A 217,295-nucleotide genomic window follows, 5' to 3' on the forward strand; every position below is an offset into this window, starting at 1 on the left:
CGTGGCCAACCCGGCCATCGAAACCCCTGAGGCGGTTGCCGACACCTTGCGCAAGGCGTTGCAGTTCGTAGATGCCGACAAGCTTTATCCCTGCACCAATTGCGGCATGGCCCCGCTACCGCGTGGCGTGGCGCGGGGCAAGCTGCACGCGCTGAGCGCCGGGGCGCGGATCGTTCGCGAAGAACTGTCGTAGCACGATTGCGCTGGGGCGGCGACCTTGTAGGCACCAGCGCGATGCCGAGTCACTCATCGGCTTGATCGCGTCGAACAAGTCGTCATGGCCACCGGTTCAAGGCAACTGCTCTTGCAGCGCTTTCAGGTAATCCCCGAAGCCCTGAGGCGCGCGGCAATCAGCTCGGCTGCTGGTGGCCACGCTATGTGCGCCGCTCCAGATGATCTGTGCACCGCTGGCCTCGAGGGCCAGTACCAGTTGTACGTCTTCGTGCGCGGGCAGCGGCTCGAAGCCGCCGACCCGCGCATAGGCCTTGGCGCACACGCCAAGGTTGGCGCCGTGAATATGCCGATGGCCGTCCTGGGACTGGTAGCGGCTGCGGTACAACTGACGCAACGCGGCGTTCTGCCAGGGCTGCCAGCGGTCGATGTGCACCGTGCCGCAGACCGCATCGGCGTGCCATTGCAGTTGCGACACCAACCAGTGCGCCGGTACGCGGCTGTCAGCGTCGGTGAAGGCCAGCCAGTGGGCGCCACGCTCGATCATCCAGGCCGCGCCGGCGCGCCGGGCAATCCCGACATTGCCGGCCTCCAGTGCCAAGGTCTGCACCCCATGGCGGCGGGCGATGCGCGCGCTGGCGTCGGAGCAGCGATCAAGCACCACCAGCACCTCGACCACCAAGCCTGCGGCCTCGGCCCGCGCCGCCGCGACCCTGACCGCCGTCAGACAGCGTCCGAGACGGCGAGCTTCGTTGTGTGCGGGGATGATCACGGCAATCATGGGCACGTCTCGTCCAGGTCGACGACACTGGGTTGGCAGGACCAGTACTCCAGCAGGAAGTCCGCTTCCTCGTGACGCAGTAGCGGATAAAGCGGCAGGTGCCTGGCCAGCAGGGCATGCACCTCACGGCCATCCTGCGGACAGCCAGCGATGGGATGCCGCCAGTGGCAGGCGAGCAGGCCACCGTCGTAGCTCAGGCTGGCGACGGCCTGCTCGATCACCTGCCGCCAGTCGGTGGGGTCGAGGTAGTAGCCGATCTCGCTAAGCACGATCAGGTCGAACTGTCCGCCTGGCCAGTCACCGGGCAGGTGCCCTTGTTCGACGCGGGTGTGCGCTACCCCTGCTAGGCGCTGGCGCGCCAGGGCCACGGCGGTGGGGTCGATGTCCTGGCACAGCAGCTCGGCACTGCGCTCGGCCAACAGCACGCTCAGCTCGCCGTTGGCGCAGGCCGGCTCGAATACGCGGGCATAGCCTTGGCGAGGCAGGCTGGCCACGGCCAGCTCGCGTTTTCGTCGTTCGTACCAACGGGTACGAAATGCCCATGGGTCATCGTTGCCTGCGTACAACGCGGCGAAGTACTGTGCGTCCAGGCTCATGCAGCCCCCCGTGAAACAAAGATCAATTCGAATGGCTGCAACAGGCAGGTTTGCAGGTGTTCGGGCAGCACCGGCGGGCGCTCGCCGTCGGCTTGCAACTGGCTGGCATGCGCGGCCAGGGCCTGGCGCTTGCGGGCCAGGCGCAGATCATCGAGTTGCACGCGCTGCGCCTGCGGCCAGGGCAGGCGCGGATCGTCCGGGGAGGCCCAATGCCAAGCCCATACCGGCACTTCGACCAACTGCGCGCGGCGCGCCTGGGCCACCCGCGCGCACGCGCGGCCCGCCGCTTCGTGATCGCAGTGCCCGTCGCCGCGCCAGGTGGTCAGCAACAGGTCGTCGGGCTGGAGCACCTGTTCCAGGTGGGTGACCAGAAACGCTTCATCGTGCGCCAGGGCGCCGTCTTTGAGGTTCAGGCGTCGCCAGTCCAGACGGTTGAGGTCCAGGCCCAGCAGTTGCAGGGCATGACGGCTTTCCAGTGGGCGCTGGTGACGCAAGCGGCGTTCGGTCCATTGTGCAGAACCTGGGTGGCTGCCTTCGCCATTGGTGGCCGAAATCAACAACAGGTCCTGTTCTCGGCCGTGAAAACCTGCCAGTAGTCCACCGGCCATGAGGATTTCGTCGTCCGGGTGCGGTGCCAACAGCACCAGGCGCCGTCCGGGCGGGCACAGCTGCTCGGGTGACAGCCAGGTGGCGCGGGCCAGCTGGGCGGATTGTTGCCACGCGCTCCAGGGCGTGCCCGGCGCTGCCTGAATCAGGTTCTGGCTCATAATTGCCATGCTCCCTCCGGCATGCCGGTCAGTTGTTGGCCTAATTCGGCCAGGTCGCGCTCGGCGTGGCTTTGGCGCAGGTACACCGGCAGGTCCGCACTGAGCCTGGCGAAGCGGGCGCTGCGGCAAAAGGGCGTGGCGCCGAGCGCATGCCCGACATGCTGGATGACCTGTTCGACGGCGTGCTCGACCTGGGCGCGGGTGCGTCTTACCTGGAGGCTGGCATCCGCGCACGGGTGTTTGTCGATCCACGCCGCGCAGTCGCGAAGGGCGGCGCGGGCCCCGTGCAGGGCGCTATCGACCGCGCCCAGGTGCGCGTCGGCGTGTGGGTCGGGTCGGGGCTTGTGGCAGTGTTCGCGTAGGTAGTGCGCCAAGCCGGTGGCCGCGCCATACCAGCAGGCAGCGATTCCGGCACCGCCCTGCCAGAAGCCAGGGCGTGACAGGTACTGGCCCGGTGCGCCGATGGCCAGTCCAGGCGAGTTGTCGAACGCGATGCTGACACTGGCGGTCGCGGCCATGCCAACGGCCTGCCAGTGCCCAGCCTCGATATGCTGGCTGGGGTGGCCCAGTTCGATGGCGACCAACTGCGCCTGCTCGCCTTCCCAGGCGGTCAGCAGTGCCCGGTCGATCTGCAGTGCACCTGAGCACCAGGCCTTGCGGCCTTGCAGACGCACGCGTTGACCGTCTCGCTCGACGATGCAGGTTCGCGCATCCGGTGGTTCTGCGGCCCACACGCCCCAGATGCTCTCGCCGTCAGGCGCGCTGGCGGCGCATTCGGCGAGGATCGCCAGAGCGTCGGTATGGCCTTCGTAGAGCTTGGCCAGACCCAGGTCGCAAGCGGCGACCTGGGCCAGGGCCCGCCAGCGTTCCAGGGTATGTCCCTGGCCTGGCAACGGAAGTCGGTCAAGCTGCTCGTCGCGTAGCGCTCGCAGCAGGTGCGCCAGCGAGGGGTCGAGGCCCGAGGCCAGCGGGCGCGCGGCGAAGCGGCGCAGTTGGGCATCGAATGCGTTCAGGTTGAAGTGCTGAGCTTGGCTCACGGGTGAATGCCTCCTCGACTGCCGGCTCCCAGATACCGCGTTTCCACACGATTACAGCGGCGGCGTGGGAATGGCCCTCTGGAAAGTGGACTGCGCATTTCGCGTACACCCGCAGGTTCCAGGGTGGCCGTGAAGGCGCGCTTTGGCGGGTACTCCTTCAGTGGCTGTGCCATGGCGGGCTCCAAAACAGTTCGCAGGTCTTTGGGTTGGGAGGCTACGTGTGGGGGCGGAGTTCCAAAAAAGTGCCGGTGTACGCGTTGAAGAAACTCTGAATCATTTCTCCAAGAGGACGGTCGACCGAGTGAAGCCAATAGATGGAGAACCGCCATGTCCACCCCTTCACGGCCAAAGCCGCAGGTTGAAATCGACGATACTGAAGACCGCATGGGCAGCGTGCACGAGCTGGACTTCAGCGAGCGTCGCGACGAACGCACGGGCCGCATCGGTGACGAGCCTCCGGCGCCTGAGATTGATCAGCACTATCGGTCGCCACAGGTCGCTGAAAACGGCATGACCGGTGATGAGGCACTGGGCGATAGCCCGCATGAAGACAACGTCACCCTCGACGACCTGAGCCCCGAAACGTTGTTCGACGAAACCGGTGCGCGAGACCCGGATGAACCTGGCACGGCGGATGGCCCGGCGGACCAAGCCCTGCGCGAGGTGCAAGCCCACGAGATCGGTGGCGGTATTGGCCTGGACGAGGCCGAGCTGGCGCGCGCCGCGCCACTGGATGGAGAGCCATGGACCGACGAAGTCGTGCCCGATGACCAGGGGAGGGCGCCTTGATGAGCGCGCAACGCTGTTCCTGTAATGCGTGTACCTGTAGCGTGGACGCCAATGCCGCGCTCCAGGACGGCAAGGCGTATTGCTGCGAGGCCTGTGCAAACGGCCATAGCAGCGGGGAACCGTGCCGCATGGCCGACTGCACGTGTAGCGAGCGGGGTCAGCCAAAGCCGAGTAGTGCCGACAGTGCCCTGGATGAAACCGGTCCTATGGGTGATCCGGTTTCGCCCTAGGCAGCCTGTTCGATCAGCGCTTGTCCAAGGCCGGATCGGCCTGTTGGCGCAAGGCCTTGGCGCGCTGCTCGAGGATCAGGTAGGTCACCACCGCCACCAACAGCGGCACCAAGTAGTACAAGGTTCGATAGCCCAGCAGGGCAGCGACCAGCGTCCCCTGGCCCAGTTGGCCTTGTAGAAGCGCGAGGAACACGGCCTCCAGCACGCCGAGCCCTGCTGGGATATGCGCGACCACGCCCGCCACGCAGCTGATCAGCAGCACCCCCAACACCGAGGGGTAGAACAGCTCGGACGGCAGCAGCAGGTGGATCAGCGCAGCCATCAATGCCCAGTTACTGGCACCCAGGGCTACCTGGCACAACGCCAGGCGCAGGCTAGGCAATGTGATCTCATGCCCGCGCAGCACCCAGGTACGTCGCGTGCAGAAGGCGCATGCCAGCACGTAAGCCACGCCGAGCGCCACCATCAGCACGCCTATCAGGCGCAGACCGCCGGCACCGACGGCCCAGCTTGCCGGGAGTTTAACCAGGCCAAGGGCGAACACCGTGCCGGCCAGTAGCAGGTAGCCCATCCAGTTGGTCAACAGACCCAAGGTCAGGATGCGCGTGATGGTCGCCGTCTCCAGGCCCAGCCGGCTGTACAAGCGGTAGCGCAAGGCAACGCCACCCACCCAGGTGGTGAAGTTGAGGTTGAAGGCATAGCACACGAACGCCACCGGCAACACTTGCCGGGCCGGTAGGCGGTGGCCGGTATAGGCGCGAGCGAGCAGGTCGTAGCTGGCAAATACCAGATAGCTGCAGGCCGCCAGCAGCAAGCCCAGCGCCAAGGTGCCAGGCCGATAGGCCAGCAGCGACTGGCGCACCTCGTTCCAATCCAAGTTGCGCGCCAGGGTGAACAGCAGTACCGGGATCAACACCAGAAACAGCAGCGTCAGCACGCGCTTGCCCCAGGTTTGCCAGCGTGGCGTTGCCATCACGTTTCACCCCCCTGGTAGTCGGCCGGCGCCAGGCTGCCGGCTTGCAGCGATTGCAGGCGTTGCCGGTGGGCCGGAAACCAGCCGGCGATTCTCGGGAAATAGCGGGTAATATGAAAGCCCAGGAAAATTAGCGGCGCGCGCCACCAGTAGCCGCGCACCATGCGTTCGAGTGTCACCGCCGTGCAGTGGTCCCGGGAAAGTTCGCTCAAATGTTGGTAAAGGCCTTGGTTGAAGGCGCGGTCACGGATTAACAGGTTGGCTTCGAGGTTGAGCGACAGGCTCAGCGGGTCGAGGTTGCTGGACCCCACGGTCGACCAGTCCTCGTCCACCAGCGCCACTTTGCCGTGCAGCGGGCGCTGGCGGTATTCGAGAATCTGCACGCCGTCGCGTAACAGGTAGTTGTAGAGCAGGCGCGACAACGTACGAACCCAACGCATATCAGGTTGCCCCTGAAGGATCAGCGTCACCTCCACGCCCCGGCGCGCAGCGTTACGCAGCTCGCGCAACAGGCGGTAACCAGGGAAGAAGTAGGCGTTGGCCACCACGATACGTTGTGTAGCCTGGCGAAATGCCTCCAGGTAGCTGCGCTCGATATCGTTGCGATGCTGCTGGTTGTCGCGCTCAACAAGCATGGCGCTGGCGGTGCCATGCGGCGCATGCCGGGGTTTGACCCGGCTACCATCTTCCAGGACCGCTGCGAGCATCCGGCAGGAGGCGCTGTGCACTTGCGCGACCACAGGGCCGGTGACTTCCACGGCGTAGTCCTGCTTGGCTTGCGCGCCGAAGTCCCCCAGGTGATCGGCGCTGTAGTTGATGCCGCCGATGAACGCACGCTGTCCATCGATTACCAGGATCTTGCGGTGCAGGCGGCGAAACAGATTGGTGCGCATGCCGATCATGCGCGGTTGAGGATCGAACGCATGGATGTGCACCCCGGCTTCGGTCATCGACGCAATGAATTCTTCGGGTAAATCCGCGGTGCCGTAGCCATCGAATGCCACTTCGACCCGCACGCCGCGCCGGGCCGCGTCGATCAGCGCCTGGCGCAGCGGCTGGCCGACCTTGTCGTCATAGATGATGAAAGTTTCCAGGAGGATTTCCTCGCGGGCCTGGGCCATGGCCTCGAATGCACGGGGATAGTACTGCTCGCCATTGATCAGCAGTTCGATGTGGTTGCCGTTGCACCAAGGCTGCTTCATAAGGTCACCTGCGCTACCAGTGGGGCATGGTCGGAAAGGTGTGACCACGGAAACCTGGACAGCACCCGCGCCTGGCAGGCGTGGGCATTGCGCAGGTAGATACGGTCCAGGCGCAGCAGCGGCAGACGCGCGGGGAAGCTACGCGCCGGCGTGCCGAATGCTTCGACCAGATGACCCGACAACTGCGCATCGGCCTTCAGGCGCCAGTCGTTGAAGTCGCCAGCGACGATCACCGGTTCGTGCGCCGGCAGGCTATCGAGCAACCCCAGTAGCAGGTCGATCTGACGTTGCCGATGGCCCTCGCGCAGGCCCAGGTGCACGCAGATCGTGTGCACCTGGGCGTGGCCGGGCACTTCGAGCCGGCAGTGCAGCAGCCCGCGCGCCTCGTTGCCGTGAATCGAGACATCCAGGTTGTTGTGGTCACGGATGGGGAACTTGGACAGCAGGGCATTACCATGGTCGCCATCGGGGTAAACCGCGTTGCGTCCATAGGCGAACTGCGGCCACATGCTGTCGGCGAGAAATTCATATTGGGGCGCCTGTGGCCACGCCGGATGGCGCTGCGCATGTTGTTGATGGCTGCCGTGCACCTCTTGCAGAAACACCAGGTCAGCACCGGTGGCCCGCACCGCCTCGCGCAGTTCGGGCAGGATGAAGCGACGGTTGAGCGCCGTGAATCCCTTGTGCACGTTGAGCGTCAGCACGGTCATGCGTTGCACGGTGGCCGTATCGTCGCTCCGGCGGTGCAGGGCGGATATAGGCGTGTTCATGGCCGCTCCCTGGGTGTGGAAGCGGGCTCGGTCGGCAGCGCTTTGACCGATAGGATCAACTCCTTGGGCGTCGTGTCATGCCATTGCGCATAACGCCCACTGCAAACACCAATACGGATTTCGTTCACCAGGGCCCCCATGCGCTCGTTCGATTATCAGTAGCGACCTGTGGCGCAGGCCAAGGGTTCAGCATCAGCGACGAGTTGCACAGCACGCTTGCTCTAGATATATGTTTATACGTATATTCGATTTTCCATATATATTGGTGTCTTCATGTTTTCTCCGCCTGAGGTGTTCAAGAGTCTGTCTGACGAGACCCGTGCGCGTGTCACCCTGCTGGTCGCGAGCCTCGGAGAGCTGTGCGTCTGCGAGCTGACGTGCGCCTTGAACGAAAGCCAACCGAAGATCAGCCGTCACCTCGCGCAGCTGCGCAGCCAAGGGCTGCTGCTGGATCGTCGCCAAGGGCAGTGGGTGTATTACCGGTTGAATCCGCAGTTACCCGCTTGGGTGCATGACCTGCTGCAGGTGACCTTGCAGGCCAACGCGTCGTGGTTGGCAGACAATACCCGGCGGCTCAAAGCCATGGATGGACGTCCCGTGCGTGATTCGGTCTGCTGCTGATCCTTTTTACGAGAGTGCTCGATGCTGGTCGCGATAGCTGTCTTTGTGTTTACCCTCACGTTGGTTATCTGGCAGCCCAGGGGGCTTGGGGTCGGCTGGAGTGCCTCGCTCGGCGCCATCATCGCCCTGGCGGTGGGCGCCGTTTCGCTACAGGACATCCCCACGGTCTGGGCCATCATCTGGAATGCCACCGCCACGTTCATCGCCGTCATCATCATTAGCCTGCTGCTGGACGAAGCCGGTTTCTTCGAATGGGCGGCGTTGCACGTCGCGCGTTGGGCCAACGGCAGTGGCGAGCGCCTGTTCGCCTTTTGCATACTGCTTGGCGCGGCGGTATCGGCGTTGTTTGCCAATGATGGTGCGGCGTTGATTCTCACGCCTATCGTCATCTCGGTATTGCTAGCACTGCGCTTCTCGCCCGCCGCGACCCTGGCGTTTGTCATGGCTGCGGGCTTCATCGCCGATACCGCGAGCCTGCCGCTGGTGGTCTCCAACTTGGTGAACATCGTCTCGGCTGACTATTTCAAACTGGGCTTTGCCGAGTATGCCTCGGTGATGCTGCCCGTGAACCTGGCCAGTGTGGCCGCGACCTTGCTGGTGCTGTGGCTGTTTTTCCGGCGTGATATCCCACGCCACTATGCGCTCGCTGCGCTGAAGGCGCCGCGCGAGGCGATCCGTGACCATGCCACGTTCAATGTCGGCAGGTGGGTGTTGGTGGTGTTGCTGATCGGCCTGTTTGCGCTTGAGCCACTGGGTATCCCGATCAGTGCGGTCGCCGCAGTCTGCGCGGCGCTGCTCTTTACCGTCGCCGCGCGCGGCCAGCGCATCGCGACGTGTCGTGTGCTGCGCGAAGCACCTTGGCAGGTGGTGATCTTTTCGCTTGGCATGTACCTGGTGGTGTATGGACTGAAGAACGCCGGCCTGACCGACCTGCTTACCCAACTGCTCGACCGGATCGCTCAACAGGGGCTATGGAGCGCCGCCTTGGGAACCGGAGTGATCGCTGCACTGTTGTCCTCGGTCATGAACAACATGCCCAGCGTGTTGGTCGGCGCGTTGTCGATCCAAGCCAGCGAGGCACAGGGCCTGGTACGTGAGGCGATGATCTATGCCAACGTCATCGGTTGCGACCTCGGCCCGAAGATCACTCCGATTGGCAGCCTCGCCACGCTGCTGTGGCTACACGTTTTGGCACGTAAAGGTATTCGTATCACCTGGGGTTACTACTTCAAGGTTGGGATCATGCTGACCTTGCCTGTCTTGCTGATCACCCTGTCGGCCCTGGCCTTGCGCCTGAGCCTCTGATTTACGCCACCTCGCGAAGGAGTCGACGATGCGAGTCCTGTTCATGTGTACGGCCAACAGCTGCCGCAGCATCCTCTCGGAGGCCATGTTCAATCACCTGGCGCCGGACGGTTTTACCGCTGTCAGTTCTGGCAGTTTTCCCAAGGGCCAAGTGTTGCCGCGTAGTCTGACCACGTTGCAGCAGGCGGGTATCTCGACGCATGGACTGTGTAGCAAGGGCAATGAAGTGTTCGAGCGGTGCCCTCCTGACATCGTCATTACCGTTTGCGATAAGGCCGCCGGTGAGGCTTGCCCGGTGTATTTCGGGCCTGCTTTGAAGGCGCATTGGGGGTTGGCAGATCCGTCCGATGTAGTGGGGGACGATGCTTCGGTCGATGCGGCGTTCCGAGCCACCCTGGCGCTTATCGCCTCTCGTTGCCAGGCGTTCTTTGCGCTGCCGTTCGATACCCTCGAGCGTGCGCAGCTCCAGCAGGAACTGGACCGCATCGGCACCTGTTGAATGGGCCGCCTCAAGGCATATTTTTTACGCGGGGCTGGTGCTCACCAGTCAATCGGTGTGCCGTCCCACGCCCAGAATGTACCGCTGTGCGCGGGACCGTGATGGCTGACGAGGGTCAGCAAGCGGCTGGCAGCATCGGCGGGCGTGAGCAACTTGCCCGGCGCGACATTCGCCTGGAAGGGCCGCGAAAGCCGGGTATCGGTCGTGCCTGGATGCAGCAGCAGCAGGGTTGAAGCGGGATTCAGGCGCTTGAACTCGATGCTCGCGGTGCGTATCAGTTGGTTGAGTGCCGCCTTGCTGGCCCGGTAGCTGTACCAGCCTCCCAGATGGTTGTCGCTGATCGACCCGACGCGGGCCGACAACGCGGCGAAGGTCATTGGATGGCGACGCAACAGCGGCAATAGATGCTTGAGCAGCAGGATTGGGGCGAAGCAGTTGCTGGTGAAACTGCCAAGCAAGCTCGCCATGTCTAGTTGGCTCAGCGCTTTTTCGGCGCGTGCCGGGGCCTCGTGCAGCACGCCGAGTGTACACAGGACCAGGTTCAACTGATCGCAGTGGGCGCCGAGCTGGGTGGCGAGTGCTTGTAATTGCGACTCGTCACGAGCGTCGCAGTCCAGGCACATCACGCGTTGCGGGTGATCGGCGGACAGGGCTTGCAACTCGGCGCTGCGCATCGCCTGGCGCGACACCGCGAACACGCGTGCGACGTCGTCACGTGCCAGTAACTGTGCGCACAAGGCCAGGCCAATGCCTTGGCTAGCCCCGCAGACCAGTACGTTCGCGGGTGTTTGCAGGTTGTGGATCAGGCGCATTGGAAAGGACCTTGGCTAGACCGTGATATTGCACCGCGAATGCGGCGTCCTGTGCCGGCTGGGGCTCATAGCAGAAGATAGTCGCTGTACTGGCGCAAGCCATCATGCGGGCCTTCGATCAAATGCACGTAGCGACCGTTGACCGAGTCCACCGGCAAGCAGTCGTCGACATCCAGCACCGCATCGGTATGCGGTTTGCTCCAGTTCGCCTGCAACTGCCGTCTACCACGTTGCTTGGCCTCGGCCTTGTTTGTGGCCACCACCAGCAGGTAGCGGTGAGCTTCACCGAACACGTTGGCTTCGTAGCCCCCGAGGTTGATGAAGAACAGGCGTGGGTCGTCCGGGCCGGGCGCCGCATCGGCGAATTCGACACGGTAGCGGTCAATGCCGGCGACCTCCATCCAGGCGTCGACGTGCAGTCCCTGCTGGCTCCCAAACCATCCCTTGCGCAGTTGTGGGTACGCGTGCTGGAGAGAGTCCGCCTGTGCGAACAGTACATCGTGGACCTCGATGCTGGCCCGCGGATGGCGGCCACCGAGCAGGACTATGTACAGCATGAGCCATTCCTTTTGGTGCTGTTGATGCTCGCTGGGCTGCCGGATCCTTTGGTTGGAGGGCAGCTGTAGCGCATTAAATTCTATGCAACCCAGTACAATACTTATACAAGATGCTATGGTTGTACAGCATTGAGGGGTAGAGGTGCTTATGAAATTGCCAGTGGTACAACGGCTGGGTGATGGTGAGCTAATCCGTTCGGGTGAGTGTTTCTGCACGGTGCAACTGTGGGCACTGGGCCCTGTTCACGACTGGAATCGGCCGTTTGCCCTTGAGCTGCTCTATCACCGGTCGATGTCCAAGGGCGCTTTGGTCCAGGAGATTTTCGAGCAGATGTGCCGGGTCAGCGCCAGCAGCCTGACGCCGCCGCAATGCGCGGTCTGGCCCAACATAATCGATGAGGCCTTCGTGGAGGTGCGCCCGGGCATGCGCATCACAGGCGTGTTTTTGCCAGGGCAGGGTTGTAGCGTTTACGTCGACGGCAAGCTCAGCCGTGAAATCACCGACCCGCTGTTCGCCCGGACGTTCTTCAGTATCTGGCTCGCCCCATGTGCCAGGGATACACAACTGCGTCAGCGCTTGCTCGGGCTGGCGGGCAACGACCGAGGAGCCTGAAAACATGTACAGAGCGATGTTGTTGGTTTCATGCCTGTTGCTGGGCAGTTGCGGCAACGTCAGTGTCGAGCGCTACGCACAAGAGCGACCGGTGTTCGACCTGGCGGCATTCTTTTCCCGACCGGTGCAGGCCTGGGGAATGTTCCAGAAGCGTTCCGGTGAAGTGGTCAAGCGCTTTCACGTGCGCATCGACAGCCGTCGTGACGGTGAGCGTTTGATTCTCGACGAGCACTTTCTCTACAGCGATGGCACTCGCCAGCAACGTACCTGGACACTGGTGCCGGACGGAACTGGCCGCTGGCGAGGCACTGCCGGTGATGTGATCGGTGAGGCGCGCGGCGAGGTGGCGGGTAACGCGCTGCGCTGGCGTTACCAGCTCGACCTGCCAGTCGATGGGCGGCATTGGACGGTGGACCTCGACGACTGGATGTACCTGATGGACGAAGACACCCTGATCAACCGCTCAAGTATGACCAAGTTGGGGGTGGAGATCGGCCAGATAACCCTGTTCTTCCGCAGACTGCCAGAGGGCACGCCATGAACTTGAATGCACTGACCCAGATGGTTTCGACCGGCGAGGCAAAGGAGTTGGAACTGTTGTCGCTGGAGGGTGGTTTCTATGTCCTGCGAGCATTGACCGACGCAGGCCCCCTGACACTCAGCGATGCCCAAGGGCAAGCGCTGCGGATACGTTCGACGACTGAGCTGCGACAACTGTTGGCCGACCTGCCAGCAGTGCCCTGCACGCTTGTTCAGCAGGTGGTGCACGATGAAATGTGTGGGCAACGCGACGGCCCCATTGCGCCGTTACGGGTTCCGGTAACCCTGGCCAGCCAGTGGTAGGTCGCGATGCGTCTGGGACTGGTATTGGGTGACCAGCTGTCGTTCGACCTTGCAAGCCTGGCAGCACTCGATCCGGCGCGCGATGCGCTGCTGATGGCTGAAGTGCAGGAGGAGGCCAGCTATGTGCCGCATCATCCGCTGAAGATCGTATTGATCTTCAGCGCCATGCGGCATTTCGCCCAGCAACTGCGTGAGCGCGGGTGGCAGGTGCATTATGTGGAACTCGATGCGCGCGCTAACAGCGCCAGCCTGGTCGGCGAGTTACGCCGTTGGCAACATGCCTTGGGCGCCACCGATATCCACGTAACCGAGTGCGGTGAGTGGCGTCTTGAGCAGGCCCTGCGCGAGGCCCAATTACCCCTGGTATGGCACCGCGACACGCGTTTTCTGTGCTCGCGCGAAGCGTTCGCGCGTTGGGCCGAGGGGCGCAAGCAACTACGCATGGAGCACTTCTACCGAGGCATGCGCAAGCGCACCGGCTTGCTGATGGAGCCCGACGGGACTCCAGCCGGTGGCGCGTGGAACTTCGACGGCGACAACCGCAAGGCATTGCCAAAGCAGATGCGTGGCCCGTTCCCTGCGCATTTTGAGCCGGACGAGATCACCCGCGCGGTGATCGCGCTGGTGCGTCAGCGCTTTAGCGATCATTACGGGGCCGTCGATGGCTTCGACTACCCCGTGACAGCTGCCGAGGCGCAGCAGCTGTGGCAACACTTTCTGGATTTCGGCCTGGCGGCTTTCGGTGATTATCAGGACGCGATGGCGGAGGGCGAGCCCTACCTGTTCCACGCTCGGATCAGCGCGGCGCTGAATATTGGCCTGTTGGATGTGCGGCGCCTGTGTGATGACGTTGATAACGCCTGGCGTGAGGGGCGGGTGCCGCTCAATGCCGCCGAGGGCTTCATTCGACAATTGATCGGCTGGCGCGAATATGTGCGTGGCATCTATTGGCTGCGCATGCCGGATTATGCCGGTCTCAATTACCTGGGCAACCAGCGCAGGTTGCCTGAATTCTACTGGACTGGGCAGACCCGCATGCGCTGCATGGCGCAAGCGATCGGACAGACCCTGCAGTTGGGCTACGCACACCATATCCAGCGGTTGATGGTCACGGGCAACTTCGCCTTGCTGGCCGGTATCGTGCCTCGAGAGATTTGCCAATGGTACTTGGCGGTGTACATGGACGCTTTCGACTGGGTCGAGCTGCCTAACACGCTTGGCATGGTGATGCATGCCGACGGCGGCTACCTGGGGTCCAAACCCTACTGCGCCAGTGGTCGTTACATCCAGCGCATGTCCGATCACTGCAAGGCGTGCAGTTATCGGGTTGACCGCGTGGTCGAGGAGGATGCCTGCCCCTTCAACGCCTTGTACTGGCACTTCCTTATCCGCCATCGCCGCTTGCTGTCGGCTAACCCGCGTCTGGCGCTTGTCTATCGAAGCCTCGAGAGTATGGCGGTCGGCCGCCGTGATGCGGTTTGGCAGCGTGGTGAGGCCTTGCTGGCGCAACTCGATGCTGGGCAGGCGCTATGAAAAAATGCTTTTTGCCAAGCAAGTTGTGCGTGGTGTGTGGCCGGCCATTCAACTGGCGCAAGCGCTGGGAGCGCTGTTGGGAGCAGGTACGTTACTGCTCCGAGCGATGCCGCCGGTCAGCGCCACGCCGCCAGGCGCAAGAGCAATGGCAGGGCAAGTGCCCAGAGCGGCATGAGCAGCAGGCCGGTACCAAGCGCACCTAACGGCAACCCCACCTCTGCCAGCCGCGCACCGCCCAGATAAGCCAGTGGGCCGCCTAGCGCGCCGAGCAATGCAGCGAGCCGCCAGTCCTTGGCGACCCATGCCAGGCTGTGGCGCATGCCGCTTGCCAGCACTGCCCATAGCAACGCGAGCCACAGGGGCAGGGGGCGTACGTCGAACTCGAACACCCCCAGCACGCCCAGCGCGCTATCGAGCGCGCATCCGGCAAGGGTCACGCGCAATAACGCCTTGGCTTCGGCCAGGCTGTTCGCGCACAGGCTCAAGTGGATCAGCACGCCTGCAATCACCAGCAGCAATAACCAGGGCCGCTCGCTACCCAGCACGCAGATCCACCAGCCGGCTTGTAGCCAGATGGCGTTGGCAATCAGCCAAGGCCTTGACATCAGGCGCTGCCAGGCAAGGGCTCACGCCGCGCCAGCGGCGCTGCCAGCAGTAAGTGTGCGACGCCGATGGTGCGCTCTTCGAAGCCCGCTTGGCAGTAGCACAGGTAGAACTCCCACAGGCGCTGGAACAGGTCGTCGTAGCCCAGTTCCGTCAGTGCTGTGCGTGCCTGCCGCAAGTTGTCGCGCCAATGGCGCAGGGTGAGGGCGTAGTCCAGGCCAAAATCTTCCATGTGCACAAGGTTCAGTGGCGTGTGTCGGCTGGCAGTGTCGAGCAAGACGCTCACCGATGGCAGTGCGCCGCCGGGGAAAATGTAGCGTTGGATGAAGTCGACCGAGCGCCGCGCCTGTTCATAGCGCTGGTCGCGGATGGTGATCGCCTGCAACAGCATCAGGCCTTCCGGTTTGAGCAGCGAGGCGCACTGGCGGAAATACACGGGCAGGTAACGATGGCCGACCGCCTCAATCATCTCGATCGACACCAGTTTGTCGAACTGCCCTTCAAGGTCGCGATAGTCCTCGCGAAGCACGTTGATGCGCTGTTCCAGGCCCAGGGCCTGGACGCGCTTGCGTGTATGGCTGTACTGCGCCTCCGAGAGCGTCGTGGTCGTGACCTTGCAGCCGTAGTGGGTGGCGGCATGGATGGCCAGACTACCCCAGCCGCTGCCGATTTCCAGCAGGTGATCCTCTGAGCGCAGTTCGAGCTTCTGGCAGATGCGCTCGAGCTTGTTCAACTGGGCCTGTTCCAGTGTCTGTCCAGGGTGCTCGAACTGGGCGGCCGAGTACATCATGGTGGGGTCGAGCAACCGCTCGAACAAGTCGTTGCCCAGGTCGTAGTGGGCCAGTATGTTGCGCCGCGCACCGCGCTTGTCGTTGCGGTTGAGCCGATGCAGCAGGCGTAGGGCAGGGCGGCCGAGGCGGGCCAGGCCGCCTTCGAGCGCATCGAGTACCTCGAGGTTGGCAACGAACACCCGAGTCACCAGCGCAAGGTCAGGGCTGCGCCAATAGCCGTGTATGTACGCTTCACCCGCACCGATCGAGCCGTTGCCGGCGATCAGGCTCCAGGTGGCTTCATCGAGAACCTCCACCTCAGCCTGCAACGGGCTTTGGACATCGCCGAAACTCCATTGCTGCCCGTGGCAGAGCAGGCGCAGGTGACCGTGACGCAGCTTGCCCAACTGGGCGAGCACGGCGCTTCGTGCCAACCCGCCGAGCAGGGGCGCAAGGCCTGCGAACTTGCTAACGCTCAGGGTAGGATTCGACATCATCAGGGTCCTCGCAAGGTTGGCCGAGCGCCAGGGAGCCCTGGCTGGCAGTATGGTCATGCACGGGCGTGCGTTTGAGTAACAGGCGTAGCGCTTGCCAGTAAATGGCTGAGACAGTCCGTAGACTCATCCACGGGAAGGTCATGACATAACGCCGCAGCGCGGCGCTATCCAAGGGTTGGCGGCGCAAGGCGAGGTCGGCCTCGAATACCTTGCGTCCGTGCTGCCAGTTCTGCAGGTGGATGCGCACATGCTCGGTGTCCAGGGAAAAACGCAGGTGGTAGTCCATTTCCAGCGGCATGAACGGTGACACGTGAAAGGCCTTGGCGACCGTGAACAGCCTGTCAGGTGCATCGTCCACCGGCAGGACATAGTGAAAGCGCTCACGCCAGGGGGTGTTGCGCACCTCCATCAGGACCGCCGCCAGGCGCCCGTCGCGCTCATGGCAGAAGTAGAAGCTCACCGGGTTGAACGAGAGTCCCCAGCAACGCAGTTGCGTGAGAAGGCGTACCGGCCCGTCAGGCACGTGCCCGGTGGCTTGCCCGACCAGCGTGCGCGCGGCCTCGGCCAGTGACGCGCCATGGCCTGTGTGTGCTGGAAGGTAGTCGCGCTCACGCCAGCACAGCGGCCCCAGGCGCCAGCGCCCGAGCCAGCGTGACAGCCGCATGAACCCGGCTTGTTCGTCCAGATCCAGGTAGAACATACCGATCCGATAGCGAAACGCATGGGGTCGCGGTGTCAGCCGACGGTGGCTGATCCATCCCAGGCAGAGGCTGGAGTTCACAGTTGTTCTCCGAAATACGCAGCCACCTTCAATGCACTGACCACCCCATCCTCATGAAAACCGTTGCCCCAGTAGGCACCACAGAAGTAACTGTGGTGCTGGCCTTGTAGGTGGGCCTGGCAGGCCTGTGCGGCGGTCGCTGCAAGGCTGTACTGCGGATGGGCGTACTGAAAGCGCGCAATGACCTGCATGGGGTCTATCAGCGCGGTTTGGTTGAGGCTCACGCAGAACGTCGCCGGTGCGTCGATGCCTTGCAGGATATTCATGTTGTAGGTCAGTGCGGCGGGCGCCTGCTCCGGGCCGCCCAGGCGGTAGTTCCAGCTGGCCCAGGCGCTTTTGCGACGAGGCAGCAGCCGGGTATCGGTGTGCAGCACCACATCGTTGTCGGCGTAGCCGATGGCGCCGAGGACCGCTCGCTCCTGCTGCGTCGGGGCTTCCAGTAATGCCAGTGCCTGGTCGCTGTGGCAGGCGAACACCACGTTGTCGAAGCGTTCGGTGCCGGCTGCGCTCGCGAGGGTCACGCCACCTTCGTCGCGGCTGACGCGGTAGACCTTGCAGTTCAAGCGGATACGCTCGGCGAACGGTTGGCACAAGGGCGCTACATAGCTGCGCGAACCGCCTTCGATGACGCGCCACTGAGGGCGCTGATTGACCGATAGCAAGCCATGGTTGCGGCAGAAACGCACGAAGAATGCGAGGGGGAATTGCAGCATGTCTGCCCGGGACATCGACCAGATCGCCGAGCCCATGGGCACAATGTAGTGGTCGATGAACCGTTGCCCGTAACGCTGGTGCTGCAGATAAGCGCCCAGGGTCGTGCTGGCGTCGATACGTTGGTGGTCCAGGTCGGCCAGTGCCTGACGGTTGAAACGCAGGATGTCTCGGAGCATCCCCCAGAAACCCGGTGACACCAAGTTGCGACGCTGGGCGAACAGGGTGTTCAGGTCATGGCCGTTGTATTCCAGTCCGGTGATCGGATCATGCACCGAAAAGCTCATTTCAGTGGGCTGCGAGGCGACACCGAGCGTATCGAGCAAGCGGATGAAATTCGGGTAGGTCCAGTCGTTAAAAACGATGAAGCCGGTGTCGATGGCATAGTGCTTGCCTTTCCAGTCCACATCGAGGGTGTGCGTGTGGCCCCCGACCCACTGCTCGGCTTCGAAGACTGTCACTTCATGTTTGCGTGACAGCAGGTGGGCGCAGGTCAATCCCGCGATGCCACTGCCGATTATTGCTATACGCATGGATCATCATTCCTGTTCATGACGGGCGAGGCGTTGGCCCAGTGCCAGACGCCAGCGCGCCGGCAGTGCACCAAGCAGGCGCAGTACCCAGGTGAAAAGACCTGGGAAGTTGATTTCCAGCGGACGCCGGGGCAAGCGCTTGGCGATATGTCGGGCGGCACGCTGCGCGGTCCACAACTGGGGCATGGGAAAGTCGTTGCGACGCGTCAGCGGGGTGTCGACGAAGCCTGGGCTGACCAGGGTGGTCGCGATGCCTTCATGCGCGAGGTCGATTCGCTGTGACTCGATCAGATAGCGCACTGCGGCCTTGGAGGCTCCATAGGCGCCGGCGCGGGGTAGCGCCAGCCAGGTCACCGAGCTGCCCATCACCACCAGATGAGGGCGTTGGCCGGCGCGCAGCAGGGGCAGCGCCGCCGCCAGGCAGTAGCTCAGGCCCAGCAGGTTGGTGCGCATCACGCGCTCCACCAGCGTCGGGTCGAAATGCCCGGGCTCCAGGTACTCACAGGTGCCGGCGTTGAGAATGGCCATATCCAAGCCACCCCAGGCCTGCTCGATCTGGGCGGTGATCGCCGCGACCTGCTTGGGATCGTCAAGGTCGCCTAGCGCCAGCAGCGCTTGCCCTGGAAAGCGCTCGGCCAGCGGTGCGAGGCGATCAGCGTGGCGACCGCCCAAGGCCACGTTATGGCCTTGCTCCAAGAGCAGTTGTGCGAGTGCGGCACCGATCCCGCTACTGGCGCCGGTCAACCAACAGCGGCTCATGCCAGCCTGCCTTTGAGCCAGCCGATAGCCCGACCCATGATGGGGATGTGCTCGTAAAGCAGGGCTCCGGCGTCGAAATAGTCCTGATGAAAATGTACGCGCTCGCGCCAATGCAAGACGCTGCACCCTTGCACGGCGATCGGCTGACCGCGCGCCAGGCGTGGATGACGAAACTGCAACGTCCAGCGCAGGTAACCTTGCCCAGGACGCACCTCGTCGGCACTGGAGAACTCGTAGCGAATGTCTTGGGCGTTGGCGTACAACTGCTTGAAATAGGCGCTGAGCGCTGGCAACCCCTGGATGCGATGCAGCGGGTCGCGAAAGGTCACATCTTCGCTATACAGATGCTCCAGCACGCCGAGATTGGCGGCATCCAGGCGGGCGAAGCGTTCGGCGAATTCCTGTAGATAGGCTGACATGCTGGACTCCCGCCAATCCTGTACAAAAGTGATGTGTTGTACAGGTATAGCTGAAGCCCACGAAATAATCTATACAGAAATAATTTCTTGTATAGGTATTAGCGGGTCTCGGCCTCAGCTAGGCGCAGGCGCAGTTGGGCCACTTCAGCCTCCAGCTCGCGGACCCGCTGCTCGGCGCACACCTGCGCCGTGACGTCGCGCTGGATACCGATGTAGTAGGTTAGCTGGTCTGCTTCATTGCGCACGGGCGTGATGGACAGCTCGTTCCAGAACAGGCTTCCGTCCTTGCGGTAGTTACGCAGCACCTGTCGGCAGGGGCTGCCTGCGCGGATCGCCTCGCGGATGGTTTGAAGGGCCTCTTGGTCATGATGCTCGCCTTGAAGGAAGCGGCAGTCTTGATAGAGGATGTCGTCGGCGTAGTAACCGGTCAGGCGTTCGAAGGCGGGATTCACGTAAATCAGGATGCTGTCCTTGCCTTCCTGCTCGGCGACGACGATGCCATCGTTCGAGTGCTCGACCATCAGTTGCAGGAGTTTCGCGTTGATCATGGGCCCACCTTCAGGCGTTTCGTATGCGTGATGCGCAGTTTAGCGTCTGCCTGGAAGGCATCGGCATCGTTTGCTGCATGATGACCCAAGCAGGCTCGCCGCAGAAGCCGGATATGGGTTTAGAATGTCTGACCTCCTGGATACCCGCTTGCGATGACTGACGCTCCTCAACCCGATCTGCTCCCCATGCGCGATGTGGTCAACCTGACCGGCATCAACCCGGTGACCTTGCGTGCCTGGGAGCGCCGCCATGGATTGATCCACCCCCAGCGCACCGAGGGCGGCCATCGGCTGTACACGGCGCAGGATGTCCAGCGTATTAACGACATCCTGCACTGGACTGGCAAGGGTGTGCCTATCAGTAAAGTCGGCGACCGGCTGGCAGGCCAGCCCGATGTATCTGTCCAGCCGTCTTCTGCCTTCGATGAGTGGCGCAGCGCCCTGGCGAGCGCCGCCAAGGCTTTCGATGCACAGGCCCTGGAGGCGGTGCATGGCCAGTTGTTCACCCTCCTGCCCAAGCGCACCGTGCTACGTGATGTACTGTTACCGGTGTGGCATGACCTGGCCACAGGGGCTGCGCCGGGCCAGCGCAGTCAATGGTCGTTTCTCGATACGTTCTTGCGGGCCCGCTTGCTGATGCGTTTGCAGATGAACCAGGTGCATTCGCCGCGGGTCCTGCTGGCCGGCGCCCAGGGGCGCGCCGAATTTCCGCTACTGTGTACCGGTCTGCTACTCAGTGGCGAGCAGCAACGTATCGATGTTCTTGGCTGCGATCAGCCGTTGGAAGAGCTGCCTTTACTGTGTGCCGCGATTGAGCCTGCGGCGTTGGTGATACGTGTGCAGGCACCGGTGAGTGTGGCGTTGACCAAGTGCCTGCGTTCACTGCAGATGGAAATCGCCTGTCCGCTTGCAGTGATTGGCCACGGGCTGGGCGACTCGCACGTGGCCTTCGAAGGCATCCCGCTGCACCTGCTGGACGAGGACAGTGCTAATGTTGCACGCCTGCTCAGCGCGTTGCTCAGTGGCACGTTGGACCTTTGATCGCTAGCACTCACCATGCCCGCGCGTCTCAACTCGGCGCCTGGGGCGGCGGCGCTGAGGCATGTAGCGCAAACTGTCGGATGCGGTTTGTCACCAGCCCCGCCAAGGCGTCGGGACGGAACTTGGCAAGGAACTCGTCGGCGCCGACCTTTTTTACCATGGCTTCGTTGAAAGCGCCGGACAAGGACGTGTGCAGCGCAATATGCAGGCTGGACATGCGTGGGTTGGCGCGGACCTCGGACGTCAGCGTGTAACCGTCCATTTCCGGCATTTCGATATCTGAAATCATCATCAACAGCTCATGGGTTGGCTGCTTGCCGTCTGCCAGCATCGTTTCCAGCAACGACAGGGCTTGGCTGCCGTCGTTACAGGCCAGCACTTGAACACCGACGGCTTGCAGACAGCGACTGACCTGCCGGCGAGCGACCGAAGAATCATCCACGATCAGCACCTTGAAATGGCTGGCCTGTTGGCAGATATCCGCATCGAGGGTGCCTTCGCTGAGTTGCTCGCAGACCGGAGACACCTCGTTGAGGACCTTTTCCACGTCGATGATCTCAACCAACTCGCCGTCCACGTGCGTGACCGCAGTCAGATAATGGTGGCGTCCGCTGCCCCGAGGTGGAGGGTGAATCCCCTCCCAGTTCAGGTTGACGATGTGCTCGACGTCGCTGACCAGGAAACCCTGGGTGCGACCGTTATACTCGGTGATGATCACAAAGGCCGTTTCACGATCATGCAGCCCTGGCAGTCCGGTGGCTTGAGCGAGGTCAAGGATCGAGACCGACCTGCCTCGGACGTTGGCCACGCCGCAGACCACCGGATGGGCGCCTGGGAGGCGCGACAAGGGCGGGCACTTTAGAATTTCGCGCACCTTGAACACGTTGATGCCATAGCGTTGCTTGTCGTCGAAGCGAAACAGCAACAATTCCAGGCGATTCTTGCCAGCCAGCTGCGTGCGGCTGTCGACGGTTTCCAATAGACCAGCCATTTTTCACCTCGTTGCTCGAACTGAGCGCCTGTTCAGCCATTGAATCGGGTGACTAAGGCATTGAGTGCATGGGCCGTGTTCTCGAGATCTGCGCCTAAATCGCAAGAGTTTTCAGCGATGTCGGCGTTCTGCTCCGAGACGTGCGCGATGCTGGTGATCTGCCGAGAAATTTCCTCCGCGACGTGCGCCTGCTCTTCGGAGGCCGTGGCCATTTGCTGGCTCATTTCGTGGATACGGCCGACGGCGGTATTGATGCCATCCAACGCTTGTTGCGTGCTGATTACCTGAGCCACGCCGCTGACCGCTTCGCCGCTGCCCTGGCGTGCCACCGCCACTGCTTGGTTGGCCACCTCTTGCAGGGTCTGGATGATGCGCTGGATGGTTTGGGTAGACTCCTGGGTTTTGGAGGCCAAGGCGCGCACTTCGTCCGCCACTACCGCGAAACCTCTGCCTTGTTCACCCGCTCGTGCCGCCTCAATCGCCGCGTTGAGCGCGAGCAAGTTGGTCTGTTCGGCAATCGAGCGGATCATGTTCGCCGCTTGCTGTATGGTTTGCGTTTCGTTGGCCAGCCCTTCGACCGAATGGCTCACTGCCTCGACCGTTTCGGCGAGCTTCTCGATCACGTGGCGGGTCTTCTGCGCTTCCTGCGAGCCGGTCTGAGTCAGCAGGTTCACTTCATCGGCCGCCTTGGCGGTGTGATTGATGTGCACTGCCACCTCGGCAATCGAGGTCGCCATCTGGTTCATCGCGGTGGCCGCCATGTCGGCTTCGTCGCGTTGTTTGGTCAGGGCTTGCTCCGACTGACGCGAAAGTGACTGGCTCTGTGTGGCGAGGGCTGCGGTTTGGTTGGCGAAATCGCCCAGGCGACTCAGGGCGGTGCGAATCTTGGCCTGCTCGCTGATCAGGATCATTTGCAGTTGCCCAGCCATGCCGCGCTCGTCGGTATAAGTGCGGGCGATCAACTCACTGTCGAAACTGCCAGCCGAGACGCTGCGGATCGTGTTCAGGGTCTTGCGCACCAACACTTCGGCCAGTCCTTGCAGCGCGAACATCCCCACGGCAGCCGTGAGGGCGCCTGGTAGCGTACCGGCCCATTCGAAGACCCCGGCAGCTGGTAGCTGCGACCAAGGTCGGAGGCAGGACCATGCGCACCCAGAACCCCAGGCGCTCGCGCAACGGTTGGCTCTGCTTGTTGTCCTTGAGTCGGGCATATAACTGGACAGCACGCTGGACCTGATCTCGATCTGGCTTGACCCGCACCGACTCATAGCCGGTCAGGACCCCCTGAGAGAAGATGGGTGTGACATAGGCGTTGACCCAGTAGTGGTCGCCATTGCAGCAGCGATTCTTCACCACCCCCATCCAGCTCTTGCCTTCCTTGAGGTAGGACCACATGTGGGCAAATACCGCGCTGGGCATATCGGGATGACGCACGATGTTGTGCGGGCTGCCGAGCAACTGTTCGCGGCTGTAGCCGCTTACCGCCACGAACTCGTCGTTGCAGTAGGTGAGTTTGCCGTGCAAGTCAGTGGCGGAGATCAGGCGCTGGCCTGCCGAAAATTCGAGTTCTTTTTGAGTGACCGGAAGATTAGTTCGCATGCTGCAAACCTCTGTGAACGCTGTAGGCAATTGTTCTTTAATGGCTGTCCATTAGCTCAATCGCGCGTCCTGCTGTCTTTGCGAGGCCGTTCGGGGGGCTGGTCTGGGCGAGGGCACCTGTATGCAGGTCAGTGATGATCTGCAGACTAATTGGTGGCTTTTTGATGTCAATCGAGCTGGCAGCAAAATCTTGTTACATGTGCGTTTTCCGCTTGAAGTCTTGACCTGGGTCAGTGTTTAGCCGGCTAAGGGCTGGTAGAGGAGAGTCATTTTCACTTGCGACTTGGACGCTGCTGATAGGCCGTTGGTTTTGCAGTTAATTGCTATTTGCCCCCCTTGCGCGTCATCCAAACGGTTATTTGGCAACGGCAGATATTTTTCTAGACTGAAGCGACGAAGGGAGTTCGTATTCCGGGGCGGTGAGCTATACAAGCAATAGTGGCTTTGTGCTGCTATTGGTTCCGTCCTCGGGCATGCACGGAGGCGAAATGGGCAAAGCGGTGAGTCGAATCCTGTTGCGGCAGTGGATGTGGCGGGCGTTCATGCGCAGCGCGCTGATTCCTCTGATCTTGGTCGAGAGCGTATTGGTCGGCTGCTACCTGCTGAGCAATCAGGCGATCCGCGACGCGCAATTGGGTTACCTGGATCGCAGTGCTATCGACAGCCTTGCCGCTAGCGCAGAGCAGAATGCGCTGATCATTCAGAACCAGCTCGACCACATTGGCGATACCGCGAGCCTGCTGGCGCGGTTGACCGAACGGGCCTTGCAGGGGCCAGCCCAGGGGGCCGTGGAAAACCTCTCGGTATCGGCCCAAGGTGCCAGGTTCAGCGCGCAGGACCGGGGCGGTTCAGCCTCTTTTTACTCTGCCGCGACGCCGCTGGATCGTCAGGACCTGGACAAGGTCAACCGGCTCGCTACGCTCGATCCGCTGTTCATGGAAATTAAGAACCATGACCCTATCATCGCCAGCCTGTATTTCAACAGTTGGGACAGCTATAACCGCATCTACCCCTGGTTCCGCACTGATGAGCAGTACCCGCCGGACATGCGCATCCCGGAATTCAACTTCTACTACCTGGCGGATGCGGCGCATAACCCGGAACGCCGCACACGCTGGACCGACGTCTACCTGGATCCGGCAGGGCATGGGTGGATGATGTCGGCGGTGGCCCCGGTGTATACCGGGGACTTTCTCGAAGGCGTCGTCGGTATCGATGTCACCATCGGCGCAGTATTGCCACAGCTTGAAAAATTGAAAGTCCCTTGGGATGGATACCTGCTGCTTGTCGGGCGCGACGGGACGATCATGGCCATGCCGGAAAAAGCCGAGCACGATTTCGATTTGCAGGAACTGGTCCAAGTCCCTAGCCAGAACAAAATCAGCAGTGAGCGCTTCAAACCGCAGAACTTCAACCTGGGGGCGCGCGACGACACACGTCAGTTGGCTGATCAGTTGAACACGTCCGGCTCGGGCAATACGCAACTGGCCCTGAAGGGGCGTGATCACCTGATTGCCTGGAGTGCTATTGGCAGCACGGGGTGGCACCTGCTGGCGGTGGTCGACAAGGAAATGGTCATGAGCGCGACCAATACCTTGGCGGAGCACTACCGCGACATTGGCTATCTCATGATCGCCGGCCTGGTGGTTTTCTACCTGGGCTATTTCAGCGTGCTCTGGAGTCGTTCGCGCAAGCTCAGTGAGCGGCTGCGCAAGACCATCGCCGATATCAGCGGCATGCTCAATGAGATCGGTCGTGGCCATTGGCAGCCACAGCGCGCTGAGTCGCAGATTCAGGAACTGGACGAAATGGCTGGCGACGTATTGACCATGGGGGCGCAACTGGCGACCAGCGATCTGCATCGGCGCATGGCGCAGCGCCGGTTGATGCAGATCATGGACTACCCTACCTCGGGTATGTGGGAGTATCACCCGGATGATGATTGCCTGAGCCTGCACGGCGGCTTGTGCGAACGCTTGGGTTGGCCGGGTCAGCAGATTACCCGGGAAGCCTTTCTGGAAAGGCTTGACGAGCCGAGCGCCCAGCAATTCCAGAAGGTGCTCGACAGCCTACGCTCAGGCAGTATCCAGCGTATCGAGTTGGAACTGAGGATGTACCAAGCTGATGGCCATGCCCTGTGGGTACTGTGCCAAGGTCGTATGCTGGATGTCTCGGTCGAAACCACCCGGGCTGCACTGGGCACGCTTGTAGACATCGACATGCTCAAGCTGGCCGAGGCGGACCTCAAGGCGCGAACCCATCAGGCGCAGGCCGCGAACCAGGCCAAATCACGTTTCATTTCCAGTATCAGCCATGAATTACGCACCCCACTCAACGCCATCCATGGTTTTGGGCAGCTCCTGCATATGCAGGTGCAGGATGCGGTGGCCAAGGATCAGGTCGAGGAGATTCTGGCTGCGAGTAGCCACCTGACCAATCTGGTGGATGACCTGCTCGACTGGTCCAGCCTGCAAGCAGAAACCCAGAACCTCAGCCTTGTACCGGTTCAGGTCGCCAGCGTGCTGGAGGAGTGTTCGGAGATGATGGCCGCTCAGGCCCAGGCCGCCGGACTGAAACTGCACCTTTGCCCAGTGCCGCCGCAATGGTGGGTGCGCTCGGAGCCCAGGCGTTTGCGGCAGGTCATGCTGAACCTGCTGTCCAACGCCATCAAGTACAACAGACCCGAAGGCAAGTTGCTGGTCGGCGCCGAAGCGCTGCCGGGGGTCGTGCGGCTGTATGTCGAAGATGGGGGCATGGGCATCGAGCCTCAATTGCAAGCGGAGCTGTTCGAGCCCTTCCAGCGCCTGGGCAAGGAAAACACATCGATTCAGGGCACCGGTATTGGCCTGGCTCTGTGCCGCGAATTGGCTGGCCTGATGGGCGGGTCGATGGGGTTGCGCAGCGTACCCGCAGAGGGCAGCCGCTTCTGGATCGAATTGCTCGATGCTGCGCAGTGGGAGAGCCCCGAGGACGCAATCGATCCAAACGTATTCTACGCCGGTGCGGATGCCGACATCGTCACGCAAGTGCCCATGCTACTGGCCCCGCAGGTTCATTTCGAGCACGGCACGTTGCAGGCGTGCCTGGCCCGCGCCCGCGAGTATGGCGCGCCGCAGGTGCTGCTGCTTGATTGTGACGAGGATGAGCCACAGCGCTTGAGCCTGCTGGGGCGGATCCGCCGTACCGCCGGGGCAGAGCTGATGTCACTGATTCTGATTGGCAGTGAGCCGCGCAAACTGGCGTCGCTGGGGATCGAATTCCAGGGCGTGCTCGCCAAGCCTGTGAGCCGTGAAGAACTTGCCCAATTGCTCAGCGCGTTATTGGAACAGGAGCCGACGAATGTTCACTGATATCCCAGATGATGTACGCATTGTCGTGATCGATGACGTCGCTGCGAACGTACGCTTGCTCAGTTCGAGCCTGAAAGCCTTCGGACTTTCCGATGTGGTGTGTTTTTCAGACTCCGCAGAAGGCTTGCAGTGGCTGACCGAAAAGCCTTGGGATTTGCTGCTGCTGGACTTGGACATGCCAGAGCCCAATGGCTTTCAGATACTCGAACAGCTCAGTGGACGCGACCGGTCGCGCCAGCCGGTGATCATTCTCACCGCGTTGACCGACGCGGCCAGCCGACGTCGCGGGCTGGAACTGGGGGCCAACGACTACCTGCCCAAGCCGCTCGATCTGCCGGAACTGGTGCTCAGGGTGCGCAACTGCCTGCGCTTGGCGCAGGCGACGCGTCGCCTGCAGCAGACCAACCTGGACCTTGAGTTGCAGGTGCTGCAACGCACCGTGCAGTTGCAGGAAAGCTACCGTGCGGCGATTCGTGCCTTGGGCAGAGCTGCTAGCTATCGGGATAACGAGACCGGTGAGCACATTCAGCGCATCGGCGACGCCTCGGCGTTGATCGCGCGGGCGATGGGGCAGCCGGCGGCCTGGTGCGAGCGTTTGAGAATGGCCGCGCCGATGCATGACCTGGGCAAGATCGGGATTGCCGACCACATCCTGCTCAAGGAGGGGGTCCTTACCGCGCAAGAGCGCCAGGTGATCATGGGCCATCCCGAAATCGGTTACAGCATCCTGCACGATGGCGCGATGGATGAGTTGACCGAAATGGCGGCGCAAATCGCCTACTGCCATCACGAAAAATGGGATGGCACGGGCTACCCGCGTGGGCTGTCTGGCGAGCAAATCCCTCTTGAAGCCCGCATCGTGGCGCTTTGCGATGTGTATGACGCTCTGCGCATGCCACGCCCCTACAAGCCCAGTTGGAGCGCGCAGCGCGCCCAAGCCTTTATCCTGGAGCAGGCAGGGCAACATTTTGACCCGCAGCTGGTCCAGGTCATCCAGGACTGCTTCGAGCAAATCGAGCAATATTTCGAACAACCCCAGAAGGCGCATGGCCTGCCCACTGACCAGCAAGCGCCGCATCCGCAAGGGCAGAGCCGCATCGCCGGGGCCTGACAGCCCCGCACAGGCGTGCAGCGTCGAACGTGACACCTGTACGCCTAAAGTCGAAAGCGCCACTTCAGATTCTATTCAGATTCGGCCTCGATAATTTCCCCGTCGAACCCAATTGGGGGGAGTTTCATGACCGAGTCTCAATGGAGCAGCCTGCTCCCGCTGCCGATCGGTAGCCATGCCGACCACCGCGCGCAGCTTTCGCTTCATCTGGCGGGGCAGACTTCACGCGCAGATCTGGAGCACTTCATCCACACCTGCTTCGCCACCGTGCACCAAGCGGATGTGCAGCACTATCTACCCGAACTGCTGGCCCTGCATGACAGCCACGGTCGGCTGATCGCCGCCGCTGGGATGCGGCCAGCCAACCAAGGCCCGTTGTTTCTCGAACGCTACCTTGACGCACCCTTGGAAACCGCTGTCGCGCAAATTGCCGGCGCCCCGCTGGAGCGCGCATGCCTGGTCGAGGTGGGCAACCTGGCGTCGCTCAGTGCCGGCAGTGCTCGGATCATGATCATCGCGGTGACCTGGCTGCTGGCCACTCGCGGCTTCGAGTGGGTGGCCTTCACTGGCGCTGCGACATTGATCAACAGCTTCCAACGGCTGGGGTTGACGCCCACGGTGTTGGCCGTGGCAGATCCACGACGTTTGCAAGGGCAGGTAGATGAGTGGGGGACTTACTACGAGCAACGCCCCCAAGTATTCGCCGGAAACATCGGCTATGGCTTCGCCGCCCTTGCTCGGTCCGGCGTGTTTCAACGCCTGGGTTTACCTGTGCTGGTCGAGGAGGCTGGTCATGCGGCATGAATTGGAACGTTTTCGGGAACTGCTCATGCACTACGCTGCCGACCATGCGGGGGCCGTGGCGGTGAAAGGGCAGACGCACAGCTACACCTATCGGCAGCTACTCGGTGAGGTGGGGCTGCGCGCCCAGCTGCTGAGTCGGCAGCCGGCGGGTGCCTTGGTCCTGGCGCTGGACAATGGCCCTGACGTGTTGTTCTGGGACCTGGCTGCGTTGTTCGCCGAGCGCGCGTGCGTGATCGTGCCGTCATTTTTCAGTGCTGCGCAGTTCGAGCACTGCCTTGCACAAAGCGGCGCATCGACCGTGCTGTGTGCGGCGCAATGGACGTCGCAGCTGGTTACCCAAGGGTTTGTTCAGCAAGGTGAGTTCTGGTTGCGCAAGGGCGCGACTGGCGCTCGATTGCCCGAGGGCACAGCCAAGATCACCTACACCTCGGGCAGTACCGCGAGCCCTAAAGGTGTCTGCCTCAGTGCTGAGGCGATGCTGCGGGTCGCCCGTGAGTTGGAGGCCGCCAGCCGGCCGACCGAACCCCAGCAGTACCTGGCGGTGCTGCCGTTGGGCGTGCTGCTGGAGAATCTGGGGGTGTACGCTGCACTCATGGCTGGGGCCTGCGTGCAGCTTTACCCGCAACAGCAATTGGGCATGAACGGCGCAAGCCAGGTGGACTTCAAGCGGCTGCTGGGTGCGATCGCCCTGAGCGGTGCGCAGAGCCTGATCCTGGTGCCGCAACTGCTGATGGGACTGGTCATCGCCATCGAGCGCGGACTGATGCGCGTAGGCCCCTTGCGTTTCGTGGCGGTGGGCGGTGCGCGGGTATCGCCAAGCCTGCTGGCGCGGGCTGCTGCGGTGGGTTTACCGGTGTTCGAGGGCTACGGCCTATCCGAATGCGCCTCCGTGGTAGCGCTGAACCGTCCCGGTGCCGTGCGCCCTGGTAGTGTCGGCAAGCCTTTGCCGCATGTACAAGTGCGCATCGCCGAGGATGGCGAGGTGCTGGTGGCGGGCTCGACACTGCTTGGATACCTGGAAGACGCCCCGGTGACCCAGTCCTGGTGGGCAACGGGCGATCTCGGCCATCTGGACGAGGAGGGCTATCTGTATCTCGATGGGCGCAAGAAGCACCAGTTCATCACCAGCTTCGGGCGCAACGTCAACCCGGAGTGGGTCGAGGCCGAACTCACCCAGCGCGGCGTCATCGCCCAGGCCTTCGTACATGGCGAAGCCATGCCGCACAACCTGGCACTGCTCTGGCCGCTGGACCCCAGCGTCAGCGACGAGGCGATCGAGCAGGCCGTGCAGCAGTGCAACGCACAACTGCCCGATTACGCCCAGGTACACACCTGGCGGCGTTTGCCAGCGCCGCTAAATGCGCTTGACGACACCCTGACTGCCAACGGCCGCCCGCGACGCGAGGCGATCTTGCAGCGCTACCACTCCTTGTTATCCGACATCTCGTTGTGAGGTTTACCATGTCCTTTTTTGACACGCTGCAAACCCAGACCCTCCAAGAGCGGCAGGCCTTGTTCGGCGTGCCGGTGATCCGTGAAGCCCTGGCTGGCCAGGTCAGCCTGGACAGCTATGTCGCCTTCCTGACCCAGGCCTACTACCACGTGCGCCATACCGTGCCGCTGATGATGGCGTGTGGCGCGCGCTTGCCGTCGCGGCTGGAGTGGCTGCGCGGCGCGGTGTGCGAATACATCGAGGAGGAATACGGCCACGAGCAGTGGATCCTCAACGACATCAGGGCCTGTGGCGGCGATTGGGAGGCGGTACGTGATGGTCGCCCGTCGATGTCGATCGAGCTGATGGTGTCCTACCTCTACGATTTGATCGCCCGTGGTAACCCGGTTGGGCTGTTCGGCATGGTCAACGTACTCGAAGGCACCAGCATTGCCCTGGCCACCCAGGCCGCGGGCACCCTCCAGAGCACGCTGGGCCTGCCTGCACAGGCGTTCAGTTACCTCACTTCGCATGGTGCACTCGATCAGGACCATATGGTGACCTACAAGCAACTGATGGACCGTCTCGACGAGACCGAGGATCAACAGGCGGTCATCCATGCCGCGAAGGTGGTCTATCGCTTGTACACCGACATGTTCCAGGGTTTGCCACGTGCCGGACAGCGAGAGGTGCGTCATGCGCTTGCCTGAATCGGTGGTAGTCCTCACCGGCGCCAGCGGGGGCATCGGCCTTGAGTTGGCCGAGCAGCTCTGCGCTGCCGGCGCCCAGGTACTGGCGGTGAGTCGGCGCGTGGGCGAGCTGGGCAGCCTGATCAAGCGCTACCCGGATCGGCTGCGTTGGCAAGAGGCCGACCTGCGCAGCCAGGAGGGACGCGATCTAGTTGTCGGTCGGGCCCGCGAGATGGGCAATGTCAACGTACTGATCAACGCCGCTGGGGTGAATCGCTTTGCCTTGCTCGATCAATTGGACGAGCACGCGCTCGACGAGCTGCTCGACATCAACCTCAAGGCTCCACTGCAATTGACACGCGCCTGCCTGCCATTGCTGCGCGCCCAACCCAAGGCCCTGGTGGTCAATGTCGGGTCCACCTATGGCTCGATCGGCTATCCGGGCTACGCCACCTATTGTGCGAGCAAGTTCGCCCTGCGCGGGTTTTCCGAAGCGCTGCGACGCGAGCTGGCCGACACCTCGGTCAATGTCTTGTATGCCGCCCCTCGGGCGACCCGCACGGGCATGAACAGCAGTGCTGCGACGGCACTCAATCAAGCCTTGAAAGTGGGTATGGACGACCCGGCAGATGTCGCCCGTGCGGTACTTGAGGCGGTGCAGTCCGAGCGCAGCGAGCTGTACCTCGGGTGGCCAGAGAAACTCTTCGTGCGCATCAATGGGATGTTACCCAGCGTGGTCGATCGCGCGCTGCGCAAGCAACTGCCTGTCATTCGTCGTTACATCGGTAGCCACCCCAAGGAGTCGATCAAATGAAGCGTCTGCTCATCTCCAGCCTGCTGGCATTCGCCCCGTTGAGCTGGGCGCTGGACCCGGCAGGTACACAGCAGTTGACCGACCTGCAGCAGCGCTGGGCGCACATCCAGTACCAGTTGCCCAAGGAAAAACGCGCCGACGCCTTCGAGCAGTTGGCCGGTGATGCCACTGCATTCGTTCATCGCAACCCCGGTGCTGCCGAACCGTTGATTTGGGAAGGTATCATCAACAGCAGTTGGGCCGGAGCCATCGGCGGCATCGGCGCCTTGGGCAAAGTCAAGGCGGCCAAAGCCAGTCTGGAGCAGGCTATCGAACTGGACCCCAACGCCCTGCAAGGCTCGGCCTACACCAGCCTGGGCACCCTCTACGACCAGGTGCCTGGCTGGCCGATCGGCTTCGGCGACAGCGACAAAGCTGATGCCTTGCTACGTAAAGCCTTGCAGATCAACCCCAATGGTATCGACAGCAATTACTTCTGGGCGGATCATCTGTACCGCCAGAAGCGTTACCCTGAGGCGACGGTTGCCTTGCAAAAAGCCTTGCAGGCAGCGCCCCGTCCGGGGCGCGAGCTGGCGGACCAGGGACGGCGCAGCGATATCGATGCGTTACTCAAGGCGATCAAGGACAAACAGGACTGAATATGCGGCTACTGCTGGTTGAGGATGACCTTGCGCTGGGTGAAGGGATCTGCGATGGCTTGCGTCAGCAAGGCTATACCCTCGACTGGTTACGCGACGGCGTCAGTGGTTTGCATGCCCTGCAGCATGAAACCTTCGATCTTGTGATTCTCGACCTGGGGCTACCACGCCTGGATGGCATCGAACTGCTCCGGCGCGTACGCGCCGGCGGCGATACGCTGCCGGTGCTGATCCTCACCGCGCGGGATGCGCTGGAAGATCGCATCACCGGCCTGGATGCCGGTGCTGACGATTACCTGGTCAAACCCTTCGATCTCAACGAACTCAAGGCGCGCTTGCGTGCACTGTTGAGGCGCAGCGCAGGGCGCGCCAAGGTGTTGATCGAACATGCCGGGGTCAGCCTCGATCCCGCTACCCAGCAGGTGCGCTACCAGGGGGTAGAGGTCGTATTGACCCCGAAAGAGTACGTGCTGCTGCACGAATTGCTGGCGCAACCTGGCAAGGTGTTCACCCGTGAGCGGCTGACCCAGCTGCTGTATGGCTGGGACGAAGAACCCGAGAGCAATACGCTTGAAGTGAACATCTATCACCTGCGCAAGAAGCTGTTCAATGGCCTGATTCGCACGGTACGCGGCATTGGTTACCTAGTCGAGGCCAAAGCATGAGTTCGCTGCGCCAACGCACACTCTGGCGAGTGATGTTGTTATTGTTGCTCGGCACCGGCCTGCTGGCGCTCTACAACTACCACGACAGCCGCCGCGAAATTAACGAGGTGTATGACGCGCACCTGGCGCAGAATGCCCGCCTGCTGCAGGGGGTGATGAGCATGCCGGTGCAGGAAGGCTCGCGTCAGGCCCTGTACCAGGCCTTCAACGAGGCGCTTGGCAAGGCCGGCCGGCATCAGGTCGGGCATCCCTACGAAAGCAAGCTGGCCTTTCAGGTCTGGCAGGACGGCGTGGGGCGCCTGGTTCATACACCCAGCGCGCCGACCCTCGACCCGCCCCCCACGTCTCCAGGTTTCTACGACTTCATCAGCGACAACGAGCAATGGCGTGGTTTCGTCTTGCCGGTGCCAGAAAAACATTGGGTCATCTGGGTGGGCGAGCGTGACGATGTGCGCTACGACCTGATCGACCGCATCGTTCGGCATACCCTGTTGCCGTTCCTGCTCGGCAGCTTGGCCTTGGCGCTGCTGGTCTGGGCGGCAATTGGCTGGGGGCTGCGGCCGCTTCAGAACATGGCCACGGTCATCCGCAAGCGTCACGCCGATTCACTTGAACCGCTGCAGTTGGTGCCACTGCCCTCGGAACTCGAACCGATGCAGGCTGCGATCAATCGCTTGCTGGCACAGATCGAGGACCTGCTGCGGCGTGAACATCGCTTCATCGCCGATGCCGCGCACGAAATGCGCACGCCGTTGGCGGTGCTGCGCCTGCATGCGCAAAACGCACTGGAGGCCAGCAACGATGCGGAGCGCCATAAAGCGCTGGGCTTCCTCATGGGCGGGGTCGACCGACTCACTCGGGTGGTCAACCAACTGCTGACCCTGGCGCGGGTCGAGCCTAAATTGGGCCAGCGTGCCAGTGCTCCGGTGGATCTCGCCGAATTGGTCACTGACACCTTGGCCGACCTGACACCCTGGATCCTGGACCGAGGCCTGGAGCCGTCGCTGGATATTGGCCAAGGCGAGCATCACCTGGACATCGACGCCGGTGCCTTGGGCATCGCGTTGCAGAATCTGGTGTCCAATGCGGTAGAGCACTCGCCGCCAGGGGGCCGCATAACCGTTTCGTTGCGGCGCTTGGCGGATCACGTCGAACTGGTCGTCGAAGATGAGGGGCCGGGTATCGATGAAGCGAGCCTGTCACGCGTGTTCGAACGCTTCTACAGCCGTAACAGCCCGAACGGGGCAGGTCTTGGGCTGTCCATCGTCGCCACCATCGTCGACCGGCTGGGCGGGCAGGTGCGCCTGGACAACCGAGCCAGCGGCGGCTTAGCCGCCACGCTGTTGTTCCCCGTGGCGTGATGCCGCCTTTGAGTGGCCGCGCCTTCACGCGGATCACTTCAGACTTCCTTAAGCTTGAACAGGCAACTTGGCGCTGTCCGGTTGCCAAGCAGGGCGTTCGCATCGCGCCAGGGGCAACGGACATACCCTTTATCGTTCGAGGTCATGGATATGAAGCGCGATTCAACGCTTGACCGCTATGGTCGGCTATCGATCATCATGCACTGGAGCATGGTCATCCTGTTCATTGGTATTTATGCGTGCATCGAATTGCGCGGGGCGTTGCCCAGGGGACATGCGCTGAAGAGCCCGTTGCTGGGCTTTCATGCGCTGTTGGGTATCGCCGTGTTCGTACTGGTTTGGGTGCGCCTGATTGGCCGGCTCAGCCCGCGTCCGCCTATTCTCCCCGCGCCGCCCACCTGGCAAACTGCGTTGGCCAGTGTTACCCACCTGGCCTTGTATGGGCTGATGATCGTGACGCCGCTGTTGGCCTGGCTGATGTTGGGCGCGGCAGGTAAGCCATTGCCGTACTGGGAGATCGTGGTGCCTTCGCCGCTGCCTGTCGATCCTGCGTTGGCCCGCACGCTCAAGGACTGGCATGAGTTGCTTGGCAATGCCGGCTACGCACTGATCGGCCTGCATGCGTGTGCAGGACTGGCCCATCACTACCTGCTCAAGGACAACACCCTCAAACGCATGCTGCCGGGGCGATAAGCCGCGAGCCTAAGGCTGATACCCCCCCACCCAGGCGACGTGTGTGCCGCTAGCAAGGCACAGCGAACGTCCAGGGAATTTACTCAGCGTCTGGAAATCTCACCTAAGCGAGCGGCACGCTTGTTGTGGTTTCTGCCGTCCCTACGCTGAACAAAAACAAAAGGGGGTTTGCATGAGTTGTCTGATTTGTGCCGGACAGGCCGAGTCTATCGATTGCGCCAGTGGATGGGAGGCGCGCTGCTGTGCGCAGTGTGGATCGTATCGCATGTCTCAGGCGCTCATTCTGATGATGATGGAGCAGGGGCAGATCTTCGATACCCCACGAATGCGCGCATGGCTGGCGTCCCGACGCGATCAAGGCGCGGTGCCGAGCATCGAGCGCAGTCACGCGATCTTGATGCGTTGAGCCGACGGCCTGCGGCCCAGCGCTAGCCTGAGCGGCAGGCCATGCTGCGCGATGCGGCCACCGCGCCAGCACAGGGCTGGCGTGCGTCGACGTTGGCATTTCATCAATGCCGCTTTGCCCAGTCGTGTAACCAAGACCTCAGGAACTCAGCGAAGCCATCTGCGGCAGGTGACAAGTGACGAGCGGTTGAGTGGTAGAGGCAGACTGAACGCAGCGTCTCGGGCTCTTGTACGCGGTGCATTTGCAGGCCGAACTGTTCGGCGAGGCACCTGATGTAGGCTGGCGCCAGAGTAGCCGCCAACCCGTGTGCGGACAGGCCCAGGGCTGTGGTGATGTTGTCGACGATTTCCACTGGCGTGACCCGTTCATCCTCCGGGGCGCTGGCGTGCATGGGAATCACGCTACGTTCGTGGTCGCGGCCTGCTGCAACGAGGTGGGCATCATGCAGGTCGCGCCAGGTGATGCGCGTGCGCGAGGACAGTGGATGGTCGGGGCAGCACCATAAGACCCAGCGGCTTTCGAACATGGTCTGGCGAGCTACGTCATTGCCGATAGGGCGATCAGGTCCAAGGGCCAGATCGACATCACCTGTGGCCACTGCGTCCACCAGCATCTCCACTGGAAGATCTCGAATGCGAATGACCACCTTCGGGTGCAGTCGCTGATAGTCCCTGATCGCTTCGGGCAACGCGCGACAGGCGAGTACCAGCGGTGCTCCAATTCGCACCACGCCGGCGGCGCGATTGCGCACATCTGCCGCCGCGCTCTCGCAAGCCCGTGCGTGACGCATCGTCGATTGTACGGACGCCAGAAAGTCACGGCCGGCTGCCGATAAGTTGACTTTGCGGGTCGACCGGTCAAACACCCTGAAACCCAGCACCTTTTCCAGCTCGGCTACAAGCTGACTGATGGCCTGCGGCGTCATACCCAGCCGTTCGGCGGCACCGGCGAAACTACGCAATTCAGCCACGCAGACGAACGTTTCGAGCTGACGCAAGGTGAACCTGAGGAGCGCCATAATTAACAACCATTAATTGATAAAGGTGCGAATTTCTTTGCTTTTTGTTGATAAGTCAATCCCGCAAAATGCCCACATCACAATGACAACAGGCCTTCTAAGGCTGGGGAGATTTTGCAGTGCTCGACCAAGCAACCTGCCAAGCGTTGGCTGTCGAACTGGAACAGGCGCAGACGTCACGCCAGCAACTTCGACAACTGACCCTGCGTTTTCCTGACCTGACCATCCATGATAGTTATGCCATTCAGCGAGCGTGGATCGCGCTGCAATTGGCGGGCGGACGAAAAGTCATCGGTCACAAGATCGGCTTGACGTCCCGCGCCATGCAAATCGCGTCGCAGATCAGCGAACCGGATTACGGAACGTTGCTCGACAGCATGCTGCTGGCCGATGGTTCTGAGGTGCAAGCCTCCAGGTTCATCGTTCCACGCCTTGAGGTGGAGCTGGCGTTCATCCTTGCGCGCCCCCTGCGTGGACCGGATGTGAGCCTGTTCGACGTGCTCAACGCCACGGATTACGTGGTGCCAGCGCTGGAATTGATCGATGCACGTATCGAGCAGTTCGACCGGGATACCAAGGTCCCGCGTCAAGTCCGCGACACCATCGCCGATAACGCCGCCAACGCGGGCATCATTCTGGGCGGACGTCCCATGCGCGCCGACCAAGTGGATTGGCGCTGGGCCGGTGCCTTGCTGTTCAAGAATGGCGTTATCGAGGAATCGGGCCTGGGGGCCGCTGTGCTCAATCATCCGGGCAACGGTGTGGCGTGGTTGGCCAACCGCTTCGCCCTGCATGGCGAAGGGCTGGACGCTGGCCAGATCATCCTGGGTGGTTCGTTCACCCGGCCAGTGGCGTGCGCCGCAGGTGATACCTTCCATGCCGATTACGGCCCCCTGGGCTCGATCTCGCTGAGGTTCGTATGAGTGCCACTTGCTTTCGCCAGGCGCTGGCCGAGGGGCGCACGCATATCGGTTTGTGGCTCGGACTTGGCGACCCGTACACCGCAGAAGTGTGTGCCAGTGCCGGGTACGACTGGCTGTTGATCGACGCTGAGCATGGTCCAAATGATTTGCGCTCGATTCTCGCGATCCTGCAAAGCGTCGCTGCCTACCCGGGCCATCCTGTGGTCAGGCTCCCGCATGGCGAGACTGCACTGATCAAGCAAGTTCTGGAAACCGGCGCCTTGTCGCTGATGGTGCCCATGGTCGACAGCGCCGATCAGGCACGCGCGTTGGTCAGCGCCATGCGCTACCCCCCGCAGGGGATTCGCGGCGTTGGCTGTGGTTTGGCGCGCTCTTCACGGTGGGGCGCAGACGCAGGTTATCTGGCCGAATCCAACCAGCGGGTTTGCTTGTTGGCGCAGGTCGAGACGCTCGAGGGGCTTGCCAACCTGGCGCAGATTGCCGCGGTCGATGGCGTCGATGGGGTGTTCTTCGGACCGGCTGATCTGAGCGCCTCGATGGGGCTAATCGGCCAGCCGGGGCACCCGCAGGTGGTGGCGGCAATCGAACAGGCCATCGATACCGTCGTCCACGCCGGCAAAGCGGCAGGTGTGCTCAGTACCGACCCCGTACTCGCCATGCGTTATCGAGATCGAGGTGCGCAGTTCGTCGCCGTAGGGGTCGATGCCACGTTGCTGGCACAGTCCACGCGCACGCTGCTGAGTACGTTCCGGGGAGCCTCGTCGCGGCCGGAACCGGCGTCTGGCCGATCAGGCTACTGAGCGCGCCCGCGCTGGAAACTTTATCAACGACAACAAGGAACAACCCATGCCCACTGCCCTTATTGACGTGGCCGGCGTGCAGGTGTCGCCAGACCATTACATCGATGGTCGGCGAATTGCCTCTGCATCTACATTCGAACTGTTCAGCCCGATCGATCAACGTGTCCTGGGTCACATTGCCGAAGGCGAAGCTGAGCATGTCGAGGCTGCCATCGTGGCTGCCGAGCGTGCGTTCGTATCGTGGAGCGCCTTGAGCGCAGCGCAACGCCGGGTGTATCTGGAGCGTTTTGCCGAAGAGATCGGCAAGCGTGCCGAGGCGTTCTGCCTGCTGGAAAGCACGGATGCGGGGGTATTGCTCTCGCGCATGCGCCACGGTGTTATCAACCGAGCCAAGCTCAATATCAGTTGGTTTGCCGAGCATGCGCTGACCCTCCAGGACCGCAGCCTGGAGACGGAACAGGCAAGTCACCGTATCCGGCATGATCCTGCTGGTGTCGCAGTGATCATCACACCTTGGAATTCGCCGTTGATGTTGGCCACCTGGAAGCTGGGCCCGGCACTTGCCGCCGGCAACACCTGCATCGTCAAGCCGCCAGAGTGGGCACCGTTGACCAGTTCGCTGCTGGCCGACGCCGCCGACGCTGCAGGCCTGCCGCCAGGCGTGCTGAACATTGTGCAGGGGGCCGGCGCTACGACGGGGGCGCGTCTGGTCAGTGATCCTCGCATTGCACGTATCTCCTTCACCGGCAGTGTGCCGACCGCCAAGGTCATCGCAGCGGCGGCGGCGGCCAATCTGGTGCCATGCAGCTTGGAGCTGGGCGGGAAAAGCCCGTTCATCGTTCTGGAAGATGCCGATCTGGACAATGCCGCCGCCACCGCCGCGCTGATGTACCGAAATGCCGGCCAGGTTTGCCTGGCGGGTACGCGTTTGTTGGTTCATGAGCGGGTCGTGGATGATTTTGTCGCGACCATGCGCGGCTATGTCGAAAAGTTGGTGATCGGTGATCCGCGCGATGCCTCGACGGAAGTGGGACCTGTCATACACCCACGCCAGGTCGAACGCATCCAAGGGTTCATCGAGCGCGCCGTGGCCGCAGGTGCGAAAGTCGTGTGGGGTGGGGGCAAGCATCCGCATGGCGCCCAATACCTGCAGCCGACATTGCTCACGGATGTTCAGCAGTCAGATGAGATCGTACAGAACGAGGTGTTCGGGCCGGTGCTCACGTTGCAGACCTTCAGCAGTGATGAGCAAGCCATCGCGATGGCGAACGGCACGGACTTCGGCTTGGGAGGCGTGTGCTACGGCGAGACGGCCCATGCGAGCGCAGTGGCCGAGCAGGTGCGCACCGGTTTTATCTGGGTGAACAGCTTCGGAATCCGCGACCTGGCGGCGCCATTTGGCGGTATCAAACGCAGCGGCATTGGGCGCGAGGGCGGGGACTGGAGTTTCGAGTTCTTCTGCGACATTAAAGACGTGGTGGTTCCGAACAAACCGTTCCGTGCCAGTTTCAGTCAACGATAACAAGGAAAACACAACATGGGACAGATCGTCGGCGCGGCCATCGTGTCGCACCACCCAGGACTGATGCAGTGTGAGGAGTTTCGCCGGGCCATGGGCGCTGGGCAGGACTCGGATCTGATTGCCGGGTTCGCGCGCGTGCGCGAGAAGATCCTGGCGGCTCAGCCGGATGTCGTAGTGATCTTCGATAGCCATTGGTTTACCACCGGTTATCACCTGGTCGATGCCAGCGCTCAGTACCAGGGGCGTTATACCTCCGATGAGATGCCGTGGTATCTGCATGGGGTTCCCTATGCCTACCGTGGGCATCCTGCACTGGCCCAAGCCATAGAGCGCGTATCGCGTGAGCAGGGGGGGTACAACCGAGCGATCGCCCATCCTGATCTTGAACGCCAGTATGCGACCATCAACGTCATCAAACTGGCGGGATTGGAAACGCTGGATATCCCGGTGGTCACGGTCAGTTCCTGCCAGAACTGCGAGTGGCCCCAGTTCCTGCAATCAGGTGAGGCCATAGGGGAGGCGATTCGCCGCAGTGACCTGCGTGTGGTGCTGTTGGCCTCTGGTGCGCTGAGCCATAAATTCAACGGCATCGACTGGAAGCCCAACAACCCTCGCATTTTCCACGAAAGCAATGTGTCCTCGAAGGCTGCTGTAGAGAGTGACAAGGGCGCTATCGCGTTGATGGCCGAGGGGCGTCATGCGCAGATTCTGGCACGCTGGGATGAAGATTATCGACGCCAGCCCTGGGAGGCGTTCGGTGCGCATTACCTGCAAATGATCGGTGCACTTGGCGGTGCCAGTTGCCTGGCCAAGGGCGAGGCCTTGTCAGCCTACGAGAACGCGCGTGGCACCGGCAATATCCACGTCTGGTTCGACCTCTGACGTACGTTCAGTCACAACCACAATAACAATATGAGGCACCCTATGAGTGGTAATGCCATTACCGGCGCTATTGCGCCGGCCGCGTTAGACGCCGAAGACGCGACTTACGCTCAGGTCACGCGGCGTTTGATTCCTTTTCTTTGCCTGTGCCTGATCATCGCTTTCCTTGATCGGATCAATGTCAGTTTCGCCAAGTTGCAGATGATGGATGACCTGCACTTCAGTGAGGCGGTGTACGGTCTAGGGGCAGGTGTGTTCTTCCTGGCCTACTTCGTTTTCGAACTGCCAAGCAATTTGATCATGCACCGTGTCGGCGCGCGCCGATGGATCGCGCGGATCATGATCACCTGGGCCGTGCTCACTGGCGCCATGGCATTTGTGAATGACGAAACCACGTTCTACATCGTGCGTTTCTTGCTCGGCGCCGCCGAAGCCGGGTTCTTCCCTGGCATCGTGCTTTATCTGACTTACTGGTACCCGGTAAACCGTCGTAGTCGCATCATGGCCTTGTTCATGTCGGCGATTCCGATTGCCGGCCTGCTCGGTGGGTTGTTCTCGGGTTGGATCATGGACTCATTGGACGGCAGCCACGGCATGGCAGGCTGGCAGTGGCTGTTCGTGGTCGAGTCAATTCCATCGCTGGCAGTGGGGGTCGCGGTGTTGTTCTACCTCGATGACGGTATCGGCAAGGCACGCTGGTTGAGCGACGACCAGAAAGCGCTGTTGCAGGCACGTATCGATGGCGAGAGCCAGGCAAAAGCCCCGATGTCACTGGGCGCTGTGCTCAGCCATCCGCTGATCTGGATGTTCGCGCTGGTGCATTTTGGTAGCTCCATGGGGCAGTACGGATTCGGCTTCTGGTTGCCATCGATCATCAAGGCAACCGGCGTCCAGAGCACGACCCACATCAGTCTGTTGTCGGCCATTCCCTATGCGTTCGGTGTGGTGGCGATGATCCTGGTTGGCCGTCATTCCGACCAAACCGGGGAGCGTCGCTGGCATTACTGCGGCGCAGCCACCCTCGGTGCGCTGGGACTGGCGCTGGCGGTGCTGTTCCAGCACAACACCGTCGCCGCCATGTTCGCCCTGACCCTGGCCAGCATGGGCCTGCAAAGTATGGCGCCGATCTTCTGGTCGATGCCAACCGGCATGCTCGGCGGCGTCGCCGCAGCGGCAGGGATCGCGCTGATCAACTCGATTGGCAACCTGGCCGGTTTCTTCAGCCCCTATCTGGTCGGTTGGGTCAAGACCAACACCGGCACCACCGCCAGTGCGATGTTCATCATCGCAGGCTTTGTACTGATGGCAGGTCTGCTGGTGGTTACGTTCGTGCGCGCGCGCAAGCATTGATCATCTCAAGAGGTTTTACTCATGGATTTCGAATTTCCGATTCAGGCGTTGCCTGAAGTCATGCGCGGCCCACGCCTGGAGCGTCGCCGGGTGCTGCTGGGCGGGTCCGCCTGTTGGGGAACGTTGATCGAAGAGGGGAGCGATGCCGGGCAACTGCGCCTGGATGACGGGCGGGTGATTGCTGCCGAAGGCCAGGCGTACCTGCCGCCTGTGCAGCCTGGCAAGATCATCGCAGTGCATATCAGTTATAGCTCTCGTAGCGTCGAGACGCGCAACAAGGCCCGGCCTACCGAGACGCCCACGTATTTCGTCAAGCCGACGACGTCGCTCAATGGGCATAACGGGCAGATCCACAAGCCTGTCGACTGCCAGTACCTCAACTATGAAGGCGAGTATGCGGTGGTCATTGGGCGTACCTGCCGCAACGTCACACCGGACGAAGCCTGGGGATACATCGAGGGTTTCTGCGCGGCCCTGGACATGGGGCTGCAAGATTTCCGTGACACCGATCAGGGCAGTATGCTGAGGGTCAAGGGCGCCGACACGCTATTGCCGATCGGCCCCGGCATCGTACGTGGGGTGAACCTGTTCGAGCAGACCCTGCGCACCTATGTCAACGGACAGGTCGTCCAGCAAGCGCATATCGGTGATGAAACCATCTGGGGGCCACACTACGTCATTGCCGACCTGGCGCGACACATCACGCTGGAGGCGGGTGACGTGATCCTCATGGGCACCCCATGCCATTCGCGCAGCATCGATGCCGGCGCTGTAGTGGAGTGCGAGGTCACCGGCATTGGCCGTATCCGGGGGCATGTGGTCGCTATCGATGCGCCACGTGCCTCGGCGCTGGGGGTAGGTCATCAACCTACCGATAGCCCGGAGGTACGCCGCGTCGCACTGGGCTTCGATGAGCGGGTCCCGGCGATGCTCAAGGAAAACCTGTCACGCGCCCGCGGGCAAGGCTGACCGTAGCAAGCCAGCATTGCCGCCTGATGGGTCGGCAATGCTGCGCACTTTCTCTTGTCGCGTTCTCGGAGTAACCCCTACCGATGTATTGCAATTTCATCAATGGTGAATGGTTGGCAGGGCTTGACGCCTCGACCAACATCAACCCGTCCGACACCCGGGATGTCATCGGCCACTATGCACGCGCCAGTCAAAGCCAGGCGCGCATGGCGTTTGCGGCCGCCAGCCACGCGCTACCTATCTGGAGCGGTCGCGGGCCTCAGCAGCGCAGCGACGCGTTGGACGTGATTGGCAGCGAAATACTGGCCCGTTTGGATGAACTGGCTGATCTGCTCGCCCGTGAAGAGGGCAAGGCGTTGGCAGATGCACGCGGCGAAGTGCTGCGAGCCGGCCAGATTTTCAAGTTTTTTGCAGGCGAATGCCTGCGTCAGCCGGGTGAAGTGATGGCCTCCACCCGTCCCGGCATGACAGTGGAAGTCACCCGTGAGCCGATTGGGGTGGTTAGCGTGATCACCCCCTGGAATTTCCCACTGGCCATTCCGGCTTGGAAAATTGCGCCAGCGTTGGCGTATGGCAACACCGTGGTATTCAAACCCGCCGAGTTGGTGACCGGTTGTGCGTGGGCGTTGGCCGAGATCATTGCGCGTGCCGGGTTGCCCAATGGGGCGTTCAACCTCGTGATGGGAAGCAGTCGTGAAATCGGCAGTGTCTTGCTCGAAGATCCGAGGCTTTCTGCTATCACCTTCACAGGCTCGGAAGGTACTGGGCGCAAGGTTGCGCAGGCCGCGGTTGGACGATCGGGCGGCATGGCGCGTTTTCAGCTTGAAATGGGTGGCAAGAATCCACTGGTGGTATTGGACGACGCGGATCTGGATGTCGCCGTGGCTTGTGCATTGGATGGCGCCTACCACGCTACCGGGCAGCGGTGCACTGCCTCGTCTCGGCTCATTGTCACCGATAACATGCACGATCGTTTCGTTGCCGCCATGCTGGACAGGTTGCCCGAGCTGAAAGTGGGCGACGCACGCAGCCCAGGTACCCGCATCGGTCCGGTGGTCGATGCTGAGCAGTTGGCCCAGGACGTGGCGTATATCCATCAAGGCATCGCCGAGGGTGCGCAGCTGGTTTACGGAGGCCAAGCGATGCCGGAAGTGGAGGGCAGGCCGGGCCATTATTTGCAGCCGGCACTGTTCGTCGGTGCCACATCGAGCATGCGCATCTGTCAGGAAGAAATCTTCGGACCAGTGGCAGCGGTGATCCGCGTGGCCGATGCCGAAGAGGCGCTGGCCGTGGCCAACGATACGCCGTTTGGCTTGTCTGCGGGCGTGTGCACCACCTCGCTGAAGTGGGCCGCCATGTTCAAGCGCGAGTTGCAAGCGGGGATGGTCATGGTCAATGCGCCGACGGCGGGGGTGGACCCGCATGCGCCGTTTGGCGGGCGCAAAAGTTCCAGCTACGGCCCCAGGGAGCAGGGGCGCTACGCCGCTGAGTTCTTTACCCAAGTGAAGACGAGCTACATCAAACCCTGATGTCACCGTCACTATTGGGCTGCTTTGCAGCCCAATAGTGACTCACCGCCCCAGGGTGTGTCAGGCCCTGTGTGAAAAGTCTTAAGACGCCGGTCAGGTAAGGCGAAAACAGCCGAGGGGCATCGCGCCCATGCGGGCAATACCGGCATTCCCTTCCCCGTTGATTGTTTACAAGGTCTTCTCGATAACAACAAGAGTGAAACGTCATGACTTGCATGGCCCCTGGTAGTGGCGTAGCCCAAGCGATTGCGTTGTTGCGCCAGCAGGCGCAGACCGCAATGACCTTCACCCCCGATCAAGTCGAAGCGACAGATGCCGATAGGGCTTCGGCTGTACTGGCGGCTAACTACAGCCAGAATCGGCTCGCGGTGCACAACAGTGACAGTCCTTTCGCGATGCAGTGGCAGCGACGCACCTTGGGTGAGCTGAACATCGCCAGCTTGCGTTTTGGCGCCCCGGTCAGCATCGATCAAGCGCCGACGTCTTTTCTCCTGGTCAGCACGCAACTGCAGGGTGGCGCGACCATACAGACGCCTGGCGGCGTGTACTCCGGTGGGAGTGGCTTGGTCATGATCGACTCGCTCGAGGAGCGCATCCACAAAGCCTTCAGCGCCGATAGCTGGCGCCTGCACGTACAGTTTCCTCTCGGCATGATCGAAGATGCGCGGGTCGCCTACCATGGACACCGACCGGGCAAGCCCTTGCGATTCGACGCCATGCTGCAAGCGGGTGGCAGCGCGCAGGTGCGCTGGATCAGCTTTCTGAACTTGATGATGACCTACCTGAGTGGCACCGCGCCGGAGCTTGATGCGCGTTGTGTCGGCTTCCTCCAGCAGAGCGCATTGTTCACGCTGATGCACGCGCTTGATGGCGATCAGCTTGATGGCTTCAGGCTTCAGGCATTTACTCCCCGGCATGTGAAACGGGCAGAAGGCTACATTCGCGAGCGCTTGCACAGCGATATCAAGCTGGCCGACATCGCCAACGCTGTCGGCGTCAGCATCCGCTCCTTGAGCGAGGGGTTTCAGCGGGCGCTCCAACAGTCGCCCATGCAATATGTCAAAGCACTGCGTCTGGACGCTGCTCGAAATGAATTGTTGAGTACTGATCCAGAGCGTTTGGTTTCAGAAGTTGCTGAAGCATGGGGTTTCAACCACCTCGGGCGCTTCAGCGAGCAGTACCGTTTGCGCTTTGGCGAGTTACCTTCGCATACCCCGCGCAAGTGAGCAAAAATCCGCCTGAAGTGGATAGCGTTTGCTGGATCTGGCTAACGGCCTTGGAACCGCCTCGGTAGCCTGAACGTCGCTGGGCAACGCGGTTGTTCTCGCCTCTCGAAACGACTGAGTCCTTACCGCGTACCTTTCATAGGCCAAGTCCGTGTGCCAGCGACGGGCAGTTCTGATAATAAAAACAATGAAAATGACAAAAAGCGCTACCCCCATGGCGGTATTCTGCCTCGGTGCTCTCTCGCTATACGCCGATCATGTTCTCGCCGACTTCGTCAATGACAGTCATGCGGTGATCGACGCTCGGAATATGTACATGAATCGCGATTTTCGTAACGCCGGTACTCCCGGCCCCATGCGCGACTGGGGGCAGGGTTTCACCTTGCGTTTCACTTCCGGTTTTACCGAGGGGGCCGTCGGGGTCGGCCTCGATGCCATCACCCAGATGGGTATCAGGCTCGATGCGGGCCAGCGTGGCAGCAACACCAACCTGCTCGTGCTCGGGAGTGATGGCAAGGCCGAAAACGAGTGGTCTGAAGCCGGTGTCACCGCCAAACTGCGCTTTGCCAAGTCGCAATTGTCGGTGGGCTCGCTTCAACCCAGCTTACCGGTCGTCATGTACAACGACACGCGCCTGTTGGCGACACGCTACACCGGCGCAATGTTCAACTCCAAAGATATCGACAACCTCAACCTGACGTTCGGCCAGTTGACCAGGGTCAACTTGCGCGACTCCACCGATAACAAGGAGATGGCGTATGCCTACAACGGTCTGGGGGCTGGCGATTTCGACTTTGCCGGTGGCGCCTATTCGCTGAGCAAAGACCTGACCGTAAGCTATTACTACGGACGGCTCGAAGAAGCTTATGCCCAGCATTTCGTAGGTGTGAACCATAGCCTTGAGTTCCAACCTGGATGGAAACTGCTGAGCGACGTTCGTTATTTCCACAGCGTTGATGAGGGCAGGGCCGTCGGCGGCGTGATCGATAATGACTTCATCAACGGTATGTTCACCGTCGACACGCAGGGACATGCGTTGAGCGCGGGGTGGCAGAAACTGTCCGGTGATGGCAACTTCCCGTTCCTGGCCGGTGCGGATCCTTATTCGGTCAACTTGGTCACCCACAACACCTTCGCCAAGCAGAACACGCGTGCCTGGCAATTGCGCTATACATACAACTTCGCGGCCATGGGTATCCCAGGGCTGTCGTTCATGACGCGCTATGTGCAAGGCCGCAGCATCGAGGCCGCCGGGGCCAGCGACGGCCACGAGTGGGAGCGGGACATGGACATCGCCTACGTCGTCCAGTCCGGGCCGTTGAAGGACCTGAGCCTGCGTTGGCGTAACGTTTCGTTCCGTTCGGGCAACGGCTTGACCACGGACCTCGATGAAAACCGGATTATCCTGGGCTATCAGATTGCCCTGTGGTGAGCGCCAGCGTGCCGCGATAGTAGGCCGTTGGACTTATCTAGTCGCCGATCGAAGGGGCTGATAACAGCGATGCCCCTGTCGAATCCCCCTCGATAAACCACTGGCCAAGCTTTTGCGCATGCTTGGGGCAGCCAAGGCTGGAGGCGCGGTGCCGGGTTTAGGTTCGCTGTGTCACCACCAGCACGCATCTGTGAAAAAAGGTACGCCGTGCCGAATGGCAGAATAACTAACGTCCGAGCCCTGCAAAGGGTAGGTTCAGCGTCGGTGAAGCGGGGCCATGGCGAGGCGTGGCAACGCTGGCCGGCGCCAGGCCGCCGCCACAAGTGAACAGCTTGCTTTCGAGCCGGGGCACTAGTTCGCTGGCAAGAGGATCACGAAGTTCTTTTTCATATCTTCCAGCACTGTCCATCTGCCCTTGGCGCCCGGTTCGATAATGAACGTATCGCCAGCGGACAGTGTGACCGGGGCACAGCCCTCAAGCTCGATCACGCAGCGTCCACTCAGGACATGGCAGAACTCCCAGACTTTGTAGTCGATACGCCATGCGCCGGCAGTGGCTTCCCATTCGCCTGAAATACGACCTTGCTGTTCATCGTGATAATACTTGGACGTCAGCGTATGGGGGTCGCCTTCCACGACCGCTTCAAAAAATGGCAGGTCGCGCACCGCTTGGATATCCAGATCGCGGAACACGGTCAGTTTCTTGTTCATGGTTTTTTCTCGAGCACGTTAGGGTTAGGGCGATACATCAAATAGGCTTCGCCGGTGACGCCAAGCATCGGGTGTGGAACGATCTGGCAGGTTTTAACAATGTGAAAACCGTGGCGTTCGTAGAAGCGGCGTGCACCGTGGTTTTCTGCATAATCGATCAGGCACAGCCCGTCCAGGCCAAAGCCCTCGGCGCGCTGTTGCGCGTGACGAAGAAACTGCACGCCCAGCCCCTGACTGCGCCAGGCTTCATCCAGCGCCAGGCTGGATATATACAAGGTATTGGGTATTTCCATGTCTGAATAAGGTGCGAGGACTGGGTCGGTCTCGACAGCCCTTTCAGCGGTGTCTTGCAAGGCATAGCTATGCATCATGCCGATGACGCGCCCCTCGAACGTGGCCATCAGGCAGTTCTTATAGGAAAAGTCGCCCTGCTCCCTGGCGTAGCGAGATGCACCGACATTCAGCAATGCCTCCCCAGGTGCGGCAAGCTTGCTCCATATGTAATCGGCCATACCCTCTGATGTCAGTTGAAAGAAGCGCGCAATATCGTGCGCGTCCGAGGCATGAGCAGGTCGGAAGTCGACAGCCATGTACAGTGCTCCGCTGGGATCGGGTGAGGTAGGTTTTTCAGGATTACGCCGTTGAAAGGGGGCAGGGTAGGCGTTTTGAACGGTTCCCATCATGCTCCAGGCGAACACCTTCAGCACAACCTGCGACGGTGCACTGGCATCCAGTGATGTGTGCACTCGGGTTGTGGTGCGAGTTGACCTGGATCGGCTCAGTTGGGGTGACTGGCGTTGAGGGAGGTTAGCCTGGGCGGCAAGCCAGCAGGTTGTGCAACACGTTGGCGGATCTGGACAACTCGCTAAGATGGTGGCCAACAACGCATCGAAATCGAGCATGCCGTTGCGGCTGTGACGGAAATGAGTGCGGCTGTTGATGAAGTTGCCAGTAACGCGGTATGCGCGTCTGAAGTTGCCAAGGCATCGCTGGGGACTACTTAAGCCGGGTATTGGACGTTATTCAGTGGGTGGCTGAGCAAACCAATCTGCTGGCGCTCAATGCGGCCATCGAGGCTGCTCGTGCCGGTAATGCGCGTAGGGGATTTTGCAGTGCTCGCTGACGAGGTACGTGCGTTGACCCAGCGTACCGGTGCTTCGACGCTGGGATCGAGAAAATTATCGGCCTCATTCAAAAAGGTACGGCAGAGACAGTTGCCAGGCTGTTAATACGTGCAGGACGACAACCGTCCGGGAACGTCTAAACCAACTAAGCCACTGATTTTTTTGATTTATGGGGGCAGTAGCGGCCCGTCACAAGCTATCGGGATCGCCAAAGAACATTTGGATATGGCTCTAGGCCGCTGGTTACGAATGAATCGCCCCTGGTTTCGTAGACACCTCCAAGCCTCATAATGAGGCCCAAATAGGAGGTGCCATGAGTCGTCAGCGTTACCCCGAAGAATTCAAGATCGAAGCGGTCAAGCAAGTGACCGAAAAAGGCAAACCTGTTGCCGAGGTCGCCCAGCGCCTGGGCATGTCCGTGCACAGCCTTTACGCCTGGATCAAGGTCTACAGCAAGCCCCAAGAGCAGCGTCAGCAAGACAATGATCAGCAGGCTGAACTGCGCAAGCTGCGCGCTGAACTCAAGCGGGTGACAGAAGAGCGAGACATATTAAAGAAGGCCGCCGCGTACTTTGCCAAGGCGTGCGGCTGAAGTACGCCTTCATCAACAAGCACTCGACGGATTACCCAGTGCGTCGCCTTTGCCAAACCCTCAAGGTGCATCCCAGCGGCTACTACGCTTGGCTGGCCGAGCCTCAATCTGCCCGAGCCAAAGAAGATCAGCGCCTGCTTGGCTTGATCAAGCAGGCCTGGTTAGAAAGCGGCGGCGTGTATGGCTATCGCAAGATTCACGATGACCTGCGAGAGCTAGGAGAGATCTGTGGGCGAAATCGAGTCGGTCGCTTGATGCAGGCAGAACCGAGTAGCTCGATCGCCTTCTGCTGCGGTTTCGCACGCCGCAAGCAACGCCTGATGTGTGGTGGTTGATTACTGTCTGAGTGGCGGTAGGCATTGAAGCAAGAGATTGCCCACGAAGCCACCACGTCTTGCGAGTGAAAAGCTGGATGGTGTCCGGTGAGCGCGTTGAAACGATGCCGGCACAGGAGGCGGTCTGGGTAGGATCCGAGAACGCCCAACAGTCAGGGCAGTGGCCCCGCACGGACAATATGTTCTGGCTATCGGTAATTTTGGGCAGAGGAGAGGAGGTGCGACGCTCGGTAGTGAGAAGGGAACGATCTACCCCCGTGCAGGATGAGGCAAGCTTCGGTGCCTGACCCAGAACGGACACGCGTTGGGTCTGGATCTTCCCCGCGCATAAGGCACGTAACGGCATCCTTTCTATGATCGACATAACCTGACCAAATCTCCTTTTGGGGTATTCTGATTTGGATGGTGGCATATGGCAATCATTCGCGAGTCTCTGGGTCAGCACTCTGCAGAACTTCAGCCAGTCAGAACCGCGATGGCCACGTAGCTGCCAGGCCTGCTGGTCGTCGCTGAGTGGCTGTTCTGGCACAATCAGAGGTACGTCGTTTCAACCAGGTGACCTAGGTTCTGTACGAAATCCCGAGAAACCCAATCGGCCCTTCTGAAGCTGAGATTCTGTAGGATTCCCGGCCTTCTACGGAAAGGAATTCTGTGATGGCAAAGCGTTACGAAATCTCGGATGAGACCCGGGGTGTGGTCGCCGATCTCTTCATCGAAACTCATGGTCGAGGGCGACCGCGCCTGAACGATGGTCTTATGCTCGATGGCGTGCTCTGGGTACTCTGCTCGGGTGCTGCATGGGAGATAAGCCGGAGCGCTTGACCCAATGGTCAATGATGTATCAAAGGTTTCGCGGCTGGCGAAATCAGGGGGCATTCGATCAGATGCTCAAACGCTTGCACCTGAGACTGAATGAGCAAGGCCTAATCGATCCTCTCTAGCGGTCAAGCCAGTGACATCAGCTATGCCCAGCCATTGCTTAACGACTTCAGCATTCCATTAAGCCAACGTGGCCGCCCGCGAAAACGCTGCAAATGGTTGTTTGCTGACAAGGGCTACGACGCCGAAGCGCTACACCGCAACTGCGGCCAATATCGAATGCAGCTCGTCATCCCGATGCGCTCCAGGGTGGGGATTGTAGTGGATCGCAGGCGAAGGGCAACTCAACGCAGGCAAATATCCTTAGCAACGTTTTCACTGCTTCACTGCGGTGGAGGTTGCTCAAATGGGGAAGTGTTTGTGGGGCTCTGTGCCGGCTGATCCTCACGCCGTCCTCCAGTGCTGCAGCGAGCGTTTCTAACGCTTCCCGAATCCGAGCACATCACAGCGATGGCGCACTTGTACATTCCTTGTTATTGGCTTTATGCCTTCGCCCGCTCGACATGCAGACGATAGCGGCCTTCCTGCTTGGCGATATAGAGCGCCCGGTCGGCGCGTTCAATCAGCGATGGCGGGCTTTCGAGGGCCGCTCCATCGGCGCAGGCGATGCCGATACTGGCGGTCACATGCCCGAAAGGGCTGCCTTTGTGAGGGATAGGTTGCAAGGCTAGGCGCTCGAGCATCAGCCTGGCGACTACGGCCGCTCCGTCGGTGTCGGTATCGGGCAAGACCACGGCCAGTTCCTCACCCCCGTAGCGTGCCAGCAGGTCGCTAGGGCGGCGGATGCAGGAAGAGAGCAGGGCAGCCATCTGCTGCAGGCAGGCGTCGCCAGCCGGATGCCCGTAGGTGTCGTTGTAGCGTTTGAAATGATCGATGTCGATCATCAGCAAAGCCAGCATGGTGCCGTTTCGATGGGCCGTGCGGATTTCCTGGGTCAGCGCCGCGTCAAAACAGCGCCGGTTGGCAAGCCCGGTCAGCGCATCGTGCATCGCCAGGCTTTCGAGCTGCTGGTTGCTGTCAAGCAACTGCTGTTGGGTCAGTCGAAGCTCGCTTTCAACCGCGCTTCGCCGGTTCATGGCGCGAATCAGCAGCCAGCCAATGGCTCCGGTCAATGCCAGCAGCGCCGCGACCACCAGCGACGACAGCAGCGCTTCGAGCCGCCAGGCCGAGAGTGCTTCCTGCTCGCCCAGCGCGACCGTTGTCACCAGGGGGAGCTTGTCGCTCTTGCGAAACGCATAGAGGCGCTTCACGCCGTCCAGGCTGGAGGTGAACGATGCGGTGCCCGCTGACTGGTCAACGAGATACTTGGTAAAGATTGGCGACTTCGAAAAGTTGCGCCCCATGTCCTGTTCCCGAAACGGATAGCGCACCAGCATGGAACCATCGGTATAGGCCAGCCCGATGGCACCGTCATGGCCGACATCCAGTTTGCCGAAAAGCTGCAGGAAGTTCTCCACGCCAAGCGTCATGGCGACAACGCCGGCGAACTCGCCGTGGTTATCGTTGAATCGCCGGCTGATGGTGATCACCCATTCCTGGTTGACGCGGCTACGGATCGGCAGGCCGATGAAGGGGGCGCGGGATGAGTCGTCACGGTGGTGGATGAAAAAGGCTCGATCGCCGCTGTTGGCACCGACGGGGGTCGGCTGGTTGGACGACATCAGCCAGCTGCCGTCCTTGGCGTAAATCACGATGCCGCTCATTGGCGGCATCAATGGTCGCTGGCGCTTGACCAGTTGATCCAGACGTTCGATCTGCGCAGGCCCAGCGCCCTCGGTTTCCAGGCGCTCGACCAGGCCGAGCAGCAGCATCGAGCTCTGCCGGACGATACCTTCCGAATAGGTGGACAGTGCCTGGGTCAAGTTCAGGCCATGGATGTTGATCTCTTCCAGGGCACGCTCGCGAGAGGCCATGACCTTCCACAGCATTAACGAAGCGAGAGAGCAACCGATGACCGATAGCAGTAGCACAACGAGGTGGATGTCACGCTTCACGTCAATTCACACGCCTTTTTCCCTAAAAACCAAGTGGAGCGTCGACACGCTTTAACTAACCAGACGGTCAGAAAGTAACCATCTGGTTCATGTGCAGTAATTTAACACCGAAGCTGCTGGAGTGTTCTACAGGATTACGCGCTCTTTCAGGCACCGTTTTTTATCTTCCCGCAAGGTTTTTAGAAGTGTCAGCATGACGATTGTGCAAGTAACCCTGGACATAGCGCACGGTCTTTTCCAACGTTCGCGCCATGTCGGGATGTGCCAGCTGATACTTGAGTTCCAGTTGCTGGCTGTCACTCATGTCGAAGCGCTGCGTCTGGATGAAGTTCAGTGACTCGGCGCTGATCGACAATCGGGTGGCCAGGCCGGGAACTGCCAATAGCCACTTCAACAACCCTATGGGTACATGGCGGCGGGGGGCCTTTATATCCAGCGTTTGTGCCAATTGCTCGAGCATACCCTGCAGGTTAGGGGTGTGCTCATACAGCGCCAGCACTTGCCGGTTGGCCATTGACGGGTCGAACGCCACGCAAGTTATCATCTTTACCAGGTAATCGACGCTGACCAATGGCAACCAGTGCCTGACGGAGCCAGGAACAGCCTTGAACCGGCCCAGTGCCAGATTTCGAATCAGATCTACCAGAGGTTGTCCTTCAGGGATGTGCCCACTCTCGCTGTGACCACACACCGTAGCTGGATGAACGATCGCGTAATCTGCGCCTACCTCCTGCATGTAACGGATGACGGCGAAATGGGACTCCAGCTTGCTACCTTCGTAGCCACCCACACGGCCGTAGACTGCAGGCCAATGGGTGTTTTCAGGGTGCTCGTTATCAACCCCGATACTTGCAAGATGCCTAAGGTTCTGCAGCATATAGCCGCCCACCATCAGCAAGCGCATGCGCTGGCTCGCTGCGAGCCTGGCGACGTTAAGCGCCCCTTGGACATTGACTGAGCGGGCCTGCTCCATTGTCAGGCCCCAAGTAAACTGTGCAGCGAGGTGGAAGACCACAGCCGCCGAAGATACGCATTGCCTGTCTGCTTCGCTGAGTCCAAGCCCATCCCTGCTGATATCTCCCTCAACTGCATGGATATATGCAGGGTTACCTCCCAGTTGCCCGACTTGCTCTTTGAGGCGTCCGATATTTTCAGGGGTGCGCATGAGCACCCAGGTCTTGTGCCTTCCCGCAGTAAGACGGGCCAGCAAATGTTGACCCACAAACCCACTGCCGCCTGTGACGAAACATTCCACGCTCATATCTGAATCCTTGTCTGAATGATCGGCGCAGGCTAAGGTGTAGAGCGTACTCTACAGTCAAGGAGTTTTACTGTGAATGTTGGAGAGTTGGAGCGCCGGAGTGGAGTCGGCCGCCATACATTGCGCTATTACGAGCAACTCGGGCTTATTGTGGCCCATCGCCAAGCCAATAACTACCGCAGCTACAGCGACCAGACCGTGGGTGATCTGGCATTTATTCAAAGTGCCCAGAGCGGCGGTTTTTCACTTGCCGAGATCGGCGACATCCTTGCGGCCAAGCGGGGCAATACGATCGATTGCGCCCAAGGCGCGATGTTGGTGGCCAGCAAGATGGCCGACATTCAAGCGAAGATCACCACGCTGCAAGCCGCCTATGCCCTTCTGGGCGCAGAGCGTGAAAAGCTTGAAGCTAGTGCCGTTGCCAATGGGCTGACCATTGCTCACTTTCCTGCGATTTAGCATACCGCAACGCTGTAGCTTGTTTATTCGCAATTATCTCTACACTTGTGTCTTGTTTCGGAGCGCCGCGTTGCGTCCCACCCAACCACGGCCTTCGGCGAAACCGAGCACGGCCCGTATGATGGTACGCACTCTCTTTGCCATGGCCAGTGTGCATGCGCGGCGCAGGGTAGCGATGATTTCGATGATGTGATCTAGCTTGATCTCGCTGACAGGGATGCTGCCGATTGTGGGTAGGATGTGGTTGTTCAAAGCGCCGCGAAAGCCCGCGAGGGATTTGCTCACAAGGTCGTGCGATTTGAAGGCCAGCCATTGTTCGGCCACGTAACTGAATGTGCGCTCTTCGTTGAGTAACTGCTCGGCGATTTTCTTGCGTTTGGCCTTCAATGGGGCGACGAGATTGGATACGTTCTGGCGCGCGGCTCGGGCCAGGTCGCGGGCGTCTTTCAAGCCAATGTCGGGATAACGGCCGATTGCGTACACGTTCTCCTTACCATGCAGGCGATACCTCATCCGCCAATATTTAGCAGCAGGCTTGTTCGACTTCTGCGAGGCCTAGACATGAAGGTACAGACCGGGCACCTCGCCGTCAGCGTACTTGCTGGGTTCGGCAATGGCGCGCAGGAACGCATCGCTGAGTTTTCGCCGCAGTCCAGGCGTAGGGAGGGAAGTCGTCATGTGCGGGTACTTTTTTTCGAAACAGAAAAAGTACCCAAAAAAATATACCCGCAGACGCGTTGGAAATGGGCGGAATACGACGGACGGCATTGGACTTGAATTGTAATTAAGATGCTAATTTTATTGGGATTTATGGATACCAGTGGAAGTCAGTCACAAGCTATCGGGATCCCCAAAGAACATCTGAATCCGCGAGCGCAACCAGCGCTCTGCCGGGTCGTTGTCCTGCGCTCCGCGCCACGCCATGTGCAGCTCGAAACTACGTACTTCCATCGGTAGCTCCTCAGCCCTCAAACCACCCGCCGCGGTCAGTGCATCGGCTGTGTAGTCCGGCACCGTGGCGACGATATCGGTACCGGCCAGCAAGCTGCCGAGTCCGTTGAACTGGGGGACCGCCAGCACCACATGGCGTTTACGGCCGATTGCCTCGAGCGCTTCGTCGATGAACCCTGACAGGTCGCCCGCGAACGACACCAAGGCGTGCGGGCGGGCGCAGAAATCATCCAAGGTAATACTGCCGGGCACGCTGTCGGCACGTAGTAACTTCGGCTTGCTGCGCCGCAGCACCTTGCGTTTGGCGTTGGCTGGCAGGTCGCTGGTGTAGCTCACACCCACCGAAATCTCGCCCGAGGCGAGCAGGGCAGGCATCAGCAGGTAGTTGACTCGGCGTACCACCAGCACGATACCGGGGGCTTCGGCACGAATACGCTTGAGCAACTGCGGCAGCAAGGCGAACTCGGCGTCGTCCGACAGGCCGACGCGAAACACCGAAGTGCTGGTGGCGGGGTCGAATTCCGCAGCACGGCTGACGGCCGTGGAGATCGAGTCCAGGGCCGGCGACAGCAATGCGAAGATCTCGTGCGCCCTTGCCGAGGGTTCCATGCTGCGGCCGGTGCGTACGAACAGCGGGTCGTCGAACAGGTTGCGCAGGCGCGACAGCGCGGCACTGATCGCCGGTTGGCCGAGGAACAGTTTCTCGGCGGCGCGGGTAACGCTACGCTCGTGCATGAGGGTTTCGAACACGATCAACAGGTTGAGGTCTACACGACGCAAGTCGTTACGATTCATTCGATGCGGCTCGCCAGTTGAAGGGGGCAGGGGTGAATCTTACGGGCAAAGGCTGTTACCCTGCACCGATTTCCGGGGGCCAATACACAGAATTGTCCGGGGCCCAATCAATGACAGGCATGTCGACTATTAACGCCCACTGATGGTCCAATGCTCAAAGCCCGGATAAAGTCCGTGGTAATACGAGATTCACAAAGGCGAGGTATGCGATGTCCCGCATGATCCGTTTCCACAAATTCGGCCAGGCCGACGTGTTGCGCTGCGAAGAGCAGCCCGAGCCGTCACCGGCTGCCGGCGAGCTGCAGATTCGCGTCGAGGCCATTGGCGTGAGTTGGTATGACGTGCTCTGGCGGCAGAATCTGGCCCCCTCCCAGGCGCGTCTGCCAGCGGGTATCGGCCACGAGATGGCAGGTGTGGTCACGGCGGTCGGCGAAGGTGTGGACGATATTGCAGTGGGTGATCGCGTGGCCAGTTTCCCGGCCACCAGTGCCAACGACCATCCGGTGTACGGCGATGTGATCGTGTTGCCGCGTACCGCCATCACCCGCTACCCCGATGTGCTCACCCCGCTCGAAGCCAGCGTGCACTACACGCCGCTGCTGATCGCCTACTTTGCCTACGTTGACCTGGCACGGGCCAAGTCCGGGCAAACAGCGCTGATCACCGATGCAAGCCATTGTGCGGGGCCAGCCTTCGTGCAATTGGGCAAGGCGCTGGGGCTGCGGGTATTCGCTGCCACCAAGGAGCCGGAGCAGCGCGAATACCTGCTGGGCCTGGGGGCCGAGAAGGTCATCGTCACCGAAGAGCAGGATCTGTTGATGCAGGTCGGCAAGTACACCGAGGGGCGTGGTGTCGACATGGTGCTCGATGGCATGGGTGGGCCGCAGATGTCGCTGTTGGGCGATGTGCTGGCGCCGCGCGGTAGTCTGGTGCTGTACGGCCTTCAGGGCGGCAACCAGACGCCGTTCCCGGCCTGTGCGGCGTTTCAGAAGAACATCCAGTTCCATGTGCACTGCATCGGTAATTTCACCGGCAAGCCCGAGTTGGGCATCGCCCAGGATCAGGTCGCCCTGCAGCGCGCATTGCGCGATATCAATCAGTTCACCGCCGATCAGTTGCTCACCCCACAGATCAGCAAGGTCTATCCGTTCGACAAGGTGGTGGATGCGCATCGGCACATGGACGAGTGCCCCTGCGGGGGCCGGTTGGTGCTGGACATGGCCTCGCGCTGAGTCAGCTGTAATCACTTGATCGAAAGCCCGAGTCTCGCCTCGGGCTTTTTCGTTGGACGCGGCAGCGAAATCCGGTATGCCTGGAGAAAAGTCTATTTATCCTTCGTGATTTTGGGAAATTTCCTTCAAGTTTGGTTTTAACTTCATCTGTCAAACTCTTGCCTTCGGTCTAACCAAACCAGGAAGGTGGAGTGATCTCATGAGCCAAACTACCCATGACCAGGCCATGCACAACATTTATCAACAGGTCTTGCAACGTCTGTTGGCGCACATGAACCAGGCGCAGCGGGCGTCGTTGCAGTTGTTGGCGCAACGATTGCTGCTGATCGCCGGAGGCTCAGGACAGATTGGTCAGTTCCACATCCTGCTGCTGCACGGCGCCGACAAACGCAGTGCGCACCTGCTGGCGTGTCTGCGTGCCGTGCAACTGTCCCTGGCGCAGCGCTACAACACGACTTTCCACCTGCGCGTCCTGGTAGCGCGTGCGCCTGGCCTGGATAGCGCCACGCTGGCATGCCACGACCGTTGTTTCGGTGCACTGTTCCTGCATGATGATCCGCGGGTCGAACTGCTGCGCGCCGATGCCGGATGCGTCGGGCGCTATAGCGCGCGTGCGGTAGCGGGCAGCGAACAGCGCGACAGCGCACGTAATGCCTGGTTACTGTTCGGGCACCTGAGCCAGGCCGAGCCTGACGTGTTGCTGGGCGCCCGCGCCTATCTGGAGCTGGCTTGTGTGCTCGACCAGGCGCAGTCCTTCGGTGCTGGCGTGGATGCCTTGGTGACCGTGGTACCGCCCAGGCAGCGCCGACGCTTGATGGCGTGGGGGCGGCGCTGCCTGCGCGCGGTGACCGAGGTTTCCCCCGGCGTCCTGCCGCATGGGGTGGGGGTGCTGGCTGAGGGACTTATGCAATTGCATGGGGTGCTCGCCCTGGCGCATCAGCAGCCGTCCAGGTACCTGCGCCCCGGTGCGAAGGCCATGCAGGTCGTGGCCTTGGACGAGTTGCTGCACCACCCTGGCGAATGGGCGTCGTTGGAGCGCATGTTGGGGCGCGAAGGGGCATTGCCTTGTGAAGTGCAGGGCCCAGCGGGTCTTTTCGACCCTTTGGCGCTGGCGCACTTGCAGGGTTTGCGCTCACAGTTCGTCGAGCAACGCGGCTATCGGCGCGGCTGCCAGGCGGTGCTTAAGCGCTTTGCCCGTCACGCGGCGCAGTGGCCCCAAGGGCAAGCATTGCAGGACGACGCCAAGGAACGTTGGCTGGACGCCTACGGGCTGGGCTCGGAGCAGTTGGTGTGCCAGGCATTCGCTCCCTTCGGAGCGCAGGGTGCTGGCCTTGAGCGGTTCGTGCAGCGTTGTCACCCGCACATGCGTATGGCCTTGCCGTACATGCACCGCGCACTGCAAGGCAGGCCATGCCCGGCGCCGGTGAGCCGGTGGCTGGTGGAGGTGAGCGGGCTGGAGATAGGGCAATTGCGTACGCTGTATGCCCAGGCCATGCGCCCGCAGGTACAACATCTGGTGGATTTGCTCGCCCGTCGTGACTTGGCATTGCGCATGTTGCCGCGTGGAGCACCTGCTGCGCGTCGGGCGCGTCGCTGAGCGTCGTTCTCGTCGGCGGTCAACAGATTTTGAAATAACGACCATTGAAATCGGGTGCTTAGGGATTCTCCGGTCAAGTCAGCGCAGGTCATCTGACCTGCGCTGAGAGCGGTGCGCCATAGCGCGCAAGAACAAAGGCAAATCCCTGGTTTTGAACCGATTGAAGGCTGAGAATGGATTGAACAGCGTCAAAACGCCGCCCATTGCGCGTTCAAGGCAACTTGCTCGGCGTTTCCCTAGAGTGGGCCTACTACTTGCCGATAATGTTCTGCTCCCTGTGGCGTCTGGCGGGTCAGGGTGATCTCCAGGCCCAAGGGCTCGTCCTTGCGATTGCCGCTTAGCTGTCGCCAGCCCTGGCCAGGCTCCCAGACGCGCACCTGCAAGTCACTCACACCGTCAAGTACGGCCACGCCGTCGCCCAGTGCGGCAAGCGGGTAGCGGCTGCGCGCTGGCGCTGCTGCACGGTAGAGGGTCTGGCCCTTCAGCCACCAACGTACCCGTTGCAAACCATCTGCCGATTCGGCAGCGCTGCGGATCACATCCAGGCGAAACTCATTGTCTGCGTTGCGCACGCTGACCGCCGGCGGTGTTTGTGCCGCTTCGGCCCCGCGCCTGGCAAGGTCAGGCGCGTGCAATTGAATGCTGGCCCGCAGGGCCAGGTCGCGTTCCAGCTGGTTGAGGGCGCGCAGTAGCGCCTGGGTGCGTTCGGTGCTTGCCTGCAGATGCTGGTCGGCACGGCTCACGCTGTCGAGGCCGCGCCAGGCGATCAGGCTGACAATGGCCATCAACATGATCGCCACCATCACTTCAATCAGCGTAAAACCTTGCTGTCGGCGCTTCATGGTGTGGCCTGCAGGCGAAATGTTCCGGCCGCGGTCCGCAACACCGAGATGCTGTGCTGACCGTCCGAAAGCTGCAACTGAATCGACGTATCGAACCACTCGGCGTTGAGTACCACCCGCTGTTTGGGTATAACGCGCACCTGAACCGTCGGCGTGTCCCACGTCCGAGGATGCAACTGCGGGTCGCTGTGAAACTGATCGAAGCCCGTACCTTGTTCATTGCGGCGGCTAAAGCGAAAACCTTTGCTATCCGCAAGCCAGGTGATCGGGCGCCCGTCAGCCAAGGCTTCGGCCTGGGCAACCTGCAGCAGTTGCAGCAGGCGGTTGGCGTCTTGGCGCAGCAGTTGCAGCGGGTCGGGCTTGATACTCAGGCCGACCGCCGCACTGGCGATGCCGATGATGACAAGCACCACCATCAGCTCGATCAGGGTAAAGCCGTGTTGCCTGGCCTTTTTCATAACGCAACGCTCCGATGCCATGGAGAAAAGACCGAGCGTTGTCCTGTAGACTGCGCGACAGGACAACAAGGAGGTTTTGTCTTGGCATTGCTCTTTCGGTTATCACCTGTGCGCTGTGTGCAGGCGGTGGCATTGTTGGCGACGCTGGCGGGCGTGTTGATGTGGTCATCCCTGCTGCTGACGTCGGCCCAATCCAGTGCACCGCCGCCCGTGCGCGAAGAGGCCGCCGCGACACTCGAAAGCCCCGCATTGCAGTGGTTTTCCAACCGACCTGCAGCGCTGGATATCAAGGTTTCAGGGGTGATGAGCGTTGCCCAAGGCGCAGTCGCGATCTTGAGTCTCAACGGCGCGCCGCCGCGCGCTTTTCTACTGGGTGAGCGCCTCACCCAAGGTGTGCGTCTGGTGGCGATCGAACGCGACAACGTGGTGATCGAGCGCGGCAGTGAGCGGTCTCGGTTGAAGGTCAACACGCTGCCCGCCGCCCCGTCGATGCCACGCTTGACCCCGCCCTGAACCCAGTCATTCGCCGGCGTCCTGGGGCTGGACGAGCAGCGTCTCGAGCCGCGCCAGCGGCGGCGCTTCGCGTTCGCGATCCCAGACCAGCAGTGTGACGCGCATCAGCCGTGTGGCTGCGCCCGCGACGATCACTTGCTCGCAGCGCAGTTGCAGGCGCCCCTGATTGCATTCGAAGGCTTTGTGCCCCGGTGTAAGCAGGCCTTCCAGGCGCAGTTCGGCCAGCCGGCCCTGCGCTGCCAGCAGTGCCAGTGACCGGTCACGCAGCAGTGCATTGCTCTGGGTCATCAGGCCCGCAACACGCACGGCGGCCGACATGGCCACAGCAATGATCGCCAAGGCCACCAGCACCTCGATCAGCGTAAAACCTTGCTCCTTGCGCGATATCTCCATGGTTGGCTCTTCAGCGAAAACCGGGGTGCAGGATAACACTCGCAAACACGTAAAAGACCCAGCGCAGTGGTGAGTTTTGTCGATACAGCGTTTCGTTCATTTGTTACACTGCGCGCCGAATTGCAAACTAGCCAAGGATGGTTGAGATGGATGTCGCACGCGTCAAGTTTCAGTCTGCTGGTGGCCGTGGCCAGCAGGGCTTCACCCTGATCGAAATCATGGTGGTGGTGGTGATTCTCGGCATACTTGCAGCGATGGTCGTACCCAAGGTGCTCGACCGTCCAGACCAAGCCAGGGCCACGGCGGCCAAACAAGATGTCGCTGGCCTGATGCAGGCACTCAAGCTCTATCGCCTCGATCACGGCAGTTACCCGAGCATGAACCAGGGGCTCAAGGTGTTGGTGGAGCGCCCGGCAGATGCCAAAAACAGCAACTGGCGCGCCTACCTGGAGCGCTTGCCCAATGACCCGTGGGGGCGTCCTTACCATTACCTGAATCCAGGTGCCAACGGTGAAGTCGACATCTTCTCCCTCGGCGCAGACGGGCAACCCGATGGCGACGGCGTGAACGCCGATATAGGCTCCTGGCAGCTCTGAGCGCTGCCATGCAGTACTCGTTGCCCAAACGCGCCAAACAGCACGGCATGGCCATTATCAGCGCCTTGCTGATCGCTGCTGTGGTGGCGGTCATGGCCGCTGGCATGCTTACCCGCCAGAGCGTATTGACCCGCTCGTTGGAGGCCGAACAGGCCCGTCAGCAAGGCGCTGCGGTGCTGCTTGGCGGCCTCGAAACCAGCCGGCAACTGCTGTGGGATGCGCGGCGCCAGCAAGCCTCAACACGGCTTGACCAGGCGTGGGCGCAACCGATCTACAGTGGCCTGGCACAGGCAGGTTTTGCCGGGCGGCTGGAGGACCAGCAAGGCAAATTCAACCTGCGTAACCTGATCGCCGGCGAGCGTGTCAACGCCAGGGAACTGCGCAGTTTCGAGCGGCTGTGCGCCATGCTTGGCATTGATGCCGGCGTTGCGCAACGTATCAGTCAGCGTGTCATTAGCGCTTATCCGCAGCAGCTGAGCCCACAAGGCGCAGCGCAAAACCGCTATGACAGCGGCCGTTCGACCTCACCAGGCGCCAACGCCAAGCCCCTACCGGCGACCCGGCCAATGCTGCTAAGCCTCGACGACCTTCGCGGTATCAAGGGTGTCAATGAACGTGTGCTGGCGCGCCTGACACCCCATGTGAGCATTATTCCGGTCAGTACCGGGGTCAACGGCAATACCGCCAGTGCCGAGGTACTGGCGGCGGTGGTGCCCGAATTATCGCTGCCCCAGGCGCAGGCTCTGGTCGCAGAGCGTGATCGCGGCCAGTGGTTCATCAATCGCGGCGACTTTCTCAATCGCTTGCGTGCACCGCATTTGAGCGTCGACGATCTTGATGTCGGTATCACCAGCGAATGGTTTCTGCTGCGCGGTTACGCCCGTCGTGACACGCGCCGGGTCAGCCTGGACGCATTGCTGTATCGCCGGGAGAACGACTTGCCCAAGGTGATCTGGTCGAGGCTGGGCCTATGAGTGTGCGTATTGCGTTGCCGCCGCTGGAAAGCCTGACAGTGGACACCGAGCTTGAATTCGCACGCCTGGACCGCGATGGTCGCGTCAGCCAGGCCGGCGTCAGTACGCTGGCGTTGCTCGGGCAGACGGCTCAAACGCAGAGTGTGGTGTGCTTTCTTCACCCAACCGACAGCGTGCTTACCCACGTGCAGTTGCCACCGCTGTCGGCCGCCAAGACCAAGGCGGCAGTGGCCTGCGCGGCGCAGGCGTTGACCCTTGGCCGTATCGAGCAGATGCACGTCGCGCATAGCCCCGCAGATCCCAATGGGCAGGTATTTCTCAGTTGGCTACCGACTGCGGTTTTACAGCGTTTCGGTGCTGTGTTGAGCCGCCACCGTTTGAAGCTGCGGGGGCTTTATCCTGCGCCCTATGGCCTGCCGGTACCACCGCCTGGACACATTAGCGCCTGTGTGCTGGAGGGGCATTTGCTGCTGCGCCACAGCCTGGAGCAAGGCGTGGTTGAGCCACAGGTTCAGCAGCGTCTGGACGCGCTGGCGGCCAATGGCAGCCGCTTGGTCTGGTTCGGTGACGGCGCACCCGCAGCGCTGCCCGATGCACAACCGGCGCAGCAACGATGGGCTGCCGCTTTACCTGCGTGGGGGCTGCATGGTGGTGTTGGCCAGGCATCAGCGCCGCAAACAGGTTGGGGCGGGGCGCTGGCCTGTTGCGCGTTGGCAATCGGCGTGTGGTTGTTGGGCCTGAACCTGTATGCCGCGCGCCAAGCCAGCGAAGGCCAGCAACTTAAATTGCACATGAGCCAGCGGGTCAAACAGGCGTTTCCCGAATTGCCTGTGGTCCTCAATCCACTGCAGCAAGCTCGTCAGCAATTGAGTGCCCGGCAGAACCCTACCGGTAGCGATGCTACCCAGCGCTTTGCCGGCCTGGTGCTGCAAGCTGCCAGTGCGATGCCGTTTATGGTCGGGAATGTGCAGGCACTGGCATTTAAAGACGCAGAGCTGAACCTGAGCTTGTCCGCCGATACGCGGCAACACACTGCAGATGACGCCTGGCAAGCCACCCTGGCCCAGGTCGGCATCGCCGTTCGGGCAACGCCGACAGGCTGGCGCCTGCGCGCGGCCGATGGTGAACCCCGTGACCCCGACGACGGTGCTGCAAGCGATGACGAGTAAGCATTCCCTGCACCGCTGGCGTGGCCAGTGGCTGCAATTCAAGGCCCGCGCCCTTGCCGTTTGGCGGGGCTTGGCCCCGCGTGAAAGACGCATGCTTGTGGGGACTGCGCTGCTGCTGATGGGGCTGTTCAGCTGGCTGGTCCTGATTCAGCCACCCTTGCAGAAAATCGAGTACTGGCAGGTTGAAACTGCAAAGCTGCGTGGGCAATCCCAGGCGCTCGAGCAGTTGCTGCGTGAGGTGCCGGTGTCGAGCGCCGGCCAGTCGCTCGAAGCGGCCCTGCGTCAAAGCCTGGATGCGCGCGGCCTGGCCGGGTACTACCAATTGACGCCCATGCAGAGCGGCTGGCAGTTGACGTTTGAGGCGGCTCAGGCCGACGTGGTCATCGGCTGGCTGATAATCAACCCAAGGCAATTTTCTCTGTACGTGGTCGAGGCCCGATTGCAGCGTGCAAGCGAAGCCGAGACCGATGATAGGGCAGGCACTCTGTCGGGAACTGTCCGCATGGATCAGGCGCGAGACGCTAAGGAAGCTTCATGAAGTGGTCAGGTTCCAATCATGCGCGCCGCGCTGCGCCGTTACTGTTGTTGGCGCTGAGCGCCTGCAGTACGCAAACGCCGCCAAACCCGCCCCCCCTGCTGGTTGACAGTGAACTCGGTCGGCCTCTGGCCAATACCCAGCGCAGCGGCGATGTATTACTGGAGCGCCAACGTGCCCAGGCTCAGATCGAGCGGCAGGCGCGGCCGCAGCGCATCGCCGTCGCTGCGCAGCATCGGGGCGGCGCAAGTGCCAACAGCGCTGCGCCGGTCAACCCCCTGGGTAGCCAGCCTGTGAGCCTGAATTTCGTCGATGCCGACATTCAGGCGGTGGTGCGCGGGTTGTCGCGCGCCACTGGCCGACAGTTTCTGGTCGACCCTCGCGTGACCGGTTCGCTAACCTTGGTGTCCGACAACGAAGTGCCGGCCCATCAGGCCTACGACATGTTGCTGGCGGCCCTGCGCATGCAGGGGTTCAGCGTGGTCGACGTCGGCGGTGTGGCACATGTGCTACCAGAGGCCGATGCGAAGTTACTGGGTGGGCCGGTGTATAGTGCCGACCGCCCGGCTGCCAATGGCATGCTCACACGCACCTTTCGCTTGCAGTATGAAAACGCAGTGAACCTGATCCCTGTGCTGCGCCCGATCGTTTCGCCGAACAACCCGATCAACGCCTATCCCGGCAACAACACCCTGGTCATCACCGACTACGCCGACAACCTGGCACGCGTGGCCCAACTGCTCGACAACATCGACAGTCCCAGCGCCATCGATACCGATGTAGTGCCGCTTCAGAACGGCATTGCGGTGGATATCGCCAGCATGGTCGCGCAACTGCTGGAGCAGCCGGGCGGCGACCCGACCCAGAAGATTTCGCTGGTGGGCGACCCACGCTCGAACTCGATCATCATCCGTGCCGGTAGCCCTGAGCGCACCGAGCTTGCGCGAAACCTGGTGTACAAACTCGACAACGCCCAGAGCAATCCAGGCAACCTGCATGTGGTGTACCTGCGTAACGCCCAAGCGGCGAAGCTGGCCCAGGCATTACGCGGCTTGCTTACCGGTGAGAGCGACAACGCCGCCGCTGATAGCGGGCGTTCGCTGCTGAGCGCAATGGGCGGCAACATTAGCGGGCAGGGGGGCCAAAACGGCACCAGCCAGAGCTTGAGCAGCGCAGGTACTAGCGGCAACGGTAGCGCCTACGGGCAAGGCGACGGCAACCCGAGCAGCCTGGCCGCTGCCCAGGCGCAGGAGCAAAGTGTCGCTTTCAGCGCTGGCGGTGCCACGATCCAGGCCGATGCCACCACCAACACGCTGCTGATTTCTGCGCCCGAGCCGCTGTACCGCAACCTGCGGGAAGTCATCGACATGCTGGACCAGCGCCGCGCACAGGTGGTGATCGAGAGCCTGATCGTCGAGGTTGGCGAGGACGATGCCAACGAATTCGGCGTGCAGTGGCAAAGCGGCGACCTCGCCGGCAAGGGTGTGTTCAGCGGCGCCAACCTGGGCGGCAGCGGGGTGCGAGCCGGCGGCCTTACCAACATCGATGCGCTGCCCGGCGGCTTGAGCCTGGGGTACGTCGACGGCACGGTGAACATCCCCGGAATCGGCAATGTCCTGGACCTTAAAGTGCTGGCCCGGGCCCTCAAGAGCAAAGGCGGCAGCAACGTGCTGTCAACGCCGAACCTGCTGACCCTGGATAATGAAGCTGCGAGCATTTTCGTCGGTCAGACGATTCCGTTCGTCAGCGGCAGCTACGTGACCGGCGGCGGCGGTACCAGCAACAATCCGTTCCAGACAGTGACGCGCGAGGAAGTCGGGCTCAAACTCAATGTCCGCCCACAGATATCCGAAGGCGGCACGGTCAAGCTCGACATCTACCAGGAAGTCAGCAGCATCGACGAGCGGGCATCGAGCAGCGCGAGTTCAGCGGGCGTGGTGACCAACAAGCGCGCGATCGACACCAGCATCCTGCTCGACGACGGACAGATCATGGTGCTCGGCGGCCTGCTGCAAGACGGCTACACCCAGAGCAACGAGGCGGTCCCTTGGTTGTCGAGCATTCCCGGGCTCGGGGCTTTTTTTCGCAGTGAGCGTCGGGCCACCACCAAGACCAATCTGATGGTGTTCCTGCGGCCTTATATCATCCGCGACAGTGCCGGCGGACGGGCGATCACCCTGAACCGCTACGATTTCATCCGTCGCTCCCAGGGCGCGTTGCAGCCACAGCGTAGTTGGGCGATGCCGGACATGCAGGCGCCGCAATTACCCGCATCGGAGGTGGGGGTGCCGGCGTCAGCGGCGAGCAGCCAACCCCGTGCGGTGATTCGCGCGGTGCCGCTGCAATGAGCGCATTGCCCTACGCCTGGGCCAAGGCTCAGCGCATCCTGCTGCGCCATGGCGAGGAGGGCGCGGTGCTGACGGTTTGCCCATCGACACCCGGTTGGTCGATCACTGAAGTGCGCCGACAGTTCGGCGCGGCGCGGCTTGAGCAGGTGCCTGATGAGGAACTCGACGGCTTGCTCGCCGCCGCCTACGCCGATACCGGAAGTGCGGCGGCGGTGGTCGGCGAGGCACAAAACGAAGTCGACCTTGATCGCTTGATGGAGGACATCCCGGAAATTACCGACCTGCTGGACACCCAGGACGGTGCTCCGGTGATCCGCATGATCAACGCATTGCTCACCCAGGCGGCGCGTGACGAGGCCAGTGACATTCACATTGAACCTTATGAAAATCATTCCGTGGTGCGCTACCGTGTCGACGGCACGCTGCGTGACGTGGTATCGCCGCGTAAGGCCCTGCATGCGGCGCTGGTGTCACGAATAAAGATCATGGCGCAACTGGACATCGCCGAAAAACGCCTGCCCCAGGACGGCCGCATTGCATTGCGGGTGGCGGGCAGGCCAGTCGATATCCGCGTATCGACGGTACCCACTGGCCATGGTGAACGGGTGGTGATGCGCTTGCTCGACAAACAGGCCGGGCGCCTGCAACTGGAAGCCCTCGGCATGGACGCGCAGGTGTTGGCCAGGCTGGACAACCTGATCCGTCAGCCCCACGGCATCGTATTGGTGACCGGGCCCACCGGCAGCGGAAAGACCACCAGCCTCTACGCGGCCCTCGCACGCCTGGACGCCAGCACCAGCAACATCCTGACCGTTGAAGACCCGGTGGAGTACGACCTGCCGGGCATCAGCCAGATCCAAGTCAATACCAAGATCGACATGACTTTTGCCCTGGCCTTGCGGGCAATCCTGCGTCAGGACCCGGATATCATCATGATCGGCGAGATCCGCGACCTTGAAACCGCGCAAATCGCAGTGCAGGCATCGTTGACCGGGCATCTGGTGCTGGCCACCCTGCACACCAATGATGCGGTATCGGCAGTCAACCGGCTGATCGACATGGGGGTCGAGCCGTTCCTGCTGGCATCCTCGATGCTTGGCGTGCTGGCGCAAAGGCTGGTGCGGCGTCTGTGCAGCTATTGCAAGCAGCAAGACCCGGTGCACCAGGGTATCTGGCGACCGGTTGGCTGTAGCGCCTGCAACCACACCGGCTACAGCGGCCGCACCGGCATCCATGAGTTGTTCTGTATCGACGATGGCATTCGTGCGCTGATCCACCAAGGGGCGGGTGAACTGGCGCTGCGTGCCGCCGCTCGCGAAGCGGGTATGCTCAGCCTGCGGGAAGACGGTGAACGCTGGGTGCGCGCTGGAGCCACCTCGCCAGAAGAAATCTTGCGTGTGACACGGGACACCTGATGGATCGCTATCGTTTCGAGGCCGCCGACGCCACCGGCAAGTTGGAATCCGGGCACATCGAAGCCGAAAGCCTGCGCGCGGCGTTCGGCATATTGCACAGCCGTGGCCTCACGGCACTCTCGGTGCAGCTTGAAAATCCCATGTCTGCCGGCAACGCTGCGTTGTTCAGTGCCAGGTTTTCCGACAACGATCTCGCCTGGGCGACCCGGCAACTGGCGAGCCTGCTGGGCGCCAGTTTGCCGTTGGAAGCTGCACTGAGTGCAACGGTCGAGCAGGCGGAGAAAAAACACATCGCTCAGACCTTGAGCGCGGTGCGCGCCGATGTGCGCGGTGGCATGCGCCTGGCGCAGGCCCTGGCGACAAGGCCACGGGATTTTCCGGCGATCTACCGCGCCTTGATCAGCGCCGGCGAAGAGTCCGGCGACCTCGCGCAAGTGATGGAACGCCTGGCCGACTACATCGAAGAGCGCAACAACCTGCGCAGCAAGATCCTCACTGCGTTCATCTACCCGGGCGTGGTGGGTGTGGTGTCGATTGCGATCGTGATTTTTCTGCTGAGTTATGTGGTGCCGCAGGTGGTCAGTGCGTTTTCCCAGGCTCGCCAGGACTTGCCGGGGTTGACCCTGGCGATGCTCAATGCCAGTGATTTCATACGGGGTTGGGGAGGGCTATGTTTCGCACTCATGACCGCCAGCTTCGTGGCATGGCGGCTGTACTTGCGTAACCCGGTGGCGCGCCTGAACTGGCACAGCCGGGTGCTGCGCTTGCCCTTGCTTGGACGCTTCGTGCTGGGCTTGAACACGGCGCGTTTCGCCTCGACCCTGGCGATCCTGGGCGCTGCCGGGGTGCCGTTGTTGCGCGCCCTGGAGGCGGCGCGACAAACCCTGTCCAATGATCGGCTGAGCTTGAGCGTGAGTGACGCCACGGCGAAGGTGCGCGAAGGGGTAAACCTTGCGCCTGCGTTGCGTGTGGAGAATGTCTTTCCGCCGCTGCTGATCCACCTGATTGCCAGTGGTGAAAAAACCGGTTCTCTGCCGCCGATGCTGGAGCGCGCTGCGCAGACTTTGTCGCGTGATATCGAGCGTCGGGCCATGGCCATGACGGCGCTGCTCGAGCCGCTGATGATCGTCGTGATGGGCGCGGTGGTGCTGATGATCGTGATGGCCGTGCTATTACCGATAATCGAGATCAACCAGTTGGTGCAGTAGCCGCAGTACACTGAAAAAGCCCTCGTCACCGAGGGCTTTTCATTGCTGGATATAGCTGGTCAGTCAGATCTTGCCGGCCCCGGCCTTGGCCTTGACGTCCGCTGCGACCTTGTCTGCCGTCAGCGGCTTGTAGGTGTACGGCGGGGTCCAGCCGATGCTCGAGTTCCAGGAACAGCTCAGCGTCTTGCCATTTAGGGTCGAGCCGCTGTCGCGGTATACGCTGCCGCCGTAGTCGCCGGCGATCTTGTCGCAGCTGCTGATGCCATTGATCTCGAACGCGTTGTTCTCGGAGAAGATTTTCGAGCTCTTGCCAACGCCATGCGCGTACGAGAAGGGGTAGACCTTATCGCTGGTGCTGCCCACGTGGTAGTTGTTGTACAGGTGTACCTGGCCGAAGCGCACGCGCGGGGCGCGGGCCGAAATGTTCTCGAACAGGGAGTTGTGGATCGTCACCTTGAGCTTGCCATCATCGGTGGTGCGGCTGTCGCTCGAACCGATCAGGTTGTTTTTTTCGTGGGACTTGAACACGGTGTACGAGATGGTCACGTAGTTGGCGCCGTTCTTCACGTCCAGCGCGCCGTCGTGGTGCTGTTTCGGGCGACCGTTGGCGGTGCCATTCTGCGCATCGGTGCGGCGGCCATCGGTGAAGGTCACATGGTCAACCCACACGTTGTTGGCGCCCTCGATGGTCAAACCATCGTATTCGGAGTTCCAGTTACCTTCCTTGCCATCATCGGCGTCCCAGATCGGCTCCGGGTCCCAAGGGTTCTCTATGGTGAGGTTGCGAATGATCACGTCGTTTTCTTTGGCGTAGAAGAAACCTTCGCGGATCTCAGCATTGCTGCTGGTGCCGACGATGGTGGTTTTGCCGGGAATGTCCAGGCGACCACGCTTCTTCATGTCAGCAGTCGTCGTATAAGCCTTGCCTTCACTGACGTCGATCACCCCGGTGATTTTGATGATGCGTCCGTTGCTACCCACCGACGCACTGAGTGCGGTTTTCAACTCGGCAGCGTTCTTTACCGTGTAGATGTTGGCCGCAGCTGCCTTGGAGCCGCCCTTGGTTCCGCCGTTCTGAGTGGCCCAGCCGGTGGTGGCCGACTCCAGCCAAATGTCTGCAGCGTGCGCAGGCAGGCTGCCCAGCACAAGGGCGCCGACCAGGGCGCTGGCCAGTTTGCTCGGGGTAAAGGTTGATGGTTTTGCCATGAGTAATCAGATCCTTGATTAACGTGGTTTTTGAACACGCACGAGTGTGGCGTGTTTCATGAGCGGACGTCCGTGCCATCGGTGCAGCGAATCGAACGTCCGCTGCACGAAAAATACTATCACGCATTGAAATGTTGTCGTACAACTGATCGCGTATTGATGCCAATCTTTATTTGAAAAAGCAGGCATTGCTTGGCTGCGAAAGCGATTCTGCCGGGGGGGGGCGAAAAATGCAGGTGTGCCGGCACTCAGGTTGGATAGCCGGCATAGCGCTTCAGCGCTGAGGCCATACAACGTTCTTGGATCAGTGTGCGCCCAGGAGTGTCTTGGTATCTCTGGGCCTGGGGATATCCGCGACTCTCAGTTTTCGTTGTGATGACTGCGTTTTCACACAGCCCTGCGGCCGTTAGCGTTCAACACGGTTTAAGTCTATGACTTTCAATAAGAAATAGTGCCTACCTGGTCTAAAAATGGCTTTCAAACGGCAAGCGCAGGCAGCTCTGTCATAAAGCAAAATTTTCTGCCACTGTTCGCTACGGCGCCGGGCTGAGCGTCGAGGCTTGTTGGGACGTTGCATGAAAACATCAGAGCAAAGCAGCACTCAGCGTGGTTATCGGCGGATCATTCCGTCGATGACCGCGCTGCTTGAGTTTGAAGCAGTAGCCCGTAACAGCAGCATCACCCTGGCTGCTCGGGAGTTAGGCGTAACCCAAGCTGCGGTAAGCAAGCAGATTCGAATCCTAGAGGAAAATATCGGGACTCAGCTTTTTCAACGTATGCCTCGCGGCGTTCGCCTTACCGGTGAAGGACAGGCCTTGTTCGCCGTGATGTCCGAATCGCTGCAGAAGGTCGCGGCGGTGTTTGATCGACTCTCTGAGGGCTGCGGTGAGCAGCAATTGGTGCTCAGCACCACTGCGACCTTTTCGCACCTGCGTGTTATGCCCCGGCTAAACGGTCTCCAAGCTGCGATGCCGTTTATACGCTTGCGGCTCGCGACCCAGATGTTCACGGGTGATCTGCGTAACCATGATGTGGACTTGATGGTGCGGTACGGCAACGGTAGGTGGATGGACGGCACCGCACTGCACTTGTTTGACGAAGAGGTCTTTCCGGTGTGCTCACCGGCCTGGCTGGCTCGAAATTCAGTGCCTTCATCCTTGGAGGCGCTTTACACGGCAGATCTACTTGATGCCGAAGCCACTACTGAGGGTTGGATGACATGGCCAACATGGTTCCGCGCGCTAGGTGCAAGTCCGCCTAAACTTGGTTATCGCCTGCGCTGCCAACTGTACACTGATACGATCCAAGCTGCTCTGCACGGGCATGGGGTTGCGCTGGGTTGGGGGCGGATGCTCGACCATTTGTTAGCATCGGGCGAGTTGGTGCGTTTGACGGATTTTCTGATAAAGCCCAAAGAAGCCTATTATCTGGTAGTGCCCCAGGGGCGCGATACCACGAGTACGATCATGGGCCTCGCGCAATGGTTACGTCGCTAGGCTACATCTCGTAGCGGATCTCTTTGGAGGGTGGGTGCCCGAAAAAGGCACTGTATGACCTACTGAAATGGGTGCATGAAACGAAGCCGCACGCGATCGACACATCGAAGATCGAGGCGTTTGAGTTCTGTATGAGCCGGCGAGCTTCGGTGATCCTGAGCTGGAAGTAGTACTTCTGAGGCGTGGTGTTCAGCTGATCTCTAAATAGCCTCTGAATCTGCCTGACTGACAAACCGACGACCTGAGCGAGCTGCTCGGGACTCAATGTGTCTTCGAGGTTGGATTCCATCATCGCTATGATGTCCCTTAACGTCTTACTTACTTTCGGCTGCTGGGATCTCTGAAAACTCCGATGCTTGCTCTGGTCGGAGTCCAGGGTGTCCAACACCGCATCGGCAAGTGCAGGGCTTGAGCCGTAGCCCAGCCAGCGAATCATCATGTCAAAAGTACCGGTTGGGGTGGCCGACGTCATTCGGTTGTGATCGAACACCCAGGCATCATGAGAGACGCTGGCATAGGGCGCGCGCTCGGCAAGCGCTGTGCGCTGTTCTGCGTGAATTGCGCAGCGATAGCCATCTAGCAGCCCTGTCGCTCCCAAATACCACGCGCCATTCCAGAGCCCGCCGAGGGCAACTGGAAGCTTCGAGATCGTCTTGAGTAGCGACGACAGCCAATTCGGTACCGTACGGGCTGCGCGCAGGCCACCGCAAATGACCATGAGATCCAGGTCAGATAGGCGGATATCCGTTAGCGGCGTATCGGGGCGGATTGGAATGCCCAGATCGCTCATGACTTCAGCAGGGGTGTGGCTGAACGTGTGCACCCGCACCGCGCCTGGGCAGAGAAGATTGGCAGTTACCAAAACATCCAATGCTTGGGTGAAGCAGGGCAACGAGAAGTTTTCGAGCAGGAGGAAGCCTACTCGGGATGTTTTACGCTCACGCCGTTCTTGGGTAATAAAGCCCAAATTGCGGTCGGCGAACGTACGGCTAAATTCTCTTGTGATTGTTTTCATTGGGGCACCTAGCAGCCCAAGCCCAATGCTTGACTAAATTATTGAATTAAAGCGTTTGCTCGTGAAAGCGATTGAATCATCAGGTTTGGCCCCAGTAAATGACCGGGTCTTGTAGCGCGTCGGTTCAAATAATGGGTCGAAAGGTGACGTCGAAGATGTACCGAAGCCCCGTGGGACCCTTTTAACATACGGTCGGGCGGCAGAGTTTGTCCAGCGAAGTGTGTAGAAAGCTTGGTATAACTTTAAGTTATGGCATGGGTAATTTTAGTGCCGTAGTGGACTTCAAAGTTCCTGCGTACTCTGTAGCGGTAGACGACTGTGCGGCGGTTGAGGAGCGGTGCGAAGAATATCGCAGACGCACGCAGATCCAGACACCTTACTGGCTATCTACAAGAATAACGTCTCAGTCATTTTGTGCCTGTCGGTAACGGCGCCGCGCAGGGAGGATAATAATGAACAGCAACGAATCGGTCATTAGCCTGATCAAGCAACGAAAGGCTCGCCATGTGTTGCCGCGCGAGCTTTATTTCGACCCGGAGGTATATCGCCAGGATCTTGAACACATCTGGCATAAAGACTGGGTCTTCGCTGGACACACCTTCGAAATTCCAAAGACCGGTCAGTATTTTACTTTACAAATCGGCGACTACCCGGTTGCCGTTGTGCGTGGCAAGGACGGTGAAGTTAGAGCCTTCCATAACGCGTGCCGCCACCGTGGTGCCAAGGTCTGCGAGCATGCGAGTGGCAAAGTGGCAAAGCTGGTCTGCCCATATCACAAGTGGACGTTCGAGCTCGACGGCAACCTGATCTACGCAGGCAACATGGGCGCCGACTTCGATCGCTCGAACTACGGTCTGAAGACCGTCCATGTCGAGGTGGTACACACCTATATCTATGTCTGCGTCGCCGCGAAGGCACCTGACTTCTCCAATTTCCGCGCCGCCGTCACCCCGTTCATCGCGCCGCACTTTCTGGAAAACTGCAAGGTCGCCTTCGAGTCGAATCTGGTCGAGAAGGGCAACTGGAAGCTGGTGTTCGAAAACAACCGGGAGTGCTACCACTGCGAAGGCACTCACCCAGAACTTCTCAATTCGTTCGTCGAAAACGTGTCGGTGGCTGGTGTCGGCGGGGATGATGATCCGGAGCTGGTCGCTCACTGGGACCGCTGCGAAGCTGCTGGGATGCCTAGCCGATTGAATATGGATCCCATGGGTCGTTTCCGCATGACACGTATTCCGTTGTCCGCCGGCGCGGTCAGTTACACGATGGACGGGAAGCCAGCGGTGGCGGGACGCCTGGACAAGAGCGGTGAAGCAGATATCGGGGCCCTGCTGTATTTCAATTATCCGTCGACCTGGAACCATTTTCTGGGTGACCACGCACTGAGCTTCCGCGTGCTGCCGATTGGCCCAGGTGAGACGCTGGTCACCACTAAATGGCTGGTGCCGCAGTCCGCTGTCGAGGGTGTGGATTACGACCTTGATCGCTTGACCAAAGTTTGGCTCGCCACCAACGATCAAGATCGTCGATTGGTTGAAGGCACCCATGCCGGCGTGTCTTCGCCTGCATACCAGCCAGGGCCGTTCTCCGAGAACGCCGAAAATGGCGTCTGCCAGTTTGACGATTGGTACTGCGCGACAATGTTGGAGCGTTTAGGCGGGCGCCCTCAATTGAAGTCAGTAGGCTAAACGTATCCACAACGGCGCTTTAAGCGCCGTTTTTATTTGTCGCAGACTTTCAGAGAGCGAAGGCAATAGCCAGCCAAATGCCCATTAAACGCTCAGGTTTGGCAAGACGCGGCCCTGATTGGTGATACCGGGCTCAGTGCAAAATCGGTTGACCGCGGACGCGACCCGCGGTGCTTGCCTTGGACTGGGGTCTGTATGTATAAACAGTGCTCTTTGTCGTGCCTAGCCGTGTCCTGTGATTGCCCATTCTGTCGACGACCCATTCTATTACCTGCACAACTTCCGCCAAGTCCTGGCTTGGGTAGAGCAGCGCTATGCCGACCTGTTGGAGCCTGCCGAGCGGGCGTTCATCCAGACCTTCGGCCTGCTGCCGCTGCCGTCTCAGGCGCTGTTGGTGCGCATGGTGATGCGCAAGGGCGAGTGGTTTCGAAGCGACAAGCTCGTCTATGCCGAGATTGGCGACACCCAGGCCGCCTTGGCCCCACTGTTGGCGTTGGGTTGGGTCGATGAGGCAGCAGCGCTGACGCTCGAGCAACTGGTCGGCCTGTTGCGCAAGGATGAAGTGGTGCAGTGCTTCGCTACACGGCTGGCGCAGCCTCGGGCGGGCAAGGCCGAACTGCTGGCCCAATTGCAGGCTCACGACATGGCGCCCCGTCCGTTGGTGCAGTGGTACCCCGGTTTCAGCGTGCAAATCCTGCATTGGCGCTTGCAGTCGGTGTGCGACCGGCTGCGCCTGTTGTTCTTTGGCAACCTGTATCAGGACTGGTCCGAATTCGTGCTGGCCGACCTTGGCGTATGGCGCTATGAACAGGTGGCGTTCAGCGACGATTCGCGGGCGCTGCGCTCGCGTGGCGAGGTGGACCTGGCCATGGCCTTGCACCACTGCGCCGAGCGGCTGGAGCAAGGCGAGCGGCCTGCTACGTTACTGGCGCTCTTGCACGGGCTGGCCAGTCCCAACCCATGGCTGGCCCGGCGCCATGCGCGCGTGCTGTTCGCTTTGGGTCAACACTGCGAACGGTTGGGCGACTGGGAGCTGGCCTTACAGGCCTATGCGGGGTGCGCCCATCCCGAGGCACGCATCCGTCAGGTACGCGTGTACGAACGCAGCGAGCAGTGGCATGCAGCCTATCGGCTGGCTCAACAGATGGCCACGGCGCCTGCCAATGCCTTGGAACGTCAGGCCCTGGAACGCATGCTGCCGCGTCTGGCACGCAAGCTCGGCGGGCCGCCGCAGCCGCGCAAACGCGTGGCTGCGGTGCAGTCGATCGAGCTGGAACTACCGGCGGAGCTGGCCGTTTTGGGGGTTGAGGAGGCCGTGCGTGTGCACTTGCAGGGGCAGGGCGGGGTGGCCCACTACGTGGAGAACACCCTGTTCAATAGCTTGTTTGGACTCTTGTGCTGGGAGGCGATTTTTGCGCCGTTGCCTGGGGCGTTCTTCCATCCGTTTCAGGCGGGCCCTCAAGACCTGCACGACGCTGATTTTCTGCCGCGTCGGGCGGCGCTGTTCGAGCGCTGCCTGGGGCAACTGGACGACGGCAGCCACCGCCAGGCCATTCGTGATTGCCGTGCCGCCAAGCATGGTCTGCAATCACCGTTCGTGTTTTGGCACATGCTCGAGGACGAATTGCTCGAGCACGCGCTCGCCTGCTTGCCGCCGGCGCACCTAAAGGCGTGTTTCGAGCGTCTGCTACAGGACATTCGCAACAACCGCGCCGGGATGCCTGACTTGATCCAGTTTTGGCCCGACGAAGGCCGCTACCGCATGGTCGAGGTCAAGGGGCCGGGGGATCGACTGCAAGACAACCAATTGCGTTGGCTGGAATTCTGTCAACAACACGGCTTGCCGGTAGCTGTGTGCCATGTGCGTTGGCAGGCGGTGGCATGAGTTACCGCGTGGCGGTGCGCGCGCTCTGCGAGTTCAGCGCCAAGCAGGGCGATCTGGACCTGCGCTTCACGCCCTCGCCCAGTGCCCAGGAGGGGATCGCCGGCCACCGCCGCGTGGTTGCACGGCGAGGCCCCGGCTACGAGGTCGAGGTGGCTTTGGAAGGCGAATACCGGGGACTGCTGGTGCGCGGCCGGGCCGATGGGTACGACCCGGGGCTCAATCGCCTGGAAGAGATCAAGACCCATCGCGGTGACCTGGCGCGTCAGCCCGATAACCATCGACAGCTGCATTGGGCCCAGGCCAAGGTCTATGCCTGGCTGTTGTGCCAGGCCCGCCAATTGCAGCGTATCGAAATCGCGCTGGTATATCTGGACGTCGACAGCGATGCCCAGACCGTCATCAGCGAACCTTACGAGGCCGCCGAGTTGCAGCGGTTCTTCGAAACCCAGTGTCAGCGCTTCCTGGCCTGGGCCAGCGCTCAGGAGGCACGCTTGGGCGAGCGGGACCTCGGTTTGAAGGCACTGGCGTTTCCGTATCCTGCGTTGCGCCAAGGTCAGCGCCAGTTGGCTGAAACCCTGTATAAGGCCGTCAGCACCGGCCGCTGCCTGATGGCCCAGGCCAGCACTGGCATTGGCAAGACCCTCGGTACGCTGTTCCCGCTGCTCAAGGCCATGGTGCCGCAGCAGTTGGACAAACTCTACTTTCTGACCGCCAAGACTCCGGGGCGCGCGCTGGCCTTGGATGCCCTGCGCCAGATCACCCAGGGCAGTGCGCAGCCAGCCTTGCGTACCTTGGAGCTGATCGCCCGCGACAAGGCTTGCGAGCATCCCGGCAGCGCTTGCCATGGCGATGCCTGCCCGCTGGCCAAGGGCTTCTACGACCGCCTCGGCGCAGCGCGCGAGGCCGCCGCACAGATCGCCGTGCTTGATCGCGCGGCACTGCGCGAGGTGGCCTTGGCGCACCAGGTCTGCCCGTACTACCTCGCACAGGAAATGGCCCGCTGGGTCGATCTGCTGGTGGCTGACTACAACTACTATTTCGACACCCATGCCTTGCTGTTCGGGCTGGCCCAGGCCAACCAGTGGCGCACGGCAGTCCTGGTGGACGAGGCGCACAACTTGGTTGAGCGCGGTCGGCAGATGTACAGCGCGAGCCTCGATCAAGGCCAGTTACAGGCACTGCGCCAGAGCAAGCCTGCCGGCCTAGGCAGCGCGCTGGAGCGCCTCAACCGCCAGTGGAACGCGCTGTACAAGGCGCAAGTGGCGCCTTACCAGGCCAGTGAGCAGTTGCCGCAGGCACTGTTGCGGGCCCTGCAGCAATGCGTGGGGCTGATTCAGGAACGGATGAACCAGGCACCCAACGAGGTGCAGCCCAAGGTGCTGGAGTTCTACTTCCAGGCCTTGCAGTTCAGCCGGGTCGCCGAACTGTTCGACGAGCATTTCGTGTTCGATATCAGTCAGCGCAAGGGTACCAAGGGCCGACGTCTGGCTACCTTGTGCCTGCGCAACATCGTACCGGCGCGCCTGCTGGGGCCAAGGATGGCTGCCGCACGCAGCGTCACGCTGTTTTCCGCCACGCTCAACCCTCGGCACTTCTACAGTGACCTGCTGGGCATGCCGGTCGACACCGCCTGGCTGGAAGTGGCCGCACCGTTTCGTGCCGAGCAGTTGCAGGTGCGTATCGTCAGCGAGGTGTCTACCCGCTATCAGCAGCGCCAGGCGTCGCTAGCGCCCATCGTCGAGTTGATCGCTACGCAGTTTCAGGCCCAGCCTGGCAACTACCTGGCGTTTTTCAGCAGCTTCGAGTACCTGGAGCAGGTCGCGCAGTTACTGGCCCAGCGTTATCCGGCGCTACCCCAGTGGCGGCAGTCACCCGGCATGGATGAAGCCAGCCGCGAGGCATTCCTGGCGCGTTTCGTGGCCGATGGGCAGGGCGTCGGCTTCGCCGTGCTCGGTGGTGCGTTTGGTGAGGGGGTGGATTTGCCCGGCACGCGCCTGATCGGCGCCTTTGTCGCGACCCTCGGGCTGCCCCAGGTCAACCCGGTCAACGAACAGTTCAAACAGCGCCTGGGGCGTCAGTTCGGTGCCGGCTTCGACTACGCCTATCTGTACCCTGGCGTGCGCAAGGTGATCCAGGCGGCGGGGCGGGTGATCCGTAGCGACCACGACCGCGGTGTGCTGGTGTTGATCGACGAGCGTTTCGCCGAACCCCGGGTGCGGCAGATGTTCCCAAGCTGGTGGCAATCGGCCTGAACGCGCCCATCGCCTGGCATCGAAACTCCCAGTACACTGCGCGTTCCAACCCCAACATTCGTTGAATTCGAGGTTCTGCATGACGCTCAGTCCTTTGGCAGGCAAGCTGGCTCCGGCCAGTGTGCTGGTCGATATCCCCCGCCTGTTGACGGCCTATTACACCGGCCGCCCCGACGCAGCCGTGGCGTCCCAGCGCGTGGCCTTCGGCACCTCGGGCCACCGTGGCACCTCGTTCGAATTGAGCTTCAACGAATACCACGTGCTGGCCATCACCCAGGCCATCTGTTTGTACCGCCAGGAAAAGGCTATCGATGGCCCGCTGTTCATCGGCGCAGACACCCATGCACTGTCGGCGCCAGCTGCCGCCAGTGCCTTGGAGGTGCTGGCCGCCAACGGCGTGCAGGTTATGCTCAGCCAGGATGACGAATACACCCCGACGCCAGCGGTGTCCCACGCTATCCTCTGTTACAACCGTGGCCGCCAGCAGGGCCTGGCCGACGGAATCGTCATCACCCCGTCGCACAATCCGCCGCAAAGTGGTGGCTTCAAGTACAACCCGCCCAATGGTGGGCCTGCTGACAGCGACGTGACCAAGTGGATCGAGGCCAAGGCTAACGAATTGCTGGCGGCCAATCTGGCCGGCGTCAAGCGTATGGATTACGCCCAGGCACTGCAGGCACCGACCACCCAGCGACATGACTACGTGACCCACTACGTCAACGACCTGGAAAACGTCATCGACTTCGACGTGATCCGCGGCGCCAACCTGCGCCTGGGCGTCGATCCGCTGGGCGGGGCAGGGGTGCGCTACTGGGCGGCCATCGCCGAGCGCTACCAGCTCAACCTGGAGGTGGTGAACACCGAGGTGGACCCGACCTTCCGCTTCATGAGCGTCGATTGGGACGGCCAGATCCGCATGGACCCGTCCTCGCCGTATGCCATGCAGGGCCTGATCGGCCTGCGCGAGCGTTTCGATGTGGCGTTCGCCTGCGACCCGGACCATGACCGTCACGGTATCGTCACCGCCGATGGCCTGTTGCAACCGAACAACTACCTGGCTGTGGCCATTGACTACCTGTACCGTAATCGCCCGCACTGGCGTGGTGACGCTGCGGTGGGCAAGACCGTGGTGTCCAGTGGCCTGATCGATCGTGTGACCGAGGCGTTGGGACGGACGTTGTACGAAGTGCCGGTGGGCTTCAAATTCTTCGCCCAGGGCTTGTTCGAAGGTTCGCTGGGCTTCGGCGGCGAGGAGAGTGCTGGGGCGTCGTTCCTGCGCAAGGACGGCTCGGTCTGGGCCACCGACAAGGACGGCCTGATTCCGGCGTTGCTGGCGGCAGAAATGACCGCTCGCACAGGACGCAACCCGAGCCAGCTCTACGCCGACCTCACCGCCAAGCTGGGCAAGCCATACGCTACCCGTGTCGAAGCCAAGGCCGACCCGCGTCAGAAGGCACTCCTGAGCAAGCTGGCCCCGCAGCAGGTCAAGTCCACCGAGCTTGCCGGTGAACCCATCGTGCAGATTCTCAGCCACGCTCCTGGCAATGGCCAGGCCATCGGCGGCCTCAAGGTCATGACGGCTAACGGCTGGTTCGCCGCGCGGCCGTCGGGGACCGAGGACATCTACAAGATCTACGCTGAGAGCTTCATCGACGAAGCGCACCTGGCCCGCCTGGTACAGGAAGCCCAGGTCTTGGTGGATGCGGCGATCACCTGATCATCAGGGGCGATGCGCGGGGCAAGCGTGTTTCCACAGCGTTGTGGAGCGGGCTTGCCCCGTCGGTCTTGATTGTCCCGTCAGCAGGACGATGTATACCGTTTGATCGACCTACCGCTTCATTATCCTCATCGATAAGCTAATGCCTGTCCAAGAGGAACGCGCTCATGAAAAAAATCCAGGGGATCTACCAGAGTCCGCATACCCATTGGGTAGGTGATGGTTTTCCGGTACGCAGCCTGTTCACCTACGACCATCTGGCACGGCATATCAGCCCGTTCCTGTTGCTCGACTACGCAGGGCCACATGACTTCACCCCCACCACCGCCAGGCGTGGTGTTGGCCAGCATCCGCATCGCGGCTTCGAGACAGTGACCATCGTCTACCAGGGCGAACTCGAACATCGCGATTCCACCGGCGCTGGTGGCTTGATCGGCCCAGGCGACGTGCAGTGGATGACCGCCGCAGACGGTATCATCCACGAAGAGTTCCACTCACCGGCGTTCGCCCGGCAAGGCGGCACCTTGGAAATGGTGCAACTGTGGGTCAACCTGCCGGCCAGGCACAAACGCGCCGCTGCCGGTTACCAGACCCTGCTGGCCGAGGATATTCCGCAGCTGGCGCTCGATGCTGGGGCTGGCAGCTTGCGCGTGATCGCCGGGCGTTACCAAGGCTCTGAAGGGCCGGCGCGTACCTTCACGGACATGGACGTATGGGACATGCGCTTGAACGCCGGTGCCGTGCTGCGACTGCCGCTGTTGCCCGGGCGCAATGCGGCGCTAGTGGTGTTGCGTGGTCAACTGCGGGTCAACGCCGAGCGTGACGCCGGCCCCGCCAGCCTGGTGCTGTTCGCGCGCGACGGCGACAACGTGCAGATCGAAGCGCTACAGGACACCAGCGTGTTGTTGCTCAGTGGCGAGCCAATCGATGAGCCGATCGTTGGCTATGGCCCGTTCGTGATGAACAGCCAGGCGCAGATCGCCGAGTCGTTCGACGACTTCCATGCCGGGCGCTTTGGGCAACTGGGCGCCACTGAGCGCTAGGCGCTGGATAGCAGCCTTGATCCGCGACAATGTCGCGAAACCCGTCCACAGCGGCAGCCGAATGGTCCGCTGCCACCATTGGTCGGCCAGCGGCTGCAACTGATCGAACAAACCTCATCGGCGCAGGTTCTTCCACTAAGGTGCTAGAGGAACATGTACCTCTTCAACGCCAGTACCTCGGGCCATGGATCGCCAGCCGAGGTCATACCCATGTACATACAATAACTGGCCATTCAGGGACCAGAGAGGGTCGTACCATGTCGCTGATCGGAGTTTCGATGTTGGAAATGCGGCAACTGATCGAGCACGCCTGCCTGCCGGATCGTTGCGAAGTGAGTTGCCCGGATGGCGAGCACCTGACCATCCGTTTGGGCCAAGGGCATACTTTGGATGGCTGCCTGACTGTGACCGATGTGCCACTCACCAGCCTCAACAGCTGCCGTGACCTGCTGGGCTTGGTGGCGCGGCTCAAGGAGCAGCGTCCAGCCAGCGCGCCGCCACTCAAGGCAATCGCCTGATCCACGTCTGCCCGGCGAGCATGGCTTGCCGGGCAGCGGCGTCAATGCAGTTCCACCAGCAGGTTCAACCCGCCATCCCCGCATTTGCCCTGGTCGCGCACCACGCCATGATAGCGGCGTCCTTCCCAGATGAAGGCGACGCTGTGGGCGCGCTCGACCTTGTGCGGTAAAGGCGGGCAGAGGTGCAGATGCAAGGCCGGGCGCCCTTGCAGGTTGAGCGCTGCCAGTTGCGCCTGGCACTCGACGCTCAGCGCCACCGGGCCGAACAGGGTGTCTCGTACATAATCCAGTTGCAGGCAGGCATTCGGGGCGCGGCAGGGCATTTTCATGGCGAGTGGCAGGCTCCTGGGCAAGATGGCGGACATCAGTGCTTTGAAGCCTGCCGAACGTAAGTGTTCAAATTATTTCAATGGCCTTCGGCAAACCGCCTCAAGCCGTCGCCATCGAGGCGATAGCGCACCCACTCATCCTGCGCTTGGGCACCCAGCGAGCGGTAAAAGCCGATGGCCGGCTCGTTCCAATCCAGCACGCTCCATTCAAGGCGCCCGCAGCCCTTGGCCACGGCTTCCTGGGCGATGTGCCGCAGCAATGTGCGCCCGGCGCCGTCGCCGCGTTGTTGCGGGGTCACGTAGAGGTCTTCCAGGTAGATACCGTTACGGCCGAGCCAGGTGGAGTAACTGTAGAAGTACACGGCAAATCCGATGCTCACTCCGTCACGCTCGCAGATCAGGCTGTGCACGGTGCTGCCTTCATCGAACAGGCTGTGCTCGATATCGGCGACGCTCGCCACCACTTCATGACGGGCACGTTCGTAGTCAGCCAGTTCGGTGATGAACGTAAGAATTTGCGCGGCGTCGCTGCGTACGGCGCGACGGATGGTGAGGCTCATGGCGGGCATCCTTGATTGACGATGCCAGCATGTTACCTGTGCGCGAGCATTTCTTCAGTGCAGTCGTACCGTATCAGTAGGCTGTACTTGCGCAATTAAACTCAACTGTATCGGTGCCCTCAGTGAGCGCTCCGTTAGTGTGGTTGTACCTTTCGGGAAATAAACGGATCCCCACACCATGCTTGCCTCGTTCGACCTGCTCAGCGCGTTCGTGCTGTTCGCTTTCGTTTCTTCCATCACGCCCGGCCCGAATAACACCATGTTGCTGGCCTCGGGGGTGAACTTTGGCGTACGCCGCAGCGTGCCTCACGCACTGGGGATCAGCATCGGCTTCATGCTCATGGTGCTAGGGGTCGGTTTGGGGTTGGGTGAGCTGTTCAAAGCCTGGCCGGTGCTATACACCGTGTTGCGCTATGGCGGCGCTGCGTATTTGCTGTACCTGGCCTGGAAGATCGCGACTTCCGGGCCCATGAACGCTGACACCGTGAGCAGCCGCGAACCGCTGGGTTTCTGGGGCGCGGCGGCGTTTCAGTGGGTCAATCCCAAGGCCTGGGTCATGGCGGTGGGCGCCATCACTACCTATACGCCGGCTCAAGGTTATGTGGTCAATGTGATCGTCATCGCGGTGGTGTTCGCGCTGGTCAACCTGCCCAGCGTCGGCATCTGGGTGATGTTCGGCAGCGCGTTGCGCAACCTGCTGCGCAACCGGCGCGCGCTGGTGCTGTTCAATGTCGTGATGGCCGTGTTGCTGGTGATTTCACTGTATCCGCTGCTGTTTGTAGAATCGTCGTTTTCCTAGAGCCGACGAGTGCCGTAGATGGAGTTGATTCCCTGGTCCCATGAATGCGCCGAAGGTTTCACCTTGCGCGGTTGGCGCACGCCGCCAAGCGGCCGACCGCTGTTGCACTTCCTGCATGGCAATGGGTTTTGCTGCTTGGCCTACCAGCCCTTGCTGCTGCGTCTGAGCGAGCATTTCGACCTGTGGTTGTGCGATGTGCAAGGCCATGGCGACAGCGATCACGGTGGTGCGTTCGTGGGTTGGAACCGTGCGGCGGCGCAGGCCCTGGAGGCCTTCGCCGCTGGGCGCGGTGAATACGGTGACGTGCCGCTGCTGGCGGTAGGGCACAGCTTTGGCGGGGTGCTCACCGGCCTGATGCTGGCCCGAGAGAAGTCGTTGTTCCAGCGTGCGGTGCTGCTCGACCCTGTGCTGTTCAGCCGCCGGATGCTTGGGGTGATGGGGGTGGCTGCCATGGTTGGCCTGCATCGGCGTCATGCACTGGCGCGCAAGGCCGCGACGCGCCGTAGCCACTGGCCTGACCGCCAGGCGGCGCTGGCGTCGCTGCAAGGGCGGGGTATTTTCAAGGGCTGGAGCGACACGGCCCTGCACGCTTATGTCGAGCACGCCATCGGCGATTGCGGCGAGGCCGTGGTGCTCAAGTGCCGACCCAGCCGCGAAGTGGAGATTTTCAGTTCGTTCCCTGAACGTATGTGGCATCAACTGAGCAGTATCTCGACGCCGACCTGCATCCTGTATGGCGAGCACACCTATCCCTTCGTGCCGCACTCGGTTCAACGTCTGGCTAGTCTGAACGCCCAGGTCAGTAGCCAGCAGGTGGCGGGTGGGCATTGCTTCATGCAGGAGGATCCCGCTGCGGCGGCCGAGCGGGTGGTGGCGTTTCTCCAGGCACCTTAATGAAGATTGTCTATTTCGCGACGATAGTTGGATGATTCGCGAGCGATCGACACGCACGTATTCCTTACGCTGGTGCTCCCCCCCTTGTATGGAGCCCCAGCATGAACCAGGCGGTCAGCCCAGAAACCCAGCAGGACCTCGACCAACACCGTGACCCACGACGCCGGCGTTTGCTGCGTGTGGGGCTGGCCGGTTCGCTGGGGCTGCTGCTGAGCGCTTATGGCGGTTACTGGTGGCTGGAGGGGCGCTTTCTCGAACAGACCGACGATGCCTACGTGCGTGCCGACTGGGCGCCGATCAGCGCGCGGGTGAGCGGCTACGTCGCCGAAGTGACGGTGGCCGATAACGCCCAGGTCAAGGCCGGTGACGTACTGGTACGCCTGGATGCGCGGGATTTTCGTGATCGCTTGCGCAAGGCCGAGGCGCAGCTAGCGGTGAGCGAGGCGGCATTGCAGGTGCAACGCCTGCGCCTGCGCACTTTCGCTGCCGAACAGACGGAGCAGGCCCAGGCCATCGCGCGTGCCGACGCCGAACGTGCCGGCAGCCGTGGCGAGGCGCAGCGCGCCGAGGCCGACTGGCAACGCTACCAGCGCCTGGCCGAATGGCAAGCGGCCAGCGTGCAACGCATGGAACAAGCCCGCGCCACACGTATTCAGGCCAACGCCCTGCAGCGCGCTGCTGACGCCGAGCTTGCCCGCCAGCACGCGCACAAGGCGGTGTTGGCCCAACAAGGTCGCCAGCTTGAGGCCGAACTGCTGCAACGCCAGGCTGACCTCGACCAGGCCCAAGCCGAAGCGGACCTGGCGCGTAGCGCCCTGGCCGACACCGAGATCCGTGCGCCCTTCGATGGCGTGGTGGGCCAGCGTAAGGCCCGCCAGCAACAGTACATCACCCCAGGTTTACCGTTGCTGGCGCTGGTGCCGGTCGAACAGGCCTATGTGGTGGCCAATTTCAAGGAGACCCAGCTGGCGCACCTGCGTCCAGGCCAGCCGGTACGCCTTGAAGTGGATACCTTCGGCCAGCACTGGCAGGGCACCGTCGACAGCGTGTCGCCAGGCTCAGGGGCGGTATTCGCGCTGCTGCCGCCGGACAACGCCACGGGCAACTTCACCAAGATCGTCCAGCGTTTCCCGGTACGCATACATCTGCAACCCGAAGTGGACGGCGTGCCGAAGCTATTGCCCGGCATGTCGGTGATCGCCACCGTCGATACCCGGCAGGTGCATGATGGACGCTGAGGAAAAAGTCACCACCCGGGCCTGGGTGGCGGTGATCGGCGGCTTGTTCGGCTGCTTCATGGCCGGGATGAACGTGCACGTCACCAGCGCTGCCCTGCCTGAGATCGAAGGTGCGCTGGGCGCGAGCTTCGAGGAGGGGTCGTGGATTTCCACCGCGTACCTGGTGGCCGAGATCAGCATGATCCCGCTGACCGCTTGGTTGGTGCGGGTGTTCTCGTTGCGGCGGGTGATGCTGGTAGGGTCGGCGGTGTTTCTTACCAGCTCCGTGAGCTGCGCACTGGCACCTGGCCTGCAAGCGATGATCGCCCTGCGGGTGGTGCAAGGCGCTTCGGGGGCGGTGCTGATCCCGCTGTCGATGCAGCTGATCATCACCGAACTGCCTGCCAGCCGCCTGCCGCTGGGGATGGCGCTGTTCAGCCTGTCTAATAGCGTGGCTCAGGCGGCTGGGCCTTCGATAGGGGGCTGGTTGACCGACATGTACTCCTGGCGCTGGATCTTTTTGCTGCAACTACCGCCAGGTTTGGCGTTGCTGGCAGCGGTGGCCTGGTCGATCAAGGGCCAGGCCGGTGACCGCAGTGCCCTGCGTCAGGCCGACTGGCTCGGGATCGGCGCCATGGCGCTGGGGCTTGGGGCGTTGCAGGTGGTGCTGGAGGAGGGCGGACGCAAAGATTGGTTCGACTCGCGCTTTATCGTCGTATTCAGTGTGCTGGCGATATTCGCCCTGGCGCTGTTCATCCAGCGGCAGTTATGGGGGGCACGTCCGTTCATCAACCTGCGGTTGTTGGCCAGCTACAACTTCGGTGTATCGAGCCTGGCGATGGCGGTATTCGGCGCGGCCACCTTCGGCTTGGTGTTTCTGGTGCCCAACTATCTGGCGCTGGTGCAAGGCTACAGCGCCAGCGAGGTCGGCAAGAGCCTGATCGCCTATGGCCTAGTGCAACTGTTGCTGGCGCCCTTGCTGCCCCGGCTGATGCGCTGGCTCAACCCCAAGCTGCTGGTGGCCAGCGGTTTCGCCATCATGGCCCTGGGGTGCTGGCTGGGCTCGCAACTGACGGTGGATGCGGGTAGCAACGTGATCATCCCGTCCACCGTGGTGCGGGGTATCGGTCAGCCGTTGATCATGGTGGCGCTGTCGGTACTGGCGGTGAAGGGGCTGGACAAAGCTCAGGCGGGCTCGGCTTCGGCGTTGATCTCGATGCTGCGCAACCTGGGTGGAGCATTGGGCACGGCGTTGTTGACGCAACTGGTGTCGCTGCGTGAACGCTTTCATTCGGTGCGGGTGGGCGAGGCGCTGACATTGTTCGACGGCGCGTTGCAGCAACGTCTGCCGGGCGGCATGCTCGATCCGCAATCACCGCAGGTGATGCAGAGCCTGGCGCTGATCGACCGCAGTGTGCGCGAGCAGGCTTACCTGATGGCGTACTCCGATGCCTTCTACCTGTCGTGCCTGGCGTTGCTGGGGTGTGCGCTGGCCGCCTTGCTGTTGCGCAGTCGTTAGCGTGTGCCCCTTCACGAACAGCGCTGGCCCTGCGACCATGAGGTTTCATTGCCACCGAAGCCTGTCGATGACCCGTCCGCCGATCCTTGCACTTGCCGAGAACTACCGCCACGGCGAGCACATTGCCCTGCACTGTCACGACCGTGCCCAGCTCATTCATGCGATCAGTGGCGTGGTCACGGTCAGTGCCCGCGAAGGCAGTTGGGTCGTGCCCCCTGGGCGCGGAGTCTGGGTGCCTGCGGCCAGCGAGCATGAGTTGCGCATGTCCGGGGTGGTGCGCATGCGTACCTTGTTCGTGGACGCCGAGGCACGGTCTGGGTTGCCGCAGCAGTGTCAGGTGATCGAGATCTCGCCACTGTTGCGCGAGCTGATCATCCGGGCCATGGACATCGTGCCGGGGTACCCGCTGGATGGGCCTGAGGCGCGGATCATGGCACTGATCCTGGACGAGATCCGCGTGTTGCCGGTGCTGGCACTGCATGTACCCAGCCCAGGGCCTGGGCCTTTGCAGGCATTGTGCGAGGCCGCGCGCGCGGCGCCGGCCGATGACTGGAGCTTGGCGCGGGCGGCGCGCTTGAGCGGCCTCAACGCGCGAACCCTGACCCGGGCTTTTCAGCGCGAGACAGGCTTGAGCCTGGTGCAGTGGGTACGGCGCATGCGTTTGCTGGCGGGGCTGGATGCGCTGGCGGCGGGCGCATCGGTGCTGGAAGTGGCGCTGGACCTGGGCTATGACAGCCCGAGTGCGTTCAGCGCGATGTTCCGGCGCACCCTCGGGGTTTCGCCCTCGGTGTATGTCGGGCGGGGCACGCCGCGCTGGTGAGCTTACGCCAGCGCCATCGGATGCAGGGCCCTGAAGTGTTGCGCCTCCTCCACCAGCCAGTCATGCACCGCTCGTGCCCCCGGCTGGCTAAGCCCGCCAGGCCGATACAACAGCACATAGCGCTTGTGGTTGGCGATTGGCACGCCGAACGGCACGATCAGCGCGCCACGCTCCAACTCGTCGTTGAGTAGCGTGCGCCGGGCGATGGCCACGCCGATGCCGGCGATCGCCGCCTCGATGGTGAGGTGGTTGCGGTTGAAGGTATGCCCGCGGCGCACCGGCATGCCGCCAGCCCCGATCCCCGCCAGGTAGAATTCCCACTCAGCGTACTCCGAGCTGCCGCGCCAGGCTGTGATGTCGTGCAGCAGCGGATAGTGCGCCAGGTCGGCCGGGCCGTGCAGCGGCGGGCGACCGCGCAGCAGGGCTGGGGAGCACACCGGAAAGATCTGCTCGTCCAGCAGTGGCGTGGACAGCATGCCGGGATAGCTGCCGTCGTTCAGGTCGATGGCCAAGTCGAAGTCGTCCGGGTGCAGGGCTTGGTTGCTGTCCTCGGCCACCAGGCGCAGCTCGATGTCGGGATAGCGCTGCTGGAAGCGTGGCAGGCGTGGTGTCAGCCATTTGGCCAGGAACGACGGGATCGAGCGCAGCCGCAGCGTGCCGCGGATTTCGCCAGCGTCCAGGCGTAACAACTCGGCCTCGATGCTGCCGTAGGCTTCTGCCACCGTCTGCGCCAGGCGCTGGCCCTCGGCCGACAGTTCCACGCCTCGGGCGCGGCGCAGGAACAAGCGATAGCCCAGGCGTTCTTCGAGCTGGCGCATTTGTTGGCTGACCGCACCAGGGGTGATGTGCAGCTCTTCTGCACAGCGGGTGAACGACAGGTGCCGCGCCGCGCAGGAGAATACGTGCAGCCAGACATACACCTGACCATTGAGTTGCCCTTTCATCGTTTAGTCCTGCTAAAGCCTTTTGTAGAAAGTTTCGTTGGTCATCGACCGGGCAGGCCGTCAGTATCGCTCAATATCGCAATACCGCTCAAATTCCTCACAGCGCCGTGGATCGTTTCTATCGACAAGCCCGGCAAGGCATTAGTATGGCTATCAGTGTTTTCGACCTCTTCAAGATTGGCATCGGCCCGTCCAGCTCCCACACCGTCGGCCCCATGCGCGCCGCAGCGACCTTCGCTGGCGTCTTGCGTGAGCGCGGGCTGCTGAATCGTGTGACACGGGTCGAGGTGCGCCTGTATGGCTCGCTGTCGGCCACCGGCGTCGGCCATGCCACCGACCGGGCCTGCTTGCTCGGCCTGATGGGGCAATGGCCGGACCGTATCGATCCGCAGAGCATCGAATCGCGTATCGACCAACTGATGCAGGAGCACTGTTTGATCCTCGACGGCAGCCACCCGGTAGACTTCCAATATGCGCGCGACATGCGTCTGTTGGACGAAGACCTGGCTTACCATCCCAATGCGATGACTCTGGAGAGCTTCGACAGCCAAGGCAGCCAGTTCAGCCAGACCTACTACTCCATCGGTGGTGGCTTTATCGTCGAGCAGGCAGAGCTGGATGCGCCTGTGGCCGACGCTGGCGAAGTCAAGTTGCCCTACGCGTTCTCCAGCGGCGCCGAGTTGTTGGCCCTGTGCAAGCAACATGGGCTGAGCGTGAGCCAGCTGATGATGGCCAACGAATGTGCCTGGCGCACAGAGGCCGATGTGCGTGCAGGGTTGCTGAAGATCTGGACGGCGATGGGCGAGTGCGTGGCCAACGGTCTACGCAATGAAGGGGTGCTGCCTGGCGGCTTGCAGGTCAAGCGTCGCGCCGCCAAGCTGCACCGCAGCCTGCAAGAACTGGGCAAACCGAATGTGATCGGCTCGACCCTGAGCGCGATGGAATGGGTCAACCTGTTCGCCCTGGCGGTCAACGAGGAGAACGCCGCTGGCGGGCGCATGGTCACCGCGCCCACCAATGGCGCAGCGGGCATCATTCCAGCTGTGCTGCATTACTACATGAAATTTAACCCTACCGCCTGCGACGACGACGTGGTGGCGTTCCTGCTGGCCGCAGCTGCCGTGGGCATCCTGTGCAAGACGAACGCGTCGATCTCCGGCGCTGAAGTGGGGTGCCAGGGTGAGGTCGGGTCGGCCTGTGCCATGGCCGCTGCCGGCTTGGCCGAAGTGCTTGGTGCGACCCCACCGCAGCTTGAGAACGCGGCCGAAATCGCCCTCGAGCACAACCTCGGGCTGACCTGCGATCCAGTGGGTGGGTTGGTCCAGGTGCCTTGCATCGAGCGCAACGCCATCGCCGCCGTAAAGGCGATCAATGCCGTACAGATGGCCCTGCGTGGCGACGGTGAACACTTCATCTCCCTGGACCGGGTGATTCGCACCCTGCGCGACACAGGCGCTGACATGCACGCGAACTACAAGGAAACCTCGCGCGGTGGCCTGGCCGTGGCGTTCGTCGAGTGCTGATGCGTGGCCTGAAGCGTCCACGATGTCCACGCCATTCCCCTGAGCGAATGGCGTGAGCGTGTGCGCCATCCCTGTTATACGGTGCAGCCTGCCTGGCAGCCCGGCGAGGAAAGCAGAGCTGCCAAGCAGCGATGGCATTTTCACATTGTTGCCGACGAGTGGTCAGATCAGGGGCGGATGGCCACTGCGATGGTCTTGCGCCAGTGCAGTGGCGCTCGCGTCGTTCAGCCGAGCGCCTCACGTAGGCGGTACCACAGCATGCCTAGGGCTAGCAGGGGCGAGCGCAGGGCTTTGCCGCCGGGAAAGGTCAGGTGCGGCACGGCGCTGAAGACATCCAGCCCCTGGCTGTGGCCGGTGGCGATGGCTTCGGCCAGCAGTTTGGCGGTCCAGTGCGTCACGTTAAGGCCGTGCCCCGAATAGCCCTGGGCGTAGTACACGTTAGGGTGCTGGCGCAGGCGGCCGACTTGCGGGAAACGGTTGGCGGTGATGCCGATCATCCCCCCCCACTGATAATCCAGGCGTACGTCGGCCAGTTGCGGGAAGACCTTGAGCACCTTTGGCCGCATGTACGCACCGATATCCTTCGGGTCGCGCCCCGAATAGTGGCAGGCGCCGCCGAACAGCAAGCGCCGGTCGGCAGTCAGGCGGTAATAATCCAGCCCGACCTTCTGATCGCACAGCGCCATGTTCTGCGGGATCAACGTCTGGGCCACGTGCTCGGGCAACGGCTCGGTGGCCACCACGTAACTGCCGGCAGGCAGCACCTTGCCGCTCAGGCGCGGCTCTAGCTCATCGAGGTGGGCGTTGCAGCCCAGCACCAGGCTTTGGGCGTGTACCTTGCCGCGTGCGGTGTGCACGGTCACCCGGCTACCGTGCTCGATGCGCAGCACCGGGCTTTGCTCGAACAGGCGCACGCCCAGGCCCTGTGCGGCGCGCGCCTCGCCCTGGACCAGATCGAGCGGATGCAGGTGGCCTGAGCCCATGTCCACCAGGCCGCCGGCGTACTGGTCGCTGGCAACGATTTCGTGGATACGCTCGGGGCCTACCAACCGAGTTTCATGGCGATAGCCCAGTTCGGCAAGGTTGCGCTGCTCGTCGCTGAAGGCGGCGAACTGGGCCGGGGTGTTGGCCAGCTCGCAGAAACCCCAGCGCAGGTCGCAGTCGATGCCGTATTGCTCGATACGCCGGGCGACCAACGCCACCGACTCGATGCCGGCTTGTTGCAGGTAGCGTACGCCGTCCTGGCCAACGTGACGGGCAAAGCCTGACACCTCATGGCCAATGCCGCGGATCAATTGCCCGCCGTTGCGCCCGCTGGCGCCCCAGCCGATGCGCCGGGCTTCCAGCAGCACCACCGACAGCCCGTGCTCGGCCAGCTCCAGGGCCGCGTTGACCCCGGTAAGGCCACCGCCGATCACACACACGTCGGCGTGCAGTTGCTGGTCGAGCGCAGGGTAGGTGGCTGCCTGGCGGGCTGTTGCGGCGTAGTAGGAGGCCGCGTGTTCGTTCATGTGAGGCATGGCAGTGCTCGGCTCAGCGGTTGGACTTGATCTTGCTCCAGGAGCGCGTCATCAGGCGCAGCGTCCCTGGACTTTGCATCGTCGAGACGTACAGCTTGTCCAGCACGTCCTGAGGAGGATAGATCGCGGGGTTTTCGACCAGTGCCGGCTCCATGTAGGCCTTGGCATCGGGGTTGGCGTTGGCGTAACCGACCGTGGCACTGACCTTGGCGATGACCTTGGGGTCGAGCAGGTAGTTGATGAACGCCAGTGCCTGCTCGGGGTTCTTGGCGTCCTTGGGGATCGCCAGCAGGTCGAACCACAGGTTGCTGCCTTCCTTGGGAATACTGTAGGCAACTTTGACCCCGTTGCCGGCCTCTTCGGCGCGGTGTGCGGCCTGGAGCACATCGCCCGAATAGCCGAAGGCCACGCAGACATCACCGTTGGCCAGGTCCGATACGTACTTGGAGGAATGGAAGTAGGTGATGTAAGGGCGCAGCGCCAGCAAGCGTGCTTCGGCCTTGGCGTAGTCGGCAGGCTTCTCGCTGCGCGGGTCCATGCCCATGTAGTTGAGTACGGCGGGGAATAGCTCGTCGGGAGAATCCATGAAGGCCACGCCGCATTGCTTGAGTTTCTTCAGGTTTTCAGGCTCGAACAGCACCGCCCAGGAATCGATCTTGTCGATACCCAGCGCCGCTTTTACCTTCTCGACGTTGTAGCCGATGCCATTGGTGCCCCACAGGTACGGCACGGCGTACTGGTTGCCAGGGTCGTTCTGCTCCAGTTGCTTGAGCAGTTTAGGGTCCAGGTGCTGCCAATTGGGCAGCTTGCTGCGGTCCAGCGGCAAGAATGCGCCGGCCTTGGCCTGGCGCGCCAAAAAGTGGTTCGAGGGCACCACCACGTCATAACCGGTGCGCCCGGCCAGCAGCTTGCCTTCCAGGGTTTCGTTGGAGTCGAACACGTCGTAGACCACCTTGATGCCAGTGCTGGCCTGGAAATCCGCCAGGGTGGTGTCACCGATGTAGTCAGTCCAGTTGTACACACTGACCATTGGCTCGGCCTGGGCGGCAGTGCCGAACAGCAGGGCGAAGGTTGCAGGGATCAGGGCTTGCATATGACGCATGTCGACACCTCGATTGGTCTTTTTCTTAGGGCGTGGCACTGATGGGGCGGTCTTCGAGGCAAGCCCGCCCCGTTGGGGAGGGGCTTGCCCGGTGATCGGGGGTTACACGCTCAGCAACAAAAATTCGCGCTCCCACGAGCTGATCACGCGCTTGAAATTCTCGTGCTCGGCGCGCTTGACCGCGACGTAACCCTGCACGAACGAGTGGCCCAGGTACTGGCGCACCACCTCGCAATCTTCCATGTGCTGCAAGGCATCCTCGATGGTGATCGGCAGGCGCAGGTTGCGCCGCTCGTAAGCGCGGCCCTGTACCGGGGCGCTGGGTTCGATGCGTTCGACCATGCCGATGTAGCCGCACAGCAGGCTGGCGGCGATGGCCAGGTAGGGATTGGCGTCGGCGCCCGGCAGACGGTTCTCAACGCGCATCGCCTCAGGGCTCGAGGTCGGCACGCGCAGACCAGCGGTGCGGTTTTCCTCACCCCATTCCACGTTTACTGGCGCCGACGTGTCGGGCAGGAAGCGGCGGAACGAGTTGACGTTAGGGGCGAACATCGGCAGCAGCTTGGGAATGAACGTCTGTAGCCCGCCGATATGGTGCAGGAACAGCTCGCTCATGCTGCCGTCGTCGTTGGCGAAGATCGGCTTGCCGCTGGCGATGTCCACCACGCTCTGGTGCAAGTGCATGGCGCTGCCGGGTTCGTCGGTGATCGGCTTGGCCATGAATGTGGCGGTGACGTTGTGCTTGAGCGCCGCCTCGCGCATTGTGCGCTTGAACACGGTGATCTGGTCGGCCAGGTCCAGCGCGTCGCCATGCCGGAAGTTGATCTCCATCTGGGCTGGGCCGTCTTCGTGGATCAGCGTGTCCAGGTCCAGGCCCTGCATCTCGCACCAGTCGTAGACATCCTCGAACAAGGGGTCGAATTCGTTGGCCGCATCGATGGAAAACGACTGGCGACCGCTTTCGGCGCGGCCCGAACGGCCCAGCGGCACTTGCAACGGCAGGTCCGGGTCTTCGCAGCGCTGGGTCAGGTAGAACTCCATCTCCGGGGCGACGATTGGCTGCCAGCCTTTGTCGGCATACAGCTTGAGCACCTTCTTGAGCACGTTGCGCGGCGACAGCTCGATGGGGTTGCCCTGCTTGTCGAACGTATCGTGGATGACGATGGCGGTCGGTTCGATTGCCCAGGGGATCTGGTACACCGCCGTCGGGTCGGGGCGGCAGATCATGTCGATGTCCGCAGCGTCGAGCAGGCTGTAGTAGATGTCATCGTCGACGTAGTCGCCGGTGACCGTCTGCAACAGCACGCTTTCAGGCAGGCGCATGCCGCGCTCGTGGAGGAATTTGGCGGTCGGGGCGATCTTGCCACGGGCGATGCCGGTCAGGTCACTGATCACGCATTCGACTTCGGTGATCCGGTGTTCTTTCAGCCAGGCGGACAGCTGATCGAAGGGGGCGCTCATACAAACCTCTTGGTTGGGTAGTTGTGGTGGGTGTGCCCAGGAGGCTTCCCACGGGTGACGCTGAGGACTATCTTGGGCGCAGCCCCTCGGGGTGATCTATCCACTTTCTTCGTCGATCAATGCACCAAAAGAGTGCAATAGGACAACGCGTGACAACGCCCAACGCCTTGCAGGTCCGCGACTTGCGTACTACCGATGTCACCGAACAGATCCGCGCCACGCCCGGCTGGCAGCAGCAGTACCGGCAGATGTCCCCCGGGCATTTCAACGGACAGCTGCGTTGGCTGGGGCTGGACGGCGTGCAGGTCTACGAGGAGCGTCTGAATACCCGGGTCGAGCAGTTCTTCCGTGCCCCTAGCGGAGCCTTGGCGTTCTGTTTCGACCGCAGCGAAAACAGCCTCTACCTGCTCAACGAGGACAGTCGCAACATCTGGATCACCCCGGAGAACTATCAGGAGGTGGCGGTGGTGTTCGACCAGCCGTTCCTGGCCAGCCATGGCCTGGACATCGAGCGTTTGCGCGGGTTGTTCATGGTGCCGTTGACCTGTCAGCAGACCGCGCTGTTCGGCAATTGGCTAAGTGCGACGCTGACCCGGGTGGGGCAGGCTGAGTGTGAGCTGGCAGGCGCAGCGCTGAGTGAGCAATTGTTCGAAGACTGCCTGTTCATCCTCGATAACGCTGGCCAAGGCCTGCAAGGCGAGGCACGCGAGCGGCGCGACGAGGGGCGGGCGATCATGCGACGGATCAGCGAGTGGGCCGCCGATTGCCCCGACGAAACCCTCAACCTGGTGGAACTGGCCAAGCTCGCCGGGGTGTCCGTGCGTCGCCTGCAACAGGCCTTCAAGGGGTTCACGCAGATGCCGCCCGCGCACTGGCTGCGGCTGCGTCGGCTCAATGGCGCGCGGCGCGACCTGCTGCAGGGGGCAGGCGAAGTGACCGTGGCCGAGGTAGCCATGCGCTGGTCGTTCTGGCACCTGGGGCGGTTTTCGGAGAGTTATCGGCAGTTGTTCAGGGAGTTGCCGAGCGAGACGCTCAAGCGCAGTCGCGGGGTATCCGGCTAGCGCCGCGCAACACCTGGATTCGGCGTTGCACGGCGCTAGCTGGGTGCGAATCAGTTGCGATCGAGCCAGACGGTCTGGGCGTTGGTGAACTCACGTACACCGAAGTGCGACAGCTCGCGCCCGAAACCGCTTTTCTTCACGCCGCCGAAGGCTACGCGGGGGTCGGAGGCGCAGTAACCGTTGATGAACACGCCACCGGTGTCCAGTGCCTGGGTCATGCGCTCGGCCAGGGCGTAGTCAGCGGTGTAGATGGTCGCGGCCAGGCCGAATTCGCTGTCGTTGGCCAGCTCCACGGCATGTTCGGCGTCGCGGGCGCTGATGATCGCCGCCACCGGGCCGAACAGCTCTTGTTTGAACGCGGTCATGTCCGAGGTGACGTTGGCGAACACGGTGGGTGCGTAGAAGTTGGCTGCGCCTTCGATTTTGTTACCCCCCAGCAGCAGGGTGGCGCCTTCGGCCAGCGTCGCCTGGACCTGACCGTCAAGCTCATCGCGCAGGTCGAAACGCGCCATTGGGCCGATGTAGGTGGCTGCATCCAACGGGTTGCCGACGGTCAGTGCACGGGTAGCCTCGACGAACTTGTCGGTGAACGCTTCGACGATGCTTTCCTCGACGATCAGGCGCTTGGCCGCGGCGCAGACCTGGCCGGTGTTCTGGTAGCGGCCGATCACGGCGGCTTTGACGGCAGCATCGAGGTCGGCATCGGCCAGCACGATGAAAGGATCCGAACCGCCCAGTTCCAGTACGCATTTTTTCAGCGCGGCGCCGGCTTGAGCGCCAATCGCCATGCCTGCACGCACGCTGCCGGTCAGGGTCACGGCAGCGATGCGGGAGTCGTTGATGGCTCGAGTGACGCCTTCGGGGGTGACGTTGATGACCTCGAACACGCCCTGAGGCAGCCCCGCGCGCTTGAACAGGTCGGCCAACAGGTAGGCGCTGCCCATCACGTTAGGGGCGTGCTTGAGGACATAGGTGTTGCCGGCCAGCAGCGCCGGCACCGCGCCGCGCAGTACCTGCCAGAGCGGGAAGTTCCACGGCATCACCGCCAGGATCGGGCCCAGGGGACGGTATTCGATACGGGCTTTTTCGACCTGGGTCGGTTCCGGGGCGAGCATGGCCGGGCCGTGTTCGGCGTACCACTGACACAGGCCGATGCACTTGCTCACTTCGCCACGGGCCTGGCTGATCGGCTTGCCGATTTCGCGGGCAATCATCTGCGCGAAGGCTTCGCTATCGGCTTGCAGCGCGTCGGCCAAGGCCACCAGGTATTCGCTGCGCTGACCCAGCGACACCTTGCGCCATTGGTTGTAGCCAACCTTGGCGCGTTGCAGCGCCGCTTCCAGTGCGGCGTCGGTGTCGTAGGGATAGTGGCCGATCTGCTCGCCGGTATACGGGTCGACGGAGATGGCGTGGGTCAGGCTGCTGATCTGGCTCATGGCGATCGCTCTTTTGTTATGAATCGGTAGGCTCAGACTAGAGGGTGCGCGCTTTAATGAAAACTGAATAATAATGAGTAAAACATTCACGAATGGAGAATGGCTGTGGACCTGGTGCAACTGGAAATCTTCAAGGCGGTGGCCGAGCACGGCAGCATCAGCGCCGCCGCCCAGCAGATCCATCGGGTGCCGTCGAACCTGACCACCCGTATCAAACAGCTTGAAGAAGACTTGGGCGTCGAGCTGTTCATCCGCGAAAAAAGCCGCCTGCGGCTGTCGCCGGCGGGCTGGAACTTCCTTGAATACACCCGACGCATCCTGGACCTGGTGCATGAGGCACGGCTGACCGTGGCCGGTGAAGACCCACAGGGCACCTTCGCCCTGGGCTCGTTGGAGAGCACGGCGGCGGTCCGTATCCCGGCCTTGCTCGCCGCCTACAACCAGCGCTACCCCAAGGTCGACCTGGACCTGTCCACCGGCCCTTCGGGGACCATGCTCGAAGGGGTGCTGTCTGGGCGCCTGGTGGCCGCCTTCGTCGATGGCCCGTTGCTGCACCCCACGCTCGAAGGTATGCCGGTATTCGAAGAAGAAATGACCATCATCGCGCCGCTCAACCATCCGCCAGTGACTCGCGCCCGCGACGTTAACGGTGCGAGCATCTACGCGTTTCGCGCCAACTGCTCCTACCGCCACCACTTCGAGAGCTGGTTCGTGCATGACCAGGCCGTGCCCGGCAAAATTCATGAGATGGAGTCCTATCATGGCATGCTTGCCTGCGTCAGTGCTGGGGCAGGGCTGGCGATGATGCCGCGCAGCATGCTCGACAACATGCCCGGTTGCAGCACCGTCAGTGCGTGGCCGATGGCTGAGGACTTTCGTTACCTGAAGACCTGGCTGGTGTGGCGTCGTGGCACGGTGTCACGCAGCCTCAGCATGTTCATCAAGCTGTTGGAGGAGCGCCGTGGCTGAAAACCGTATGCGCTTGCGCGCAGAGCATTCAACCCGCTGAGCATTGCGGGCGTCATCGAATGCGCCTGCCGGGATCGCGGCGCAGGCCACAAAACAGGGCGAACATAGTGGCAAAACACTTTCAAGTTGCGCGCGGATCGGATAATAATCGCGGAATTATTACCGCTTGTGACCACGTAGATGCGGCGGTACCCAGGGACATAACAAGGGGCCAAGCCCCGCTTGCAGCAGGCCCGTGCTAGCCACGGTGCAGGCCTGTCCGCGAAGACCATCAGGAGAAGTCATCGATGAAAACCCGCCTTTCCAGCTCGCTGGCCGTTGCAGTGCTGGCGCTCGCTGGCGCCTGCAGCGCCCAGGCCGCCCAAGTCTCCGGCGCTGTCGGCGCCACCTCTCAGGGTGACCTGACCTATCGAATCGGCATGTCGTTCGACTGGGACAAGCGCTGGCTGGAGAGCAATACCGGCTTCGTCACCGGCTACTGGGACGCCGCTTATACCTACTGGGAAGGTGGCGACTACAGCGGCGCCCACTCGCTGTCGTTCAGCCCGGTGTTCGTCTATGAGTTCAAAGGGTTCACCTACACGCCATTCATCGAGGCCGGCATCGGTCTTGCCGCCTTCTCCAAGACCAACGTCGGCGATCAGCGTCTGGGTTCCTCAGTCAACTTCGAAGACCGTATTGGCTTTGGCTTGAAGCTGCCGGCAGAGCAGAAGGTCGGTATTCGCGCCGTCCACTACTCCAACGCCGGGATCAAGCAGCCTAACGACGGTATCGAGTCGTACGCGTTGTTCTACAGCAAGGGTTTCTGAGACCCTTGTCTGGCTAGGCGTGCGGTGCCAATGCGCCGGACGCCGCACTTTTTAGTATTTGCGCGTTCTATGTTGTGCAAGGCTGCGCCGATTCCCGGCAGCGCCGTTGACAAGCAGCACAACGATGCCCGCCAGACGACTGCACAGATCCCCACCGCGCCTGCTGTTGGCTGGCATGTTGCTATGCCTTGGCGCCTGTACCGAGCAGCAGGGCCGGAACATGCTCGACCAGTTCAGCAACGGCAAACCTGACGAGCTGTTCCAGACCAGCGTCGACCGCATGGCCACGCTGTCGATGCGCGACAACCTGCAAAGCTTGTATCTGCTGATGAACAAGCTGTACCTGCGCAACCCCAGCCAGTGGCGGTTGTCCGGCTACCCCGACGCCACCACTGCCGCTCGGCAAATTCGCATCGCCATCGAGCAGCGCCAGTCATTGCCGCAGTTGGGCGAGCGGCGCGACCTGGCGGCGCTGAGCTATGCCCTGGACCCTGAATTCAAGGGTGACCGGGTCGGTGCTTTCATCTATGCCGTGGGCAGCATGATCATCACGGCGCATGGCGGGCGTACCGAGTTCTACATGACCGATACCCTGGATCCTACGTTCATCAACAACGCCGCACGTAACATCGAGAAGGCCACCTGGATGCTCGGGCAGCGTCAGGATGCAAACGGCACGTTGCTGCTGTTCTCCAACGAAATTTCCGAGCAGGGCAGCAACCTGAGCTTTGCCGTTGAGTTCGGCAAGGTCGTTGCGCGCCTGGACTTGCTGGCGCAGATGCTCGATGAGCGTTACCGGCGGATTGGCGTGAACTATGCGCAGAGCCTGTTACTGATGAACTTCCTACCGGTGCAGTGAGCGCCAGCACGCAACGCGGGGCCCGCTCGCTTGCGCAGGTTGTACGCTGCACAAGTAAGCGGGCCCCGTGTGCGGGCCTGGATCAAGCCACATCGACCAGCACGATCTCGCTGTCTTGCAACGCAGTGACCTTGAGTACGCGATGCTGCTCGATCGCCACGCCATCACGCGCCTTGGCTTGCAGGCCGTCGATCTCGATCAAGCCCTTGGCCGGCACCAGGTAGCCGCGCCGACCTTCATCGAAGCGGTACTCAGCGCTTTCGCCAGCGCGTAGGGTGGCGGCCACCAGGCGGGCGTCGGTGCGGATGCGCAGGCTGTCCTGGTCGCCCTCACGGCCGCTGGCCAAGGTCACGAAGCCTTCGCCACGTTCACCGGTTGGGAATGGCCGGGTTCCCCAGGAAGGCGCCTCGCCGACATTTTCCGGCACGATCCAGATCTGGAAGATCCGCGTGTCGACGTTCTCCAGGTTGTACTCGCTGTGCACGATGCCGCTGCCTGCGCTCATTACCTGCACATCGCCGGCCTCGGTGCGACCTTTGTTGCCGAGGCTGTCCTGGTGGGTGATGGCACCTTCGCGAACGTAGGTGATGATTTCCATGTCACGGTGCGGGTGCGGTGGGAAACCGCTGCCAGCGGCGATCAGGTCGTCGTTCCATACCCGCAGGTTGCCCCAGTGCATGCGCGCAGGGTCGTAGTACTCGGCGAACGAGAAGTGGTGGTGGGCGTCCAGCCAGCCGTGGTTGGCGTGGCCGAGGCTTTCGAAGGGTCGCAGTTGCAGCATGATGGTGCTCCTCAGATACGTTGGAATGGCCCCATGATGCGCGGGCTAAGCATCGAAAAAAAGCGTAAATATCGGCTTATTTCAATCTATTAAATAGATATTTATTGATGTGAGAGCGCTTGCGGTTCATCGCCTAATCCACTGATTCGCTGGCGCTTTATGGTCGATGAGGCGAACATGTCCGCTGTTTGACTTTTCAATGGAGTGACCGTGCCTCACGAGCATCCCCAGGCTCCGGCCGACCTGACACCGCCCGCCCAACTGCCATGGCTGCGTCGCCTTGCCGCGCGCCTGCTCGGGCGTGGTTTGAGCCGCTTGCAGGCGCAGCACCGCGACAGTTGGTTCCTGGGCCATGCCGACGGCCTGCGCAACGGCCACGCCGATGGTCTGCGCGAAGGCTACGAACGGGGCCGGGTCGACGGCTTCGAGGCGGGTCGCCAGGTGCTGGTGATCCGCGACCTGCGCCCGGATGTGGCGGCAGTACCCGGTCAGGATGACAAGCTGTTCGATGATTGGCGCCTGCCGCTCAGTGCCGAACTGAAAAAGCGCTTCAAGGCCGATGTCGCCCAACGCCTGCCGGCACAGGCCCAGCCTAGCGCTGCGCAATGGAAGCTGATCTTCAGCGATACGCCTTCGACCTGTGTTGTCGCTGGCGCTGGGGCTGGCAAGTCCACGTCGCTGGTGCTGCGTATCTTGCTGTTGCGCCATTACCTGGGCTTCGAGCTTGACGCCATGACCGTGGTCACCTTCACCCGCGAGTCGCGGCGCGACTTCATCCAGCGCCTTGTGCAGGTGTTCGCCCTGTGGCAGTTGAACCTTTCTCCGGCCCAGGGGCGTGAGCTGGTGCGTACCTTTCATTCACGCATCCTGCCCTTGGTGCGTAGCCTCCCAGGCTTCAGTCAGGTGCGGGCGTTCGAAACTCTCGGCAGCGACCTGCCAGTGGGTAGTGAGGCCAGTGCCGATAGCAATCCGTTCGATCTGCGTTTGAACGATGCCCAGCGTCAGCAACTGAACCTGTGTTACCACCAGTTGCTGAGCAGCAACCCGCGCTTCGCCGAGCAGGTCGCTACGCTGCGCCAGGAAGCGTTGCTGCTCAAACCGCTGGACCCGGATCACCCGGACGTGCAAAAGCGGGTACAGGTAACCCAGCTCGCTGCCCAGCGCGACGAAGAATTGTGCGATGTGATCGAAGACTTGTGGTTCGCTGCCGGTGCCTGGCCGATCAAGGGCATTGAGCCGTGCCGCGACACGTTGCAGATCCGCGGCAGCCGCTTTCACGTGCAAGGACGCTTACAAGGTTCGGGCGCCTGGGTGGTGCTGGGCTTCGATCCGTCGGAAAGCGGCCAATACCAACGCCCAGGGGCCAAGCTGACGGTGCGGGCGGAATGGGCGGTAAAGCGCACATTGTTTCAAGCTTTCTGTGATAAACCATTGATATGGTTAGATAATTATGCGTCAGCAAAGCGCCTTGCTGCCGCTCTGGCAGGCGATGCCGTTGCGGGTCCTGGCTTTGAATACAAGGTCAAGGGCGAGTTGGCGCCAGCACCCTTGCTCGATGCGTTCGTCAGTGCCGCAGGCTTTATTGAAAACCTGGGGCTTGACGTGAGCAAAGCCGTAGCTGCTATGAGCTTCCCGCCCGGTGACAGTGATGCCGCGTTCTTCGAAGCGCTGGCGTTGTTCTGGAAAGCCTTCGAGGCGCAACTGTTGACGCAGTCGCCGCCGGTGATGACCTACAACCGCATGTTCGCCCTGTTCGGCGAGAACAACCCGGAGAACCTGCAACTGCTGCCCGATCCTCTGTTGCGCCCGCTGGCGCACCTGATGATCGACGAATTCCAGGACGTCTCGCCGCAGATCGTCAGTTGGCTGCGGGCAAGCCTAGCTGAGATCCGCCGACGGGGCCCGGCCATGCACACCGGGCGCAACGCCCAGCATGCCTCGCTGATGTGCGTGGGCGACGACTGGCAATCGATCTACGGCTGGCGAGGCAGTTCGCCCCAGTATTTCATGGCGTTCACCCAGACCTTCCCGTCACCGGCGCATACCCGCGTGATGATGGTGGAGAACTACCGTAGCCAGCAATACATCATCGATGCCGCCGAACATGTGGTGAAGGGCACACCTGCGATCACCGGTAAGAAAGCCAAGGCCAGCGCAGTGGCTGGCGAGCTGCCGCTGTCGCCGGTGAAAGTGTTCGAGCGCGACGAGGCCGCCTTGGCCCAGACCTTGATCGAGCATTACGAGCAGGGTGAAACGGTCATGATGTTGTTTCGAAAAAGTATCGATAAGTCATTGATTGAGCAGCATATTAATCAAATAGTTAAAGTGGATTCTAGCTTGCCGGCTGGCCAGCGTCGGTTCAAGCAACTGACCTATCACAGTGCCAAGGGCTTGCAGGCCGACGCGGTATTCATGCTCGGCGACTGCCAGTACCTCACCAGTTCACCGTACAAGAACCAAGCCTACCGCCTGGCGGGTCTAGGCAAGCCGGGCGATGCCCATGCCTTCGACACCGCGCAGAAGGACGAAGTCCAGCGCCTGGCCTATGTGGGCATCACACGAGCTGTGAAGCACTGCTACTGGCATGTGGAGGTGCCCAGCGGCGAGGCGCTCAATCAGCCTCGGGCGTCGGCGCGGGTGGACGGGGCGCAGGCGTTCTTCGAGGACCTGCGTGGTCAGTGATACCTCGGGCGGGGCTTCGAACTGCTAAGGTTGGTTGAACCTTTGTCCGAGAAGACCTGCCATGCCCGGATTCAGCGTGCTGCACATTGACCATGTGGTACTGCGGGTCAGCGACCTGCAGCGTAGCGTGGCGTTCTACCAGGATGTGCTGGGCTGCCCGGTAGACCGTTGGCGGGAGGCGTTGGGTATGGTCCATCTGGCGGCAGGCAGCAGCCTGATCGATCTGGTCGCCCTGGAGGGTCCACTGGGGCAAGCCGGTGGTGCAGGCCCTGGCTCTGAGGGGCGCAACCTCGATCATGTGTGCCTGCGCGTCGAGCCGTTCGACGAGCAGGCGCTGCGCGCGCACTTGGAGGCGGCAGGGGTGTTGGTCGAGCCTGCACAGAAGCGCTACGGCGCCGACGGCGAGGGTATGTCGGTGTATTGCTTCGACCCCGATGGCAATCGCGTCGAACTCAAGGGGCCGCCAACAAGCGGCTAGTGCTGTTCACGTGAGGCTGCTTCGCAGCCCATCGCGGCACAAGATCGCGCCTACAACGAGCGTGTAAGCCAACAGTCACGGACCCGCGCGGATTTTGCAGCATGAGCCGTGCACCAAGTCGGCAAATCCGGGGCCTGACGCCACAGGCAATGCGGCAAGCGCCTGAAGGCGCATTGCCACGGGTGTGGCTGGATATCCCGGCAAAGCCGATTATGCTTCTGATTACCTTGCCGCGATCCGAGGCTGTGCCTCGTGGTGCTTCGCCGCAACCAAAGCCTGGGGCTGGGTGCGTGCGTAGTCATCGGTTTGGAGCACTCCGGTCCATCACTTCTTCTGATAGACGGAGGCGACCCATGGCGGTCCTCGACAGCGCATCCACGGGCAGTAGCGCGCCCCAACACGGCATCACCCGGGAGGAGCGCAAGGTCATCTTCGCCTCGTCCCTGGGCACGGTGTTCGAATGGTATGACTTCTACCTCTACGGCTCACTGGCGGCGATCATCGCCAAGCACTTCTTTGCCGGGGTCAATGAAACCACTGCGTTCATCTTCGCCTTGCTGGCCTTCGCGGCAGGCTTTGCCGTGCGACCGTTCGGCGCCATCGTCTTCGGTCGCCTTGGCGACATGATCGGGCGCAAGCATACCTTCCTCATCACCATCGTGATCATGGGCCTGTCCACTGCCGTGGTGGGGATCCTGCCCAGCTACGCGGCCATCGGCGTTGCGGCCCCCGTGATCCTCATCACCTTGCGCTTGCTGCAAGGCTTGGCGCTTGGCGGGGAGTACGGCGGCGCGGCGACTTATGTGGCGGAGCATGCGCCCAAGGGCCGGCGCGGCTTCTTTACCGCCTGGATCCAGACTACCGCGACCCTAGGGCTGTTCCTGTCGCTGCTGGTGATTCTGGCCTGTCGCACGGCCATGGGCACCGAGGCGTTCGAGGCCTGGGGCTGGCGCATTCCGTTCCTGCTGTCGATCCTGTTGCTGGCTATCTCGGTGTACATACGCATGCAGCTCAACGAATCGCCGGTATTCATGAAGATGAAAGCCGAGGGCAAGGCGTCCAAGGCGCCGCTGACCGAGTCGTTCGCCCGTTGGGACAACCTCAAGGTGGTGATCATGTCGCTGCTCGGTGGCACCGCCGGTCAGGCAGTGGTGTGGTACACCGGGCAGTTCTATGCGCTGTTCTTCCTGTTGCAGATGCTCAAGATCGACCCGCAGACCGCCAATCTGCTGATCGCAGGCTCGCTGTTGATCGGTACGCCGTTCTTCATCCTGTTCGGCAGTCTGTCCGACCGGATTGGGCGCAAGCCGATCATCATGGCCGGCTGCATCCTCGCGGCGGCGACCTACTTCCCGATTTTCAAGGGCCTGACCGAGTACGGCAACCCAGACGTGTTCGTCGCCCAGGAGCAGAATCCGGTGGTGCTGATCGCCGACCCTGGGCAATGTGCGTTCCAGTTCGATCCGGTAGGCAAGGCGCGTTTCACCAGTTCCTGCGACATCGCCAAGAGTCTGTTGGCCAAGCGCGCCATTCCTTATGAAAACCAGGCCGCCGAGCCGGGCAGCGTCGCCCAGGTGCGCATTGGTGAACGGGTATTGCCAGTTTTCGAGGGCAGCAGCCTACCTGCGGCTGAGTTCAAGGCGCAGAACGATGCCTTCACTGCCACGTTGGCTGGCGCGCTGAAAGAGGCCGGATATCCTGAGAAAGCGGATCCGGCGAAGATCCATTACCCGATGGTGCTGCTGTTGCTGACCATCTTGGTGATTTACGTGACCATGGTCTATGGGCCTATCGCTGCGTGGCTGGTGGAACTGTTCCCGGCGCGGATCCGCTATACCTCGATGTCGCTGCCGTACCACATCGGCAACGGCTGGTTCGGCGGTTTCCTGCCAACCGTGGCATTCGCCATGGTGGCTGCGACCGGGGATATCTACTACGGGCTGTGGTACCCGATCGTGATCGCGCTGATGACTGCTGTGTTGGGGATCTTCTTCCTGCCTGAAACCAAGGATCGGGACATCAATCACACCTGAGTGCTGACGCGGCCTGCCCCCATGCCTGGGGGCGGGCTTTCAGTCGAAGTAACCGCGCAGCGTGTAGCGGTAGCCCAGGTCCACCTCTTTGCCGCCGCGTTCCCAGGTCTTGTTCAGCACGAACTCGAAGGCCGGTTCGTACAGGCCATCGCGTACCAGCGCCCCGGCAAGCACTTCGATGTCGTACCAGCCGTTCTCCAGCTCGATGATTGGCCGACCAGGCTCCTGGTAGCGGGCCATCAGGTCGCCGAGCGTCTTGTTGGTGAAGTGTTGCAGGATGCTCCAGGTGAACAGCATCAGCGCGCGGTTCTCGACCCGCAGGCGGTGCCCAGCGCGGCGGTGCTTGAGGCGGCTGCCGGGTTCGAGCAGCGCCGGGGCCTGCCCATCGAGGGTGAACAGGATGTGGTAGGGCAGGTTGTCGACGCCGGCCAGCGGCAGTATCACGCCTTCACGCACGGCCTGATCGCCGCTATCACCGGTGGTGAAGGCGCGGGCCAGGTCGTCCGGCAGGTCATGCTCCTGCTTGAAGGTGGCGAGCAACTGGATGTCGCCCAGCAGGAAGTAGTCGATCAGGTCGTTGAGGACTTCACTGAACTCGTAGCGCATGAGTTTTCCTTGTTATGGCTGCGCTGTGGGAAGTCGGCAATGTAGCCCATGGGGCGGCGGGCTGTCTGCACGCTCAGTGGTGCTGGGCGATCTGGATCAGGTTGCCGCAGGTGTCGTCGAACACAGCCACGATGACTGGTCCCATGTCCGTCGGTGGTTGGAGAAAGTGCACGCCAGCGGCGCACAGGCGGGTGTATTCGGCCTGCACATCGCGCACGCCAAAGGAGGTGGCGGGGATGCCGTCTTGCTTCAGAGCGCTCTTGTAGGTCCTGGCTGCCGGGTGCACATCGGGTTCGAGCAGTAATTGGACGCCATGCGGATCATTGGGTGAGGTGAAGGTGAGCCAGCGGTGTTTGCCCATGGGGATGTCGTCTTTGGGCTGGAAGCCCAGTACGTGATGATAGAAGGCCTGGGCCTTGGCTTGGTCGTCGACCAGGATGCTGGTGACCACGATCTTCATTGGCAGTGCTCCACACAGGGGGCTTGGTGTAAGCAAAGCACATCCTGCACGCACTGTTGGGGACTTTGTGGGTTGCGATGGCCGCAACAGCGCTGTAGAGCGTTGAGCGGCGGCGTGTGCCGGTTAGGCACACGCGGGGGCGTCAGCCGGAGCGGGCGATCGGGTGCTCGTCCGACTCTTCCACGGCTTCTTCCTCACCGGGCAGGGCGGTGATCACACTGAAGTCGCTGACTTCCACTGCGCCGCTGCCATAGCCGAGCAGGTGGAAGGAGAACGCCTTGCGCTCGGTGGGGTTGTCGAAGTCGAACTCCATTTCCATGGGCTGGTCGGCGGTCACCAGCACTTCCTCTGGCAGCCCCAGCGCGACGTCCTGTTCGAACTGCTTGGCTTTGAGGCGGATGTAGGCTGCGTGCTCAGGGTCCAGTGCGCGCACCTTGATACGTACCCGGGTGCGCGAACCTTCGGGCATCTCAAGGTACTGCGCGCCGATCAGGTTGTCGGCCCAGTCGTCGCGGATCTGCGCGTGCAGGGCGATCGGCGACGGACCGCCGAACTGGTAGCGCAGATTGAGCGGGGTTTGCAGCAGGGATTGGTCCAGGGTGTTGGCCAGCAGGTTGATCTGCGGGCCCAGGGTGCTGTCGCCCAGCCCGAGCAAGCGTGCCTGGTCAGCGATGAAACTGTCACTGGCGTAGCGTCGGCAACGCTGCTGGAAATCGCACTCCGTAAAGGTGCCCTGGCCATCGTGGTAGCGCAGCATGCCGTTGGTGAAGGCAATCATTTCGCGACCGGTATCGTAGTCGCGGTACAGCGAACGTCCGCCCAGGGCTGCCGGGATCGGCAACGCGAAGTAGTCGAGCAGCGAGGTGGCTAGGTCGACATGGCCATAGGTGCCGCGCTTGAGGGTCGGCAATTGTGCCTGCTCGGGTGCCAAGGTCAGGTTGAAACCCCAGGACGAGGCCAGGCGCACGCCATCGATGCCGTGGGATTCGTCGGAGGTGACTACCACCAGCGTGTCCTTGAGCACACCCTGGCGTTCCAGGTTGTCGAGAAAATCGCTCAAGGCATCGTCCAGGTAGGCCACAGCAGCCTGTTTGGCGGTGTCATAGCGCTCCAAGTATGCCTGTGGCGCTGAATAGGGCTGGTGCGTGCCTACGGTCAGCAGGGTCAGCATCCAGGGCTGTTTTTGCTTGCGTAGGGTGCCGACGTAGTCCAGGGCGCCTTCGAAGAACGCCTTGTCATCCTTGCCCCAGGGGAATTCCAGGTAATTGGGTGTTTTGAACCATTCCAGGCCGTGCACCGTTTCGAAGCCGATGTGCGGCATGATCCGGTCCTTGGCCATGAAACGCAGCCCGGCACCTTGCAAGAAGTGTGTCGTGAAACCGGCCTGGCGCAGTTGTGCTGGCAGGCAGGCCTGGTTGCGTACCTGTTGCGTGAGCAGCTCGACCCCTTTGGGCGTGCCATTGGCCAGCTTGTCGTAGTCACCGCAGAGCATGGCGTACAGGCCACGAATGGTCTGGTGGGTGTGCAACACGTAGTCGGGGGTGTTCATGCCGCGTTCGGCCCACAGGCTCAGGCGCGGCATGAGGTCTTCGTCGAAACGGCTGCCCAATGCCTGGCGATTGGCCCGCACGTAGGCGCCGGGAATGCCTTCGACGGTAATCACCAGCAGGTTGCGCGCGTTACCAGGCCCTTTGAGCAGGCGCTGGCCATTGAGGTCGGCCTGGGTGAGGCCGACGGTGGGCAGCGGGGTGATCGGGGGTTGGCCATACAGCTGCACGTCGACGCGTCGTTGCAAGTGGCTACCGGCAGCACTGAGCAACTGATGCGACACGCTGTATTGACGCCATTGATCGGCCTCCGAGGGGGCCAGCCGTTGGCTGCCCCAATGTACTGCCAGCAGTGCCACGGGGACTGCCCAAGCCTTGGCTGATAACGTTGCGCCACGCTGGCCGCGACCGAACCAGAAAGTGGCCAGCCAAGCCAGCAGGCCACTGCCGAGCAGCCAGGGTAACCAGCCATGGGCGAGGGCACCACCGGTGGAGTTCTCCATGAACTGCGGATCGAACAAGTAGTGCAGGTCTGACTGGTTGGGCAGGCGCCCGACTGCGCTGACCAGCTCCGCCGAGGCGATCAGCAGGCCGCCCCAGGCCAGCAACAGCGGCAGTCCTAGCCACCATGCGCGACGTTGCAGCAGCAGGACCAGCAGGCTGCCGACGAACAGGTCGGAGAGGTAGCCGAGCATGTCGGACCAGCCGAGCAGCGCCCGTATTGCCAGGGGGATCAACAGCACCAGCCCGCACAGGGCGATCAGCCGGGCCTTTGGGTGGCCGAGCATGTCTTTCACGAAAGCGTTCCTTCTGCCATCAAACGGTCACACAAAAGTGCTGGATGATATCAGGCTGAAGGTGAGCGTGCGGCTTGTGACAAGACCGGTTACCAAAACGCTGGCGCCCGCACGCTGCTCGGGCGCCGCTAGCGCATGACCTGTCAGAAGTAGTACGGGAACTTCAGGCTGAAGGAGAAGTCTGGCGCATCGTCGGTCAGCCCGATGGACAGGTTGGGGACGATGGTCAGGTTCTCGCTGGCGGCGAAGGTCAGGCCTACGTTGAAGTTCGCCGCGTTGTAGTCGCTGTTGGTGATCGATTGCCAGTCGCCGCCATCCTGCTTGATCTTGCTCTTGCGGGCGAACTGGTCGGTGACCGAGAACGACATGCTCATCTTTTCGTTCAGGGCAAACGCGATACCGCCGCCGATCTGCCAGGAGTCACCGAGCTTCACGTCGCCCGGCACCTTGGTGCCTGCATTGGGGCTGATGTCACTGAACGAATCCTGCATGTTGTAGGTGTAGGAAAGGCTGCCGAACAGCACGGCCGGATCGAAGGTCTTGACCAGCGAGATACCGGGGGTGATCGACCACACCCCGTTGCCGGTCGGCAGGCTCTCCGGCACGGCCAGGTTGTCGTTGCCCGGCACCTCGCGCAGCTTGATGCCGTAGGGGTCCTTGCCGGTCGGGGCTTTGACGCGCAGGGTGACCACCGCGTCGGGCAGGCTTTCGGATTCGTCGAGGAACTTGTACGCCACGCCCACGTTGACGTCGCCCAGGGTTGGGTCGCGGCTTACGCTGGCACTCGACTCGGACTCCCCAGCCCCGCCAGCACCGCCGGAGGAGTAGGTCGAGTCGCGATAAACGATGGGTACGTTTATATCAAATTGCCAGCGCTGCGCCACGTTGTAGCGCGCGGTGAGGTCCAGGGTCCAGTTATCGGCCTTGATGCGGTCGATATTGATATCGCCCAGGAAGATCGAATCCAGTGCCAGGAAGCCGTTGAGTACCAGCGCTCGGGTGTCGTAGTGCGTGTAGGTCAGGCCGGTCTCGACACTGAACTTGCCGCCGCCAAAAAAGCCACTGGCCTCGTCGTACAGGTTGGACACGCTTTGCGCCGGTTCCGAGTCGTCCTTGAGCGATTGCCCATAGGAGCTGCCCGAGCCGTTGGCAGCCACGGCCTGGGTCCCTCTGGCAGGTTGTGCAGGAGACTTGACCAGGCGCTTGGGCTGCGGCGCAGGCGGGGCTTCCTCGACCTGGCGCAGGCGCTGCTCCAGCACCATCAACGCGTTCTGTTGGGCCTCGTAGCGCTGCTTGAGCTGGATCAGCTCCTGCTTGAGTGCTTCGACCTGCGGGTCAGCAGCGGCATAGAGCAGCGTGGAGGGCGCCAGGGTGGTCACACAGACGACAGCGCTGAACGTCAACGATCGATGCATGGGGTAGCCGTCCCTTGAGGCTTTATAGGATGAAAATGAGCGTAGATCAGTATCCGAGGGTGCGAAGGCCTTTGAGCTGATCGAGGTTGTTGGTCAGTGTCGCGCCAGCCGGAATGTTGTCGCGCAGCACCACATTGAGCGAGGTAAGGTTGCTGACTTGGTTACCGTTGCCCAGCAGCGTTGTGTTCTGCAGCAGCCCGCCTTCGGCCAGACGTTGCACGGTGCTGCCCTGGTTATTCCCGGCGACGATGTTCATCTGCACGCCGGTAGCGCTAGCCGAGACGCTCATCGAGCCTGCACCGTTGGCGCCCACCAGGGTCGATCCTGGGGTGAGCACTTCGCCCTGGGGCGTGCTGTCAGTGGCCTGGCTGGCCTTGGTGACGGTGATCCCGACGTTGTTTAGGGCGCTGTTGTTATCGCCTGCGGCACGTACCACCTGGGTAACCCCAGTGGTGTTGTTCAAGCCGCCGCCACCTGTGACGCTGCCTGTGCCGTGGGATGTGGCGGTGCCGGTGCCTTTTTCATCGACCATCGTGACGTAGAACTGCGGCTTGATGGTCGATTGCTGGATCTGCATCGAGGACGTTGCCCCGATCACTTCGCCATTGGCGTTCTGCCAGGTGCTGGTCATGACGATACCGAAGCTTACGATGCGCCCGGGCATCACATAGCGACCGCGCAGGTTAGCCAACTCCTGGTCTTTCAGTTCGATGGGCTGGAACGTCTGTGCCTGTACCGGCAGGCTGACCGCGAGGCACATCAGGGTCAGCCATGTGGGCGTCTTCATGGAATGCTCCCGGAGCATCATGCTCACGTTGTCGTTAGAAGAAATCACTGCGAATGAAGCCGAAATCCATCAATTCCGAATCCTTGACCGGGGTGAAGTTGTTGATGCGGTTCTTGGCGGTTAGCGGTTGGGGCGGATCGAGCAGGGCATTGGCCTTGTCGTAGCCCTGGCCGATCACGGCGAAAATGATGCCGTTCCAGCCTTTAAGGAAGTCATCCACCGCGTAGCGCTTGTGGCCCAGCACCGGATCCCCGATGTAGACCCAGTTGCGCTCGACCTTCTGCAGCACCACGAAATGCTTGTAGCCGCGGATGTCCATCAGCACCACGACCGGGATCTTCACGTCGTTCAGGGTCTCTGGGGCGACCCGGTAACCACGTGCACGCATACCGAGGCTCTCGACGTAGCGTTTCATGTCCAGCATGGAGAAACCTTGTACCCGCACCAGGTCCTGGTCGGCATTGGCCAGCATGCCTTCGATGACCTCGTGCTCGCTGACGTCCAGCCAGTACGCCTGGCGCAGGATGGTGGCCAGCGCCGCAGCGCCGCAGCTGAAGTCGGTTTTCTGTTGCACCAGGTCGGCGAACTTGCGTTCACGTACGCTCTGGATGGGCTTGTACACTACCGCCCCCCCGGGAAGCACTGAAAGCGGCATCTGCGCCGCTTGGAGGGTAGGAGTCAGGCCGGACAGGCAAAGCAGGGCCAGCAACGCAGGAATACGCATGATCGAACGCCCTTCTGGTTGCGTAGAAAAGGCCCCCCGAAGGGGGCCTCAACCGCACGACGGTCAGAACGAGGTGTTGGAGATCGCCAGCGAGTTGCTCTGCTGGTTGCCTACACCGGCCGCCACGTTCACACCCAGGTTGCCCGAGCCACCGGTGACCGAACCACTGAGGGTAGCGGTATTGGTGACAGGGTTCGACCAGCCGTTAGGCGTCAGCACCTGGAAGGAAACGGTGTTGCTGAGGTCCCAGGCACTGGACTCGCTGTAGCTTTTGGTCACGTTCTTGTTCGAAGCCGACGCGCTTTCACCCGAGTTGGCATAGGCCGAGTCGTAAGCCTTCTCGAATGACGAGTCGTAGGTGTGGCCTTTGGTGGTTTCTACGCTGCCATTGAGCGTGGCATCGAACGAGGCCGTGGACTCGGCGCTGCGGGTGCGGGTGTCGTCGCCACGGGTGAAGGTGACCGATTGGCTGGTGTTGAGCGAGCCATCGGCACTGGCAGCCAGGGTCGCGCTGCTGGTGGAGTTGGCCTGGCCGGATTTCGAGCCGCTGGCCTCATAGTGCGAGGTGCCCGCGTTGCTCCAGTTGGAGGAGGCCGATTTGTCGACGTTCAACTCCGACTCGTGGCTGAACGAGGCGGAACCGGTGTTGGTGGTGGTCAGGCTGACCGTCTGCACCGACATGTTGCGATCGGCATAGTTGTTCACTACCAGGCCAGGGCTGTTCTGGTCGGCGGTCGCCGTGGCCGTGGAGTTGCCACCCTGCGGCGAGCTGGCGTTGGCGATGGCCATGGTGTTTTTCTGTTGGTTGAGGTCGCCACCGGCAATGTTGATGCCCATGTTGCCCGAACCACCGTTACCCGAGCCGCTCATCACAGCCGAAGCGGTGGTGTTGTAGTTGGCAACTTTGTTGTCGTTGCTGTACTGCTTGACGTAGGCCGTGGCATTGGCAGCGCCGAAGACGAACGCATTGTCCATGTCAGCGGCACTGGAGTTGGCGATGGCGGCGGCGTTGTCCTGCTGGTTGCCGCTGCCCGAGGCTACGTTGATACCGACGTTGCCGCTGGTGCCACTGGCCGAGTTGCTGATTTCGGCCCGGTTGATCGTGCCCTCGTTGAGGATTCGATTGCCGGTGCTGTTTTGGGTGTCGTGTGCCGTCGCTGTCGCACTTACCGGAATGATCGTCGGGCCGTGTTGACGATGATCGCGGTCGCGCCGATCGCTCGCCTGCGCAGCTACAGCCATGATCGCAGCAATTGCGAAAACCAGAGGCTTGATGGCCATCGAGGGTTTCATGGTGATTCTCCGTACTGTGTTTTAGGTTAAGTGTTGTTCTGACTGCTTGGGTCAGTTGGCGACCCGGACGCTCAGGGTGTTGGCGGTTCGATTGCCTACCCCTGCGCTCTGATTCAACTGGATTACCCCACGGCTACCGGTGAAGGCCTGGTCGCTGGTGCTGACCTGGCGATAGCCGGTTGAGGTGTCAGTCGCATCGGAGTTGCTGATCAGCGTCACGTTCTGCTGCAACAGGACGCTGTCATCGAGACTGAGCGGTTGCGCACTGACGCTCAGGCGTACCGCGTTGGCTTGCTGATTGCCGGCTCCGGCGCTCTGGTTGACGCCGAGGATGCCGTTGCCACGGCTGAACGCATCGCCCTGGATGTTGGCCGCAGCCCCCATGGATGGGTCAGCCGAGGCCTGGGTGTGCTGGCGGATCTGCGTATTCGCGCTGGCCTCATGACCCAGCGCGATGGCCCGGGCGTTGGCTTGTTGCTGCTGGTCACCGGCAGCCTGGTTGACCGACATCACGCCTTGGTAACGGGTACCGGAACTGTCGATGTCGGCGGTATTGACCACGGGCGGTTGGGCCAGGGCAGGCAGTGCGAAAGCAGTGAGCGCGATCAGCACAGGCTTCATGTCATTTACCCCCCAGCACTTTCAGCGCGCCCAGGCCTTGCTGCACGCTGGAGTTGACCATGTTGGCAATGCCGCCACCGCTGCCGCCTCCGTTGCCGCGACCGCTGGCCATGTTCGGCAGTGTGTTCTGCGGGCTGAGGTTGCCGCCGAGGGTATTGGTCTGCTGCACGATCATGCCGCTGATTCCGGCACCGCTGCTGACGTTGGCAAAATCACCGTCATTGAGTTCGCCGGTCTGACGTAGTACGGCGGCCGAGGGATTGGCGTTGATCGCCGTAGGGTGCGGGTCGGGCACCAGCGGCGCCCGCGTGGCCATACGCGGATGGACATCGCGCAGGATTACGATCTGACCGTCGCCTGCCTGGGCCGGCAGGCTCAGCGCCGAACCCAATGCACACCCCAGCAGCAAAAGACGGGCGGTGCAGGTGCCTTTGTCGAATGTCCCCACGATGGCATTTCCTTCTTCTGGCTGCTGTGCGGCGTCAGCGTTGCCAGGAGCTAGGGCAGAAGTTGTGCCAATTCGGGTTTTCGCTTGGGGATCAACAGGTTGCGCGAGTTACGAGGTTTTAGGCCTGCGCAGGTGTTTCAGTGCTGAGACGCGGCACCTTGAAAAACCACTCAAGGCCCTTTGCTACGGGGGTTGTGAAGAGATTGTGAAAAGCTGTCTCAGGGCTGAGACACATCCCCCATTTTCGGCGCTGGCCCCCTAGACCGGGGGCTGGATGCTCAGGCGGTGTATCAATGGATTAACACTCGGTAGCGGAGGCTGGCAGCTGGCCATTAAGGAGGTCGCTTACGGCGGCCATGGCTTGGGCGCTGCGCTGGTGCCAGTTGCCCTCGATCACTTGATAGGGGCGTTGGCGACTTTGCAGCCAATGCAAGCTGTCGTCGAAGAACACCTGGCGCTCTTCCAGGCGTGGCTGGCAGCGCATGCCATCGCTGACCCAGTCCACGCCCTCGGGACGCAGCAGCAGGTGCAGGTCGTAGTGGCGCTCGTCCAGGGCCTGTTCGATCCACTCTGGGCAATCGCTGAACAGTGCGCGGCTCCAGAGGATGTTGCTCAACAGGTGAGTATCGAGGATCAGCAGGGCGGGCGCCTGCTGGCGCCCGTGGTCTTCCCAGGCAAGTTGCCCGCGGGCGATCGCCGGGATGTCTGCATAGCAGGTATCGCGCTGCTCACGCTCGATGAAGTGGCGCACGTACTCGCCCACCACCATGCCACCGAAGTGCGCTTGGATCTCGCCACTGAGCCAGCTCTTGCCGCTGGACTCCGGGCCGCACAGCACCAAGGTCTTCATGCGCCGATCAGCGCCGGGTCACGGCGCCACTCCAGCCAGCCACGCACGGCGATCAGGGTGAACAGGGCATAGAGCGCGGCAGTGAGGTACAGGCCTTTATAGAGGAAGAGGCCGACGAAGATCACATCGACCACCACCCACAACGCCCAGCACTGCAGGCGCTTGTGCGCCATCCACAGTTGCGCGACCAGGCTGAAACCGGTCAGTGCGGCATCAAGCCAGGGTTGTGCGGCATCGGTGAGGTGAGCCATCGCAGCGCCCAGTAGCAGACTGCCGGCAAGGCCCGCAGCCAGGCCCTTGAGCATCGGTGCCAGGCCCAGGCTTGATACCTGGCGTGCGTCTTCGACCCGGTCCGGGCGGGTCCACTGCCACCAGCCATACAGTTGCAGGACTGCGTAAATCAGTTGCAGGAGCATGTCCGAGTACAGCTTCACTTCGTAGAAGATCCAGCTGTAGAGCACCACCATTACCAACCCGATTGGCCAGCACCAGGGGTTTTGTCGGACGGTGAGCCAGACGGCGATGACGCCGAGCGCGGCGGCGAAGAGTTCGAGGCCGGACATCGGCGATCCTTGGGTTGCAAAAGAGGGCGTGATTGTACCCCGCAACGCCGGGATCGACCTGTCATTTTTGCCAGTTGTGGCCGGGGCTTGCTGCGCGCACCTTCAAGCCGGGCGCACTGCCTAGCCACTCTCGCTGCTACTTTCCTGCCTGATGACGCCCACGGCAAGTGCATTCGCAACCTCATCGAAAAGTGGATCAAAAAATGACCAATCATCGATATTCGCTCACGTTTGTCGCTGTGCTGTGCGCGATCAACGGCGGGCTGGCCTATGCGCAAAGTTGCGTCGAAACCGCGCAAAATCAGCAGAAACGCTATGAAGCCACCCCCAACGATTGTGGTAAGAGTTCATCACCGGCGTTTTTGTGCTCGGGCATTATTCTGAGAGCGACCGAACCTGCAGCGGTAGAAGGCCTTTACAACTCATGGGATGTCAGCCCCACGTCGAGCAAGACGCAGGGAACATCGTTTTCCTACCTGCGCAAGGATGCCAACTTCAGGCGCTTGGTGGAGAACCAGAACAACGGCTACATCCTGACGCCGATCAGTGAGTTACCGGTATCCAAGCAGAAATACGCCGTGCTGTGTGCTTTCCCCATCGATGGTGGCACCAACGGTCGAGTCGATAATGGATGTGGCACGGCTGATGCGGCCACGGCATCTGCTAAAGGCGCTGCCTGTCACGTACAAAAGATCACCACGGCCGATGCCTGGCTTGATCAATACAAGCGCGAGGGCAAGGGCGATAACCGCAATTTGTGTGGCTTTGCGGTCGCTGATAAGTTCGACGAGTACGCCACCCGCAACTTCAACGCTTCGCTCAGTGCCATGCGCAGAGGCGACTTGTTTTTCAAGCAGAACGAGCTGCGCCTGGCGAACTGGGACGGGGGCAAAGCCGACTCGACATTGCCTATCGAGTCGTTCTTTTACCTCTCGGGTGACAAAGAAGGCATGAGTGATGCGCGCCTGGACCAGGACCGTTACTGGCGCGAGACCGGCGTCTGGGTACCGATCATCGCCCTGACCATGCCCGATCGCCCTGGCGGGACTGCCAAGTTTGCCTGCAACGCGGATGATCAGGCAATCGAGGAGGGAGCAAAGCAACCGCTCAACGAGTACATCCAGTCGGGCATCTGGGTGCTGCGCGACGACCCTGGCACGGGTAAACCGGAGTGGACGCTTTCCTTGAAGCTGACAGAAAAAGGTAGGCGTTCGAGCACATCCGCTGAATCCGACCTTGTCTATGCAGAGCTTCGCAGAAAATTTGGCAGCGATTATCAGTGGATGCAGAACGATGGCGGCGGCATGCGCAGGCAACTGGTGTGTCACTACCGCATTGCGCGCAACAAGGAGGAATTCAATATCGAGCCCTTCAGACCCAATGTCAGCGAGGAGCAGGCAGAGGCCGCAGGTTGTAATCCGGTGTGAGCCGTCATGCCATGCTGTGCCTTGGCGTAACACAAGGCACAGCATAGTTGGTCACGGGTTGCAGCCCAAGGCCTTGGCTTGGGCATCACTTACCACCCTACGGTAGGGCTCCAGGTTCCAGTCTGCCTTGGTCCGGTAGTTGTTCTGCAAGCAAGCCAACTGCACACGCATGCTGCCTTCGCCACCTTCCTGCCATTCCAGGTCATTGCCGCGTAGCCTGAACAGTTCCTGGTACAGCGCCTCATTGGACGCCGACCGTCCTGCACTGGAGGGTATCACCCGCAGGCCCCAACGTCGGTCACCGGTGGCCGTGTCGGTGAATTGTGACCAGCTAGAGGAGGCGATAAGCGCAGAGCTCGCCGGTGTATAGGGATTGCAGCCGGCCTTGGTGGCCTCGGCGTCGCTGACCTTGGGCCTGAATGGTTCGATGTTCCACACGGTCTTGGCGGGGTAGTTGCCGATCAGGCAAGCCAGTTGCTGGCGCATGCTGCCTATGCTGGATTCGTGGTCGCGCCATTGCGGGTCGTTGCCGCGCAGCCTGAACAGCTCGTCGTAGATGGCTTGCTGGTCACTGGCCTGCTTTTGCTTGCCCAGTGTGCTGGGCACGACCACCAAGGTCCATTCCTGGCGCCCGGAGCCTGGGTCCAGGCGCAACGCCCAATTGGCGGCCTGGATATAGCGTAGCTCGATAGCACCGTTGACCCCAACGCTGACCACCTGATCCTCGGCTAGGTAGCTGAAGCGGTACTGCGGCGGCTGGTTGAAGTCCAGGCGCAGCACCGGTACTGCGTAGCCCTGGGCGAACAGCTTGCGCTGGAAGCTCTGCGCAACAGGTAGCCCGTTGGTGGGGGTGGCGGGTTTGGTATCGCCGATGGTGCTGGCGACGAAGGTGGTATTGGGGTTGTAGATGAACGCGTCGATGTACTTCATGTTGGCGCTGCCGTCGGCGGTGTCCGAAGCGGTACGGATCAGGAACTCGTTGAACTGGTCTGGCGTAATCCAGGCTTCGCGCTGGCTGCCAGGGTTCTGGTGCGTCTGAACCATCGCCTGCCAGTCGGTCGGCTGTTCGGCATTCCAGGAACATTGCCCTTTCTGGACCCCGCCGGTGAAGCGCTTGCGCCAGGCGTCGGCGCTGTCGACCTGTTCGGTGTCGCAGCTGCCGAAGGCTAGCGCACTGTTGCGGTTGGCAGGCAGGGTCGCTGACTGAGCAGGAGGGCTGGCGGGTACGCGTGAATCGTCGCGAACGCCAGGTGCTGCGTCTTGTGCGCTGCAGGCGGCGGTGTCACCAGATGGGTACATACCGCACCCGTACCAGCCGCGCTTGGGGCTGGTGCAGCCATCGAAGCTGAAGATGCACAGGGCGCCGGTTTCCATCACCGGTCGGTCGAGGGCGCGTGCATCCATGGGGGTACGCAGGATGAAGCCAGCCGGGCGCACCAGTTTGCTGGTGCTCAGGTCTTTGCGGATCCAGGAGTACGAGCTGGCACCGATTTTCTGCGCCGTGGGGCTGTAGTCCCACGGGTTGAAAGTCCCATCGTCGACCATGCGCAAAGTGACGCCACTGCAGTAGTAATGGCCTCGGGGTGCGCCGGTGTCTGGTTCGGCGCAGGCATCGACGACATGGGTGTAGTTGCGGTTGATGCGGTCGGTGGTCTGTTGCGGGTCGAGTGCATCGGTAATGGTTGGGCCTGCGTGCGCAGACGGCAGGTTGAACAGTAACGCAAGGACCAGAGGCGGGCGGGGCATGGTGAGTCTCCTGGGGCAGTGGAAACATCACCATGCGTTCGGCCTTTCTAGCGGTCTACTGTCAGAAATGTCAGGTGGCCGAAGGCTATTAGACGCGGAACTGGCGCAGCAACTGTTCCAGCTCCACGCTCAAGCTGGCTAACGCTGTACCGGCATCGCTGGACTGGCGCGCCGACTCTGCGGTCTGCTGCGAAAGCCCGGCAGTTTCGGTAACGTTGCGGTTGATCTCCTCGACCACGTGGGACTGCTGCAACGTGGCGCTGGCGATCGAAGCATTCAGCGCGCCGAGGGTGTGCAGTGCCTGGCTGATGGCATCCAGGCTGGTCCCTGCCTCGCGGGCTTGTTCAACGGTTTGGCGGGAAGCCTCGCTGCTGGTATCGATGGCCTTGACCGCCGCCTCCGACTGACCTTGCAGGTGCTCGATCATGGTCTGGATCTCGGCGGTGGACTGTGCGGTGCGCTGGGCCAGCAGGCGCACCTCGTCGGCCACCACGGCGAATCCGCGGCCTTGCTCGCCGGCGCGAGCCGCTTCGATGGCGGCGTTCAGCGCAAGCAGGTTGGTCTGCTCGGCGATAGCGCGGATGACCTCCAGCACACCACCGATACGGGTACTGTGGCTGGCCAGCTCACGGATTACCTGCACGGCCTGCTCGATGGTCATCGACAGTCGGTCGATCTGTTGCAGGCTGCCGTGGATCGCCTGCTGGCCGTGGTCGACCTGCTGCTGGGCGTTGCGCATTTCGGTGGCGGCCTGTTCGGCGTGCTTGGCCACGTCATGCACGGCATAGCTGACTTCGTTGATGGCCGTCGCCACCTGATCCATCTGCAATGATTGCTGGGCGCTGGTGGCCTGGGCGGCGCCTGCGTTGTCTCCAACCTGGGTGGCGGAGGCAGCCAGGGCATGGGCTGCGCCCTGCAATTGGCCGACAACGCCTTGTAACTTGCCGTTGAAGCGGTTGAAGTGCTCACCCAGGTGAGTGATCTCGTCGCGGCCATGGGTGTCCAGGCGTCGGGTCAGGTCGCTCTCGCCACTGGCAATGTTGCCCATCGCCTGCACCGCCTCTTGTAGCGGCTGGGCGATGCTGCGGGCTATCAGCACCACCATCAGGGCCATCAGCAAGGCAATACCGAGACCGACTAGCGAGGCATCGCGCAGTTGGCGTATGAACTCTGCCTGTACGTCATCGACGTAGACGCCTGAACCGATGATCCAACCCCATGGTTTGAACAGTTGGATATAGGAAGTCTTGGGCACGGGCTCGCTGGCGCCTGGCTTGGGCCAGCGGTAATCCACCGGACCTGCGCCCTGACTGCGGGCCAGGGCGACCATCTCGTTGAACAAGGCGAAGCCGTCTGGGTCACGAATCGCCGAAAGGTCCTGGCCTTCGAGCTTGGGATTGGTAGGGTGCATGACCATCTTCGGTTGCAGGTCATTGATCCAGAAATAGTCGTTCTCTTCATAGCGCAGGCCGCGCACGACTTGGAGGGCCTGTTGCTGGGCCGCTTCGCGGCTGAGCGTGCCAGCGGCCTCCAGGCCTTGGTAATAAGCCAGGACCCCGGCGGCAGTCTGGACAACATGCCGGGTTTTTTCAGCCTTGGCGTGGTAAAGGTCGCCATGGATCTGGCGCAGCATCAGCAGGCCCAGCACTACCAGCATGGCCACGGCGACCAGCAGGATCAGCCATAGACGGCGGCTGATCGACATCGATCTCAGGGTCTTCATGACGCATTACTCCGGTGTTGTTCTTGTTATCAAGGGCATCCAAGCATGCTTTGACACTGGCCCCCACTCGACCAACGGCTAATGTGTATGACCAGACATTCCGTGTTGCAGGTGATTGGAGAGTTCAAACCAAGCCTCTGATAGGATTTCGGCCGCTTCAGATGAAACCTTTAACTCAGTGAACTTTTCCGCTGGCGTTGTACCCAAGGGGCGCTGTAAAACGGCGTCGCCGCGAGCGGTACATTTATGCTTATCAAAACACAGGGGCCTGCTGCCGGCAGCCTCTGCATGGGGGAATGATGGATTTGTGGAGTGCCTTGCAGGCAATCATCTTGGGCGTAGTCGAAGGCCTGACGGAGTTTCTGCCGATTTCAAGCACCGGGCACCAGATCATCGTCGCCGACCTGATCGACTTTGGCGGCGAGCGCGCCATGGCGTTCAACATCATCATTCAACTGGGTGCCATCCTCGCGGTGGTCTGGGAGTTCCGGCGCAAGATCCTCGACGTGGTGGTCGGCCTGCCAAGCCAGGCGCCGGCCCGGCGTTTCACCGCCAACCTGCTGATCGCGTTCCTGCCGGCGGTGGTGCTGGGGGTGTTGTTCGCCGACCTGATCCACCACTATCTGTTCAACCCCATCACCGTGGCGGCGGCCTTGGTGGTCGGTGGCGTGATCATGCTTTGGGCCGAGCAGCGCCAGCACCGCGTAGCGGTCGAGCATGTCGAGCAGATGAATTGGCAGCACGCGTTGAAGATCGGCTTCGTCCAATGCCTGGCGATGATTCCGGGCACCTCGCGCTCCGGCTCGACGATCATCGGCGGCTTGCTGTTCGGCTTGTCGCGCAAGGCAGCCACCGAGTTCTCGTTCTTCCTGGCCATGCCGACCATGGTCGGTGCCGCCGTGTACTCGGGCTACAAGTACCGTGGGCTTTTCCAGCCCGCCGATTTGCCGGTGTTCGCCCTGGGCTTCGTGGTGTCGTTCATCTTCGCCATGATCGCCGTACGAGGGCTGCTCAAGTTCATTGCTAACCACAGCTACGCGGTATTTGCCTGGTATCGCATCGTCTTTGGACTGTTGATCCTGGCTACCTGGCAGTTTGGCTGGGTCGACTGGTCGACGGCGCAGGGCTGATGATGCGTGCACAAAACGACGCACGCCCCACGTCACCGGGGGTGCGACATGCTCGCTTGAAACTGCTGGTATTGGCGGGGTTGTGCCTGCTGCCGCTGCTGGGGGGCTTGCAGATGGGGCTTGGCGCGCAGTCGTGGTTGCCCTTGGCGCTGTACCCTGTGGCGAGCATGATCTGCCTGTTGCTGTATTGGCAGGATAAGCAGCAGGCGCGCACCCAGGCGTGGCGCACGCCGGAAAAGGTGCTACACGCCAGTGAACTGCTGGGGGGATGGCCTGGAGCCTTGTTGGCCCAGCAGCTGTTCCGTCACAAGACCCGTAAGGTGTCGTATCAGGTGGTTTGCTGGGCAATCGTCGCCCTGCATCAAGTGTTCTGGTTCGACCACCTGCTGCTGGGCGGGCGCTGGTTTGGATGGGTGCTCTAGTCAGTCCAGCAACAAGCCAACCTGCGCCCGCTTGGGCAGGCGCCGCACCACCAATTGGTGCGAGCGCCGCAGCAGGTCGCTAAGCTCACTGCGGCCCATGGGGTAGGGGGGAGCCATGCTGATCCACTTCGCCCGCGCCAGGTAGGGCGCCGGCCGAATTCCAGGGCGATCGCAGTAGCCCAGGAACACATCATCGGCCAGCTTGAACGACAGCCCTGCGCCGGCCAGGTCCAGCACGGCGAACATCTTGTTCCCCGCCACCGAGAACACCCGCACGCCGCCCCACTTGTAGTCTTCCCGTGCACCCGGCAGTTCCAGGCAAAAGGCTGCCACTTGCGCTTCGCTCATCGGTTGCTCAGACATACCACTCTCCACAGGCTTGCAAGCAAGCCGTCACATCATCGAAGGCCACACTCAGCGGCCACAGTCCGTTGCGCACCCGCCGCCACGAGCGATCGGCCTGCCCTGAAGGCTACAAGGGGCGGTCGCCACAATGATCGAATGCGTGTGCCAAATGATCCAGCCAAGCCCTGACCGCCGGCAAGACGCCACGTCTGTGGGGGTAGACCGCCTGCAGCCAGGCCGGCGCGCAATGCCAATCGGGGAGCATGCGCACCAGTGCGCCGCTGGCAAGCTCGCTTTCACAATGCATCAAGGGCAAAACCGTGAAGCCCAATCCCGCTTGCGCAGCTTCCTTACGCATGATGAAGTCTTCGACCCCCAGCCGCGCTGGCATGGCGATCTCGAAACGCTCGCCGGTCTGGTTGAACAAGCGCAGTCTAGCCAGCCGATCCGCGTCCAAGGCGCCCAGCAGGGGCAGGTTCAGCAGCTCCGTAGGGTGAGAAACCGGATGAGCAGCGAGGAAATCTGCGCACGCCACCACCTCGGTGCGCGCTTCGCGCAAGCGCTTGGTCACCAAGTTAGGTTCCTCGTCTTCGGCTTCGCGAACACGCAGCGCTACATCGATGCCTTCATTGATCAGGTCCACGCGGCGATTGACCAGGAGCAGATCGAGTTGAACCTTGGGATATCGGGTCAGGAAATCACACACCAGGGGATTGAGGAATTGATTGGCCAAGCCGACCGGGCTACTGACCCTCAGCGGGCCCCGCGGCTCGTTGGTGGCACTGGCCACCACCTCGTCGGCTTGCTCTGCTTCCCACAGCATTGCCTGGCAGTGGCGCAAGTAACGCTCACCTAATGCGGTGAGCTGCAATTTACGGGTCGTGCGCTGAAGAAGGCGGGCGTTCAGCCGTTCCTCCAGGTCTGCGATACGCCGTGACAGGCGTGACTTGGGAATGCCCAGCAGACGACCTGCCGCAGAGAAACCACCCGCTTCCACGACCTTCGCGAAATAGAAAAGGTCATTCAAATTTCGAGGTTCACCTATAGCCACTTTCGAACGACCTCAGGAGGCAATCAAGGCATGCCGGGGCGTGCATTATGCCTGATGCGGCCGGTACCCGCGCACCCCGCCGTGTCCAGGCGAGGGGGCAGAATCCCAGCCATTGGGGTGAACGGGATTCAGGCAACGGGGATCGGATGTTCGACCAGCGACTGGTTGAACTGGTGGGTCAATTCATGTGCGTTCGCGCCCTGCTTGGCGCGCAGCGCGATGACGCGGTCGACCAGTACTTCCGTGGTGGCGGATTCGAGCTTGGCGAGGGTCTGCTCGATGAACTCGTTCAGGGGCATGGCACGCTTGTCACCGCTCTTGTGGACGAGCGAGTCGAATTGTCCTGTCAGTGGAACGAACTAGCGCATTTTTGCCGACTTATCAGCCATTCGATGTATCGGTAGGATGCCTGTCATCGTGATCGCTCTACGGCGCGGTCTTCAATCACAGGAGAGTCACATGAAACTGTTGCATATCGATTCGAGCATCCTCGGCGACAACTCCGCCTCCCGTCAGCTGAGCCGTGAAGTGGTCGAAGCCTGGAAGGCCGCCGACCCGAGCATCGAAGTGGTCTACCGCGACCTGGCTGCCGACGCCATCAGCCACTTCTCCGCTGCCACCCTGGTGGCTGCTGGCACCCCGGAAGAGGTCCGCGACGCAGCCCAGGCCCACGAAGCCAAGCTGAGCGCCGAAACCCTGGAAGAGTTCCTGACTGCCGACGCCGTTGTGATCGGTGCGCCGATGTACAACTTCAGCGTGCCGACCCAGCTCAAGGCCTGGATCGACCGTGTAGCCGTGGCGGGCAAGACGTTCCGCTACACCGAAGCGGGCCCTGAAGGCCTGTGCGGTGACAAGAAAGTGATTCTGGTGTCCACCGCTGGCGGTCTGCATCACGGTCAGCCGACGGGTGTTGGGCACGAGGATTTCCTCAATGTGTTCCTGGGCTTCATTGGTATCACCGACATCGAGATCGTCCGTGCCCATGGCTTGGCCTATGGCCCCGAGCAACGCGCCAAGGCCATCGACGCGGCCCAGGCACAGATCGCCAGCGAGCTGTTCGCGGCCGCCTGATCTGCCGCTGTGTGCAAAGCCGACTGTCGCCTCGGGCGACAGTCGGCTTTTTTCATGCTTTTTTCATGTTGAGCCTGCGGCTGCGGTTCTAAGCTGGTGCCATATGTGCGCCTGATGGGGGAGCCGCCTCCCATGAACCGGTTACAACACTTTTTTGCCCTGATGCTGTTCGGTAGCCTGCTGGCCAATGCTCAGGCTTCATCCTGGACGGCTGGGCTGCATCGCCTGACTTTGGCGGATCCGGTGGACAACAAGCCAATGCAGGCCTTGGTGTTCTACCCCTCCAGTGCTGAAGCGCACCCGTTGCGGATCGAGGGCTACCAGACCCGCGTGGCCGAAGAAGGTGCAGTAGCGCTGGGCCAGTTTCCGCTGCTGGTGATCTCCCACGGCAACACCGGCAGCCCCATGGCCCTGCATGACTTGGCCAATGGTTTGGCGCGCCAAGGGTTCGTGGTGGTAGCGGTGATCCATCCCGGTGACAACAGTCGCGACCACAGCCGTCTGGGCACCCTCAGCAACCTCTATGGCCGACCGCTACAGATCAGCGCGGCGATCACCGCTGCGCGCAATGACAGGTTGCTGGCCCCGTACCTGAACGACGGCAAGGTTGGGGTGATCGGGTATTCGGCAGGAGGCGAGACTGCGCTGATCCTGTCGGGAGCGCAGCCTGATCTGGAGCGCCTGCGGCGCTACTGTCAAGAGCGCCCCAGCGATGCCGACGCTTGCAAGACCCATGGGGTGCTGATCGCCGACCACAGCGAATTGACACCCCGAGCCGACCCCCGCGTCGGTGCGGTGATGCTGATGGCGCCGTTGAGCCTGATGTTCGGTCGCCACGCCTTGGCCGGTGTGCAGGTGCCCGCGTTGATCTACAGCGGCGACCATGATCAGTTGCTGGCCCTTGAGCACAACGCCGATGCCTTGGCCCGCAAACTGCCGGTGACCCCCGACTACCGCTTGCTGTCGGGCGCCGGGCATTTCGTGTTCATGGCGCCTTGCGATGACGAGCAACACATGCGCATGCCTGCGCTGTGCAAGGACGCCGATGGCGTCGACCGGCGCTATATCCACCGTTCGCTGCGCAGCGAAACCTCGGCATTCTTCAGCCAGGCCCTGGGCGCACCGGAGCCTGCCGAACGCTCAGCCGCGACGGGCGAGCAGCAACGTCAGGCCCACCCCTGACAGGGCGAGCAGGGCCGCCACGGCGAAGGTCGAGGCATATCCGGTGTGCACGGCTATCGCCCCCATTACCGGGCCTGCAATGGCCAGTGCCAGGTCGAAGAACACCGCATACGCGCCAAGCCCGGCACCGCGACTACTGCTGGGTACCTGGCGAATTGCCTCTACTCCGAGCGCCGGATACACCAGCGACAGGCCAAAGCCGGTGAGCCCGGCGCCGAGCATCGCCCACAGCGGCGAAGGTGCCAGCCACAGCAAAGTCAGGCCCAGCACTTCGGTTGCCATGCAGGCGATGGCCACGTTGTAGCCGCCAAAGCGATTGACCGCATTGACGAACAGCAATCGTGACACGATGAAGCACACGCCGAATGCGCTCAGGCACAAAGCCGCGCCGGTCCAGCCGCGCTCCAGGTAGTAAAGGGTGACGAAGGTGGTCAGGGTGCCATAACCAATCGACGCCAGGGTCAGTCCCAGCCCGCAGGGGGCCACGCGGCTGAACGCTGACCAGAACGGCAGGCGCTCGCCGCGAGCCACCACCACGTCTGGCCGGGCGCGCAGCACCCGCAGCGCGGCCAGGGCAAGCATCAGCAGTGCCGGGCCGAGCACCACGAAATGCAGCGCATCCACCAGCAACACCCCGACCGGCGCGCCAATCGCGATGGCGCCATAGGAGGCGATGCCGTTCCAGGAGATCACTCGGGCGGTGTGTTCCGGTCCTACCTGGCTGATCCCCCAGCTCAGCGTGGCCACGCCGATCAGTCCCTGGGCGATGCCCAATAGCAGGCGCCCGCCGAGCAGCAGCGCCAGGCTCAGCCAGGGCATTGTCAGAGCCCAGGCCGACAGCAGGGTGAGCACGCCGCAGCCGGCGATACCATACAGCCCGTAGCGAATCGCCCGCTTACCCCCCAGGGTGTCGGCGACACGGCCGGCGAACGGCCGGCTCAGCAGCGTTGCCAGGTATTGCAGGCCGATGGTCAGCCCGGCGATTACCGCGCCGAAGCCGAGCTGGTCGTGCACATGGCCAGGCAGCACCGCAATCGGCAAACCGATGCAGAGGAAGGCGATGAAGGTGTAGAAGACGATGGAAAGGATTTGCACGGTGATACCGGCAGTGCCGGCTGGAGCAGGTTCTGGCGCGGTCATGGGCTCGTTCGCGGGTAGCGGTTGGCGTACGGGCATCATGGCCGTTGTGCGGCATAAATGAAAGCAGGCTAACGAATTATTCGTCGGATGGCATCGCAATAGGGGACGGCACACGAGAGATCGCGGGGCAAGTTGGCGCGGCGCTGCGCCAACTTGCCCCGCGATGGGGTCGAATCAGACCACCACGCCCTGGCTGCGCAGGTAGTCGTCGTAGGTGCCGCTGAAGTCCACCACGCCATCGGCGCTCAGCTCGATGATGCGGGTCGCCAGGGAAGAGACGAACTCACGGTCGTGGCTGACGAACAGCAGGGTGCCGGGGTAGTTCTCCAGCGCCAGGTTCAGCGCCTCGATCGACTCCATGTCCAAGTGGTTGGTCGGTTCGTCCATGACCAGTACGTTGGGCTTTTGCAGGGTCAGCTTGCCGAACAGCATGCGGCCTTGCTCACCACCGGAAATCACCTTCACCGACTTGAGGATCTCATCGTTGGAGAACAGCATGCGCCCCAGGGTCCCGCGGATCACCTGCTCGCCGCTGGTCCACTGGCCCATCCAGTCGAACAGGGTCATGTCGTCTTCGAAGTCGTGGGCGTGGTCCTGGGCGTAGTAGCCTACCTCGGCGCTGTCGGTCCACTTGACTTCGCCCTTGTCCGGGGTCAATTCACCGACCAGGGTGCGCAGCAGGGTGGTTTTGCCGATACCGTTGGGGCCGATGATGGCTACGCGCTCGCCGGCTTCGATCGCGAAGCTGAAGTCCTTGAACAGCACCTTGTCGTCGAACGCCTTGGCCATTTTCTCGACGGTGACGGCCTGGCGGTGCAGCTTTTTAGTCTGTTCGAAGCGGATGAACGGGCTCACGCGGCTCGAAGGCTTGACCTCGGCCAGTTGGATCTTGTCGATCTGCTTGGCGCGCGAGGTGGCTTGCTTGGCTTTCGAGGCGTTGGCCGAGAAGCGGCTGACGAAGGTCTGCAACTCGGCGATCTGGGCTTTCTTCTTGGCGTTGTCCGACAGCAACTGCTCGCGGGCCTGGGTGGCGGCGGTCATGTACTCGTCGTAGTTGCCGGGGAACACGCGCAGCTCACCGTAATCCAGGTCCGCCATGTGGGTGCAGACGCTGTTGAGGAAGTGGCGGTCGTGGGAAATGATCACCATGGTGCTGTTACGCGCGGTCAGGACCGTTTCCAGCCAGCGAATGGTGTTGATGTCCAAGTGGTTGGTCGGCTCGTCGAGCAAAAGCACGTCTGGATCCGAGAACAGCGCCTGGGCCAGCAACACGCGCAGTTTCCAGCCCGGTGCCACTTCGCTCATCGGACCGAAGTGCTGCTCCAGCGGGATACCCAGGCCCAGCAGCAGTTCACCGGCGCGGGATTCGGCGGTGTAGCCGTCCATTTCAGCGAACTCGGTTTCCAGCTCGGCGACGGCCATGCCGTCTTCCTCGGTCATTTCTGGCAACGAGTAGATGCGGTCGCGCTCGGCCTTGACCTTCCACAGCTGCTCGTGGCCCATGATGACCGTATCGATCACGGTGAATTGTTCATACGCGAACTGGTCCTGGCGCAGCTTGCCCAGGCGGGTGTTCGGCTCGAGCATCACCTGGCCTGCGGACGGCTCCAGGTCACCGCCGAGGATCTTCATGAAGGTCGACTTGCCGCAGCCGTTGGCGCCAATCAGGCCATAGCGGTTGCCGTTGTTGAATTTGACCGAGACGTTCTCGAACAGCGGCTTGGAGCCGAACTGCATGGTGATGTTAGCGGTAGAAATCAAGTGCTTGTCCTGCGGGGGTTCCAGAGGTGTATTTAGGCCCTCTCGTCAGTTTTGGGCCAATTTTGGGCCAATTCGACTCGGGGCGGCAGCTTCTCCAGCTCCCTCCAGTCCGAGGAGGAGCTGATCCATTTCGCGTAGGTAGATAGCAACATCTCGACGCTGTGGCCGAGCTGGCTCGCGATGAACGCAGGGTTCATCCCAGACATCAGGCACATGGTTGCGTAGGTGTGGCGGGTGTCGTACTGACGGCGTTCACGGATGTTCAGCGCCTTCAGCGCCGATTTGAAGTGGCGGATTGTAACACTTGGCTCGTTGATCCACAGCCCACCTTTGCTAGGTTGGAACACGAAGGGGCTAGTTGGGTGGACCGACTTAGATGCCATGCGACGAAGGGTGACCAATCGCTGGGCCTGGTTGATGGCGTTCAATGCGCGCTCGTTTAACAGGACCACTCGATGATGCTTGGTTTTCGTACGTTCTTGGGGCGCACGGTTGACGATGATCCGGCGAACCGTCGCGGTGCGCTGATCAATGTCGATGTCCTCCCACTTCAGGCCCATTGCTTCGCCAGGGCGGACCCCAGTGAAGAAGCAAAACTCGAAGAATGCTGCGTAGATCTGCGAGTATTTCTGAAGCGTCGCATACAGGTGGGAGATTATCGCCTCTGCTTCCGCCCTAGTGTAAGGGTCCACGACTTTTTTGACGGACTTTGGCTTATCAAGCGAGGTGGTAGGGTTCTTGGCGATCAAGCCATCAAGGACCGCTGTCTTGAAAACGCTGGCCAGCTTGATGATCGCATTCCGCTTTACACCAACTGACGTCCACTGGATCTGGGAAATGACTCCGCGAAGCATGGTTGGCGTGATCATGTCTATCCGGCGTAGGCCGAGGTATGGCATCCAGTAGATGTTGAACACGCTCTTGTAATTGTTGCGGGTGCCTTCGACGATGTGGCGGCTGTCCAGCCACATCTGGGTGTATGCGCCCAGGCTCGGGATTGACTCCGCCGTCCGCCGTGCCACCTCCGAACCCGGGAATAGCTCGGCATACTTCTCGTCGTCCAGCAGGCCGTGACGAATCAGGTTTACTACTTGATCACGTACACGGCTGGCTGCGCGGATGCCCTGCGCCGTCGGGGGATGGGCGAGGGTTTCCCCGCGACGCTCACCGTTCCAAGTGAAACGGATTCGGAGCGAGTCTCCTCGGATTTCAATTCCAGGGGGCAGACCCACAGGCTTTCGAGCCATTCCTCATATCTCCATCTGCTGTACATGATGTTGCGGCCGCTCTTGTTCCAGACTCCTTCGGGTATTTTCCCGCGCTGGCGGCGGGTCTGGAGCGCTCGCAGCGTGATTCCCAGCAGTTCGGCCATCCTTTCCTCCGTTACCTTGTCCATTTCTTGGGCAACGGCCTGTTCCTGCCCGGCGTGTTCATCGCCTGGCTTCTTCCTTTTTGAGTGCATATTGGTATCCACGCCGCCGGTGGCGGCAGGTTGGTGTTCAGGCAGGGATTTTCGCGAGCACCGCGTCAGCCACCTTGATAGCGGCTTGGGCATCGTCGACGTAGGCAGGCGTGAAGCCTCCGGCGTAGTGGATCACTCGCTGGCAGGCATCGAGTTCCTTGCGCACCAGGCGAAGCGCCTGCACTAGCTCTTCCTGCAGTGCTCCCTCGGCCCGGCCGATATCCCAGAACTGCTGCCCCCAGTGACTGACCGGTGGCGGGTTGTTGTTCTGCTTTCCGCACGCCAGGGAACCCACAACCACGCCGCAAAGGCCGCGCTTGTAGGCGTTTTCGCCATCAAGGCTCAGGCCCCCGCGCCGGCGCATGGTGTTTACGACCTCGTCGGCATCGACGCCGGGGCCCTTCAGAACGATGTCTTGCTCCGGTTCGCCAGGCGTGTAGATCACCAGGGTTAGCTTGGCTTCCGGCCTCAGGCTGGCGCTGATCATCACCAGTGCATCGTTGGCTACTTCGTGGAATCGATTGATTGCGGACATGGGGAATCCTCGCCCGCGCATGTCGGCGGGCTCATGTGATAAAAGGGTTGATCAAACAGGAGGTTCGATATGGGCAAGACAGCCAAACCGTTCTTTTTCGTAGCTGCGCCACTGATTGCAGTCGGTGCTGCATTCGCAGCAGTAGGCGCATCTGGGCAGGCTGCTTTCGGCTATACCGCAGTCGGTTTGCTGGTGCCTGGGCTTGCGTTGCTCATCGCCGGGTATCGTCGACGGGCTTGAGTTGTAGGGGGAGGGGTTAGGCGCGCGCTTCGAACAGTTCGATCTGCGCTGCCGGAGTGTCGCGAAGGGTGATGGCATCAGCTATGCGTTGTTGCGCGGTACCGAAATGCGCCTCGTCCTGCTCGATGCCGATGAACTGGCGCCCTAGCTGGATGCAGGCGACGCCTGTCGTGCCGCTGCCCATGGTGTTGTCGAGCACCACCTGGCCGGGGTTTGTGTATGTGGCGATCAGGAATCGCATCCACGCCACGGGTTTTTGGGTCGGGTGATGACTGGCAAGTTGTTTGTCGCTCGAGAAGAACTGAACCGAGCGCGGGTACCGGTCTGTTGAGTCGTACTCAGTCAGCTGCAGCGCCTTGCCGTAGCACTCGGAATTCACCGTCTTGCGCCTGGATGTCTTTCGCTCGTGCCCGCCGGTCATTTGCGGGTTGTACGTCGGCTGTTTCCGGTAGAAGACCTGGGCGCTTTCATGCGCGCGCAGTGGTTGCTTCTTGGCATTCAGGAAGCCGGTGGCAGCACCTTTCTCCCAGATCCATTCGTACTTGTAGATTCCAGGGTTGCTGGCGACGAGCATTGAGGTGAACGGCTGCGCTGCACAGAGCACAATGGCCGCCTCCGGCTTGGCGATTCTCAAGTACTGCTCCCAGAGAGGGGCGAAAGGGATCACCACATCCCAGGCGCACTGGGTTGTGCCGTATGGAAGGTCAGCCAGCACCAGGTCGACGCTGGCGTCGGGGATCGACTGCATGACCTCCAGGCAGTCGCCGTGGTAAAGGCTGGCATCGTTCATCGAGGCCCCCGATAGATCAGGTAGACCATGTAGGCGAGGGCGATCATGGGCGGACTCCTGTTTTCTTGCTGACTTTGCCTTCTGCCTCGAGCTGACGCATGGTCTGGCGGAGGATGTTCAGGTCATAGGCGCGCATCATGGCCTTGATCCACCTGTTCACGATGACTACGCAGGTGTATGCGAGGGCAAAGAGCAGAAGTGCCAGCAACGCCATGCCAGCACACGCCATCACGCCATACCCTAGCCACAGGGCAATCTCATTCATGGCATCAGCTCCTTCGGTATTTGGACGGTATCGCCGAGCTTGGCTGCGACGATGGCGCGGCAGGCGGCGATAAGGGCAGTGTCACCGCCCTGACAAAACTCCCCTTGGCCTGTGATTATCCATCCGGCCCACACGTCGTCAGTGCTCTGGGGGCAATGCAGGCTGACCATGTTCTTCGCGATCAGCGGACCGCACAGAGGCCAATCTTCGTGCGGGTTGTAGAGCACATCCCATGCAAGCGCTTGCCCGCGTTTCTTCCAGAAAACCCGCCACGGCACCTTGTACTGCGGGCCTGCTAGGAAGACCTCAAGGCCCTCGGCCTGCGCGACGGCCCAGTCCAGCCCATGGCCGACCAGGTCTGCTGTCTTCACTTCGATCAGGTCGGTCATGACGCCACCTTGAGGCCCTGGGCCTTGATTGCAGAATCCAGGTGCCCGAGGTACTTAGGGAAGATGAACGACTCACCTTCAACGTCCTCGAACTGCTCCCAGTACTGTTCGCTCTTCATGTCGGGCATCTGGATGACCACCGCCTCGCGGGAGGCTTGCCATGAAACCCATCGGGTTTGGGTTTCGGCGTAGTAGTAAACGTCCTCGGCGTTCACGCACCTTCTCAAGCGCTCGACGCCGCCGCAGTAGCGATCGAGGTGCCACGCCTCAAACTGCTCACGCATCTTTTCGCTCACAGCGAATACCTCTCTTCGATCCATTGCGCCTGAGCGCCTGCCGGTGTTGGCCCGTTGTCTTGTTGCTCATGCGGGGAGAGCTGGCGCTCGTTGCCGGCCTGGAGCTGGCTGTCGGGGATGCAGCTGATGCCGACCCCGTTGAGCACGTAGCAGGTGACGCCGCGCTGGCTGTCGTGCTGTACGTCGATGACGTTATCCTGGGGTAGGGGTGCTGCGCTGGCGCCGGTGGCCAGCAGCAGGAGGCAGAGGGCGAGGCGGGTCATGGCTGCTGCACCTTTTCGAAGTAGAAGACGACCTCGGCACCGGTCTCGTCGATCAAGCCGTAGGCCTTGGCCAGGCGGTAGATGGAGTGGTATTGGTTGAGGCTGTTGACGTGGCCGGCGATCCAGGCGCGCCAACCCTCCAGGGTGTATGAGTGCTTGCTGAGGTTGCATGGGATGCAAGCCGGCATCATGTTGGCCAGGTTGTGATTGCCAGGGCGAAGAGCTGGTACGGTCTTCGCCGCGTCGCCCCAGTTGCGCACCACTGGCTCGAAGTGATCAGCGTGCCAGCGCTCGCCGAGTTCGGCTCCGCAGTAGGCGCAGCGGCCGCCGTACTTCATGCGGACCTGCTCGCGCTCAGCTTTCTTCAGGCGCATGGTCATTTGCGCAGTTCCTCGTCCGGGTCCAGGCCGTAACGCCGGCACAGCGCTTGGGCTACCTCTGAGCCACATACAAAGGCGTCCATCATGAGCACCCAGCGCGGCTGCTTCATTCTGGTGGTGCCCCGCACCATGCGCACCGCTGTTCGGAGCAGGTCGTCTTCGGTGAACTCGCAGCCGGAGAGGGTGATGGTGCGGCTCTTCCCGTTCAGGCGCTCCAGCGCTGCCCGGAACTGCTCGATGTATTCCTCTTGGGTTGATGCCCACCGGTTCACCAGGCATTCATCATCCACTGGGCAACCTGCATCTTCGGGCTCGTCCGAAGGGGTGCCAGGTACCATCAGGAACTCGTCCTCTACCGCCTGAAGAAGGTCGGAGAAGCGTTTTGTGTTTCGGACGTTGACCTCGAGGACGCTGACTGGATGCGAGTGATGCAGCCCAAAAATGTCGTAGATGCGCGCGAGGTCGGGATGCAGTTGGCTTTCTTCAGGCATGACGATTCCTTGGCCGCCATATCGCGGCAATGAATAGAGGGGAGAGGGGTTAAAGCTGGATGGAGTACAAATGTGCTCTTGCCGGGCTTAGCCTGCCGAGCGCATGAATGCGGCCATGTCGCCCATCTGCTCAACGATGGCGCGTTCTTCGGCAGAAGCAGATCTGATGATCTTTTCCTTGCGGCTCTGGCACCGCCGACAATCGACTTTGTCCCAGTCGCCTGACAGCCCGGATGATTCCCCTAGCCGGGTGCCGCAGGGTGCTTGCTCAAGGTCTTCCAGGTCGGTGAATGGTGCGAAGTGCGTCTTCACGATTTCGGCTCTGCGCTTGCGGATAGAGCGGCGCGTGCAACAGAGCCATCTTCAATGAAATCCGGTTCGTCACCGCACCAGAGAATGTTTAGCGGCTCACCGCTCACGGTGTCCCAATTCCCGCTTTCGAAGTGGTAATGCTCGCGCTCAGCGTAGAACTTCAAGGCAGCGCGCAGCCGCTCAATTTCGCCAGGATCGGCGTGGGTGTAGAGTCTGGTGCCAGCCGGGAATTTAGACAGCGCGCGAAGCTCTGCTGAGTCAAACCAGGGGCCGTCGCGGTCGTCAAATGGGTCGCTGAGTTGCAGTGTTAACACGGGTCCGCCCTGGTGCTGCCCTGGATGCACAGGAAGCTTCCCTCGGCACCCATCACAAGCATGGATATGCCTGTTCTCTACTCCATTCAGCATTCCGCTACCGTGCCATGGGTGATACGTAGGGACGGTGCCGCAGTAGTCGCACGGTGGGTACTCGTCCTGGTGCTGCTCGGCTGGCTGGGATTTGAACTGACGCAGGAGCTGGGCAGCGTCATTCATGAAGTCAAGCGCGCCGTCGCCCGCATGCGCTTCTTCAAGCGCTTCGATCGTGGCTTGCACACTGACCATCTCGTTGTTGCTGGATCGGTTTTCTGTGGGCATGGGGATACCTCAGCGGAATAGGCTAGAGTCAATCGGCCACTACAAGGAGGGCTTTTCGATGGCTTGTTTCGTTTGCAGAGAGGAAGCAGAAGCTACATCGCCAACAGGCGGGGACTATGAAGAGCGAAGCTGTGGAGGGTGCGGTAGGTACCGCATATCGAAATCGCTTCTGGCGGAGATTGAGGCGCAGAAATTGCGGTTCGATGTGGAGGCAGCGCGCCGCTGGATGGCGGTGAACCGAGTCACAAATCCAGTGCCGACCATGTCGTCATTTGACGCGCGGCAGCACCACCTGCTGCACTCATAGTCACGATCATGCTGCTTGGCTGGAAGCTGCAGGGTTGTAGTCTGCCCACCCAATGACGGGCATCTTGGTTTTGGGGTTGATGATCGTGCGGCCCTTCTCGTCGAGCAGTGCGGCCTTGGAGCGGATGCGCAGGTCGCGGCATGCGCCCGAGCGCTTGGCCAGATCGATGAACTGCTGGGCGTGCTGCGGCGTGTCGTAGAGGATGCTGAGCTGCTTCACCTTCTCGCCGGCCATGATCGCCTCAACGTTTCGCTGCACCGCCTCTTCCCACTCAACGAGCGTCAGGTCCAGGGGGGGGGCAGCCAGCCTTGCCGCTGGGCTTGGTGGTCTTGGTTTTCTTCCGGGCATCGGCAAGCGCTGCTGCGGCTGTCATGCCGAACACTGCGAATGTGCTCATGGCTATCTCCTGCTTAGACGATGCCGATTTGCGCCTGGGCCTGGCCGGCGTGAGCCATGCCTGGATTCAGCTGAACGCGCTGCCCGGCAAGCATTCCTGCAATCTGAGCGGCCATGTCGAGTTCTGCTGGTCCTGACTTTCGCTGCTTGCCGATCTCGCGGCCGTCCAGGTACTGCTCGATCAGCGCTTTGTCCTGGCTTTCCACCTGCACCAGGTCGCGCCCACTGGAGCGCTGCTCGATAGCTGGATCTTCCTCGCCCTGCGGCACCAGCTCATGAATCTTGCCGTGTACCACTGAAACCCATGCGATTGCGAAGTGATCGCCGGCCGTCTCAGGGGAGTAGGCGCTTCGGCGCTTGCCGCTCCTGACCGACGCCACGTAGTCGCGCCTGGCCTGCGTCAGCTTGGTCAGCAAGGCCTCGTAGGCGTACATCGCGATCTGAGGCGCAGGCATCACACCTACGAACAAAGCCCGCTCAACCATTCGCCCGGACGACTCACACCAGTGCTTATACGAGAGCGGTCGGCATCCGAACACCCTGGCCACAATTCCGCTCAGGTGTCGGTCCCAGGTCGGCCGACGGTTCGCCCTGGACTTCTCCGACTGAACCTCATCCACGTCACTCAGGCGCACATCCAGCTCGGTGAGGCGGTACTCACGCATCAGCGCTTTGGCCTGGCGCATGGCGGTGGCCGCCTCGTTCTCGTTCGAGCTTTTGGAGAGGGCCAGGCAGCGCTTGATTTTGCGGATGACCCGCTCGAGCTTACTTTCGTCGTGCTGTTGTTCGGTCATGTTGTGGTCCTTGCGTGCAGGCGCCGCCCTCGCCGGAGTGACGCGTTCTGTTAAAGTGGGTCGCTGATCAGTATGGAATGGACGAGCTGCGAGGTGTGGATGAGGAGGGCTGATTTGGCTATGTTAGTGGCGTGTATTGCTGGCTTTTTCTTTGTAGGGGTTGTTTGGCGGCCGGCTTTCGGAAGTTTGGGTCATTTAAAATATGCCCTAGAGTGCACTAGCTATATAGCGACTACGTTGGCCGCGGCTGTTGCTATTTTGGCATTGAATGCATGGAGGTATCAGTTCAAGCATACCGAGCGCTTTAAGTGCTTGAGTGAGCTAAAGGAGGCTGCAGCTGATTTAAATGCTTACATGGAGTATCTTCATGATTATTACAGTGCTTGCTTTAATAGTATACCGAATGGCGGGACGCTCGCATGGAAGCACTCACCTGATGGTAGTCTGGCTCAATGGGACAAGGCGATCGATAGATATAAACGAGTGTGGACTACCGCAAGAATTTTCCTGGCCAAAGCCGAAATAGATGGCTTTTCGGGCAAGCCTGAAGACTTTGATGATCTTTATCGCAGAAATTCAGTTCTTCTACCCGCTTCTCTTGTTGGGTCCAATGGCTCGCAAATGCTAACGAACCTAATGGAGTGCTATCAGGAGGCACATCAAGAAAGCTGGGCTCTTTACAAATCCACCTTGAAGCAAACTGAAGATCTGCTTAAGAAAAGTCGATAGGGTTTGTCAGTCGTTTTGCTCCCTGAATTGACCTGGCGGGAAACGCCGGAAGGTCAGGCGACGGCTTGCTCTGCGATGAAGTCGTCCCATGCGGCTTTGTCGCCCTGGGCAACGTACCACTTCAGGTCCTGGCTATCCTCGGACTCACTGACCGAGCCGCCGTACAGGGCGCCAGGGAAGGTGAATCTCGCGCTGTCGCCGCAGAGTGGGTAGCCGCCGGTGAACTCGGTGAAGGTGACGCCAGGCTGGGCAGCAACCACCCGCTCCTTGAACAATTCGAACCTGCCGTTGCGGGCAGTCACTTCGGCTTCGTGGCCTGAATTGCACTCCGCCGAGCAGTAGACAACGCGACCATCGAACACCAGGTCCAGAGGGATATTGGTTTCGGTTTCTTTGTCCCAGCGACAAGCATCGCTGTCGCACCTGGTGCCGCAGTGGTTGCAGTCGAACCACCAGCCCGCGTCGATGTACGCCTCGGCCGGGATGAAGGACTGGCCAGCGTACTGGTCTGCCCACTGTGCACGCTGGCAGGACACGGATCCAAAGTCAGCGCCGATCTCGTCCGCGCCCTGGCGCCTGGCTGCAGCATTCGACGTGGCGAACTGGATCGTGGATTCCTCTGGGTCATTGGTCTCGACGGTGTAGGCCAGCACCTTGTGTGATACTGGATCTGCGTTCGGCTTCTTGCTCATGGCTTTCTCCATGCATGCGCCGCCCTCCGTGGCCGGATGCGGCATGGTAGGTCTTGAGTTAATTGGAAAGCGTCGCGCGTTTGAGAGAGGCGAGGGGATGAGGTAAAAATTACCGGGGCATTCAGCCATACCCAGGAGCGAACATGAGTTACAAGACCCGCGTGAAGTTCACCATCAAGGAAACAGCCGACGGGGTTCCATATCTTCACATGGAGGTGCTCGATTCAATCCCTAACTTTCCAGATGAACCACCGGCGTTCGACCTGCCACCTGGCACCGACATGACCAAGGCAGGAGAGATCGCGCGGTACCTCAACGAGAATATTGAGGCTTTTCGTCCTGAGCCCTCGGTCCCCGCACCTTCATTCCAGACGAAGGTAAAGCGATGACGCTCGTGCCACGAGCTCAGTTGCTAGCGCGATCACTTGCCGAGGTGGCGGATCGCTTGATCTGATCAACCAGTTGGGTCGGCACACCTTTGATCATCAAGGTGCCGGCCTCTTGGTCGAATTCGATTTTTCTACCCAGCAGGCGCGCCTCGAAGCTGATCGACAGGCCCTCAGCGCGCCCGGTGAATCGCCGGTACTGGGTGAGGGTGCGCTTGTCCGCCGGGATCTCTGGTGACAGCCCGTAGTCGGCATTGCGGATGAACTCCGCGAAGCTCTGGGGGCGATCCTCGTCGAGCAGTTCGGACAGCTCGTCCAGGGCGATCGGCTCACCCAGCCTGGCCTGAACGGTGGCGTAGTCGACTAGGGTGTGATTCTTCTCGCGGGCCACATCCTCGGGAAGATCCTCGCGCTCGAGGTAGTCGCTGAAGGCCTTGAGCAGGGTTCGGGTTTCGCCTGGGCTGTCGATTCCTTCGCTAACGCCGATGAAGTCGCGGAAGTAGGCGGTGGCCTTTCGGCCGCCCTTTGGCTTGATGAAGGAGACGTACTGGCGTGACGCGGGGTTGTTCTTCCACTCGCTGAGGTTGATGCGGGCAGCGAAGTGAAGAGTGCGCGAGTCGAGCTGCCGCGAGGTGGCGACAGTAAGGTCGTGGGCTACTGCGAAGGTTTCAACCTGTTGCAGGATCGCGATGGTGAGGTTGTCCGTCATGCCCTGGGTATAGAGCGCGAACAGCACGTGTCCGCCGACCGACAAGTTTGACTCCTCCATCAGCTTGGTCAGGTGCTCCGCCGCGGTGCGGGTGAAGTCGATGAAAGACATCTCGTCGATCATCGCCTTGTCCAGCCAGCCCCTGAGCGGGTAGGCGCCGGACGCAGGGTGAAAGAAGCCCCAGCCCTTGCCGGTCTTCGCGTTGTAGGTATCGTTCACATCATGCAGCAGGCTTTCCACGGCACCGGTGCCGGGCAATTCCGAGCCTGCCAGGTGCAGCACTGCCGGGCTACCGTCCGGCTTCTTGTCGATGAAGTGCATTACTGCGTGGCGAATGGGCATGGTGAATCCTCCGTGGCCGGCTTGCGGCATGGTGGAAATTTGGTTTGGGATGGGGTAATACGGGTGGCCCGCATGGTGCCGGAATTAGGAGAGACCTATGGCCAACGAACCTCAATCCATTTCGGATTCAGAGCACTACATGGGATACGACATCGCCTATCGGCTTGTCGGTCCTATCGCATCTAATACTAAGAATCCTGCTGATCCGACGTCGCATTTCAGGGCGTCTGTGACTCTGTTTCACTCTGGGAAGCAAGTTGAAGGCACTTTGGAGCATCTTCAGGAGAACTTCGGTAGTGAGGAAACGGCGAAAAATGCTGCTCTCGCCCAGGGGCGAATTTTAGTAAGTCAGCGCCGCTGATTTGGCGGTACGATTTCGTCGCCTGGATTGCGGCGGATTTCGCGTATGCTCCCTTCTTCGAACTGACGCGCTAGTTTCGGTGAGATGTAAAAAGCTGGCGCGTCAGGTCGTTCAAGTCGACGCGCCCGCTCTTCAGGCTCCTGCGCAATCCACGACAGAGCCATGTCCTGCCAAAGCTCTTGCACCTGCTTGTAGCCGTAGCGCTTGATTTCGGCAGCCAGGGCTTTCTTGATGCCTTCCGGCATGTTGAAGAACACCTTCTCGATGCCCAGCTTCTTCGCTATGGCCTCCTGCCGGGCTCGATAGTCCGACGAGTGTTTCGCGGCCCCGGTCTTCTGCTCGGCCATGGCCGATACCTCCCAAGCCGCTGGGCGGCAGATTGATTTGTTGCTGTCGCCGGCCGTGCCGGACGCGCGCGGTGATGCGGTTCATGCTGCTCTCTGCTGATTCCAGGCGCCGACGGTCGCGAAGACCTTGGCGGCCTGGGCTTCGTCGATGGTTGTGTCTGTGGGAATGGCTATCCAGCCGGATGCAACCAGGTGATTCGGGTTGGACTTGGCGCGCAGGTCGGAGTACATCGCCTCGATCACATCAGTTAGATGCTCAGCCCGGTAGATGCCTTGTGGCGCGACCTCGACGGACTTGTGATACCGCTCGCCCAGCTCGGTACGGCACAGCACGCTGAGGTAGATCGTCCAGCGGTGCGGTATGTCGCATATGGCATCCACGATCTGGCGCACGCGGATCTGCTTGAGGTTGCTCCAGTTGATCAGCACCTGCTGGCCGCTAGGGTCGATGTTCACCACGGCTGCGCGGTTCGCCGTGACCAGCGCTCGGCACGTGCGTTCAAGGCGAGCCCGCATGTTGTGCGGTTTGCGCTTGCTCATTGCCGTGTGCCCGTCTTGCTTGCCGCCCCGGCCTCCATCGCGTCGACGAAGCGCATCGCAGCCTGGTGGCTGAAACAGAAGCCTTTGGTCTTGCCGGTGGCAATCTCGATGATGTGCCACGCCTTGCCCTTCGCGACTGCCTGGAAGCGCGGCCCAGGAAGCGGAGCAGGGCGCCCGATCTTCTCGTAGAACTCGGCAGTTGCCATGCCGGATCGAGCACGCATGTCGGCCAGGCAGGCCGCACGTTCTTGTAAGCGAGGGTGCATGGAGTGTTCCTCTTGTCGGGAATCAGGCGTGATGTTCGAAGGCCTCGGCCTTGCGAACGATTCGAACTTGGGCGGTACGGCGTTCGGGCGCTCGGCGGTCGCGGCGCATAGGGTCGCTGTCGTCGATGGCTGCGTGCATGGCGATGAGGCCGGCGAGCAGGATGCAGAGGGGGCTGATGATCTGCTGCCGCATGGCCTTGGTGACCGCCTCGATGCGGCGCCCAGCCTCGAGCTTGAAGAGGGCGTTCTCGATGCGGTTTGCCACGGTGCCGGGGCTGACCGCCATCTGGCGGGCGATCTCTTTGGTGGTGAGGCCTTGGGCCACCCACAGCAGTGCTTCAAGCTCGCGGGGAGCCAGCGCTTTTCCGAGCTGGCCAATCCATGAGCCGCAGGTGATCGTTTCCATGATGTCTCTCGGGTGGGCTGCATTGGTCGTAACGCTCGCTGCCGTGAAGCCTCCCGGAGCAGGGGAGGGCGAACGTCACGACCGATGCAGCCTGGTGATGGGGAACCAGGTGGATCGGGCAGTTAAGGTCAGGCTGACATGGCGCTGCTTGCCCCTTCCTGCACGTCTGCAACGCACTTCACACCGCAAAGCGGGCAGTAGTTGGCAACCACCGAAACGGTCTTGTTCACGCGCTTCATGCCGCCAGCCTTTTTCGGCGCCATGTAGTGCCCAGTGACCTCTACGCAGTAGCGCCGAACTGCTTTTCCTGTCTCGATGTTCAGTGACAGATTGTGGCCCTCTGCGCGCATGTAGAAAGGCCCAGACCCTGGCGCCTCCTCAGCAAGCTGGTCCGTAACCAGCTTCACGGCATCGCTGATGCAGGTGCAGCTCATCGTCTTGCCCTCCAGGGCGGTTGATTTCCCGTCTGGCCCTGTCGCCAAGACCAGCCAGTGAAATCGCTCAACGCTTGCCCAGGACCGCCTTGGTGACGACCTTGGGGAATTTCTTGGTGCGGATCTCGTTCGCCTGCTTGTCGGTCAACAGGCCTGCCAGATACAGCGTGGTGATGGACGTATTGATGTGGTCGAGGCGCTTGGCCTCGTCGGCGCTCATTTCCGGGAACTGCTGAGCGAATGGTCGAGCCGCCCAACCTTGCTCGAATGTCTGAGACATCGATCTGCCCTCCAGGGCGGTTGATTTCCCAGATGCCACTCGCTGAATGGCACCTGGTGAAATCCCGGCCTCGCTACTGGCGACAGGCCGGGGCATTGCGTCATCGGTGATCCCTCTACGCTAGGGTGGCGCCGCGTCTGCCGCTGCTGATTGCAGCTCAGCGGTTCCTCGTGGTTGCGGGCGTCGAGCTTCCTACTCACGGCGTCAATCAGCATCTGTTCGCCATGGATCGCAGGTCCTTGCAACATGCACGCTACAGCTCTGGATGCCCTGGCTGAGTGGGGCAGGGTGCATGAGGTCCGGCGCCCCTCAATGCCGAGGCTCGGGGCGCTAATTCAAATCTGTCTAACTGGGATCCGTTACGCGCCACGGTGTCCTGGGCGATTATTTAATTGCTGCAGCCTCCACCGGTTATCCGGCGTGGCCCGCTTTACCAGTGCATCAGCCCGTTCTGAGGGCCACCTGGCAGGGAGCGTTGCAGCTCAACCCTCCGTCCGCGCCGTAAGCGCCTGACATCGAGCTGGCCAGTTCCAGAGCTGGCATGGGGATCGAATTTGTTGCTCGCGCTGTTCGCTTTTCAGCGATGCCCACATGGGGCTTCCCGTTACCGGGGATCGATCCGCGAGGTTCCCGACGATGTGTAAAGAGCGGTGGCCAGTGATGGGGCCTTGGCAGCCGATGGCGACTGCCTGAGATGAAATTTAGCCAAGAGCTAAAGCCTGGTCAATAGCTTAAAGCTAAATTATTTTCGCTGGTCGATAAATATCTGTGGGTTGGGCAATCTCGGGCTGGGCCCTTTACCTTGGATTTAGCACTGCGCTATGATTCCAAGATAACTGTACATATATACAGCTATCTGAGAGGGAGCTATGTCGAGGCAAAGCAAGGCTGCACCAAAGAATCACCAGGAAATGACCGGGCTAGAACGTCTGAGCCTGAGGGTTTCGTCGATGATCAATCATCCGCTCGCGCAGACGCAGCGCTGGGTGACGATCCATCGCCTGGACACTGATGGAGATATGGAGTGGGAGGAGGTGATGGGGCTGCTGGCCGAAACGCCTGAGCTTGATCTGACGTTCGATGATGACGGTAGCGTGACTGTCCGGTGGGAGCAGAGCGCAACTCAAGATCGCGACGATTTCCTCATCGAGGAGGACAGCGAGATTGAGGTTGAGGAGGAGGCACCTTTCTGATGGCCATCAAAAAGCCCGCCATGCGGCGGGCCTATTGATGACTATTAGACGATTCTAGTACTGCGACTCGATCAGCTTGCACTCAAGCACGCCTGCTTTGCCTTCGGTCGAATCAACGACCCTCATACCGCTGCGAGCAACTGCGAACCCCATCTTCACCTCCTGATGAATGAAAATGGCTTGGCCAGCTCGGGTCTCAACCTTCAGGAGATCGGTATTCTCGCCATCGGCGGTGATGATGTGCTTGCCTGGCGGCACTTCTTTATACAGGTAGCTGTAAGCGACAGTCTTCCCTAGCTGTCTTCCATCAAGCACAACAGGCATCTTGATGGCGGCGCCAACGAACTCATTTCGGTAGATGTAGATGCCAGACATGTCAGGTGCTGGGGAGAAGCGCTTGGCATCACTGTCGTCCTGTGTATTGGCCATAGGGACAGAGGCGCAGCCTACGAGGGATAGGCAGAGGAGGGCGGTGGCAGCGAGAGAACGCATCAGCAGATTCCATTCGGTGAAGGCGGGTGGCGATGATATCAAAACGCCCCGGAACATCACCCATGCAAGCTATCACGCACGCATGAAAAAGCCCGCCTAGGCGGGCTTCGACAACTTGTACTTCCCTACTAGGAGGTGGCTCGCTTAAGTTGAAATGAAATTACGTTTGATGATGAATTTTCAGGCGGCATGAAATACTCTGCTGTCTTCCCAGACATCTCTGCAAGACGCGACACAGGGAGAGGAAGAAGAGATTTTATCTCATCTGTACTGAGGCGGTCGTTACTAACCAAGAAGTCAATCATTTCGCTAACTAGCTTGCTTGATTCCTTTGGAGTTTCTTTGTCGAGAGGCTCTTGCTTTCGGCCTCCTGGCAGCGCTGCGAGTTGTTTGAATATATAGACGCTCTGGTTCTCAGATATAAGTCCAAGGCTGCGCGCACGAACTGTAATGGCTGCTATGGAAATGCCCCAGCGCCTCTTTAGAGCGATCAGTGCATCTAAAGAGCAAGAGGTAAACTCTTGGAGAAATGAGTTTTTAGGGAATATGAAGGCGCTGGCAAAGTAATTCGCCTGGTCTTCCTTATGCTGTACCAGTTCCTCGTCCTCATGATCTTCATCAGATACGGAGGAGTGCATTACAAGGTGACCAAGCTCGTGGGCAAGATTGAACCTGTGCCGCGCATTGCTATTGCCCTTCTCAGTAACAATATATGCTAGATCGCCCCGCCAGTTAGAAAAAGCCTGAGTAGTTTTGTCCATGCTGAGTTGCGCAATAAGTACGCCATTATTTTCTAATAGTCGCGTTATATTGCTTAGCGGTCCAGAACCTAAACCCCAATGACGACGAACCTCAAGCGCAATTTCCTCAATATCTTCGTTGCTCAACAAACTGAAGTCCAGCAATCTTGATTGATAAATATTCGCACCGGGATAGTTTATTTTTGATAATAGGTACTGAGAAAACTCTGCAAACCACGCTTCTTGGATCGTGGCCTTGGTGCGTGCTTTCTTGGCGGCAGTTTTGAAGCTCCTAAAGTGAGAAGGGGTAGTGATTTCCTTTATTGCTCGGCTTGGAGTATAAAAAAATGCAGTATCTACCCCTAGTTCACGAGCAATTTTTTCAAGGTTTTCATGTGTAGGGCATTTCGCGCCCTTCTCAAAAATTGAGACTGCCTGACGGCTGACACCGATTCGCTCCGAAAGAGACGCCATCGTCATACCGTTTGCAAGCCTTGCCTCTGTAAGACGCAGGGGGTTAAATTTCTTCATGGCCGCTTTGTTGCTTAATTTCTTCAGAGATTTTATTGAAGAGCGCCCCGATACTGTCTTCGATTTTTTCTTCTTTGATTTCTTCGAATGTGGGAAGTGGAAGGGCTCTAGTGTACAGGGCCACTTTACAGCTAGGGTCTGGCACTACAAGGCTTATGAACTCCAGGGTGGACTTGGAGCCGTGTAGCAACTGGCAGCAAAGAGTGGCCGCTTCATGCTCTGAGTGAGCATCTGTAAATAGATCATAGTTCGGACTGGACAGTACCCTGTTATACAAAGAGTTCTTGATCATTTTTGACCTGGTACTTTGCACATGATGAGCGGTCAAGATCGTACGGTCCGATCTCAGCACGATATGTCTAGAAGATCCATTGCGATTGCTCTCTATCTGGGCACTAATTCCGCCATCTTGAATTGTGCCTGGAACGGCTGCAAGAAAATGGTCAACGCAGGAGCGTTTAATATGGCCGGAGGCGGCCATGGGATTCGTTCCAAGGACAGGGTTGGCACGCATGATCGCTGCCGAGGCCCTGTAGCCAAGGGCGATGGCTTTGGATATCTCCGCCATCTTGGTGAATGGAAGGTCCGCATCAATGATTTCAGGAATAGTTGGCATGGCGCGTCCGGTTGACATAGGCTGTGTCAACCATTTTGCCCAAAACCTGTAATTTGTCAACCGGACTAGAGAGCTTATGTGCTTCCCTCAGCGCTTACGAACCGGTAACTGTTCACTTCAGCCGCCTAGCTATTTGCCCCGCCTTCACCTCATCCCCATACCCCGCCAACCGATCCTCCCCAGCCTGCATCACCTGGCAAATCCTCATCACAGCCTGGGCGTCAGCTTCGTTCCCGGCCTCGCTCAAGCGCACCGCGATCCGCATCAGCTCGACCGCTGACCATTTCAGGTCAGAGGCGAGGCCTTGGAGGTCACGCCGGAGATCTTGGTTGGGCTTGGTCAGAGGCATAACTAGACCGGCTGTCCGTTCCACACGTAAAGCACTCGAGCCAGGATGTGGGTGTCGTCCACGCGGATCTCCTCAGGATCGTGATGTTTGTTGTCCGAGATCATCTTGAAACGATCCTTGCCTTTCTTTTGCAGGCGCTTCACGTACAGCATCTCGTCGTGGGAGAAAAGGTAGATGCCATCACCGGTAAATTCACGGATCGTGACGTCCACCAGCAGTGGATCTCGGTCCTTGATCGTCGGAGCCATAGACTGGCCCCAGCCGGTGATCATCTTGAGGTGGAAGTGTTCTTTGAACGAGACGCCCATCTCGCGCAGATGCCTTGGGCTGACCCGGATGTCTTGAAGCATTTCGGGGTATTCATGCGGAATCTGGCCGCCGCCCATTGCTGCTCGCACGTCGTAGTGGGCAATCCAAACCTCGTCGCCAACCTGGCCCTTGCGGGTGAAGTCCGCCTGGGTCAAGTTTGATGCCGTCGGCTCTTGCGCGGCGCTGAGCAGTCGCTGACGAGTTTCTTCAGGAATGCCTTTCCCGCTCTTGGCAAGCATCTGCTTCACCAAGTCGGCAGCCGAAAGTTTGCTTTCAAGGGGCTCGCGCTCATGGTCTGAATCATTGCCCGTGGGAATAGAGTCGAACCAGCCCCGAGGGAGGCCTTCAATCTCCTCAATTCTTCGGGCTACATCATCCCCCAGGTTCTTCGCTGTCTTGTCCGAAAGGATCTGGCTCAAGTGAGCAGGTGCCATCCCCCAGCGCTCTGCGCAGGATCCCTTCCTCTGGCTGCCAATCAGGTTGACCAGGTTGTGCTTGCGAATCTCGTAGATATCCATGGCCCGAAGAATGCCAGTGTTTAGCCTGCTGCTAAATGTGCTCAAAGCTAAATTTACCTTGCTCGAAAATTAGCCATCGGCTAAATTTTGCTGCATGTGTAAGGAGAGCCCACATGAATGTTCACCTTCGTGAATGGTTGGCAAGTGCCACCAACGAACACCGGCGTGATGTCGCTGCTGCGGCCAACACCACGGTCGGCCATCTCTGGCAACTGGCAGGCGGTCATCGAAAGGCCTCGGCAGAGCTAGCAGAGCGACTACAGGACGCATCGGATGGCGAGATCACCATCGCTGGCCTACGCCCAGACCTAATTCCATTCGCCCGAAAAGCGCTTGAGGGATCTCACTCGGCGGTCGAAGACGCCGCCGAGTGAATTCTGCTTGAGGTGGCCTTGCGCCAGTAGATGACTGAAACACCTGCGAATCCATCCAGTAGTCGAATCGCAGGCGAAAAAAAACCGCCTGGCCGGGCGGCTTCTTCACAACATTCAACGAGGTCGATTATGCACTCTGCAATCGATGCGAGCAACACCAAGCCTGTCGCGTCAGTCATTGGTGATTCGCAGAAACTAGCGCGTCAGGTGATGTCCACCCGCGAGATCGCTCAGCTCACCGGCAAGAGCCATGACAACGTGCTGCGGGATGCGCGCCGCCTGCGCACAGAGGGTGTCCTCAAATCTGAGGAGACCCCATACACCCACCCGCAAAACGGTCAATCGTACCCAGAATTCCTGCTGTGCCAGCGCGACACGCTGGTACTGGTGTCCGGGTACAACGCCCAGTTGCGCGCCAAGATCATTGATCGCTGGCAGGAGCTGGAAGGGCGGGTGGTTGCCCAGGTGCAGATCCCCCAAACATTCGCCGAGGCTTTGCGCCTGGCTGCCGATCAAGCCGAGCAAAACCACCAGCTTCAGCAGGTCATCGAGAGGCAAGCTCCAAAGGTCGCGGCCATCCAGCGCTTGGCCGCTGCTTGCGGGGCCATCTGCATCACCGATGCAGCAAAGCAGCTGCAAGTTGCTCCGTCGAGACTGTTCGACTGGCTGGAGCAGAGCCGCTGGATCTTCCGGCGAAAGGGCTCCAAGCGCTGGATCGCCTACCAGCCCCGTATCACCTCCGGCCTGATGAAGCACAAGGTAACAGCGCTGAAACCTGATCCAGAAACTGGCATCGAGCGCGCGGCGTTTGATCCACTGATCACTCCAAAAGGACTGGCGCGTCTCGCTGAGCTGAAAGCTGGGGGTTCGCTGTGAGTGTTCAAGCCATGACCTGGGCCTTGGCTATTCCAAAGTCATCCTTGGATAACCCGGCAGCGCGGCACGTCCTGCTTTGCCTGGCCAACTACGCCGGCAGCGATGGCCGAGGTGCGTTTCCCTCTGCCGCGACGCTGTCCGAAGATACCGGCCTGTCCGAGCGTACCGTTCGCCTCAAGCTGGATGAGTTGGCGATTGCAGGTTGGATCGCCGAGGGTAACCAGGCTATAGCCGCCGCCTACATCGACCGCCGTGATCGTCGGCCTGTTGTCTATGACCTCCAGATGAAACGAGGTGCATCTGCTGCACCTCGCTCCGAACGGGGTGCAGATAACCGTACGGGGTGCAGCTCACAGCAGAACGGGGTGCAGGAAAACGCAGAACGGGGTGCAGCAGCTGCACCCAATACGTCATTAAACCAATCTACTCACTCTCTGCGCGAGCCGTTCGAAATGTTCCTCGACTGGCGGCCCAACGGTGAGCTGCTGAAAGCGTACGCGCTTCGGGCTGGGCTGAGCCTTGAGCACTTTGGTGCAATCGCGATCTCTGGTTTCGTCCTGCACCACGAAGCGAAAGGCTTGGCTCAAACCGAAAAGCAGTGGCTGGCGGCGCTGGTCAGCTGGGTAAAAAACGATCTGGCTCGGGCTGCCCGTCAAACCTCCGCCAGAACCGTCGCGCAGTCTCCAGTCGGTTTTGACGATAGCGATACGTCGTGGATCGACGATGGGGGGGCACGATGAACTCCGTTGCGGTTGTCGCGCACGGCCTGTGGGCCAAGGTGCAGACGGGCCAGCACATCCCTTCGGGCTACGAGCTGCCGGCAGATGTGAAGGCCGAGCTCAACCGAAAGACTGCGGCAGTGATCAACGATCTGTTCCGCGATCTGCGGTCGATTTGCACCGCCTGGAAGCAGGCCTGGCCTGACAAGAACACCTACGCCGCCTCAAAGCAGCAATGGCTGACTGCCTTCCTCGAGGCGGGCATCAGCAGCGCCGAGCAATTGCAGTTTGGGTTGATGCGCTGTCGCCAAGCTGCAACGCCATTCATCCCGCCGCCTGGTGAGTTCATCGCCTGGTGTCAGCCTTCGCCGGAAATGCTTGGTCTGCCCACTCTGGCAGCTGCATTCCGGGAGGCTTGCCGCAATGCCCATCCAGCCATGGCGGGGAAGGGCAAGTGGACACATGACGCGGTATGGCATGCAGCCAAGGAGTGTGGGTTCGAGAACCTGAACAAGCTGGCAACCGACCTCAGCTCGAAGCTGTTCGAGCGCAACTACACGATCGCAGTCCGACGTCTGGTCGCTGGAGAGCCGCTACAGAAGATGCCGCTGGCCCTGCCTGCCGAGGTCGCTGGAATTCGTACGCCAGAGGTCGGCAATTCCGCCCTGGCAGCCATGCGCGCCCGCCTGGCTGGGCGCTGATCAATCAACCTGCAAGGAGGCGACGTTGTGCGCCAGACCAAACTGACCAAGGCCGCGCGCGGTCGGGAGTGCCAAGTGCGCATCCCTGGCGTGTGCAACGGCAACCCCGAAACCACCGTGCTCGCGCACTACCGCCTGGCGGGCACCTGCGGCATGGGCAAGAAACCGCACGATATCCAGGGCGCTTGGTCGTGCAGTGCGTGCCACGACGCTTGCGACGGCAGAAGCAGCGCCATTGATCGTGACACCGCTCGCCAGTACCACGCCGAGGGCGTCATGCGCACCCAAGCCGTTCTACTCAACGAAGGGGTGCTGGTCGCATGAAGGTGCTCGGTATCCGAACCACCAAGCCGCGCACCCCTCGCGCCAAGCCCGTTGACCGAGAAGGCCAGGAACAGGCCGCGCTGCTGAGCGAAATTCGCCTCAAGCACCCCGACGTCTACGAACTGATCTACCACGTCCCCAACGGCGGCCACCGGGTCAAGGCTGTGGCAGCCAAGCTCAAAGCCCAGGGCGTCAAGGCCGGCATTCCCGACCTGGTGCTGCCGATGGCTCGCGGTGGCTTCTTCGGACTTTACATCGAATTCAAGGCGACCGTGGAACCTGCACCCGTCTCAGCGAGCCAGCGTGATTGCCTGCGCCGCCTGAACGAGCAGGGCTATCTCGCCATCGTGTGCCGTGGGCACTTTGACGCCATGGAGCAGCTGCGGGCCTACCTGATGCTCCCGGTCACGGTGGCGGCATGAGCGCGACACGGGAAGTGAAGTTCAGCGAGGCCGAGATTCGTCGGCAGGCTGGTGACAAGTCGGTACGCGACCTGCGCGACCCGCGCCATCCTGGCCTGTACCTGCGTTTCTGGAGTAATCGCGAGCGCGGCACTTGGCACCTGGTTCGCGGCAAGAAGTGGGTGCCGGTTGCGCGTTGGCCGGAGCTTAGCGTGTCGGCAGTGCTGGCAGAACTGCCCGCGCTTCGTCAGCGCTTGATGCGCAGCCCAGCCACCGCACTGGTGGTTTCGGGTATGGCCACGGTAGGGCAGCTGCTCGACTGGTATGTTGACCGCATGGCTCGCGACCGCTCCCTGTCGGCGAAGCGCAAGGCCGCCACCCGCGCCGCAGTGGGTCAGCACCTTCGCCCATGCTTGGGAGATCTGCCAATCAAGTATGTCACCGCGGAGCTGATCGACAAGCACCTGATCTGGCCAGGCCAGGCCAAGCTGTCGCTGTCCTATCTCCGGCAGATGTTCGGGATGCTGCTGACCGCTTTTCGCCAGGCCATGAAGCTGGAGATGATCGATGCCAACCCCATGGCAGGAGTGCGGTTCAGTGACTTCACCAAGGCGCGGATCACCGCAAAGGCTGCTCGCTTGCGTGGCGTGCACTTGCCAGAGCTGATGCAGCAGTTGGCGCAGGCCTTCGAGACGAGCCCGAGCGACGCCATGCTGGCTTTGATGATGCTGGCCCACGGCACGCGGATCGGTGAGACCCGCATGGCGCGCTGGAGCGATGTCACCTTGGCTGCTGCCGAGTGGTTCATTCCAGCCGCCCACACGAAGACCCGCACCGAGCACCGCTTGCCACTGACCGCCCAGCTCCATGCCTTGCTGATCCGCTATCGCGCCATCCAGCAGGCCAAGGGCTACGAGGGCGCCTACCTGTTCCCGAATCGTCGTGGGCAGCCATTGAGCGAGACCCAGGCCAGCATGGTGTTTACACGCCTGGGGCGGGGCGAGTGGACAAGCCACGACCTACGCAAGGTGTCCCGCACCACCTGGACCGACCTCGGTATCGACGGCCACATTGGCGAGATGTTGCTCAACCACTCGCTGGGCAAGATCGCCAGCACCTACATCCACACGCAGGCTATGGAGCAGCGCAAGTTGGCTCTGGAGAAGTGGCATGCGTGGCTTGATCGGATCGGCTTCGCCGCCATCCACGGCCTTAAAGAGGCCTTATTTGAAATCCCGCAGAATTCGGCACAGGCCAACGGCGGCGGGGCTTCGAGCGACCTTAGCAAATTAGTTATTAGCGAGGATTCGAAATGACCGATTTGAATGCGCTTTCGCCGGCAGCGCGGTCGGCTGCAATGCGAGGTGGCGTTGCCGGATGGGGCCAGGTCGGCGGACAGCCAGGGCAAATCCGCTACATGGAGCCACGCAAGAAGCGACCAGGTCGTCAGCCGAAATGCGCATGCGGCTGCGAGACGAACAAAACCCACCTGGGGTTTGCAAATGGCGTGTGCCTGATCTCGGGCTGCGAAATGAGGATTCGACGTTGGGTGAAGGCTGGGCAGGCATGAAGAGGAGCCACGGCCCAGCCTTCAAGAAGGCCGTGCTCGAGCTGGACGAGTGCCCTTTGTGTCGCGGGAGAGCGGTAATCAAGGGCTTGTTTCACGAACTGCCATGCGACCACTGCAACGCCTCGGGCTGGGTAGTGGCTGCAACCGGCGAGGCCTTAGCCCTGGATGAACTGGTGACCCAGCTCAGCATGAGGCTACAGGCCGCGACCCGGCAGATCGAACAGTTGAAAAGACCCCAGGCCGGCGGGCCTGAGGCGGGATATCAGGGAAGCAACCGGCGCGGCGCCGGTGGCACCAACTACACCGGGGATTGAGGGAAGGACATGAGTAACGTAGAGAGAACCGCTGAGGATCTGCTGGAGCACTGGGGTCGCTGGGTCGTGCTGGGCTCGGGCGTGTCCTGCTGCGCATCGCGAGAGAACACAATCCTCGACCCGATGATCACCGACGACGATGCGCTCTTCATTGACCGCCTGGTCGGCCGCCTGAGCAAGCGTTACCCCGAATGCGGGCAGGTCATCATCAGGTACTACACCTCCCGCGATACCGCACTTCGGGATGTGGGCAAGAAGCTTGGCTTCGGCGAGGAGAAGACCCGGCAGCTGTGGAAGGCCGGAGTGGCCTGGGTTGATGGCGCGTTGGATGTTCGGCGTGAGGCCGCTTGACATCCCCGGTCCTCGCCCGTATCTTTCGTGTTACTTTGCGGTAGGTGCGCGAGAGCAAACTCGCCATCACCGACTACCACCTTAAAGCCCTGGCCCAGAAAGCCGGGGCTTTTCGTTGTTGGGGATCACCCAAGCAGGGCCTCTGCTAACCTATGCCTTTCTTCCAAGGATGTTTGAAGCAGATGAAAAGAATAGCGGTCCCTGTAGCCTTGATCACGACTGTGCTTTCTGGATGCGGAGAGCCTAGCGAAGAGAGTAAGGCCGCGATGCAAGAAATCCGCATGCAGCGAATGGCGCGCGAGTTTGTGTCGTCCGGGCTGAAAGATCCCGAAAATGCGCAGTTCCGTAATCAGCGAGGCATGTGTGGAGAGGTCAATTCCAAGAATTCCTTCGGCGCCTTCACCGGATTCCAAGGTTTCATTGCCGGAAGTAAAGAGCTGGTCGTGCTACAGCGCGATTCACGCTTGAAGCCGGAAGAGTTTAGTCAGCTGTGGAGCAAATTCTGTAGCGGCTGAAAGGCCATATCCGATTTGGAGATGATGAAAGCCCGGCGGAAACGCGCAGGGGTAACAGTCAGCGTGGGGACTGGAGGGAAGCGCCACGACATCGACCTGACAGGGTCGGCATCTCCACCTATTCCTAGGGCTCACCATTCGGTGGGTCTTTTTCATTTCTGGAGATATTGATGGATCCGACCGACCTCGGCCCAGGCACAGCCACCTGGCTGGGCGGAACGGGCACAGTGCTATTGGGCGGCTTCCTGTGGCTGCGCAAGTTTCTGTCGAAGGATGCAGCCGACCGCGCGATGGACAACGCTGACATCGGCACGGTCCGCCGGCTGAATGAGCTGCTCGACTCCGAGCGAGAGGCTCGGAAACTGGCCGAGGCCCGTGCCGATCAGTTCGCCAAGGAGCGCAATGACTTGGCTGCAACAGTCGGCCGGATGGAAGGCAAGATCGAGGCGCTGACCAGCCAGGTAGCCAGCCTCACAGAGCGAGTAACGCTACAGAGCGATGAGATTGCTCGCCTGCGCACCAAGCTTGGAGGTACATCGTGATGGATAGATGCGTATTGGAGTACATCGCCAGGCGCTGGTGGCGTCGTGTTGAGGTGTGGCTGATCGCTGCTGTGCTGATCACCGGCGGTGCTGTGCTGGGCTGGCAGTCGGCCTACTGGTCCATGGCCAGCACCCAGGCGCACCAGGTTGACGAGATCCGCCATGCCTACGACGCAGCCATGGCCGAGCGCGACAAGCGCTTGGACGAACTCACCCGCCGCACCGATAGCGCCGCTGCCAAAGCATCGAAGGCGGCAACCACCGCAACCCAAGCGGCAGACAAGGCTGGTGAGGCCCTGAGCCGAACCCAGTCGGAGGCCTGGCCATGAGGATCACCATCAACAACCTGCGCGGGGTTGCACAGGTCAAGTTCTTCAAGGGTGAGCAGGTGGTGCACACCGAGACCTTCAACGGCAAGACCACCGCCCCATACACCCGCTACGTCGGGTCGCTGCCAGCGTTCGATAGCCGCCAAGCGTCGTTCGTTATGGGTGTTCAGGGTGAGCCGGAGTTCACCTACTCGGTGCATGCCTGATGGCCCGCATGACCGCTACGATCGTGTGCCGGCATAGCTGGTGGCTGAAGTACTACCTGGCTGGCGTTCTGATCGTGTCTCACGCAACCGGTCGAGATCCTCACATGGGCCGCGTCATGCGCTGGATAGAGCGCGGCACCGTGGTCGAGGTGCGCTGATGGCCAGGCTCAAGACGCTCGGGCCCCGACTCAAGGAGGGCGCAGGGGCACGGGTTAAGGTGCTGACGCCCGGCAGTTGGCGGAGCGGCATGACCAGCTCGCAGCGCGGCTATGACTACCGATGGCAGAAGGCGCGCGAGCGTTACCTGCGCGATCACCCGCTCTGCGTCTTCTGCGAGCGGAACGGCCGAACTGCTGCCGCAAATGTTGTAGACCACATCGTTGCGCACCGCGGTGACATGGTTCTCTTCTGGGATCAGGCCAACTGGCAAAGCCTCTGCAAGTCCTGCCACGACTCGGTCAAGCAGGCCGAGGAGGCAGCTGGCCTGGGCGGATAAGTCATCCGCGGATCGTCGAAATCCACACGAGCGGCACAGAACCACGCCAGTGACGTGCCACGAAAGGGGTAGGGGGTCAAATGTTAGAGATTCTCATCTAGCTAGACCGCCACCGACCCCACGTAGACATTTTTCTCCCCCCTAAAGGTTTTTGTTAATGGTGTTAACAGACAAACAGCGACAGTTTGTTGACGCTAAGGCCCGGGGTGCGTCCAACAAGGAAGCAGCGGAGGCCGCAGGTTGCAAGCCCTCGACCGCATCTGCCGCGGGTTCGCGATGGGCCAATGATCCCAAGATTGCCTCCGCCATTTTGGCGCGCCGGGCAGAGCTCAGTGTTAACCCTGAGACCAAAAGACGTAGAGGGAAATCGAAGGCCGACGAGGTCACTGAAGACCCCGCAGAGATCAGTGAGGCCGACGGCGAGTTCCTCAGCTGCCTGCCATCAACTGACGATCCGCTCGTTTGGCTGCTCGCCCTCATGAACGAGCCCAGGGCGAAGGTGTTCGACCGGCGTAATGCTGCGCAGACCGCCGTCCCGTACATTCATGGGAAGAAGGCTGAGGCCGGCAAGAAAGAACAGAAGGCGGAAGCCGCTAAAGAGGCCGGCAAGGGCAAGTACTCACAGAGCAAGCCGCCCCTCACTGTCGTCAAGGGGTGACACATGCTTTGGACTACGGCCTGTCCTGACTGGTGGCGGCGCCTGGCCGCCAGCGAATCGATCATTCCAGCTCCGCTGTTTCCCCAGGAGGCCGAAGAGAGCCTTGAGGTATTCAAGGGGCTTCGCATTGTCGACGCCCCTGGCAGCCCAACCATCGAGAGTGCGTGCGCACCCTGGGTGCTGGCTTTCGCTGGGGCCGTGTTCGGTAGCTACAACAGCGAAACAGGTGAGCGCCTGATTCGGGAGTTCATGCTGTGCATCCCGAAGAAGAACAGCAAGTCGACAATCGCTGCTGCGATCATGCTGACCGCCCTGGTCCGCAACTGGCGGATGTCCGCTGAGTTCATCATCCTCGCACCGACCAAAGAGATTGCCGACAACGCCTTCGTGCCGGCCAAGGACATGGTCAACAACGACGAGGAATTGAAGGATCTGCTGCATGTGCAGCCGCACCTTCGACTGATCACTCACCGTGAGACCGGCGCCACGCTGAAGGTCGTCGCCGCTGACAGCGATGTGGTGGGCGGCAAGAAGGCGGTGGGCGTGCTGATCGACGAGGCCTGGCTGTTTGGCAAGAACCCGAAAGCCGCCGATATGATTCGCGAGGCGACTGGCGGCCTGCTGTCCCGGCCTGAAGGCTTTGTTATCTGGCTGACCACTCAATCGAACGAGCCACCTGCCGGGGTGTTCCGGTCGAAGCTGAATTATGCCCGTGGCGTCCGTGACGGCCGCATCAACGACAATCGCTTCCTGCCGATCATCTACGAATTCTCGAAAGAGATGATCGACAGCGGCGCCGCGCGCAAGCCCGAGAACTTCCATCTGGTGAACCCAAACATGGGGTTCTCGGTGGATCGCCCCACGCTTGAACGCTTGTTCATGCAGGCCGAGATCGACGGCGAAGCCGAACTGCGCGGTTTTCTGGCCAAGCACCTGAACATCGAGATCGGCCTGGCTCTGATGTCGGATGCCTGGGTCGGTGCTGAGTTCTGGGAGCCACAGGCAGCCACCTGGCTCAGCCTGGATGAAATCCTTGGTCGGTGCGAAGTCATCGACGTGGGCGGCGACGGCGGCGGCTTGGATGATTTGCTCGGCCTTGCCGTTATAGGTCGGGAGTCTGGCACTCGACGGTGGTTCCACTGGGCTCATGCTTGGGCCCACCCCTCGGTGCTTGAGCGGCGCAAGTCCGAAGCGCCCAGGCTGAAGGATCTTGAGGCGATTGGCGATCTGACCATCGTGAAACGGATCGGCGATGACGTCGAGGAGTTCGCCGCGATCGTCAAACGCATCAATGAGACTGGCTTGCTGGACAAGGTTGGCCTTGACCCTGCGGGTATCGGGTCTGTTCTCGACGCGCTGGCCGATGCCGGCGTCGAAGAAGACAAGGTCGTCGGCATCTCCCAGGGCTGGAAGCTCACCGGCGCGATCAAGACCACAGAGCGCAAGCTTGCCGAGGGAACGCTGCTGCACTGCGGCCAGCCGCTCATGGCTTGGTCATGCGGGAACGCCAAGGGCGTGCCGTCGGCCAACGCCTTCCTGATCACTAAGCAGGCATCGGGCACGGCGAAGATCGACCCGCTCATGGCTACTTTCAACGCCGTTTCCCTGATCAGCCTCAATCCTGAAGGCCGCGGGGGAATGGACAACTTCATGGCTGGCATTCGGGATCCACTGATCGCATGAACGCACTTTACATTTTCATCGCCTGCGCTCTGGTGGCCTTCTGCTTGGCATGTGCCGGTGTGTGGGTTCTAGCTGGTACAGGCTGGGCCTTGATGGCGGGAGCGGTGAGCTTCTTTTGCATCGCCGGATTCCTTCGCCGAGGGCTGACCAGTGATTAGAACCCTTTCGCAGGCCTTGGGGGCAGCCGCCGCCAAGCCTTCAGCAAGCATGGGTGAGTGGCTTGGCAGGACCATCAAGCTATCGGATGGAGGGTTTTGGAGCGCCTTCTCGGGGGCCCAGTCGAGCAGCGGCAAGTCGGTCAGCGTGGACAAGGCAATGCGCCTCTCGACGGTGTGGGCCTGTGTCCGCATCATTTCGACCTCTGTGGCTGGCTTGCCCCTGAGCATCTACAAGCGAATGCCGGACGGTAGCCGTGAGAGTGCTCGGGATTTCCCCCTTTACGACGTTGTGCATACCAGCCCGAACGAGGATATGGCCGCCTTCCACTTCTGGCAGGCAGTCGTCGCCTCAATGCTGTTGTGGGGGAATGCTTATTGCGAGATCCACCGCTCTGCCGGCCGCGTTATTGCGCTCGACTTCCTGATGCCGTCCCGAGTCGACCTCGAGTTCGATGATGATGGCCGCCTGAGATACTTCTTCAGGCCGCGAAAGGGGGCGCGCCGTGAGATCGTACGGCAGAACATGCTGCACATACCGGCCTTCACCCTGGATGGTCGCGTAGGGCTTTCCGCCATTCGGTACGGTGCTGACGTATTCGGCTCTGCGATGTCGGCTGACGATGCTGCCAACAGCACATTCCGCAATGGGATGATGCCCACGGTTGCGTTTTCGGTAGACAAGACCCTGAATCCCGCTCAGCGCGTTGAATTCCGTGAATACGTCAAGACGATCTCCGGCGCTTTGAACGCAGGCAAGAGCCCGGTGCTCGAGCAGGGCGTGAAGCCGGAAATGATTGGCATCAACCCAGCGGATGCTCAGTTGCTGGAGTCGAGGGGGCACAGCGTCGAAGAAATCTGCCGCTGGTTCGGCGTCCCGCCCTGGATGGTGATGAAGACCGACAAGGGCAGCAACTGGGGGACAGGCCTGGAGCAGCAGCAGATCGCGTTCCTCACCTACTGCATCATGTCCTTCACGGCGCCGATCGAACAGTGTGTGAACAAGTGGTGCATGACGGCGGTGGACCGTATCAACTTCTACTCGGAGTTCTCGCTTGAGGCGTTCTTGAGAGCCGACAGCTCCGGCCGCGCTGCTTACCTCAGCACCATGGCCCAGAACGGTTTCATCACTCGAAACGAAGGCCGCCGTAAAGACAACATGCCCCATATGCCTGGAGGTGACGTGCTCACCGTTCAGTCGAACCTGGTTCCACTGGACCAGTTGGGCAAGCAAGACGATGGCCAGGCCGCAAGGGCTGCGCTGATGAACTGGCTCCAACAGCCGGAAAAGTAAATCACGGGAGCAATCCATGAAGCACAAGATCCAATCTCGCGGCCTGCGCAGCGAGATGAGCCCGCGCGCGCTCGACAAATGGAATCCCGCGATCCAGGCGGCCGTCGAGAACACCTTAGACACCATCACAGTGTACGGCGTGATCGGCGAAGACTGGTACGGCGAGGGCGTCACGCTGAAGCGGATCGATGCCGCACTGCGCGCCATCGGAGAGCGCGATGTCACCGTCTATATCAACTCGCCAGGCGGCGACATGTTTGAAGGCATTGCTATCTATAACCGCCTGCAAGAGCACAGCCATCAGGTCACCACAAAGGTCCTCGGCATGGCGGCCAGTGCTGCTTCGATTGTTTTCTTGGCTGGCAAGAAGCGAGAGGTGGCCAGCAGCGCCTTTCTCATGATCCACAACTGCTGGACCTGGCTAGCCGGTAATCGCCACTACCTCAGGGACATCGCTGCTGACATGGAAGAGTTCGATGCCGCGATGGCTGATCTCTACGCCGAGGCCAGCGGGCAGTCGGCCGAAGATATGGCCGAGCTGATGGATGACGAAACCTACATCCGCGGCAAGCGTGCCGTGGAGCTTGGCCTAGCCACCGGAGTGTTGTCGTCCTCCGAGGTCACCGAGCGCGAGACCGAAGACGCTGCCCAGGCCAATGCCCTCAAGGCGATGGATGTCGCCCTTGCCAAAGGCGGCCTGACTCGCTCCGAGCGCCGTGAACTGTTCGCCAATTTCAAGTCCGGCATGCCTCGCGCTGCCGGCGGAGGCACGCATAACGCTGCCTCGACCGATAAGCCCCGCGCTGTCGCGCCAGACCTCTCCGCCTCTCTGAGCGCGGCAACCAATCTCCTCAATTCTCTGAAAGGAAAGTGACCATGGACTTTGAAGCCCAAGTCAAGGAACTCAACGCCAGCCTCAAGGGCATTGGTGATCAGATCAAAAGCCAGGCCGAGGCAACTGATAAGCAGCTCAAGGCATCCGGCGAGATGTCTGCCGAAACCCGCGCAAAGGTCGACGAACTTCTGACCAAACAGGGCGAGCTTCAGGCGCGCCTGGGTGAGGCCGAGCAGAAGCTTGTGAACGCTAATCGCGATCGCAACCATCAAGAAGAGCCGCAGAAGTCGGTTGGCGCCCTCGTCATCGAAAGCGAGGAAATGAAGGACATGAATTCGTCCTTCCGTGGCTCTCGTCGTGTCTCGGTGCCGCGCGCGGCCATCACCACCGCAACCGGCGGTGACTTGGTGCAGACTCAACGCTTGCCGGGGATTATTGCCCCGCCTCAACGTCGACTCACCGTCCGCGACCTGGTTGCACCCGGTACGACCGAGTCGAACTCCATCGAGTACGTCCGTGAAACTGGCTTCACCAACAACGCTCGTACTGTGGCAGAGACAACGGCCAAGCCATACTCCGACCTGACCTTCGGTCTGGCCACCGCGAATGTGCGTACCATCGCCCATTTGTTCAAAGCCAGCCGCCAGATGCTGGACGATGCCAAAGCACTCCAGAGCTACATCGACGGTCGTGCACGCTACGGCCTCAACATGGCGGAAGAGGCTCAGTTGCTTTACGGCAACGGCACCGGCGTGAACCTCCAGGGCCTCATGACCGTTGCGCAATTGTACGCGGCCCCGGCTGGAGTGGCCGTGGTGGGCGAGCAGCGCATCGACCGCCTGCGCCTGGCGCTGTTGCAGGCCGAGTTGGCCGAGTTTCCATCCGACGGCATCGTGCTTAACCCGATCGACTGGGCGGCCATTGAGCTGACCAAGGATGGCGAAGGGCGGTACATCATTGGCCAGCCGCAAGACGGCACCAACGCCAAACTCTGGAACCGTCCGGTGGTATCCACTCAGGCCATGACCCAGAACGACTTCCTGGTTGGTGCGTTCAAGCTCGGCGCGCAAATCTTCGACCGCATGGAAATTGAAGTGCTGATCTCTACAGAGAACAGCGATGACTTCGAGAAAAACATGGCGACGATTCGTGCCGAGGAGCGTCTGGCGTTCGCGATCTACCGCGACGAAGCGTTCGTCACTGGTCCGCTGGTCACTCCTTAAGTCTTCCGCAACGTGGCGCCAGAAATGGCGCCCCAATGGAGTAATCCAATGGCACGTAAACAGGAAACACCAGCACCCACGGCTAATGCGAAGGATCCGGTCTCGACCACTGAAACCAGCGGCAGCCAGCCCGAGGGCGGAGCTTTTCCCCTTTCGCCTATTGATGCAGCTTCGCCAAATCCCGGCGAGGCTGGGGCTCCCGCGACTGCTCCTGGCTCGGGGGAGAGCGCAGACCAGGCACTGCCAGCGGCGCTGGCAGACTCAGGTGCCGGGTCTGACATCGCCTCAAGTGACTTGAGCGCCAGCGACCCCCCCGCTGCGGAAGCGGCGGCATCGGAAGGTGCAGGTCAAAACGGGCCGGCACTGACGGACAACAGCGGCGGAGAGGATGAGTCCGCTGAGGAGGATCAGTCCGAGGCCAATCCCAATCCAGCAACTCTTCAAATCTACCCGATGCGGTCCTACATGGACGAGGGCGAGTTGCGTCGTCGCGGCGGCTCTGCGTACACGGTGCCCCGCCGGCATGCGGAGGAGCTGGTACAGCGGAATCTGGCCTCGTTCGAGCCACTGAAGGAGTAAGGGTATGTCGGTCATCAGCCTGACCATTGCCCGTCACCATCTGCGAGATCCTGACGATGATGATGATTATCTTGAGCTTCTGATCGAGGCGGCAGAAGGGCAGGCAATGGACTATCTGAACCGTCGCTTTTACGCCGACCAGCTGACGCTGGATGAGGCGGTCGCAGCAGGGAATGCTGGCGACCGCCCCATGGTCTGCAACAAGCAGATCTCTGCCGCCTGCCTGTTGATTATCGGCCACCTTTACGCCAACCGCGAAAGCGTAGTCGCCGGAACCATTGCCACTGAGTTGCCCCAGGGCTCCATGGCTCTCTTGAATCCACACCGTATTGGGTGGGGAATATGAGGGCCGGGCCTCTGCGTCATCGTCTGCAAGTGGCTCATCGGCACGAGGAGAGGAACAAGTCAGGGGGTGCAACAGTGACGTGGCTGCCGGCTGCTCGCCCCGAAATGTGGGGCGAGGTTAGGACCCCAAGCGGCCGGATCGTAGCGGTTGCTGAAAAGCTGAATGCTGTTGTAACCGCCGAAATCATCGGCAGACCGCGCCCCGACATCGTCGCAGGATCGCGCCTGACGCGCCGTGGGGTCACCTACCAGGTGGAGGCTGTTCTGCCAGACAACGAAAACTCTTTGATGAGGCTTCTCTGCTCATCGGTACCTAACCCGTGAGGTGAATTATGAAGATCCAGGCATTGGGCCCGCTCACCGGCGCATGCGGCGAGCGTGAGAAGGGCGAGGTGTTCGAAGTGGAAGATGGCTATGGCCAGGGCCTTATCGGCCGCGACTGGGCTGTCGAGATCACTGACGCCGCAGCAGGCAAGTCCTTGAAGCCCGCCAAGGTCGACCAGGCCAAGGAGTAGGCCATGGCTCGCCGTTCAAGCCTGCGCGGCGACATCCGCCTGCGACGTACGCTGCGCAACATCCACAAGACAATGGACAACGAGCTCAAGCCAGCGATGGCTAAGGCCGCTGACCGCATCCTGGCCACCCAGAAGCAGCTGATCCCAAAGGACACTGGGGCAGCCGCAGCAGCGCTCAAAGTGTACGTGTCTCCCAGCGGCCTGGACGCGCAGATCGGCATCCGAGGCAAGCGCGACAACCGCCGATTCTTCTACCTGCGCTTCCTCGAATACGGCACTAAGGGTTACTCGGGGAGCATGTATCAGCGCGCCGACCGAAATGCCGTGGGCGGTGTTCACACCAACAACCGCGACAAGTCGAAGCTGGGCGGTCGGCGTAACGCACTGCGTCAGCGCGAGACGAAGAACAAATCCGATGGCTCGCACTTTTTTGGCAAGTACCCGAACATTCCAGCACGGCCCGCCCACCCGTGGCTGCGTCCGTCGATGCAGGTGAACCGGGAGTTTGTAATGGCCGACATCGAGGCTGCGGTACAGAGCACGCTGCGCAAGGCCAGCCAGGGGGTGGGCGATGCCTGATCCTTCGCTGGCCCTGCAAGAGGCAATCTTCGCCAGGCTCAAGGATGAGGTCAGCTGCCCGATTTACGACGGTGCGGACATCAATGCCCCCATGCCGTACGTGTCGATTGATCGGGAGATCTCCACAAACAGCAGTCCCGTGTCGGGCCGCAAGCGCGAGACACGGCTGTTCTACCTCTCGGTCTGGTCCGATGCGGTCGGCCAGGCCGAGGTCAAGCGCATCAATGGCGAGGTTATCGCTGCACTCGATGAGCGTCGGTTACCGCTAGAGGTTGGCCGCGTCGTGTCAATCCGCCTCGAGCAGTCCGATGCTCAGCGTGACGCAGACGGCATCACCTACCAGGGGGCGCTCACGTTTCGCGTGATCACCACCCACTGAATCACCCACCGGCCGCGCCGCGGCTTTATCCAATGTGCCATTTGGAGGAACCCCCATGGCCGATGACAACCTCAACACAGCCGCCGGCTGCCGCCTCGCTCTCGGCACCAAGACCCCTGCAACCACCGCCGCCGAGTACGCGGCCGACACCTACATCCAGGTTGGCGAGATCGAAGACCTGGGCGAGTTTGGCGACACCTTCAGCAGCGTGAACTTCACGGCGCTGAGCGATGGCCGCGTGCGCAAGTACAAGGGCACCGCCGATGCCGGCAACATGACCATGACCGTTGGCTTCGACAGCGGTGACGCTGGCCAGCAGTCCGTGTCTGCGGCGCACAAGGACCGCACCAAGGGTAACTACAACGTGAAGGTGACGCTGAACGATGGCGATCCTACTGCGACTCCCGCGATCCTGCCCACCACCTTCTACTTTGGTGTGAAGGTGATGAACAACACCGTGGCTGCCGGCTCGGCCGACAACGTGGTGCGCCGCAACATCACCCTGGCGATCAACACCGACATCATCGAAACTCCGGCCGGCCCTGCTACCCCCTGATCGACGGGGTTGAGCCCCGTCCTTTTCTGCGAGAACCCCAATGAGCGAAGTCTTGCATGGCACCGTCACGCTGGTGATCGGTGCCCGCAGCTACACCCTCAAGCCGACGCTGGATGCTGCGCTCCGCATTGAAGCCCGCTTCGGCGGTCTGCGCGCTGCGCTCGAGTCCATGCGATTGATGAGCATCGCCGCCTGCGCCGACATCGTAATCGCGGGCGCCGGCTTGGCGCCGGAGCAGCACCCGGTCATTGCCGGAGAGGTCTTTCACACCGGCGTGGCCAAGGTCTCTGGCCAGCTGACCGGGTTCATCACCGTCCTGCTCAACCCGGTGCCGCCGAGCGTGGCTGCCCGGGGAAAGGACGAGGCGGTCAGCACAGCGCAGTGAAGAACGGCAGCTACGTCGACTACCTGTTCGGCGTGGCCACCGGCTGGCTTGGCTGGCCGCCCGACGCTGCGTGGCATACACCCATCCCGCAAATCATGATCGCGCTCGACGCCAGGCTCGACTGGACAGGGCGCGGACAAGGGCAGGGCCCGGCCGCGACCGCTGCCGCGCCCCAAAGGCGTGAGAGCGTGGCGGACAAGTTGAAGGGCTTTCTGCGAGGGCGGCCCAAACAGTAGACATTGCGCCGCCTGCGGGCGGTTTTTTTGTGCTTGGAGATTTGCATGGCCGACCAACAAGTCCAGGGGATGCTGGTCCAGATCGAGGCCACTACGGCGCAGCTGCGACGCGAGCTGGCCAACGCTGATCAGGTGGTGGCCACCACCACCCAATCGATCGACCGCAACCTGGCACAGGTCGACTCTGCCTTCGACAGGGCCGGTGGCGCAGCCCAGCAGGCTGGTGTGCTCATGCGTGGCGCCTTCGCGGCAGTGGCCGGTGCCGGGCTCGTCGGCAGCATCATCAGTCAGGTTGACGCCTACGGGCAAATGTCGGACCGGATGAAGGCCGCCGCCGGCAGCGCGGGCGAGTATCAGGTGGTGCAGGAGCACCTGCTGCGCACTGCCCAGGAAACCTACCGGCCGCTGGCCGAGGCGCAAGAGCTGTACATCCGTACTGCGGATGTGATGCGCAGCCTGGGCTTCAACACCCAGCAGACGCTCGATATCACCGACAGCTTCAGCTTCCTGCTGGTGACCAACGCCGCCTCCGCTGACAAGGCCAACTCCGCCCTGGGCGCTTACTCGAAGGCGCTACAGACTGGCAAGGTCGAGGCTGACGGCTGGGTCTCCATCCAAGAGGCGATGCCCACTATCGTCAATGCGATCGCTTCGTCCACCGGCAAGAGCGCCGAGGAGATCCGCAAGCTGGGCGTGGAGGGCAAGCTTTCGCTGGATACCATCAACACCGGCCTGCTGGGCACCGTCGACGCGAACCGTAAGGCCGCCGCCGACATGTCCACCAGCGTGCAGGACGCGATGGTGAACATCAGCAACTCCATCCAGTCTTTTCTCGGCGGCATAGAAGAGCAGACCGGCGCCGTCGCTGGCCTGTCGAACATCTTGCTAGCCCTAGGCGATAACGTTGAGCTCGTTGCCACTGCAATGGCAGGTGCCGGCGTCGCGGCGCTGACCAACTACGTGGCGAAGTCGGGGCTGGCGGTGAAGGCGGCCCTGGCCGATCGGGCGGCGCGCATCGCCCAAGCTCAGGCCGTGCTGCAAGCGGCGATTGCGGACCAGCGCAAGGCCGAAACCGCGACCATCCTTGCCGCCCGAGAAGCCGAAGCCGCTCGCGGTACAGCGGTGCAGACCCAGATGTCGATCCAGCTGGCACAGGCCAGGCAACGCGAAGCGGCAGCCACTGCGGCTGTAGCGGCTGCGCAGTCTGGGCTTCGCACGGTTGGGGCCGGACTGCTCGGTGTCCTGGGCGGCCCGATGGGCTTAGCGCTGCTCGCCGGCACCGCGGCGGCCAGCTTCCTGCTGCTGAGCAATAATGCCGACCAAGCAGGCGTCAGCATGGACGACCTGCACAAGCCGGTCGCCCAGCTGCGGGAGGAATTCGAAAAGCTGAACCGTGACCAGCGTGAGGCCTCGCTGGTTAAGTGGCAGCAGGAGCAGATCAACGCGACCGACAAGGTCAAGAACGCCTACGGTGACCTGGCCCAGTCGATCCGCTCAGCGGTGGTGACGGCCCCGGCGCGGGACTCTGGCGGCCAGTACAACCGCCAATTGGCCGAATACCAGGCCTTGATCGACCGCCTGAACGAGGCGCGCCAATCGGGCGAAGGGCTGTCCCCGATCCTGCAAGAGATCGGCACGCGCTTCCAGCTGCCTGCCAGCACTGTCCAGCAGTGGATCACCCAGGCCGGCGCCGTCAGCGATGCTGACCAGCGTTCGAGCCTGATCGCTGACACGCTGCGCGTGCTTACCGGCGTTACCGACCAGAACACGTCGTCCACCCAGGCTAACAATGCCGCCAAGGCTGGTATGAGCTCGGCAGGGCAGACCTACCTCGATACGTTGCAGAAGCAGCTCGCCGGCCTGCAAGACAACGGCGACATGATAAAGGTCGTCAACCGATACCTGGGTGAGCACACCGACCTCACCGAGGCTGATCGACAGGCTGCTATCTCCTTCGCGAACGCGATCGAGTCGCAGAAGAAGGCAAACAAGGATGCCACCCAGGGCAGCAAGGACCGCGCGAAGGCACTCAAGGATGAGATCAAGGCGCTCGATGCGATCATCGACCGTGCGCTGCCCGAGAAGAAACGCCTTGAGGATCTGGCGGATGGCGTGAAGGGGCTGCGCAAGGCCCAGGCCGCCGGCAAGATCACCGCCGCGGAGATGGAAACCGGCATCAAGAACCTCAACACGGCCTATGGTGACGCGACCATCCAGAAGCGGACCGAGGAAGAGAGGAAGCTGGCAGAGGTGCGGCGTAACAGCGCCGAAGCCTACCGCAAGGCCATGGAGGTGGTGCTACAGACCCGCCAGGATGCGATCAATGCCGATGTGGCCGGCGTCGGAATGGGCGATGACCAGCGCGAACAGGCTGACCGCCTGAATGCGGTGCGGCAGAAGTACGCCGAGGCGCGCCGCCAACTGGAAGAGCAGCAGGAGGATGTCAGCCGCCGGCTCAGCCAATCGGCCTACGAGGAGCGGCTCGCCGACCTGGCCGACTACCAGGCGCGTGAGCTACAGATGGAAGTCGACGGTTTCGATGCTCGTCTCGCTGCGCAGCGGGACTATCGCAACGGTGCCAAGCGTGCCTGGGCGAACATCCAGGCCGATGCGGCGAACGTTGCCGGAGCCACCGACGACATGCTCACCGCCGGCTTCAACAACGCACGTGACGCTGTTGCCGAGTTCGCGATGACAGGCAAGGCCAACTTTAAGAGCTTTGCCGTCAGCGTCATCGCCGACATGGCTCGCATCGCCAGCCAGCAGGCGGCCAGCTCTCTGCTGAGCGGGCTGATCGGCATGGGCGTGTCTGCCTTTGGCAGCTACTTCGGAGGCGGCGCCACCTCAGCAGGATCGACACAAGCAGGCTACAGCCCCGAAATCATCGACGCCTGGTCTGCGACACAGGCCAAAGGTGGCGCCTGGAGTGATGGCGTGCAGATGTTTGCTAAGGGCGGCGCTTTCAGCAACGGCATCCTCAGCCAGCCCACGGCGTTCGGCATGGCTGGCGGAAAAATGGGGCTGGCCGGTGAGGCAGGCCCTGAGGCGATCATGCCGCTTGCTCGCGGTTCGGATGGATCGCTGGGCGTCCAGATGGTCGGAGGTGCTGCTGGCGGATCTACGGTGGTGCAGGTCAACGCACCGGTCGCCGTTACCGTCGAGGACCGCAGCAACGAAGGCATGGAGCTGGACACTGCGGCGCTTCAACAGAGCATGCAGCAGCAGATGCAGAGCGTGGCAGAGCGTGCAATCGCGAATTCGTGGCGCCCTGGCGGCGTAAGCCATCGCAACAGTAGCGGGAGGACCTGATGGCAATCGAAACCTTCACCTGGATTCCAGATGACGAAGCCAGTGGTGACAGCACTCTGCGTACCAGAAAGTCGCAGTTCGGCGACAACTACGCTCAAGTTTCAACGGACGGGTTGAACGCCGAGACCGACAGCTGGGGGCTGTCTTTCGGCGGCCTGGCTGATGAAATTCTACCTATCTTGGCGTTCATCCGGCGGCACCGTGGGGCCACCTCATTCCTTTGGGTCAACCCCGAAGGGGTTCTCGGCCTGTATCGCTGCGAGGCGTTTCGGCAGCAGCGCAAGGCGGGCGGCATCGTGACCCTCACGGCAACCTTCGAAAGGGCCTATCACCCATGACGCTCATCACTCAGCTGCAAAAGCTCGAGCCTGGCAGTGATATCTTGCTGTTCGAGCTTGACGGTTCGGACTTCGGCGCTGACATTCTTCGGTTCCACGGCCACGCGATTCCCCACACCCCTGAAGAGCTCGCAGCAGCTGGCGCAGACGCTGACCAGTTGCCTGCGAAGTCCATCTGGTGGAATGGCGAAGAGTATGGCGCGTGGCCGGTGCAGGTTGCCGGCATCGAGGCCAATTCGGATGGCACCGCCGTGCGCCCCACGCTCACGGTGGGCAACGTCAATGGCCGTATCACGGCGTTGTGCCTGGCCTTCGACAACCTGCTGGAGTTCTCGCTGACCATGCGGCAGACGCTGGGTCAGTACCTGGATGCGCAGAACTTTCCCGGCGGTAACCCGCAGGCCGACCCAACCCAGGAGGAGATCGAAGTCTGGTACATCGATCAGAAGATCTCGGAGAACGGCAACACTGTGGCTTGGGAACTGGCCAGCCCCGGTGATGTTGGCGGGGAGACGATCGGTCGGCAGATGACCCAGCTGTGCCACTGGGCGATGACTGCCGGATACCGAGGCCCGAACTGCGGCTACACCGGACCCTACTACGACCTCGACGGCAACCCGACCGACGACCCAGAGCAAGACCAGTGCAATGGTTGCCTCGACTCTGGGTGCGTTGTGCGCCATGGCCAGGGCAATCCCATTCCCTTTGGCGGCTTCCCGGCCGTGTCGCTGATCGCCAGGAGCTGACCATGCTGAAACACATCCTCGCCGCGGTGCAGAAGCACGCCGCGGCGGAGTACCCGCGCGAGTGCTGCGGGCTGCTACTTGCGGTTGGTCGCAAGCAGACCTACTTCCCGTGCATCAACACGGCCACCGATCCGACCGAGGAGTTCCGGATTGCGCCAGAGCAGTACGCTGAGGCGGAAGATCTGGGCCGGGTGATCGGCATCGTGCACTCGCATCCCGATGCTACAAGTCGGCCGTCATCCCGGGACTTGGCCATGTGCGAGGCCACGGGGTTGCCGTGGCACATTCTGTCCTGGCCGGAAGGTGATCTGCGAACGATCACGCCAACCGGCGATACGCCGCTGTTGGCCAGGCCATTCGTGCACGGCGCCTGGGACTGCTGGCAGGTCTGCGCTGATTGGTACAAGCGTGAGTGGGGGCTGGAGTTTCCTGCCTACGCCCGGGAAGAGGGATGGTGGGAAAAGGCGGAGGGGCCGAGCCTGTACGAGCAGGCCTACGAGGCTGCCGGCTTCCACCAGGTCAGCCAGCCGCAGCGCGGCGACATGATCGTCATGTCTGTGGGCCGCACTGCGCACCCGAACCATGCCGGTATCTACCTTGGGGGCAACGTTCAACTGCCAGAGGAGCGTACCGAGATCTTCGGGTCCGGCCCATTCATGCTGCACCACCTGTACGGCAGACCATCAGAAATCATCGTGTTCGGCGGGCCTTGGCTTGACCGGACACGTCTTGTGTTGCGTCATCGGGACGCGAAATGAAGCGGCACAGCCGCAGGAGTAGCTATGAGTACCAAGAAAAAGAACGAGAAGACTTTTTGCCCAGGCGCTTCGATTCGATCCGTAAATTGGCAGGCTGGCGTAAGCGGTTGGGAGCTTACGCCAGATGGTTTGCTCCGTATCTACGGGAAGTCGATCAAGCAATGCCGTTCTGTTTGAGCCAGTCAACGGCTTGAGCCTGGTCGTTTACCAGGAAGCGGAGAGGGCGCTCATACGCTTCCTTTGCGACGGTGCCCTGCACAACGGAAGGAGCTTCGCGGATGAATTTTTCCGCCAGAACTTTCAGAGCTTCATCGTTAAAATTCGGTGAAGCCTTCAGGGCCAAGGCGATGGCATTCATTGCCATGATAAGCCCGAGCTCAGTTGGGGTCGTTGCAACTTCGATACTTTGTTCACTGCTCATGTAGACCTCCTAGGTCATGATGCCCCAGTCCATGGGCTTTCCGGCAGCTGGCAGGGGCGACTTATGGTTAATTGTACATCGCGTTCCATTGATCGAGTGCGGATGCTAGGTCCACATCCGGAGAGTCCTTGATATAGCCTGTGAGCTGGCCGAGACCAACATAATCGATGGGCGGAAGCTCTTCTGTTGCAGGGGTTGCCGAACTAGACCCTGTAGATGACGATTCGCCGCCGCCACTTCCATTCCCCTGCACGGTCTTCCCTGCTGTGTGAACTGGGCGGGGAATTAGGGTCTCGGTCACATCGAATTCTTCCAGGCGAGACCCCTTCAATAATTCATCAATACCCTTCCTCGCACCGCTGCGCGCTTCTTCGGTGTCGTTGCCTTTCCCTAGCAGCTCTACGATCGCATCGATCTTGACGGCCAGGTTGTAGTTCTGCTGTAGATACATTGCGTCATCCTTGAGGTGTAGGGAAGCACAACGCTACTACGGCGGCGAGCAGGCTGCTTACTGGCTTTCCGTCCAGGGTGGATGGGTGGACAGTGTAGTGGAAGTGGCTTGCGGTAGCAGGCTCTGTGCTGTAGGTGGTGACACTGCGGGGTTGCACGCTTACCCTGAGTGCGATCTGATGCTTCATCTGGGAAAACCACCACAAAGGAGTGCGTGCATGAGCGTTTTGGTACACGAAGTGCAGCTGGAATCAGTAGAGCGCACTGTTGCAGTCGATGTGGGAACAAGCTTGCTACAGAACGATCCGAATAGTCCGTTCCACGCGGTGGTTGATAATCAGGACTTGATCGAGGAGCGTTGCCTATTGATCTGGGCTGATATTGAAACGCCTACGTTGAAGACTACCGGTCGCGTTGGATTTTGTACCGTTCGTGTATGTGAAGAGTTTGTAGAGCTGTATCGTTTCTATGTCGCTCCGGATTTTCGACGATTAGGGGTTGCTCGTAGAGCTTTGGCGCTACTTGCTGAATATATATCGAATGAAGGATTTTCCGAGTTCTATATTGAGGCGACAACAAAGGAAGCGTCGGAATTTTGGGCTGTTGCAGCTCGGGATTTCGCTGTTTTTGAGGCAGGCCACATGAAGTGGCGGCTAAGCTTCTCTCCTGAGGACCTCGCTGCAAGAGGGGCAAGCTCTGACGACAGCAGTCCGGAGACCGGTCCCGCATGAGCAGGCTGTCGCGCGAAGGAGTTGGTTTATTTTCGTTTGCGCGCGGCATGGTAGATTCTCTCCCATCAACAAGGAGAGATCACATGCGAGTTTTGATTTGCGCCGTAGGGCTGGCGATATTGGCGGGGTGTGTTTCGCCAAGCGATCTGAAAGCAAATTCGCCAACAACCAAAGCCGTTACCAAGAAATCGCCCAGGGAGTACGCGCTGTGTGTGTTCCCCCAATGGCAGGATGCTCGGTCAGAAGCGACGATATCTGAAACACAGAATGGATACCGTCTTGTCATTGCCGCAATGAATCTCACCGACGAATTGCTTGAGGTCTCCAAGGCTGAAGCGGGGAGTTCGGTTGTGTTCTATCAACGAGTGCCATGGATGCCTGGTGTCGGTCGTTCCGCGATCGAGGGCGCCGTTAAATCTTGCCTTTGAATCAGCACTATTCATCAGCCGCCTACGGGCGGCTTTTTTATGCCTGGAGAAATCACATGGCTGTAACTGCGGTGCATTACGCCCCGATGACAACGATCAAGCTTTCCGGCTCGCTGGCTCAGAGGTTTGGGAGAATCCATCGTAGGCTGATTGACAGCGGTGAGACCTGGGAGGCGTTCAAATCCCTCAAGGCTACGCTTCCTGGGTTTGAACAAGAGATCCGCCGATTGGATGGCATGGGCATGCGGTTTGCCATTTTCCGCAACCGCAAGAATGTCGGCCCGGACGCTATGGGGCGAGCCGGAACGCGGGAGGTTCGGATCGTGCCGGTTATTGAGGGAAGCAAGCGAGCAGGCTTGCTCCAAACGCTGGTCGGTATCGCACTGATCATTGCTGCCCCGTTCACTGGCGGGGCTACCTTGGCCCCGGGCATCGCACTGGCAGCTGGCGGAGTTATCCAGATGCTCAGCCCCCAGGCAAAAGGACTCTCCCAAAGCGCCGCTCCTGAAAACCTGCCTTCCTACGCTTTCGGCTCTGCGAAGAACACCACCGCCAGCGGCAACCCTGTACCGATCTGCATTGGTGAGCGTCGATGGGGTGGGGCGATTATTTCCGCCTCCATCTACGCCGAAGACAAGACCTGATTTGATTGCTTCACGCCAGCCGCCTCCGGGCGGTTTTTTATTGCCTGGAGGAAAGCATGGGCGCAACGAACCTCAACATCGCTGGCGCCAAGGGCGGCGAGAGCAAGCCTAAACTTCCAGTGGAGGCACCTGACAGCCTTCGCTCTACCAACATCGCCAAGATCCTGCTCGCCGTCGGCGAGGGTGAGTTCGACGGTGTCCCAACTGATCGGGACATCTACCTCGACAACACACCTATTCGCGACGGGAGCGGCAACCTCAACTTCCCAGGCGTGAAGTGGGAATGGCGCTCGGGCAGTCTTGAGCAGGACTACATTCAGGGAATCCCTGCTGTCGAGAGTGAGACGACAGTCGGTGTCGAGCTGCGCAGTGATACGCCGTGGGTGCGCTCGCTGAACAATACCCAGTTGTCAGCCGTTCGCCTGCGCTTCAACTGGCCGCGCCTGCTCAAGCAGGACACGATGGGAAACACAGGCGGGTACAAGATTCAATACGCCATTGACGTGGCCACCGATGGCGGCGCCTATGTAGAACTGCACGCTGGTGCCGTGAGCGGCAAAACCAACAACGGTTACCAGCGGTCGATCCGAATTGACCTTCCGGCCGCAACTTCAGGCTGGATGCTGCGCGTTCGCCGTATCACGCCGAATGCCAACAAGGGCACGATCGCCGACACGATGACGGTCGCTGGCTACACGGAAATCATTGACCAGAAGCTGCGCTACCCCAACACCGCGCTGCTGTACATCCAGTTCGATGCGCAGCAATTCCAGAACATCCCGGCTGTAACCGTCCGCTGCAAGGCGAAGCGCTGGCCGGTGCCCAGTAACTACGATCCCACGACCCGTACCTACACCGGTGTGTGGGACGGCACCTTCAAGCAGGCCTGGACCAATAATCCTGCGTTCGTGACGTATGGCCTCTGCGTCGAAGACCGGTTTGGCCTGGGGAAGCGCATCAAATCCTGGATGGTCGACAAGTGGGAGATGTACCGCATCGCCCAGTTCTGCGACCAGCTTGTACCGGATGGCATGGGTGGCCAGGAGCCGCGCTTCCTGTGTGACATGAATCTGCAAGGCCGGTCGGAGGCCTGGACGCTGCTGCGGGACCTCGCCGCCATCTATCGTGGCATGGTCTATTGGGCGCACGGATCGCTGTTCATGCAGGCCGACATGCCGCGTGCGCAGGACATCGACTACGTCTTCACTCGGGCGAACGTCATCGACGGTGACTTTGTCTATGGCGGCGCCGAGCGAAGCACGCACTACAGCCGTGCCCTGGTCAGCTACGACAACCCGGCCAACAACTACGACACTGACGTCATCCCGGTGACAGACCTGGCGTTGCAGCGCCGGTACCGGGACCGGCCGATCGAGATCTCGGCTATTGGCTGCACCCGCGCATCCGAGGCCCAGCGCCGTGGGAAGTGGGCTCTGCTGAGCAACAGCCAGGACCGCACCGTCACCTTCAAGACCGGCATGGAAGGCCGTATTCCTCTGCCTGGCTACGTAATCCCCGTAGCTGATGAGTTGGTGGCTGGTCGGCCAAACGGCGGACGAATTTCGGCGGCTGCCGGCCGTGTCGTGACGCTGGACCGTGACACGCCGATCAAGGCCGGTGATCGCCTGATACTGAACCTGCCGAACGGCAGCGCGCAGGCGCGCACGGTGCAGTCAGTTGATGGCCGTGCCGTGACCGTGACGACTGCATACAGCGTGCAGCCCGAGCCAGAGTTGCAGTGGGCGATCGATTACGAGGATCTGGCGGTTCAGCTTTTCCGCGTGCTGAAAACCGTGCGTACCGAGGAGGGGCAGTACGAGATAACCGCCCTGGAGTTCAATCCCAGCAAGTTCGATGCGATCGACAATGGGGCCAAACTCGAGCAGCCCAACATCAGCGTCATCCCGGTCAAGACGGTGCCGTCTCCGGCGAGCGTAAGCCTGACTTCAGAGTATTCCATCAGCCAGGGAATCGCGGTCAGCACCATGACCATCGAGTGGCCGGCGGTGGAGGGGGCTGTCGCGTACGACGTCGAGTGGCAGAAGGACGACGGCAACTGGGTGCGGCTGCAACGTGTCGGGCAGACCTCGGTTGATGTCGTCGGCATCTACGCTGGAGCCTACCTGGCCCGTGTGCGCGCAGTGAGCTCGTTCGACATCACGTCGATCTGGCGCGAGTCGATGCTTACGCAACTGAACGGTAAGGAAGGGCAGCCGCCTGCCGTCACGCATCTGACCGCTGCTAGTGAGCTGTTCTCCATCCCACTTGAGTGGGGCTTTCCCGAGGGTTCAGGGGATACACAGAGGACGGAGATCTGGTTCGGGACGAGCACCGATCGCGAGCTGTCTACGAAGCTCAGTGATCTCGCGTACCCGCAGAACAAGTACGTCATGACGGGTCTTGCGGGCGGCGTGGAGTTCTTCTTCTGGGCGCGCATGGTCGACCGCACCGGCAACATCGGCCCGTGGTTCCCGACCGCTCCAGCCGTGGTGCGCGGTATTTCGAGCACTGATCCAGGCCCGGTACTTGATTTGATCCGGGGCGAGATCGATGAGTCGATGTTTGGGGAGGAGCTCAGGGAGAAGATTGACGGGCTCCAGGATCAGATTGATTCGCTGGATGGACTCAAGGCCTACGACAAGGAATTGCCGTATGAGCAGGGCCAGATGGTCGTGGTCGATGGCCGGATCTACCAGGCTAGGGTGCCGGTTGATGCTGAGTCCTCGGGCGCAAACTCCCCGCCGAACACTGCGCTCTGGGATGACGTAGGGCAGAGCCTCGAAGCGGCCAGCGGGCTCGCTCAACAGGTGCAGACCAACACGACGAAGACCGAAGAGGTTGACGGAAAGGTCACGTCCACGGCTGAGAGCCTGCAGGTGCTGCGCGCATCGTCGCGCGATGACGACGCCGAGGGCGACCTAGCCGGCGCCCTCAAGCTGTGGGACTCGACGGCGGCTATCGCAAGAGAAAAGGTCGTTCGCACGACTGAAACCACTGCTCTTGCGCGTAGCACTGAAACTCTCACAGCCCAGGTTGGCGAAGCTAACGCATCGATCCGCCGCACCGATGAAGTAGTCGCAGGCCTCGACGGGAAGGTGTCGACCATCTCGTCATGGAAGACCGAGACGAACGTCAACGGGAAGCGGGTCGCAACTGGCATCGTGCAGGGCAGCGACGGCGAAGTCGGCAAGATCATCATGTCCGCCGATCAAGTTGTCATCGCGAACGGCCTGGACGGCCCCGAGGCTGACCTGTTCGTGTTCCAGGACGGGCAGATGTTCGTCAACACGGCGTTCATCAATACGGCCTTCATCCAGCAGCTCATTCTTGGCATGACGCTGCGCTCGCAGGCGGTTAACTCGCAAGGGCTGCCGCTGATTGAGCTGAACATGGTGACAGGTGCATTCACTGTGCGCGGACAGGACACTACAGGCTCCACGTTGATCACCAACGGCCAGGTCAATACCTACTATCCGAGCGGAAATCCAGCCACGAAGATGGGGATCGGGATATGAGAGTCGGTTTCATATCTGGGGAGGACGACGGCACTGTCATTACGGATATGACAGTGCCGATAAGTCAGATGAGCGGGTATGTTGATACGAATGCAACCAGCGGCTCGATAACCATACAGCTTCCTCCTCCTGGTCGTGAACTGTTCTACGCAATTTCCGAGCTAGGCCAGCAGGACCGGAGCTTGGGTAAAAGGCCAGGCGTTACTATGGTCGAGGGCAGCCTAAGTGCATCGATATCTTGGTCCTATTCATACGCATCCGGCTGGGGGTTCTATTCAATGAACTGCAGGATTCACTACGGCTATTTCTAAGGTGGTCTTAATGTTTATTGGGTACAAAGAAGATCAGAGCATTTTGTTCGACGCCGACAAGATCTGTTATGGGCTTCTCAAAAGCGGATACCTTGAGCGGATCACTGGATGGAGGAGGCTTAGGCTCAGGTCTATCGACCTCAATCCCGGATCGCCATCTAGCTGGGCGGAGGCAGGTACTGCAGAGCCTATTCTCGGATTTTCAGTCGAGGGGGCGGTTGCCCCGATCGTGTTCATAACTGGCAGTGGAAGTCCTTGCGGCTCATCGAAAGTCGGGGACGTTACGACTTTCTATTATATTTCCGCCAATACAAATACGAAGTTTTACTACTTCGACACTATGAGGGATTCTGGCCCTATAAACGGGGTCAAGTGCTTTCGCGAGGACGGGGTCCTGACCTTCAACTCCAGCCAGCGCCCATTGAATATAGTGGCTACCGTCACCCCGCCGCCTCCAAGGGCAGATGGTAGGTGGCCCTATCAGGGCGGAGTACGCTTCATAGGGTCCATCTTTCCGGGTGGGCCAGTGAATGTGATTAATAGAGTTGGCGTATCTTTGGGTACGTCCGAGGAGTATGCGGCGTATGTGAACTTCACTAGGACCGCTGCGGTAGGTCCGGTCGACGGTTCTTACTTTTTCCTGTCTGCCGTTCAGGAGGGAGCGTATGGAGTAGTGGGCGGAGTTGAATTTATGTTCTGTATTGCCGCCAGATCCACCGAGCTGGATCAGTCAAGAGTGGCAAACGAAGATTTCAATAGGTGGCGTGATATTCCTACTAGCCGCTACCCGAAAGCCCTTGTCATTAGAACCAGGGACTATCCTTTCCCTTACAATTGAGAATGAAATATGCCGTGGTACAGACAAGGCGCGGTGGCAATCACTGCCGGCCAAACTACAGTAGTTGGCGCAGGCGTAGACTTCGCCCTCAACTCGCGGGTTGGCGATGCGTTTCAAGGCCCTGACGGGCGCTGGTACGAGGTCGCCAACATCGCCAGCTCGACGGTCCTGAGCATCCTGCCGGCCTATCAAGGTGCTACCGTCACGGCCGGCGCATACGGGCTTGCGCCCATGCAGGGCTACGTCAAAGAGTCAGCCGATCGCCTCCGGCAATTGGTCGATCAGTTCGGCGCCGTCGGCCAGTTCCAATCGCTCAATCTCACGTCGACATCTGATGTACTGATCATGGGCGGCGTCCCTCATACTCCCGTTGCGATCGGCCCAGTCATCTCTATCGCCAAGAACGAGAACATGGTCGCAGAGTTTATCTCGGCCAGCTCCACAAGCGCCTGGGGGGGCAGGTTCAATTTCTTGCGGTCCCGTGGTACTACAGCTGAACCCACGCCGCCATCTATCGACGATACCGTCGGCGGTATCCAGTTTGTGCCATACCATGGCAGCGGATACGGCGCCGGGGCATACATCCTCGGCATTGTGGACGAGGCCGCTGTACCGGGTTCGGTTGTCCCTACTCGCATGCTATTCCGTGGCAAGGCGGTATACGCTGGGACCATGGGCGCCGTCACCCAGGCATCATACTGTGCGGAGTTCCAGGGGAGTGGCAGTGTCACGAACGGCAATCGGTTGATTTTCAGCCAGAACTCGACTTACGCAGCGGCCATGGCCGCGAACAGTACGGGCGGCACTTCCGGGCGCATGACGTTCCAGTGGATCACGCGGGCTGACGGTACGCTCCAGTCCACCCCGATGGAGATGAACTTCGATGGCTCGGTGGCATTTGGCGGTGTCGTTCGTCCGCGCACCGACAACTCCTTCACGCTGGGCAACTCGGCGCTGCGCTGGTCTACTGTGTACGCCGGCACTGGCACGATCAACACATCCGATGCGCGCGACAAGACCGTTGTGCGAGGTCTCACCGAAGCCGAGCTGGCGGCGGCGAAAGACCTTTCTCGGGAGATCGGCGCGTACAAGTTTCTCGCCTCGGTGGCCGAGAAGGGCGATGACGCCCGCGAGCACATCGGCATGACCGTGCAGCGGGCCGTCGAGATCATGGCGTCCCACGGCCTTGACCCCTTCGGTTACTCGTTCATCTGCTTCGACGAATGGGAAGACACGGTCATCGAGCATCCGGCCCAGTATGAGCAAGTTGCCACCCCTGCGCTCCTCGACGAAGAAGGTCGTGAGATTGAGCCTGGCGGCTTCGTCGACGGCGCCCTGGTCAGCGAGGCGTACACGGAGGTGGTCGTGCCTGCCGGAAACAAATACTCATTCCGCATGGACGGCCTGCTGGCCTTCATCGCTGCTGGCCTTGAAGCCCGGCTGACTGCGCTCGAAGCTGCCTGACCGCAACACCTGAACCCGTCAACCGGCCATGCGCCGGTATTTTTTTGTCTGGAGAAACGCATGACGCCTCTCACTGAGCAGCAGCTGCTGCGCATCCTCCCCAATGCCCGCCAAGTTGCGGGCATTTTTGTACCCGCCATCAACCGCGCCGCATTGCGCTGGAAGATCGATAGCCGGGTGCGCGTGGCTGCCTTCCTCGCACAGATCGGCCACGAATCGGGCCAGCTGCGCAACCTGGTTGAGAATCTGAACTACAGCGCCGAAGCTCTGGTACGTACCTGGCCAAGCCGGTTCACCCCGGAGACCGCCGCTGCGTACGCCCGGCAGCCCGAGAAGATCGCCAACAAGGTGTATGGCGGCCGGATGGGCAACGGGACGGAGTCTACCGGCGACGGCTGGCGTTTCAAGGGCCGTGGCCTGATCCAGCTCACTGGCCGCGACAACTACCGCGCCGCCGGCCAAGCATTGGGCATCCCGTTGGAAGATCAGCCCGAGCTGCTCGAACAGGCCGAACATGCCACCCAGTCCGCCGCCTGGTGGTGGGCGAAGCGCGGCCTGAACGAACTGGCCGACGCCGGCCGCATCCGGGACATCGGCAGCATCATCAACACCGGGCAGCCGGGCCGCGTGCCGCACGGCGATGCCGAGCGCAAGGCCCTGTATGAACTGGCGCTCAAGGTGCTGGCGTGAGCGGCTGGGGCGTGCGCGTAATCGCGCTGCTGCTGGTCGTCGCCTCGTATTGGGGCGCCTATCAGCACGGTCGATCAGTGGAGCGCGCAGAGGCCGGTCAGGCCTCCGCGCAGCGTGACAGCGGCGACCGCCTGGCAGAAGTGCTTGGCGAGCGCGGCGAGCGGCAGGAAGAACAACGACGCGCCGAGGCGCATGAGGAGGTAAGGGCGAATGCTCATGAACAACAAGCGGCTGCTGATGCCGGTGCTGCTGACGCTGATGCTGCTGGCCAGCGGCTGCACGACGCAGCCACAGACCTCGCGGCCTCCGTCAGTTGCCCCGGCCCGGATCCCGCCGCTGCCGCTCGAGGCCAAGCAGCCACCCGCGCCGCCATGGTGCTCTCCGACCTGCTCAGAAGGTCTGTCGAAACGAATCGAGAACTGGCGGCAGCTTATGACCACGCCCGAATAGCAGGACTGGCGTGCGAGGGCGCCTATAATGCTCTGATCAAACCACCGGGGTAGGGCAGTGAAGCGCACAGTCGAAGGGATGATCGAAGCGGGCGAGCCTCTGATACAGGAGGCGATCGCCGCGCTTCGCCGATATCACGAAGCCCAGGCCGCCGGTGAACCCGTGGAGCAGGTAGAGCGCCTGCGCGTGATCGCGGAGTCAGCTTACCAAGCCGTGACTGACTACCAGTTGTACGCGCTGGGGCATCAGCCGCTGGTCCGCCATTGATCGCTATTTGTCCAGTGCAGCGCTGTGAATCAGGATTGACTTTGGTACTGCTTAGGTTCGAGCTTGAAGCGAAGTGGAGATGATGCCAGCCAGGACGGCAGGCGGGGCGGCAGGCTGCCGGAGAAGGAAGGATCGTGGGCCAATTCTTGGGCCAATGCGTGCGTTTACGTGCGTTGTGGAGAGGCTGAAACCCCCGAAAACACTGCACTCTACACCGCTCAAAACCGCAGAAATAATCGCATGGTGATGTTAGCGGTGGAGATCAAGGAGCTTACCTATCAATAACTTACGTGGCTTCTTCGCAGCTGCGGAGCATGCTCGGACGGACCTGGAGTGTTTTCGGCCCCTGGTCAGTCGTTGGACAAGTCAATCCAGCATGCAGACGTCGATGAGCGTATCTGCACGCTATGCCCGAGCTGTTGGGCGATGAATGCGGGTTGAGACCAGACATTGGGCATATTGTGGCATAGGTGTGGCGGCAGTTATACGGGGGACGGTATCTGGACCTCAAACGGTTGGACGGCGTAGGCGGGGGGAGGCCGGATATGCAGCGCCTGGCTCACCCGGCGTGGGCGAGGGTTGCCGGCAGAGCGATATATGTCTGTCGCAGGGCACGCTACAGGTTACAGCCGTCAACCCACTGGGCGGCATATGCACATGCAGCTGCCTGCGGCGTTGTTGTGCGAGTTTGCATAGGTGTTTCATGGCGGGTACCTCGACACGTGTCTTGAGCGAGACGCGCAGGGTAATTAGGCGCCTGTTTGCGATATTCCGGCTGTGTGGCTGACCAGCGGCATGCGGCGACACTTGCCGAGGGCTACGCTTGAATCGTAAGCAAACTACTAAAAAGGTTGTGCGGGTCTGTCACTGTCCGGTTTTCCTGATGGGGGTGTTTGGAGGCTCAAATGTATCGTGTGCTGAAACGGATGAACCCGATGCTGCTAGCCATTGCTGCGGGTCTGCTGGTTGGTTGCGCCCATGATCCCGATATCCGCCAGGGGCATGACAACACCTTCGGGACCACCGCCAGAAGCCCGGCAGATTACTTGGGCTGCGTGAAAAGCGAGCTGCCTACCCACGCTACCACCTATACGGTCCAGGACCACAACGCATTGGAGCTGTTCGTCACCAGCACTGACCCGAACAAGGCCGATGGCCTGGTGCAGATCTTTGGGGCAGGCCATCTGCAGCAGTACTCGGCTTACCAGCGCGATGCGTGGTATGACCACGGCCGACTGCTCGATGCAGCGTCGGTTTGCGCCAGGACCTGACTGCGCGTCCGTCTGGCAGCTGATGCGGACGGCAAGCCGATGGGCATGGACTGTGTAGAAAGCGCCCAGCGCTGCTGGCACGTTGACGTGACGCCGCAGGCGCCTGAACGCAAGAAAGCGGATGCGCCATCGGCGCAGGCTGCGTACAGTGCGCCCTTCGATACCCGTTGCGGAGCCTGGCATGTCTTGCGCCTTTACCTTCATGCAGTCGCCGGTTGGCACCCTGACCTTGGTCGCACGCGGCGACTGCCTGGCTGCGGTGCTGTGGGAGCACGAACGGGAAAACCGTGTACGCCTGGGCCAACTGCATCGCGATGACCAGCACGGGGTACTGCGCGAGACGGCGCGGCAACTGAGCGAGTATTTCGTGGGCCAGCGCGGGCAGTTCGACCTGCCATTGGACTTTGCCGGCACCGACTTTCAGCGCCAGGTGTGGGCGGCATTGCTGACCATTCCGTTTGGTCAGACCCGCAGCTACAGCGATATCGCGCGGCAGATCGGCAATCCCGACGCGGTGCGGGCGGTGGGCGCGGCCAACGGACGCAACCCGATCTCGATCATCGCCCCCTGCCACAGGGTAATCGGCGCCTCGGGCAGCCTGACCGGTTTTGCCGGCGGGCTGCCGGCCAAGCAGTTCCTGTTGGCGTTGGAAGGCCGCCAGAGCCTGGCGCTGGCGTTCTAGCCAAGCCAGGCGCAGAGCGCCACCAGTACGGCAACCAGCACACTGCCTGCGAACAGGCTGTAGTGCCGATGCGCGCGCTGCGCGTGGGCTTCGACCTCGCGCCGGTATTGGCCAGGTGTTGGCGCATCGGGGCGATGACGCAGGCCTTCGGCGATGTCTGCCAATTGTCCGCGAATCAGCAATCCCACCAGGTAATAGGTGAGGGAGTAACCGCCTAGGACCACCATCACGTATTTCATGGCGCCAGCCTAAGCGGATGTGCCACGGCGCTGGCAGCGTGGGTGTCGAGCAGCAATAGCCCCTCGGCAGTGGCGTCCAGGCTGGCCAGCAGGTTGCCTTGGCCATCCCAGGCCGCCGACTCGCCAGCATTGACGAACGTGTCTGCGGGCCCTACGCCATTCACCATCAGCACCGGCATGCCTAGCGTGCGGGCCACGTGGGGATAGTGCTCGAAGCCTTCGCGGATGCCCTTGGTCGTCTTGGCGACGCTCACCAGGTACAACTGCGCGCCGAGTGCCTGGGCGTTTTCGGCGTGCTCGATGAACATCGATTCATAGCAGATGGCCGGGGCCAGTTGCAGCGGCCCCGAGCTGAACACCAGCGGCTGATCGCCTGGGACGAAGAAGTCCAGCTCGTCAGCGTGCAGCCGTTGCTTGGCGTAGCTCAGCGGCGCTTGCAGGGGGCGCAGTACCAGCATGCCGATCCGCACGCCGCCAGCTGGTGCGGTCAGCGGCACGCCGATGGCAGCGCTCACACCCAGGCGGTCGCACAGTGCCTGCAAGGGGGCCAGCAGCGCGGCGTCGGGAGCCATCGCAAGCTGGCGGGCGAGGGTGGGCTCGTAGCCACTCAGGGACAGCTCGGGGAATACAAGCAGCTCTGCGCCCAGGGCGGCGGCCTGTTCGATGGCGTGCAGGTGACGTTGCAGGTTGCCAGCCAGGTCGCCTTTGCGCGAGGCCAGCTGTACGGCGCAGAGTTTCACAGGTCCCGTCCTTGGTGTGCGAGGGGTACTTGAGCATACAATCGCAGCCCACGCCTTCACCAGTCGCAAGGCGCAGATTCCATGGACGGAACCCTACATGACTCACGCCGCAAGCATCCCCGCTGACTCGCTGATCGCGACTCAAGCCGCCCAAGCCAGTTTTCGTCACTGCCGGGCAATCACCTTGCCCGACACCGGCCAGCCCGCCATGGCGCATTTTCTGCGGCTGATGGGACGCATGCCGGGGTGGATAGATACGCTGATGGTGCTGCGTAACCGTTTGGTCGGGCTGTTCGGGCTAAAGGATCTCGGGCGCCTGAGCGCCATCGACCCTGCACGCGCAGCGGCCAGCTATCGGAGCGGTGAACGGGTGGGTATCTGGACCTTGCTGGTCAATACCCAGGACGAGGTGCTTTTGGTGGATCGCGATCACCACCTGGATGTGCACATCGCTTTGCTGTTGCGTCCGGCTGCCGAAGGGCATTGCCAGGTGCTGGTGAGCACGGTCGTGCGCACTCACAACCTGCTGGGGCGTCTTTACATGCTGCCGGTGGCGCCCTTTCACCGGCTCATCGCGCCAATCGCCTTGCGCCAGCTACGCGGATAAGCGCAGGACTGCCGCCGGGTACTGCAACCTGTGCCATGCTTTGTAAAACTCCACTGTATCGGCACTGCCGCAGAGGAACGATGCAATGAGCCGTTATCGGCGCATAGCCGCCAATACCCGTGGGCGCGACCTGGCTGTGGGGGATATTCACGGGCATTTCGAACGCCTGCGCCAGTGCCTGGCCCGCGTGAATTTCGATCCTTCAGTGGACCGTTTGTTCAGCGTTGGCGATTTGGTCGACCGCGGTCCGTACAGCCCGCACGCGCTGGAGTGGCTGGCGCAACCCTGGTTCCATGCGGTGCAAGGCAACCATGAGGCGCTTGCCATCAGCCATCTGCGTGGTGGGCGGGTGGACCTGGACATGTATCGGGCAGCCGGTGGCGGCTGGTTCCTGGCACTACCCAAGGCACAGCAGGAAGCCTTCGTCGAAGCGTTCCTGAACCTGCCCATCGCGCTCGAAGTTCAAACGGCGGCGGGGCCTGTGGGGTTGCTGCATGCCGACAGCCCGTTCAATGACTGGACGTTGCTGCGCGATAGCCTGTTGTACGACGATGAGCCGCAGGTTCGCGAGGTGTGCCAGTGGTCCAGGCGCAGGCTCAAGGAGGGCGACCACCATCCTGTCGAAGGGCTGCGCGCGTTGCTGGTGGGGCATACGCCGGTACTTGACGTTCAGGTATTGGGCAATGTCTGGCACCTGGACACCGGGGGCTGGCGCAGCGGCCACTTCAGTGTGCTGGAGCTCGCCTCGCTGAAGCTACTCAGCCCAGCGCCAAGCGTATGAGCATGGCGCCAGCGAGCACGATCAACAGCATACCCGAGGCGCGTTCGAGCCACGGCAACGCCAGGCCGAAGCGGCGCAGGACCTGTCGGTTACCAATCGCCAAGGCTACCAGCAGGTCCCAAGCCAGCACCGCTGTGAACATCCAGGCGCCGTAGAGTACCTTCAGCCACGCTGCGCTAGCCGCCACCAGGCTCGCCAGGCTTGCATAGAACAACGCGTTCTTCGGGTTGAGGATACCTGAGGCAAAGCCCATTCCCAGGCTTTGCAGCCAACCCGCAGCTGTCGGTTGGGCGCTGGCGGTTGCCAAGCGGCTGGAGCCGGCATGGCGCAGAAACAACTGGCCGATATACAGCAGGTAGATGCAGCCGGCCAATTGCAACGCGATGAACACCGCGCTGGCGTCCTGAAGGCTTGAAACACCTGCGAAAGCGGCGCCGATAAACACCCCGTTGGCCAGCGCGATACCCAGGCAAGCACCGCTGGCTACCCGCCAGCCGGCAGTGGCTGAGGTGCGGGCGACCAGGAAGAAATCAGGGCCAGGTGAGAGCAGGGCGAGGAAGTGGGCGGCAGCGATGATCAGGAACTGTTCCATGGTGCAGGCTTCTGGTGGGGGAAGCCGGCAGTCTGGCGCCTGGATATCGCGGGGTATTGAACAATATTGCAGGCCAGCTGCGACATTAGCGGTAGACGCCGGGGGGCACACCAGCATGGGCTTTGAACACCCGCTGGAAATGGCTTTGGTCGGCAAAGCCCAGTTGGTAAGCCACCGCTGCCAGTGGCTGGCCCTGGCGCAGAAGCTGTCGTGCCTGATTAATCCTGGCATTGAGCAAGTAGGCATGCGGCGTGAAACCAGTGGCGGCGGCAAAGGCGCGGATCAGCTGATAGCGCCCGAGCCCGGCCTGTGCCGCCAGGCTGTCCAGGCTAAGCCCGGCCAAGTCCTGGCCGTGCACGTGGTCCAGCAAGTCGTCGAGCATCGAGCAGGACAGCGCCGGGGCCTGGGGAAGCGTCGCCAGCGCTGAAAAGTCATGCTCACAGAGAAACGCTACCAGGGCTGCATCTTTTTCCTGGGGTGAAGCCGGCGAGAACAACGTGGCATTGAGCGTGCAGAACTGCCGATACAGCCTTGACGAGCGGGTCACCCGCGCCGGTGATCCTGGTGCGCCTGCATCGATCCCCGACTCCTGGCGCAGCCGTTGCAGCCAACCGGCATCCACATGCAGCATCTGGTAGCTCCAGGCCTGCCCGGGTTCCGGGTTGCAGGCATGCATCCGCTGTGCCGGCACCAGCACCAGCGTACCGGGCGTTAGCCGGGTTTCGCCGGCGCCAGTGCCGGTGAAGCGGCTGTAGCCTGCGTCCACCGCACCGATGGAGAAGGTGGGATGGCTGTGGGCCTTGTAGCAGGCACGGCTGTGGCAGGCGCGGCGGCTCTCGACATGCGGCAGGGCCGGGTCATGCCAGATCGCCTGGCTCGAAGGGGGCATGGCAAACGCCTGTGCAGTCAGGGGAAGCGCCAGTCTACTGTTGCGGTCAATCGCTGCGCCACTGTGCTTGACGCCTCCGAGGGCCAGGCGCGACGCTGGTGTCCTTTCAAGGAGAGTCAGAATGGACCTGTCGAGCCTGCTACTGTTCATCCCCGCCTGCTTCGCCCTGAACATGGCGCCAGGGCCGAACAACCTGTTGTCGCTGCACAATGCCAGCCGCTATGGCTTGCGCACTGCTTGCGTCGCTGGTGGCGGTCGTTTGCTGGCGTTCAGCGGCATGATCGCCCTGGCCGCGATGGGGCTCGCCGTGGTGCTGCACACCAGCGAGTACCTGTTCCTGACGATCAAGGTGCTGGGCGCCGGCTACCTGTTCTACATCGCCTGGCAGCTGTGGCGTGCGCCGGTGGATGCGGTGTTGGCGACGGATGAGCAGCCGCGTAGTACCTGGCGGTTGGCGCGTCAGGAATTCTGGGTGGCGGCGGGCAACCCGAAAGCGATTTTGCTGTTCACCGCTTTTTTACCGCAGTTCGTTTCCATGAACAGCGCCACGCCCGTCAGTGAACAGTTCCTCTGGCTGGGCGCGCTGTTCCTGCTGCTGGAGTGGGCTGCGATTGCCATCTATGCAGGCTTGGGCGCCTATCTTCAGCGCTGGTTCGAACGTCCTGGGCCACGGCGGGTGTTCAACCGGGTGAGCGCCTCGTTGCTGGGGTGTGCAGGCCTTGGGCTGCTGGCTGCACGGCGCTAGAACTGCCAGAGCAACCGGGGTTGACGCCACGGGTGCGCTGCTCGCGCCCAGTAAGCGCCCACGCTGTCACCTGAAAGCTGCACGCTGTATTGTCCGGCAGCCGGAGCCTTGGACATGCGTCTTAGTCGCGATAGAACGTCTGTACCAGGTGATAGCCGAACTTGCTCTTGATCGGCCCGTGTACTACCCGCAGCGGCTTTTTGAAAATCACCTGGTCGATGGCGCCGACCATTTGGCCTGGGCGTACTTCGCCCAGGTCGCCACCGCGTTTGCCCGAGGGGCAGGTGGAAAACTTTTTCGCCAGCACGTCGAAGGCCTCGCCATTGGCGATACGCTGCTTGAGCTTTTCGGCTTCTTCAGCGGTCTTGACCAGGATGTGGCGGGCTTGAGCTTTCATGGAGTACCTGTGTTTCGGGGCAAAAAGGTCTCCATTATGCCTGATCGCGTAGCCCGCGCTACTGCGCCAGCCAACCGCCATCGACGTTCCACGCCGCGCCGCGTACCTGGCTGCCGGCCTCACTGCACAGAAACAGCACCAGTTCACCTAGGTGTTGCGGGGTGACGAAAGCCAGCGACGGCTGTTTTTCGGCCAGCAGGTCGTGCTGGGCCTGGACCAGATCGCCACTCACGGCGGCGCGGTCGTCGATCTGCTTCTGCACCAGCGGCGTCAGCACCCAGCCTGGGCAGATGGCATTACAGGTTACATTGCTGGTAGCGGTCTCCAGCCCGATCACCTTGGTCAGGCCAACCACGCCATGCTTGGCAGCCACGTAAGCGGCCTTGCCGGTGGAGCCCACCAGGCCGTGCACCGAGGCAATGTTGACGATCCGTCCCCAGCCACGGGTGCGCATGCCCGGCAACGCCAGGCGACTGCCATGGAACACCGCCGAGAGGTTCAGCGCGATGATCTTGTCCCAGGCCTCGACCGGAAACTGCTCAACCGGTGCCACATGCTGGATGCCGGCGTTGTTGACCAGTATGTCCACAGCGCCGAACTCACGCTCGGCCAAACTGAACATTTGCTCGATCTGCGCCACGTCGGACAAGTCGGCCGGGTGATGCAGCACCCTCACGCCACTTGCCTTGAGCGTGGCGATGGCCGGGCCCGGGTCGCCGAAGCCGTTGAGCAGGATATTCGCCCCGGCCTTGGCCAGTACCTGGGCGATACCCAAACCGATGCCGCTGGTGGAGCCGGTGACCAGTGCGGTCTTGCCTGAGAGGGTCATGCAGTTCTCCTTGATCGATTGATGTTGCCATCTACAACGGGGGAGCAGTGATTCACCTTCTGGGGTCGAACGCCTCGCGCAGTGCCTCGCCAATGAATACCAGCAACGAGAGGATCAGCGCCAGGGCGAAAAACGCGGTAAAGCCCAGCCATGGCGCCTCCAGATGCTGCTTGCCCTGGGTTACCAGTTCGCCCAGCGAAGCACTGCCGGCCGGCAGGCCGAAGCCCAGAAAGTCCAGGGCGGTGAGGGTGGTGATTGCCCCGGTAAGCATGAACGGCACGAAGGTCAGGGTGGCGTTCATGGCATTGGGCAGGATGTGCCGCAGCATCACCTGCCCATCGCGCAACCCCAGCGCCCGCGCGGCCTTGACGTACTCCAGGTTGCGCCCGCGCAGAAACTCGGCGCGTACCACATCCACCAGAGTCAGCCACGAGAACAACGCCATGATTCCCAACAGCCACCAGAAGCTTGGCTCGACGAAGCCGGAGAGGATGATCAACAGGTACAGCACGGGCAGGCCCGACCACACCTCCAGCAACCGCTGGCCAAGCAGGTCGACCCAACCCCCGTGGTATCCCTGCAAGGCGCCGGCGACCAGGCCGATCAGCACGCTGAGCGCAGTCAGGGCGAAGGCGAACAACAATGACGTGCGGGTGCCATATAGCACCCGCGCCAGCACGTCGCGCCCTTGGTCATCGGTGCCCAGCCAGTTGCTTGCGCTGGGTGGACTTGGGGTGGGCACCTGCAAATCGTAATTGGGCGTGTCGGCACTGAATGGAATGGGCGCGAACAGCATCCAGCCGCCCTGGCCTTCAATCAGTTGGCGTACGTACTGGCTGCGGTAGTCCGGCTGGAAGGGCAGTTGTCCGCCAAACTGCTGCTCGGTGTAGCGCTTGAGCGCCGGGGTGTACAGCTCGCCCTTGTACACCAGCAGCAGCGGCTTGTCGTTGGCCACCAGTTCCGCGCCGAGGCTGAGCAGCAACAAACCGGCGAACAGCCACAGCGAAATCCAGCCGCGGCGGTTGTCACGAAAGCGCTGCAGGCGCCGACGCGCCACGGGTGAAAGCATCAGTGAGCCCTCGCGTCGAAGTCGATGCGAGGGTCCAGCAGGGTGTAGCACAGATCGCCCAGCAGGCGGATCAGCAGCCCCGCCAAGGTGAAGATGAACAGCGTGCCGAACACCACCGGATAGTCCCGTGACACCGCTGCCTCGTAGCTCATGCGCCCCAGCCCGTCGAGGGAGAAGATCACCTCGATCAGCAGCGAGCCTGCGAAGAACACCGTGATCAGTGCCTGTGGCAGCCCTGCCACCACCAGCAGCATGGCGTTGCGCATCACGTGCCCGTATAGCACCCGACGCTGGCTAAGGCCCTTGGCCTTGGCGGTGACCACGTACTGGCGGGTGATCTCATCGAGAAACGCGTTCTTGGTCAGCAGCGTGAGGGTGGCGAAACCGCCAATGACCAGGGCACCGACCGGTAGTACCAGGTGCCAGAAATAGTCGGTGATCTTGCCCAGCAAGCTGAGCTGGTCGAAATCGTCCGACACCAACCCACGTACCGGGAACCAGTTGAGCGAGGTGCCACCGGCGAACAGCACGATCAGCAGCAAGGCGAACAGGAACGAGGGCAGGGCATAGCCAATCACGATCAGCGCGCTGCTCCAGGCATCGAAGCGGCTGCCGTGATGGACCGCCTTGCGGATACCCAGCGGGATCGACACCAGGTAGGTGATCAGGGTCGCCCAGAAACCCAATGATAGCGTCACGGGCAGTTTGTCCAGGATCAGCTCGGTGACCTTGGCGCCACGGAAGAAGCTCTGGCCGAAGTCCAGCCGTGCGTACTGCCCAAGCATTAGCCACAGGCGCTCGGGCGCGGACTTGTCGAAGCCGTACTGGTGCTTGATCTCCTCGATCAGTTTGGGATCCAGGCCACGGGTGGCGCGCGACTGACCCTGCAACGCTTCGACCTTGGCGCCAGGCGCACCGCCGCCGATGCCTTGCAGGCGTGCCACTGCCTGTTCCACTGGGCCACCGGGCGCGGCCTGGACGATGACGAAATTGACCAGCAGGATCGCCAGCAGCGTGGGGATGATCAACAGCAGGCGTCGCAGGATGTAGCCGGTCATGGTGCAGCGTCCTTGAGCGCGCGCATCTGATCCGAGGTCAACGCTGTCGGGCTGACCTCCCACCAGGTATCCAGGCCTTCGTCATAAGCGGCTTGTGCCTTGGGCCGACCAAAGCGGTTCCACCATACTGTCGAGCTGCCTGGCGGGTAGTAGTTGGGAATCCAGTAGTAGTTCCATTGCAGCACCCGGTCCAGCGCATGGGCGTGGCGCAGCATGTCGGCCTGGGTGTCGGCGCGCACCAGGCCATCGAGCAAGCGGTCCACGGCCGGGTCCTGTAGCACCATCAGGTTGTTCGAGCCCGGATCGTGGGCGGCGGCCGAACCGAAATAGTTGTACAGCTCACTGCCCGGCGACAGGCTCACGTTGTAGCCGGTGACGATCATGTCGTAGTCGCGGGCCATGATCCGATTGATGTATTGGGCCGCATCGACGTTGCGGATATTCAGCTCGACGCCGATCTGCGCAAGATTGCGCTTCCACGGTAGCAGCAGACGCTCCATACCCGACTGGCCGTTGAGGAAGGTGAAGCTCAAAGGCTCGCCCTCGGCGTTCACCAGCCGGTCGCCTGCTGGGTGCCAGCCAGCAGCCTGGAGCAAGGCCAGTGCCTGTAACTGTTGGGTGCGGATGATCCCGGATCCATCGGTGACGGGCGCCGTGAAGACGCGGTTGAAGACTTCGTCTGGAACCTGGCCCCGCAGCGGTTCGAGCAGCTTGAGTTCACTGGCATCGGGGAGTGCGCGGGCCGCCAGTGGGGTGTTGGAGAACAGGCTCTGCTGGCGGATGTACATATTGCGCATCATCTGCCGGTTGCTCCATTCGAAGTCCCACAGCAGGCCGAGCGCCTGGCGTATCCGGCGATCCTTGAACAATGGCCGGTCGAGGTTGAACACGAAGCCCTGGGCCACTTGTGGCTTGGCCGGGCCAAGATGGGCACGTTGCAGGCGACCGTCATCCAGTTGCGCGCCGTTATAGCCCAGGGTGTAGGCGGTGGCGGAATACTCGCGGTTGTAGTCGTAGCCGCCGCCCTTGAGCACCTGGCGTGCCACCTCGGTGTCGCCGAAATACTCAAGGCGCAGGCGCTGGAAGTTGTAGCGACCACGGCTGACGGGCAAGTCTCGTGCCCACCACTGTGCGTCACGTTCGAAGGTGATGCTGCGCCCGTTGTCGATCCGGCTGATGCGGTAGGGGCCGCTGCCGACCGGCTTGTCGAAGCCTGCGCCACTGGCGAAGTCACGCTGCTGCCAATCGTGTTCGGGCAACACCGGCAAGCTGGCCAGGTCCAGCGCCAGGGTGCGGCCATGGGGCTGGCGAAAATCGAAGCGTATTCGTCGCGGCCCCTCTACGCTGACCCCACTGACATCGGCGAACAGCGTGCGGTACTTGAGGCTGCCCTTGCGCATCAGTAGCTCGAAGGTAAAGCGTACATCCTCGGCGCGTATCGGCCTGCCATCGGCGAAGGTGGCGCGCGGGTCGATCTCGAAACGCAGCCAGGCGTCGTCCGGGCCGCGCTCCATCGTCCGGGCGATCAGGCCGTAGACGGTGTAGGGCTCATCGAACGCGCGTACGGCCAATGGGGCATACAGCAGGCCATCGATTTCAGAAACACCGGTGCCCTTGTCGATGTAGGGCAGGATATGGTCGAACTGGCCAATGTCGGTGGCCGAGCGGCGTAAGCTACCGCCCTTCGGGGCATCTGGGTTGACGTAGTCGAAGTGGCGAAAGTTGACGGGGTAGCGCGGCGCTTCGCCGTAGACGGTGAGGGCATGGCTCGGCGCAGCCTGGGCTTGCAGCGCCAGGCACAGCAGGGCGATACAGCCGAAAACCCGTGGGAGCGGGCTCGCTCGCGAAAACGTCCGCTCAAGCGAGGTTGCGGTCGTGCCGCACGTATTCGCGGGCAAGCCCGCTCCCACAGGGGGCTTCATCGGCTGCGAAGGCTTAGTCCTGACGGCTGGTCACTTCGAGCAGGTGGTAGCCGAACTGGGTTTTAACCGGACCTTGCACGGTGTTGACCGGGGCGCTGAACACCACGGTGTCGAATTCCTTGACCATTTGGCCTGGGCCGAACGAGCCCAGGTCACCGCCCTGGCGGCTGGACGGGCAGGTGGAGTTGGCTTTGGCGATTTCGGCGAAGTCGGCACCCGCTTCGATCTGGGCTTTGAGTTCGTTGCACTTGTCTTCGGTGGCAACCAGGATGTGGCGGGCGGTAGCACGGGCCATGGAAACTGCTCCTTGAGGTGAAAAACAGCAAGCCTAGCGCACTTGTCTGGGGCATGTCTCGCAAGGCTTGCTGATTGATCCTACAAGCGTTCGGCTGCCTGACGCAGCATCTGCTCGGTCGAGTCCCAGCCCAGGCAGCCATCGGTGATCGACACGCCGTATTTCAACGCACCTTTGCCCAGGGCCTGGCAGCCGTCGAACAGGTGGCCTTCGAGCATCACGCCTACCAACGAGCGGTCACCGGCCAGGCGTTGCTGCAGCACGTCTTCGAAGACGGCCGGTTGACGGGCCGGGTCCTTGCCGCTGTTGGCGTGGCTGCAATCGACCATGATCCGTGCCGCCAGCCCCGCCTTGGCCAGCCCCTGGCGTGCCATGGCGACGCTTTGGGCGTCGTAGTTCGGGCCTTTGTGCCCGCCACGCAGTACCAGGTGGGTGTCCGGGTTGCCCAGGGTCTCGATGATCGCCGGGTAGCCCTGGGCGTCCATGCCGAAGTGGCGGTGCGGGTGGGCTGCGCTGCGCATGGCATCGCAGGCGATGCCGACGCCACCGTCGGTGCCATTCTTGAAGCCTACCGGCAGTTCCAGTCCGCTGACCATTTCGCGGTGTACCTGCGACTCGGTGGTGCGTGCGCCGATGGCTGCCCAGCCCAGCAGGTCGTCGAAGTAGCCGGCCACCATCGGTTGCAGCAGTTCTGTGGCAATCGGCAGGCCGCGCTCGAGCATGCTCAGCATCAAGCCCCGCGACAGGGCGATGCCTGCGTGCATGTCGTCGCTGCCATCGAGGTGCGGATCGTAGGCCAGGCCTTTCCAGCCCACCGTGGTGCGGGGCTTTTCCACGTAGGCGCGCATCACCAGCAGCAGCTTGTCGCTGACGTGGCGGCTGAGGGTGGCCAGCCGATCGGCATACTCCAGGGCCGAGCGCGGGTCGTGGATCGAGCACGGACCGACCACCACCAGCAGGCGTTCGTCGCGACCTTCGAGGATCGCGCGGATCGCTTGGCGGTGTGTGTGGACTTGCTGAGTGAGTTCGTTAGACATCGGCATCTGCTGCTTGAGCAGGTGCGGGCTGGGCAGGCGCTTGCTGACGGTGGTGTTGGCGGCTTGTGGCTGGGTCAGGGCGAGGTTCGAGGCGTGCATGGCTTTTTTCCCTGGGCGGACGGCGGGTACTGACCCGCGTGGTCGGCCCTATCGAGGTGTTCGACTGGTCGTCAAATTAGGTTCTTGTGCGGCAGTGCCACCGGAAATCGACCGAACGGAGGCGGCAGGCTGGCCCGAACGGGATTGGCTAAATCGCCAGGCATAGGAGGTTGCGTAGAAGTAGTTGGCGTAGTTCATGAATCTGTCCTCAAGATGAATCGTTGAAAGTGCGGGGCCCGGAAAAACAAAACCCCCGGTCGGGAGGCCGACCGGGGGTTTGAGTATTCTCGTGTTCGGCGGCCCCTCGAAAGTGGGCGCCGGTTGGGTTATCGGCGCCTAGTAGCTAAACCAATAACCAAAATAAAACGGTGCAACGGCGTTACGACCGGCAACGGCCAGCACGCGGCGCGCAGAGCGACCGGTGGGGTGGGCGTGGTTGCAGGTGTGTTTCGGCATGTTGCTCTCCAGTGAATGAGCCCGAGCTTACTGCACCTGTGCGTTGCCATTCAATGGCTTTTCTCTATGGCTGCGATAATCGATGACGCCCCTGCGTTTGCACAGCCCGCCAGGATAACGGTAGGTTTCGCCATCACGTTGCGGAACCTACCTATGGACTCTCTCACTCAAGCGGTTCTCGGCGCGGCCTTGCAAGGCACCGTGCTCGGCCGTATCCAGGGCCGTCGCTCGCTTGCCTACGGCGCGGCCCTGGGCACCTTGCCCGACCTGGACGTACTGGTTCGCTACGCGGATCCGGTGTCGCAGATGACCTTCCACCGGGGTTTCTCGCACTCGATCTTCGTGCTCACAGGCTTGGCCCTGCTGCTGGCTTGGCTGGTCGCCAAGCGCTGGCCCGACAAGGGCTACACGGCAACGCGCCTGTTCGTGGCGTTCTGGCTGGTGCTGGTTACCCACCCGCTGCTGGATTCGTTCACCGTCTACGGCACCCAGCTGTTCTGGCCGTTGCAGGTCACGCCGCAAAGCTGGGCTGCGGTGTTCATCATCGATCCGGTATACACCTTGCCGTTGTTGCTGGCCGTGCTGTATGCCGCGCTTAAGGGCCTGCGCGGACGGGCGCTGGCCGGGCTGTCCGTGGCCCTGGCGTTCAGCACGGTCTACCTGGGCTTTGGCCTGGCTGGGCGGATGGCCGCCGAGCAACGCTTCGACGTGGCCTTGGCACAACAAGGCATTACCGCCAGTGAGGTACGCGCGGTGCCTATCGCGTTCAACACACTGCTCTGGCGGGTGCTGGCCAAGACCCCGGATGGCGACTACTACGAGGGCATTAGTGGCCTGTTCGACCGTGAGCCGCCCGAGTTGCTGCGCCAACCGCGCAACCTGGCGCTGGGTAAGCGGCTCGACGGCGATGCGCTGCACGATCGGCTGCGCTGGTTCACCGACGATTGGTTGCGCTACGACGCCGTGGGCGATGCGCTGGTGGTGACTGACCTGCGCATGGGCATCCCAGGCCACTACACCTTCCGTTTTCAGATGGGCCAGCGCGATGCGACCGGGCAGTGGGTGGCGATCCAGCCGCGCGGCTGGATCGGTGGCGGCGCGGCATCGTTGTTCGATGGCGACAAGCTGTCGCTGATCTGGCGGCGTATCGTCGACCAGCAACCACCGTTGCCGCTGGCGAGCTGGGCGGCGCAGTTGGGTGGGCATGCCGCCCAGGCCAGGCCGTGAACCTTGGGTGCGGATCATTCAATAGGCCTTGCAATCGGTCGATCCGCACCCATCTAGCAGGCCTTGTCTTGCCTTGGAATTCAGCATGGAACTCAACCGCTTCGGCGATATAGCCGCCTTCGTCAGTGCCGTAAAGGCCGGCAGCTTCACCGCTGCCGCCAGTAGCCTAGGCCTGACCCGCTCGGCGGTGGGCAAGAGCATCGCCCGGCTTGAGGCGCGCATGGCGGTGCGTCTGCTCAACCGTACCACGCGCAAGCTGAGCCTGACCGACGAAGGGCAGGTGGCGTTCGAGCGCTGGCAGCAGATTCTCGATGACCTGGACGAAGTCGACACCACTATGGCCCAACGCCGGGGTAAGCCCAGCGGTACACTGCGCCTGACCGCGCCGCTGTCGTTCGGCCAACGGCATGTGCTGCCGATCCTCGACCGTTACCTCAAGCAGTGGCCCGAACTGCGCGCCGATATCCGCTTCACCGACCGCTTCGTCGATCTGGTGGAAGAGGGCGTCGACGTGGCCGTACGCATCGGCGCGCCAAAGGAAGACTCGCAGTTGCTCACCCGTACCGTGGCCTGGCAGCAGTTCGTCACCTGCGCATCGCCCGGCTATCTTGCCGTGCATGGCATACCTCAGGTCCCGGCAGACCTCTACGGCCACGACAAGATCGCGTTTCTGGTCGGCGAGAAGTCCAGCCCCTGGCGTTTTAGAACCGAGGCTGGGCTGCACCTGTGCGAGGAGCCGGGGCGGCTGAACATCGACAGCTCCGAGGCGATGCTCGAAGGCGCACGGGCTGGCTTCGGGCTGATCCACTTGCCCACCTACATCACCAGTGACGACCTACGCGCCGGCACGTTGGTGGAGGTGTTGCACGATTATCGGCCGCCGGCCGACCCGATCCGCATCGTCTACCCCAGCAAGCGGCACCTGTCACCCAGGGTGCGCGGCTTCATCGACCTGCTGGTGCACAGTTGGGAAGCCGGGGTGCCCTGGGAGCTGTAGGTCTGCGGCCAAGTCAGCACGGGCTGATCGGGCAGGCCGACGCCGATGAGCTGAATTCACGTCTGCTTGAGAAATGGGTAGTCGGTGTAGCCTTCAGCCCCATTGGCATAGTCGAATTGGGCGCGGTGTGGGTTCAGCGGCGCGTTTTGCTTGAGCCGCTCCACCAGGTCCGGGTTGGCGATGAACGCACGCCCGAACGCCACGGCATCGATCAAGCCCCGACCCAGCAGGTCTTCGGCCTTTTCGGCGGTGTAGGCGCCGGCGGCTACGATCACACCGGGGTAGGCGGCGCGGATCGCTTCGCGGAATTCGTCACGCAGCGGCTTGCCGCCAGCCCAATCGGGTTCGGACAGGTGCAGGTAGGCCAGGTTGCGCTTGGCCAGCTCGCCAATCAGGTACAGGCCGGCGGCTTCCTGGTCTTCGCCGTTATCGATGCCGTTGAAGCCACCGAGCGGGAAGATACGAATGCCGACGCGCTCGGCGCTCCACTGAGCGATGGCCGCGTCCACGGCTTCCAGTACGATGCGCGCGCGGTTTTCGACGCTACCGCCGTAGCGGTCTTCGCGCAGGTTGGCGCTCGGCGTCAGGAACTGATGCAGCAGGTAGCCGTGGGCGGCGTGCAACTCGATGAAGTCGAACCCGGCCTCGCGGGCGTTGCTGGCGGCTTGGCCGAAGTCGGCGACGATGCCGGCGATTTCAGCTTCGCTCAACGCGCGCGGGGTAGAGGTTTCCACGCGGGTCAGGTTGCGGTTTGCATCGCGCAGCGTGGTACGTGCATTGGCAGCCAGCGCCGACGGCGCGACGGGTGCTTCACCGCCTGGTTGCAGCGTGGTGTGCGAGATGCGGCCAGTGTGCCAAACCTGCACGGCGCTGTGGCCGCCAGCGGCGTGGATGCCTTCGTTGACCTGGCGCCAGCCGGCGATCTGCTCGGCAGTATGGATGCCCGGCGAGCCCGAGTAGCCCTTGGCCTGGAACGAGATCTGCGTGGCTTCGCTGATGATCAGTCCGGCACTGGCGCGCTGGGTATAGTACTCGGCCATCATCGGGGTCGGCACATCGCCCGGCTCCAGGCTGCGCAAGCGCGTCAGCGGCGCCATGAAGACTCGGTTGGGCAAGGTGAGAGGGCCGAGCTTGAGGGGTTCGAAGAGTTTCATGGAGGCTCCATCGCAAATGAATTCGAGGGGGCGCACGATACCGAGGTGATTGGGGAAAGGGGGGACCGGCATACCGGCGTCGGGCTCCCCAATGGGGAGTTTGTAGCAGCGGCCGTGTGTCGCGATGGGCTGCGTAGCGGCCCCAGGATTTGCTTAAGGGCATCCATTTTGGGGGCCGCTACGCGACCCATCGCGACACAAGGCTGAAAGCATCAACTACGCGCCAAGCGCCCGCTGACGAAGTGCGCCACGTCATTGAACCCTGGCGTCGAAGCATGCCCTGGGGTCACCAGCGAGTCGATGAAGGCTTCGTCTTCGGCGCTGATCTTCACCTCCAGGGCACCTGCGTAGGTGTCCCACTGCGCTTCGGTGCGCGGCCCGACGATGGCCGAGCTGATCAACTGGTTGTTGAGCACCCAGGCGATGGCGAACTCGACGATACCCACACCCTTGGCCTCGGTGTAGGCATGGATTTTCTGGGCGATGGCCAGCGATTCCTGGCGCCACTCCACCTCGAGGATGCGTTTATCCTGGCGCCCGGCGCGGCTGCCTGCGTCCGGTGTCGAGCCCGGTGCGTACTTGCCGCTGAGCACGCCACGCGCCAGTGGGCTGAACGGCACCACGCCCAGGCCATGAAAAGCTGCGGCAGTCAGTTGCTCGGGTTCGGCCTGGCGGTTGACGATATTGTACAGCGGCTGGCTGACCACCGGCTTTGGCACGCCCAGTTGCTCGGCCACATGGCAGATCTCGGCAATCCGCCAGCCCCGGAAGTTGCTCACCCCCCAGTAGCGGATCTTGCCTTGGGCCAGCAGGTCGCCGATGGCGCGCACGGTCTGCTCCAGCGGTACGCTGTGGTCTTCGCGGTGCAGGTAGTAGATGTCCAGGTAATCGGTGCCCATGCGCGTGAGCGTGGCGTCGAGGGCGTTGAACAGATGTTTGCGCGACAACCCGCTGCGGTTCGGCAGGCCATCCACCGGACCGTAGCCGGCCTTGGATGCGACGATCCAGTCCTGCCGATTGCGCGCCACCGCCTCGCCGACGATTTCTTCGGAACGTCCGCCGTTGTACACATCGGCGGTATCGACGAAGTTGATGCCTTGGTCCCAGGCCTTGTCGATGATGCGCAAGGCGTCCTCGGTGCTGGTCTGTTCGCCGAACATCATGCTACCAAGGGTCAGGGCTGAGACCTGCAGGCCACAGGTGCCAAGTGGACGGTATTTCATTGCCGGGAATCCTTTTCTGCCAAGCATGGGAACTCTGTGTTTTACACACAACGCGAGCCGTTTTAAAGCGTGCTGATCGGGCACCGCTGCCGCCATTGCTGCGCCCTTGACCCTGGCATGCGCTGCAACGAGCCACAGCTCGACCAGGCCATGATTACAATTGTTCACACAAATACCACCTGAGACAAAATTGACTCATCTTGGGCCCGCCCTTACCATTCGCGCCGTTCTTTATCAAAGGCTCGGGTGAAGTCATGGGCAATATGCGTGCATTTGGAATGGCCAGCGGTCTGGCGGCCGCCGTGCTGTTGGCTGGCTGCGGAGCTGCGGATGCGCCGCCGGCAGCATCTGCGGCATTGCCGGTAGAAACCGTGACGGTCACCCACGAAACCCTGGCCCTGGCATCTACGTTGCCGGGTCGGGTCGAGCCGATGCGGGTTGCCGAAGTACGCGCCCGAGTGGCCGGCATCGTCATGCGCAAAACGTTCGAAGAAGGTGCCGACGTCAAGGCCGGCGATCTGCTGTTCCAGATCGACCCAGCGCCGTTCAAGGCTGCACTGGCCCGCGCCGAGGCCGATCTGGCGCGGGCCCAGGCGGTGCAATACGAGTCCCAGGCCCGGGTGCGCCGCTACGAGCCGTTGGTGCAGATCCAGGCGGTCAGCCAACAGGACTTCGACACCGCCAGCGCCAACCTGCGCAGCGCCCAGGCTGCGGTGCGCTCGGCCCTGGCCGACGTGCAGACGGCGCGCCTGAATCTGGGCTATGCCTCGGTCACTGCACCGATCTCCGGGCGTATCGGCCGAGCCTTGGCCACCGAGGGCGCGCTGGTGGGGCAGGGCGACGCCACGCTCATGGCACGCATCCAGCAGCTTGATCCGATCTACGTCGATTTCACCCAATCAGCCGCCGATGCCTTGCGCCTGCGCCAGGCGTTCAAGGACGGCACCTTGGCCAAGGACGACGAGAAGGCGCTGACCGCCGAGGTGGAAGGCACCGAGTACCAGCGCCAGGGTGCCCTGGTGTTCACTGATGTGGCGGTGGACCGCAGCACCGGCCAGGTCACCTTGCGGGGGCGCTTCGACAACCGCGACGGCATCCTACTGCCCGGCATGTACGTGCGTGTACACACTCCGCAAGGCGTCGACCGTCAGGCGATCCTGGTGCCACAACGCGCGGTGCAGCGAGGCAGCGACGGTCAGGCTCGGGTGATGCTGGTCGGCAAAGGCAACGTGGCCGAGGCGCGCAACGTGACGACCGGGGCTATGCAGGGCGCGCGCTGGCAAATCACGCAAGGGTTGCAGAGCGGTGATCAGGTCATCGTCGGCAGCCCTGCCGGCCTGTCTGCCGGCGCTGCGGTGTCCGTGGTCCAGGCCAATCAAGCCGCGGCACGCTGAGACGAGGAAGCGTAATGTCCAGATTCTTCATCGATCGGCCGAACTTCGCCTGGGTCGTGGCGTTGTTCATCTCGCTGGCCGGACTGCTGGTGATCCCGCTGCTGCCAGTGGCTCAATACCCAAGCGTGGCTCCGCCGCAGATCACGATTAGCGCGAGCTACCCTGGGGCGTCGGCCAAGGTGCTGGTGGACTCGGTGACCAGTGTCATCGAGGAGTCGCTCAACGGTGCCAAGAACCTGCTGTACTTCGAATCGACCAACAACGCCAATGGCATGGCCGAAGTGGTCGTGACCTTCGAACCGGGCACCGACCCGGAACTGGCCCAGGTAGACGTGCAGAACCGCCTGAAGAAGGCCGAGGCGCGTCTACCCCAGGCGGTGATTACCCAAGGCCTGGAGGTGGAGCAGAGCAGTGCAGGTTTCTTGCTGATCTACGCCCTGAGCTACAAGGATGGCTACCAGCGCGCCGATACCACGCAACTGGGTGACTACGCCGCGCGCAATATCAACAACGAGTTGCGCCGGGTGTCCGGGGTGGGCAAGTTGCAGTTCTTCTCGTCCGAGGCCGCTATGCGTGTGTGGGTCGACCCGCAAAAGCTGGTGGGTTATGGCTTGTCCATCGATGACGTGGGCGCTGCCATTCGTGGGCAGAACGTACAGGTGCCGGCCGGCAGCTTTGGCGCCTCGCCAGGCAGCAGCGAGCAGGAACTGACCGCCACCCTGGCGGTGCAGGGCACCTTGGACGACCCGCAGGCGTTCGGTCGGGTAGTCCTGCGGGCCAATCCTGATGGCTCGCTGGTGCGCTTGGCGGACGTCGCGCGCCTGGAGGTGGGCCTTGAGAGCTACAACTTCGCCTCACGCCTGAACGGCCGCCCGGCGGTGGCTGGCGCGGTGCAACTGGCGCCTGGGGCGAATGCCTTGCAGACCGCCGAGCGCGTTAAGCAGCGCCTGGCCGAGCTGTCGGCGTTCTTCCCCGAAGGGGTCGAGTATTCGGTGCCTTACGACACCTCGCGCTTCGTCGACGTAGCCATCGACAAGGTCATCACCACCCTGATCGAAGCCATGGTGCTGGTGTTCCTGGTGATGTTCCTGTTCCTGCAGAACATCCGCTACACCCTGATTCCGTCCATCGTGGTGCCGGTGTGCCTGTTGGGCACGCTGGCGGTGATGAAGCTGCTGGGCTTCTCGGTGAACATGATGACCATGTTCGGCATGGTGCTGGCCATCGGCATCCTGGTCGACGATGCCATCGTGGTGGTGGAGAACGTCGAGCGGCTGATGGCCGAGGAAGGGCTGTCGCCGGTGCAGGCGACGATCAAGGCCATGGGGCAGGTGTCCGGGGCGATCATCGGCATCACCTTGGTGCTGTCGGCGGTGTTCATGCCGCTGGCGTTCATGTCCGGCTCGGTGGGGGTGATCTACCAGCAGTTCTCGCTGTCGCTGGCGGTGTCGATCCTGTTCTCCGGGTTCCTGGCCTTGACCTTCACGCCAGCGCTGTGCGCCACGCTGCTCAAGCCCGTACCCCAGGGGCATCATGAAAAGCGCGGTTTCTTCGGCGCTTTTAACCGTGGCTTTGCCCGCCTGACCGAGCGCTACGCGCTGATGAACAATGCGCTGGTGCGCCGCGCCGGACGCTGCATGCTGGTGTATGCCGGGATCCTCGCCATGCTCGGCTTCTTCTATCTGCGCTTGCCGGAGTCGTTCGTGCCGGTGGAAGACCAAGGCTACGCGATCGTCGACGTACAGTTGCCGCCGGGCGCCAGTCGGGTGCGTACCGACGCCACCGGCCAGGCCCTGGAGCAGTTTCTGATGTCCCGTGAGGCGCTGGATTCGGCGTTCGTGGTCAGCGGTTTCAGCTTCTCGGGCATGGGCGATAACGCTGCGCTGGCGTTCCCGACCTTCAAGGATTGGTCCCTGCGCGGCCCCGGGCAGTCGGCCGATGCCGAGGTACAGGCGATCAATGCGCGCTTCGCCGGGCATGGCGACGGCGCGATCATGGCGGTCAATCCGCCGCCTATCGATGGCTTGGGCAACGCCGGTGGTTTCGCCCTGCGTCTGATGGACCGTGGCGGGTTGGGCCGCGAGGCCCTGCTGGCGGCGCGTGACCAGTTGCTCGGCGCGGCCAACGGCAACCCGGTGATCCTCTACGCCATGATGGAGGGCTTGGCCGAGGCGCCGCAGCTACGCGTGCAGATCGACCGTGAGAAGGCCCGCGCCCTGGGCGTGAGCTTCGAAACCATCAGCAGCACCCTGGCCACTGCGTTTGGCTCGGCGGTGATCAACGATTTCACCAACGCGGGCAGGCAGCAGCGCGTGGTGGTGCAAGCCGAGCAGGGCGCGCGCATGACGCCGGAAAGCGTGTTGCAACTGTACGCCCCCAATAGCAGCGGTGAGCAGGTGCCGTTCAGCGCCTTCGTCACCACCCGCTGGGAAGAAGGGCCGGTGCAGATCGTGCGTTACAACGGCTATCCATCGATTCGTATCGCCGGTGACGCGGCGCCTGGTTACAGCACCGGCCAGGCCATGGCCGAGATGGAACGTCTGGCTCGTGATCTGCCACCGGGCATCGGCTATGCCTGGACCGGGCTTTCCTACCAGGAGCAAGTCTCCAGCGGCCAGGCCACACACCTGTTTGGTCTGGCGATCCTGGTGGTGTTCCTACTGTTGGTGGCGCTGTACGAAAGCTGGGCGATCCCGGTGACGGTGATGCTGATCGTGCCAATCGGCGCGCTGGGCGCTGTGTTGGCGGTGATGGTGGCGGGCATGCCCAACGATGTGTACTTCAAGGTGGGCTTGATCACCATCATTGGTTTGGCGGCGAAGAACGCGATCTTGATCGTCGAGTTCGCCAAGGAGCTGTGGGAGAAGGGCTACAGCCTGCGTGACGCTGCCTTGGAGGCTGCGCGGCTACGCTTCAGACCGATCGTGATGACCTCGATGGCGTTCATCCTGGGCGTCGTGCCCCTGGCTATCGCCAGTGGCGCCGGGGCGGCCAGCCAACGTGCCATCGGCACTGGGGTAATCGGCGGCATGCTCAGCGCCACGCTGCTGGGGGTGGTGTTCGTGCCGATTTGTTTCGTCTGGGTGCTGTCGCGGCTCAAGCGCACGCCCAAAACGGTGGCCGCCGAGGCCTGAAGGCTCCTTTGGTTGGACGATCCAGCCGTTCGGCCCTGGACGTGTGTTCAGGGGCCTTTTTTGTTTGGCTGACGGGGCGCGAAGCGGCGCCGGCGAGGGATGGGTTAGCCGCGATGTCAGGCCTGGAGCAACGCGCCGCGCAGGAACAACTGCTCCAACGTCTGTGCCGAGTTGGCGCTGGCGGCCCGGCCACGGCGCTCGGCGTCGACCATGCCGTAGATCATGCTCAGGAACATTTCGGTGAACACCGCCGCACTGATATCGATACGCAGCGCCCCCGCTTGTTGGGCGCGCAAGAAGAACGCATCCATGGCCTGGGTGTAGGCCAGCCAGCGGCGGTCCTCGCCCTCGCCGAGCAGGGTGTCGGGACGGTACTGGAACATCAGGAAGACCAGCATTTCGCGGTGCTTGAGGTGTTCGCCGATCAAGTGGCGCAGAGCTGCCAGAGGCTCGGCTGCGTCCAGCGTCGCGTCGTGGATCACTTGGTTGAGTACCCGTTCGCCGTGGTTTTCGAGCATTGCCACCAGGTTGTCACGGGTGCCGCAATAGCGGTGCAGGGTGGCCTTGCTGACACCTGCGGCTTCGGCCAATTCCTTCAGCGTTGCGCGCGGGTGGACCACGATGGCGTGGGCCAGGGCCTTGAGCAGGCGTTCGTCGTGGGCAGTAGGTTGCATCAGGGCCTCGCAAGGGTCGCAAGCTTGGCATTGTGCAGCAAATGAGGAGAGGATCAAGCCTTTACGGCTCGTTTGAGACTTTTATGTGTCGTTAGTGCGGCTGATGCCGCGCAGCCTGTTTCGGGGTAGGCCTGCATTCCGGCAGGCCCGCCCCTGAATCCAGCGCCGCCCCCTGTAGGAGCGGCCTAGCCGGTGCCATCCACCGCGCCCTCTACTTCACGGTGGTCCGGCAAGCCCACAGGCTTCAATGCGGCGCGCGGGGGATGGTCTTGAGCAGGTCTTCCGGGCTGATGTGTCCGACCACCTGGGCCACTGCGCTACCTGGGGTCGGCAAGTCGATGATGTGGCTCTTCATCTTGCCGATCACGTGCATTTCGCAGGGTTTGCAGTCGAACTTGAGGGTCAGCACCTCATCACCCTGGATCAACTGCATCGGCGCGACCTTGGTGCGCACGCCGGTCACGCCCTTGGCCTGCTTAGGGCATAGGTTGAACGAGAAACGCAGGCAGTGCTTGGTGATCATCACCGGTACTTCGCCGTGCTCTTCGTGGGCCTCGTAGGCGGCGTCGATCAACTGCACACCATGCCGGTGGTAGAAATCGCGGGCCTTCTGGTTGTAAACGTTGGCCAGGAACGACAGGTGCGACTCGGGGTACACCGGTGGCGGGCTGGTCTCGGCCTTGCGCGTACCACGCGGGTGGGCCTTGATCCGCGCTTCGGTCAGCGCCTCGATGGCTTCGCGGCGCAGGGCCTTGAGCTGCGAATTGGGGATGAAGTACGCCTGCGGTGCATCCAGCTCGATGGCGTTGGCGTGGTACATCGTGGTGCCCAACTGACCGAGCAGGTCGTGCAACTGATCCAGCGCCTGCTGTGGCTTGTTGGCCACGCCGAACGGACCGTCCAGCGCCACCTGCACGCTCACACCTTCTTCACTGCTGGCGGTCAGCATCAGGCGCTGCTCGCGTAGTACGGCGTGCCACTCGATACCCACCCGGCGCTCGGCCGAAGTGCGCTGCAGGGCTTGCTGCCAATTGTGGTCGAGGTTGCGCGACAGCGGGTGGTTGGGCCGCAGCTTGTGCAGGCCCTCGGGCATTTCGTTGGGCTCGACCCGGTAGCGGTAGCGCTTCTGGCCGTCTTCCTCGGACTCACTCTTTAGCTCGGCGATGTTGGCGCGAAAGCCCACCACCTCACGCTTGACCAACACGTTGAGGCCATCGCCGTTGGTCAACGGTACGTCAGTGGTCACCAGCAGGTCACGCTTACCGACTTTCTCCACCACGCCCACCGGCAGGCCGGTGAAGGTCGGCGAGTCGAACGCGCCGATGTCGATCTTGCGGTCGCTGACGAAGTAGTCGGTGCTGCCGCGGTGGAAGGTCTTGTCAGGATCCGGCACGAAGAAGTGCTCGGTACGGCCGCTGGAGGCGCGGGCCAGGTCCGGGCGGTCTTCGAGGATCGCGTCGAGTTCCTTGCGGTAGTGGGCAGTGATGTTTTTCACATAGCCCACATCCTTGTAGCGTCCTTCGATCTTGAACGAGCGCACGCCAGCATCCACCAGGTCACGCAGGTTGGCGGTCTGGTTATTGTCCTTCATCGACAGCAGGTGCTTCTCAAAGGCCACCACGCGGCCTTGGTCGTCCTTGAGGGTGTACGGCAGGCGGCAGGCCTGGGAGCAGTCTCCACGGTTGGCGCTGCGCCCGGTCTGGGCGTGGGAAATGTTGCACTGGCCGGAGAACGCCACGCACAGCGCGCCATGGATGAAGAACTCGATGGCCGCGTCGGTTTCGGCGGCGATGGCGCGGATCTGCTGCAGGTTCAGCTCACGTGCCAATACCAGTTGCGAGAAGCCCGCCTGGTCGAGGAACTTGGCCCGCTCCAGGGTACGGATGTCGGTCTGGGTGCTGGCGTGCAGCTCGATTGGCGGGATGTCCAGCTCCATCACCCCCAGGTCCTGCACGATCAGCGCATCGACGCCTGCATCGTAGAGCTGGTGGATCAGCTTGCGCGCCGGCTCCAGCTCGTTGTCGTGAAGGATGGTGTTGATGGTGGTGAAGACGCGGGCATGGTAACGCCGGGCGAACTCGACCAGCTCGGCGATATCGCCGACTTCGTTGCAGGCGTTGTGGCGCGCGCCGAAGCTCGGGCCGCCGATATAGATGGCATCCGCGCCATGCAGGATCGCCTCGCGGGCGATGCTCACGTCACGCGCAGGGCTGAGCAGTTCCAGGTGATTCTTTGGAAGGGACATGTCGTTATAGGTTTCGGGCTGTCACGGTAAGGCGGGCATTGTAGCGGTGAAATGGCTCGCAGGGCAGCGGTACGTGCGAACCATAGGGTTCATCCAGACAGAACGTCGGGCTTGATCGGATCGCTACTGAGGACACCTGTGACATCATCGCTGCGGTATGCGGCCTCTCGGAAGAAAGAGTGGGTTACTGGGAAGTGGTTATTGCCCCAGATAAAACTGTATTTTTTGCTGTCCACTTCTTTCAAGTGCTGGACCATTTCCGAACCGGCTGAGTCATGTCGGAGCTCCCGGGCACAGAGCACGTGAGCGGATGGATCAACAGTAATGCCAACACCGACGTTGACCCCCTCGGGCAGGCATTGGTTATAGTCGAACGCTCTGGGGGTATCATACCCAATCAGCTGACTCAGCTCGTTCACACAGCGATGGAATTGCTCGAATGTATCGATAGCGAAGGCGAGCGCATCGACCTCGTTGTGATAAGTGAACTTACTTTCCGACTGCACTGCTGGATCGTCAGGGAGAAAGACTTTGAGCTTCGGGCCGTCCGATGACTGAACGATCCAGGCATCTCTTGTTATCAGGCCATAATGCTGTTCTAGGTCTCTGTACTGCTTGGCTTTAAAACCGGATTGTTGCCAGTAGTCTCTAAGGCATTTGTACACTGATGCGTCTAGCTTGCAACCTTTTTTATCGTTGACAAGCCCGTGCAGGCTTTGTTGGAGCGACGTTTTGAACTCACGCGAAAGCAGGCGAGTCAGTGAGTTCTGAGCCAATCGCAGGTTCAGCAGATAGGACGAGTAACAAAAAAATAGATCGAACAGGCTCGGGGGGCGGAACCAGATTTTCTGGCTGGGATACTTAAGGTTCGGGCTGAACTCTTCGTACTGTTGTGTGCACTCTTGTTCTAAATGGTGCAGTTTCTCAATCGAATACACGATGGCCGACAGGTACTGCGCCATGCACAGATGTCCCGGTTCGGCCCAATTATTTTCGTGTTCATGCCAAGCAGCGTAGTTGCGGAAAAGCCCCGCGCGATTGATGAGATCAAGTCTGTAACTCATGCTGTGTCCTTGCTTAGGGTGTCCATTTTTCAATCCGCATCTTGCTGTAACAGGTCACTCTTTCGCTTCAGCCCTTGGCCGCCATCGCCGTCACTTCCACGCGCATGCCCTCGAACGCCAGTGCCGCAACGCCCACGGCGGCACGTACCGGCCATGGCTTGCTGAAGAAGCGCTGATACACCTCGTTGAACACCGCGCGGTCGGCCATGTCGGTGAGGTAGATGGTCAGGTGCAGCACGCGGTCCATGGAACTGCCGGCCTTCTCCAACGCGGCCTTCAGCGCTTGCAGCGTGGCTTCGCACTGGGTCTGGATATCGCCCAGCTCCAGGCTGCCGTCGGCTTTCAGCGGGATCTGGGTGGTCATCAGGATGCCGTTGAACTCGGTGACATCCGAGGAAATGGAGTCGGCGTCCGGGTCCGGGGTGTAGATGATGTCTGCGTTTGCCATGGGTACTTTGCCTTGCGACGGAAGGAAAACCGCCAGCCTACGCGAGCCGGCGAGGCGGGTCGAGCGGGGTGGCGGTCGCCTGGATTTGAAAAGCACCGCCCGTCGGGGCAGAATCGCGCCCCCACACCGGCCAAGGCGCCGGGCAGGCTGTAGAACGAGGCATCCGTTGAACCAAAACACTTTGTCCATGCGCCTCGAGCGTGTGGCGGCGCACATTCCGGCCGGCGCGCGGCTCGCCGATATTGGCTCCGACCACGGCTACCTGCCGGTGGCCTTGTTGCTGCGCGGGGCGATCAGCGCGGCAGTGGCGGGCGAGGTGGCGCAGACGCCTTTCCAGGCCGCCCACCGCAGCGTGCGCGAGAACCAATTGGAGCACTGCGCCAGCGTGCGCCTGGCCAGTGGCCTGGCGGCCATCGAAGCCGGCGATGAAATCAGTGCGGTGAGCATCTGCGGCATGGGCGGGGAGACCATTCGTGACATCCTCGAAGCGGGTAAAGCGCGCCTTGGCGGGCATGAGCGCCTTGTGCTGCAACCCAATGGTGGCGAGCAACCCCTGCGCCAGTGGTTGGCCGATAACGGCTATCGCATCGTTTGCGAGGAAGTGCTGCGGGAAAACCGCTTCGACTACGAGATCATCGTCGCCGAGCGCGGCCAGCCGGAACGCTACAGCCCCGAGCAACTGTACTTCGGGCCACGCCTGCTGGAAGCGCGCAGCCCGGCGTTCCTGTTCAAGTGGCAGCGCATGTTGCGCCAGAAGCAGCAGGCCCTGGCCAATTTCGAGCGTGCGCGCGAGGCGGTGGCGCCAGAAAAAGTGCAGGACTTTACCCGGCAAATTGCCTGGATCAGCGCAGTGCTCGGCTAAACCAGGCGTCAACCGCGTGACACTAGGTCATTGCCCTCTCTGGCGGTAATCGGCATCGTGAGCTTCCTGTATTCATTTGTGTTTCACAATAAATGGGCCGCCGCGTGATAGATTCTTGCCTTTCATGTGAGTAATGAGAGCGTCACCCCATGGACATGCTGCATGCGATGCGTACCTTCGCCCGAGTCGTGGAGTGCGGCAGTTTCGCCGCCGCGGCCAACGCTCTGGATATCTCGGCTGCGCAGGTGTCGCGCATCGTCGCCGAGCTCGAAAACCAGTTACAGACCCGATTGCTGCACCGCACCACCCGACGCCTGCGCATGAGCGAGGCTGGCGAGCGTTTTCTGGAGCGTGCGCGGCAGATCATGCACCTGACCGAAGAGGCCATGGACGAGGCCCGTGGCGCCCACCTCACGCCGCGCGGCCGCCTGCGCGTGCATTGCACCCACGGTCTGGGGCTGCTGATGATGCCGCTGGTGGCGCGCTATAACGCGGCGTGCCCGGAGGTGGTGATGGAACTGACGCTGTCTCAGCGCAATCCTGACCCGCTGGCCGAAGGGCATGATGTGGTCATCACCATCGGGCAGGGCCTGCCGGACTCGCAACTGATCGCCATCCCCCTGGGCGGCATCCATAGCATCCTGTGTGCCTCGCCGGACTACCTGGCCCGCCATGGTGTGCCTGAGCGCCCCGAAGACCTGCACCATCATGTATGCCTGCGCACGGTGGACCCGTTGTTCGAGGAGGACTGGGCGTTCGGCCAAGGGCCCGAGCAGTGCGTGATCGTACCCCAGGACACCTTCCTCACCAACGTCGCCGACGCGATGCTGCGGGCCACCGAACTGGGCATGGGCGTGGGCCTGCTGCCGTACTACTCGGCCAGCCAGGCTATCAGTGAAGGGCGCCTGTGCCGTTTGTTGGCACCGCACCGCCTGCGCCAGCGCGAGATCTACGCGATCTATCCCTCGCGCCACTACCTGGACGCCAAGGTGCGCACCTGGATCGACTACCTCAAGGAGCAACTGCCGCCGCTGTTCGAGCAACACATGCACGTGGTGCAGCAACCTCAGTACTGGCGCTAGACGCGGTGAGCGCGGGGTGCACGCCTTCACTGGAAACGCTCACGCCGCAAAGCCTGGTGGCGACGCTGTACTAGGCTAAGCGGCAGTGGGGGCGACCGCTACTGGATGGCGACGGACTCCGAGGCCAGCCCTGGGAGCGGGGGCGTGGCGCTGAATCGCAGTGACGAAATGCCTTGCTGACGATTGAGCACGCGAAGGGGGTTGCAAGTTAAGTGTTATAACGTAACATTTAACATCTCCCCCGTTCCCAAGGCGCCCACCGTGATCCGCAGAAATCCCTCTGGCCATCTCCCTGAAATCGCCGCCTCCGCCTACATCGATCACACCGCTATCATCTGCGGCAAGGTCATCATCCAGGACAATGTGTTCGTCGGCCCCTACGCGGTGATTCGTGCCGATGAAGTGGACGCCACTGGCGATATGCAGCCGATCGTCATCGGCGCCAATTCCAACATCCAGGACGGCGTGGTGATTCACTCCAAGTCCGGCGCAGCAGTGCGCATCGGCCAGTACAGCTCCATCGCCCACCGCTCCATCGTACATGGTCCATGCGAGGTGGGCGATCGCGTGTTCATCGGCTTCAACAGCGTACTGTTCAACTGCAAGGTCGGCGACGGCAGCGTGGTGCGGCACAACTCGGTGGTCGATGGCTGCGACCTGCCGGCGCGCTTCTATGTGCCGCCCACCGAACATATCGGGCCGCATACAAACCTTGCCGCGTACCCCCCGGTCAGTGTGTCGGCAGCGGAGTTCTCTGAGGACGTGGCGCGAACCAACATCGACCTGGTGCAGGGCTATAAAGCCTTGCAGAACGAGTTCTGAGCATGGACGCGCTGCTGGTACGTAATGCCCGGCTGGTCAACGAAGGCCGCGAGTTCGAGGGCGATTTGCTAGTGCGTCACGGGCGTATCGAGCGCATCGCCGGCTGCATCCTCAACGCCCGTGCGGCCTGCGAGATCGACGCCCAGGGCGCCTACCTGCTGCCTGGAATGATCGATGACCAAGTGCACTTTCGTGAACCGGGCGCGCCGCATAAGGGCACCCTGGCGAGCGAGTCGCGGGCGGCGGTGGCGGGGGGCATCACCAGTTTTATGGACATGCCCAACACCCAGCCGCCGACCCTGAGCCGCGAAGCCTTGCTCGACAAGCAACGGCGGGCCGCAGCAAGCTCGGTGGCCAACTACGGCTTCCACTTCGGGGTCAGCCGCGACAACCTCGACGCCATCGCGGCGCTGGACCCGCGCGAGGTGGCCGGCATCAAGGTATTCATGGGGGCGTCGACCGGCGACATGCTGGTGGATGACCCCGAGGTGCTGGAAAAGCTGTTCGCCTGCGCCCCGACCTTAGTCCTGGCGCACTGCGAGCACACCCCCAGCATCCTTGAGAACGAGCGCGCCTGGCGCGCCCGGCACGGCGACTTCATCCCACCGGCGGCACATCCGCTGATCCGCGATGCCGAGGCCTGCTACCGCTCATCGAGCCTGGCGGTGGCGTTGGCCCGTCGCTTTGGCACCCGGCTGCATGTGCTGCACCTGACCAGTGCGCGGGAGCTGGCGCTGTTCGAGCCTGGCCCGGTGGCGATTAAGCGCATCACCGCCGAGGTGTGCCTGCATCATCTGCTTTTCGATGACAGCGACTATGCAAGCCCGGGGCACCTGATCAAGTGCAACCCAGCGATCAAGACCGCGACCGATCGCCAGGCTTTGCTGCGCGCCCTGGTCGAGGACCGCATTGACGTGATCGGCACCGACCATGCGCCGCACACCCTTGATGAAAAACACCGCCCTTACGCCCAGGCACCTTCCGGCCTGCCGCTGGTGCAGCACGCCTTGCCGGCTGCGCTGGAGTTGGTCAGCCAGGGAGCGCTGAGCATGGCTCAAGTGGTGCACAAGACCAGTCACGCGGTGAGCGACCTGTTCGCCATTCGCGAGCGCGGCTACCTGCGCGAGGGTTACTGGGCCGATTTCGCCTTGGTGGAGCGGCTACAGGTGCCGCAGGCGGTGGCAGATGAACCGATCCTCGCCCACTGCGGCTGGACGCCGTTCCAGCAACATCGCTTCCACCACGTGGTGCGCAGCACGGTGGTATCCGGCCAGCTTGCTTGGCACCAAGGGCGTGTGCAGCCGAACTGCCAGGGCTTGCCGTTGATGTTCGAACGCTGAACCCCTGGCAGGCTGTCGTTTAGGAGTGGTACCCATGAATGAAGCACAATTGCTGCAACAACCCCCCGATGAATACATGAGCGAACCGCAGCGCCAGTTCTTTCGCGACCTGCTGCTGACTCAGCGTGCCGAGTTGCAGGCCCGCATCGACAGTGAGTTCAGGGCCCTGCGCGAATACGAAGTACACAGCGATCCGGCCGATATCGGCAGCGCCGAGGAGGAGCGACACTGGCAACTGCGCTCGCTGGAGCGCGAGAAGAAGCTACTGGACAAGATCGACCAGGCGCTGGAGCGCTTGGCCTGCGGCGACTACGGCTGGTGCGAGGAAACCGGCGAGCCCATTGGCCTGCGCCGGCTACTGCTACGGCCCACCGCGACGCTGTGCATCGAAGCCAAGGAGCGCCAGGAACTCAGGGAGCGGCACCTGCGCAACGATGGCTAGTGCGCTGCCAGTGGTAGCGCCAGCAATTGCCAGCGCACCGTACTGACGCCTTTTTCCAGGCTTATGCGACTGACCAGGCGTTCCAGCGCGGTAGTTGCCATAGCGAACCTCGTTCTGCGGGCAGTCGCCCACATGGGCGCCGCTCAATGGCGGCGGGAAGCGAAAAACGATGAATGCGCAGGACCACAATCCATGGCGCCGGCAGGCGCCTGGATGAAAAGCAGGGAAGGTGAAGGAGTCACCGTCTACCGAGCGCGGCGAGACAGTGCAGCAGCGCTGTCGGACTAGCTCGCCATGTCGGCCCGTCGCAATCGACTGGGACTACTGTCCAATGCAGGGTGCGCTTATGCAGGGAGGGAAAAATCGCGACGCGGACACTACGCCCGGTGCGGGACAGGGTCATGGCTAAAATCATGACAATTGCGTCACGGCGAACTTTCCTGCACCCCGCGCGGCAGTGGTACCCTTACGCCCGTTATTGCCTCGAACCCGGACCTCTGCATGCTGTTCAACCTCGCCGTGCTGTTCACCACCCTTGTGGCTATGGAAGGCGTCGGCACCCTGGCCCACAAGTACATCATGCACGGTTGGGGCTGGTGGCTGCACCGCTCGCACCATGAGCCGCACCTGGGCGTGCTGGAAACCAACGATCTCTATCTAGCGGCACTGGCGTTGATCGCCGCTGCGCTGGTGGCGCTGGGCAAGGCCGGACATGCGCCGTTGCAGTGGGTGGGGGCAGGGGTGGCAGGGTATGGCGTGGCCTACGTGCTGGTGCATGACGGGCTGTTCCATCGTCACTGGCCGCGCGCACCGAGGCCGGTCAACCGCTATTTGAAGCGCCTGCACCAGGCGCATCAACTACACCATGCGGTGAAGGGGCGACAGGGATGCGTGTCGTTCGGATTCTTCTACGCACCGCCACTGCGCGTGTTGAAGCGGCAATTGAAGCGGCGGCGCAGCTAGCGCGATCAGTTAGCGGTCTCGACGATCGCCTCTTGACCTTTATGCCCGCGACTTACCCACCAGCCAAAGCCTGCGGCTGTGAAGAACATGATCAGGCTATAGAGTGCTGCCGGCACCGCCATGGTGGGGTTGTTTAACAGACTCGGGCTCAGGGCCAGGGCGATGGCCAGAGTACCGTTGTGGATGCCGATTTCCATGCCGATGGCGATCGCCTGGCGCCGCGGAATGTTCAGCAGGCGCGGCACCCAGTAACCTACCCCCAGGCTCAGCAGGTTGAACAACAGTGCGGCGCCGCCGACGATCGGCGCGTACTGCACCACCGTTTGCCAGTCCTTGGCCAGCGCAAGCACGATGGTGAAGGCTAGAAACAGTGCCGCCACCAATTTCATCGGCTTTTCCATGCGTGCGGCGAAGCCCGGCGCCCGATGGCGAATCAGCATGCCCAGCGCCACCGGCAGCAGCACGATGGCGAACACCTGCATCACTTTGGCAAATTGCAGCGGAATCGCTTGGTCCGCCTGCATGAACCAGGTCAGCGACAGGTTCACCAACAGCGGCATGGTCAGGATGGCGATCAATGAATTGACCGCTGTCAGGGTAATGTTCAGCGCCACATCGCCATGCGCCAGGTGGCTGAACAGGTTCGCGGTGGTGCCGCCTGGCGAGGCGGCCAGCAGCATCAGGCCCACGGCCAGCGCCGACTCAAGGCCAAAGCCGTTGGCAATCAGGAAGCACACCAGTGGCAGCAGCAGGATCTGGCAGGCCAGGCCGACCACCACGGGCTTGGGGTATTTCACCACCCGGGCGAAGTCGGCCAAGGTCAGTGATAACCCCAGGCCCAGCATGATGATGCCCAGGGCGAGCGGCAGGATGGCGGTAAGCAGGGGCGAGGCGGTCATGAGTGGCTACTCGAACGGAATATCCCGAGCAGTCTAGGTGCCCGGCTAACGATAGCTAATCGCAACTGGCCATACTTGGTAACCGTTTATTACCGAACCCCTGGCCGGCAGCGGCTACACGCCGCGTTGCGATGCTGCCTCCGGCGCAGTAGCATTCGCGCTTTTGCCGAAGGATTAGCCCACCATGCCGTTCCAGCCAGGTCTGCTCGCCACCCCGGTGCCAGCCCACGCCCGTCATTTGTTCTTTGCCCTCGATTCGCAAGAAGCCTTGGCCGGCGTGCTTGATCGGTTGATCGCCGAGGTCGATGGCCAGAGCGTGGTGCTGGGTATCGGTGCACCGTTGGCGCAGGTGCTGGGCCGTGAGGTGCCTGGTCTGCGCAGCTTCCCGCAGTTGCAGGCCCAAGTACCCAACCCGGCGACTCAGCATGCCTTGTGGTTGTGGCTGCGCGGCGAAGAACGCGGCGAACTGTTCCTGCGTGCGCAAGCTCTGCAGCAGTTGCTGGCCCCGGCCTTGCGTCTGGTCGACAGTGTCGATGGTTTCCTGCACCGCGGTGGCCGTGACCTGACCGGCTACGAGGACGGCACCGAGAACCCGGTCGACGAGCAGGCCATCGAGGCCGCCATCGTGTCCGGCGATGTCCCGGGCCTGGCCGGTTCCAGCTTTGCTGTCTTCCAGCTGTGGAAGCACGATCTGGACTATTTCAAGGCGCTGCCGCAAGCCGAGCAGGACAACATTATCGGGCGCCGCCTGAGCGACAACGAAGAACTCGATGATGCGCCCGAGTCTGCCCACGTCAAGCGCACGGCCCAGGAGAGCTTCGCTCCCGAGGCGTTCATGGTGCGGCGTTCGGTGGCCTGGGCCGATGAGCGCGGTGCGGGCCTGGCGTTCGTCGCGATGGGGCACTCGTTCGACGCCTTCGAAGTGCAGCTCAAACGCATGAGCGGTTTGGAGGACGGCATCATCGATGGCTTGTATCGCTTCAGTCGGCCCCTGAGCGGCGGCTACTACTGGTGCCCGGCACTCGGTGAGGGTGGTGTGGACCTGCGTCTGTTGCTGGCCTGACCAAGCGCTGGAGCCTACGCGGGCGATGCACCGCGTCCACAGGCTCCAGCGCCTTGCACATATAGGCTTGCGCCCCAGATAGAGTCGACTGCTTTGTTTAGCGCCACCGGTCTGCCCGATGTGCAATAGACCGAATCCCTTTGTGCCTGCGTACTCACAACCTTGTACGGCAAGCGTGCCGTGCACTCTCAAGCCACACGAGGTTGAAGACCATGGCCAACAAAGAGAACAGCAGGATGGGCAACCAGGGCGGTTCGAAAAACCCTGGAAACTTCGCCAATGATCGTGAGAAGGCCTCCGAAGCCGGCCGCAAAGGTGGGCAAAGTTCCGGGTCCGGCCAACACCGCCAGACCACGGACACCGGGCGCAAGGGCGACCGTGCGTAAATGACCGATTGCAGTGCCGGGCCTGCCTGGCACTGCATCGCTGCTGCTAACGGAACTTTGCTCGTCCCGATCGCCTCCACCGCAAGCACACTGCGACGCAATGGGAGGCCTGCATGGCCAGACACATCATCCACTACACCGGGCCGATCAACTCGGCCACCTGCGGCAACCTGATCAATACCTGCGCCAAGGCCACCCAACAAGGCGCCGACCTGATCCAGCTGAACATCGCCACCATGGGCGGCGAGTGTAGCTATGGCTTCACGCTGTACAACTTTTTGCGCGCCTTGCCGGTGCCTGTGCACACCCACAACCTGGGTACGGTGGAGTCCATGGGTAATATCCTGTTTTTGGCCGGCAGCCACCGCACAGCCTGCGCCTTCAGCAAGTTCCTGTTTCATCCGTTTCACTGGACCTTGCACGGGGCAGTTGATCACGCGCGAATGGCCGAGTACGCCATGAGCCTGGACTACGACCTGCGCTTGTATGTGCAGATCGTCGCCGAGCGTACCCAAGGAGCCAGCGAGGGGCTCGACATCGCACGCTACCTCATGGCCTACCCACGCATCCTGGGGCCGCAAGAGGCGCTGGCCAGCGGCATGATCCATGCCGTCGACGAATTGCCGATACCTGCTGACGCCACGCAATGGAGCGTGCACGCCTGATTGGGCGTGCAAATTACTGCAGCGGCAACGTACGTCACCGTCGGTCCGAAAAAGATGACTGTCAGTGAGTCGAGCGCCGCCGTCTGCCCTCGGAATGACTGAAGGATGATTTACCTGCCCTCAAGGGAGAACCGACATGCCAGAAGAACAGCGCCAACCCAGCCGCCGTGGCGGGACCCAGCAAACCAATTCCGGCAACTTCGCCAACGACCGGGAGCGCGCCTCTGAGGCTGGCCGCAAAGGCGGGCGTAACTCAGGTGGTAATTTTGCCAACGACCGGGCCAGGGCTTCGGAGGCTGGCCGCAAGGGTGGACAGCGCCGCCACGGCCCACATGAGCCGCCTTCGCAGAAATAAGGCCTTTGGCCACTACTGCACCTTGTCAGCGTGCCTGTGAATTTTCTGAATTTTCACGCAACTGGCTGATCCATCAGTTAATAACCCATGGAGAAAGGAGGCCCATAGCGATGCCGAGCCCTCAGTTGTACATCATCGACTATCACCTGCATGGTCAAGTGCGTAGCTTCATCATTCGACTGGAACACATGGATAACGCTGAGGCCTGGCACTGGGCCAGTTGCGATGCCGGGATCGGTATCATTCCGAAGTTCGGCCGCGAAAAAATCCGCAAGGTGAGCCGCCCGATGGCAGAGCGCTATGGCATTACCCAAGTGACGTGGCGACTGTCGGGCAGCCGCCCGGACAAGGTGTCAGAGGTTGCCAGATAGTCAGTCATTGGTTCCGCAGCCATGACCGGCCAGGGGGCACGAGCAGTTGCAGGCGCCTGACATTGAGGTGTTGGCTAAGCCTGTGTATCTAGCCAGCGTGGTGGTCGTACTGGCCAGGCTTGCTTGATATCGAGTGCGTCGTCGCCGATCCAAGCACTGAAAATGGTCCGGCTCTCCAGCGGGGAGCCGGTTGTTTTCAAGCGATTCCACCTGCACAATTACGCCTATCTTACGTGGTACATACCACGGTACATGCTCAATGGAGAATGGTATGTCGCGGGTGGGTGTAACCAAAGAGGCTGTTGAGCAAGCGCGTGATACGCTGCTTGCCAGGGGTGAAAACCCAAGTATCGATGCAGTACGTATCGAACTGGGTAACACCGGGTCGAAATCGACCATCCACCGTTACCTCAAGGCGCTGGAACAACCCGTGAAGTTGGGCGATGCCGCCGGGTTGAGCGCCCCATTGGGGCGCCTGGTCGAGCAGCTCTCGGCGCAGCTTCAGCGCGAAGCGCAAGCCTGTGTCGAGGTGGCTCAGACCGCCTTCGAGCAGCAGCAAGCACAGCTGCAGGGGCAGTTGGCGCTGGCCCAACGGGCATTGGCCGCAGCGCATCAGCAGCACGAGGTCCAGCTGAGTGCGCTGCAATTGCGCCTGGCCGACAAGGAGCAGCAGTTGCAGCTCGCCGAACAACGCCACGAACAGGAGCTGGGCCGCCAGCAAACCCAGCTGCGCCAGTTGCAGGGCCAGTTGCAAACCGTGCAGCAAGGCGCCCTGGCGCGTCAGGCAGAGCTGACCCAACTGCACCGTGACAATGGGCGATTGCAGGCTGAGCAGCGTCAGACCCAGGAAGCGCTCGCGCGGCTGGAAGCGCAACTTGAACAGCGTGACGCTCAGGTCCAGGGGCTGCGCGCGATGCTTGCGCAAGCGCAAGGGGTAGGGGAGGAGTTGCGGCGTCAGTGCGCCGAGCGTGACCAGGCACTGGCGCAACTGCGGTTGCCATAGCGACTGGCCTTCGGGTAACGCGGCGACTACTTTCTACAGCCGGTCTCAGCACCGACTAGCGCGGGTTCGCAGCGCCGGCTCAATGCCCATAACGGCCTACCAGACTTTGCGCACCTAGCGTGTGCCCGTGCAGGATCTCCATCAGCCGCTGCCGGTCCAGTCCCATTGGCAGGCTGCCCGCAGGCAGGTCGGTGGCGATCACGGTCAGCACATAATGGTGTGGATTGTCGCCAGCGGGCGGGCAGGGCCCACGGTAGCGCTGCGTGCCTCGGCTGTTGGGGCCCAATGTGGCAATTTCGCTGCTCTGTCCGGCCGCGCCCTCATCGAGGCCGCCACTGGCAGCGTCCAGGTTATACGCAAGCCAATGCACAACGCCCATGCCCTTGGCACCGTCTGGATCGAACATCA

General features: G+C 61.6%; 237 protein-coding genes and 10 pseudogenes (2 of these 247 running past the window's edge). 139 read left to right on the forward strand and 108 right to left on the reverse strand.

All coding sequences use genetic code 11. From position 1 onward, the window contains the following. Positions 1–193: the 3' portion of a methionine synthase gene (locus ACNFIC_RS01870; RefSeq protein WP_416779529.1), read on the forward strand. It extends 833 nt beyond the left edge of the window; 193 of the gene's 1,026 nt are visible here — the last part of the coding sequence; its start codon lies off the left edge, out of view; the stop codon is at positions 191–193. A 96-nt stretch (positions 194–289) separates the two neighbouring features. Here the strand turns inward: ACNFIC_RS01870 and ACNFIC_RS01875 are convergent, their stop codons facing one another. Genes ACNFIC_RS01875 through ACNFIC_RS01890 form a run of 4 tightly spaced genes read right to left on the reverse strand, consistent with a single transcriptional unit; the run spans position 290 to position 3,352 of the window. After that, positions 290–952 carry a glycosyltransferase gene (locus ACNFIC_RS01875; protein ID WP_416779531.1) on the reverse strand — a complete coding sequence of 221 codons (663 nt, stop codon included), beginning with the start codon at positions 950–952 and terminating at the stop codon, positions 290–292. Continuing rightward, a complete protein-coding gene (locus ACNFIC_RS01880) occupies positions 949–1,548 on the reverse strand; it encodes a class I SAM-dependent methyltransferase (RefSeq protein WP_416779533.1) in 600 nt (199 codons plus the stop codon). Before ACNFIC_RS01880 ends, ACNFIC_RS01875 begins: the two co-directional genes overlap by 4 nt. Further along, complete coding sequence (locus ACNFIC_RS01885; RefSeq protein WP_138218152.1) at positions 1,545–2,315, reverse strand: PIG-L deacetylase family protein; 771 nt, start codon at positions 2,313–2,315, stop codon at positions 1,545–1,547. The genes ACNFIC_RS01880 and ACNFIC_RS01885 overlap by 4 nt, the downstream gene beginning before the upstream one ends. After that, positions 2,312–3,352, reverse strand: coding sequence for an acyl-CoA dehydrogenase (locus tag ACNFIC_RS01890; protein WP_416779535.1), 1,041 nt, complete (start codon positions 3,350–3,352; stop codon positions 2,312–2,314). Before ACNFIC_RS01890 ends, ACNFIC_RS01885 begins: the two co-directional genes overlap by 4 nt. Positions 3,353–3,679: 327 nt before the next feature. Here ACNFIC_RS01890 and ACNFIC_RS01895 point away from each other — a divergent pair, with 327 nt between their 5' ends. Beyond that, positions 3,680–4,141: a phosphotransferase system, HPr-related protein gene (locus ACNFIC_RS01895; protein WP_138217531.1), complete on the forward strand. Its 462-nt coding sequence runs from the start codon at positions 3,680–3,682 to the stop codon at positions 4,139–4,141. Further along, on the forward strand, positions 4,141–4,371 hold the full coding sequence (locus tag ACNFIC_RS01900) for a metallothionein (protein ID WP_138217532.1): 231 nt from the start codon (positions 4,141–4,143) through the stop codon (positions 4,369–4,371). Before ACNFIC_RS01895 ends, ACNFIC_RS01900 begins: the two co-directional genes overlap by 1 nt. Positions 4,372–4,384: 13 nt before the next feature. Here the strand turns inward: ACNFIC_RS01900 and ACNFIC_RS01905 are convergent, their stop codons facing one another. The 3 genes from ACNFIC_RS01905 to ACNFIC_RS01915 are packed head-to-tail and all read right to left on the reverse strand — an operon-like array spanning position 4,385 to position 7,316. Next, the gene (locus tag ACNFIC_RS01905) at positions 4,385–5,344 is read right to left on the reverse strand and encodes a lysylphosphatidylglycerol synthase domain-containing protein (RefSeq protein WP_138217533.1); all 960 of its coding nucleotides are present in this window, start codon (positions 5,342–5,344) and stop codon (positions 4,385–4,387) included. Continuing rightward, complete coding sequence (gene clsB, locus ACNFIC_RS01910) at positions 5,344–6,546, reverse strand: cardiolipin synthase ClsB (RefSeq protein ID WP_416779537.1); 1,203 nt, start codon at positions 6,544–6,546, stop codon at positions 5,344–5,346. The genes ACNFIC_RS01905 and clsB overlap by 1 nt, the downstream gene beginning before the upstream one ends. Then, complete coding sequence (locus ACNFIC_RS01915) at positions 6,543–7,316, reverse strand: endonuclease/exonuclease/phosphatase family protein (RefSeq protein ID WP_416779538.1); 774 nt, start codon at positions 7,314–7,316, stop codon at positions 6,543–6,545. The genes clsB and ACNFIC_RS01915 overlap by 4 nt, the downstream gene beginning before the upstream one ends. Positions 7,317–7,589: 273 nt before the next feature. Between ACNFIC_RS01915 and ACNFIC_RS01920 the strand changes: the two genes are divergently transcribed. From ACNFIC_RS01920 to ACNFIC_RS01930, 3 genes are read left to right on the forward strand one after another with little or no spacing between them, the layout of a single operon-like run. After that, positions 7,590–7,937, forward strand: a complete 348-nt coding sequence (locus tag ACNFIC_RS01920; RefSeq protein ID WP_138217536.1) for a metalloregulator ArsR/SmtB family transcription factor — start codon at positions 7,590–7,592, stop codon at positions 7,935–7,937. Positions 7,938–7,958: 21 nt separating this feature from the next. Then, complete coding sequence (locus ACNFIC_RS01925; protein WP_416779540.1) at positions 7,959–9,242, forward strand: arsenic transporter; 1,284 nt, start codon at positions 7,959–7,961, stop codon at positions 9,240–9,242. A 28-nt stretch (positions 9,243–9,270) separates the two neighbouring features. Beyond that, positions 9,271–9,741 (forward strand): arsenate reductase ArsC, encoded by a 471-nt coding sequence (locus ACNFIC_RS01930; RefSeq protein ID WP_416779542.1) that lies wholly within the window; start codon positions 9,271–9,273, stop codon positions 9,739–9,741. Between the two features lie 41 nt (positions 9,742–9,782). On the opposite strand, the gene ACNFIC_RS01935 is transcribed toward ACNFIC_RS01930, so the two are convergent. After that, the gene (locus ACNFIC_RS01935; protein WP_138217539.1) at positions 9,783–10,553 is read right to left on the reverse strand and encodes an SDR family NAD(P)-dependent oxidoreductase; all 771 of its coding nucleotides are present in this window, start codon (positions 10,551–10,553) and stop codon (positions 9,783–9,785) included. 65 nt (positions 10,554–10,618) lie between these two features. Continuing rightward, positions 10,619–11,110: a DUF1543 domain-containing protein gene (locus tag ACNFIC_RS01940; RefSeq protein WP_138217540.1), complete on the reverse strand. Its 492-nt coding sequence runs from the start codon at positions 11,108–11,110 to the stop codon at positions 10,619–10,621. Between the two features lie 148 nt (positions 11,111–11,258). Between ACNFIC_RS01940 and ACNFIC_RS01945 the strand changes: the two genes are divergently transcribed. The 5 genes and pseudogenes from ACNFIC_RS01945 to ACNFIC_RS01965 all read left to right on the forward strand — a co-directional run. Continuing rightward, positions 11,259–11,723, forward strand: coding sequence for a chalcone isomerase family protein (locus ACNFIC_RS01945; RefSeq protein ID WP_416779545.1), 465 nt, complete (start codon positions 11,259–11,261; stop codon positions 11,721–11,723). A 4-nt stretch (positions 11,724–11,727) separates the two neighbouring features. Further along, positions 11,728–12,264: a DUF3833 domain-containing protein gene (locus ACNFIC_RS01950; protein ID WP_138217542.1), complete on the forward strand. Its 537-nt coding sequence runs from the start codon at positions 11,728–11,730 to the stop codon at positions 12,262–12,264. Then, positions 12,261–12,566, forward strand: a complete 306-nt coding sequence (locus tag ACNFIC_RS01955; protein ID WP_138217543.1) for a DUF6482 family protein — start codon at positions 12,261–12,263, stop codon at positions 12,564–12,566. Before ACNFIC_RS01950 ends, ACNFIC_RS01955 begins: the two co-directional genes overlap by 4 nt. 6 nt (positions 12,567–12,572) lie before the next feature. Next, positions 12,573–14,099 (forward strand): cryptochrome/photolyase family protein, encoded by a 1,527-nt coding sequence (locus ACNFIC_RS01960; RefSeq protein WP_416779547.1) that lies wholly within the window; start codon positions 12,573–12,575, stop codon positions 14,097–14,099. Then, positions 14,096–14,218 (forward strand): annotated as a pseudogene (locus ACNFIC_RS01965) (DUF2256 domain-containing protein); the annotation flags it as partial. The gene ACNFIC_RS01960 and the pseudogene ACNFIC_RS01965, both read left to right, overlap by 4 nt. Here the strand turns inward: ACNFIC_RS01965 and ACNFIC_RS01970 are convergent. The 7 genes from ACNFIC_RS01970 to ACNFIC_RS02000 form a co-directional block, all read right to left on the reverse strand. Beyond that, positions 14,216–14,704 carry a DUF2878 family protein gene (locus ACNFIC_RS01970; protein WP_138217546.1) on the reverse strand — a complete coding sequence of 163 codons (489 nt, stop codon included), beginning with the start codon at positions 14,702–14,704 and terminating at the stop codon, positions 14,216–14,218. The pseudogene ACNFIC_RS01965 and the gene ACNFIC_RS01970 overlap by 3 nt on opposite strands. Beyond that, positions 14,704–15,966 (reverse strand): SAM-dependent methyltransferase, encoded by a 1,263-nt coding sequence (locus tag ACNFIC_RS01975; RefSeq protein ID WP_138218153.1) that lies wholly within the window; start codon positions 15,964–15,966, stop codon positions 14,704–14,706. Before ACNFIC_RS01975 ends, ACNFIC_RS01970 begins: the two co-directional genes overlap by 1 nt. Further along, positions 15,941–16,750: a DUF1365 domain-containing protein gene (locus ACNFIC_RS01980; RefSeq protein WP_416779549.1), complete on the reverse strand. Its 810-nt coding sequence runs from the start codon at positions 16,748–16,750 to the stop codon at positions 15,941–15,943. Before ACNFIC_RS01980 ends, ACNFIC_RS01975 begins: the two co-directional genes overlap by 26 nt. Continuing rightward, positions 16,747–17,994 carry an NAD(P)/FAD-dependent oxidoreductase gene (locus ACNFIC_RS01985; RefSeq protein WP_138217548.1) on the reverse strand — a complete coding sequence of 416 codons (1,248 nt, stop codon included), beginning with the start codon at positions 17,992–17,994 and terminating at the stop codon, positions 16,747–16,749. Before ACNFIC_RS01985 ends, ACNFIC_RS01980 begins: the two co-directional genes overlap by 4 nt. 6 nt (positions 17,995–18,000) lie before the next feature. Beyond that, complete coding sequence (locus tag ACNFIC_RS01990; RefSeq protein ID WP_416779551.1) at positions 18,001–18,753, reverse strand: SDR family NAD(P)-dependent oxidoreductase; 753 nt, start codon at positions 18,751–18,753, stop codon at positions 18,001–18,003. Further along, positions 18,750–19,172: a nuclear transport factor 2 family protein gene (locus ACNFIC_RS01995; protein ID WP_138217550.1), complete on the reverse strand. Its 423-nt coding sequence runs from the start codon at positions 19,170–19,172 to the stop codon at positions 18,750–18,752. The genes ACNFIC_RS01990 and ACNFIC_RS01995 overlap by 4 nt, the downstream gene beginning before the upstream one ends. A 98-nt stretch (positions 19,173–19,270) precedes the next feature. Beyond that, a complete protein-coding gene (locus tag ACNFIC_RS02000) occupies positions 19,271–19,720 on the reverse strand; it encodes a PAS domain S-box protein (protein ID WP_416779553.1) in 450 nt (149 codons plus the stop codon). 153 nt (positions 19,721–19,873) lie between these two features. On the opposite strand from ACNFIC_RS02000, the gene ACNFIC_RS02005 reads away from it, so the two are divergent. After that, entirely contained in the window at positions 19,874–20,761 is an 888-nt protein-coding gene (locus ACNFIC_RS02005) for a MerR family transcriptional regulator (protein ID WP_138217552.1), read from the forward strand. 28 nt (positions 20,762–20,789) lie between these two features. Here the strand turns inward: ACNFIC_RS02005 and ACNFIC_RS02010 are convergent, their stop codons facing one another. Genes ACNFIC_RS02010 through ACNFIC_RS02020 form a run of 3 tightly spaced genes read right to left on the reverse strand, consistent with a single transcriptional unit; the run spans position 20,790 to position 23,351 of the window. Continuing rightward, positions 20,790–21,752, reverse strand: coding sequence for a chemotaxis protein CheV (locus tag ACNFIC_RS02010; protein ID WP_416779555.1), 963 nt, complete (start codon positions 21,750–21,752; stop codon positions 20,790–20,792). A 32-nt stretch (positions 21,753–21,784) separates the two neighbouring features. Then, positions 21,785–22,804, reverse strand: a complete 1,020-nt coding sequence (locus ACNFIC_RS02015) for a methyl-accepting chemotaxis protein (RefSeq protein ID WP_416779557.1) — start codon at positions 22,802–22,804, stop codon at positions 21,785–21,787. Continuing rightward, the gene (locus ACNFIC_RS02020; RefSeq protein WP_416779559.1) at positions 22,716–23,351 is read right to left on the reverse strand and encodes a PAS domain-containing protein; all 636 of its coding nucleotides are present in this window, start codon (positions 23,349–23,351) and stop codon (positions 22,716–22,718) included. The genes ACNFIC_RS02015 and ACNFIC_RS02020 overlap by 89 nt, the downstream gene beginning before the upstream one ends. Before the next feature lie 488 nt (positions 23,352–23,839). Here ACNFIC_RS02020 and ACNFIC_RS02025 point away from each other — a divergent pair, with 488 nt between their 5' ends. The 11 genes from ACNFIC_RS02025 (at position 23,840) to ACNFIC_RS02075 (ending at position 35,314) form a co-directional block, all read left to right on the forward strand. Beyond that, entirely contained in the window at positions 23,840–26,701 is a 2,862-nt protein-coding gene (locus tag ACNFIC_RS02025; RefSeq protein ID WP_138217555.1) for a sensor histidine kinase, read from the forward strand. Then, entirely contained in the window at positions 26,691–27,812 is a 1,122-nt protein-coding gene (locus ACNFIC_RS02030; protein WP_416779561.1) for an HD-GYP domain-containing protein, read from the forward strand. The genes ACNFIC_RS02025 and ACNFIC_RS02030 overlap by 11 nt, the downstream gene beginning before the upstream one ends. A 126-nt stretch (positions 27,813–27,938) precedes the next feature. Then, positions 27,939–28,616 carry a thermostable hemolysin gene (locus ACNFIC_RS02035; protein ID WP_138217557.1) on the forward strand — a complete coding sequence of 226 codons (678 nt, stop codon included), beginning with the start codon at positions 27,939–27,941 and terminating at the stop codon, positions 28,614–28,616. Further along, complete coding sequence (locus ACNFIC_RS02040; RefSeq protein WP_416779563.1) at positions 28,606–30,069, forward strand: AMP-binding protein; 1,464 nt, start codon at positions 28,606–28,608, stop codon at positions 30,067–30,069. The genes ACNFIC_RS02035 and ACNFIC_RS02040 overlap by 11 nt, the downstream gene beginning before the upstream one ends. A gap of 8 nt (positions 30,070–30,077) precedes the next feature. Next, the gene (locus ACNFIC_RS02045) at positions 30,078–30,758 is read left to right on the forward strand and encodes a TenA family transcriptional regulator (RefSeq protein ID WP_138217559.1); all 681 of its coding nucleotides are present in this window, start codon (positions 30,078–30,080) and stop codon (positions 30,756–30,758) included. Then, a complete protein-coding gene (locus ACNFIC_RS02050) occupies positions 30,745–31,551 on the forward strand; it encodes an SDR family oxidoreductase (protein ID WP_138217560.1) in 807 nt (268 codons plus the stop codon). The genes ACNFIC_RS02045 and ACNFIC_RS02050 overlap by 14 nt, the downstream gene beginning before the upstream one ends. Continuing rightward, positions 31,548–32,189 carry a tetratricopeptide repeat protein gene (locus ACNFIC_RS02055; protein ID WP_138217561.1) on the forward strand — a complete coding sequence of 214 codons (642 nt, stop codon included), beginning with the start codon at positions 31,548–31,550 and terminating at the stop codon, positions 32,187–32,189. Before ACNFIC_RS02050 ends, ACNFIC_RS02055 begins: the two co-directional genes overlap by 4 nt. 2 nt (positions 32,190–32,191) lie before the next feature. Further along, positions 32,192–32,854, forward strand: coding sequence for a response regulator (locus ACNFIC_RS02060; RefSeq protein ID WP_138217562.1), 663 nt, complete (start codon positions 32,192–32,194; stop codon positions 32,852–32,854). Further along, positions 32,851–34,215 carry an ATP-binding protein gene (locus ACNFIC_RS02065; protein WP_138217563.1) on the forward strand — a complete coding sequence of 455 codons (1,365 nt, stop codon included), beginning with the start codon at positions 32,851–32,853 and terminating at the stop codon, positions 34,213–34,215. The genes ACNFIC_RS02060 and ACNFIC_RS02065 overlap by 4 nt, the downstream gene beginning before the upstream one ends. A 150-nt stretch (positions 34,216–34,365) precedes the next feature. After that, positions 34,366–34,908: a cytochrome b gene (locus ACNFIC_RS02070; RefSeq protein WP_138217564.1), complete on the forward strand. Its 543-nt coding sequence runs from the start codon at positions 34,366–34,368 to the stop codon at positions 34,906–34,908. A gap of 172 nt (positions 34,909–35,080) precedes the next feature. Beyond that, positions 35,081–35,314 carry a hypothetical protein gene (locus tag ACNFIC_RS02075; RefSeq protein WP_416779567.1) on the forward strand — a complete coding sequence of 78 codons (234 nt, stop codon included), beginning with the start codon at positions 35,081–35,083 and terminating at the stop codon, positions 35,312–35,314. 103 nt (positions 35,315–35,417) lie between these two features. Here the strand turns inward: ACNFIC_RS02075 and ACNFIC_RS02080 are convergent, their stop codons facing one another. Further along, entirely contained in the window at positions 35,418–36,311 is an 894-nt protein-coding gene (locus ACNFIC_RS02080; RefSeq protein WP_416779568.1) for a LysR family transcriptional regulator, read from the reverse strand. 140 nt (positions 36,312–36,451) lie between these two features. On the opposite strand from ACNFIC_RS02080, the gene hpaH reads away from it, so the two are divergent. From hpaH to ACNFIC_RS02125, 9 genes are all read left to right on the forward strand, one after another. Then, on the forward strand, positions 36,452–37,255 hold the full coding sequence (gene hpaH / locus ACNFIC_RS02085; RefSeq protein WP_416779570.1) for a 2-oxo-hept-4-ene-1,7-dioate hydratase: 804 nt from the start codon (positions 36,452–36,454) through the stop codon (positions 37,253–37,255). Then, positions 37,252–38,055: an aldolase/citrate lyase family protein gene (locus ACNFIC_RS02090; protein ID WP_416779572.1), complete on the forward strand. Its 804-nt coding sequence runs from the start codon at positions 37,252–37,254 to the stop codon at positions 38,053–38,055. Before hpaH ends, ACNFIC_RS02090 begins: the two co-directional genes overlap by 4 nt. 67 nt (positions 38,056–38,122) lie before the next feature. Continuing rightward, a complete protein-coding gene (locus tag ACNFIC_RS02095; protein WP_416779574.1) occupies positions 38,123–39,577 on the forward strand; it encodes an aldehyde dehydrogenase family protein in 1,455 nt (484 codons plus the stop codon). A gap of 15 nt (positions 39,578–39,592) precedes the next feature. Next, positions 39,593–40,459 (forward strand): hypothetical protein, encoded by an 867-nt coding sequence (locus tag ACNFIC_RS02100; protein WP_416779576.1) that lies wholly within the window; start codon positions 39,593–39,595, stop codon positions 40,457–40,459. Positions 40,460–40,501: 42 nt separating this feature from the next. Beyond that, entirely contained in the window at positions 40,502–41,809 is a 1,308-nt protein-coding gene (locus ACNFIC_RS02105) for an MFS transporter (protein ID WP_416779577.1), read from the forward strand. A 21-nt stretch (positions 41,810–41,830) separates the two neighbouring features. Next, positions 41,831–42,778, forward strand: coding sequence for a fumarylacetoacetate hydrolase family protein (locus ACNFIC_RS02110; protein WP_416779579.1), 948 nt, complete (start codon positions 41,831–41,833; stop codon positions 42,776–42,778). Positions 42,779–42,861: 83 nt separating this feature from the next. Continuing rightward, positions 42,862–44,307 carry an aldehyde dehydrogenase family protein gene (locus tag ACNFIC_RS02115; protein WP_416779581.1) on the forward strand — a complete coding sequence of 482 codons (1,446 nt, stop codon included), beginning with the start codon at positions 42,862–42,864 and terminating at the stop codon, positions 44,305–44,307. Positions 44,308–44,585: 278 nt separating this feature from the next. Further along, entirely contained in the window at positions 44,586–45,533 is a 948-nt protein-coding gene (locus ACNFIC_RS02120; RefSeq protein ID WP_416779582.1) for an AraC family transcriptional regulator, read from the forward strand. A 214-nt stretch (positions 45,534–45,747) separates the two neighbouring features. Continuing rightward, a complete protein-coding gene (locus ACNFIC_RS02125; protein WP_416779584.1) occupies positions 45,748–46,965 on the forward strand; it encodes an OprD family porin in 1,218 nt (405 codons plus the stop codon). 351 nt (positions 46,966–47,316) lie between these two features. Here the strand turns inward: ACNFIC_RS02125 and ACNFIC_RS02130 are convergent, their stop codons facing one another. Further along, positions 47,317–47,676: a cupin domain-containing protein gene (locus ACNFIC_RS02130; RefSeq protein WP_416779586.1), complete on the reverse strand. Its 360-nt coding sequence runs from the start codon at positions 47,674–47,676 to the stop codon at positions 47,317–47,319. Next, on the reverse strand, positions 47,673–48,266 hold the full coding sequence (locus tag ACNFIC_RS02135; RefSeq protein ID WP_416779588.1) for a GNAT family N-acetyltransferase: 594 nt from the start codon (positions 48,264–48,266) through the stop codon (positions 47,673–47,675). Before ACNFIC_RS02135 ends, ACNFIC_RS02130 begins: the two co-directional genes overlap by 4 nt. 288 nt (positions 48,267–48,554) lie before the next feature. Here ACNFIC_RS02135 and ACNFIC_RS02140 point away from each other — a divergent pair. The 3 pseudogenes from ACNFIC_RS02140 to ACNFIC_RS02150 form a co-directional block, all read left to right on the forward strand. Continuing rightward, positions 48,555–48,901 (forward strand): annotated as a pseudogene (locus tag ACNFIC_RS02140) (methyl-accepting chemotaxis protein); the annotation flags it as partial. Positions 48,902–49,113: 212 nt separating this feature from the next. Next, a pseudogene (locus tag ACNFIC_RS02145) lies at positions 49,114–49,658 on the forward strand (IS3-like element ISPen2 family transposase); the annotation flags it as partial. Positions 49,659–50,381: 723 nt separating this feature from the next. Then, positions 50,382–50,849: pseudogene (locus tag ACNFIC_RS02150) on the forward strand (transposase); the annotation flags it as partial. 239 nt (positions 50,850–51,088) lie between these two features. Here ACNFIC_RS02150 and ACNFIC_RS02155 read toward each other — a convergent pair. Next, positions 51,089–52,600, reverse strand: a complete 1,512-nt coding sequence (locus ACNFIC_RS02155; RefSeq protein WP_416779590.1) for a diguanylate cyclase domain-containing protein — start codon at positions 52,598–52,600, stop codon at positions 51,089–51,091. 160 nt (positions 52,601–52,760) lie between these two features. Then, entirely contained in the window at positions 52,761–53,861 is a 1,101-nt protein-coding gene (locus ACNFIC_RS02160; RefSeq protein WP_416779592.1) for an SDR family oxidoreductase, read from the reverse strand. Positions 53,862–53,933: 72 nt separating this feature from the next. On the opposite strand from ACNFIC_RS02160, the gene ACNFIC_RS02165 reads away from it, so the two are divergent. After that, entirely contained in the window at positions 53,934–54,320 is a 387-nt protein-coding gene (locus ACNFIC_RS02165; protein WP_416779594.1) for a MerR family transcriptional regulator, read from the forward strand. Between the two features lie 54 nt (positions 54,321–54,374). Here the strand turns inward: ACNFIC_RS02165 and ACNFIC_RS02170 are convergent. Both ACNFIC_RS02170 and ACNFIC_RS02175 read right to left on the reverse strand, forming a co-directional pair. Then, a pseudogene (locus ACNFIC_RS02170) lies at positions 54,375–54,998 on the reverse strand (tyrosine-type recombinase/integrase); the annotation flags it as partial. A 153-nt stretch (positions 54,999–55,151) separates the two neighbouring features. Continuing rightward, a complete protein-coding gene (locus ACNFIC_RS02175; RefSeq protein WP_138217575.1) occupies positions 55,152–56,066 on the reverse strand; it encodes a LysR family transcriptional regulator in 915 nt (304 codons plus the stop codon). A 209-nt stretch (positions 56,067–56,275) separates the two neighbouring features. Between ACNFIC_RS02175 and ACNFIC_RS02180 the strand changes: the two genes are divergently transcribed. Further along, on the forward strand, positions 56,276–57,298 hold the full coding sequence (locus tag ACNFIC_RS02180) for a zinc-dependent alcohol dehydrogenase family protein (protein WP_416779596.1): 1,023 nt from the start codon (positions 56,276–56,278) through the stop codon (positions 57,296–57,298). 199 nt (positions 57,299–57,497) lie between these two features. Next, positions 57,498–58,895 (forward strand): hypothetical protein, encoded by a 1,398-nt coding sequence (locus ACNFIC_RS02185; protein ID WP_138217577.1) that lies wholly within the window; start codon positions 57,498–57,500, stop codon positions 58,893–58,895. Between the two features lie 236 nt (positions 58,896–59,131). Here the strand turns inward: ACNFIC_RS02185 and gspJ are convergent, their stop codons facing one another. Both gspJ and ACNFIC_RS02195 read right to left on the reverse strand, forming a co-directional pair. Beyond that, positions 59,132–59,737 carry a type II secretion system minor pseudopilin GspJ gene (gene gspJ, locus ACNFIC_RS02190; RefSeq protein ID WP_416779598.1) on the reverse strand — a complete coding sequence of 202 codons (606 nt, stop codon included), beginning with the start codon at positions 59,735–59,737 and terminating at the stop codon, positions 59,132–59,134. After that, a complete protein-coding gene (locus tag ACNFIC_RS02195; protein ID WP_416780025.1) occupies positions 59,734–60,195 on the reverse strand; it encodes a GspH/FimT family pseudopilin in 462 nt (153 codons plus the stop codon). Before ACNFIC_RS02195 ends, gspJ begins: the two co-directional genes overlap by 4 nt. An 81-nt stretch (positions 60,196–60,276) precedes the next feature. On the opposite strand from ACNFIC_RS02195, the gene ACNFIC_RS02200 reads away from it, so the two are divergent. Next, positions 60,277–60,708, forward strand: coding sequence for a type II secretion system protein N (locus ACNFIC_RS02200; RefSeq protein WP_416779599.1), 432 nt, complete (start codon positions 60,277–60,279; stop codon positions 60,706–60,708). A 6-nt stretch (positions 60,709–60,714) separates the two neighbouring features. On the opposite strand, the gene gspI is transcribed toward ACNFIC_RS02200, so the two are convergent. After that, positions 60,715–61,101, reverse strand: a complete 387-nt coding sequence (gspI, locus tag ACNFIC_RS02205) for a type II secretion system minor pseudopilin GspI (RefSeq protein ID WP_138217580.1) — start codon at positions 61,099–61,101, stop codon at positions 60,715–60,717. Between the two features lie 146 nt (positions 61,102–61,247). Between gspI and gspG the strand changes: the two genes are divergently transcribed. The 7 genes from gspG to gspF are packed head-to-tail and all read left to right on the forward strand — an operon-like array spanning position 61,248 to position 69,346. Then, positions 61,248–61,697 carry a type II secretion system major pseudopilin GspG gene (gspG, locus tag ACNFIC_RS02210; protein WP_138217581.1) on the forward strand — a complete coding sequence of 150 codons (450 nt, stop codon included), beginning with the start codon at positions 61,248–61,250 and terminating at the stop codon, positions 61,695–61,697. Between the two features lie 8 nt (positions 61,698–61,705). After that, positions 61,706–62,671: a type II secretion system minor pseudopilin GspK gene (gene gspK / locus ACNFIC_RS02215; RefSeq protein WP_416779601.1), complete on the forward strand. Its 966-nt coding sequence runs from the start codon at positions 61,706–61,708 to the stop codon at positions 62,669–62,671. Then, positions 62,668–63,840: a type II secretion system protein GspL gene (gene gspL / locus ACNFIC_RS02220; RefSeq protein ID WP_416779603.1), complete on the forward strand. Its 1,173-nt coding sequence runs from the start codon at positions 62,668–62,670 to the stop codon at positions 63,838–63,840. The genes gspK and gspL overlap by 4 nt, the downstream gene beginning before the upstream one ends. Next, on the forward strand, positions 63,830–64,378 hold the full coding sequence (gspM, locus tag ACNFIC_RS02225; RefSeq protein WP_416780026.1) for a type II secretion system protein GspM: 549 nt from the start codon (positions 63,830–63,832) through the stop codon (positions 64,376–64,378). Before gspL ends, gspM begins: the two co-directional genes overlap by 11 nt. Continuing rightward, on the forward strand, positions 64,375–66,723 hold the full coding sequence (gspD, locus tag ACNFIC_RS02230) for a type II secretion system secretin GspD (protein WP_416779605.1): 2,349 nt from the start codon (positions 64,375–64,377) through the stop codon (positions 66,721–66,723). Before gspM ends, gspD begins: the two co-directional genes overlap by 4 nt. Beyond that, complete coding sequence (gene gspE, locus ACNFIC_RS02235; protein WP_416779607.1) at positions 66,720–68,138, forward strand: type II secretion system ATPase GspE; 1,419 nt, start codon at positions 66,720–66,722, stop codon at positions 68,136–68,138. The genes gspD and gspE overlap by 4 nt, the downstream gene beginning before the upstream one ends. Further along, positions 68,138–69,346, forward strand: coding sequence for a type II secretion system inner membrane protein GspF (gene gspF, locus ACNFIC_RS02240; protein WP_416779609.1), 1,209 nt, complete (start codon positions 68,138–68,140; stop codon positions 69,344–69,346). Before gspE ends, gspF begins: the two co-directional genes overlap by 1 nt. Positions 69,347–69,409: 63 nt before the next feature. Here the strand turns inward: gspF and ACNFIC_RS02245 are convergent, their stop codons facing one another. Continuing rightward, a complete protein-coding gene (locus ACNFIC_RS02245; RefSeq protein ID WP_138217588.1) occupies positions 69,410–70,552 on the reverse strand; it encodes a pectate lyase family protein in 1,143 nt (380 codons plus the stop codon). A 575-nt stretch (positions 70,553–71,127) separates the two neighbouring features. On the opposite strand from ACNFIC_RS02245, the gene ACNFIC_RS02250 reads away from it, so the two are divergent. Further along, a complete protein-coding gene (locus ACNFIC_RS02250) occupies positions 71,128–72,048 on the forward strand; it encodes a LysR substrate-binding domain-containing protein (RefSeq protein ID WP_416779611.1) in 921 nt (306 codons plus the stop codon). A gap of 1 nt (position 72,049) precedes the next feature. Here the strand turns inward: ACNFIC_RS02250 and ACNFIC_RS02255 are convergent, their stop codons facing one another. Further along, positions 72,050–73,063: a GlxA family transcriptional regulator gene (locus ACNFIC_RS02255; protein ID WP_416779613.1), complete on the reverse strand. Its 1,014-nt coding sequence runs from the start codon at positions 73,061–73,063 to the stop codon at positions 72,050–72,052. 452 nt (positions 73,064–73,515) lie between these two features. Between ACNFIC_RS02255 and ACNFIC_RS02260 the strand changes: the two genes are divergently transcribed. The 6 genes from ACNFIC_RS02260 (at position 73,516) to ACNFIC_RS02285 (ending at position 82,166) form a co-directional block, all read left to right on the forward strand. Next, positions 73,516–74,751, forward strand: coding sequence for an aromatic ring-hydroxylating oxygenase subunit alpha (locus ACNFIC_RS02260; RefSeq protein ID WP_416779615.1), 1,236 nt, complete (start codon positions 73,516–73,518; stop codon positions 74,749–74,751). Positions 74,752–74,986: 235 nt separating this feature from the next. Continuing rightward, positions 74,987–76,636, forward strand: coding sequence for a VRR-NUC domain-containing protein (locus ACNFIC_RS02265; RefSeq protein WP_416779616.1), 1,650 nt, complete (start codon positions 74,987–74,989; stop codon positions 76,634–76,636). Next, positions 76,633–78,888 carry a helicase C-terminal domain-containing protein gene (locus tag ACNFIC_RS02270; RefSeq protein WP_416779617.1) on the forward strand — a complete coding sequence of 752 codons (2,256 nt, stop codon included), beginning with the start codon at positions 76,633–76,635 and terminating at the stop codon, positions 78,886–78,888. Before ACNFIC_RS02265 ends, ACNFIC_RS02270 begins: the two co-directional genes overlap by 4 nt. Before the next feature lie 79 nt (positions 78,889–78,967). Beyond that, complete coding sequence (pgm, locus tag ACNFIC_RS02275) at positions 78,968–80,605, forward strand: phosphoglucomutase (alpha-D-glucose-1,6-bisphosphate-dependent) (protein ID WP_416779619.1); 1,638 nt, start codon at positions 78,968–78,970, stop codon at positions 80,603–80,605. 167 nt (positions 80,606–80,772) lie between these two features. Further along, on the forward strand, positions 80,773–81,648 hold the full coding sequence (locus ACNFIC_RS02280; protein WP_416779621.1) for a pirin family protein: 876 nt from the start codon (positions 80,773–80,775) through the stop codon (positions 81,646–81,648). Positions 81,649–81,905: 257 nt separating this feature from the next. After that, positions 81,906–82,166, forward strand: coding sequence for a DUF1652 domain-containing protein (locus ACNFIC_RS02285; protein WP_138217596.1), 261 nt, complete (start codon positions 81,906–81,908; stop codon positions 82,164–82,166). A 41-nt stretch (positions 82,167–82,207) separates the two neighbouring features. On the opposite strand, the gene ACNFIC_RS02290 is transcribed toward ACNFIC_RS02285, so the two are convergent. Further along, complete coding sequence (locus ACNFIC_RS02290; RefSeq protein ID WP_138217597.1) at positions 82,208–82,495, reverse strand: hypothetical protein; 288 nt, start codon at positions 82,493–82,495, stop codon at positions 82,208–82,210. Between the two features lie 77 nt (positions 82,496–82,572). After that, positions 82,573–83,055, reverse strand: a complete 483-nt coding sequence (locus tag ACNFIC_RS02295) for a GNAT family N-acetyltransferase (RefSeq protein WP_416779623.1) — start codon at positions 83,053–83,055, stop codon at positions 82,573–82,575. A gap of 178 nt (positions 83,056–83,233) precedes the next feature. Here ACNFIC_RS02295 and ACNFIC_RS02300 point away from each other — a divergent pair, with 178 nt between their 5' ends. From ACNFIC_RS02300 to ACNFIC_RS02320, 5 genes are all read left to right on the forward strand, one after another. Next, positions 83,234–83,854 (forward strand): LysE family translocator, encoded by a 621-nt coding sequence (locus tag ACNFIC_RS02300; protein ID WP_138217599.1) that lies wholly within the window; start codon positions 83,234–83,236, stop codon positions 83,852–83,854. A gap of 18 nt (positions 83,855–83,872) precedes the next feature. Then, complete coding sequence (locus ACNFIC_RS02305) at positions 83,873–84,748, forward strand: alpha/beta fold hydrolase (protein WP_138217600.1); 876 nt, start codon at positions 83,873–83,875, stop codon at positions 84,746–84,748. A gap of 101 nt (positions 84,749–84,849) precedes the next feature. Beyond that, positions 84,850–85,986: an efflux RND transporter periplasmic adaptor subunit gene (locus ACNFIC_RS02310; RefSeq protein ID WP_416779626.1), complete on the forward strand. Its 1,137-nt coding sequence runs from the start codon at positions 84,850–84,852 to the stop codon at positions 85,984–85,986. Next, complete coding sequence (locus tag ACNFIC_RS02315; RefSeq protein ID WP_416779628.1) at positions 85,976–87,484, forward strand: MDR family MFS transporter; 1,509 nt, start codon at positions 85,976–85,978, stop codon at positions 87,482–87,484. Before ACNFIC_RS02310 ends, ACNFIC_RS02315 begins: the two co-directional genes overlap by 11 nt. 67 nt (positions 87,485–87,551) lie before the next feature. Next, positions 87,552–88,304 (forward strand): AraC family transcriptional regulator, encoded by a 753-nt coding sequence (locus ACNFIC_RS02320; protein ID WP_416779630.1) that lies wholly within the window; start codon positions 87,552–87,554, stop codon positions 88,302–88,304. 2 nt (positions 88,305–88,306) lie between these two features. Here the strand turns inward: ACNFIC_RS02320 and ACNFIC_RS02325 are convergent, their stop codons facing one another. Beyond that, positions 88,307–89,248 carry a LysR substrate-binding domain-containing protein gene (locus ACNFIC_RS02325; protein WP_138217603.1) on the reverse strand — a complete coding sequence of 314 codons (942 nt, stop codon included), beginning with the start codon at positions 89,246–89,248 and terminating at the stop codon, positions 88,307–88,309. A 146-nt stretch (positions 89,249–89,394) separates the two neighbouring features. On the opposite strand from ACNFIC_RS02325, the gene ACNFIC_RS02330 reads away from it, so the two are divergent. Then, entirely contained in the window at positions 89,395–90,771 is a 1,377-nt protein-coding gene (locus ACNFIC_RS02330) for an L-serine ammonia-lyase (RefSeq protein WP_416779633.1), read from the forward strand. Positions 90,772–90,995: 224 nt separating this feature from the next. Here the strand turns inward: ACNFIC_RS02330 and ACNFIC_RS02335 are convergent, their stop codons facing one another. From ACNFIC_RS02335 to ACNFIC_RS02345, 3 genes are all read right to left on the reverse strand, one after another. Continuing rightward, a complete protein-coding gene (locus tag ACNFIC_RS02335) occupies positions 90,996–92,291 on the reverse strand; it encodes an NAD(P)/FAD-dependent oxidoreductase (RefSeq protein ID WP_416779635.1) in 1,296 nt (431 codons plus the stop codon). A gap of 13 nt (positions 92,292–92,304) precedes the next feature. Continuing rightward, positions 92,305–93,393: a polyamine ABC transporter substrate-binding protein gene (locus ACNFIC_RS02340; protein WP_138217606.1), complete on the reverse strand. Its 1,089-nt coding sequence runs from the start codon at positions 93,391–93,393 to the stop codon at positions 92,305–92,307. Positions 93,394–93,495: 102 nt separating this feature from the next. Beyond that, the gene (locus tag ACNFIC_RS02345) at positions 93,496–94,854 is read right to left on the reverse strand and encodes a glutamine synthetase family protein (RefSeq protein ID WP_416779637.1); all 1,359 of its coding nucleotides are present in this window, start codon (positions 94,852–94,854) and stop codon (positions 93,496–93,498) included. 149 nt (positions 94,855–95,003) lie between these two features. Here ACNFIC_RS02345 and ACNFIC_RS02350 point away from each other — a divergent pair, with 149 nt between their 5' ends. Next, a complete protein-coding gene (locus tag ACNFIC_RS02350; protein ID WP_138217608.1) occupies positions 95,004–95,915 on the forward strand; it encodes a helix-turn-helix domain-containing protein in 912 nt (303 codons plus the stop codon). A 50-nt stretch (positions 95,916–95,965) separates the two neighbouring features. Here ACNFIC_RS02350 and ACNFIC_RS02355 read toward each other — a convergent pair whose 3' ends face one another. Further along, positions 95,966–97,351: an aldehyde dehydrogenase family protein gene (locus tag ACNFIC_RS02355; RefSeq protein ID WP_416779639.1), complete on the reverse strand. Its 1,386-nt coding sequence runs from the start codon at positions 97,349–97,351 to the stop codon at positions 95,966–95,968. Between the two features lie 105 nt (positions 97,352–97,456). Here ACNFIC_RS02355 and ptrR point away from each other — a divergent pair, with 105 nt between their 5' ends. The 3 genes from ptrR (at position 97,457) to ACNFIC_RS02370 (ending at position 99,988) form a co-directional block, all read left to right on the forward strand. Further along, positions 97,457–98,320: a putrescine utilization regulator PtrR gene (gene ptrR, locus ACNFIC_RS02360; RefSeq protein WP_205884541.1), complete on the forward strand. Its 864-nt coding sequence runs from the start codon at positions 97,457–97,459 to the stop codon at positions 98,318–98,320. A gap of 287 nt (positions 98,321–98,607) precedes the next feature. Beyond that, positions 98,608–99,129 (forward strand): acyloxyacyl hydrolase, encoded by a 522-nt coding sequence (locus ACNFIC_RS02365; protein WP_138217611.1) that lies wholly within the window; start codon positions 98,608–98,610, stop codon positions 99,127–99,129. 124 nt (positions 99,130–99,253) lie between these two features. Beyond that, the gene (locus tag ACNFIC_RS02370; RefSeq protein ID WP_138217612.1) at positions 99,254–99,988 is read left to right on the forward strand and encodes a hypothetical protein; all 735 of its coding nucleotides are present in this window, start codon (positions 99,254–99,256) and stop codon (positions 99,986–99,988) included. An 82-nt stretch (positions 99,989–100,070) separates the two neighbouring features. Here ACNFIC_RS02370 and ACNFIC_RS02375 read toward each other — a convergent pair whose 3' ends face one another. Next, entirely contained in the window at positions 100,071–100,769 is a 699-nt protein-coding gene (locus ACNFIC_RS02375; RefSeq protein ID WP_138217613.1) for a pirin family protein, read from the reverse strand. A 210-nt stretch (positions 100,770–100,979) separates the two neighbouring features. On the opposite strand from ACNFIC_RS02375, the gene ACNFIC_RS02380 reads away from it, so the two are divergent. The 3 genes from ACNFIC_RS02380 (at position 100,980) to ACNFIC_RS02390 (ending at position 105,962) form a co-directional block, all read left to right on the forward strand. Next, entirely contained in the window at positions 100,980–103,451 is a 2,472-nt protein-coding gene (locus tag ACNFIC_RS02380) for a UvrD-helicase domain-containing protein (protein ID WP_416779641.1), read from the forward strand. Positions 103,452–103,512: 61 nt separating this feature from the next. After that, positions 103,513–103,929 carry a VOC family protein gene (locus ACNFIC_RS02385; RefSeq protein WP_416779642.1) on the forward strand — a complete coding sequence of 139 codons (417 nt, stop codon included), beginning with the start codon at positions 103,513–103,515 and terminating at the stop codon, positions 103,927–103,929. A 353-nt stretch (positions 103,930–104,282) separates the two neighbouring features. Then, complete coding sequence (locus ACNFIC_RS02390) at positions 104,283–105,962, forward strand: MFS transporter (RefSeq protein WP_138217616.1); 1,680 nt, start codon at positions 104,283–104,285, stop codon at positions 105,960–105,962. 39 nt (positions 105,963–106,001) lie between these two features. Here ACNFIC_RS02390 and ACNFIC_RS02395 read toward each other — a convergent pair whose 3' ends face one another. From ACNFIC_RS02395 to pnuC, 11 genes are all read right to left on the reverse strand, one after another. Continuing rightward, on the reverse strand, positions 106,002–106,568 hold the full coding sequence (locus ACNFIC_RS02395; RefSeq protein WP_416779644.1) for a hypothetical protein: 567 nt from the start codon (positions 106,566–106,568) through the stop codon (positions 106,002–106,004). Positions 106,569–106,641: 73 nt separating this feature from the next. After that, the gene (locus ACNFIC_RS02400; RefSeq protein WP_138217618.1) at positions 106,642–107,028 is read right to left on the reverse strand and encodes a VOC family protein; all 387 of its coding nucleotides are present in this window, start codon (positions 107,026–107,028) and stop codon (positions 106,642–106,644) included. 142 nt (positions 107,029–107,170) lie between these two features. Continuing rightward, positions 107,171–109,363 carry an LTA synthase family protein gene (locus ACNFIC_RS02405; RefSeq protein WP_416780029.1) on the reverse strand — a complete coding sequence of 731 codons (2,193 nt, stop codon included), beginning with the start codon at positions 109,361–109,363 and terminating at the stop codon, positions 107,171–107,173. Between the two features lie 152 nt (positions 109,364–109,515). Further along, complete coding sequence (locus tag ACNFIC_RS02410; protein WP_138217620.1) at positions 109,516–110,787, reverse strand: transporter; 1,272 nt, start codon at positions 110,785–110,787, stop codon at positions 109,516–109,518. Between the two features lie 46 nt (positions 110,788–110,833). Further along, on the reverse strand, positions 110,834–111,574 hold the full coding sequence (locus tag ACNFIC_RS02415) for a hypothetical protein (protein ID WP_138217621.1): 741 nt from the start codon (positions 111,572–111,574) through the stop codon (positions 110,834–110,836). Positions 111,575–111,608: 34 nt separating this feature from the next. Beyond that, positions 111,609–112,298 carry a C39 family peptidase gene (locus ACNFIC_RS02420; RefSeq protein WP_416779646.1) on the reverse strand — a complete coding sequence of 230 codons (690 nt, stop codon included), beginning with the start codon at positions 112,296–112,298 and terminating at the stop codon, positions 111,609–111,611. A 63-nt stretch (positions 112,299–112,361) separates the two neighbouring features. After that, positions 112,362–113,591: a heme utilization protein gene (locus ACNFIC_RS02425; RefSeq protein WP_138217623.1), complete on the reverse strand. Its 1,230-nt coding sequence runs from the start codon at positions 113,589–113,591 to the stop codon at positions 112,362–112,364. 51 nt (positions 113,592–113,642) lie between these two features. Continuing rightward, complete coding sequence (locus ACNFIC_RS02430) at positions 113,643–114,212, reverse strand: adhesin (RefSeq protein ID WP_416779648.1); 570 nt, start codon at positions 114,210–114,212, stop codon at positions 113,643–113,645. A gap of 1 nt (position 114,213) precedes the next feature. Beyond that, on the reverse strand, positions 114,214–114,660 hold the full coding sequence (locus ACNFIC_RS02435) for a hypothetical protein (protein WP_138217625.1): 447 nt from the start codon (positions 114,658–114,660) through the stop codon (positions 114,214–114,216). A gap of 298 nt (positions 114,661–114,958) precedes the next feature. Then, entirely contained in the window at positions 114,959–115,510 is a 552-nt protein-coding gene (locus tag ACNFIC_RS02440) for an AAA family ATPase (protein WP_416779650.1), read from the reverse strand. Continuing rightward, entirely contained in the window at positions 115,507–116,073 is a 567-nt protein-coding gene (gene pnuC / locus ACNFIC_RS02445) for a nicotinamide riboside transporter PnuC (protein WP_138217627.1), read from the reverse strand. The genes ACNFIC_RS02440 and pnuC overlap by 4 nt, the downstream gene beginning before the upstream one ends. A gap of 203 nt (positions 116,074–116,276) precedes the next feature. Between pnuC and ACNFIC_RS02450 the strand changes: the two genes are divergently transcribed. Then, positions 116,277–117,500 (forward strand): DUF2599 domain-containing protein, encoded by a 1,224-nt coding sequence (locus ACNFIC_RS02450; RefSeq protein WP_138217628.1) that lies wholly within the window; start codon positions 116,277–116,279, stop codon positions 117,498–117,500. A 51-nt stretch (positions 117,501–117,551) separates the two neighbouring features. On the opposite strand, the gene ACNFIC_RS02455 is transcribed toward ACNFIC_RS02450, so the two are convergent. From ACNFIC_RS02455 to ACNFIC_RS02465, 3 genes and pseudogenes are all read right to left on the reverse strand, one after another. Further along, positions 117,552–119,246 carry a DUF2599 domain-containing protein gene (locus ACNFIC_RS02455; RefSeq protein ID WP_416779653.1) on the reverse strand — a complete coding sequence of 565 codons (1,695 nt, stop codon included), beginning with the start codon at positions 119,244–119,246 and terminating at the stop codon, positions 117,552–117,554. An 88-nt stretch (positions 119,247–119,334) separates the two neighbouring features. Beyond that, positions 119,335–120,069: a methyl-accepting chemotaxis protein gene (locus ACNFIC_RS02460; protein WP_416780031.1), complete on the reverse strand. Its 735-nt coding sequence runs from the start codon at positions 120,067–120,069 to the stop codon at positions 119,335–119,337. Positions 120,070–120,207: 138 nt separating this feature from the next. After that, positions 120,208–120,969 (reverse strand): annotated as a pseudogene (locus tag ACNFIC_RS02465) (cache domain-containing protein); the annotation flags it as partial. A 299-nt stretch (positions 120,970–121,268) separates the two neighbouring features. Between ACNFIC_RS02465 and ACNFIC_RS02470 the strand changes: the two are divergent. Beyond that, positions 121,269–122,099 (forward strand): undecaprenyl-diphosphate phosphatase, encoded by an 831-nt coding sequence (locus tag ACNFIC_RS02470; RefSeq protein WP_138218156.1) that lies wholly within the window; start codon positions 121,269–121,271, stop codon positions 122,097–122,099. Continuing rightward, positions 122,099–122,521, forward strand: a complete 423-nt coding sequence (locus ACNFIC_RS02475; RefSeq protein ID WP_138217631.1) for a DUF1294 domain-containing protein — start codon at positions 122,099–122,101, stop codon at positions 122,519–122,521. The genes ACNFIC_RS02470 and ACNFIC_RS02475 overlap by 1 nt, the downstream gene beginning before the upstream one ends. Here the strand turns inward: ACNFIC_RS02475 and ACNFIC_RS02480 are convergent, their stop codons facing one another. From ACNFIC_RS02480 to ACNFIC_RS02490, 3 genes are all read right to left on the reverse strand, one after another. Continuing rightward, entirely contained in the window at positions 122,522–122,884 is a 363-nt protein-coding gene (locus ACNFIC_RS02480; protein ID WP_138217632.1) for an MmcQ/YjbR family DNA-binding protein, read from the reverse strand. A gap of 109 nt (positions 122,885–122,993) precedes the next feature. Beyond that, positions 122,994–123,917, reverse strand: coding sequence for a LysR substrate-binding domain-containing protein (locus tag ACNFIC_RS02485; protein ID WP_416779655.1), 924 nt, complete (start codon positions 123,915–123,917; stop codon positions 122,994–122,996). Between the two features lie 128 nt (positions 123,918–124,045). Then, positions 124,046–124,216: a hypothetical protein gene (locus ACNFIC_RS02490; protein WP_416779656.1), complete on the reverse strand. Its 171-nt coding sequence runs from the start codon at positions 124,214–124,216 to the stop codon at positions 124,046–124,048. Between the two features lie 160 nt (positions 124,217–124,376). On the opposite strand from ACNFIC_RS02490, the gene ACNFIC_RS02495 reads away from it, so the two are divergent. After that, a complete protein-coding gene (locus tag ACNFIC_RS02495; RefSeq protein ID WP_416779658.1) occupies positions 124,377–124,988 on the forward strand; it encodes an FMN-dependent NADH-azoreductase in 612 nt (203 codons plus the stop codon). A 132-nt stretch (positions 124,989–125,120) separates the two neighbouring features. Then, on the forward strand, positions 125,121–126,170 hold the full coding sequence (locus tag ACNFIC_RS02500; protein ID WP_138217635.1) for an alpha/beta hydrolase family protein: 1,050 nt from the start codon (positions 125,121–125,123) through the stop codon (positions 126,168–126,170). Here the strand turns inward: ACNFIC_RS02500 and ACNFIC_RS02505 are convergent. The 4 genes from ACNFIC_RS02505 to ACNFIC_RS02520 all read right to left on the reverse strand — a co-directional run bounded on the left by ACNFIC_RS02505 (position 126,129) and on the right by ACNFIC_RS02520 (position 131,068). Beyond that, positions 126,129–127,310, reverse strand: a complete 1,182-nt coding sequence (locus ACNFIC_RS02505; RefSeq protein WP_416779660.1) for an MFS transporter — start codon at positions 127,308–127,310, stop codon at positions 126,129–126,131. The genes ACNFIC_RS02500 and ACNFIC_RS02505 overlap by 42 nt on opposite strands. A 174-nt stretch (positions 127,311–127,484) precedes the next feature. Next, complete coding sequence (locus tag ACNFIC_RS02510; RefSeq protein WP_138217637.1) at positions 127,485–129,071, reverse strand: ABC-F family ATPase; 1,587 nt, start codon at positions 129,069–129,071, stop codon at positions 127,485–127,487. Between the two features lie 32 nt (positions 129,072–129,103). Then, the gene (locus ACNFIC_RS02515) at positions 129,104–130,318 is read right to left on the reverse strand and encodes a tyrosine-type recombinase/integrase (protein ID WP_416779662.1); all 1,215 of its coding nucleotides are present in this window, start codon (positions 130,316–130,318) and stop codon (positions 129,104–129,106) included. 252 nt (positions 130,319–130,570) lie between these two features. Next, the gene (locus tag ACNFIC_RS02520; RefSeq protein WP_416779664.1) at positions 130,571–131,068 is read right to left on the reverse strand and encodes a hypothetical protein; all 498 of its coding nucleotides are present in this window, start codon (positions 131,066–131,068) and stop codon (positions 130,571–130,573) included. Between the two features lie 69 nt (positions 131,069–131,137). On the opposite strand from ACNFIC_RS02520, the gene ACNFIC_RS02525 reads away from it, so the two are divergent. Next, complete coding sequence (locus tag ACNFIC_RS02525) at positions 131,138–131,308, forward strand: hypothetical protein (RefSeq protein WP_416779665.1); 171 nt, start codon at positions 131,138–131,140, stop codon at positions 131,306–131,308. Positions 131,309–131,324: 16 nt separating this feature from the next. Here the strand turns inward: ACNFIC_RS02525 and ACNFIC_RS02530 are convergent, their stop codons facing one another. The 12 genes from ACNFIC_RS02530 to ACNFIC_RS02585 form a co-directional block, all read right to left on the reverse strand. Beyond that, positions 131,325–132,098, reverse strand: coding sequence for a DNA-methyltransferase (locus ACNFIC_RS02530; RefSeq protein WP_416779666.1), 774 nt, complete (start codon positions 132,096–132,098; stop codon positions 131,325–131,327). A 43-nt stretch (positions 132,099–132,141) separates the two neighbouring features. Beyond that, on the reverse strand, positions 132,142–132,363 hold the full coding sequence (locus ACNFIC_RS02535) for a hypothetical protein (RefSeq protein WP_416779668.1): 222 nt from the start codon (positions 132,361–132,363) through the stop codon (positions 132,142–132,144). Next, positions 132,360–132,752, reverse strand: coding sequence for a DUF2591 domain-containing protein (locus tag ACNFIC_RS02540; RefSeq protein WP_416779670.1), 393 nt, complete (start codon positions 132,750–132,752; stop codon positions 132,360–132,362). The genes ACNFIC_RS02535 and ACNFIC_RS02540 overlap by 4 nt, the downstream gene beginning before the upstream one ends. Further along, on the reverse strand, positions 132,749–133,036 hold the full coding sequence (locus tag ACNFIC_RS02545) for a hypothetical protein (protein WP_416779672.1): 288 nt from the start codon (positions 133,034–133,036) through the stop codon (positions 132,749–132,751). Before ACNFIC_RS02545 ends, ACNFIC_RS02540 begins: the two co-directional genes overlap by 4 nt. Before the next feature lie 8 nt (positions 133,037–133,044). Continuing rightward, a complete protein-coding gene (locus tag ACNFIC_RS02550; RefSeq protein ID WP_416779673.1) occupies positions 133,045–133,311 on the reverse strand; it encodes a hypothetical protein in 267 nt (88 codons plus the stop codon). After that, on the reverse strand, positions 133,308–133,691 hold the full coding sequence (locus ACNFIC_RS02555; protein WP_416779675.1) for an HNH endonuclease: 384 nt from the start codon (positions 133,689–133,691) through the stop codon (positions 133,308–133,310). The genes ACNFIC_RS02550 and ACNFIC_RS02555 overlap by 4 nt, the downstream gene beginning before the upstream one ends. Beyond that, positions 133,688–134,182, reverse strand: coding sequence for a hypothetical protein (locus ACNFIC_RS02560; protein WP_416779677.1), 495 nt, complete (start codon positions 134,180–134,182; stop codon positions 133,688–133,690). Before ACNFIC_RS02560 ends, ACNFIC_RS02555 begins: the two co-directional genes overlap by 4 nt. An 87-nt stretch (positions 134,183–134,269) precedes the next feature. Next, positions 134,270–134,494 carry a hypothetical protein gene (locus ACNFIC_RS02565; protein WP_416779678.1) on the reverse strand — a complete coding sequence of 75 codons (225 nt, stop codon included), beginning with the start codon at positions 134,492–134,494 and terminating at the stop codon, positions 134,270–134,272. Beyond that, positions 134,491–135,129: a hypothetical protein gene (locus tag ACNFIC_RS02570; RefSeq protein ID WP_416779680.1), complete on the reverse strand. Its 639-nt coding sequence runs from the start codon at positions 135,127–135,129 to the stop codon at positions 134,491–134,493. The genes ACNFIC_RS02565 and ACNFIC_RS02570 overlap by 4 nt, the downstream gene beginning before the upstream one ends. A gap of 313 nt (positions 135,130–135,442) precedes the next feature. Next, the gene (locus ACNFIC_RS02575) at positions 135,443–135,670 is read right to left on the reverse strand and encodes a hypothetical protein (RefSeq protein ID WP_416779682.1); all 228 of its coding nucleotides are present in this window, start codon (positions 135,668–135,670) and stop codon (positions 135,443–135,445) included. A 37-nt stretch (positions 135,671–135,707) separates the two neighbouring features. Next, entirely contained in the window at positions 135,708–135,833 is a 126-nt protein-coding gene (locus ACNFIC_RS02580; RefSeq protein ID WP_416779684.1) for a hypothetical protein, read from the reverse strand. A 13-nt stretch (positions 135,834–135,846) separates the two neighbouring features. Beyond that, the gene (locus ACNFIC_RS02585) at positions 135,847–136,626 is read right to left on the reverse strand and encodes a DUF2786 domain-containing protein (RefSeq protein ID WP_416779686.1); all 780 of its coding nucleotides are present in this window, start codon (positions 136,624–136,626) and stop codon (positions 135,847–135,849) included. A gap of 114 nt (positions 136,627–136,740) precedes the next feature. On the opposite strand from ACNFIC_RS02585, the gene ACNFIC_RS02590 reads away from it, so the two are divergent. Then, positions 136,741–137,355, forward strand: coding sequence for a hypothetical protein (locus ACNFIC_RS02590; protein ID WP_416779688.1), 615 nt, complete (start codon positions 136,741–136,743; stop codon positions 137,353–137,355). 53 nt (positions 137,356–137,408) lie between these two features. On the opposite strand, the gene ACNFIC_RS02595 is transcribed toward ACNFIC_RS02590, so the two are convergent. After that, entirely contained in the window at positions 137,409–138,047 is a 639-nt protein-coding gene (locus tag ACNFIC_RS02595) for a hypothetical protein (protein ID WP_416779689.1), read from the reverse strand. Positions 138,048–138,190: 143 nt separating this feature from the next. Here ACNFIC_RS02595 and ACNFIC_RS02600 point away from each other — a divergent pair, with 143 nt between their 5' ends. Beyond that, positions 138,191–138,436, forward strand: coding sequence for a hypothetical protein (locus tag ACNFIC_RS02600; protein WP_416779690.1), 246 nt, complete (start codon positions 138,191–138,193; stop codon positions 138,434–138,436). A 16-nt stretch (positions 138,437–138,452) separates the two neighbouring features. On the opposite strand, the gene yejK is transcribed toward ACNFIC_RS02600, so the two are convergent. After that, the gene (yejK, locus tag ACNFIC_RS02605; protein WP_416779691.1) at positions 138,453–139,484 is read right to left on the reverse strand and encodes a nucleoid-associated protein YejK; all 1,032 of its coding nucleotides are present in this window, start codon (positions 139,482–139,484) and stop codon (positions 138,453–138,455) included. A 97-nt stretch (positions 139,485–139,581) separates the two neighbouring features. On the opposite strand from yejK, the gene ACNFIC_RS02610 reads away from it, so the two are divergent. Beyond that, complete coding sequence (locus ACNFIC_RS02610) at positions 139,582–139,845, forward strand: hypothetical protein (protein WP_416779693.1); 264 nt, start codon at positions 139,582–139,584, stop codon at positions 139,843–139,845. On the opposite strand, the gene ACNFIC_RS02615 is transcribed toward ACNFIC_RS02610, so the two are convergent. From ACNFIC_RS02615 to ACNFIC_RS02640, 6 genes are all read right to left on the reverse strand, one after another. Further along, a complete protein-coding gene (locus ACNFIC_RS02615; RefSeq protein WP_416779695.1) occupies positions 139,833–140,192 on the reverse strand; it encodes a hypothetical protein in 360 nt (119 codons plus the stop codon). The two genes, ACNFIC_RS02610 and ACNFIC_RS02615, sit on opposite strands and share 13 nt — an antisense overlap. Before the next feature lie 81 nt (positions 140,193–140,273). Further along, positions 140,274–140,732, reverse strand: coding sequence for a hypothetical protein (locus ACNFIC_RS02620; RefSeq protein ID WP_416779696.1), 459 nt, complete (start codon positions 140,730–140,732; stop codon positions 140,274–140,276). After that, positions 140,729–140,998: a hypothetical protein gene (locus tag ACNFIC_RS02625; protein WP_416779698.1), complete on the reverse strand. Its 270-nt coding sequence runs from the start codon at positions 140,996–140,998 to the stop codon at positions 140,729–140,731. The genes ACNFIC_RS02620 and ACNFIC_RS02625 overlap by 4 nt, the downstream gene beginning before the upstream one ends. Before the next feature lie 22 nt (positions 140,999–141,020). Continuing rightward, entirely contained in the window at positions 141,021–141,404 is a 384-nt protein-coding gene (locus tag ACNFIC_RS02630; protein ID WP_416779700.1) for a response regulator transcription factor, read from the reverse strand. A 128-nt stretch (positions 141,405–141,532) separates the two neighbouring features. Then, positions 141,533–141,838, reverse strand: coding sequence for a hypothetical protein (locus tag ACNFIC_RS02635; RefSeq protein ID WP_416779702.1), 306 nt, complete (start codon positions 141,836–141,838; stop codon positions 141,533–141,535). A 67-nt stretch (positions 141,839–141,905) separates the two neighbouring features. Continuing rightward, positions 141,906–142,118 (reverse strand): hypothetical protein, encoded by a 213-nt coding sequence (locus ACNFIC_RS02640; protein WP_416779704.1) that lies wholly within the window; start codon positions 142,116–142,118, stop codon positions 141,906–141,908. Positions 142,119–142,987: 869 nt separating this feature from the next. Between ACNFIC_RS02640 and ACNFIC_RS02645 the strand changes: the two genes are divergently transcribed. Continuing rightward, positions 142,988–143,311, forward strand: coding sequence for a DUF1654 domain-containing protein (locus ACNFIC_RS02645; RefSeq protein ID WP_416779706.1), 324 nt, complete (start codon positions 142,988–142,990; stop codon positions 143,309–143,311). Positions 143,312–143,365: 54 nt separating this feature from the next. Here the strand turns inward: ACNFIC_RS02645 and ACNFIC_RS02650 are convergent, their stop codons facing one another. From ACNFIC_RS02650 to ACNFIC_RS02670, 5 genes are all read right to left on the reverse strand, one after another. Further along, positions 143,366–143,803, reverse strand: coding sequence for a DUF2846 domain-containing protein (locus tag ACNFIC_RS02650; RefSeq protein WP_416779708.1), 438 nt, complete (start codon positions 143,801–143,803; stop codon positions 143,366–143,368). Between the two features lie 128 nt (positions 143,804–143,931). Further along, positions 143,932–145,074 carry a helix-turn-helix domain-containing protein gene (locus tag ACNFIC_RS02655; RefSeq protein WP_416779710.1) on the reverse strand — a complete coding sequence of 381 codons (1,143 nt, stop codon included), beginning with the start codon at positions 145,072–145,074 and terminating at the stop codon, positions 143,932–143,934. After that, on the reverse strand, positions 145,061–145,690 hold the full coding sequence (locus ACNFIC_RS02660) for a hypothetical protein (RefSeq protein ID WP_416779712.1): 630 nt from the start codon (positions 145,688–145,690) through the stop codon (positions 145,061–145,063). The genes ACNFIC_RS02655 and ACNFIC_RS02660 overlap by 14 nt, the downstream gene beginning before the upstream one ends. Positions 145,691–145,802: 112 nt before the next feature. Continuing rightward, positions 145,803–146,039, reverse strand: coding sequence for a hypothetical protein (locus tag ACNFIC_RS02665; protein WP_416779713.1), 237 nt, complete (start codon positions 146,037–146,039; stop codon positions 145,803–145,805). A 2-nt stretch (positions 146,040–146,041) separates the two neighbouring features. Next, entirely contained in the window at positions 146,042–146,866 is an 825-nt protein-coding gene (locus ACNFIC_RS02670) for a S24 family peptidase (RefSeq protein WP_416779715.1), read from the reverse strand. Between the two features lie 113 nt (positions 146,867–146,979). Here ACNFIC_RS02670 and ACNFIC_RS02675 point away from each other — a divergent pair, with 113 nt between their 5' ends. The 33 genes from ACNFIC_RS02675 (at position 146,980) to ACNFIC_RS02835 (ending at position 169,157) form a co-directional block, all read left to right on the forward strand. Continuing rightward, a complete protein-coding gene (locus ACNFIC_RS02675; RefSeq protein ID WP_416779716.1) occupies positions 146,980–147,240 on the forward strand; it encodes a hypothetical protein in 261 nt (86 codons plus the stop codon). 210 nt (positions 147,241–147,450) lie between these two features. Then, positions 147,451–148,116: a Rha family transcriptional regulator gene (locus ACNFIC_RS02680; protein ID WP_416780033.1), complete on the forward strand. Its 666-nt coding sequence runs from the start codon at positions 147,451–147,453 to the stop codon at positions 148,114–148,116. A gap of 11 nt (positions 148,117–148,127) precedes the next feature. Further along, entirely contained in the window at positions 148,128–148,856 is a 729-nt protein-coding gene (locus ACNFIC_RS02685; protein ID WP_416780034.1) for a helix-turn-helix domain-containing protein, read from the forward strand. Next, the gene (locus ACNFIC_RS02690) at positions 148,853–149,536 is read left to right on the forward strand and encodes a replication protein P (protein ID WP_416779718.1); all 684 of its coding nucleotides are present in this window, start codon (positions 148,853–148,855) and stop codon (positions 149,534–149,536) included. The genes ACNFIC_RS02685 and ACNFIC_RS02690 overlap by 4 nt, the downstream gene beginning before the upstream one ends. 27 nt (positions 149,537–149,563) lie before the next feature. Then, entirely contained in the window at positions 149,564–149,860 is a 297-nt protein-coding gene (locus ACNFIC_RS02695; RefSeq protein WP_416779720.1) for a DUF1364 domain-containing protein, read from the forward strand. Then, complete coding sequence (locus ACNFIC_RS02700; RefSeq protein ID WP_416779722.1) at positions 149,857–150,282, forward strand: VRR-NUC domain-containing protein; 426 nt, start codon at positions 149,857–149,859, stop codon at positions 150,280–150,282. The genes ACNFIC_RS02695 and ACNFIC_RS02700 overlap by 4 nt, the downstream gene beginning before the upstream one ends. Then, the gene (locus ACNFIC_RS02705; RefSeq protein ID WP_416779724.1) at positions 150,279–151,577 is read left to right on the forward strand and encodes a tyrosine-type recombinase/integrase; all 1,299 of its coding nucleotides are present in this window, start codon (positions 150,279–150,281) and stop codon (positions 151,575–151,577) included. The genes ACNFIC_RS02700 and ACNFIC_RS02705 overlap by 4 nt, the downstream gene beginning before the upstream one ends. Positions 151,578–151,827: 250 nt before the next feature. Then, positions 151,828–152,145 carry a hypothetical protein gene (locus ACNFIC_RS02710; RefSeq protein ID WP_416779726.1) on the forward strand — a complete coding sequence of 106 codons (318 nt, stop codon included), beginning with the start codon at positions 151,828–151,830 and terminating at the stop codon, positions 152,143–152,145. Between the two features lie 9 nt (positions 152,146–152,154). Continuing rightward, positions 152,155–152,496: an antiterminator Q family protein gene (locus tag ACNFIC_RS02715; RefSeq protein ID WP_416779728.1), complete on the forward strand. Its 342-nt coding sequence runs from the start codon at positions 152,155–152,157 to the stop codon at positions 152,494–152,496. Positions 152,497–152,678: 182 nt separating this feature from the next. After that, a complete protein-coding gene (locus tag ACNFIC_RS02720) occupies positions 152,679–153,011 on the forward strand; it encodes a hypothetical protein (protein ID WP_416779729.1) in 333 nt (110 codons plus the stop codon). Between the two features lie 170 nt (positions 153,012–153,181). Beyond that, positions 153,182–153,553, forward strand: coding sequence for a chemotaxis protein (locus tag ACNFIC_RS02725; RefSeq protein ID WP_196127663.1), 372 nt, complete (start codon positions 153,182–153,184; stop codon positions 153,551–153,553). Then, positions 153,553–153,882, forward strand: a complete 330-nt coding sequence (locus ACNFIC_RS02730; protein ID WP_416779732.1) for a hypothetical protein — start codon at positions 153,553–153,555, stop codon at positions 153,880–153,882. Before ACNFIC_RS02725 ends, ACNFIC_RS02730 begins: the two co-directional genes overlap by 1 nt. Further along, positions 153,879–154,088 carry a hypothetical protein gene (locus ACNFIC_RS02735; protein WP_416779733.1) on the forward strand — a complete coding sequence of 70 codons (210 nt, stop codon included), beginning with the start codon at positions 153,879–153,881 and terminating at the stop codon, positions 154,086–154,088. Before ACNFIC_RS02730 ends, ACNFIC_RS02735 begins: the two co-directional genes overlap by 4 nt. An 8-nt stretch (positions 154,089–154,096) precedes the next feature. Then, complete coding sequence (locus ACNFIC_RS02740) at positions 154,097–154,246, forward strand: hypothetical protein (protein ID WP_416779734.1); 150 nt, start codon at positions 154,097–154,099, stop codon at positions 154,244–154,246. Then, positions 154,246–154,584, forward strand: a complete 339-nt coding sequence (locus ACNFIC_RS02745; RefSeq protein WP_416779736.1) for an HNH endonuclease — start codon at positions 154,246–154,248, stop codon at positions 154,582–154,584. Before ACNFIC_RS02740 ends, ACNFIC_RS02745 begins: the two co-directional genes overlap by 1 nt. Before the next feature lie 157 nt (positions 154,585–154,741). Continuing rightward, positions 154,742–155,242 (forward strand): terminase small subunit, encoded by a 501-nt coding sequence (locus ACNFIC_RS02750; protein WP_416779738.1) that lies wholly within the window; start codon positions 154,742–154,744, stop codon positions 155,240–155,242. A 3-nt stretch (positions 155,243–155,245) separates the two neighbouring features. Beyond that, positions 155,246–156,925 (forward strand): terminase large subunit, encoded by a 1,680-nt coding sequence (locus tag ACNFIC_RS02755; RefSeq protein ID WP_416779740.1) that lies wholly within the window; start codon positions 155,246–155,248, stop codon positions 156,923–156,925. A gap of 150 nt (positions 156,926–157,075) precedes the next feature. Beyond that, a complete protein-coding gene (locus tag ACNFIC_RS02760; protein WP_416779742.1) occupies positions 157,076–158,374 on the forward strand; it encodes a phage portal protein in 1,299 nt (432 codons plus the stop codon). 16 nt (positions 158,375–158,390) lie between these two features. Then, positions 158,391–159,248 carry a head maturation protease, ClpP-related gene (locus ACNFIC_RS02765; protein ID WP_416779744.1) on the forward strand — a complete coding sequence of 286 codons (858 nt, stop codon included), beginning with the start codon at positions 158,391–158,393 and terminating at the stop codon, positions 159,246–159,248. Between the two features lie 2 nt (positions 159,249–159,250). Continuing rightward, positions 159,251–160,432 carry a phage major capsid protein gene (locus tag ACNFIC_RS02770; protein ID WP_416779746.1) on the forward strand — a complete coding sequence of 394 codons (1,182 nt, stop codon included), beginning with the start codon at positions 159,251–159,253 and terminating at the stop codon, positions 160,430–160,432. Between the two features lie 48 nt (positions 160,433–160,480). Continuing rightward, positions 160,481–161,011: a hypothetical protein gene (locus ACNFIC_RS02775; protein ID WP_416779748.1), complete on the forward strand. Its 531-nt coding sequence runs from the start codon at positions 160,481–160,483 to the stop codon at positions 161,009–161,011. Positions 161,012–161,015: 4 nt separating this feature from the next. After that, positions 161,016–161,357 (forward strand): head-tail connector protein, encoded by a 342-nt coding sequence (locus ACNFIC_RS02780; RefSeq protein WP_416779750.1) that lies wholly within the window; start codon positions 161,016–161,018, stop codon positions 161,355–161,357. Further along, positions 161,354–161,680 (forward strand): phage head closure protein, encoded by a 327-nt coding sequence (locus tag ACNFIC_RS02785; RefSeq protein ID WP_416779752.1) that lies wholly within the window; start codon positions 161,354–161,356, stop codon positions 161,678–161,680. The genes ACNFIC_RS02780 and ACNFIC_RS02785 overlap by 4 nt, the downstream gene beginning before the upstream one ends. Before the next feature lie 8 nt (positions 161,681–161,688). Continuing rightward, complete coding sequence (locus ACNFIC_RS02790; RefSeq protein WP_416779754.1) at positions 161,689–161,871, forward strand: hypothetical protein; 183 nt, start codon at positions 161,689–161,691, stop codon at positions 161,869–161,871. Positions 161,872–161,874: 3 nt separating this feature from the next. Then, positions 161,875–162,450, forward strand: a complete 576-nt coding sequence (locus ACNFIC_RS02795; RefSeq protein WP_416779756.1) for an HK97-gp10 family putative phage morphogenesis protein — start codon at positions 161,875–161,877, stop codon at positions 162,448–162,450. Beyond that, positions 162,443–162,829, forward strand: a complete 387-nt coding sequence (locus tag ACNFIC_RS02800) for a DUF3168 domain-containing protein (RefSeq protein WP_416779758.1) — start codon at positions 162,443–162,445, stop codon at positions 162,827–162,829. Before ACNFIC_RS02795 ends, ACNFIC_RS02800 begins: the two co-directional genes overlap by 8 nt. 55 nt (positions 162,830–162,884) lie before the next feature. Beyond that, the gene (locus ACNFIC_RS02805) at positions 162,885–163,385 is read left to right on the forward strand and encodes a hypothetical protein (protein ID WP_416779760.1); all 501 of its coding nucleotides are present in this window, start codon (positions 162,885–162,887) and stop codon (positions 163,383–163,385) included. Positions 163,386–163,425: 40 nt separating this feature from the next. Next, entirely contained in the window at positions 163,426–163,770 is a 345-nt protein-coding gene (locus tag ACNFIC_RS02810; protein WP_416779762.1) for a hypothetical protein, read from the forward strand. After that, positions 163,767–164,006 (forward strand): hypothetical protein, encoded by a 240-nt coding sequence (locus tag ACNFIC_RS02815; protein ID WP_416779764.1) that lies wholly within the window; start codon positions 163,767–163,769, stop codon positions 164,004–164,006. Before ACNFIC_RS02810 ends, ACNFIC_RS02815 begins: the two co-directional genes overlap by 4 nt. Positions 164,007–164,051: 45 nt before the next feature. Then, the gene (locus tag ACNFIC_RS02820) at positions 164,052–167,315 is read left to right on the forward strand and encodes a phage tail tape measure protein (protein ID WP_416779766.1); all 3,264 of its coding nucleotides are present in this window, start codon (positions 164,052–164,054) and stop codon (positions 167,313–167,315) included. Continuing rightward, positions 167,315–167,653 carry a phage tail protein gene (locus ACNFIC_RS02825; RefSeq protein WP_416779767.1) on the forward strand — a complete coding sequence of 113 codons (339 nt, stop codon included), beginning with the start codon at positions 167,315–167,317 and terminating at the stop codon, positions 167,651–167,653. The genes ACNFIC_RS02820 and ACNFIC_RS02825 overlap by 1 nt, the downstream gene beginning before the upstream one ends. After that, the gene (locus tag ACNFIC_RS02830; protein ID WP_416779769.1) at positions 167,650–168,399 is read left to right on the forward strand and encodes a phage minor tail protein L; all 750 of its coding nucleotides are present in this window, start codon (positions 167,650–167,652) and stop codon (positions 168,397–168,399) included. The genes ACNFIC_RS02825 and ACNFIC_RS02830 overlap by 4 nt, the downstream gene beginning before the upstream one ends. 2 nt (positions 168,400–168,401) lie before the next feature. Beyond that, positions 168,402–169,157 (forward strand): C40 family peptidase, encoded by a 756-nt coding sequence (locus ACNFIC_RS02835; protein WP_416779771.1) that lies wholly within the window; start codon positions 168,402–168,404, stop codon positions 169,155–169,157. A gap of 154 nt (positions 169,158–169,311) precedes the next feature. Here the strand turns inward: ACNFIC_RS02835 and ACNFIC_RS02840 are convergent, their stop codons facing one another. Further along, positions 169,312–169,578 carry a hypothetical protein gene (locus ACNFIC_RS02840; protein WP_416779773.1) on the reverse strand — a complete coding sequence of 89 codons (267 nt, stop codon included), beginning with the start codon at positions 169,576–169,578 and terminating at the stop codon, positions 169,312–169,314. 67 nt (positions 169,579–169,645) lie between these two features. Next, positions 169,646–170,029, reverse strand: a complete 384-nt coding sequence (locus ACNFIC_RS02845; protein ID WP_416779775.1) for a hypothetical protein — start codon at positions 170,027–170,029, stop codon at positions 169,646–169,648. Positions 170,030–170,246: 217 nt separating this feature from the next. On the opposite strand from ACNFIC_RS02845, the gene ACNFIC_RS02850 reads away from it, so the two are divergent. From ACNFIC_RS02850 to ACNFIC_RS02890, 9 genes are all read left to right on the forward strand, one after another. Further along, positions 170,247–170,759: a GNAT family N-acetyltransferase gene (locus tag ACNFIC_RS02850; protein WP_416779777.1), complete on the forward strand. Its 513-nt coding sequence runs from the start codon at positions 170,247–170,249 to the stop codon at positions 170,757–170,759. Between the two features lie 83 nt (positions 170,760–170,842). After that, positions 170,843–171,187, forward strand: a complete 345-nt coding sequence (locus ACNFIC_RS02855; protein WP_416779779.1) for a hypothetical protein — start codon at positions 170,843–170,845, stop codon at positions 171,185–171,187. A 56-nt stretch (positions 171,188–171,243) separates the two neighbouring features. Next, the gene (locus tag ACNFIC_RS02860; RefSeq protein ID WP_416779781.1) at positions 171,244–171,831 is read left to right on the forward strand and encodes a tail assembly protein; all 588 of its coding nucleotides are present in this window, start codon (positions 171,244–171,246) and stop codon (positions 171,829–171,831) included. 56 nt (positions 171,832–171,887) lie between these two features. Next, entirely contained in the window at positions 171,888–175,346 is a 3,459-nt protein-coding gene (locus tag ACNFIC_RS02865; RefSeq protein ID WP_416779783.1) for a host specificity protein J, read from the forward strand. A 321-nt stretch (positions 175,347–175,667) separates the two neighbouring features. Beyond that, on the forward strand, positions 175,668–176,495 hold the full coding sequence (locus ACNFIC_RS02870; protein ID WP_416779785.1) for a hypothetical protein: 828 nt from the start codon (positions 175,668–175,670) through the stop codon (positions 176,493–176,495). 9 nt (positions 176,496–176,504) lie between these two features. Then, positions 176,505–177,959: a tail fiber domain-containing protein gene (locus ACNFIC_RS02875; RefSeq protein ID WP_416779787.1), complete on the forward strand. Its 1,455-nt coding sequence runs from the start codon at positions 176,505–176,507 to the stop codon at positions 177,957–177,959. A gap of 60 nt (positions 177,960–178,019) precedes the next feature. Then, positions 178,020–178,649: a glycoside hydrolase family 19 protein gene (locus ACNFIC_RS02880; RefSeq protein WP_416779789.1), complete on the forward strand. Its 630-nt coding sequence runs from the start codon at positions 178,020–178,022 to the stop codon at positions 178,647–178,649. Further along, a complete protein-coding gene (locus ACNFIC_RS02885) occupies positions 178,646–179,152 on the forward strand; it encodes a DUF2514 domain-containing protein (RefSeq protein WP_416779791.1) in 507 nt (168 codons plus the stop codon). Before ACNFIC_RS02880 ends, ACNFIC_RS02885 begins: the two co-directional genes overlap by 4 nt. 25 nt (positions 179,153–179,177) lie before the next feature. Beyond that, on the forward strand, positions 179,178–179,366 hold the full coding sequence (locus ACNFIC_RS02890) for a hypothetical protein (protein WP_416780036.1): 189 nt from the start codon (positions 179,178–179,180) through the stop codon (positions 179,364–179,366). 353 nt (positions 179,367–179,719) lie between these two features. Here the strand turns inward: ACNFIC_RS02890 and ACNFIC_RS02895 are convergent. Continuing rightward, positions 179,720–179,877: pseudogene (locus ACNFIC_RS02895) on the reverse strand (site-specific integrase); the annotation flags it as partial. Positions 179,878–180,271: 394 nt separating this feature from the next. On the opposite strand from ACNFIC_RS02895, the gene ACNFIC_RS02900 reads away from it, so the two are divergent. Both ACNFIC_RS02900 and ACNFIC_RS02905 read left to right on the forward strand, forming a co-directional pair. Continuing rightward, entirely contained in the window at positions 180,272–180,637 is a 366-nt protein-coding gene (locus ACNFIC_RS02900; RefSeq protein ID WP_240791699.1) for a hypothetical protein, read from the forward strand. A gap of 181 nt (positions 180,638–180,818) precedes the next feature. Then, positions 180,819–181,319, forward strand: coding sequence for a methylated-DNA--[protein]-cysteine S-methyltransferase (locus ACNFIC_RS02905; RefSeq protein WP_416779793.1), 501 nt, complete (start codon positions 180,819–180,821; stop codon positions 181,317–181,319). Here the strand turns inward: ACNFIC_RS02905 and ACNFIC_RS02910 are convergent. Both ACNFIC_RS02910 and ACNFIC_RS02915 read right to left on the reverse strand, forming a co-directional pair. Then, entirely contained in the window at positions 181,316–181,558 is a 243-nt protein-coding gene (locus ACNFIC_RS02910) for a hypothetical protein (RefSeq protein ID WP_138217642.1), read from the reverse strand. The two genes, ACNFIC_RS02905 and ACNFIC_RS02910, sit on opposite strands and share 4 nt — an antisense overlap. Then, on the reverse strand, positions 181,555–182,298 hold the full coding sequence (locus tag ACNFIC_RS02915; protein ID WP_416779796.1) for a carbon-nitrogen hydrolase family protein: 744 nt from the start codon (positions 182,296–182,298) through the stop codon (positions 181,555–181,557). The genes ACNFIC_RS02910 and ACNFIC_RS02915 overlap by 4 nt, the downstream gene beginning before the upstream one ends. Before the next feature lie 97 nt (positions 182,299–182,395). Between ACNFIC_RS02915 and ACNFIC_RS02920 the strand changes: the two genes are divergently transcribed. Both ACNFIC_RS02920 and ACNFIC_RS02925 read left to right on the forward strand, forming a co-directional pair. Continuing rightward, positions 182,396–182,905, forward strand: a complete 510-nt coding sequence (locus tag ACNFIC_RS02920; protein WP_416779797.1) for a DUF2867 domain-containing protein — start codon at positions 182,396–182,398, stop codon at positions 182,903–182,905. Between the two features lie 85 nt (positions 182,906–182,990). Beyond that, complete coding sequence (locus tag ACNFIC_RS02925) at positions 182,991–183,686, forward strand: metallophosphoesterase (RefSeq protein WP_416779799.1); 696 nt, start codon at positions 182,991–182,993, stop codon at positions 183,684–183,686. On the opposite strand, the gene ACNFIC_RS02930 is transcribed toward ACNFIC_RS02925, so the two are convergent. Then, positions 183,664–184,278, reverse strand: a complete 615-nt coding sequence (locus ACNFIC_RS02930) for a LysE family translocator (RefSeq protein ID WP_416779801.1) — start codon at positions 184,276–184,278, stop codon at positions 183,664–183,666. The two genes, ACNFIC_RS02925 and ACNFIC_RS02930, sit on opposite strands and share 23 nt — an antisense overlap. 85 nt (positions 184,279–184,363) lie before the next feature. After that, positions 184,364–185,167, reverse strand: coding sequence for an AraC family transcriptional regulator (locus ACNFIC_RS02935; protein ID WP_416779803.1), 804 nt, complete (start codon positions 185,165–185,167; stop codon positions 184,364–184,366). Between the two features lie 121 nt (positions 185,168–185,288). Between ACNFIC_RS02935 and ACNFIC_RS02940 the strand changes: the two genes are divergently transcribed. Further along, positions 185,289–185,912 carry a LysE family translocator gene (locus tag ACNFIC_RS02940; protein WP_138217648.1) on the forward strand — a complete coding sequence of 208 codons (624 nt, stop codon included), beginning with the start codon at positions 185,289–185,291 and terminating at the stop codon, positions 185,910–185,912. 121 nt (positions 185,913–186,033) lie between these two features. Here ACNFIC_RS02940 and ACNFIC_RS02945 read toward each other — a convergent pair whose 3' ends face one another. The 7 genes from ACNFIC_RS02945 to ACNFIC_RS02975 form a co-directional block, all read right to left on the reverse strand. Beyond that, entirely contained in the window at positions 186,034–186,309 is a 276-nt protein-coding gene (locus ACNFIC_RS02945; RefSeq protein WP_133323846.1) for a peptidylprolyl isomerase, read from the reverse strand. A 58-nt stretch (positions 186,310–186,367) separates the two neighbouring features. After that, complete coding sequence (hbdH, locus tag ACNFIC_RS02950) at positions 186,368–187,138, reverse strand: 3-hydroxybutyrate dehydrogenase (RefSeq protein WP_138217649.1); 771 nt, start codon at positions 187,136–187,138, stop codon at positions 186,368–186,370. Between the two features lie 52 nt (positions 187,139–187,190). Continuing rightward, positions 187,191–188,207: an ABC transporter permease gene (locus tag ACNFIC_RS02955; protein WP_138217650.1), complete on the reverse strand. Its 1,017-nt coding sequence runs from the start codon at positions 188,205–188,207 to the stop codon at positions 187,191–187,193. Beyond that, positions 188,207–189,265, reverse strand: coding sequence for a microcin C ABC transporter permease YejB (locus tag ACNFIC_RS02960; RefSeq protein ID WP_138217651.1), 1,059 nt, complete (start codon positions 189,263–189,265; stop codon positions 188,207–188,209). The genes ACNFIC_RS02955 and ACNFIC_RS02960 overlap by 1 nt, the downstream gene beginning before the upstream one ends. Further along, positions 189,262–191,187: an extracellular solute-binding protein gene (locus ACNFIC_RS02965; protein ID WP_416779807.1), complete on the reverse strand. Its 1,926-nt coding sequence runs from the start codon at positions 191,185–191,187 to the stop codon at positions 189,262–189,264. The genes ACNFIC_RS02960 and ACNFIC_RS02965 overlap by 4 nt, the downstream gene beginning before the upstream one ends. Before the next feature lie 13 nt (positions 191,188–191,200). Beyond that, the gene (locus tag ACNFIC_RS02970) at positions 191,201–191,482 is read right to left on the reverse strand and encodes a peptidylprolyl isomerase (RefSeq protein ID WP_054884552.1); all 282 of its coding nucleotides are present in this window, start codon (positions 191,480–191,482) and stop codon (positions 191,201–191,203) included. Positions 191,483–191,562: 80 nt separating this feature from the next. Continuing rightward, positions 191,563–192,618, reverse strand: coding sequence for a 3-deoxy-7-phosphoheptulonate synthase (locus tag ACNFIC_RS02975; protein WP_138217653.1), 1,056 nt, complete (start codon positions 192,616–192,618; stop codon positions 191,563–191,565). Positions 192,619–193,227: 609 nt separating this feature from the next. Here ACNFIC_RS02975 and ACNFIC_RS02980 point away from each other — a divergent pair. Both ACNFIC_RS02980 and ACNFIC_RS02985 read left to right on the forward strand, forming a co-directional pair. Continuing rightward, positions 193,228–194,301 (forward strand): metal-dependent hydrolase, encoded by a 1,074-nt coding sequence (locus ACNFIC_RS02980; RefSeq protein ID WP_138217654.1) that lies wholly within the window; start codon positions 193,228–193,230, stop codon positions 194,299–194,301. A gap of 85 nt (positions 194,302–194,386) precedes the next feature. After that, positions 194,387–195,298: a LysR family transcriptional regulator gene (locus tag ACNFIC_RS02985; RefSeq protein WP_416779809.1), complete on the forward strand. Its 912-nt coding sequence runs from the start codon at positions 194,387–194,389 to the stop codon at positions 195,296–195,298. Positions 195,299–195,354: 56 nt separating this feature from the next. Here ACNFIC_RS02985 and ACNFIC_RS02990 read toward each other — a convergent pair whose 3' ends face one another. Next, positions 195,355–196,452 carry an alkene reductase gene (locus ACNFIC_RS02990; protein WP_416779811.1) on the reverse strand — a complete coding sequence of 366 codons (1,098 nt, stop codon included), beginning with the start codon at positions 196,450–196,452 and terminating at the stop codon, positions 195,355–195,357. A 212-nt stretch (positions 196,453–196,664) separates the two neighbouring features. Further along, positions 196,665–197,675, reverse strand: a complete 1,011-nt coding sequence (locus ACNFIC_RS02995) for an aldo/keto reductase (protein WP_416779813.1) — start codon at positions 197,673–197,675, stop codon at positions 196,665–196,667. Positions 197,676–197,929: 254 nt separating this feature from the next. Between ACNFIC_RS02995 and ACNFIC_RS03000 the strand changes: the two genes are divergently transcribed. Continuing rightward, positions 197,930–199,069: a MexC family multidrug efflux RND transporter periplasmic adaptor subunit gene (locus ACNFIC_RS03000; protein WP_416779816.1), complete on the forward strand. Its 1,140-nt coding sequence runs from the start codon at positions 197,930–197,932 to the stop codon at positions 199,067–199,069. Positions 199,070–199,083: 14 nt separating this feature from the next. Further along, positions 199,084–202,203: a multidrug efflux RND transporter permease subunit gene (locus ACNFIC_RS03005; RefSeq protein ID WP_416779818.1), complete on the forward strand. Its 3,120-nt coding sequence runs from the start codon at positions 199,084–199,086 to the stop codon at positions 202,201–202,203. Positions 202,204–202,319: 116 nt separating this feature from the next. Here the strand turns inward: ACNFIC_RS03005 and ACNFIC_RS03010 are convergent, their stop codons facing one another. From ACNFIC_RS03010 to ACNFIC_RS03025, 4 genes are all read right to left on the reverse strand, one after another. Continuing rightward, positions 202,320–202,877: a TetR/AcrR family transcriptional regulator gene (locus ACNFIC_RS03010; protein ID WP_138217660.1), complete on the reverse strand. Its 558-nt coding sequence runs from the start codon at positions 202,875–202,877 to the stop codon at positions 202,320–202,322. Between the two features lie 244 nt (positions 202,878–203,121). Continuing rightward, complete coding sequence (locus ACNFIC_RS03015) at positions 203,122–205,122, reverse strand: peptidase U32 family protein (protein ID WP_416779820.1); 2,001 nt, start codon at positions 205,120–205,122, stop codon at positions 203,122–203,124. 89 nt (positions 205,123–205,211) lie between these two features. Beyond that, on the reverse strand, positions 205,212–206,186 hold the full coding sequence (locus tag ACNFIC_RS03020; protein WP_416779822.1) for a hypothetical protein: 975 nt from the start codon (positions 206,184–206,186) through the stop codon (positions 205,212–205,214). A gap of 67 nt (positions 206,187–206,253) precedes the next feature. Continuing rightward, on the reverse strand, positions 206,254–206,634 hold the full coding sequence (locus ACNFIC_RS03025) for a RidA family protein (RefSeq protein WP_138217664.1): 381 nt from the start codon (positions 206,632–206,634) through the stop codon (positions 206,254–206,256). A gap of 166 nt (positions 206,635–206,800) precedes the next feature. Between ACNFIC_RS03025 and ACNFIC_RS03030 the strand changes: the two genes are divergently transcribed. The 5 genes from ACNFIC_RS03030 (at position 206,801) to dksA (ending at position 211,182) form a co-directional block, all read left to right on the forward strand. Then, positions 206,801–207,496 carry a tRNA (adenine(22)-N(1))-methyltransferase gene (locus ACNFIC_RS03030; protein ID WP_138217665.1) on the forward strand — a complete coding sequence of 232 codons (696 nt, stop codon included), beginning with the start codon at positions 206,801–206,803 and terminating at the stop codon, positions 207,494–207,496. 149 nt (positions 207,497–207,645) lie between these two features. Next, entirely contained in the window at positions 207,646–208,578 is a 933-nt protein-coding gene (locus ACNFIC_RS03035; RefSeq protein WP_138217666.1) for a LysR family transcriptional regulator, read from the forward strand. Positions 208,579–208,839: 261 nt separating this feature from the next. Continuing rightward, entirely contained in the window at positions 208,840–209,400 is a 561-nt protein-coding gene (locus ACNFIC_RS03040) for a carbonate dehydratase (RefSeq protein WP_416779824.1), read from the forward strand. Positions 209,401–209,402: 2 nt separating this feature from the next. Continuing rightward, a complete protein-coding gene (locus ACNFIC_RS03045; protein WP_416779826.1) occupies positions 209,403–210,740 on the forward strand; it encodes a dihydroorotase in 1,338 nt (445 codons plus the stop codon). 34 nt (positions 210,741–210,774) lie between these two features. Next, positions 210,775–211,182, forward strand: a complete 408-nt coding sequence (dksA, locus tag ACNFIC_RS03050; RefSeq protein ID WP_138217668.1) for an RNA polymerase-binding protein DksA — start codon at positions 210,775–210,777, stop codon at positions 211,180–211,182. On the opposite strand, the pseudogene ACNFIC_RS03055 reads toward dksA, so the two are convergent. Next, a pseudogene (locus ACNFIC_RS03055) lies at positions 211,179–211,280 on the reverse strand (MgtC/SapB family protein); the annotation flags it as partial. The gene dksA and the pseudogene ACNFIC_RS03055 sit on opposite strands and share 4 nt — an antisense overlap. Positions 211,281–211,683: 403 nt before the next feature. On the opposite strand from ACNFIC_RS03055, the gene ACNFIC_RS03060 reads away from it, so the two are divergent. Then, positions 211,684–212,145, forward strand: a complete 462-nt coding sequence (locus ACNFIC_RS03060; protein ID WP_416779828.1) for a beta-carotene hydroxylase — start codon at positions 211,684–211,686, stop codon at positions 212,143–212,145. A 5-nt stretch (positions 212,146–212,150) separates the two neighbouring features. On the opposite strand, the gene ACNFIC_RS03065 is transcribed toward ACNFIC_RS03060, so the two are convergent. After that, positions 212,151–213,044, reverse strand: coding sequence for a bile acid:sodium symporter family protein (locus ACNFIC_RS03065; RefSeq protein WP_138217670.1), 894 nt, complete (start codon positions 213,042–213,044; stop codon positions 212,151–212,153). Positions 213,045–213,228: 184 nt separating this feature from the next. Between ACNFIC_RS03065 and ACNFIC_RS03070 the strand changes: the two genes are divergently transcribed. From ACNFIC_RS03070 to ACNFIC_RS03095, 6 genes and pseudogenes are all read left to right on the forward strand, one after another. Continuing rightward, a complete protein-coding gene (locus tag ACNFIC_RS03070) occupies positions 213,229–214,107 on the forward strand; it encodes a Dyp-type peroxidase (RefSeq protein ID WP_416779830.1) in 879 nt (292 codons plus the stop codon). Between the two features lie 212 nt (positions 214,108–214,319). Further along, entirely contained in the window at positions 214,320–214,493 is a 174-nt protein-coding gene (locus tag ACNFIC_RS03075) for a general stress protein (RefSeq protein ID WP_138217672.1), read from the forward strand. Between the two features lie 104 nt (positions 214,494–214,597). Further along, positions 214,598–215,158, forward strand: a pseudogene (locus ACNFIC_RS03080) (ATP-dependent Clp protease proteolytic subunit); the annotation flags it as partial. A 187-nt stretch (positions 215,159–215,345) separates the two neighbouring features. After that, positions 215,346–215,513 (forward strand): annotated as a pseudogene (locus ACNFIC_RS03085) (general stress protein); the annotation flags it as partial. A gap of 110 nt (positions 215,514–215,623) precedes the next feature. Beyond that, positions 215,624–215,884, forward strand: a complete 261-nt coding sequence (locus tag ACNFIC_RS03090; RefSeq protein WP_138217675.1) for a DUF6555 family protein — start codon at positions 215,624–215,626, stop codon at positions 215,882–215,884. A gap of 271 nt (positions 215,885–216,155) precedes the next feature. Beyond that, positions 216,156–216,887: a DNA-binding protein gene (locus ACNFIC_RS03095; RefSeq protein ID WP_416779833.1), complete on the forward strand. Its 732-nt coding sequence runs from the start codon at positions 216,156–216,158 to the stop codon at positions 216,885–216,887. A gap of 79 nt (positions 216,888–216,966) precedes the next feature. Here the strand turns inward: ACNFIC_RS03095 and ACNFIC_RS03100 are convergent, their stop codons facing one another. Then, on the reverse strand, positions 216,967–217,295 hold the 3' portion of the coding sequence (locus tag ACNFIC_RS03100) for a YbhB/YbcL family Raf kinase inhibitor-like protein (protein WP_416779835.1). 226 nt of this gene lie beyond the right edge of the window; 329 of the gene's 555 nt are visible here — the last part of the coding sequence; its start codon lies beyond the right edge, outside the window — the gene reads right to left on this strand; it ends in the stop codon at positions 216,967–216,969.

The organism is Pseudomonas sp. NY15463, from assembly GCF_048068415.1.
Taxonomy (GTDB): Bacteria; Pseudomonadota; Gammaproteobacteria; order Pseudomonadales; family Pseudomonadaceae; genus Aquipseudomonas; species Aquipseudomonas mosselii_C.

What these genes read in the sequence shown, in the direction of transcription:
- ACNFIC_RS02710 (WP_416779726.1), top strand. Translation starts at nt 151,828, where the DNA reads ATGAAGAGGAGCCACGGCCCAGCCTTCAAGAAGGCCGTGCTCGAGCTG.
- yejK (WP_416779691.1), bottom strand. Translation starts at nt 139,484, where the DNA reads ATGCCCATTCGCCACGCAGTAATGCACTTCATCGACAAGAAGCCGGAC.
- ACNFIC_RS02185 (WP_138217577.1), top strand. Translation starts at nt 57,498, where the DNA reads ATGAGCCAAACTACCCATGACCAGGCCATGCACAACATTTATCAACAG.
- gspK (WP_416779601.1), top strand. Translation starts at nt 61,706, where the DNA reads ATGCAGTACTCGTTGCCCAAACGCGCCAAACAGCACGGCATGGCCATT.
- ACNFIC_RS02490 (WP_416779656.1), bottom strand. Translation starts at nt 124,216, where the DNA reads ATGCCCCTGAACGAGTTCATCGAGCAGACCCTCGCCAAGCTCGAATCC.
- ACNFIC_RS02290 (WP_138217597.1), bottom strand. Translation starts at nt 82,495, where the DNA reads ATGAAAATGCCCTGCCGCGCCCCGAATGCCTGCCTGCAACTGGATTAT.
- ACNFIC_RS02385 (WP_416779642.1), top strand. Translation starts at nt 103,513, where the DNA reads ATGCCCGGATTCAGCGTGCTGCACATTGACCATGTGGTACTGCGGGTC.
- ACNFIC_RS02160 (WP_416779592.1), bottom strand. Translation starts at nt 53,861, where the DNA reads ATGAGCGTGGAATGTTTCGTCACAGGCGGCAGTGGGTTTGTGGGTCAA.
- ACNFIC_RS02965 (WP_416779807.1), bottom strand. Translation starts at nt 191,187, where the DNA reads ATGAAGCCCCCTGTGGGAGCGGGCTTGCCCGCGAATACGTGCGGCACG.
- ACNFIC_RS02705 (WP_416779724.1), top strand. Translation starts at nt 150,279, where the DNA reads ATGAGCGCGACACGGGAAGTGAAGTTCAGCGAGGCCGAGATTCGTCGG.
- ACNFIC_RS02685 (WP_416780034.1), top strand. Translation starts at nt 148,128, where the DNA reads ATGACCTGGGCCTTGGCTATTCCAAAGTCATCCTTGGATAACCCGGCA.
- ACNFIC_RS02940 (WP_138217648.1), top strand. Translation starts at nt 185,289, where the DNA reads ATGGACCTGTCGAGCCTGCTACTGTTCATCCCCGCCTGCTTCGCCCTG.
- ACNFIC_RS01905 (WP_138217533.1), bottom strand. Translation starts at nt 5,344, where the DNA reads ATGGCAACGCCACGCTGGCAAACCTGGGGCAAGCGCGTGCTGACGCTG.
- ACNFIC_RS03095 (WP_416779833.1), top strand. Translation starts at nt 216,156, where the DNA reads ATGTCGCGGGTGGGTGTAACCAAAGAGGCTGTTGAGCAAGCGCGTGAT.
- ACNFIC_RS02835 (WP_416779771.1), top strand. Translation starts at nt 168,402, where the DNA reads ATGCTGAAACACATCCTCGCCGCGGTGCAGAAGCACGCCGCGGCGGAG.
- ACNFIC_RS03010 (WP_138217660.1), bottom strand. Translation starts at nt 202,877, where the DNA reads ATGCAACCTACTGCCCACGACGAACGCCTGCTCAAGGCCCTGGCCCAC.
- ACNFIC_RS02470 (WP_138218156.1), top strand. Translation starts at nt 121,269, where the DNA reads ATGGATTTGTGGAGTGCCTTGCAGGCAATCATCTTGGGCGTAGTCGAA.
- ACNFIC_RS02740 (WP_416779734.1), top strand. Translation starts at nt 154,097, where the DNA reads ATGACCGCTACGATCGTGTGCCGGCATAGCTGGTGGCTGAAGTACTAC.
- ACNFIC_RS02830 (WP_416779769.1), top strand. Translation starts at nt 167,650, where the DNA reads ATGACGCTCATCACTCAGCTGCAAAAGCTCGAGCCTGGCAGTGATATC.
- ACNFIC_RS02645 (WP_416779706.1), top strand. Translation starts at nt 142,988, where the DNA reads ATGTCGAGGCAAAGCAAGGCTGCACCAAAGAATCACCAGGAAATGACC.
- ACNFIC_RS02030 (WP_416779561.1), top strand. Translation starts at nt 26,691, where the DNA reads ATGTTCACTGATATCCCAGATGATGTACGCATTGTCGTGATCGATGAC.
- ACNFIC_RS02690 (WP_416779718.1), top strand. Translation starts at nt 148,853, where the DNA reads ATGAACTCCGTTGCGGTTGTCGCGCACGGCCTGTGGGCCAAGGTGCAG.
- ACNFIC_RS02755 (WP_416779740.1), top strand. Translation starts at nt 155,246, where the DNA reads ATGCTTTGGACTACGGCCTGTCCTGACTGGTGGCGGCGCCTGGCCGCC.
- ACNFIC_RS02250 (WP_416779611.1), top strand. Translation starts at nt 71,128, where the DNA reads ATGAAAACATCAGAGCAAAGCAGCACTCAGCGTGGTTATCGGCGGATC.
- ACNFIC_RS02995 (WP_416779813.1), bottom strand. Translation starts at nt 197,675, where the DNA reads ATGAAATACCGTCCACTTGGCACCTGTGGCCTGCAGGTCTCAGCCCTG.
- ACNFIC_RS02505 (WP_416779660.1), bottom strand. Translation starts at nt 127,310, where the DNA reads ATGACCGCGCCAGAACCTGCTCCAGCCGGCACTGCCGGTATCACCGTG.
- ACNFIC_RS02665 (WP_416779713.1), bottom strand. Translation starts at nt 146,039, where the DNA reads ATGCCTCTGACCAAGCCCAACCAAGATCTCCGGCGTGACCTCCAAGGC.
- ACNFIC_RS02500 (WP_138217635.1), top strand. Translation starts at nt 125,121, where the DNA reads ATGAACCGGTTACAACACTTTTTTGCCCTGATGCTGTTCGGTAGCCTG.
- ACNFIC_RS01975 (WP_138218153.1), bottom strand. Translation starts at nt 15,966, where the DNA reads ATGTCGAATCCTACCCTGAGCGTTAGCAAGTTCGCAGGCCTTGCGCCC.
- ACNFIC_RS02040 (WP_416779563.1), top strand. Translation starts at nt 28,606, where the DNA reads ATGCGGCATGAATTGGAACGTTTTCGGGAACTGCTCATGCACTACGCT.
- ACNFIC_RS03035 (WP_138217666.1), top strand. Translation starts at nt 207,646, where the DNA reads ATGGACATGCTGCATGCGATGCGTACCTTCGCCCGAGTCGTGGAGTGC.
- ACNFIC_RS02100 (WP_416779576.1), top strand. Translation starts at nt 39,593, where the DNA reads ATGGGACAGATCGTCGGCGCGGCCATCGTGTCGCACCACCCAGGACTG.
- ACNFIC_RS02410 (WP_138217620.1), bottom strand. Translation starts at nt 110,787, where the DNA reads ATGCATCGATCGTTGACGTTCAGCGCTGTCGTCTGTGTGACCACCCTG.
- ACNFIC_RS02660 (WP_416779712.1), bottom strand. Translation starts at nt 145,690, where the DNA reads ATGCCAACTATTCCTGAAATCATTGATGCGGACCTTCCATTCACCAAG.
- ACNFIC_RS02925 (WP_416779799.1), top strand. Translation starts at nt 182,991, where the DNA reads ATGAGCCGTTATCGGCGCATAGCCGCCAATACCCGTGGGCGCGACCTG.
- ACNFIC_RS02580 (WP_416779684.1), bottom strand. Translation starts at nt 135,833, where the DNA reads ATGAGCACATTCGCAGTGTTCGGCATGACAGCCGCAGCAGCGCTTGCC.
- ACNFIC_RS02365 (WP_138217611.1), top strand. Translation starts at nt 98,608, where the DNA reads ATGAAAACCCGCCTTTCCAGCTCGCTGGCCGTTGCAGTGCTGGCGCTC.
- ACNFIC_RS02005 (WP_138217552.1), top strand. Translation starts at nt 19,874, where the DNA reads ATGACTGACGCTCCTCAACCCGATCTGCTCCCCATGCGCGATGTGGTC.
- ACNFIC_RS02455 (WP_416779653.1), bottom strand. Translation starts at nt 119,246, where the DNA reads ATGCCCCGCCCGCCTCTGGTCCTTGCGTTACTGTTCAACCTGCCGTCT.
- gspD (WP_416779605.1), top strand. Translation starts at nt 64,375, where the DNA reads ATGAAGTGGTCAGGTTCCAATCATGCGCGCCGCGCTGCGCCGTTACTG.
- ACNFIC_RS02065 (WP_138217563.1), top strand. Translation starts at nt 32,851, where the DNA reads ATGAGTTCGCTGCGCCAACGCACACTCTGGCGAGTGATGTTGTTATTG.
- ACNFIC_RS02520 (WP_416779664.1), bottom strand. Translation starts at nt 131,068, where the DNA reads ATGTCCGCAATCAATCGATTCCACGAAGTAGCCAACGATGCACTGGTG.
- ACNFIC_RS02075 (WP_416779567.1), top strand. Translation starts at nt 35,081, where the DNA reads ATGAGTTGTCTGATTTGTGCCGGACAGGCCGAGTCTATCGATTGCGCC.
- ACNFIC_RS02060 (WP_138217562.1), top strand. Translation starts at nt 32,192, where the DNA reads ATGCGGCTACTGCTGGTTGAGGATGACCTTGCGCTGGGTGAAGGGATC.
- ACNFIC_RS03090 (WP_138217675.1), top strand. Translation starts at nt 215,624, where the DNA reads ATGCCGAGCCCTCAGTTGTACATCATCGACTATCACCTGCATGGTCAA.
- ACNFIC_RS02540 (WP_416779670.1), bottom strand. Translation starts at nt 132,752, where the DNA reads ATGACCGACCTGATCGAAGTGAAGACAGCAGACCTGGTCGGCCATGGG.
- ACNFIC_RS02750 (WP_416779738.1), top strand. Translation starts at nt 154,742, where the DNA reads ATGGTGTTAACAGACAAACAGCGACAGTTTGTTGACGCTAAGGCCCGG.
- ACNFIC_RS03000 (WP_416779816.1), top strand. Translation starts at nt 197,930, where the DNA reads ATGGGCAATATGCGTGCATTTGGAATGGCCAGCGGTCTGGCGGCCGCC.
- ACNFIC_RS01930 (WP_416779542.1), top strand. Translation starts at nt 9,271, where the DNA reads ATGCGAGTCCTGTTCATGTGTACGGCCAACAGCTGCCGCAGCATCCTC.
- ACNFIC_RS02285 (WP_138217596.1), top strand. Translation starts at nt 81,906, where the DNA reads ATGTCGCTGATCGGAGTTTCGATGTTGGAAATGCGGCAACTGATCGAG.
- ACNFIC_RS02530 (WP_416779666.1), bottom strand. Translation starts at nt 132,098, where the DNA reads ATGAACGATGCCAGCCTTTACCACGGCGACTGCCTGGAGGTCATGCAG.
- ACNFIC_RS02115 (WP_416779581.1), top strand. Translation starts at nt 42,862, where the DNA reads ATGTATTGCAATTTCATCAATGGTGAATGGTTGGCAGGGCTTGACGCC.
- ACNFIC_RS01935 (WP_138217539.1), bottom strand. Translation starts at nt 10,553, where the DNA reads ATGCGCCTGATCCACAACCTGCAAACACCCGCGAACGTACTGGTCTGC.
- ACNFIC_RS02195 (WP_416780025.1), bottom strand. Translation starts at nt 60,195, where the DNA reads ATGAAAAAGGCCAGGCAACACGGCTTTACCCTGATCGAGCTGATGGTG.
- ACNFIC_RS02865 (WP_416779783.1), top strand. Translation starts at nt 171,888, where the DNA reads ATGGGCGCAACGAACCTCAACATCGCTGGCGCCAAGGGCGGCGAGAGC.
- ACNFIC_RS02860 (WP_416779781.1), top strand. Translation starts at nt 171,244, where the DNA reads ATGGCTGTAACTGCGGTGCATTACGCCCCGATGACAACGATCAAGCTT.
- ACNFIC_RS02105 (WP_416779577.1), top strand. Translation starts at nt 40,502, where the DNA reads ATGAGTGGTAATGCCATTACCGGCGCTATTGCGCCGGCCGCGTTAGAC.
- ACNFIC_RS02875 (WP_416779787.1), top strand. Translation starts at nt 176,505, where the DNA reads ATGCCGTGGTACAGACAAGGCGCGGTGGCAATCACTGCCGGCCAAACT.
- ACNFIC_RS02670 (WP_416779715.1), bottom strand. Translation starts at nt 146,866, where the DNA reads ATGGATATCTACGAGATTCGCAAGCACAACCTGGTCAACCTGATTGGC.
- ACNFIC_RS02535 (WP_416779668.1), bottom strand. Translation starts at nt 132,363, where the DNA reads ATGAATGAGATTGCCCTGTGGCTAGGGTATGGCGTGATGGCGTGTGCT.
- ACNFIC_RS02415 (WP_138217621.1), bottom strand. Translation starts at nt 111,574, where the DNA reads ATGAAGACGCCCACATGGCTGACCCTGATGTGCCTCGCGGTCAGCCTG.
- pgm (WP_416779619.1), top strand. Translation starts at nt 78,968, where the DNA reads ATGACGCTCAGTCCTTTGGCAGGCAAGCTGGCTCCGGCCAGTGTGCTG.
- ACNFIC_RS02035 (WP_138217557.1), top strand. Translation starts at nt 27,939, where the DNA reads ATGACCGAGTCTCAATGGAGCAGCCTGCTCCCGCTGCCGATCGGTAGC.
- ACNFIC_RS02715 (WP_416779728.1), top strand. Translation starts at nt 152,155, where the DNA reads ATGAGTAACGTAGAGAGAACCGCTGAGGATCTGCTGGAGCACTGGGGT.
- ACNFIC_RS02820 (WP_416779766.1), top strand. Translation starts at nt 164,052, where the DNA reads ATGGCCGACCAACAAGTCCAGGGGATGCTGGTCCAGATCGAGGCCACT.
- ACNFIC_RS02620 (WP_416779696.1), bottom strand. Translation starts at nt 140,732, where the DNA reads ATGAGCAAGCGCAAACCGCACAACATGCGGGCTCGCCTTGAACGCACG.
- ACNFIC_RS02905 (WP_416779793.1), top strand. Translation starts at nt 180,819, where the DNA reads ATGTCTTGCGCCTTTACCTTCATGCAGTCGCCGGTTGGCACCCTGACC.
- ACNFIC_RS02460 (WP_416780031.1), bottom strand. Translation starts at nt 120,069, where the DNA reads ATGGATCAGGTGGCGACGGCCATCAACGAAGTCAGCTATGCCGTGCAT.
- ACNFIC_RS02910 (WP_138217642.1), bottom strand. Translation starts at nt 181,558, where the DNA reads ATGAAATACGTGATGGTGGTCCTAGGCGGTTACTCCCTCACCTATTAC.
- ACNFIC_RS02765 (WP_416779744.1), top strand. Translation starts at nt 158,391, where the DNA reads ATGAAGCACAAGATCCAATCTCGCGGCCTGCGCAGCGAGATGAGCCCG.
- ACNFIC_RS03060 (WP_416779828.1), top strand. Translation starts at nt 211,684, where the DNA reads ATGCTGTTCAACCTCGCCGTGCTGTTCACCACCCTTGTGGCTATGGAA.
- ACNFIC_RS02900 (WP_240791699.1), top strand. Translation starts at nt 180,272, where the DNA reads ATGTATCGTGTGCTGAAACGGATGAACCCGATGCTGCTAGCCATTGCT.
- ACNFIC_RS02585 (WP_416779686.1), bottom strand. Translation starts at nt 136,626, where the DNA reads ATGACCGAACAACAGCACGACGAAAGTAAGCTCGAGCGGGTCATCCGC.
- ACNFIC_RS02945 (WP_133323846.1), bottom strand. Translation starts at nt 186,309, where the DNA reads ATGAAAGCTCAAGCCCGCCACATCCTGGTCAAGACCGCTGAAGAAGCC.
- ACNFIC_RS02400 (WP_138217618.1), bottom strand. Translation starts at nt 107,028, where the DNA reads ATGAAGATCGTGGTCACCAGCATCCTGGTCGACGACCAAGCCAAGGCC.
- ACNFIC_RS01960 (WP_416779547.1), top strand. Translation starts at nt 12,573, where the DNA reads ATGCGTCTGGGACTGGTATTGGGTGACCAGCTGTCGTTCGACCTTGCA.
- ACNFIC_RS02640 (WP_416779704.1), bottom strand. Translation starts at nt 142,118, where the DNA reads ATGTCTCAGACATTCGAGCAAGGTTGGGCGGCTCGACCATTCGCTCAG.
- ACNFIC_RS02330 (WP_416779633.1), top strand. Translation starts at nt 89,395, where the DNA reads ATGGCTATCAGTGTTTTCGACCTCTTCAAGATTGGCATCGGCCCGTCC.
- ACNFIC_RS03065 (WP_138217670.1), bottom strand. Translation starts at nt 213,044, where the DNA reads ATGACCGCCTCGCCCCTGCTTACCGCCATCCTGCCGCTCGCCCTGGGC.
- ACNFIC_RS02070 (WP_138217564.1), top strand. Translation starts at nt 34,366, where the DNA reads ATGAAGCGCGATTCAACGCTTGACCGCTATGGTCGGCTATCGATCATC.
- ACNFIC_RS02650 (WP_416779708.1), bottom strand. Translation starts at nt 143,803, where the DNA reads ATGCGTTCTCTCGCTGCCACCGCCCTCCTCTGCCTATCCCTCGTAGGC.
- ACNFIC_RS01985 (WP_138217548.1), bottom strand. Translation starts at nt 17,994, where the DNA reads ATGCGTATAGCAATAATCGGCAGTGGCATCGCGGGATTGACCTGCGCC.
- ACNFIC_RS02880 (WP_416779789.1), top strand. Translation starts at nt 178,020, where the DNA reads ATGACGCCTCTCACTGAGCAGCAGCTGCTGCGCATCCTCCCCAATGCC.
- ACNFIC_RS02270 (WP_416779617.1), top strand. Translation starts at nt 76,633, where the DNA reads ATGAGTTACCGCGTGGCGGTGCGCGCGCTCTGCGAGTTCAGCGCCAAG.
- ACNFIC_RS02245 (WP_138217588.1), bottom strand. Translation starts at nt 70,552, where the DNA reads ATGGCAAAACCATCAACCTTTACCCCGAGCAAACTGGCCAGCGCCCTG.
- ACNFIC_RS02920 (WP_416779797.1), top strand. Translation starts at nt 182,396, where the DNA reads ATGACTCACGCCGCAAGCATCCCCGCTGACTCGCTGATCGCGACTCAA.
- ACNFIC_RS02055 (WP_138217561.1), top strand. Translation starts at nt 31,548, where the DNA reads ATGAAGCGTCTGCTCATCTCCAGCCTGCTGGCATTCGCCCCGTTGAGC.
- ACNFIC_RS02480 (WP_138217632.1), bottom strand. Translation starts at nt 122,884, where the DNA reads ATGTCTGAGCAACCGATGAGCGAAGCGCAAGTGGCAGCCTTTTGCCTG.
- ACNFIC_RS02440 (WP_416779650.1), bottom strand. Translation starts at nt 115,510, where the DNA reads ATGAAGACCTTGGTGCTGTGCGGCCCGGAGTCCAGCGGCAAGAGCTGG.
- ACNFIC_RS01895 (WP_138217531.1), top strand. Translation starts at nt 3,680, where the DNA reads ATGTCCACCCCTTCACGGCCAAAGCCGCAGGTTGAAATCGACGATACT.
- ACNFIC_RS02515 (WP_416779662.1), bottom strand. Translation starts at nt 130,318, where the DNA reads ATGGCTCGAAAGCCTGTGGGTCTGCCCCCTGGAATTGAAATCCGAGGA.
- ACNFIC_RS02390 (WP_138217616.1), top strand. Translation starts at nt 104,283, where the DNA reads ATGGCGGTCCTCGACAGCGCATCCACGGGCAGTAGCGCGCCCCAACAC.
- ACNFIC_RS02655 (WP_416779710.1), bottom strand. Translation starts at nt 145,074, where the DNA reads ATGAAGAAATTTAACCCCCTGCGTCTTACAGAGGCAAGGCTTGCAAAC.
- ACNFIC_RS02800 (WP_416779758.1), top strand. Translation starts at nt 162,443, where the DNA reads ATGCCTGATCCTTCGCTGGCCCTGCAAGAGGCAATCTTCGCCAGGCTC.
- ACNFIC_RS01885 (WP_138218152.1), bottom strand. Translation starts at nt 2,315, where the DNA reads ATGAGCCAGAACCTGATTCAGGCAGCGCCGGGCACGCCCTGGAGCGCG.
- ACNFIC_RS02000 (WP_416779553.1), bottom strand. Translation starts at nt 19,720, where the DNA reads ATGATCAACGCGAAACTCCTGCAACTGATGGTCGAGCACTCGAACGAT.
- ACNFIC_RS02970 (WP_054884552.1), bottom strand. Translation starts at nt 191,482, where the DNA reads ATGGCCCGTGCTACCGCCCGCCACATCCTGGTTGCCACCGAAGACAAG.
- ACNFIC_RS02280 (WP_416779621.1), top strand. Translation starts at nt 80,773, where the DNA reads ATGAAAAAAATCCAGGGGATCTACCAGAGTCCGCATACCCATTGGGTA.
- ACNFIC_RS02325 (WP_138217603.1), bottom strand. Translation starts at nt 89,248, where the DNA reads ATGAAAGGGCAACTCAATGGTCAGGTGTATGTCTGGCTGCACGTATTC.
- ACNFIC_RS01945 (WP_416779545.1), top strand. Translation starts at nt 11,259, where the DNA reads ATGAAATTGCCAGTGGTACAACGGCTGGGTGATGGTGAGCTAATCCGT.
- ACNFIC_RS01950 (WP_138217542.1), top strand. Translation starts at nt 11,728, where the DNA reads ATGTACAGAGCGATGTTGTTGGTTTCATGCCTGTTGCTGGGCAGTTGC.
- ACNFIC_RS02680 (WP_416780033.1), top strand. Translation starts at nt 147,451, where the DNA reads ATGTCCACCCGCGAGATCGCTCAGCTCACCGGCAAGAGCCATGACAAC.
- ACNFIC_RS02180 (WP_416779596.1), top strand. Translation starts at nt 56,276, where the DNA reads ATGTCCCGCATGATCCGTTTCCACAAATTCGGCCAGGCCGACGTGTTG.
- ACNFIC_RS02305 (WP_138217600.1), top strand. Translation starts at nt 83,873, where the DNA reads ATGGAGTTGATTCCCTGGTCCCATGAATGCGCCGAAGGTTTCACCTTG.
- ACNFIC_RS02825 (WP_416779767.1), top strand. Translation starts at nt 167,315, where the DNA reads ATGGCAATCGAAACCTTCACCTGGATTCCAGATGACGAAGCCAGTGGT.
- ACNFIC_RS02420 (WP_416779646.1), bottom strand. Translation starts at nt 112,298, where the DNA reads ATGCGTATTCCTGCGTTGCTGGCCCTGCTTTGCCTGTCCGGCCTGACT.
- hbdH (WP_138217649.1), bottom strand. Translation starts at nt 187,138, where the DNA reads ATGACCCTCTCAGGCAAGACCGCACTGGTCACCGGCTCCACCAGCGGC.
- ACNFIC_RS03020 (WP_416779822.1), bottom strand. Translation starts at nt 206,186, where the DNA reads ATGAGTTACAGACTTGATCTCATCAATCGCGCGGGGCTTTTCCGCAAC.
- ACNFIC_RS02720 (WP_416779729.1), top strand. Translation starts at nt 152,679, where the DNA reads ATGAAAAGAATAGCGGTCCCTGTAGCCTTGATCACGACTGTGCTTTCT.
- ACNFIC_RS02295 (WP_416779623.1), bottom strand. Translation starts at nt 83,055, where the DNA reads ATGAGCCTCACCATCCGTCGCGCCGTACGCAGCGACGCCGCGCAAATT.
- ACNFIC_RS02595 (WP_416779689.1), bottom strand. Translation starts at nt 138,047, where the DNA reads ATGAGCAAGAAGCCGAACGCAGATCCAGTATCACACAAGGTGCTGGCC.
- ACNFIC_RS01880 (WP_416779533.1), bottom strand. Translation starts at nt 1,548, where the DNA reads ATGAGCCTGGACGCACAGTACTTCGCCGCGTTGTACGCAGGCAACGAT.
- ACNFIC_RS03070 (WP_416779830.1), top strand. Translation starts at nt 213,229, where the DNA reads ATGCCGTTCCAGCCAGGTCTGCTCGCCACCCCGGTGCCAGCCCACGCC.
- ACNFIC_RS02890 (WP_416780036.1), top strand. Translation starts at nt 179,178, where the DNA reads ATGATCGAAGCGGGCGAGCCTCTGATACAGGAGGCGATCGCCGCGCTT.
- ACNFIC_RS02745 (WP_416779736.1), top strand. Translation starts at nt 154,246, where the DNA reads ATGGCCAGGCTCAAGACGCTCGGGCCCCGACTCAAGGAGGGCGCAGGG.
- ACNFIC_RS02560 (WP_416779677.1), bottom strand. Translation starts at nt 134,182, where the DNA reads ATGCCTGAAGAAAGCCAACTGCATCCCGACCTCGCGCGCATCTACGAC.
- ACNFIC_RS02930 (WP_416779801.1), bottom strand. Translation starts at nt 184,278, where the DNA reads ATGGAACAGTTCCTGATCATCGCTGCCGCCCACTTCCTCGCCCTGCTC.
- ACNFIC_RS03025 (WP_138217664.1), bottom strand. Translation starts at nt 206,634, where the DNA reads ATGGCAAACGCAGACATCATCTACACCCCGGACCCGGACGCCGACTCC.
- ACNFIC_RS02730 (WP_416779732.1), top strand. Translation starts at nt 153,553, where the DNA reads ATGGATAGATGCGTATTGGAGTACATCGCCAGGCGCTGGTGGCGTCGT.
- ACNFIC_RS02630 (WP_416779700.1), bottom strand. Translation starts at nt 141,404, where the DNA reads ATGGAAACGATCACCTGCGGCTCATGGATTGGCCAGCTCGGAAAAGCG.
- ACNFIC_RS02725 (WP_196127663.1), top strand. Translation starts at nt 153,182, where the DNA reads ATGGATCCGACCGACCTCGGCCCAGGCACAGCCACCTGGCTGGGCGGA.
- ACNFIC_RS02975 (WP_138217653.1), bottom strand. Translation starts at nt 192,618, where the DNA reads ATGCACGCCTCGAACCTCGCCCTGACCCAGCCACAAGCCGCCAACACC.
- ACNFIC_RS01900 (WP_138217532.1), top strand. Translation starts at nt 4,141, where the DNA reads ATGAGCGCGCAACGCTGTTCCTGTAATGCGTGTACCTGTAGCGTGGAC.
- ACNFIC_RS01955 (WP_138217543.1), top strand. Translation starts at nt 12,261, where the DNA reads ATGAACTTGAATGCACTGACCCAGATGGTTTCGACCGGCGAGGCAAAG.
- ACNFIC_RS02525 (WP_416779665.1), top strand. Translation starts at nt 131,138, where the DNA reads ATGGGCAAGACAGCCAAACCGTTCTTTTTCGTAGCTGCGCCACTGATT.
- ACNFIC_RS02960 (WP_138217651.1), bottom strand. Translation starts at nt 189,265, where the DNA reads ATGACCGGCTACATCCTGCGACGCCTGCTGTTGATCATCCCCACGCTG.
- ACNFIC_RS02430 (WP_416779648.1), bottom strand. Translation starts at nt 114,212, where the DNA reads ATGAAGCCTGTGCTGATCGCGCTCACTGCTTTCGCACTGCCTGCCCTG.
- ACNFIC_RS02175 (WP_138217575.1), bottom strand. Translation starts at nt 56,066, where the DNA reads ATGAATCGTAACGACTTGCGTCGTGTAGACCTCAACCTGTTGATCGTG.
- ACNFIC_RS02855 (WP_416779779.1), top strand. Translation starts at nt 170,843, where the DNA reads ATGCGAGTTTTGATTTGCGCCGTAGGGCTGGCGATATTGGCGGGGTGT.
- ACNFIC_RS02545 (WP_416779672.1), bottom strand. Translation starts at nt 133,036, where the DNA reads ATGCGTGAGCAGTTTGAGGCGTGGCACCTCGATCGCTACTGCGGCGGC.
- ACNFIC_RS02315 (WP_416779628.1), top strand. Translation starts at nt 85,976, where the DNA reads ATGGACGCTGAGGAAAAAGTCACCACCCGGGCCTGGGTGGCGGTGATC.
- ACNFIC_RS02635 (WP_416779702.1), bottom strand. Translation starts at nt 141,838, where the DNA reads ATGAGCTGCACCTGCATCAGCGATGCCGTGAAGCTGGTTACGGACCAG.
- ACNFIC_RS02015 (WP_416779557.1), bottom strand. Translation starts at nt 22,804, where the DNA reads ATGTTCGCGCTGCAAGGACTGGCCGAAGTGTTGGTGCGCAAGACCCTG.
- ACNFIC_RS02550 (WP_416779673.1), bottom strand. Translation starts at nt 133,311, where the DNA reads ATGACCCGCCTCGCCCTCTGCCTCCTGCTGCTGGCCACCGGCGCCAGC.
- ACNFIC_RS02845 (WP_416779775.1), bottom strand. Translation starts at nt 170,029, where the DNA reads ATGTATCTACAGCAGAACTACAACCTGGCCGTCAAGATCGATGCGATC.
- ACNFIC_RS02805 (WP_416779760.1), top strand. Translation starts at nt 162,885, where the DNA reads ATGGCCGATGACAACCTCAACACAGCCGCCGGCTGCCGCCTCGCTCTC.
- ACNFIC_RS03045 (WP_416779826.1), top strand. Translation starts at nt 209,403, where the DNA reads ATGGACGCGCTGCTGGTACGTAATGCCCGGCTGGTCAACGAAGGCCGC.
- ACNFIC_RS01995 (WP_138217550.1), bottom strand. Translation starts at nt 19,172, where the DNA reads ATGTCAGCCTATCTACAGGAATTCGCCGAACGCTTCGCCCGCCTGGAT.
- ACNFIC_RS02985 (WP_416779809.1), top strand. Translation starts at nt 194,387, where the DNA reads ATGGAACTCAACCGCTTCGGCGATATAGCCGCCTTCGTCAGTGCCGTA.
- ACNFIC_RS02260 (WP_416779615.1), top strand. Translation starts at nt 73,516, where the DNA reads ATGAACAGCAACGAATCGGTCATTAGCCTGATCAAGCAACGAAAGGCT.
- ACNFIC_RS02300 (WP_138217599.1), top strand. Translation starts at nt 83,234, where the DNA reads ATGCTTGCCTCGTTCGACCTGCTCAGCGCGTTCGTGCTGTTCGCTTTC.
- ACNFIC_RS02130 (WP_416779586.1), bottom strand. Translation starts at nt 47,676, where the DNA reads ATGAACAAGAAACTGACCGTGTTCCGCGATCTGGATATCCAAGCGGTG.
- ACNFIC_RS02600 (WP_416779690.1), top strand. Translation starts at nt 138,191, where the DNA reads ATGAGTTACAAGACCCGCGTGAAGTTCACCATCAAGGAAACAGCCGAC.
- ACNFIC_RS02785 (WP_416779752.1), top strand. Translation starts at nt 161,354, where the DNA reads ATGAGGGCCGGGCCTCTGCGTCATCGTCTGCAAGTGGCTCATCGGCAC.
- ACNFIC_RS02125 (WP_416779584.1), top strand. Translation starts at nt 45,748, where the DNA reads ATGGCGGTATTCTGCCTCGGTGCTCTCTCGCTATACGCCGATCATGTT.
- gspF (WP_416779609.1), top strand. Translation starts at nt 68,138, where the DNA reads ATGGATCGCTATCGTTTCGAGGCCGCCGACGCCACCGGCAAGTTGGAA.
- ACNFIC_RS02025 (WP_138217555.1), top strand. Translation starts at nt 23,840, where the DNA reads ATGGGCAAAGCGGTGAGTCGAATCCTGTTGCGGCAGTGGATGTGGCGG.
- ACNFIC_RS02010 (WP_416779555.1), bottom strand. Translation starts at nt 21,752, where the DNA reads ATGGCTGGTCTATTGGAAACCGTCGACAGCCGCACGCAGCTGGCTGGC.
- ACNFIC_RS02625 (WP_416779698.1), bottom strand. Translation starts at nt 140,998, where the DNA reads ATGCACCCTCGCTTACAAGAACGTGCGGCCTGCCTGGCCGACATGCGT.
- ACNFIC_RS02335 (WP_416779635.1), bottom strand. Translation starts at nt 92,291, where the DNA reads ATGCCTCACATGAACGAACACGCGGCCTCCTACTACGCCGCAACAGCC.
- ACNFIC_RS02405 (WP_416780029.1), bottom strand. Translation starts at nt 109,363, where the DNA reads ATGCTCGGCCACCCAAAGGCCCGGCTGATCGCCCTGTGCGGGCTGGTG.
- ACNFIC_RS02775 (WP_416779748.1), top strand. Translation starts at nt 160,481, where the DNA reads ATGGCACGTAAACAGGAAACACCAGCACCCACGGCTAATGCGAAGGAT.
- ACNFIC_RS01920 (WP_138217536.1), top strand. Translation starts at nt 7,590, where the DNA reads ATGTTTTCTCCGCCTGAGGTGTTCAAGAGTCTGTCTGACGAGACCCGT.
- ACNFIC_RS02450 (WP_138217628.1), top strand. Translation starts at nt 116,277, where the DNA reads ATGACCAATCATCGATATTCGCTCACGTTTGTCGCTGTGCTGTGCGCG.
- ACNFIC_RS02955 (WP_138217650.1), bottom strand. Translation starts at nt 188,207, where the DNA reads ATGCTTTCACCCGTGGCGCGTCGGCGCCTGCAGCGCTTTCGTGACAAC.
- ACNFIC_RS02570 (WP_416779680.1), bottom strand. Translation starts at nt 135,129, where the DNA reads ATGCCCACAGAAAACCGATCCAGCAACAACGAGATGGTCAGTGTGCAA.
- gspE (WP_416779607.1), top strand. Translation starts at nt 66,720, where the DNA reads ATGAGCGCATTGCCCTACGCCTGGGCCAAGGCTCAGCGCATCCTGCTG.
- ACNFIC_RS02370 (WP_138217612.1), top strand. Translation starts at nt 99,254, where the DNA reads ATGCCCGCCAGACGACTGCACAGATCCCCACCGCGCCTGCTGTTGGCT.
- ACNFIC_RS02735 (WP_416779733.1), top strand. Translation starts at nt 153,879, where the DNA reads ATGAGGATCACCATCAACAACCTGCGCGGGGTTGCACAGGTCAAGTTC.
- ACNFIC_RS02840 (WP_416779773.1), bottom strand. Translation starts at nt 169,578, where the DNA reads ATGAGCAGTGAACAAAGTATCGAAGTTGCAACGACCCCAACTGAGCTC.
- ACNFIC_RS02700 (WP_416779722.1), top strand. Translation starts at nt 149,857, where the DNA reads ATGAAGGTGCTCGGTATCCGAACCACCAAGCCGCGCACCCCTCGCGCC.
- clsB (WP_416779537.1), bottom strand. Translation starts at nt 6,546, where the DNA reads ATGAAGCAGCCTTGGTGCAACGGCAACCACATCGAACTGCTGATCAAT.
- ACNFIC_RS02345 (WP_416779637.1), bottom strand. Translation starts at nt 94,854, where the DNA reads ATGAGCGCCCCCTTCGATCAGCTGTCCGCCTGGCTGAAAGAACACCGG.
- ACNFIC_RS02090 (WP_416779572.1), top strand. Translation starts at nt 37,252, where the DNA reads ATGAGTGCCACTTGCTTTCGCCAGGCGCTGGCCGAGGGGCGCACGCAT.
- ACNFIC_RS01925 (WP_416779540.1), top strand. Translation starts at nt 7,959, where the DNA reads ATGCTGGTCGCGATAGCTGTCTTTGTGTTTACCCTCACGTTGGTTATC.
- gspG (WP_138217581.1), top strand. Translation starts at nt 61,248, where the DNA reads ATGGATGTCGCACGCGTCAAGTTTCAGTCTGCTGGTGGCCGTGGCCAG.
- ACNFIC_RS02395 (WP_416779644.1), bottom strand. Translation starts at nt 106,568, where the DNA reads ATGCGCTACGAGTTCAGTGAAGTCCTCAACGACCTGATCGACTACTTC.
- ACNFIC_RS02610 (WP_416779693.1), top strand. Translation starts at nt 139,582, where the DNA reads ATGGCCAACGAACCTCAATCCATTTCGGATTCAGAGCACTACATGGGA.
- ACNFIC_RS02425 (WP_138217623.1), bottom strand. Translation starts at nt 113,591, where the DNA reads ATGAAACCCTCGATGGCCATCAAGCCTCTGGTTTTCGCAATTGCTGCG.
- ACNFIC_RS02355 (WP_416779639.1), bottom strand. Translation starts at nt 97,351, where the DNA reads ATGAGCCAGATCAGCAGCCTGACCCACGCCATCTCCGTCGACCCGTAT.
- dksA (WP_138217668.1), top strand. Translation starts at nt 210,775, where the DNA reads ATGAATGAAGCACAATTGCTGCAACAACCCCCCGATGAATACATGAGC.
- ACNFIC_RS02810 (WP_416779762.1), top strand. Translation starts at nt 163,426, where the DNA reads ATGAGCGAAGTCTTGCATGGCACCGTCACGCTGGTGATCGGTGCCCGC.
- ACNFIC_RS02870 (WP_416779785.1), top strand. Translation starts at nt 175,668, where the DNA reads ATGTTTATTGGGTACAAAGAAGATCAGAGCATTTTGTTCGACGCCGAC.
- ACNFIC_RS02555 (WP_416779675.1), bottom strand. Translation starts at nt 133,691, where the DNA reads ATGACCATGCGCCTGAAGAAAGCTGAGCGCGAGCAGGTCCGCATGAAG.
- ACNFIC_RS03015 (WP_416779820.1), bottom strand. Translation starts at nt 205,122, where the DNA reads ATGTCCCTTCCAAAGAATCACCTGGAACTGCTCAGCCCTGCGCGTGAC.
- ACNFIC_RS02340 (WP_138217606.1), bottom strand. Translation starts at nt 93,393, where the DNA reads ATGCGTCATATGCAAGCCCTGATCCCTGCAACCTTCGCCCTGCTGTTC.
- ACNFIC_RS02935 (WP_416779803.1), bottom strand. Translation starts at nt 185,167, where the DNA reads ATGCCCCCTTCGAGCCAGGCGATCTGGCATGACCCGGCCCTGCCGCAT.
- ACNFIC_RS01970 (WP_138217546.1), bottom strand. Translation starts at nt 14,704, where the DNA reads ATGTCAAGGCCTTGGCTGATTGCCAACGCCATCTGGCTACAAGCCGGC.
- ACNFIC_RS02780 (WP_416779750.1), top strand. Translation starts at nt 161,016, where the DNA reads ATGTCGGTCATCAGCCTGACCATTGCCCGTCACCATCTGCGAGATCCT.
- ACNFIC_RS02110 (WP_416779579.1), top strand. Translation starts at nt 41,831, where the DNA reads ATGGATTTCGAATTTCCGATTCAGGCGTTGCCTGAAGTCATGCGCGGC.
- pnuC (WP_138217627.1), bottom strand. Translation starts at nt 116,073, where the DNA reads ATGTCCGGCCTCGAACTCTTCGCCGCCGCGCTCGGCGTCATCGCCGTC.
- ACNFIC_RS01990 (WP_416779551.1), bottom strand. Translation starts at nt 18,753, where the DNA reads ATGAGCCGCTGTTGGTTGACCGGCGCCAGTAGCGGGATCGGTGCCGCA.
- ACNFIC_RS02990 (WP_416779811.1), bottom strand. Translation starts at nt 196,452, where the DNA reads ATGAAACTCTTCGAACCCCTCAAGCTCGGCCCTCTCACCTTGCCCAAC.
- ACNFIC_RS02770 (WP_416779746.1), top strand. Translation starts at nt 159,251, where the DNA reads ATGGACTTTGAAGCCCAAGTCAAGGAACTCAACGCCAGCCTCAAGGGC.
- ACNFIC_RS02615 (WP_416779695.1), bottom strand. Translation starts at nt 140,192, where the DNA reads ATGGCCGAGCAGAAGACCGGGGCCGCGAAACACTCGTCGGACTATCGA.
- ACNFIC_RS01915 (WP_416779538.1), bottom strand. Translation starts at nt 7,316, where the DNA reads ATGAACACGCCTATATCCGCCCTGCACCGCCGGAGCGACGATACGGCC.
- ACNFIC_RS02675 (WP_416779716.1), top strand. Translation starts at nt 146,980, where the DNA reads ATGAATGTTCACCTTCGTGAATGGTTGGCAAGTGCCACCAACGAACAC.
- ACNFIC_RS02795 (WP_416779756.1), top strand. Translation starts at nt 161,875, where the DNA reads ATGGCTCGCCGTTCAAGCCTGCGCGGCGACATCCGCCTGCGACGTACG.
- ACNFIC_RS02790 (WP_416779754.1), top strand. Translation starts at nt 161,689, where the DNA reads ATGAAGATCCAGGCATTGGGCCCGCTCACCGGCGCATGCGGCGAGCGT.
- ACNFIC_RS02020 (WP_416779559.1), bottom strand. Translation starts at nt 23,351, where the DNA reads ATGCGAACTAATCTTCCGGTCACTCAAAAAGAACTCGAATTTTCGGCA.
- ACNFIC_RS03005 (WP_416779818.1), top strand. Translation starts at nt 199,084, where the DNA reads ATGTCCAGATTCTTCATCGATCGGCCGAACTTCGCCTGGGTCGTGGCG.
- ACNFIC_RS01940 (WP_138217540.1), bottom strand. Translation starts at nt 11,110, where the DNA reads ATGCTGTACATAGTCCTGCTCGGTGGCCGCCATCCGCGGGCCAGCATC.
- ACNFIC_RS02320 (WP_416779630.1), top strand. Translation starts at nt 87,552, where the DNA reads ATGACCCGTCCGCCGATCCTTGCACTTGCCGAGAACTACCGCCACGGC.
- ACNFIC_RS02375 (WP_138217613.1), bottom strand. Translation starts at nt 100,769, where the DNA reads ATGCTGCAACTGCGACCCTTCGAAAGCCTCGGCCACGCCAACCACGGC.
- gspL (WP_416779603.1), top strand. Translation starts at nt 62,668, where the DNA reads ATGAGTGTGCGTATTGCGTTGCCGCCGCTGGAAAGCCTGACAGTGGAC.
- gspI (WP_138217580.1), bottom strand. Translation starts at nt 61,101, where the DNA reads ATGGAGATATCGCGCAAGGAGCAAGGTTTTACGCTGATCGAGGTGCTG.
- ACNFIC_RS02310 (WP_416779626.1), top strand. Translation starts at nt 84,850, where the DNA reads ATGAACCAGGCGGTCAGCCCAGAAACCCAGCAGGACCTCGACCAACAC.
- ACNFIC_RS03075 (WP_138217672.1), top strand. Translation starts at nt 214,320, where the DNA reads ATGGCCAACAAAGAGAACAGCAGGATGGGCAACCAGGGCGGTTCGAAA.
- ACNFIC_RS02255 (WP_416779613.1), bottom strand. Translation starts at nt 73,063, where the DNA reads ATGAAAACAATCACAAGAGAATTTAGCCGTACGTTCGCCGACCGCAAT.
- gspM (WP_416780026.1), top strand. Translation starts at nt 63,830, where the DNA reads ATGACGAGTAAGCATTCCCTGCACCGCTGGCGTGGCCAGTGGCTGCAA.
- ACNFIC_RS02475 (WP_138217631.1), top strand. Translation starts at nt 122,099, where the DNA reads ATGATGCGTGCACAAAACGACGCACGCCCCACGTCACCGGGGGTGCGA.
- ACNFIC_RS01875 (WP_416779531.1), bottom strand. Translation starts at nt 952, where the DNA reads ATGATTGCCGTGATCATCCCCGCACACAACGAAGCTCGCCGTCTCGGA.
- ACNFIC_RS02575 (WP_416779682.1), bottom strand. Translation starts at nt 135,670, where the DNA reads ATGGCCGGCGAGAAGGTGAAGCAGCTCAGCATCCTCTACGACACGCCG.
- ACNFIC_RS02980 (WP_138217654.1), top strand. Translation starts at nt 193,228, where the DNA reads ATGGACTCTCTCACTCAAGCGGTTCTCGGCGCGGCCTTGCAAGGCACC.
- ACNFIC_RS02050 (WP_138217560.1), top strand. Translation starts at nt 30,745, where the DNA reads ATGCGCTTGCCTGAATCGGTGGTAGTCCTCACCGGCGCCAGCGGGGGC.
- ACNFIC_RS02850 (WP_416779777.1), top strand. Translation starts at nt 170,247, where the DNA reads ATGAGCGTTTTGGTACACGAAGTGCAGCTGGAATCAGTAGAGCGCACT.
- ACNFIC_RS02135 (WP_416779588.1), bottom strand. Translation starts at nt 48,266, where the DNA reads ATGGCTGTCGACTTCCGACCTGCTCATGCCTCGGACGCGCACGATATT.
- ACNFIC_RS02495 (WP_416779658.1), top strand. Translation starts at nt 124,377, where the DNA reads ATGAAACTGTTGCATATCGATTCGAGCATCCTCGGCGACAACTCCGCC.
- ACNFIC_RS02120 (WP_416779582.1), top strand. Translation starts at nt 44,586, where the DNA reads ATGACCTTCACCCCCGATCAAGTCGAAGCGACAGATGCCGATAGGGCT.
- ACNFIC_RS02045 (WP_138217559.1), top strand. Translation starts at nt 30,078, where the DNA reads ATGTCCTTTTTTGACACGCTGCAAACCCAGACCCTCCAAGAGCGGCAG.
- gspJ (WP_416779598.1), bottom strand. Translation starts at nt 59,737, where the DNA reads ATGAAGCGCCGACAGCAAGGTTTTACGCTGATTGAAGTGATGGTGGCG.